Raw genomic sequence first — 230,686 nt, forward strand, 5'->3', positions numbered from 1 at the left:
GTCCGCCGCCTTCAATGCAGCAACCCGCGTCGATGCCATTCCAAGCCATGCGCTCATCTCGGCACGCGCATCTTCAGAGAGCGCTTCAAGCTCGGCCATGGCATCGCTCAACCGGCCCTCTTTGACGGCGGCCTCGGCCCGGCTCAAAACGGCGTCCGCGTCGTTACCTTCGCGCGGTGCGGTCGACCGGGCGTTGAACTGCTGGGCAAAGAACCCGCCAAGCCCGCCACCGCCTTCGGCCTTGCGCGCCACGCTCAACGCCGCACGCGCCGCATCGGGAAAGGCGTCGGCCAGTTGCGCGCCGCTCGCCACGCCCTTGTCGGCCACTTGCGCCAAAACCGGCGGCACCGTTACCCCTGACGCCGTCAGGCTCGCGGCTGCCTCGGCAAAACCGTTGCCGGTATCCAGCGCGGTCTGGATCTGGCTCAACGCGGTGCGCTGCATGGCTTCCTGCGCAGTCATCTCGGCGTTGGCTTCCTTGGCCGCGGCCTCTTTCGCCATCTTCTCGATCTCGGCCCGCTGCGTCGCCATCGCCTCCTGAAGCGCCTTCAACTCGCGTTCATAGGCCGCCACCGCCGTAGGCGATGCGCCCTCGGTGATGGGCCGCTTCTCAAGATCGGTAAGCCGCGCTTCCATCCCGTCAATCCGCCCCTTGGCAGCAGTCACCTGCCCGGCCAGCGTATCAACAGCGGCCTGTATCCCGGCCAACTGCGTATTGATCGGCGCCAAGTCCGGCTCTTTCGCCGCCACGTCGGCCAGCGTTTTCGCCTGCGCCTCAAGCTTTGCGGTCACATCGGCCTGAAACGTGTCCGTCCCGGCACCGGGCCATGGCCACCCCTCGGGCAGCACATAGCGCGCCGTGCCAAATCCAATTGCCGCCGCAACAATCCCGCCAAGCACCAATGGGATGAAACCACCCTTGCGGATGATGACCGGCTCTGGCGGTTGCACCGGAATTGGCGTCGGGTCAGCGCTCGGTTTTGTGCGCGCTTCGGGCTCCGCCTCGGTTTTGCCTGAAAATCCATCGTTCGGCTTGGGCTCGTCGCCCGGCGACAGGATCTCGCCCTCAACATCTTGGCGATCAGCAGGCGCATCGGCCTCGCTGGGCGTCTCATCGGGGGTTTTGCCAGCGTCCTTGCCCGCGTCTGTTCCGGCGTCTCCACCGGGCGCATCTACTGTTTCGCCAGTCACCGCATCCTTGGCCGCGCGTGGTTCATCCCCAGCAGCGCCGCTGCCGGACGTCTTCGCATCTTCAACGCCGCCGGTCGTTTCTTCAATCTTTTCAACGCTATCGTCGGCTTTCGCCTCAGAGGTCTTATCAGGGCCCTTACCCGGAGTCCTACCTGCGGTTCTACCTGGTTTAGCCTTTTTTGCCACCTGAACAGCCCTTCCCGAATCTGCCGAAACTCTAACGCACTCCGCCAACCTTACTTGGCGGGTTATACACCCTCAAGGCGTTGCGCTGCGTCGAAGAGTCTCTCCGCCGCGTCAATCATGCTTGGCGCGTTTGGACGCCGCGCAATCATCGTCTCCATCGTGTGCAGCTTACCCAGCGCCTCGGCAATCGCCGTGCTCATTGTTGCCACAAACAACGGCGCGCCTCCTTTATGCACCGCATCAAACTGCGCCGCCGTGCGTGGCGAGAAAAGGGGAACGATCACCGGCAATTCACCCCCAAGCACGGCTTGCGCCTCTGCCGTCAACCCGCGCAACTCCTGCGCATAGATCACATCCTCGCGCACCTCGCGCCCCGCGTCACGCAAACGACCGGCCACATTGCCCCGCGCATGTTCCCCACGCAGATGCACAAACGGCCCCCGCGCCCCACTCTGAAGGATCGACTGAACCAGCGTATCGGCGTCCCCTGCGGCACTCTGCGGGCGAAACCCGGCCTGCCGCGCGATTTTCGCCGTCGCATCACCCACGCACCAGCACCGCCCACAGGCATCACCCCCGCGCGCAGATACCCCGCCACCCCATTGCGCGAGGTAAAAATCGGGATCTCTTCGCCGTCATGCGCGTCCAGCGGTTTGAAACCAATCTCCAAAAGCGGCGAAATCACCGTCTCCACCTCCCCAAGACGCAGCCGCAACCGCTCGGCAAATTGCCGTGACGCCTCTTCTGGCCTTGTCAAAAGGATAATGGGCATATGCTCTGCCATGTTGTGATCGGGGTCTAACAGGTGTTACCTGCGCCACACGCGGCTTGCAACGGAAAGACCATGCGCGACGAATTCACCATTCTGGGCCTAGAGAGCAGTTGTGACGACACCGCCGCCGCCGTTGTGCGCGGTGCGCCCGCTGCGGCGCATGTGCTGTCCTCGGTTGTGATGGGCCAGAACGAGCTGCACCAAGCCTTCGGTGGCGTCGTGCCCGAAATCGCGGCACGCGCCCATGCCGAGCGTATGGACATCGCGGTAAAACAGGCTCTAACACAGGCGGAAATGCCTCTTTCTTCGATTGACGCTATTGCCGTGACGGCTGGTCCGGGGCTGATCGGCGGGGTGCTTTCGGGCGTGATGTGCGCCAAGGGGATCGCGGCGGGAACCGGCTTGCCGCTTGTCGGGGTCAACCACCTTGCCGGGCATGCGCTCACGCCCCGGCTGACCGATCACGTGGCGTTTCCCTATCTCATGCTGTTGGTCTCTGGCGGTCATTGCCAGTTTCTTCTCGTGCGCGGGCATGATGATTTCTCGCGCCTTGGCGGCACCATCGACGATGCCCCGGGCGAGGCCTTTGATAAAACCGCCCGGCTTTTGAACCTGCCGCAACCCGGTGGCCCTTCGGTTCAATCCAAAGCCACCCGTGGCGACCCCAAGCGTATCCGCTTCCCGCGCCCGCTGCTTGACCGGCCCGGATGTGACTTGTCCTTTTCCGGGCTGAAAACGGCGCTCTTGCGCGCGCGCGATGCCATGGTGGCCGAAAAGGGCGGATTGACCGAACAAGACCGCGCCGACCTCTGCGCCTCTTTTCAGGCCGCCGTTGTCGATGTTCTGGCCGAAAAAACCGCGCGCGCTCTGGCGCTTTACCTTGCTGAAAACCCTGCCGTGCCAACCCTTGCCGTGGCCGGTGGCGTTGCCGCAAACACGGCCATTCGTGCAAGGTTAGAGACTGTTTCGCAGGATCTCGGCGTCACTTTCACTGCCCCACCACTGGCGCTTTGCACCGACAACGCCGCGATGATCGCCTATGCCGGGCTGGAACGCTTCGCGCAGGGCGAGCGTGACGACATGACCCTCTCTGCCCGGCCGCGCTGGCCGCTGGACACCTCCCGCCAACCCATGCTTGGATCGGGCCGAAAAGGAGCAAAAGCATGATCACCGTTATGGGGGCCGGTGCCTTCGGAACCGCGCTCGCCGTATCCCTTGCCCGCAATGGTGGCCCGGTGCGTCTCTGGACGCATGATCCTGCCCATGTCGATGACATGCGTCACCGCCGCGAAAACGCCCGCCGCTTGCCCGGCGTCCCGCTGCCGTCGCAAATCCTGCCGGTGTCATCGCTCGCGTCTCTGCCGGTGGACAGCCCCGTGCTCCTTGCCGTGCCGATGCAACAACTGGCGCGCGTTCTGGATGAACACGCCACCGTGCTTGCCACCCACCCGCTGGTTGCCTGCTGCAAGGGGATGGACCTTTCCACCCTGCTCGGCCCGGTCCAAACCATTTGTGATCACATCCCCGACGCCACCCCCGCCATCCTCACCGGACCCAGCTTTGCCGCTGATATTGCGCGCGGCTTGCCCACCGCTCTCACGCTCGCCTGCGGCGATGAGACCACCGGCGAGGTCCCTGCAACAGTCTCTAACAACGCCCAACTTGCGCATTTACCGCACCACCGACACCACCGGTGCCGAACTCGGCGGTGCACTGAAAAATGTGATCGCAATTGCCTGTGGCGTGGTCATTGGCGCCCAACTCGGCGACAGCGCCCGCGCCGCCCTCATGACCCGCGGCTACGCCGAGATGCAGCGCATGGCCCTCGCGCTTGGGGCCAAGCCCGAAACCCTCGCCGGCCTGTCCGGCTTTGGCGATCTCACCCTCACCTGCACCTCCGAGCAATCGCGCAATTTCCGCTTTGGTCAAAGCCTCGGTCGCGCCAAACCCTTTGACAAATCCATCACCGTCGAAGGGGCCGCCACCGCCTTTGCCGCCCATGACCGCGCCAAATCGCTCGGCATCGACATGCCAATCACCGCCACCGTCACGGCCCTTATCAACGGCGAACTTGACGTTCGCCGCGCGATGGAGATGCTTCTGTCGCGACCACTCAAGGAAGAATAAATGCTCATAGCCCTCATCGCCCGCGACAAACCCGGCGCCCTCCCCATCCGTCAGGAAAACCGCGCCGCCCATCTCGACTACCTCAAAGCCTCCGGCGATGCGGTGTTTCAGGCCGGGCCCTTGCTGAATGACGCTGGCGAAATGTCCGGCTCTCTCGTGATCCTGAATATGGAAACCCTGTCCGACGCCCAAGACTGGGCCGCCAACGACCCCTACGCCAACGCCGGGCTGTTCGACTCGGTCGAATTGATCGAATGGAAGAAGGTCCTCGGCTGATGCGCTACTGGCTGTTCAAATCCGAACCCAACACTTGGGGCTGGCACGACCAGCTCGCCAAAGGCGACACGGGCGAGGAATGGGACGGCGTGCGCAACTACCAAGCGCGTAATTTCATGCGCGAGATGAAACGCGGCGATCTCGGCTTTTTCTATCACTCGATGAAGGAAAAATCTGTCGTCGGCATCGTCGAGGTCATCGCCGAAGCCCACCCAGACAGCACCACCGACGACCCGCGTTGGGAATGCGTTGACATCAAAGCGGTCAAACCCGTCAAAACCCCCGTCTCGCTGGATCAAATCAAATCCGATCCGCGCCTTGCCGACATGGTTCTGGTGAAAAACTCCCGGCTTTCGGTGCAACCCGTGACCGCCGAGGAATGGAAAATTATCTGCGATCTGGCCGATACCGATCCCTAAAACCGTTTTGTGATTTCCCCGGAATACGGCACTATTCCAGCGATAGTTGCACAAATCGGGGGAATTTCCATGGGCATCATCACCGTTCGTGTCGCCGCCGCCGCCAGCTTTCTGTTCGGCGCGCTCTGGTACATGGGCCTGTCCAAACCTTGGCTCGACGCCACCGGGATCGAGGTTGACGAAACCGGCAAACCCAAGGGCGGCAGCCTCCTGCCCTTCCTTCTTGCCGGGATCGCAATGCTTGTTGTCGCCGGAATGATGCGCCACGTCTTTGCTATGGCCGGGATTGATACGGCGATCAAAGGGCTGATTGGCGGGCTTGGCGTTGGCGCGTTTTTCATCTCGCCATGGATCATGATCAACAACGCCTACGGCATGCGCCCGTTCAAGCTAACTCTGATCGACGGCGGCTATGCGACCTTTGGGTGCGGTGTGATCGGCCTCGTGCTCAACCTGTTCTGAAACGCGAAGACCGAGCGATTGCCGGTAATAATAACGGAGGGCCCCGCGGACACGCTGAACCCTCCGTTTCCCCACGTGCTCCCTACTCACCACACGTGTTCTTAAAACTGGGTCCGGCCGTCCTGGCTCGGATGTGACAGGCATACGCGCATTCTCTGCGCCGCGCAAATTCCAAATACCGACAATACGCTACAAATGAAAAACGCCCGCATCGCATGCGGGCGCTTTCGGATCATCTCAGCTTCAACAAAGCCTTAGCTGTATACCGACTCTTTGCCGAAATGCTTGACCAGCATGTAATACACCACCGCGCGGTATTTGTTGCGCTCGCTCATGCCATAGGTTTCAAGAACCGACTTGATCGCATCCATAAGAGCCGGACCATCCGCAAGCCCAAGCTTCTTCACAAGGAAGTTGGTTTTGACGGTCTCAAGCTCGCTGTCCTGGCTCGCTGCAACTGTCGACGCATCGGCGTTGTAAATCGCCGGGCCGCAGCCGATCGTTACCTTGGTCAGCAGATCCATGTCCGGCGTCATTCCGCATTTGGACTTCAGATCTTCCGCGTATTTCGCGATCAGTTCGTCTCGTTTTCCCATAGTCTGGTCTCCCACCTGTGTGGCGTTTCCGCCCGTTGAATTTACCATGATCGGCTCTGAGGGGAGACTAGCGATTCCGCCGCCCGTCACAAAGGGAAAACTTGTCGCAAACTCCCCCCGGCCGACCTTACTCCTGCACTTTGTCGTTTAGCTCGACAATCCGCTTCGCCGCATCAATGGCAAGGCTATCCTCGGGAAACGTGTCCATGATTTCCTGATAGAGCGCCATCGCCCCGCGATAATCCCGCGACGTCTCCTTCTTAACCGCAGCAAAGAACAGCGTCCTCGCGGATGCGGCGGGCGCGGGCTTTTTGGCGTCGCGGCATTGCGTCACATCCGCCGGCGATCCACCCACCCTCGCCCAAAGCTGCTCGACGAGATCACAATCTCCGTCGGCCTTTGCCTGCTGAAAGCGGCGCAAATCAACGTTGTTCCCCGCCTTTTTGCGGCATTCGGCCACCTGCTTGCGCTGCAGCGAACTCTTGCTCTTCTGCGCGATCCGGTCGGCGCCATCACAATCAAGCGCCGCGATCTTGGCCTTGAACTGTTTGCGCAACTGGGCGCTGGCATACATCCGAAGACAGGCCGGCTTGGTAAGCGTGACACCCACCTCAGCGCGCAGCTTGACATATGCGTCGCAATCGCCCCGATCAAAGGCGGCCCTCGCCTGACCCGAGACCCTGCTATGGCGGGTTTTTTCGGCCTTCTGCGCCGTGCGGAAACCCGTGGCGAGCACCTTGTCAGCGCCGAGTTTCAGGTGGCCGCGCTGGCGCAGGTCATTCGCCCGCGCGCCGCTGGCCGCAAACAATTTCACCTGCCCACCCGACAGCGCCAAAACATCGCCCTCCGCGCTAAACACATGCGGCGCGCTCAGGTTGCGACCCGTAATCACCGGCGCACGCGCCTTGATCAATGCCGGATAAGGCAACAGATAAATCCGGCTGCCCTCGGCCACCGCAACGCTCCCGTCTCCCGGCGCAAGCTCGAGCGAGTCGATCCGGCTCACAACCTTCTTGGCATCGCGCAGCAGCTCGGGCCGCGCCTCCGACACGTCATAAATCCGCATGTCGCCGTTGCGAAACCCGACGACAAGGTGTTGCGACCCTTCGGTCAGATCAAACATGACCCCGTCGGATTTGCCGGTTTTCAGGGTCCATTTCTTCATCAACCGACGGCTGGGGCCGACTTGCCATCCGGTGATCACGCCATCCTTGGCAAGCGTGGCAAACCGCGAACTGCTCGGCAGCGTCCGGATGTCAATGATCGACGTGCCGGTCTTCTTCAATTCCAGCTGCGCACCGGTCAACCTTTCGTGCAGCGAAAGCTGTCCTTTCGCATCTCCCAGCACCACAAACCTGTTGTCGGCCCCAACAAACTCCGCCGCCAACAACCCGCGCCCGAAAATCGTCTGCGTCCATGTGCGGGCGCCGTTTTTGAGCGAAAACAGCGACATTCGCGACCGCCGAATGGCCAGAATATTGCGCTCACCATCCATGGCGACCCGATCATACGACCCGACGATTTCACCAATGCGATAGCGCCCGGGTAGCGAATAAAGCGAGATCTTCGTCGGCTTCTTGGTCAGAACCACCGCCAGATTTCCCGCCCGCGACGCAACAGCCATATGCGCGCCATTGGAGAGCGAGAGGTTTCCGACAAGGTTCTTGTTCCCCGTCTGCGTGGGCGTCGTGACGCTCGTCTTCGGCGCGGTGGAACTGCTCGAATTCGACCCCGAATCCGACCCCACGGTCGAGCCGAGCATCGACGCGTTCGGCCCCGATGTCAAAACCGGCTCGGCTTTGCGGGCCGGTGCCGCCTTGGGCTTCGGCATCACCTTGGGCGTGTCCAGCTTGTGCGTAAAGACCACCTCGGAAATCGCGCCTCCCGTGGCCGTGTTCTTCCACAACAGCTTGCCGTTTCGCTGCTCTAAACGGTGACAGGAATCAAACTGTGGCACGCCGGGAAAAGTGAAACACATCGCGCCCGCGTTGATCTTGTAGCTGCCGGTAAACCGCTTGCCCGACGCATAGGCAAAGGACAACCGCCCGTTCGACTTGATCTCGGCGGCCCAGATCTCCTTGTCCTTCAACGTCCGCCCGATGACGGCCTTGCCGCGAAAATTGTAAATGTTCGCGCTCGGTTTGATCTGCGATACACGCGCGCCAAAAGGCACAGAGTAAACGATCTGCGACGATCCCCGCGTCTCGCCCTTTTTGGTTGAAACGTATTTGATCGTGCCGCTTTCCGTCTTGCCGGTGATCCGGACCGTCAGCCAATCCAACCCGCGCCCATGCGCACGGGCCAGCTTACAGATCTCCTTGCTCGGCGAACTCTGGATCAACCCGGTAAAACAGATGATATTGCGGCTGCGTTTGCGCCATTTCGCGGTCCTGCGCTCGCCGTTGGAATAGAGATATCGCGCGGTGCCATCGCGGCCGAGAGAGACACTCCAGATGTTCGAATTGCTCCGCGTCACCCCGACAAGCGTGCGCCCGATCAGCCCGTCAATCGTCACTCCCCGCGCGTGAAGCTTGAAATTCCCGTCCGCCTGCACCGCGCCGGGCGTGACCAAACCAGAGGCGACCACCATCGCGCCCGCTGCAAACATAGATAGAAACCGCATACCGCACCCCTCACTTTTCCAAAAAGCATAAGCACCGCGCGGGGTGACGCAACAAAAAAACGGCCACCCCCTCAGGTGGCCGTTCCAATTCTTTCAAACCGTCTCGACGGATCAGTAGCGGTAGTGCTCGGGCTTGAACGGGCCGTCCTGCTTCACACCGATGTAATCGGCCTGATCCTTGCTCAACGTGCTCAGCTTCACACCGATCCGATCAAGGTGAAGCTTGGCCACCTTCTCGTCCAGATGCTTGGGCAGAACGAAAACCTCGTTGCCATATTCATCGCCCTTGGTCCAAAGCTCGATCTGCGCCAACACTTGGTTGGTAAAGCTTGCGGACATCACAAACGACGGGTGACCCGTCGCGTTGCCAAGGTTCAACAACCGGCCCTCGGACAGCAGAATGATGCGATTGCCGCTTGGCATTTCGATCATGTCCACCTGTTCCTTGATGTTGGTCCACTTGTGGTTCTTCAACGCCGCGACCTGAATCTCGTTGTCAAAGTGACCGATGTTACCAACGATCGCCATGTCCTTCATCTCGCGCATATGCTCGATGCGGATGATGTCCTTGTTGCCGGTGGTAGTGATGAAGATATCCGCGCTCGACACGGCATCTTCCAGCGTCACAACCTCAAACCCGTCCATCGCCGCCTGAAGCGCACAGATCGGGTCAACCTCGGTCACCTTCACCCGCGCACCGGCCCCGCTCAACGACGCAGCCGAGCCTTTGCCAACATCACCGTAACCGCAAACAACCGCCGTTTTACCGGCCATCATCGTGTCGGTCGCACGGCGGATACCGTCAACAAGGCTCTCTTTACAGCCGTATTTGTTGTCGAACTTCGACTTGGTCACGCTGTCGTTCACGTTGATCGCCGGGAACGGCAGGTGGCCTTTTTCCATCAGCTGATACAGACGGTGCACACCGGTGGTGGTCTCTTCCGATACACCTTGGATCATGTGGCGCTGCTTAACGAACCAACCGGGGGTCTCGGCCATGCGCTTCTTGATCTGCTTGAAGAAATAGATTTCCTCTTCGCTCTGCGGGGTTTCGATCAGGTCGGTCTCGCCTTCCTCAACCCGCGCCCCGATCAGAATATACATGGTCGCGTCGCCACCATCATCCAGGATCAGGTTACAGCCGCCCTCTTCAAACATGAAGATCCGGTCGGCATAGTCCCAGTATTCTTCCAGCGATTCACCCTTGACCGCGAACACTGGCGTGCCACCTTCGGCAATCGCCGCCGCCGCGTGGTCCTGCGTGGAAAAGATGTTGCAGCTCGCCCAGCGCACATCAGCACCCAGCGCCACCAGCGTTTCGATCAAAACCGCGGTCTGGATCGTCATATGAAGCGAACCAGCAATCCGCGCGCCTTTAAGCGGCTTGCTGTCGCCGTATTCTTCGCGCAGCGCCATCAGGCCCGGCATCTCGGTTTCAGCAATATTAAGTTCCTTGCGGCCATACTCGGCAAGGGCGATATCTTTTACAATGTAATCAGCAGACATGTCTCGGCTTCCGTGAAAAAAGGTCAGTCACGCAGGGCCGTATCATCTATTTTCTATTGCTACAACATTGCCGCAAGGCGATCGCGTCAACTTGCCGTATCTTCGCTCAACGCCATTGCGTTCTGGGCATACCAATCCGTGCCGGTCGCCACGATACAACTCTGGCCCTGCGCATCGGTCACCATCACGGTAAATGTGCCTGTCTCGGGCGAGGACCACACCTCAACAACCGAGGTCTTGCTCGTCTGGCCATGCAACCCGCCCGCCGTCAACTGTTCTGAATATTGCTCTTGAAGGCGCGTCACCACCTGCGCGCGCTCGGCACAATTGTCTGCGGCATGTGCTGGAATGGCGGTAATCACGGCCCCAAGTCCAAGGCCAGCGGCAATCAATCGTCTCAACACGGCTCTACCCTTCCTTCTACTTTCTTTGACGAAGGGGCGCCCGTTGGAGGAACAAATGACCGGCGCCCCCTTCATATCAAAGGGATCCTACTTAAAGGGATCAAGACAACATGAAGCAACCCGAGAGAGATTGGCCGGGCGCGTCCATATCATCCATTGGCAGCTGGTGATCCGAACAAGGCCATGCTGCGCCTCGATTGTGGTCAACTCATGCCTCAAATGTGGCGGAAATGGGGCATGTCTTTTTATCGACGGATTCACACCGCAATTGCCCGGCTCTTGGCACAGTTTACAGCCCCGCATCCCGACGCTAGGCATATGCCTATCACAGCAGGAGAGCAGGCAATGAAACAACCCCGCGCATGGCAACGCATGCTGTCCGGCCGACGGCTCGACCTGCTCGATCCCACGCCGATGGACATCGAAATCGAAGACATCGCCCACGGGCTCGCCTTTGTTGCCCGCTGGAACGGGCAAACCCATGGCGACTGGCCCTATTCCGTGGCCGAACACTCCCTGCTGGTTGAAACGATTTTCGCAAGGTTAGAGCCTAAAATCGCTCCCAAATGGCGTCTCGCCGCGCTTTTGCATGATGCGCCGGAATATGTGATCGGTGACATGATCTCGCCGGTCAAGGCGGCGGTCGGTCCAAGCTATGGCGCGCTGGATGACCGGTTGATGGCGGCGATTCACATCCGCTTTGGCCTGCCTGCGGCCACGCCGGTCAAGATCAAGAAACAGATCAAGCGCGCCGATGGTGTCTCGGCTTGGATGGAAGCGACGCAAATCGCCGGCTTCACCGTGGCCGAGGCTGACAAGATCTTTGGCAAACCCGATCCCGCGCTGACCAAAGGGCTCGACATCCACCTGCGCCCGCCGGTCGACGTGCGGCGCGATTTCACCGCACGGCACGAAACGCTTCTGGCGGAAATATAGTCTCTAACACAGCGGAAACCCCGGTTTGAACAACTACCACGCCCGGAACAAGGCCGCAGGCCGCCGGGCCATCGTCAGCCCCTCCCACGGGCTGACGATTGTGTGAGAGCAGCGAGACATTCGTTCTTTGGGAAGACTTGGCAGGCATAAAGCGTTTTATTACAAATGCTGGATCGTCCGCCCAGGGGCTAACAATGCCCCGGCTTCGCGCCGCATCTTCTCGGTTTCTCCAAATAGGTTCTCTCCCCATGATCCACATCCGCCGCGCTGGTCCGATTGACTCCTCTGCCATGGCCGATCTCCTCAACGCCATCATCGCGCGGGGCGGCACCACCGCGATAACCGACCCCGTCACCGCCCGCGATCTGCAAGGCTGGATGCAAACCAACGCCACCCGCTCCGCTTGGCATCTCGCCGAAGATTCCGGCGGCACGCTGCTCGGCTTCCAGTTCATCGGCCCACACGACAACCTGCCGCCTGAGGCTTGCGATGTCGCCACCTTCGTGCGCGTCGGCCAGACCGGTCTTGGGATCGGCTCGCGGCTGTTCACCGCCACCCAATCCGCCGCCCGCGCCCTCGGCTATGCTTGGATCAACGCCACCATCCGCGCCGACAATTCCGGCGGTCTGGCCTATTACCAATCCCGCGGATTCGAAAATTGGACCCGCGATGACAACGTCGCGCTCGGCAATGGCCTCATCGTGTCGAAAATTTCCAAACGCTACGATCTGCGCTGACCAAAGCGTGCGCTGCGTTAAGGTTTACGCGCGTTAACCACTCCGCCGCGCCCGGCAGCCGGATGTCAGCCAAGAGTCAGCCGGGAGTCACCCCCTTTTTCGACCCTGATTCGATCGTTAACGCGGGCTGCGTTTGGCAAGAATTCTTTGCAAGGTCCGCCGGTGCATATTCAGCCGCCGCGCCGTCTCGCTCACATTGCGATCACACAGCTCATAGACCCGCTGGATGTGTTCCCAGCGCACGCGATCCGCGCTCATCGGGTTCTCCGGCGGTGGCGGCAATTCGCCCTCGTCCGCCAGCAAGGCTTGCATGATGTCTTTGGCATCGGCAGGCTTGGACAGGTAATCGGTCGCCCCGATCTTGACCGCCGCCACCGCCGTCGCAATCGCGCCGTATCCGGTCAATACCACGACCCGGCTGTCGGGCCGCTTCTCGCGGATCACCTCGACCACGTCGAGCCCGTTGCCATCCTCAAGCCGCAAATCGCACACCGCATAGGCCGGTGGCCGCGCCGTCGCAATCGCCTTACCGGCCGCGACGGATCCGGCGGTTTCAACCTCGAAACCCCTTTTTTCCATGGCTTTGGCCAACCGCTTAAGGAAGGGCTCATCATCGTCAAGAATGAGAAGCGATTTGTCTTCTCCGATGTCGATCTGGTCGTCAGCCAAGCCCTTATCCTCCTCTTGGTGCGATACCTAAGTGGATGTTATCTCGCGCTTTGTCACCCGTCAAACGAAGGTGACTCTGGCGTTTAACTTTACCGTGCGTCCAGAAAGCAACCGATCTGCTTGGCCATATCATCCGGCCCCATATCGCGGCGGAACAATTCGATCATCCCTTCACCGGGAAACATCAAATAGCTCAGCGTCGAATGATCAACGAGGTAGAATTCCTCGTCGCCCGGTTCCGGCTCCTGCTTCTTGAAATAGGTCCGATACGCCTTGCTCGCTGCCCGCACCTGTTCTTCGGTTCCGGTCAGCCCAAGCATGCGATCATGCAGGTTGTCGGTAAAGTCGCGCAACACTTCGGGCGTGTCGCGCGCCGGGTCGATCGAGATAAACACCGGCTTTACACTCATGCCGCCTTTTTCAAGGATTTCAATCGCTTCCACGTTCCGCTGATTGTCCAACGGGCAGACATCAGGACAGAAAGTATAGCCGAAATAGACCAGCGTCGGCTCGTCGATAACATCCTTTTCGGTCACCGGTTTGCCGTTCTCGTCAATCAGGTTAAAGGGCCCGCCAATCGCCGCTTCTCCGGCAACCTTGGTGCTGCGGCACTGGGCGTATTTGTCACCGTCCCGCGTGGTCATCGTCATCACCACCATCGCCACCGACACCACCGCCGCGACCGCCACTGCGATCCATGCATAGAATTTCGTCATCCCGCCGTTCCTCCTGACCCGCGCAACCCGCCATTGATCGGATTGCAGGACACATCTAACAATCAACCACGGCGATGCAACCAAAGACAGGCATAATATGAGCGACACGTCCCTTGGGCTGATCGACGGAAGGCAGCGCGGCAACTGGATCAGGCTGCGTACGTTGATCCTTTTGCGTTGGGCCGCGATTATAGGACAAATTGCCGCTCTGCTGATCGGTCAGAAGTTTTACGGCCTCAAGCTTGAAATCGGCCTGTGCTACATGGTGATCGGCCTCTCGGTGATCGCCAACCTCGCCGCCTTGTTCATCTTTCCCGAAACCAAGCGCCTGACAGAGCGGGAAAACTTTTTGACCGTGCTGTTTGACCTCTTACAGCTTTGCGCGCTGTTGTATCTGACCGGCGGTCTGCACAACCCGTTTACCATCCTTGTCGTTGGCCCGGTCACAATGTCCGCCGCCGCCCTTTCGACGCGCTCGACCGTGGTGCTCGGGGCGATTGCCATCTTGCTGGTCACGCTTCTGGCGCGGTTCCATCTGCCGCTTGAAACCACGGATGGGTTTGTTCTTCAGGTCGGCGATCTTTTCGTGTTCGGCAATTGGATCGCCATCGTGATTTCCATTGTGTTTCTCGCGGTTTACGCACGCTGGATCGCCTCGGAATCGCATTCCATGTCCGACGCCTTGCAAGCCACTCAAATGGCGCTCGCCCGCGAACAAAAGCTCACCGATCTCGGCGGGGTAGTCGCCGCCGCCGCCCATGAAATGGGCACGCCGCTTGCCACCATCAAACTCACCTCCTCCGAGCTGATGGAAGACCTCAAAGATAGCCCCGACCTGCTCGAAGACGTGGCGCTGATCCGGCAAGAGGTCAACCGCTGCCGCGACATCCTGCACTCCATGGGCCGCGCCGGCAAAGAAGACCTCTATATGCAGCAGGCCCCCCTCACCACCGTCGTAGAGGAGGCCGCAAGCCCGCATCTGGACCGCGGCAAAACCGTTCACTTCGAAACCGCGCCAATGCCGCAGTCTCTGCCGCAACCGATGATCCTTCGGCGGGCCGAAATTGTGCATGGCTTGCGCAACCTCATCCAAAACGCGGTGGATTTCGCAAAGGCTAATGTCTGGATCGAATGTTCTTGGACCGAAGACCAAATCTCCATCCGGGTCCAAGATGACGGGCCGGGTTATCCAAGCCACCTGATCGGTCGGATCGGCGACCCGTTTATGCGCGCCCGGCGCTCCACCGCACAACGCGCGTTGCGCCCCGCTTACGAAGGCATGGGGCTCGGGCTTTTCATTGCGAAAACCCTTTTGGAACGAAGCGGTGCCGAACTGCGGTTTGCCAATGGAACTGACCCGCTTCATTCAAACCAACCGCGTGGCGAGCGCGGCGGCGCGCTTGTCATGGTAAGTTGGCCGGTTGCGAAAATTGATGCCCGGTTTGGTGATCACAAGATTGAGCACCGCGAAAACCAACCCCTGCAATCCTGATCAGGCGCGCCGAATTAATAATCTATTAATCTTTCGGGCGCAAGCTGAGCAAAGGGGACTGAACTCAACCGGGGGACGGATTGAACGTCTTAACAATTCTGGGCTTGGCCAGCATCTGTCTGGCTGTGGCCTTCGCAACACTCTGGCTGATTAGCCAATTGGATCGACGCTACAACAGTCACCTGACACCCCGGGGCGACGGGGTGTTTTACCTGTTCGACGGTGACGATTTGGTCGATGCCACCGGAGAAGGCATGGACGTGTTGCGCGAGGTCGGTTCAAGAAACCCTTTGCTATGGCATCACATGCGCCGCGCGCTCGTTTTGCGTTTTCCCGGCCTTCCGCGTGACGCCAAAGCCGCCGCTGCAATTGCACCAACCGAATTGCCCACAGACAAAGAAAACGATCCGGCCGTTGTCACGCTTACCCTCTCAAACGGAAAGCTACGCGTTGGCATCAAAGACCCGTCGCCCGCATCCGTCGCCGACCGGCACCTTCGCATACAACATGGCCGAATGCTGCGGCGTGTGGGCAAAGCCACCAACCTCTATCCCTACCCGCTTTGGGTTTTATCTGATCGCGGCGAGCTGGACTGGTCCAATACCGCCTATCGCGACTTACGCGCAAAAACCGACCCGAACAGCCCGGATTCCAAAATTCAGAGCTTTGAATTTTCAGAAAGCCTCGACTCCGGCACAGAAAACAAACGCATCATGGTTCAACCGCAAAACACCACCGATGCCATTTGGTACAACGTCACCCGAACCAAGTCGGAAGACGGCGCCAACCTGAATTTTGCGACCAATATTGATGCAGTGATCAACGCCGAGATCGCCCAGCGCAAATTCGTTCAAACACTCACCAAAACCTTCGCGCAACTCTCTGCCGGTCTGGCGATCTTTGACCGCGACCGCGAACTCGCCCTGTTCAACCCCGCCTTGATTGACCTTCTTGGCCTTTCCGCCGAATTCCTGTCGGCACAGCCTACGCTTGTCTCCTTCTTTGACCGCTTGCGCGACACGCGCATGATGCCAGAGCCCAAGGATTACGCCAATTGGCGACAACAGATCACCGATCTCGTTATTGCCTCAGTCGATGGCCGGTTTCAGGAAACATGGACGCTGCCCTCTGGCCTGACATACCGCGTCACCGGGCGGCCCCACCCGGACGGGGCTATCGCCCTTTTGTTCGAAGACATCAGCGCCGAAATTTCGCTCACCCGGCGCTTCCGCACACAGCTCAGCTTGGGGCAGGCGGTGATTGATACGCTCGACGAGGCAATTGTCGTGTTCTCGGCAAGCGGCACGTTGACCAGCTCTAACAAAACGTATCGGGAATTGTGGATGTTCGACCCCGACAAAAGCTTCGCAGATGTAACCATACGCGATGCTCTGCGCCACTGGCAGTCCACCGCCGGGAACGATCCGTTCTGGCACCGCTTGCGCGACTATCTGGCCGACTCAACAGACCGTTCTGAGAGGTTTGCCGACATTACCATGAAAACCGGAACGCCATTGGAATGCCGTGTCACACCGCTTGCTGGCGGCGCAACGCTCGTTGGGTTTCGCCTGCGCCCCGTCATCGGCCCGCCACGTCAGGTTCAGCGCGAGCAAAGCGAACCCCACTAACACAACGAATGTGACTTGCAGGGGCGGCCTGTGTGAGTAATCTCGCCCCATGCCGCTATCGCCATTTCACCTTTCCCTGTCGTCGCCTAACCAAACCGCTGAATTAGCGGCCCGTTTGGGTGCAACCCTATCGCCCGGCGATACGATTTTGCTGTCTGGCGGGATAGGCGCTGGCAAAACCCATTTTGCCCGCGCATTGATCCAGTCACTTCAGACCCAGCCTGAGGATGTCCCCTCGCCGACATTCACGCTGGTGCAAGTCTATGACACCCCCGCGGGAGAGCTCTGGCACTCTGATCTCTATCGTCTTAGCCAACCCGATGAAGTCATAGAACTCGGGCTGGTCGACGCTTTCGAAACTGCAATATGTCTGGTTGAATGGCCCGACCGTCTGGGCGATTTTGCGCCTCCGGGTGCGTTATCGCTGGCCTTTGCATTGGGTCTTGCCGAAGGTGAGCGGCAACTCACCCTGACGTGGCAAGACGCGGGTTGGGACGCGCGGCTAAAGGGGCTCTTGGATGGCTGACAGACAGACACTCATCAACGATTTTCTCAAATCGAACGGATGGGCAGATGCCACCCGCGCGCCGCTCGCCGGGGATGCGTCGAACCGCCGATATGAACGGCTTTCCCATCCTACCCTCGGGCCAGCGGTCCTGATGGATGCGCCACCGGATCGGGGCGAAGACACCCGCCCTTTCGTGCACATTGCCGAACATCTCGCGGCTCTGGGCCTGTCGGCCCCGACCATCATCGCCAAGGATTCCGCGCTGGGGTTTCTCCTGCTCGAAGATCTCGGTGATGCGCTGTTCGCCCGCGTGCTCCAAAATAACCCCGCGCTTGAAACCCCCCTCTATCAGGCAGCAACCGATGTCTTGCTAAACCTCCACAACGCGCCGCTTCCGCCTTCGCTCAAGGCTTACGATCCTGCGCTTATGGCGGACATGGCGGCGTTGGCGTTCGATTGGTATCTCGGCCAGGCGACCACGCCCGATCCCACCGCCCGCGACCGGTTTGTCCGGACCTTCCAGTCTGAGCTAGAGCAATTCGCCAACGATAAATCGGTTCTCATTCAGCGCGACTATCACGCCGAAAACCTGCTTTGGCTGCCTGAACGCACCGGCCCCGCCCGTGTTGGTTTGCTCGATTTCCAAGACGCCATGACAGGTCACCCCGCCTATGATCTTGTCTCGCTTTTGCAAGACGCCCGCCGCGATGTGCCACCCGCGACCGAACGCGCGATGATTGATCGCTACGTTGCCAAATCCGGCGTCGATGCCGGTGCGTTTGAACGGGCCTTGCACCTGCTTGGCGCTCAACGAAACCTTCGGATCATCGGCGTCTTCGCCCGGTTGTGTCTCCGCGATGCCAAGGCCCACTACGTCGATCTTATCCCGCGCGTCTGGGGTCTTTTGCAACGCGACCTCGATCACCCCGCGCTCACTTCTGTAGCGCCAATTGTGCGGGCGGCTCTTCCCACGCCTGATGCGTCCCTCTTGAACAGGTTAAAAGACAAATGCGGCCAAGTCCCGACGCCATAATGCTCTTTGCGGCTGGCTTTGGCACCCGCATGGGCGCTTTGACCGCCGAACAGCCAAAGCCGATGATCCCGGTCGCCGGACGCCCGCTGATCGACCACGCGCTTGACCTTGTTGAGCCGCTGAATTTGTCGCGCACCGTGGTCAACCTGCACTACAAACCCGCCCCCCTCAAACAGCATCTCGCCACGCGCAACGTCATGTTTTCCGAGGAAACCCCAAACATTCTCGAAACCGGCGGTGGCTTGCGCCACGCCTTGCCGCTTCTCAGGGACGGTCCGGTCTACACGATGAACACTGATGCCGTTTGGCGTGGCCCGAACCCGCTGACCATCCTGCGCGAGGCATGGAACCCTACGCTCATGGACGCGCTGTTGATCCTCGTGCCCCGCGACCACGCAATAGGGCACAAGGGCAAGGGCGATTTTCTGCTCGGCCCAGACGGACAAATCACACGCGGCCCCGGCCATGTCTATGGAGGCGTGCAGATCGTTAAAACCGACGCGCTGCCCGCGATCCAAGAACCGGCGTTCTCGCTCAATGTTCTGTGGAACAGCATGGCGCAAAACGCCCGCCTGTTCGGTATCGAATACCCCGGTCAATGGTGTGATGTCGGCAACCCAGATGGCATAAGGCTGGCTGAAAACCTATTGGAACACCCCGATGTTTGAGCCGTCCACAAAACCCCGCGTCTTCGCCCTTGCTCCGGGGTCGACTTTCCCCGCGCGCTGGTCTCGGGTCTGCTCGCGCGGCATCATGGGCAGCCCCCCGAAGCCCTCGCTCAGGTCGAGTTGATCGTCAATACGCGCCGAATGGCGCGGCGTATCCGCGCCTTGTTCGATGACGGTCCTGCGCTGTTGCTGCCGCGCATCCGCCTCGTCACCGATCTTGCCGATGACGTGGCGCTCGCCGAAATCCCTGCGCCGGTCGCGCCCCTTCGGCGCCGTCTTGAACTGCTCCAGCTTGTCGCGCAATTTCTCGACGCCGCCCCCGAATTCGCGCCGCGCTCTGCGCTGTTTGACCTCGCAGAGAGCCTCGCCGGGTTGATGGCTGAAATGCAGGGCGAGGGCGTCACCCCCGAAGACATCGCCCGCCTCGATGTTGAGGATCAATCAGGCCACTGGGGTCGCACCCAAACCTTCCTCGCCATCGTTCAAAGCTATTTTGATGCGACCCACGCCGCCCCCGATGCCGAAGCCCGCCAACGTCACGTTATCGAACACCTCATCAACCGCTGGGCCGACACCCCGCCCGAACATCCGATCATCGTCGCCGGGTCTACCGGGTCTCGCGGGGCGACACAGCTTTTGATGCAAGCGGTCGCAAAACTGCCCCAAGGCGCGCTCGTCCTGCCGGGATTTGATTTCGACATGCCCGCCGCGCTCTGGCCCACGCTTGATGATCCCCTCATGGCCGAAGATCACCCGCAATTCCGCTTCTACGCTTTGATGAAAGCGCTTCAGCTTCAGTTGGGTGACATCTCCAATTGGGCGGAAATCGACCCGCCCTGCCCCGAACGCAACGCGCTTGTGTCGCTTGCCCTGCGACCGGCGCCAATAACCGACCAATGGATGCGCGAGGGGCCTGCCCTGCCATCGCTCGAGACCGCAACCCGCGACATGACCCTTGTTGAGGCGCCCACCGCGCGGCTCGAAGCACTCTCTATCGCCTTGCGTCTGCGCCAAGCCGCCCAAGACGGCCAAACCGCCGCGCTGATCACCCCTGACCGCAGCCTCACACGCCAAGTCGCCGCCGCGCTCGACCGCTGGAACATCCTGCCCGATGACAGCGCCGGACAACCTCTGCCTCTGTCACCCATCGGCCGCTTGCTCCGCCATGTCGCCGCATTGTTCGAAGGGCCGCTCACAGCAGAAAGCCTGCTGACCCTGCTCAAACATCCGCTCACCCATGGCGCCGATGACCGTGGCAATCACCTGCGCTTTACCCGCGATCTCGAGCTTTTCCTGCGCGCAAGCGGGCCGCCCTATCCAGATGCCACAACCTTCAACGATTGGGCCAGCCGTGAGAAGGTGACCGTTGATCCGCAATGGGTCACATGGCTTTGTGAAACCTTCTGCGCCCGCGAAGCGCCCGGTGATGCCCCCTTTGGCGAACGACTACAAAATCACCTCGACTTGCTCGCCCTTGTTGTGCGCGGCGGCAACCCGGATGCCACCCCGCGCCTGTGGGAAAAAGAAGACGGCCAAGAAGCCAATAAGATCATCACCGCGCTCAAGGAAGCTGCCGATGCCGGTGGCGACATGTCGGCGTTTGACTACTCCAATCTCCTCAACGCCGTTCTCGCCGGTGGTGAGGTGCGCCAAACTCTGACGCCCCATCCCGACATCCTGATCTGGGGCACGCTCGAAGCGCGTGTTCAGGGCGCAGACTTGCTCATCATTTCCGGCCTCAACGAAGGCTCTTGGCCCGAACCGCCGTCGCCCGACCCTTGGCTCAACCGCAAAATGCGCTTCGATGCGGGCCTGTTGCTGCCCGAACGGCGTATCGGTCTCTCGGCGCATGACTTCCAACAAGCGATTGCCGCGCCCGAAGTTATGCTCACCCGGTCGCTCAAATCTGACGAAGCCGAAAACGTTCCCTCCCGCTGGCTCAACCGGTTGGTCAACCTGCTCGACGGGCTGCCCAACCAAGGCGGCGACACCGTTCTTGCGTCGATGAAATCACGCGGCGCGCATTGGCTCGCCGTTGCCAACGCACTCGAAGAGCCGACACCCGTTGAACCGGCCCACCGACCGGCCCCGCGCCCGCCCATCGACACGCGCCCGCGCAAACTCTCCGTCACCCAGATCAAACGCCTGATCCGCGACCCCTATGCCATCTATGCCCGCCACGTCTTGCGCCTGAAACCGCTCGATCCGCTGATGCGTGCGCCCGACGCCCTCACCCGCGGGATCGTGCTGCATGACGTGATGGAGGCTTTCGTTCGCGAAAGCACCGACACACCAGAGAGCCTGACCGCTGATCGTCTTATCGCCATCGCCCGCGACGTGCTCGAACAAAAGGTGCCATGGCCCGCCGCGCGTCTCATGTGGCTCGCCCGGATCGAACGCGTCGCCGGGGGCTTCGTCGTTGATGAACATAAGCGGCAGGCCAATGGCACGCCGCTCGACTATGAAATCTATGGCACAGCCGAGATCAAAGAGCTGGGCTTTACCCTCTCCTGCATGGCCGATCGGATTGATCAGGGCGACTCGGGCCTGATGATTTATGACTATAAAACCGGCGCGCCTCCGGGGGTGAAAGAGCAGACGCATTTCGACAAACAGCTCTTGTTAGAAACTGTTATCGCCGAAAAAGGTGGGTTCAAAAATGTGCCGGCCACGCATGTCTCCGCCGCCTATTATGTCGGCCTAGGCGCAAAACCCGGTCAATTCGCGGCGCCCCTCGACAAGCAACCCCCAGAGCGCGTCTGGGCGGAATTTTGCAGCCTGATCGCAAGCTATCTGAGCAAAGACCAAGGCTTCCTGTCGCGCCGCGCAATGTTCAAAAGCGAGGACACTGGCGATTATGACCATCTCGCCCGCTACGGCGAATGGGACATCACCCAAGATCCGGTGCCAGAGGTGCTGACATGACTGCAATGAATGACGCCACCCGCGCCCAGATCACTGCCGCTTTGCCGGATCAATCCACATGGCTCGCCGCGAACGCCGGATCGGGCAAGACCAAAGTGTTGACTGACCGCGTTGCCCGCCTTTTGCTGGACGAGGTTAACCCACAGCACATCCTCTGCCTGACCTATACCAAGGCCGCAGCATCAGAGATGCAGAACCGCCTGTTCCGGCGGTTGGGCAAATGGGCGATGCTGCCCGATGCCGACCTGCGCAAGGAACTGGCCGAGCTTGGCATCAGTGGTGCAATCGACCCTATCAAGCTTGCCCAGGCACGACGCCTCTTTGCCAGAGCGATCGAAACCCCCGGCGGTCTCAAAATTCAAACGATCCACGCGTTTTGTTCCTCAATCCTGCGCCGTTTCCCCCTCGAAGCCGGGATTTCTCCGCGGTTTACTGAGATGGACGACCGTTCTGCCACGCTTCTGCGTCAAGACGTGATCGAACGTATGGCCCTAGGCGCTGAACGCCCGCTGGTTCAGGACATCGCCCGCTATCTCGGCGCCGATGATGCGATGGACACGCTGACCCAAGAAATCTGCAAGCACGCCGAGTCCCTCCTAGCAGAGCAACCCGAATCCGAGATTCTGTCGTTCTTTGATCTGCCCGAAGGCGTCACCGCCTCAACGATTGAATCGGCCGTTTTTCTTGGTAGTGAGCAGCACATCCTCGACAGTTTGATCCCCGCGCTCAAGGCCGGTTCATCGACCGATCAAAAAAATGCCGCAAAACTCTCTGCGCTCACCGGGCTGGGCCTCGCGTCGCTGCCAGTGCTGGAATCGGTTTTCCTAAATGGCAAAGGAGCGAAAGAGCCGTTTTCAGCCAAGTTAGGCTCATTTCCGACCAAGGGAACACAGGCTGGCATTGCCGCGATCATGCCTGAACTCGAAAACTGGATGCAGCGCGTCGAAAGCGCCCGCACCCAACGTCTCGGCTTTGCCGCGGCACGGCAAACCATCGCTCTGCACCGCTTCGCCCGCGCCTTCCTCACCCATTACGAGGCCGAAAAGCTTGTTCGTGGCTGGCTCGATTTTGACGACCTCATCAACCGCGCCCGTCTGCTGCTCAACGATGATCATGTCGCCGCCTGGGTGCTCTACCGGCTTGATGGCGGGATTGATCATATCCTCGTTGACGAAGCCCAAGACACGTCACCGGCGCAATGGAACGTGATTGACCAACTGGCACGGGAATTCACCAGCGGCCAGGGTGCACGCGCCGACATCACCCGCACTATTTTTGTTGTCGGTGACAAGAAACAGTCGATCTATTCGTTTCAGGGCGCTGACCCGCGTGAATTCGACCGGATGCGCGCCGAATTTGGCGACCGCCTCGCCACGACCGATCGACCGCTGCAAAATCTGATGCTGGAACATTCGTTCCGCTCGTCCCACGCGATCCTCTCGCTTGTTGATGCCACTTTCGAAGGCCGCACCGCTGCTGGCTTTACGACCGATCAAAAGCACCGCGCGTTTTTTGACACCCTTCCCGGCCGAATTGACATCTGGCCCCCCGTCGAGAAATCAGACCCGCCAGAGGACAAAGGCTGGAACGACCCGGTTGACCTCGTCGGCCCAGAAGACCCCGACAATGTGCTCGCAAAGCAAATCGCGTCCGAAATCAAATCCCTCATCGGAAACGAGCATATTCCGGTGAAACAGAGCAACAATCCCGGCATTTCAAAGCGTCTCATTCATGCCGGCGACTTCCTTGTTCTGGTTCAGCGCCGCTCGCGGCTGTTTCACGCCATCATTCGTGAATGCAAAGCCCAGAACCTGCCCATCGCGGGCGCTGACCGGCTTCGTATCGGCGGCGAACTGGCAGTTCGCGACATCACCGCTCTGCTCAAATTTCTCGCCACGCCCGAAGATGACCTTTCCCTCGCCGCCGCGCTGAAATCTCCTCTGTTCGGCTGGTCCGAGCAAGAGCTTTTCACCCTCGCCCAAGGCCGCAAAGGCTTCCTTTGGGCCGCGCTGCGCGATGCCGCCTTGGATCACCCCGAAACGCTTAACATTCTCGATGATCTGCGTCGGCAAACCGACTATCTGCGCCCCTATGATTTGATCGAGCGGATTTTGACGCGGCACAATGGCCGGTTGAACCTGCTTGGCCGTCTCGGGCAAGAGGCCGAAGACGGGATCGACGCGCTTTTGGCGCAATCGCTGGCCTATGATCGCGGCACCGTGCCCTCGCTCACCGGGTTTCTGGTCTGGCTCGAAACTGACGAGGTCGAGATCAAGCGCCAGATGGAAGGGGCAGGGCGACAAATCCGGGTAATGACCGTTCACGCCGCCAAAGGTCTGGAAGCACCCATCGTGATTTTGCCCGACACCGGCAGGCGCAAAAACGATATCCGCGCCCAATTGCTTGGCCGCGATCCGCTGATCTGGAAGCCCCGCGCCGATGATACCCCGCCCCAAGTGACGGCACTGATCGACGACGCCAAGCAGCGCAATCTGGAAGAGCGCGACCGGTTGCTCTATGTCGCCATGACGCGGGCGGAAAAATGGCTGATCGTGGCCTCTACCGGCGACCCGATGGATGATCCTGAAAGTTGGTATTACAAAATCCAAACCGGCATGACAGCCCGCGGCGCCGAGCCGAAACTCTTTGCCGCAGGCAACGGTTTACGCCTCGAACATGGTGATTGGGCCGGGTTAGAGACGTTTTTGGAAGAGGCTTCGACAACCACCAAAGCCGCGCTCCCCCCGTGGCACAATCAAATCGCCCCCATCCCGGAGCCACGCGCCAAATCGCTCTCGCCCTCCGATCTCGGCGGCGCCAAGGCGCTCCCCGGTGAGGCGGGACAGGACGAAGACGCCGCCAAACGCTATGGTCGGCAAATCCACCGTCTGCTCGAATTCCTGCCGGACCACCCGCAGGAAAACTGGCCCGCCACAGCGCAAATTCTTTTGCGCTCCGGCCCCGATGCTGCCGACGACACCACCATCGCCAGCCTGCTTCAAGATGCGAAAAAGGTGCTGACCAATCCCGACCTTGCCGCGCTATTCTCTGGCAATGCACTGGCCGAAGTGCCTGTTGCCGCCAGCCTGCCGGAATTAAACATGCGTCAGATCCACGGCATTATCGACCGTTTGATCATTTCTGACACAGAAATCCTCGCCGTTGATTTTAAATCCAACGCGGTTGTCCCGGCCACACCTGCCGCCTGCCCCGACGGGTTGCTGCGGCAAATGGGCGCTTATCAATCGGCTCTGACACAGGTGTTTCCCGGCAAAATCATTGCCACCGCCCTGCTTTGGACCCGAAATGCCACGCTTATGCGCCTGCCACACGATCTGGTGATTGGCGCGCTTACCAACACCCAGATGCTTGACCCGACACCATCGCGGACCTAGGTTCTCGGCAATGCCCGCAACCCCCTTCTCAGGAGAATGACATGGCAACTGTTGCTGTCACCGACGATACCTTCGACGCCGAAGTAAAAAATTCCGACATCCCCGTGGTTGTCGATTTCTGGGCCGAATGGTGCGGCCCTTGCAAAATGATCGGCCCGGTTCTGGAAGAGCTTTCCGGCGAAATGGAAGGCAAAGTCAAAATCGTTAAAGTCAACGTTGACGAAAACCCGAACTCCCCGGCGCAACTTGGCGTTCGCGGTATCCCGGCTCTGTTCATCTTCAAGAACGGCGAAGTGGTGTCCAACACCGCCGGCGCCCGCCCCAAAGCGCAAATGCAAAGCTGGATCGAAGAGTCGATCTAAGCCACGCCCAACTGCCAAACCGATCAAGCCCTGCCCATCGCGGCGGGGCTTTTTCATTTCGCGGCGGCGCTACGTGGGCCAGCCAAACCCGCGCAACCGCGCCGCGATCTTTTCTTCGGCTTCCGGGCGACCTGCGTTAATCGACCTAAGCTGAAGAAACCAATAAAGATAGGCGTCGTAATCCGGCGCAAGATCCGGCGCCATGCCTATCGCAGCTGCGGGTTCGCTCTCCCATACTTTCGCGGCGATGTGGTGAAAATCAATCCGGCCAAACAAAACCAGCGGCTTGCCCCAGAAATACCCGGCAAACCCCGCGCTGGAATTCTGCGTCACGATGTATTTGCACCCCGGCAAAAGCCGCTCGATCTCGCCGACCTCCACGCTCAACCGACGATGCTTTTCGCCAAGCGCCTCAAGCGCGGCGATTTCGGCCTCCCCATAGCTCTCCTTGGGGTGCAACGCAGCGATCACCCGGCGTTTGGGCTCAAACTCCAACACGTCCCGGATCATTTCAATCGGTGCGCATTCCTGAAACGAACGTCGCTCTAACAAACGGCCCTGCAGCGGCACATAAACATGGCCACGCTCTTGCGCTTCCCAGCCGTCAAACCACTTGCGCCGCCAACGCGCCACGAATTGCTTTGCTTCCTCGACCGGCACGCTTGCCGCATAGAAATCATCCAGCGCCACGTCGAATTCCCAGCGCTTCTCGCTCAACTCGATCGACCAAAACGGATAGTAATACGCCCGCCGCACCGTCACCGCCCGGCCATGCGGCGCGGGCTCCATATGAACCACGGCAAATTCCCGCGTCGGATCCGACGCCGCCAATTCCGCCGCGCTGTTGCCGGAAAACTTAAGCGTCATCCCCGCTGCACGCCCGACATTGGCCAGTTTGTTCAGGAAATTATGCGTCCCCGCCTCGGCGCTCTCTTTCAGGCCCGGTTCAAGATAGAAATGCATCACGTTCGGTGTCTTCATGGGCCGCACGCTACGGCCCAGCCCGCGCGGGAACAACCCCACCCTTGCCCCCGCCGCGCCGCATCGCCATATAGGCTCGACAGAGATGGAGGCCCCGATGGCAAAAGACGCGTTTCCCGGTTGGCATGGCACCACCATTATCGGTGTTAAAAAAGGTGGTCAGGTGGTGATCGCCGGTGATGGTCAGGTCTCGCTCGGCCAGACCGTGATCAAAGGCAGCGCCCGCAAAGTCCGCAAGCTCAGCCCCGGTGGCTATGACGTTGTCGCAGGCTTTGCCGGATCAACCGCCGACGCCTTCACCCTCCTTGAACGGCTCGAGGCCAAGCTCGAAGCGACCCCCGGCCAATTGGCCCGTGCCTCGGTCGAGCTGGCCAAGGACTGGCGCACCGACAAATACCTGCAAAAGCTCGAGGCGATGCTGATCGTGACTGACGGCAGCGAACTTCTGGTCATCACCGGCGCGGGTGATGTGCTTGAGCCCGAACATGACGTGACCGCCATCGGCTCGGGTGGCAACTTTGCCCTCGCCGCCGCGCGCGGCATGATGGACAGCGACCAAGACGCCGAAACCATCGCACGCAAGGCCATGGCCATCGCTGCTGACATCTGCGTCTATACCAACGGCAATCTCACGGTCGAGACGATCTCTAAATGATCGACCGCGACGATCTTCGCGCCGCCGTCTCGGCCGGTATCCTGACCGAAGCCCAAGCCGCTTCGCTCACCGGGCTGGCCCATTCCCGCACAGGTGCGCGCGAAAACCTCGCTCCCGGCGATGAACCGTTCGAGCTGTTCAAAGGCTTCAACGAGATTTTCATCGTGATCGGCCTGCTGATCCTTGCCTCTGGCTGGGTCAGCGTAAACGCCGTCGCCATGGCGACCGAGATCGTAAACTACCGCCTTCAGACCATGACAATGGCCGGGATCGGCGCCGTGGTCCTCTGGCTCCTGTCGGAATACTTCATCCGCCGCCGCCGGATGATCGCCCCCGCAATCGCTCTGTCGATCCTCTTCGCGATCAATGCGCTCGTCGGTTTGACGGCCAGTGAATCGCAACCCTTCATGATCGCGCAACAGGACTACTCCAGCCTGCCTTACCCGGTCTTGCTTTCGGCGCTGGCCGTGCTTGTCTATTGGTGGCGCTTTCGCGTGCCCTTCGCCCTTGCCATGATCGCCATCGGGTTGTTCCTCGCCGCGATCCTGATCGCTGCCAATTCCGCTGGCACACCGGGCGATTTCAACGACCTGTTCCAGCTTTCTGTCGACGGGCCGTTCGCCTGGATCACGCTGGCACTCGGGCTGGGCGTCTTCATCGTCGCCATGCTGTTCGACATGAGCGATCCGCACCGCGTCACCCGCCGCGCCGCCAACGGCTTCTGGCTGCATGTCGTCGCCGCGCCCGCGCTGGTCAATACCGTCGCGCTATCCCTGCTCGCGCGTGATAGCGCAGGCGCGCACTTCACTTTGCTTGTCGCGCTCGGCCTTTTTGCGCTCGTTGCCATCGTGATTGACCGCCGCTCGTTTCTGATCACGGCCATCGGCTATATCGTCGTCATGGCCACCACGATCTATACCGATAACAACTGGGCCATGATCATCCTGCTTCTGGGCGTTGCATTGTTGATCCTCGGCGCCTTCTGGGATCGCATTCGCGCGGTCCTTTTGCGGGCCATGCCCTTCCTTCCACTTTCGAAACTTCCGCCATCACTGGGATAGGGCCTCTTATGACCGACCTCACCCCCCGCGAAATCGTCTCCGAACTCGACCGTTTCATCATTGGACAGGCCGACGCCAAACGCGCCGTCGCCGTCGCCCTGCGCAACCGCTGGCGGCGCAAGCAGCTCTCCGATGATCTGCGCGACGAGGTTTACCCAAAGAACATCCTGATGATCGGCCCCACCGGCGTTGGCAAAACAGAAATCTCGCGCCGTCTGGCCAAACTCGCCCGCGCGCCGTTTATCAAGGTCGAAGCCACCAAGTTTACCGAGGTCGGCTATGTCGGGCGTGACGTGGAACAGATCGTGCGCGACCTGATTGATGCCGCCATCGCCATGACCCGCGAGCACATGCGCGAGGATGTCAAAGCCAAGGCCCACCGCGCCGCCGAAGACCGCGTGTTGCGCGCCATCGCTGGTGAAGACGCCCGCGAAGGCACCCTCGAAATGTTCCGCAAAAAGCTGAAATCGGGCGAGCTTGACGCGACCGAGATCGAGCTTGAAGTCGCAGACACCACAAACCCGATGGGCGGCATGTTCGACATTCCCGGCCAACCCGGCGGCGGCCAGATGGGCATGATGAATATCGGCGACATCTTCGGCAAAGCCTTCGGCGGGCGCACCACCCGCAAGAAGCTGACCGTGGCGCAAAGCTATGAGTTGCTGATCTCCGAAGAAGCCGACAAGCTGCTCGATGATGAAATCGTCAACAAGGCCGCTGTTGAGGCGGTCGAACAGAACGGCATCGTTTTCCTTGACGAAATCGACAAGGTCGCCGCCCGTCAGGAAACCCGCGGCGGTGATGTCTCCCGCGAAGGGGTGCAGCGCGACCTGCTGCCCCTGATCGAAGGCACCACCGTGTCGACCAAATATGGCCCGGTCAAAACCGACCATATCCTGTTCATCGCTTCGGGTGCATTCCACATCGCCAAACCGTCCGACCTCCTGCCCGAACTCCAAGGCCGCCTGCCGATCCGCGTCGAACTCCGCGCCCTGACCGAAGACGACTTCGTGCGCATCCTGACCGAAACCGACAACGCCCTGACCCGGCAATACACCGCCCTCATGGCAACCGAAGAAGTCACCGTCGAATTCACCGACGAAGGCATCGCCGCGCTGGCCAAAATCGCAGCGGACGTGAACCAGTCGGTCGAAAACATCGGTGCGCGGCGGCTCTATACCGTGCTTGAGCGCGTGTTCGAAGAACTCTCCTTCACTGCGCCCGACCGTGGCGGCGATGCAATCACCGTCGACGCCGCCTTTGTTGATGAAAACCTCGGCGAACTTACCAAGTCTGCCGATCTCAGCCGCTATGTGCTATAACCCTGCCAACTGAACTTGGCATGGCACAGCATGAGGCGTTTTCTTGACATCACACGCTACCCCGTCCTCGTGATTTTCACGCTGGCCGGGGTCAGCATCGTAATCGTCGCCTATACCTCGTTCAACCTCCTGCACCTCAGCATGCAAAATTTCCGCTATATTGGCGAAAACGGCTGGCTCGCCCTGCAAAGCGGCGCTCTGATCCAACTGCTGCAAATCATCGCCTACGGCGTGGTTTCCCTGTTCTTCTTCATGGTCTTCAAACTCTGCGAAGCCGAAATGGTCCTGCGCTATCGTCGCTGGATTGGGCGCTAGGGCAAGTTCCGCCTTCCCATTCCCGCCAATCTCCGGTTCACATGGCGCATGGGAACGCTCCGCTTCATCCGTGACAATCTGCGCTGGCTCGCCGCCGGCGTTCTGCTCACTTTCATGTCGAGCTTTGGTCAGACCTTCTTTATCTCGATCTTCGCCGGTGAAATCCGGGGTGAGTTCGGGTTAAGCCATGGCCAATGGGGCGGGATCTATACCATCGGCACCACCGCGTCGGCCATTGTCATGGTCTGGGCCGGGGGGCTGACCGACCGGTTCCGCGTGCGCGCGCTTGGTGCGGCGATCCTTGTTCTTTTGTCGCTGGCTTGCCTTTTCATGGCCCGCAACAACGCGGCATGGCTGCTGCCCCTCGTCATTTTCGCGCTCCGCTTCACCGGCCAAGGCATGACAAGCCATATCTCTATGGTCGCCATGTCGCGCTGGTTCATCGCCACGCGCGGGCGGGCGCTTTCTGTCGCCACGCTCGGGTTTTCCATCGGCGAAGCCCTGCTGCCGATCACTTTTGTTGCCCTGATGGTCAGCTATGATTGGCGCACGCTCTGGCTCGTTGCCGCCCTGGTTGCCTTGTTCGGCATGCCCGCGCTCTATGCGCTGCTGCGACAGGAACGCACCCCGCAATCCTTCATGGCCTCGGAAAGCACGACCGGAATGGAGGGCCGCCACTGGACCCGCAATCAGGCCTTCGCGCATTTCCTCTTCTGGTTCATGGTCCCCGCAATCCTTGGGCCCGGCGCGTTCAATACGGCGTTTTTCTTTCATCAGGTCCACCTCGCCGAGGTCAAAGGCATGTCGCATGTCGCCCTCGTCGCGCTATTTCCGCTCTATACGATCATGACCACCGGGTTCATGCTGATCGCTGGCTTCCTGATCGACCGCTTCGGCCCCGTGCGCCTGATCCCGTTTATCCAGATCCCCATCGCCATCGGCTTTGTCTTCTTCGCCTATGCCGATGGCGTTGCGGGCATGATGATCGGGCTCCTGTTCCTTGCCCTCACATCCGGCACAATGGCGACCATGCCCAATGCCTTCTGGGCCGAGATCTACGGCACCGGTCATATCGGCTCGGTCAAGGCGATGGTCGCGGCGGTCATGGTGTTCGGCTCTGCCATCGGGCCGGGGATCACCGGGCTGGGCATTGACCTTGGCCTTGGCATCGAAACGCAATTCTTGCTGATCTCGGGCTATTTCGTCTTTGCCACTGTGATGATGATGATCGGCGTCGCGCGGGTGCGCGCGGTCCTATCGGTTGCGACGTAGATAAACGTAATACGCCCCGCCACCGCCATGCTTGAGATGCGCCTCGGCGACCTGCAACACCGCTTGCGCCAGCGGCGGAACCGACAACCAATGCGGCACCTGATGGCGCAAAACGCCATAGCGCACAGGGATCGGCCCGCCCTCATCCCGGTGCTTGCCCTTGCCGGTGATCACCAGAACCAACCGCTTGCCGTCCGCCTGCGCCCGCAGGATGAACGACAATAACCGCGGATGCGCCTGATCCAACGTCATTCCGTGCAGGTCCAGCTTGCCTTCCGGCTTCATCTTGCCACGCTTCAACTTGGCATGCGCCTTGCGATCCATCTTGACCGGCGCAGTGGCCAACCGCTCGGAAACCGGCGGAACAAGATCATGCGCGCCGGGCTTTGATGGCGCGCGCCCCATTTCAAACCCACCCATCTGCGCCATCGGGTGCGCTATCGGGCGCTTGCTTGGCTTTGGTTTCGGCTTGGGGATCGGCGCTTCATGCGGCTTGCCTTCGGGATGCAACCGTTCTGCGGTCTGCGACACCTTGCGCCACAGGGCAATCTCTTCCTCAGACAGCTTGCGCCGGGTCATTCCACATCCACAGGCAACATGGCAAACGCCCGCTGGATCGGCATCAAAACCACCATGCGCCCCGGATCACGCAACCGCCCCGCCGCGCGACCCGCTTCATCACCGGTGCCAAAGAAAACATCAGCCCGCTGTGCGCCCTTGATCGCCGATCCGGTGTCCTGTGCGATCATCAAACGGTTCAGCGGCCCCTTGCCACCCTTTTCAATCCAAACCGGCGCGCCCAATGGCGTATACCGCCGATCCACTGCGATTGAACGCATCGCCGTAATCGACCGGTTCATCGCCCCCAGCGGCCCCTTATGCGCAGGCACCTTGTTGACCGTGCGAAAGAACACATAGGACGGGTTATGCCGAAGAAGCTCCAGCCCTTCGACCGGATTGCGCCGCACCCAGTTCTTGATCACATCCGCGCTCACCTGATGGGCCTGATAAATCCCCCGCCGGATCAACTCGACCCCGACCGAGCGATAGTTGTGCCCGTTTGACCCGCCATAGCCGACGCGCACATGCGTTCCGTCCCGCATCCGGATCCGCCCTGATCCCTGCACCTGTAGGAAAAACAGCTCGACCGGGTCATCGACCCAAGCGATCTCCAAACCACGGCCGCGCATCATCTCGCCGGTTTCGATCTCTCGCCGGTTCAACCACCGGCCCGCGCGCTTGGCCTCGGGCGGCATCCGATACACCGGAAACCTGAACCGCGCCGACGGGTATTTATCCCCCTCAAGCTCCGGCTCGAAATATCCGGTAAACAGCGGCTCGTTGCCGTCCTCGATCAACACCGGGCGGAAGAACAGCTCGAAAAACGCCTTGGCGTCGGTTTGATCCGCCGCCAGCGCACAGAGAGAGCGCCAGTCAGGATCGTCCATATCCCGACAGGTATCGCGAAACACGACAAGGGCGGCAGAATGATCATCATCCTCCCACCCTTTTAATTCGTCAAAACTCAACAGGCTGTATTCAACTTCGGACGCTGACGCAGACGTGCCCATCATCAGGCCCGCCAGCAAAAGCGCCCGCACCACACGGATCATTCGCCCGTGGCGACAAGCTGCCAGTTGGGATCGTTCGACCCCATGACGCGCTCAAACGTCCAGATATCTTTCTGACGTTTGACCTTGCCTTCCTCGCCCTCGATAATTTCACCGGCCCGGTTGCGCACAACACTGGTCAGCTCACCAACAAACTTGACCGAAACCTCGCCCGCGCGTGTTGCCTCGTCGAACGCGGCATTGACCAGCGACAATTCCCGCACACCGATGAATTCCGCCTCAATCTGAAGCCCCTCTTTCTCGCGATGTTCGACAACACCGGCAAAGGCTTCATAAACATCCTCGGCCAAGAACTCCTTGATCCCGGCAAGATCGCCATTTTCAAACCCCATAAGGATCATCTCATAAGCACCGCGCGCGCCCTGAAGAAACTCGGCCACATGAAAACTCGGCTCGGCTCTCTTCATCTGCGCCAGCGCAAGCGCCGTCGGGCTGCCCTCTTCGGCATGGTCCAGAATGTCGTGGTCCGGTCCGCCGTCGATCACTTCGAAATCCCGGCGCGGTTTTGAAGACGCTTCCGGGCGCGGTGCAGGTGGCGCTTCGAACCCATCGCGGTCCCAAGCACATTTTTCAAACGCAGAATCAGGAAAATGGCGATACCAGCCAGCACAAGAAGCGAGATAATGGGCGAGTTCATATGGGTCCTCTTTCGGGCCAACACTTTGAAACGGGCGTGACCTGCACTTATGTATATACGAGGCGCGGTCAAGTCCATTGCGCCAATCACCTTCAAGGAGTTACCAAGATGTGGCTGTTTCTGGCGTTTATCGCCATTCCGATGATCGAAATCGCTCTGTTCATTCAGGTCGGTGGCGCGATTGGCCTTGGCTATACGCTGCTGATCGTGGTCCTGACGGCGGTTTTGGGCACATGGCTCGTCCGCTCCCAAGGGGTCGCCGCGCTCACCGATGTTCAACGCTCGTTTTCCGAGCTGAACAACCCCGCCGAACCGCTCGCTCATGGGGCGATGATCCTGTTTTCCGGCACGCTGCTTTTGACCCCTGGGTTCTTCACTGACGCTATCGGCTTTGCCCTGCTCGTTCCCGGCATTCGCCGTGCCGTGTTCAATTGGGCCCGGTCGCGCATCACCGTGATCAGTTTCTCGGTCGGCCCCGATCCGCGCACCACACGCCAACCACAAGACGGTGGTGACGTGATTGACGGCGATTTTCGTGAAATCGACCCCTCAAATAAGGCCACACACAAGCCTTCGGGGTGGACAAAGCACTGAGTTTCGATAAGTCAGGGACAACAGTAATTTAATCCTCGGAGATTTTGAAATGGCCGAAAATGGCAACGGCGCCGCCGCAGAAGCCCCCCAGATCCAGATGAACGTGGTCAACCAATTTGTGCGTGACCTGTCGTTTGAAAACATCATCGCCCAAAAGGGCGTCGCCGGCGAAGTCGTCCCCGACGTTCAGGTTCAGGTGAACCTCGATGCGCGCAAGCGTGAAGGCGACAATCAGTTCGAAGTTTCGATCAAACTCAACATCGAAAACCGCGACAAGAACAACGCCGAGACCAAGATTTTCCTGATGGAAATCGACTATGTCGGCCTGTTCTTTATCGCCGGTGTTCCCGACGATCAGATGCACCCGTTCCTGTTGATCGAATGCCCGCGCCTGTTGTTCCCGTTCCTGCGTCGTATCGTCTCGGATGTGACCCGCGATGGCGGCTTCGCACCGCTGAACCTCGAAAACATCGACTTCATGGCGCTCTACCGTCAGGAACTCTCCAGACAGCAAGCCGCTCAGGGCGACGCCCCGGTTAGCTAAGCCTTAGCGATACTTTTTCCAAAGCGCGCCGTCGCCCATCGCCTCTACAAAGGCTGCATGGGCGGCGGCTTCTTCGTCTTTGATCCGGGGTTTCAAGGCGTCTGGCCGGGGCTTGGGGCGCCAGACTTCATCCCGCGAAGACCCCTGCGAGCCGCCTCCGCCTGATGCGTTCAACCCGAAATCCGGCTGCCGCCCCCCGATCAGCTCAAGATAAACCTCGGCCAAGATCTCGCTATCCAGCAACGCGCCGTGCAGCGTTCGTGCCGAGTTATCAATCCCGAACCGCCGACACAGCGCATCCAATGACGCCTGCGCCCCCGGAAACTTCCGCCGCGCCATCGCCAGCGTATCAATCGCCTGTTCCATCGGCAAAAGCTGCCTGTTTGCCCATTTCAATTCAGCGTTCAGAAACTTCATGTCAAAGCTGGCGTTGTGAATGACCAGCTTGTCATCACCAACGAAATCCTGAAATGCCTGCGCAATATCCGCAAACACCGGCTTATCTCGAAGGAACTCTTCGCTCAGCCCGTGAACCTCGAACGCTTCCTGCGGCATGTCGCGCTGCGGGTTGATATACTGGTGATACGTCTCACCCGTTGGCATATGCCCGATCAGCTCAACAGCCCCGATTTCAACAATCCGGTCGCCGCTCTCTGGGTCAAATCCGGTCGTTTCGGTATCCAGAACGATCTCACGCATTCAACTTCTCCCGAATATCGGCCACCACGTCCTGCACCTGTGCCCGCGCATGCTCAACCGTGTCGGTTATGATCACATAATCCGCCTTGGCGCGCTTTTCGGCGTCCGGCACCTGCTTGGCCAGTATTGCTTCAAACTGCGCTTCTGTCATCGTTCCGCGCTCCAACACCCTGCGGCGCTGCTCCTCGGCGTCAATCGACACCACCGCCACCGCATTCACCCGTGCCTCTCCGCCGGTTTCAAACAACAACGGAATGTCGAAAACCAGAATGTCAGATGTCGCGCCTTGGGCAAAATCTGCCCGGTCCTGCCCGACCAACGGATGCACAATCGCCTCAATCCGCTTCAACGCGCCCGCATCTTCGCCAATGATCCGCTTCAACGCCTCCCGCGATACCGCGCCGTCCTCAATCGCATCGGGAAAGGCGGCACTCATCGGTGCCACCGCCGCGCCGCCCTTGGCATAGAGCCGATGCACCGCCGCATCCGCATCCCACACATCGCAGCCCGCCTCGGCAAACAGCTTCGCGGTGCTCGACTTCCCCATCCCGATGGAGCCGGTCAGACCAAGCCGGAAACTCATCTCAACGCCGCCGCCCGTGTTGCCGCATCTACCACCGGGCGCTTTCCGAACCAGCGTTCAAATGCCGGAACAGCTTGGTGCAACAACATGCCCAAGCCGTCCACGGTCTTGCACCCCATCTCATCCGCTACCCGCAACATGCGCGTTTGCAACGGATTATACACCAGATCGGTCACCACCGCCTCGCGCCGCAACCCGTCCAGCGGCACGCGCAACTCCGGCTTGCCCAACATGCCCAGCGACGTGGTGTTCACCACCAGCGCCGCCTCTTCAATAATGTTCCCGGCCTTGACCCATTCCACCACGCGCACCCGCTTGCCGAAATCATCCGCCAGCTTCTCGGCCCGAATGCGCGTGCGGTTGGAAATCAAAATCTCCGGCACGCCGCTATCGATCAACGATGCAACCACCGCCCGCGCCGCGCCACCGGCGCCCAAAACCGCTGCTGGCCCGGCCTTCGGGTTCCAATTCGCCGCCCCCTGCTTAAGGTTCTCGATAAACCCATAGCCATCGGTGTTATCTGCATGAACCCGGCCATCCTTGCGAAAAATCAACGTATTCGCCGCGCCGATCAATGTCGCGCGGTCGGTGATCAAATCCGCCATCTCCAGAACCCGCTCTTTATGCGGCACCGTGATGTTCACCCCGACAAACCCCATCTTGGGCAAGGTCTGCAAAACCGATTTAAGGTCATCTGTCGCCACATCCATCGGGATATAGTGACCGGCCAGCCCATACACCCTAAGCCAGTGATGATGCAGCTGGGGCGACTTTGAATGCGCAATCGGTGACCCGATCACCCCGGCCAATGGTATCTTTTCGCCTGTCATGTTTCCAAATCTCCGCTGGAAGAGAGATACGACAACAGTTCAACAAGGGGCAATCCAAGCACTGTGAAATAGTCGCCTTCTATGCGCGAAAACAGGCGCACACCCTCTTCTTCAAGCTTATATCCGCCGACACTATGGCGGATGCTGTCCCAATTCCGGTCCAGATAGCCATCAATATATCGGTCCGACACATCCCGCATATAAAGCCGCGCCTGCCCGACAAATCTCCAGATCGGCTTGGCCTCATGACACACCACAACCGCCGAAAGCAGCGCATGCCGCTTTCCCCGCAGATTGTGCAACTGGTCACGCGCCTCTTCGGGCGTTGCCGGTTTTGACAGGATCTCTCCCTTGAAATCCAACACCTGATCCGACCCGATCACCAATGCCTCCGGGCGCTTTCCGCTCAGCTTCATCGCCTTCCCCTCGGCCAGCGCATCCGCCACGTCGCGCGGGCTTGCGCCCTCGGCAATAAGAGCCGCCTTGATGCTATCTTCGTCCAATCGCGGCGAATCAGCCTCAAACACCACCCCGGCATTAGAGAGCAATTCGCGCCGAATAGCCGAGGTAGAGGCGAGAATGATGGGTCGAGCCATGTGGATAACCTGGTGGGTTTGTTAACCTGATCTTAAGGGATGTTATGGGACAATTCGGCGAACTTCGGAACCCTTGTTGATTGCTCACCGGTTTCACGGAAATCGCTCTTGGGTTTTACCAGTTTGGATAGGGATAACTCCCTCATGTGCGCAACTTGATTGTGGCGGGTGAACTTTGCTGTTTTCCACCTGCATTGCTCTGCCAAAAACCACGGGTTTCTCGGGGCAAATTCGCCTTTCCCCGCTTTCATCCCCAAGGTTCCACACAGCTGCTCCAAAATGTGGATAATCCGCGAATAACCCAATAATCCACAGAAACAGGTGCTCCCTACCTAATCATCATCCTTTTTTCTTTTCTTTCTTTTATTAAGATAGACCGCCGGCGTTCCGTTCGGATTGCACAGACATGCATGCTAAGAACAGCAAGCATTGACTCAAACACCGAGCATACGTATCTAGCGTATCAACCAAGCCCGTCCGGGCGACACGGTTTTTCATACCACTTACCGATCCGCCACTGACATTGCTGTCAGCCGATCAAGGATATTTTCCATGACAGAAGAAGAACGCATTTCCCTTGCCGAGCTAAAAGCGCGCAGCCCCAAAGAACTTGTCGATCTCGCCGAAGAGCTTGAGATCGAAAACGCCTCCACCATGCGCAAGGGCGAGATCATGTTCTCGATCCTCAAAGAACGCGCCGAAGAAGGCTGGGACATTTTCGGCGATGGCGTGCTCGAAGTGCTTCAGGACGGCTTCGGCTTCCTGCGCTCTCCCGAAGCCAACTACCTCTCTGGCCCCGATGACATTTATGTCTCGCCCGAGATGATCCGCAAATTCTCTCTCCGTACCGGTGACACGGTCGACGGCAAGCTGGTACAGCCGCTCGAGGCCGAGCGTTACTTCGCCCTGACCGATGTCACCCAGATCAACTTCGAGGACCCTGAGAAGGCACGCCACAAGATCGCCTTTGACAACCTCACGCCGCTTTACCCGGATGAGCGTTTCAACCTCGAAGTCGAAGACCCGACGATCAAGGATAAATCCGCCCGCATCATCGACCTCGTCGCGCCCATCGGCAAAGGCCAGCGGTCGCTCATCGTGGCGCCGCCGCGGACCGGTAAAACCGTTCTGCTGCAAAACATCGCCCATTCGATCGAAACCAACCACCCTGAGTGCTACCTGATCGTATTGCTGATCGACGAGCGTCCTGAAGAGGTGACAGACATGCAGCGGTCCGTGAAAGGCGAGGTGATTTCCTCCACCTTTGACGAACCCGCAACGCGCCACGTGGCCGTGTCCGAAATGGTCATCGAAAAGGCCAAGCGCCTTGTTGAACACAAACGCGACGTGGTGATCCTGCTCGATTCCATCACCCGCTTGGGCCGCGCCTTCAACACCACCGTGCCCTCCTCGGGCAAGGTTCTGACCGGCGGTGTTGACGCCAACGCCCTGCAACGCCCCAAGCGCTTCTTTGGCGCCGCGCGGAACATCGAAGAAGGCGGCTCGCTCACCATCATCGCCACCGCGCTGATCGACACCGGCAGCCGCATGGACGAGGTGATCTTCGAAGAATTTAAAGGCACCGGTAACTCGGAAATCGTGCTTGATCGCAAGATTTCGGACAAGCGCGTCTACCCGGCGATCGACATCCTCAAATCCGGAACCCGGAAAGAGGACCTGCTCGTCGATGCGCGCAATCTTCAAAAGACCTTCGTCTTGCGCCGGATTCTCAACCCGATGGGCACCACCGACGCGATCGAATTCCTGCTGGGTAAGCTCAAGCAGACCAAGTCGAATTCCGAGTTCTTTGAATCGATGAACGGATAAAATCTGTTGTAATTCAACGGGTTATGCGAAATGGAAACGATTTTTGCCCTGGCCACCGCGCATGGCAAGGCGGGGGTGGCGGTCATCCGTATTTCCGGGCCTCTGGCGTGGGACGCGGCCAAAGTGTTGTGCGGATCACTTCCCGATCCGCGCAAGGCTGGCTTGCGTCTTCTAACTGATCGCGCTGGCGTCCGCCTTGACGAAGCCCTCGTGCTCGCTTTCGAGGGCAAAGCCAGCTTCACTGGCGAACCCGTCGTCGAACTGCACCTGCACGGCTCCACCGCCGTCGTCGCCGCCGTTCTGCGCGAGCTGGGCCAGATCAACGATCTTCGCCCCGCCGAAGCTGGTGAATTCACTCGTCGTGCCCTCGAAAATGGCCGTCTCGACCTTGCCCAGGTCGAAGGCCTCGCCGATCTCATCGACGCCGAAACCGAAGCGCAACGCCGTCAGGCGCTCCGCGTCCTATCCGGCGATCTTGGCAATCGCGCCGAAGCGTGGCGCCGCGACCTTATCCGCGCGGCCGCCCTCCTCGAAGCCACCATCGACTTCGCCGATGAGGACGTCCCCGTTGACGTCACACCCGAAGTCAAAACGCTCCTCGACACCACCCGTCAAAGCCTCACAAGTGAAATTGCCGGTGTTTCCGCTGCGGAACGCGTCCGTAGCGGCTTTGAAGTCGCCATTCTTGGCGCGCCCAATGTTGGCAAATCTACCCTTCTGAACGCCCTCGCCGGGCGCGAAGCCGCCATCACATCCGAATATGCCGGCACCACGCGCGACGTGATCGAAGTCCGCATGGACCTTGGTGGCATCCCTGTCACCCTGCTCGACACCGCCGGTCTGCGCGAAACCGAAGATCACGTTGAAAGCATCGGCATCGCCCGCGCCCGCGAGCGTGCTGTCCTCGCCGACCTGCGGGTCTTTCTTGTCGATGGCGACACACTGGCTGACCTCACCCCGCGCGCTGACGACATTATATTGCAGGCCAAGGGCGACCTGACCGGGCATCAGCCCGGCGCGATCTCTGGTAAAACCGGCCAAGGCGTTGCAGAACTTGTTGAATCTCTTCGCAAGCGCCTCGAAACCCGTGTCGCCAACATCGGTATCGCTACGCGCGAACGCCACAAGCTTTCGATGGAGCACGCCGTATCCGCGCTCCACCGCGCCGATCAGATGCTTGACCTCGGCCCCGAACACACCGATATCGCAGCAGAAGAACTGCGAAGCGCCGTCCGCGCGCTTGACGCGCTGGTGGGTCGTGTAGATGTTGAGAACATTCTTGACGAGATCTTCGCCAGTTTCTGCATCGGGAAGTGACCCGTTAAACCAAGAGGAATGTTTCACGTGAAACATCTTGATTTCGATGTGATCGTCGTTGGCGGAGGCCACGCCGGAACAGAAGCCGCCCATGCTGCGGCCCGGATGGGAGTGCGCACCGCGCTCGTCACCCTGCGCCGGGCAGATATCGGCGTCATGTCTTGCAACCCTGCGATCGGCGGCCTCGGCAAAGGTCACCTCGTGCGAGAGATTGATGCGATGGACGGTGTCATGGGCCGCGTGGCTGACCTTGCCGGCATCCAGTTCCGCCTGCTCAACCGTCGCAAAGGCCCCGCCGTCCAAGGGCCCCGGGCTCAGGCCGACCGCGCGATTTACCGTCGCGAGATGCTGCGCGAGACCGAAAACCGCGAAAATCTCAGCATTATCGAAGGCGAAACCACCGATTTCCTGATGGAGGGCGACCGCGTCACCGGCGTGAAGCTCGCGGATGAAAGTGAAATTCGCGCGCAATCCGTTATCCTGACAACGGGCACATTCTTGCGTGGCGTCATCCATATCGGCGACGTCTCCCGTCCTGGTGGCCGGATGGGTGATCGCCCTTCGGTGCGTTTGGCCGAGCGTTTGGACAGCTTCGATCTCCCCCTTGGTCGCTTGAAAACCGGCACGCCTCCCCGCCTCGACGGTCGCACAATCAATTGGGACATCCTTGAAAAACAACCCGGAGACGTCGATCCGGCGATGTTTTCCTTCCTGTCAAACGCGCCCACAGCGAAACAAATCTCTTGCGGTATCACGCATACAAACGCCAAAACCCACGAGATTATCCAAGCCAACCTATCTCGCTCTGCGATGTATGGTGGCCATATTGATGGCGTCGGGCCGCGGTATTGCCCCTCTATCGAAGATAAGGTGGTGCGCTTTGCTGACAAAAGCTCGCACCAAATTTTCCTTGAACCAGAAGGGGTTGACGATCATACGGTCTACCCCAATGGCATTTCGACCTCGCTCCCCGAAGATGTGCAGCATGATTATGTGCATTCCATCACCGGGCTTGAAGAGGCGAAAATCCTACAACCGGGCTATGCCATCGAATACGATTACGTCGATCCGCGTGCTTTGACCAACACCCTGTCGCTCAAGGCCGCTCCCGGCCTCTACCTCGCTGGCCAAATCAACGGCACAACAGGCTATGAAGAGGCCGCAGCTCAAGGGCTCGTCGCCGGTCTCAACGCTGCTTTGGCTGTTCTCAACCGTGATCCCCTGCTGTTTAGTCGCGCAGACAGCTATATCGGCGTGATGGTTGATGACCTCATCACACGTGGCGTGTCCGAGCCTTACCGCATGTTCACGTCTCGCGCCGAGTTCCGTCTGGCCCTGCGTGCCGATAATGCTGATCAACGGCTTACACCCTTGGCGCTCGACCTTGGTTGTGTGGAAGAGCCGCGCAAGCGGGCCTTCAATGCCAAAGCAGGAGCCCTCGCCGCTGGTCGTGACTTACTCGAAGGTCAAACCTGGACCCCGACAGAGCTGAATGCCAAGGGGTTTTCGATGAGCAAAGACGGTGTCCGCCGCGACGGAATGCAGCTCTTGGCCTTCCCGGACGTGGACTTTGACCGTCTCACGACGCTCGACCCCGATTTTTCAACGATTGATGCAGAGATTCGGAGCCAGTTGGAAAAAGACGCCCTCTACGCCAACTATATCGAGCGTCAAAAGCGTGACGTCGAAGCTCTCAAGCGTGACGAAGGTCAGGTTATCCCCGTTGATTTCCATTATGACGCAATTGCCGGCCTCTCGAATGAGCTTAAAACCAAACTGTCTCAAGCGCGCCCCGGAAACCTCGCCCAAGCTGGGCGCGTTGACGGTATGACACCGGCCGCTCTCGCCTTGCTGCTGGCCAAACTGCGCCAATCAAGCAAGGAGAAACGCGCGTGATGCCGAGCGCAGCGAGCTTGGATGTTTCACGTGAAACATTTGAACGACTTGAGCTTTACGCTGCCCTGCTGGCCAAATGGAATCCGCGCATAAACCTCGTTGCCAAATCCACGATTCCTGACCTCTGGACGCGTCATATCGTCGATTCTCTTCAGGTTTTCCGCGTTTTTGACGGCACCGCCACCCATTGGGCCGATCTAGGGAGCGGCGGAGGCTTCCCCGGCCTAGTCATCGCCATCGCAGCGGCGGAAACCGGCAACCCCGCCTCCACCACCCTCGTCGAAAGCGATCAGCGAAAAGCAACCTTCCTGCGCACAGTCATCCGCGAAACGGGTATAAAGGCCGAGGTCATCGCCGAGCGTATCGAAGCAGTGAGCCCGCTTAACGCGGACGTCATTTCCGCCCGCGCTCTTGCAGATCTCGGAAAACTGATGGGCTACGCCGCACCGCATCTCGCTCTGGGTGGGGTTTGCTTGTTCCAAAAGGGAAAAAACTGGAAATCCGAGGTTCAAACCGCTCGCGAAGCGTGGCAATTCTCGTATGATGCTCTCACAAGCACCACCGAATCCGATGCTGTCGTTCTGAAAATCAAAGGGCTTTCCCGTGTCTGATCCGACCCGCCCTCCGGGGCCAAAAATCATTGCCATCGCAAATCAAAAAGGTGGCGTGGGCAAAACCACCACCACGATCAACCTTGGCGCCGCCCTGGCTGAGCAAGGCTGCCGCGTTTTGGTGATTGATCTTGACCCACAGGGCAACGCCTCGACCGGGTTGGGGATCGAAAGCAACAATCGTGAATTTACCACCTATGATTTGATCCTCGGCGAAGCCGAGCTCAGCGAAGTCATCCACGACTCCGACACCAAAAACCTAAAGATCGTGCCCGCCACCGTTGACCTAAGTTCTGCCGATATGGAGCTTATTTCCAACGAAAAACGCAGCTTTTTGCTGTTTGACGCCCTTCGCCAGCGCGCAATGGACGCCTATTCGTTCGACTACATCCTGATCGACTGCCCGCCGTCGCTCAACCTGCTGACGGTGAACGCAATGGTCGCCGCGCATTCCGTTCTCGTCCCGCTCCAAAGCGAGTTCTTCGCGCTCGAAGGCCTCTCGCAGCTGATGCTCACCATCCGCGAAGTCCGCCAGACCGCAAATCCCGATCTCCGGATCGAGGGGATTGTGCTCACCATGTATGATGGCCGCAATCGCCTGTCCCAACAGGTCGAAGCGGATGCCCGCGATAACCTCGGCGAATTGGTGTTCAGCACCATCATTCCCCGCAACGTCAGGGTCAGCGAAGCCCCGTCTTTCGCCATGCCAGTGCTCAGCTACGAGCCGGAATCCAAAGGCGCACAAGCTTACCGCGATCTCGCAACAGAGCTTTTGGGCAATCACGCAAGCAAAGCCGCCTAACCGCACAAAAGGAGAGCACGACATGGCCGATAAAAAACGAGGGCTGGGCCGCGGGCTGTCCGCATTGATGGCGGACGTAAATCGCGAAGAAAACGACCAAACGGAAACCCAAACGCCGCGTCGCGCCGAACAACAAATGCCGATCGAAAAGGTCAAACCAAACCCGGATCAGCCCCGCCGAACCTTTGATCCGGCCAAACTCGACGATCTCGCCAACTCGATCCGCGAAAAAGGCATCATTCAGCCCTTGATCGTGCGCCCGGACCCCAAGAAAACAGGGCAATATCAAATTGTTGCGGGCGAACGCCGCTGGCGCGCCGCACAACAGGCACAGCTTCACCAAGTGCCTGTTATTGTTCGTGAATTCGACGATACCGAAGTGCTCGAAGTCGCCATCATCGAGAACATTCAGCGCGCCGATCTCAACCCAGTCGAAGAAGCAGCGGGCTATCGCCAGCTCATCGACAAATTCGGCCACACTCAGGAACAGCTTGCCCGCGCGCTCGGCAAAAGCCGCTCGCATATCGCCAACCAGATGCGTTTGCTTGGCCTGCCGCAAGAGGTGCTCGACCTGTTGGAAGCGGATAAGCTTTCCGCCGGCCACGCCCGCGCGTTGATCACTGCCGATGACCCCGCTGCGCTCGCCCGTTTGGTTGTGAAAAACGGCCTGTCCGTCCGCGAGACCGAAGCGCTCGCCAAGAAAACTGGCGCCAACACCCCCGCCAAGCCCACGACCAAGGCAACGCCCAAGAGCAAAGACGCGGACACCGCAGCTCTCGAAGGCGATCTTTCCGCCAATCTCGGAATGAAGGTCGAAGTGAACCATGACAACGGCAAGGAATCCGGCAAGCTGGTGATCAGCTACAAGACCCTCGACGACCTCGACGATCTCTGCCGCGTTTTGACTAGTAGCTAGGCCGCGACCAGATAAAGATCAGAACGCAGCACAAAACCGCCGCCTGTATCCCGAGCAGCAACGGGCGCAGCCCAAGCGCCACCGAAATCAAAAACACCACCCCGATAGACACGGTTGCGATGCGTTTCACCCGTGGATTTATCGCGCCGCTGCTTTGCCAGTCCACGATTGGCGGCCCAAGCGTAGGGTGCGTGATCAGCCAATTGTGCAACCGTTCTGATGAGCGGGCAAAGAAAAACGCTGCCAGCAACATGAACGGCACGGTCGGCAAAAGCGGCAATACGATCCCGATCAGGCCCAGCCCGACACAGATCAACCCCAATGTTGCCCAGACAAACCGCATCTCTAACCCACAAAGAATTCTTTGATGACCGCATTCAACACCATGCGCCCCTGTGGCGTCACCCGTATATGCGTATCGGGCGGCGCGATCATGCCGATCTTCTCTAGATGCTCAAGGGTGTCGGCGGGTAACTCAGAGCCGGAAAGAAAGCTATATCGTTTAATATCAATGCCTTGCGCGGTTCTTAACCCCATCATAAGGTATTCTTCGGCCTGTTCGTGCCCCGTCAGCGCCCGGCGTTCGCTCTCTCCATAACCCGCCTCAGCAGCAGCGAGCCATTTGCCCGGCATCAGCGGTGTTTCAATCGCAAACCGTTGCCCGTCAATCGTCAGTCGCGAATGCGCTCCGGGACCAACACCGGCGTAATCGCCATAGCGCCAATAGATCTGATTGTGCCGCGATTCTTGACCCTGTTTCGCATGATTAGACACTTCATAGGCGGCAAACCCCGCCGCCTCACACATTTCTTGTGTCGCAACATACATCTCGGCCGAAAGGTCATCATCCGGCAAGCCGCGCAGCTTTCCGGCAGCATAGCGATCGCCAAACGCCGTGCCCGGTTCGATCGTAAGCTGATAAAGCGAGAGGTGATCCGGCGCAAAACTCAGCGCCCGCGCCAACTCCTCCCGCCATTCATCAAGCGTTTGATCTTGCCGCGCATAAATAAGGTCGAAATTCACCCGCTCAAATTGGGATTGCGCGATTTCCAGCGCGCTCATCGCTTCCTCGACCGTGTGCAATCGCCCCAACCGCTTCAAATCCGTGTTGTTCAGCGCCTGAAACCCCATCGAAACTCGGTTCACACCGGCAAGAGCATAGCCGCGAAACCGCTCGGCTTCGACCGAACTTGGGTTCGCCTCCAACGTCACTTCCAAATCGTTGGCAGTTGGCCAATGGGCGCGAATGCGATCCAAAATCGCCGCAATCGTTTCTGGCGCCATCAAACTTGGGGTGCCGCCGCCAAAATAGACCGAGGTTAAAACCCGTCCGGGCACGGCCTCGGCATAGCGATCCAATTCGCGCAAATAGGCTCTAACCCAGCGGGATTCGTCAATATTCGCGCTGACGTGGCTGTTGAAATCGCAATAGGGGCATTTGGCGGCGCAAAACGGCCAATGGACGTAAATGCCAAAGCCGCCTTGTTGCCAGTCTTCAGCCAAAACAACCCGCCACAAATTTGGCAAACGCATCGGCGCGATGGCTCATCGCGTCTTTGCGCTCGGGGTCCATCTCGCCAAAGGTTTCGCTTTCGCCATCGGGCAAGAACACAGGATCAAAGCCAAACCCGTTCTCGCCGCGCATCGGCCAGACGACTTGCCCATCGACCCGGCCTTCAAACACTTCGTCATGCCCATCGGGCCACGCAAGGCACAGGGTGCAATTGAACGCCGCAGTCCGCGGCGCCGGTGCGTTCTTGTCTTCCAACAACCGCCAGACCTTTTCCATCGCCATCGGAAAATCTCGCCCATCGGGCGTTTCGGCCCAATCGGCGGTGTAAACACCCGGCGCCCCGTCAAGCGCGTCGACCGTGATGCCGCTGTCATCCGACAAAGCCGGAATCCCGGTTGCTTGGGCGGCGAAATGCGCCTTGATCCGGGCGTTGCCCGCAAATGTGTCTTCGGTTTCTTCCGGCTCGTCCAACCCGTGATCGCCGGCCGAACTCACGCGCACGCCAAAAGGCGCAAGCAAAGCTGCGATCTCTCGCAGCTTGCCTTTGTTATGGCTGGCAATCACCAGCGCATCACCGTCGAACTTACGCACTGGTCGCGGCCTTTTGCATCGCAGCCAATTCGCCGACGCCCTTCTCGGCGAGGGCCATAAGCTCGTCCATTTGGGCGCGGGTAAAGGTTGAACCTTCGGCGCTCATCTGAACTTCAATCAACCGGCCATTGCCGAGCATTACGAAATTGCCGTCCACCCCGGCTTCGCTGTCTTCGGGGTAATCCAGATCCAAAACCGGCTGCCCGGCATAGATCCCACAACTGACCGCCGCCACCGGATCAACCAACGGATCAGAGGTCACTTCGCCGGTTTTCATCAGCTTGTTCACCGCAAGGCGAAGCGCAACCCAACCGCCGGTGATCGACGCACAGCGCGTGCCGCCATCGGCCTGAATAACATCGCAATCGACGGTGATCTGCCGCTCACCCAATGCAACGCGGTCAACACCCGCGCGCAGCGACCGCCCGATCAGACGCTGAATTTCAACGGTGCGCCCGCCCTGCTTGCCCGCCGACGCCTCGCGCCGCATCCGGCTTGTGGTTGAGCGCGGCAGCATCCCGTATTCCGCGGTAACCCAGCCGAGACCCGACCCCTTGATAAACGGCGGCACCCGGTCTTCGATGGTCGCGGTGCACAGCACATGCGTATCGCCCATTTTGATCATGCACGAGCCTTCTGCATGTTTTGTTACACCGGTTTCGATTGAAACCGCGCGCATTTGATCCAAATCTCTATCGGAGGGGCGCATGATATGTCCTTTCATCGCATTCTTTTTCGCAGATACAGGGCGCGCGCGACCTTGTGCAACCCCGATTGACCTTTCTGCCCTACACACCTTTAATGTCGATCGGTTCATCAAGAGCAGACAATGAGCAACAAACCCCAGGACACGGGCCAAATCCTTGCTGAAATGAATGACCGCTCGCGCGAGGTATTTCGCCGCGTGGTCGAGGCCTATTTGGAATCCGGCGACCCGGTCGGCTCGCGCACGCTCACCCGCACGCTCGAAGAGAAAGTATCCGCGGCGACAATCCGAAATGTCATGCAAGACCTCGAATTCCTCGGCCTGCTCGATTCCCCGCATATCTCTGCCGGTCGCATCCCCACGCAAACCGGCTTGCGTATGTTCGTTGACGGCTTGCTCGAAGTTGGCGACATGACAAGCGATGACCGCCAGAAAATCGACCAAACCCTCGGCAGCAACACCGCCGATGTCGGCACCATGCTTGACCGGATTGGTTCCGCCCTCTCCGGGGTGACCCACGGCGCGTCTCTCGTTCTTGCGCCAAAAACCGAAGCCCCGATCAAACATATCGAATTCGTCCACCTCGCCCACGACCGCGCCCTCGTCGTGCTGGTCTTCGCCAATGGTCAGGTTGAAAACCGCATCTTCACCCCGCCCACCGGCCAAACCCCCAGCTCGATGCGCGAAGCGGCGAATTTCCTCAACGCCCTGATCGAAGGCCGCACTCTCTCTGAACTCACCACCGTGATCCGCGATCAAATCACTGCCCGTCGTCAGGAAATCGACAGCCTCGCCGCCGATCTCGTCGATAGCGGTCTCGCCCTTTGGGAGGGCAAAGGCGAATCCCACGAGCGACTCATCGTGCGTGGCCGCTCGAATCTCCTCACCGAAGGCGCCGAAACCGACGGGCTCGACCGCATCCGAACCCTGTTCGACGACCTTGAACGCAAGCGTGATATCGCCGATTTCCTCGAACTCACCGAAGATGGCGAAGGTGTGCGCATTTTTATCGGCTCAGAGAACAAACTTTTCTCACTTTCGGGTTCCTCTTTGGTCGTCTCTCCCTATATGAACGCTGATCGTAAGATAGTCGGTGCCGTTGGCGTGATTGGCCCGACACGTTTGAATTACGGGCGGATCGTTCCCATCGTGGATTACACCGCCCAACTGGTTGGCCGGATGATTTCCGACCGGAGCTAGACCGGAGCTAAAAGGTGAAGAATGGCTGAGCGCAAAGAAGAAGAGTTCCTCGACGACATTGATACCGCCGAAGCAGAAGAGCTTGCGGATGAATTCGCTGAACTCGACGAAAACGATATCGAAATTGATGAACTCCGTGCCGAGCGGGACGAGCTGCGCGACAAATTTATGCGCGCCCTTGCCGATGCCGAAAACGCACGCAAGCGGGGCGACAAAATGCGCCGCGATGCCGAGCAATATGGCGGCTCTAAACTCGCCCGCGACATGTTGCCTGTCTATGACAACATGAAACGCGCCCTCGAAGCGGCAACCCCGGAACAGCGAGAGGTTTCCGCCGCCCTGATCGAAGGGGTCGAGCTGACCATGCGCGAATTGCTCAACGTCTTTGGCAAGCACGGCATTCAAATCGTCTCCCCCGAAGTCGGCGACCGTTTTGATCCGCAACACCACGAAGCGATGTTCGAAGCGCCCCTTCCCGGCACCAAAGCTGGCGACATCATTCAGGTCTCTGCCGAAGGCTTCATGATCCACGACCGCCTGCTGCGTCCCGCACAGGTTGGCGTCTCTTCGACGCCCAAGTCCTAAAGATTAGCTCAGGTCGTCCGCAATCCGCGGGCGGCCTGACGCCTCCACAGTGATCACCGCCTCAATAAACACGTCGCGCCCTTCAACGGCGGATTGTTTAACGTCGCGCAGGGTCGAAATCTGCACATCACCTGCCCCTGATGCCCGCGCGTCTGCCTCTGCTTGCGCGCGCAACAGCGCCTCAAGATGCGCCAAGGCGGCACCGGAGTCGTTGAAATCTTTCGGCCCGTCGTCGCCATGCACCCGAAACAGCCCCTCGGTCGGGCTTGTCACCGTGCCTTCGCGCCGCATCGTAATCCGCCCGACAACTGCGCCCACGGCATTCGCCACCTCGGCATGTTCCGGCAGGATCATGTCACAGCCCAGCCATTCGCCAACCGCCGGATAATAGCTTGCGGCTGACGCGCCAAGACCGATCACCGCCGTATTCAATCGCGCGTCGATCCGTATCAAACCTTGATGCCGCGACAGACCGGCGCGCAGCAATTCGTGCCGCGCAAGCACCTCGGGCGCTGCGTCGAATTGCGCGCCCTCCTCGGCAAAAGCAGTCTCTAACAAAGCTAAACTAGTCTGTTCTTCTAGCTGATCAATGATCATCCTCGCCAAAACATGCGCTTCCGGCGCCAACATGTTGCCCGACCCGCCGCGCCGCCGCCCAAACAGGCCAAGCGCGGTCTCGGCCGCCTTACAGTCCCAGGCGTCAACCAGTCCCAAAACATGTGCCGCGTCGGTTGGCGTCACCCCGCCAATCTGGATATAGCCGCGCTCTTGCAACCGCCGCAGCGCGCTGACCTCCATTCGGCTTTTCAACACCTCGGAGACCGGATGCAAGCCGGAGATCCGTTCAAACACCGCCAAATCCCGCGCGCTCAATCCTAGCGGTTCAAGCCCGTCAACCCGGCGCACAAACCGCGCGTCCATGTCACTCGGCGTCGACCGGCGAAGCTGCTCTTCCAACGCCCGGTGCACCAAATCGCCCGCGTCATGTGCGAGCAGGCTCACAGGAACAAGCCGCCTCGGCCCAAGGCTCAGCCCGCCTTCCAGCCCCTCGCTTTCGAAATGAACCTCGCTATCCCCGCCAAGGCCGCTGGTCCGCATCGCAACAGCCTCCACCATGGTGCGAAACGGGCCGACTCTTGCGCCATCCGGGTCAATCTTGGGCCGCCCATCGCGCAACAACGCGACATCGGTCGTCGTGCCGCCAATATCGGATACCAGCGCATCCCGCGCCCCGGTCAACCAGCTCGCCCCGACAATCGACGCGGCTGGGCCGCTCAAAATGGTCTCGATTGGCCTCTCTCGCGCCATCTCCGCCCCGATCAACGCGCCATCTCCGCGCACGACCATCATCGGGGCCAGAATGCCCAACTCGCGCAGCCGGTCTTCCGCCCGGCCAATCAATCGGTCAATCATTCCGATCAATCGTGCGTTCAACAAAGCGGTCAAAGCCCGTTTTGGCCCGTTAAGCCGCGCCGACAAGTGATGAGAGCACGACACAGGCCGTCCGGTCTTTTCGCGCAGAAGTTCGGAAATCTCCGCCTCATGTGCCGGGTTTCGGGTGGCAAACTGCGCCGCAACAGCAAAGGCGCTCACATCAGAATGCGTCTCTAACCATGCCAAAAGCGCCGAAACATCCAGCGGCGCGGCTTCTTGGCCTGCGTGGTCATGCCCGCCGCCCAAGAACAGCACCGGATCTCCTTTCAGCGCGTCCTCTAATCCGTGCCGGTTCAAATCTCTGGGGTCAAACCCGACATAGATCAAACCAACGCGCCCGCCTTGCCCCTCAACCAAGGCATTCGTCGCCAGCGTGGTCGAAAGCGCGGCCAACCCGATGTCACCGGGCGCAACGCCGGACTGTTCCAGAACGGCTTGCACCGCATTACCCACCCCAATGGCAAGGCCCTGCCGCGTCGTCAGCGCCTTTGCACTGGCGATCACCTCCCGCTCATCCCGGATCAAAACCGCATCTGTAAACGTGCCGCCCGTATCCACCCCAAGAGCAAGCGTCATTGCCGCAATCTCCCAACAGCCCAACGCGCCGCGTCGGCCACAACCTCTTCGTCGTCCTCACACCGCGCCTGCGCGTGTGGCATTAACGATTGAACGCCCGAGTTTCCGATCGCGTAAAGCACATTGCGCACAAACCGCGCCCGCCCGATCCGCTTGATCGGCGACCCGCTAAATTTCGCCCGAAAGGCGGTATCGTCCAGACCCACCAACTCGGCCAGTGGCGGCGCAATCAAATCCTCTCTCGCGTGATAGCGCACCTCGCGGGCCGTTTCGGCGAACTTGTTCCACGGACAGGCCGCCAGACAATCATCACAACCGTAGATCCGGTTGCCCATCAACCCGCGCAACTGCTCGTCCACCGGCCCTTTATGCTCAATCGTCAGATAGGAAATGCACCGCCGCGCATCAATTTTATACGGCGCGGGAAACGCATCCGTCGGACAGGCCTCCAAACAGGCCCGGCACGATCCGCAATGATCCACCTCCGCCGTGTCTGCAGGCAACTCAAGCGTCGTGAAAATCGAGCCGATGAAAAACCAACTGCCCAACTCGCGACTGACCAGATTGGTATGCTTGCCTTGCCAGCCCACCCCCGCCGCCTGCCCCAAGGGCTTCTCCGGCACCGGTGCGGTGTCCACGAAAACCTTAACTTCCGGAGCGCTCGCCGCCTCCTCAATCAACCACCGCGCCACCCGCTTCAGACGCTTTTTAACCAGATCGTGATAGTCCTTATTGCGCGCATAAACAGAGACTATTCCAGCCGAACTCTTATCAAAATCCTCCCTCGGATCATACTCCGGCGCATAGCTCTCCGCCAACATAATGACCGACCGCGCCTCCGGCCAAAGCACATCCGGCGCCCCCCGCCAATGCGCCCGCTCGGCCAACCACCCCATGGTCCCGTGATACCCTTCGCCCAAAAACCCCGACAGATCCCCGGCCACATGCCCCACATCCCACGGCCGACATATCCGACACGCCGAAAACCCCTCGGCCTCCGCCCGCGCCACTAGCAGCGTTTTCAGATCGTCACTCATGTTTCATCTGACCGGAAATATCCCGGGGGTGTGGGGGCTGGCCCCCACCTAAACCTATGTCTAGGCGCCAGCTCCCGGCTAGAGGCATCCCCCAACCCCGCAGATCAAAAATCCAGATCGGCATAATGCGGCGGCGGCAAAAACCCCGGCACCTGATCGGCCAGGATGTTACGAAATGCCGGGCGCGACTTGATCTTGGCGTACCAATCCTTCACCGCCTCGCTCCGGTTCCAATCCACGTCGGAAATATAGTCCAGACACGACAAATGCGCCGCCGCCGCGAAATCCGCCAGCGTCATGACATCCCCTGCCAACCACCGCCGCTGATCCAGCAACCACGCCATATAATCTAGGTGATACTTGATCTTCTGCGCCCCGGTTTTCACGTTCTTACTGTCGGGATACCCCTGTTTCATCACCTTCTTGTTGACCCGCTCATACACCAGCTTCGAGGTCACCTCGTCATGAAACTTGTCATCAAACCACCCGACAAGACGGCGCACTTCATAGCGCCCGACCGCGTCCTTGGGCATCAATGACACCTCGGGATAAGTCTCCTCAAGGTACTCGCAAATCGCCGCGCTTTCGGACATCACCATGCCGTCGATCTTCAAAACCGGAACCTTCCCCGCCGGGTTCCGCCGCAAAAAGTCGGGGTCCAGCTCCCAATAGCGCTCCTCAATCAGCTCACATTCAATCTTCTTCTCGGCAAGGCTCAAGCGAACCTTGCGGCAATAAGGGGAGAGCGGAACGTGATACAGAGTGGCCATGAGCATTTCGACGTTAGAATGAGGTTTGCATTCCTCAATGGCGCTTTACGCGGGAATTTTCAATCCTCGAAACACGCAGCCCGCCCGTCCCGGCGGATTGTCTCCGCCCCGTCCAAAATCGAACGTGCCCGCCGCGCCAGCGCCTTGCTCGGCCGCGAAGCCGAGCGCGTCTTGGGTGAGGGCAAGACCGCCGCCAATCTCGCGGCCTGCAATGGCGACAATTTCGCAGGGGTCACGCCAAAGTAATGTTGCGCCGCCGCGTCGACGCCAAACACGCCCTCGTCAAACTCTGCGATGTTCAAATACACCTCGATAATCCGCCGTTTGGTCCAGATCGCTTCGACCACCGGGGTGATCACCGCTTCCAACGCTTTGCGGGTCCAATTGCGCCCTTGCCAGAGATAGACGTTCTTGACCACTTGCTGGCTGATGGTCGACGCCCCGCGCCCGTCCCCCTCTTCCAAGGCGGCGCGAATGGCCTCTACATCAAACCCCCAGTGAAGACAGAAATTCGCGTCCTCTGCGGCCACCGCCGATCGCGCCATCACCGGCGCCACTTCGCTCAGAGGCACCCAAATATGGTCCAAACCGCCTAACCTGCGTGCCTCGGCCCGCATGTAAAAGGTCTTTGAAGGGTTAAAAATTGTATGCAGCGACACGACAATCAACGCTGTGGCCAAGACCAAAATCACCAACCGAAACGCCCACCGCCGAAGCCAGCGAAACGGGCGCAGCGCCTGATCGACCACGCCGGTTTTCAGCTTGGAAGCCTTGCTGCTCGCCTTGGTCTTTGATTTGGGTTTTGCTTTGGTGTTCTTCGCCATGCATTTGCTATAGGCGAGTGCGCCCGCTTGGAAAAGCCTCAGGCCGCCAGCATCGCGGCTTCAAACCCTTTTGCCATCGGTCGTGCCAATCCGGCACCGGTCCGCGACCCAACAAGCAACTCGGGGAACAGCGCTCTGATCTCGCGCAATGTCCCGCGATCCGCGTGCCCCTGCAAGGCCGCCGGATACAGGCTTTCGGACCATACCCCATGTGCCGACACGATCTCATGCGCATCACATAACAGGTGCAGATAGGTCACTGTTTCACAAGGAACGATCCGCACAGTCAGCCCGTTAACCAGATGTTTGGCGGCGACAAGAACCTCATCAACGCCGCAAAACAATTCGGCCTGCCAACCGCTGACAAGAACGCGGTGATTGGGCGACACCACCAACGGCGCATCATTGCCAACCGCTCCGGTTTCAAACCGAACAGGTGCAAATTCATCTTTGCCGCAAATGCTCTGCGCCCCGATCCATCTAATCGGCTGCGCCCCATGATCGCGGGTTAACACGGCATCGCCTACGCAAAGCGTTTCGATCCGCCGCGCACCCTCGGGCGTGTCAATCAACGTGCCGGGGGTGAAACAGATCGGCCCAAGGTCGCTAACATTCAGCGGCCCCTGCGTTGTGACGCCGGTCGCGCCGACAAGCGTGCCATTCTGAAGCGCCTGCCCGTCGGTGGGGGTAAACACCTGCCGCCCATCGGCGAGGTATAGCGTGGTGCCGGTATAGGTGATGTTGCCCACGCCGGGCACGTTGACGGTGACGGTATCACCCGGCCAGCTGGAAATCACATCCTGCCCATCAACGCTGTCATCATTGTTCAAATCAATATCGCCATCATCGTTTTGGTCGATGAGGTCATAGACATTGAAAGTCATCGCCGTGCCCGCCGCCGGCGGGCTATACGGGTCAATGATGAAAAACTGGTCTGTATAGGTCGTCGGCACGCGCGCGCCTCATTTCTTAGGGTGTTACACGCTGACGACGTTGCCGCCGAAAAGCGGCGCAAATACGGTCATATTTCGTTGATTCCCGCGCAAAAAACCCCGGAAGCCTTTGGGCCGCCGGGGGTTATTTTTTCTTAACGCTGTGAAAACAGTCTCTATTCCGCAGGAATAGCGCCTTTTTCCGTGCTCAGCGGATGCGCCAGATGCGCCAACATCTCTTTCGGGCAAACCTGAAGGAAATTAGCCCGCTCAAGATCCCAATGCTGCAGAATATCCGCCGCCTTGGCGCTGCCGGTCTCTTTCAGGTGCTGCTCGATCAAGCCTTTAAGCTGGCTTTCCCAATGGGCCACCGTCACCGGACAGGTGACAAGCGTTTCCATATTCATCAGCTTTTCGGCATCGCCTTCGGGATCGTAAAGATACGCCATCCCGCCGGTCATCCCCGCGCCAAAGTTGGCTCCGATACTGCCAAGGATCACAGCGATACCGCCGGTCATGTATTCACACCCGTTGCTGCCGCAGCCCTCGATCACCACTTTGGCACCCGAATTTCGCACGCCAAACCGCTCTCCCGCGCGTCCGGCGGCGAACAGATAGCCATCGGTCGCGCCATAAAGCACGGTGTTACCGATGATGGTGTTTTCGCTTGCCACCAGCGGTGAATGCATCGGCGGGCGGACAATAACCATTCCGCCTGACAAGCCCTTGCCGACATAGTCATTGGCATCACCGCTGACTTCGATCTTTAGCCCCGGCGCGGCAAACGCCCCCAGCGATTGACCGGCACTGCCAGTCAGCTTCACGGTCAGATGATCGGGCTGGAGCGCGTTGCGCATCCCGAAATTCTGCACGATATGGCTCGACACCCGTGTGCCCACCGTCCGATGCGTATTCTGCACGGCATAGGAAAGCTGCATCTTTTCGCCTTCCTCAAGGAAGCGCCGCGCATCGCGCACGATCTCTGCGTCCAAAGTGCGGGGCACTTTGTTGCGCTTTTTCTCGCGGTCATAAACGATGTCTTTCGCGCCATCCACGGTCAGCAGAAGGGGGTTCAGGTCGAGATCATCCAAATGGTCCGCACCCCGGCTAACTTGGCTCAGCAGATCCGCGCGCCCGATGACTTCGTCAAGGCTCCGCGCCCCGATCTCGGCCAGAATCTCGCGCACTTCGGTGGCATAGAAGGTGATCAGGTTCACAACCTTATCCGCCGATCCGGTGAACTTCGCACGCAGGTCTTCGTCCTGTGTGCACACGCCAACCGGGCAGGTGTTGCTCTGGCACTGGCGCACCATGATGCAACCCATCGCGATCAACGCGGCGGTGCCGATGCCGTATTCCTCGGCACCCATCATCGCGGCCATGACAATATCACGCCCGGTGCGCAGCCCACCATCGGTGCGCAGCGTCACCCGGTCGCGCAGCTTGTTCATCGCCAGAACCTGATGCGCCTCGGTCAGGCCCATCTCCCACGGGAGACCGGCATATTTGATCGACGTCGCCGGCGACGCGCCCGTGCCACCGTTATGCCCGGACACAAGGATAATATCCGCCTTGGCCTTGGCCACACCGGCGGCAATCGTGCCAACCCCGGACGAGGCCACAAGCTTCACCGTCACCTTACACCGCGGGTTGATCTGCTTGAGGTCATAGATCAGCTGCGCCAGATCCTCGATCGAGTAGATATCGTGGTGCGGCGGAGGAGAGATCAGCGTCACCCCCTTGGTCGAATGCCGCAACCGCGCGATCAGATCGGTCACCTTCATGCCGGGCAATTGCCCACCCTCGCCGGGCTTGGCCCCCTGCGCGACCTTGATCTCCAGCTCTTCGCACTGGTTCAGGTATTCCGCCGTCACGCCAAAGCGCCCCGACGCAACCTGTTTGATCTTGGCCGACGGGTTGTCGCCATTCGGTTCGGGAACGAAATGCGCCGGATCTTCGCCGCCCTCGCCACTGTCCGACTTCGCGCCAATCCGGTTCATCGCCACATTCAGCGTCTTATGCGCTTCCGGCGACAACGCCCCAAGGCTCATCCCCGGCGTCACAAACCGCTTACGGATCGCCGTGATGCTCTCGACCTCTTCGATCGGCACCGGATTGCCCAGCGGCTTAATCGCCAACAGATCGCGCAAATGGATCGGCGGGTTGCTCTGCATCGCCTTGGAATACTGCTTCCACATGGCATAGCTCGACCGGTCACAGGCGCTCTGCATCAAATGCATGCTCGTCGCGCCCCATGCATGTGTCTCGCCTGACTGACGCGCTTTGTAAAACCCGCCAACCGGAAGCACATCAACCCCTGAGCGCCACCCGCGTGCGTGGATCTCCTCGGCCTTGCGCTGAATACCATAAACCCCGATCCCGCTGATCCGGCTCAACATTCCGGGGAAAAACTCGGCGCACATCGCCCGGCTCAAACCCACAGCCTCGAAATTCAAACCGCCGCGATAGGAGGAGATCACAGAAATCCCCATCTTCGCCATGATCTTCAAAAGCCCCTGATCAATCGCCTCGCGATAGCGCGCGATGTTCTCGCTCAGGCTTCCATCAAGCAACCCGCGCCCGATCCGATCAGCAAGGCTATCCTCGGCCAGATACGGGTTCACCACGGTCGCGCCACAGCCCACCAGAACCGCAAAATAATGCGGGTCAATGCACTCCGCCGCCCGCACGTTCAGCGAACAGAAGGTCCGCAAACCCTTCTCGGTCAGCCCCGAATGCACCGCGCTTGTTGCCAAAATCATCGGCATCGCCACCCGGCCTTCGCCCTGATGTTGATCCGTCAGAACAATATGCCCCGCGCCCGACCGCACCGCATCTTCGGCTTCGGCCCTGATCCGTGTCAACGCGTCCCGCAGCGCCGTGCGCCCGTCATCCGCTCCAAAGGTACAGTCGATCTCAACCAGATCGGCGTTGAACTTCTTGGTCAGCTCGTCCCACTGCGCATTGCCAACAAACGGGCTCTCCAGCACGATAATCTCGGTCTGCGCGCTGCTCTCATCCAGCACGTTCTTGAGATTGCCAAACCGGGTTTTCAAACTCATCACCCGGTATTCGCGCAGACTGTCAATCGGCGGGTTCGTCACCTGGCTAAAGTTCTGGCGAAAGAAATGGCTCAGCGGGCGGTATTTCGTCGACAGAACCGCGCTGGGCGTGTCGTCGCCCATGCTGGCCAATGCCTCTTTGCCATCCTCGGCCATCGGCGCAAGAATCTGCTCCAGTTCTTCAAGGGTAAAGCCCGCCGCGATTTGACGCTTGCGAAGCTCCTCACCCGAAAACAGCGGCTTCTCGTCCAGATCCTGAAGCGTTTCTTCCAGCTCGGTGATCTTCTTGACCCATTCGCCAAACGGTTGGCTTGCGGCCATCTTGTCCTTGATCTCGGTGTCGTGGAACAGCTTGCCTTCTTCCATATCCACGGCCAGCAATTGACCGGGGCCAAGCGCGCCTTTTTCCTTCACCGATGTTTCGTCAACCGGCACCATGCCGGCTTCCGATCCGGCGATCAGCATGCCGTCGCCGGTCACGACATAGCGCATCGGGCGCAGGCCGTTCCGGTCAAGCCCGGCACAAACCCACCGCCCATCGGTCATCGCCAATGCGGCCGGGCCGTCCCACGGCTCCATGACCGAGTTGCAATAGGAATACATGTCGCGCCACGCCTCGGGCAGCTCAACCGCCTGTTTGGACCAGCTTTCTGGCACCAGCATGGTTTTCGCCATCGGCGCCTTGCGTCCGGCCCGCACCAGCACTTCGAAAACCGAATCCAAGGCGGCGGAATCCGACGATCCGTTCTGGATGATCGGCTTGATGTCCTCGGCCAATTCGCCAAAAGCCGAGCTCGCCATGCGAATCTCGTGGCTCTTCATCCAGTTGACGTTGCCTTTAAGCGTGTTGATCTCGCCGTTATGCGCCAACATGCGGAACGGTTGCGCCAACCACCATTGCGGGAAGGTGTTGGTGGAATAGCGCTGGTGATAGATCGCATAGGCGCTCTCGAACCGCTCATCCAGCAGGTCGGGGTAAAACTCCGCCACCTGTTCGGCCAACATCATGCCTTTGTAAATGATGCTCCGGCACGACAGCGAACACAGGTAAAGCGCGCCAACACCGGCCTTGGCCGCTGCTTTCTCGATCCGGCGGCGAATGACATAAAGCTCGCGCTCGAATGTCTCTTCGTCCACGCCTTTCGAGTTGCTGATAAGGATTTGCTCGATCTCGGGGCGGGTCGCGTTGGCTTTCTCGCCCAGACAATCAATCTCGACCGGCACGTGCCGCCAGCCATAGATGTAATAGCCCATGCGCAGAACTTCGGTTTCCACGATGGTCCGGCATTTTTCCTGTGCGCCGAAATCGGTGCGCGGCAAAAACACCTGCCCAACGGCGATAAGCTCGTCAATATTCGGCTCATGCCCGGTGCGCCGGATTTGGTCATAGAAAAACGGCGCCGGAATCTGAAGGTGAATGCCCGCGCCGTCGCCGGTCTTGCCGTCCGCATCAACAGCCCCCCGGTGCCAGATCGCCTTGAGCGCGGTAATCCCGGCTTCCACCACTTGGCGGCTCGGTTGCCCGTCGATGCTCACGGCAAGGCCAACGCCGCATGACGAATGCTCATGCTCTTCCCGATACAGGCTCTTTTCGGCCATCACTGCGCGGGCGGCTTCTTCTTTCGCGGCCCAGCTGTCGTCGAATTTGGTCATTTGACCTCTCCTTCATCGGGGGCATCAAGCGCGGAACATCTCCGGTTGGCTTCATGCTTTGTTCATTACATGGGTCAACAATCTTGACCCGTTAAGACTTAGGGGCGGAGTCTGACGGCAGCCGTGAGTCAGCCGGATGTCAGCCGAGAGTCACCCCCTCGTTTTTTCATTCAGCGGCGATTTCGTTAACACTGTTCAAACGCTGCAAAATCGCGTCGGCACAGTCGCGCCCGTCCTTGATCGCCCAAACAACAAGGCTGGCACCGCGCACGATGTCGCCCACTGCGTAAACACCATCCAACTCGGTCGCCCCGGTCAGATATTGCGCCTTTACCGTGCCCCAGCTGGTCACGGTCAATTCCGGCGCATCCCACAGCATCGGCAGGTCTTCGGCTTCAAACCCAAGCGCCTTGATAACAAGGTCCGCGCTCTCGGTGTAATCCGCGCCTTCGATCACTTCGGGGCTTTGCCGTCCGCTGACATCCGGTGGCCCAAGCCGCATTTTTTGGACCATGACACCGCTGACGGGATCGCCGACAAACCCTTTTGGTGCGGCCAGCCATTCAAAGATAACGCCTTCTTCCTCGGCGTTTTGCACTTCGCGCTGGCTGCCCGGCATGTTGGCCCGGTCACGACGATAAAGACATTTGACGCTCTCCGCGCCCTGACGGATCGCCGTGCGCACACAGTCCATCGCCGTGTCGCCACCACCGATCACAATCACCTTTTTGCCCTTGGCGTTCAGCGTGCCATCTTCGATTTCCGGCACCGTGTCGCCAAACGAAAGCCGGTTGCTTGCGGTCAGGTAATCAATCGCGCGCTCGATGCCCTTGGCACCGGACCCCGGACCCTGCAAATCCCGTGTTTTATAGACGCCGGTGGCAATAATCACCGCGTCATGTGCGGCCCGGATTTCGTCAAACGAGATGTCCTTGCCGACTTCGCAATTCAACTTGAACGTCACCCCGCCTTGCTCAAGCAAGTCGTTGCGCCGCATCACCACGTCTTTTTCCAGCTTGAAGCCCGGAATGCCATAGGTCAGCAACCCGCCCGCGCGGTCATAGCGGTCATAGATCGTGACCTGAATGCCCGCCCGTCTCAGCCGGTCCGCCGCTGCTAGCCCACCGGGGCCTGCGCCGATGATGCCAACGCTTTCCTTGCGCTCGGCGCTGGGATTGGCGGGTTTGACCCAGCCCTTTTCCCAGGCTGTGTCGGTGATGTATTTTTCGACCGACCCGATGGTCACGGTGCCGTGGCCGCTCTGTTCGATCACGCAATTGCCTTCGCACAGCCGGTCCTGCGGACAGATACGCCCACAGATTTCGGGGAATGTGTTGGTGCTCTGGCTCAGCTCATAAGCTTCTTCCAACCGGCCCGTCGCGGTCATGCGCAGCCAGTCGGGGATGTTATTGTGCAGCGGGCAATGGCTCTGACAATAGGGCACGCCACACTGGCTACACCGGCTGGCTTGCTCTTCGGCCTTGGCCTTGGCAAATTCCGCGTAAATCTCGTCGAAATCCTTATTGCGCACACTAGCGCCCCGTTTCTCGGGCATATCCCGCTCTACGGTCACGAATTTCAGCATCGGTTGCTTGGCCACAGCTTGCTTCCTCACATTCATCAAAGCGAACCGCCTAATACCCCACCGCCAGAACGATTAAAAGGCAGTAATATTGACCTATATTCCGATAGATCACCGAAAAACGAAATTTTTCAACTCAACCTCGTGAAAAAAGAAACCGAAGCGGACCCAACTGCTCACTTTCCCTTTTTGCCGCCCCGATTTATAGCTGTTTCTAACGATAAAAAGGCCGAGCATATGCCGCTGTTTCATCTGATTCTCGTGGCCCTGATACAGGGAATCACCGAATTTCTGCCGGTGTCCTCCTCCGGCCACCTGATCCTTCTGCCCCGCCTTACCGGCCTTGAGGATCAAGGACAGGCGATAGATGTCGCCGTCCATGTTGGTACACTGTTCGCCGTGGTCGCATATTTTTGGCCTGATGTTCGCCAAGGTCTCGCTGGTGTTCCGCGCATGCTCACCGGGAAAATCGACACCCCCGGATCGAGGCTCGCTTTCCTTCTGATGATTGCCACTGTCCCCGCGATCCTCGCCGGTCTTCTGCTCAAAATCACCGGCCTCAGCGATGACATGCGCACGCTCAAAGTCATTGGCTGGACCATGCTGCTTTTCGGTCTTCTGCTCTACTGGGCCGATCAGAAGGGGCCCAGCACCAAAACCCAAGGCGATTGGTCCATCAAAGACGCTGTGTTATTTGGCTTATGGCAAGCGGTCGCTCTTATCCCCGGTACCTCACGCTCCGGTATATGCATCACCGCGGGTCGCATGATGGGCTACGCTCGTCAGGACACAGCCAAAATTGCCATGCTCATGTCCATCCCGGTGATCTTCGCTTCCGGCGCTCTAACGTCGCTCGAAGTGATCTCAACTGCCGACATGCAAACCGCCAAAGATGGCGCAATCGCCGCCTTGTTCAGCTTTATTGCCGCCCTGGCCGCGCTCACTTTGATGATGCGGCTTCTTCGCACAACCAGTTTCACGCCCTATGTAATCTACCGGGTTGTGCTCGGCCTTGTTTTGTTGGGCTTGGCCTACTCCCAGTCACCTACCGCTTAATACAAGTCAGGCCGTGTCGGGCGCTCCGCCCAATACACTTTGGCAACGGTCAGCAATTGCGCTGTGGCATCGGTCCCAGAGTCGGGCAACCCATGTTCAGCGGCCCGTGCATTTAACACTTTTCGCGTTGCAGGGCCAATCGCCCCATCAACAGCAAGCGACGCGCCAAGCTCGTTCAACAACGCCTGAGTTGCCTTCGACAAATCTCGCTTCGTTGCCCCGTCCAGTATCTTTTGCGCCGCCGCCGCCGCGTCGTCGTCGGGCAAATGAACAGTCTTGGCCGCGCGGATCAACCCTTGGTAAATCTCTTCACCGCCGACTTCTCCATTGGTGATCAGAAAGGCGCCGTTCGCTCCGCCCCAACCATCACCGCGCTCTAACCCAAGGTCGTACCAGCGCAACGCTTCATCCTTGGTTTTGCCTGGAAGCTGCTCTTGAACTATCATCCGCCCGATTGCGGCCGGTGATTTCGGGTGCCCGCCATCAGCCCCCTTTTTGAACCATTTGAACGCTTCCTGAAAATCCTTGCTTCCGGTTTCAAGCCCGAACAACGCGACAAACCCCAAGTTATGATATCCGTAAATGTCATCACGCGCCGCCGAGGCCCTAAGATACTCCATCCCGCGCTCAGGAAGAAAATAGTTGCTGCTCTTAGAGAGGAAGAAAACACCCAGTTCATTCATCGAATACGTATGCCCAAGCTCAGCAGAGCGATCTAACAGTTCAAACCCGCGCTCCCGCTCCGCTTTCGTTTCGCCATTGCGCAAAAGCATCAAGCCCCGCGAGTGAATTGCAAAGGGATCCCCCGCCGCTATCCCCTCTTCAAACAGGGCATTCGCACGGACCAAGTCATACGGAACCTTCACAAAGTCCCGGTCAATTTGTTCGCTCGACAAAAGCCGCGCTATACCGTGCTTGGCACGCACATATCCGGCATCCGTTGCATCCTGAAAACTCGTCATCGCGGCTTCAAACCGCCCGGCGGCGAGCTCGGCGCGACCAAGTTGATAGCGATAGCGGGGAAGGTCCGGGTTCTGCGCTGCGGCCGTTCGACAGTATTCAAGCGCTGGCAGAACCTCAATTTCGTTAGGTAGCCGATAATACCCAACACTCCCGGAATCCAAGGCGTCACCAGCAGCAAGATCGCATTTGTTCACCGGCATCGTGAGCGAGACATCTACAGCAGAGCTAACGTCACCTACGCTTACATCCAGCACAAAACGGGCCTTATTGACCTGCTCATAACCAGCGGCTCGTTGCTCGGAAATCACCGGAACAAACGCCAAACCACCCTTGTCACTGCTTGAGACCGTGCCGTTCTTTGGCGCGGTCGCGAGGGTCACCTGAAACGCATCAGAAAGTTTTAGCGCCTGCGCCAACAGTGGACCCAGTTCGATCCGCCTGTTGAAATCTGCAGTGAGAGAAATCGCCTTGGGCAACACTACCGGTGTATCAACCGGCACAACCGGAACCACCGGGGCGACCGCTGGTTCACTCTGCCGTGGCTCGCCAGCGTTTGCCTTGGGCACCGTCGCCTGCGCTAACATCAAACCGCGCGGGCCTCCATTCGCATCGCCAAACTGAAACGGCTTTACAAGGGTCGAACTTTCCCAAGGTACCTGCTTGCCTTTGGTTGATTGATAAACCGCCTCGCGCACCTTTGAGAAAACGGATTGCGCCGGATCCGACGGGGCGCTGTTCAACACGTCCAGTATGGCAGTGGTATATGGGCTATTGTCGCCCTCGCCATCGAACGCCACCATGCCCGGTGACGTGCTGAAAGCTACCAAAGAGTTGAGCGGGGTGCGGAACACTTCAAACCCCGATTTGGCTTCAAACAAGCTTGCATCCAAATTCCCGGCTAGCTTCACATTGGGAAACGGGTTGTCGCGACAAGCGTCGATAATCGCGATATGCACTTCACCACGCGCCGACAGAAGTTCGATAACGCGATCCAACGTTACACTCTCAACCGGCAGATCGTAAATGCTGTCAAAGGAAACGTCGACCGGAAGCAGGTAATTCCGTCGCCCAATCTGCACCCCATGCCCGGCATAAAAGAAAACGATCTCGGCGCCGTCGCCGACGTTGAGAATGGATTGCCTGAGCAGTGTCTCAAACCCACGACGATCTACGTCATAGGCGTCGAACACCGTGAACCCAAGCTCTCTAAGCTTGGCTGCCATTTTAACCGCGTCGTTGCGTGCATTGTCGAGGTCAACAACCTCTTTGTAATCCTGATTGCCTATGACAACCGCCAGCCGTTCATGAGTTTGCGCTTGGGCTTGAGTTGCAAACAGTCCAAGCAGGACAGTGGCTCCGAACATCCGCAACAGACCCAATGCGCGTTCCATGAGATTAGCCCCAGCCGCCAGCACCGGACCCACCACCTGATCCACCAGTAGACGGCGCAGTGTTTGCGGGCGGCGCAGGTGGGGCTGGGCGTGTTGGTGGTGTCGGTGCGGGCGCACTAACCGGTGCAGGCCGTGGCGAAGCCTTCTTCTTTTTCTTTTTCGCGACCGCCGGTGCCGGAGCACGACCCCGCGCAGGCGCTTGGGACTTTGCTATTGATTTTGCCTTGGCCTTCTGACTGCCACCTTGCGGCGCAGGTGGTGTCACACATGCTGAAAGCGCAAAACAGCACACTAGGGCCGGAATCATCCTGAACATGGTCAAATCCTCTTCCAATCTATCGTCGTTCGAAACCGAACAAACGTGGCGCCGCAATTTAACGCGCCTGACTTAAAAACTTGCGAGGCAATCACCCCTCGCTCAACACTACTACAAATTTCGCTCTGCCGCTAAGCAGGATTTCCTTACCCTTCGATCTGACCATATGCGGCTCGCAGGCTTCGTTGGGTTCCGGGCCCGAAATCTCCGTCAATCGAGCCACGGTAAAATTTGTTCTGATACAACTTTTGTTGAAGCGCCCGACGAGTCGCAGGCAATAGCGTATCATGATGTAGCGTCAGCGCCTTTAGCACTTCGGGATTGCCGGCGCGCAGCGCTTGATAAAAATATGTTGCTGCATCCTCGGCGGTTTTGCCCTGAACAAATCCGTCGTCGATCATCGAGGCGTAATTGAACATCGCTGGCGCGTTGTTTCGCTCCGCTCCACGGCGGAAAAATTCAATTCCCTTGGTCGTATCCGGCACCAATCCCAACATGCCCTCGATTTGAAAAAACCCCATGTCACTCAATGCTGGGCCGTAATCCTGACGCGCTGCGGCTTGGTAATAAGTCAAAGCTTTGGCCGGGTCGGGTGCGGTGCCAATTCCGGTTTCGTACAACCGGCCCAACTCATACATGGCCTCTGGATCGCCCAGCTTTGCCGCCCGTTCAAGATAGCCGCGCGCCGCATCCGGATCATACCGTGGGCTTTCCGGGTGAAGCCGCATCATCCCAAGGATAATCATCGAGCGCACATCGTTTTGATCTTCGGCTAGGATCTCGTATTGCTGCTCAAGATTTGGGTTCACCTTTGACCACGCCTCGATCCGCCCCTTCATCCCCAACGCCAGCGTTTGATCCCTGTGACCTGATGAGGCGACGAAAACAGGGAGCCCGGTAAGCGAGCCATAGGTATGCGGCTCTTGCCGGTTGCCTGTGCGTTGCAAAACGTCATCGCGAATTGCCCGAAACATTAACGAAATCTCAAGCTCAGGCCGCGCTAGCTTGTCCATCAAAGCCAAAGCAAACGGGCTATTGTCCCCCTCGCCATCCAAGGCAACGTTGCCATCACGTGCCGCAAAGGCGACCATGGTGCCACGGTCCGGTGATGGCGGCGCCAACCCCCTTGCTCCACGTGTGGTTTGCGAACTGTCACCGGCATCAACCGTCTGCGTCAAATCAATGGCATCGCCGAATGGATTGTCGCGGCAGGAATCCAAAATCACGATCCGCATTTTGCGCGCGCGATCAACAGAGTGCAGCAACCCTTTGAGGGATACAGATTGTTGTTGAATGTCCTTATTGGACTTCACATCGGCATCAACCGGGATCAGAAAGTTCTCGCCCTGAACCTCGACCCCATGCCCCGCGAAGTAAATCAGCGCAAGATCCGCCTCCTCTGCCTTGAACGCAAACTCATCCAGCGCCGCACGAAGCTCGGCCCCGCTGACATTGATCAAGGTCGTAACCTCGAACCCGATACCCCGCAGCGTTTCTGATAGGTCGGTCGCATCGTTGACGGTGTTTTTGAGAGGCGGGATCGAACGATAGTCCGAAATCCCGATAACCAACCCGATTCGCTCCGCCGCATTAGCGGGGAGCGTCAAAGCAAACAGGAAGACCAGCAGAAGACTGCGCATGGTATACCTCGATATCTAAAGTGTGCGTAATATAAACAGCTTGCGTATGAAACGGCGTGAGCCGCCATCAAACTATAGCGATCTGTGAGGCGTGAACCAAGTCTGGGAAACCGTGCTTGACGAAACACCGAACAAAACAGTGTGATAAGCTAAGATTTATAGATCTGTATTATCCGGCGTAACAGCGGCCCCCATGGTCAAAACCCACCAAGGCGCGTGTTGACGTGATTGACCATTGGGGGCGATCGTTATGTCGTGATTTTCACTAACTTACTTTTCTCGAAGGCGTTTTATGATGACCCAACCTTTATCGCTCCTCGCTTCCGTTGCTGGCGCTATTCTTGCGGCCGGATTGACGACAGCGCCGTCTACCGTTTCAGCCAGCAGTCAATCACCGTTCTTTGACGCGCCGATCGTTGCGCCCGATAGGTATGTGCCTGACATTGTGGTGCGTGTTCAGTCCGAAGAAGGTAGCGGCGAATATGGCGGCGAAGGCCCCACCACCGGGACACCCTCGCCACCTACGGCGTCTTCGCCAATGAACTCTCCCATCGCGGTAACGCGCGCCCTTCGCTCGGCTACGCAGTTTTGTGGCAAACTCACAGGTGGTGCTTATGCGGTTGATTGCCTCGCCTATGAATATTGGGAAATCCAACGTCAGCTCCCTGATGTCGGCGAGATGGCAGAGGTCAAAAAGGTGCTGGCCGACACATCCAAAAAATTGCGTGCCCTTGCCAATGCAAACCAAAGCAAAACTGCCAAACCAATCCGGGTGAGCAAAAGCGGAAAGCGTTTCAATCGTGTGCTCGTTCCGGTTCAACGCCAAAAGCTGCCAAGGATTTCGCGTGACGCGGCACGGATTATCAACAACGGCGCCACGCTATTGATTCGCGCCAGTGGTGATTCCAACCGCAAACGCGCTCAGTATCAACAAATCGCCAAGTCCATGCAGACCGGCGCGATCCTTTTGCGCTCGCTCTAGGGGCGCGCGTCAAGAATACGGCTGGCCATGCCGATTATTTCGGTCTCACCCGATTTCACCGCCGCACCCAGTGCTTCGGCCACCGAACGCACGCTTTCGTCACGTGGACGGCGCATATCAAATAGCGGTTCACGGCTCAAAATCGCGATCACTTCGCTTTTGCCGTAATCGCTATCCGTCACCTGCATAGCCAGACGTTTCTGATCGGCAAGAAACTCGTCCAGCGACCACAAGACCCGCACCCGCCGGACCCCGTTTTCCAACACGCCCAACCCTTCAACGGCGTGTTGGGTGCGGTTGATGTTGGGCAGCACGTGGAACACTTTGCCGGTGTTATCCACCACCAATACCCAAAGCGACCCTTGGTTCAGATTGCCGGGCAGCAATATATCGACAACCGGATTTTCCCCTGTCCGAAACACCCCGGTCAGCGCGCTTTTCCCGGTCTTTCCATGGCTGAGAGAGATCGAAACACTTTGACTTGGCGCTTGCGGAAGAACCGCGCGAATTGCACAAAGATCTTCGTTCAATATCGTGGTTTCAAAGCGCAGTGTCCGATCCCCGATTTGTGGCTCTAACATCGCCTTTATGGCGTCTACGTCGCCTGCGGCGGCCAAATCACCGCTGATCGAAATCGCGTCATAAATCGCATAGCTTTGCGCCGGCGCGTTGCGTTGCTCAAGCCGTCCACAGGTCGACAGCCTGTCCAAAGCCTGCTGCACCTTGTCCACCCCAAGGCGCTCTGGTCCGGCAATAATATCCGGGGTCACGCTGATCCCCGCGGTTGTGCTCCAACTGCTCAGCTCCTGTATCAGCCGCTGTTTATCCGCCCGGCTCGTGGCAAGGCCCGAAACATCGGCCTTGGTATTATCAAGCTTTACGTCCCAGCGTTCCAAACCGGCGGCAATTGCAACCAATTCACCCGCCTTGGTTGGCCACGTCTCAAACGGCATCCCCTGTGCCAGCGTGATCGCCTCTTCTCTGGGCAATCGCCCCATGACCTCGGCCATAGCGGCACGTAAACCCGTTGCTTTTTCCTTGTCCGGCGCATGGGCGGAAAACGTGAAATCCCCGGTTTCGCTCTTCGCCGCACGCAGCTCATAAGGGTCTGCAATTGGCAAAGGCGGCTCAAACAGTTGATCCAGAGCCCCGGAAAGCCATGCCCCCAAACCACCAGCCAAAAGCAAACCGCCAAGCAAAAGCGGCACAACCGCAGACCGTCGTTTTTTGCGCTCACGCCGCGACCGACGTTTACCGCTCTTTCCATCCTTGCGGTCTTCAAGCGGCTTGAGCATCCCACCCAATCGTTCAAGCGCCTCTTCCGCACTTTGTGGGCGGCGGTTCGGATCCGGGTCGGTCAACCATTCGATCAATTCGCGCAGCGGACCCTGAAGCCCCGACAGGTCGAGCGGCTCGGCTTTACGCCGCACGATCTCGCCCGGTGTTGTCCCTAGAAACGGAATGTCCCGCCGATACGCCGCCAATAACGAAGCGCCAAGCGCATAGAGATCGGTGCGCCGGTCCGAATGCCCTTCAAGCTGTTCTGGCGCGGCGTATTCATACTTTCCGGCAAAGTCATTGCCGACAATCGTCATCGCTCCGGCGGTTGTGTCCTTTGCAATACCGAAGTCAATGATAGTTGCCCGCTCCGGATCGCCGCCGCGAAGGATGATATTGTCAGGTGACAGGTCGCGATGCACGATCCCGTTCGCATGGGTCGGCACCAACCCCTCCAAAACCCGGTGTGAAATCACCAAAAGCTCGCGATCATTCAGCTTGCGATCGCGCATCACGTCGTTCACCGACGGACCGTCGATAAAGTCCATCACAAGGAAGACATGCCCCTGATCGCTGCGCGAACATTCGATGTATCGCACCACCGCATCATGCAGAATCGCCCGCATCTGGTCTTCGCGCTTCATCAAAGAGACGTAATCGTCGTTCTGCGAAAACCGCGCGTTCAGAGCCTTGATAGCAATCTCGCGCTCGTTGATCTGGTTGCGCGCCAGATACACCTCACCCGTGCCGCCACGCCCTAGAATCCCTATGATTTCATAGGTGTTGTTCAGCACCTGACCAATCTTGAAAATGTCGGTCGGCATCGGGTCTTTCATCTAAGGCTCCCTCTTGCCAGCCCCGGCCCATTGCCCAAGCCACGCAGAAAAAATGTCGCCCGGTATGGAATTCCGGTCTATGCTTATCTCAATACAAATTCGATTATTTCACCGCATTTAGGTGACAACAACATTTTTTCGGAGATTTAACATGGCCGCCCGAGGCTCCCAGGAGACTGTTAAACGCAAGGAATTGGTCGGAAAGCTCAACCCTACCTGCCTAAAAGCCTTTTCCGCCGCCGCCCAAGCCGCCAAGGCGCGGGGCAACCCTTATGTCGAACTTGTTCACTTCATCACCGCACTGGCTGATTCCGAACGCTCCGATTTCGCTATTTTGCTGGAATCGGCAGGCATCGAACGCGCTCAGTTTGACGGCGAATTGGTGAAAGCCACCGATGCACTTCCCCACGGCGCCAGTTCGGTCGAGGAATTTTCCGACCATATTTTCCGCGCCATCCAAGAAGCATGGAACTTCGGATCGCTCGAATTTGGCGACGATCAGGTGCGCTCGGCTTATGTTCTTTTGGGCTGCCTTCAGGTTCCGGTGCTCGAAGGGTTGCTCTATAAAATGAGCCTTGAGTTCGACAAGATCGACCCGGCGTCGATGGCAGCGCAACTTGATGACCTGTTGCCTCAATCTCTGGAACGCACCTTTGACGAGGATGACAGCCCACAAGCCAAGCCGAAACCCGGCGGGCAATCGGCCTTGGCGCAATATGCCACAAACCTCACCCAGCGCGCCCGCGATGGCAAGATGGACCCGATTGTCGGCCGCGATGCCGAAATCCGCCAAATCGTCGACATCCTTCTGCGCCGCAAACAAAACAACCCGATCCTCACGGGCGAAGCCGGGGTTGGTAAAACCGCCGTGGTTGAGGGGTTCGCCCAACGCCTTGCCCGCGGTGATGTGCCGCCACAGCTCCGCAATGTCGATCTTCAGATGCTCGATATCGGCCTGATGCAGGCCGGCGCAAGCGTGAAAGGGGAGTTTGAAAAACGCCTCAAGGCCGTCATTGAAGAGGTGCAAAGCTCGGATACGCCGATCATCCTTTTCATCGACGAGGCGCATACCCTCATCGGGGCAGGCGGCGCCGCAGGTACCGGCGACGCAGCCAACCTGCTCAAACCGCCGCTCGCGCGTGGCGAATTGCGCACCATTGCCGCCACCACTTGGGCCGAGTTCAAGCAGCACATCGAACCCGACCCGGCGCTCACCCGGCGCTTTCAGGTGGTCAAGATCGACGAACCTTCCGAGGACAAGGCGATTCTTATGTGTCGCGGTATCGCCGGGGTGCTGGAAAAGCACCATAAGGTCGAAATCCTCGATGAATCCATCGAAGCCGCCGTCAAGCTTTCGCACCGCTATATCCCGTCGCGGCAACTTCCCGACAAGGCGATCGGCCTTCTGGACACCGCCTGTGCGCGCGTTGCCGTGTCTCAACACGCCACCCCGGCCGAGGTCGAAGACATCATGCGCCGCCTGTCGGCCCTTGAAATCGAACAAGGGATCATCGAACGCGAAGAGGCTATCGGCATCGACGTGACCGAACGCAAAAGCGAAGTGGAAGAGAACATCACCACCGCCCAAACCGCGCTTGAGGCCGCCAACCTGCGCTGGGAGGCCGAGAAAGAGCTGGTGGGCGAAATTCTCGACATTCGTGCCAAATTGCGCGGCACAGGTCACGCGATTGACGAAACCACTGATGTCGGCGACGCTCCGCTTGATGCTGTCGCTGAAGAAGAGACCAGCGAAGCCGAGATAGCGCCCGAAACGGCCAATTTAGAGACTGATTCACCCGCGGTCGAGGATGCGCCGTTCAACCGTGATGAGGCCCTCGGCACCCTGCGCGAACGCATGGCGCAGCTTCTTGAACATCAAGGCGAGACGCCTTTGATCTTACCCGCCGTCGACAAGCTCGCCGTTGGGTCGGTAGTTCAGGATTGGACAGGCATCCCCATGGGCCGCATGTTGGCCAGCCAGACCGAGCGCGCTTTGTCCCTTGCCGAGTCCCTCTCCGAACGGGTGGTCGGACAGGATCACGCGATGCAGCAAATCGCGAACCGAATCCAAACCTCGGCTGCCGGTCTCAAACCGCCTGAGAAACCCGTGGGCGTTTTCCTGCTTTGCGGTCCTTCCGGTGTCGGCAAAACTGAAACCGCTCTGGCTTTGGCAGAGCAGATGTTTGGCGGAGAAGACAACATCATCTCGATCAACATGAGCGAGTTCCAAGAGGCCCATACCGTCTCGACCCTCAAAGGCGCGCCTCCCGGTTATGTCGGCTATGGCAAGGGCGGCATTCTGACCGAAGCGGTTCGCCGGCGCCCCTATTCGGTCGTGCTTCTGGATGAGGTCGAAAAAGCCCACCCCGACGTGCACGAGATCTTCTTTCAGGTCTTTGACAAGGGCATGATGGACGACAGCGAAGGCCGCCGGATCGACTTCAAGAACACGCTGCTCCTGTTGACGTCGAACGTCGGTTCTGAAGAGATCATGGCAATGACCGAAGACGGCACCAAACATGCCGATGATGAAGAGCTGAACGCGGCTCTGCGAGCGCCACTGCTCAAGGTGTTCCCCGCTGCGCTTCTGGGTCGGGTTGTGACCATTCCCTACTATCCGCTCTCCGACACGATGATCGAAGTGATTGCAGGTCACAAACTCCGCTCTATCGCCAAGCGACTTGCCGATGGCTACGGCGCGGAACTCGATATCGGTGACGGTGCAATTGAGGTGATCAAAGCCCGCTGCACCGAAATCGAATCCGGTGGCCGCATGATCGACGCGATCCTCACCAATACGCTTTTGCCCGAACTCAGCCGCCGAATTCTGAATTATCAACTTGAAGGCGGCGAACTCACCAAGGTCCGGGTAACTGGTGGCGATCAGGGATTTGAGTACGAATTTTCGTAACCGCTACAAGGGCGCATCAAAATGCAGGTGTATAATCGCACCCCCTACCTGTGGTTCCCGACAATGGGAATGGACGTGGCTGGCCGCGAATACCTATCCTTTGTGATCAAGGGAAGCTTCGCCTTTCCAGACAACCCCAATGATCTGCCCGAACCCCTGAGCGAACAGGTGCCCCTAGTTACTGCAGATACGTTCAAGGGCGAACCTGGCTTTTCCGCTACGCTCTGGGAAACAGATTTCGCATTTCGCAAAGCCAATTGTGATGTCGTGGTTCAGGGCGCGGCCTATGCTCCCGGCGGCAAACCGGCAACAAAGGTGCAGGTTGGCTTGCGTGTCGGTCAATGGTCCAAAAGCTTTAATGTGATCGGTCCGCGCAATTGGGTTGTGGTGGGGCCGACGGTATCAACCACCCGTCCGCATCCCTTTACCCGACAAGAGTTCAGCTATGACACCGCTTTTGGCGGCGCGGACCTGTCTAACCCTGATGATGACAAGCCACCGGCCTATGTCGCAAACCCATCCGGATGCGGTTATGCCTCGCCTAAAAATCAATCGCGGCTCACCGGTCAACCGCTGCCCAATACCGAAGAACTGCATGAACCCGTCACCTCGCCTTACGAAAGCTACCGGCCCATGGCGCTGGGCCCGGTGACGCGGGGCGTGCCGCAACGGCTGCGCTATGGCGGCACCTATGACAAGAACTGGGAGGACAATATATTCCCCTTCCTGCCGCCCGATTTCGACGAGCGGTATTATCAGCAAGTCGGCGAGGATCAGCAAATCGCCCCGCCCGCCCCACATACCGAAGTGGTGCTGCTCAACCTCACGCCCCAAGGCCGCGAAGGGTTCCGCCTGCCCGACACCCGCCTGCCGCTGCGCTTGTTTCGCGGCAGCGCTACGGCGCTTGAACAGGTGCTATTACCCGACAGCCTGCTGATCGACCCGGAACAGAGACGCTTTTCGCTGACTTGGCGCGCCGAGGTTCCCATCAAGCGCCATTTGACCGAGTTTTCCCAAGCGTGGATCGGCGCACCAACGCGTGGATTGTTGCGCGCCCATGATGCCGGGAAGCGCTATGTCGGCAAGGTCAGCGAACGCGCCAATCTGGACCCGGTTACGTGAGCGGCGGTGTTAATATCCTCGCCTCGGGCATGGTCACGGCGGTCGGGCTTGATCGCGCCGCCTCCTGCGCGGCGATGCGTGGTAATATTGACGGATTTCAAGAGACCGAATTTCTGTCGGGCGCAGATGAATTTCTTATCGGCGCGCCTGTCCCTCTTCCCCGCCGCTGGATCGGCGAACGGCGGCTTGCTCATCTTGCCGCCGGAGCCATTGTCGATGCGCTCGACGGGCATTGGCATGAGTTGGGCCGCTTGCTTCTGGTGCTATGCCTCCCCGAACCGGAACGTCCGGGCCGTGTGGTGCAGGATAGCGAAGCTTTTGCTGCACAAGTGCGGGAATTTTCCGGCCTTGCTCCCAATACCAAAACCTATGTTGCCGAACATGGCCGCCCATCCGGTTTCGTCGCGCTTGATCGTGTTCGCGCCGCATTTGCCGAAGATACGTTCGATCATGCCCTTATCGTTGGCACCGACAGCCTTTTGACCAGTCAGGCAGTCACTCACTACAAGGCGCAAAAGCGGCTTCTCACGGCGGACAACCCCAATGGCTTCATGCCCGGCGAAGCCGCCGCTGCGGTGCTTTGCGCCTCTGGAGAGCCCACGCATTTTGCTCTCTCCGGCTTGGGTTTGAGCAGCGAGAAGGCGAAAATTTATAATGGTCTGGACAAGGACGGCGCAGATTTGCCCCTGCGCGGCGATGGTTTGACCGTGGCTTACAAGCGCGCGCTTGACGGGGCGCAAACCACGCTGGGTGAAGTGATTTACCGAATGTCCGACCTGATCGGCGAGGCGTATTTCTTCAAACAAACCGCGCTTGCCCGCCTGCGCCTCACCCGCGACAGCACCGGGTTTCAAGACCTGTGGAGCCCAACTGAAACGCTCGGCAATATCGGCGCGGCGGTGGTGCCGTTGATGATCGGCTGGGCTCTTGAAGCGTTTGAAAAGGGGTATGCAACGGGCAGCCCCGTGTTGATCGAAGCCTCGGGTGACAATGGCGCTTGCGGGGCGGCAGTCTTTCACAGCGCAGCGAAAGTCAGGAGGGCCGCGTAATGGGTGGTGTGTTTGCAAACGGCATGGAGATTTCGGGCAAATCAGTGCAGGCGCAAACAATTGCCGCGTTCCCGGATGTCTGCATGACCCCGCCCGAAAACCCCGCCACACCCCCGGCGTGCCCGTGCCCTACCCGAACTTCGCCATGGCCAGCGATACCGAAAAAGGCACTGGCAAGGTCAAGATTAAGGACAAGGAGGTCAACCTAAAGAACAAGTCCGACATGAAGCGCACCTCTGGTGACGAGGCGGGCTGTGCCGCTAAGAAGGGCGTTATCAGCTCCAAGAATATGGGCAAATCCTACTTCAACGCCTGGTCGTCGGACGTGAAATTCGAAAGCAAACCGGTGGTGCGCATGTCCGACATCACCACCAACAACCACAGCTCTCCGCCGGGGAACACACCTCCGTTTCCACATATCGCATCGCTCAACATGTCGATGGAGGATTGTGCCAAAATTCTGTCCGATTATAAGCTGCAGCCGGTCGCTTACGATAAGCTGGAATGTGAAGATGGCTACCAAAAAGAACACACGATCGAAAACCAGTTTTTTGCCTGCCGAGGCCTGCGAAGCGTGGGGGCCACTTGCAAGCACTGGCAAGGGTATTCCGATGAGGGCGGGCGCTGCATATGTATGCACACCACCTATCCCAACGGGCGCAAATCCCAATCGGACTCCACCACACGAAGCTGGATGCGCGGTGACACGCCGCGCTCCTGCAAAGGCTCCGACCACAAGATTAAAACGGCGATGTGCAAGGATGCGCTCACCCATGTTCCCTGCCTTTCGCTTGACCAGTTCATGGATGAATGCGTCGATGCCACATTGACCTGCCACGAAAAGACACAGGCCCTAGACAAGGATGATCCCGTTCGTGAACAGCTTGGCGCCTGCCTCAAGGCTGAGAACAAGAAAGACATCGAAGAGAAGCTCGACGACGAAAACAAGGAAGACTTCGAGAAGAAAAGCCAAGGCCAGTTGCAATGTCACCTAGGCGCTGGCGGAAAATGTCAGGAACGCACCAAGAATGGCAAGAAACCGGACAATTCCATATCAAACGCCGCCGCAGGTCGCTTCGACGATGCCGTCTCTGATGGTCGGTGCTAGGGGCAAGGGAACGCGATAAATGATCCTCGAACGCGACAGAATCTCCTACCTGATGAGCGAAATTCTCATCGACCCGGATTATCACTACGAATGCACTCAGGTCGCTATTACTGGCGCAAATACCTGCGCTATCCTGTTTGAAACCGGTGACGGAGATCACGACAGAACAATCTCTGTGATATTCGAGGTCGAAGATTTTGACCCCGCAAAATCGCGCCCCATTATGATCACCGAAAACTGGCTGTTCAGCCTGTCTGCAACGAGCACAAAAGATCTCAGCGCACTTGAGGTCGGACGGGATGTCTGGCGTGGAGCGCCTGACAATTGGGCGCGGCGCAATGCAGCGAATTGGTTTTGCAATCGTCTGTGGTGCTATGATGCTACCACCACATTCCTGATTGGAGTCGATGGCTTATCCTGCCGCTTTAACGGCACCACCTACGCGCCGATCAAACCTGGGCGGAACACGCTTTTGTTCGATATTCACGGTCAACGCGGACGCAATATCTACAGCGTTGGCGCGGCGGGCACGTTGCAACGCCTCGATGGCGAAGCATGGACGCCTATCGACCTCTCTCTAAGCGCCCGTTTCCGCGGAGTTGACGCCACGCGGCCCGAACTCCTGCGCTTTTGCGGCGACAACGGCGCTTGCTTTGAACTCAGGGACGAGGCCGAGCTAATCCCGATTACGGCCCCCGAAAGCACCTTTTTCACCGTGCGCCAGTGGCAAGGAAACGTCTACTGGGGCGATAGTTGGTTTGGTGTCTATCGCCAGAATGGCACCGAATTGGAAGAGTTTCACGAAACCCGCCTCGGCTATGACTTGCGCTGTGATAATGATTTTCTCTACTGCGTCGGCACCGATACCGCGTGGCGGTTTGACGGCGACAGCTGGAAATCTCTGCGGCTGCATTACGAAGCGGGCGGGTTCACTCTGGTTTGATATGGGCCCGCAGGTATTCCCTAACCCGCTCCAAATCCAACTCACCAACCGTCAATTCCAGCGCCGCCGGCTGCAACATTCGCAACACAAAAAGCTCCCCTGCTTCTGGAAACTCGGCATAGCGTTCCTCGGCAATCGCCAAACCTCCGGCGCCGGCCACGCGCAGCCCGTCGAGATGGGCGTTCAGTTGCTCCTCAACCCGCGCAATGCGCTCCTCGTCCATGTCTTCATTGTCCGGGTGATCGGGGTTTAGCAGCGCGTCGTCATAGATGTTCCACAAGAATGCGGCCTGCTCGGCATGTTGCCGCACGATATCTTCCAGAACCGGCACACCCATTAGTTCAGGTTCACCGATCCGCCCCTGATCCGGTTCGAGGCCGAGGCGTGTGAAACAAGGTGCTTGCCGCGAATGGTGATATGGCCATCCTTCTCCATGATGATAACCGACTTGCCAACGCGCAGCTCAATCCGCTCTTCGCCGGTGATCTTCACGGTCTCACCGTCGCGCACCACCGTCGCCATGCCAGCATCAGGAAGCACAACGTCTTGGCGCGCCGGGTCAACGATGCGCCCAATGATCAACGGGCGGGCAAAATCGCCATCCTCAAACAAAAGGGCAACCTCATGCCCCGCGTCCTCGGCGCTCAAAGCACAGAGCGCACGTGCCGGTCGCGCTTCGTCGCTTGGGTTCGTTGGATACACCACCAAAGGCTCGTTGCCGTCGAACCCCATCAGCATTCCGATGACAACACCAGTCGTGCGGTCTTTGACATCCATATCAATACCTTTGCTTAAAAATCGGCCCGATTATCCCACAACTGCCTTGATTCACCAAGGCCGGGTTCGTCTGACCCAAGCTTGCCCCCCGCTTTGCACCCGGACAAGTCATGGATTCCTGCCCCCGCAGCGCCCCCTCGCAAAACGAGGTAGGGAATACCCGCCCCGACTAAGCCAATCGCAACATTGCAAGAATCGAAAACATCTGAAAGGATCAACACAAGTAATTTTTACTATTCTTATTAAGGCTGGGGGGTATGGAATTATTAGGCCTCCTCGATTCCATTAGCGATGATGCGCCTTCGGGAGTCGAGCTTAGAAACGATCCGCGGTTTCACGCAATCGAAAGGTTGCTTGGCCCCGCTGCACGCGAAAACCGTTTGAACCCCGATGGTACGCTGAACGAAAGCGCACCTGACGTTGATTGGCAGGATGTGCTGGATCAAGCTGTTGCGCTGGCCAAGGACGGTCGCGACCTGCGATTGCTTGTCATCCTCGTGCGCGCCGTTGCCGCCGTCGAAGATTTCGATGGTCTGGCCCAGGGGCTCGGCCTTCTGAAAGACACGCTTGCTGGGCATTGGGACACGTTGCACCCCGAACTGCGTGAACGTGACGATGCCAAGGCCGCCGCGCTGCCCCGTATCAACGCGCTCAAACAGCTTGAAAATGACGACAACGGGCTGTTGGGTGATCTCAAGTATTCGATCATATTAAACATGCGCGGGCTCGGCGCGATCTCGGGGATGGACCTCGCCGAAGCGTCGCTCAGCGATTTTGAGCACCTCAACCTTGCGCCCTCTGGCCTGAACGAGACCGAGAAAGCCCTGCTCAGCGAGCAACACAGCAAAGTCGTCAACCGCGTCAACGCCGCCTGTCGCGCCCTCGCCGCCGAAGAGGCCGAGCGCGCCGCAGAAACCATCGCCGCCATTGGGCGTTGCGAGGCATCCATCACCGATCTTTGCGCACAGTTTTCGCAAAGCGGTGGTTTTGGGTCTGATATGGCCCTGTCGCTGTCCGAGCTGAGCGAGTTTCTGGAGCAGGTTCGCACCACTTTCGAAGCAGGAGTGTCCGCCATGTCAGACGATGCTGCCGACGAAAGCGATACACCCGCCGCGCAGAACCCGACGCCAACCGCTGCACCCTCAGCATCTGGCGCATCTTCGGCCAATGGCTCTGCTGCCGTAGCACCGGGCGCAATCAATTCCCGCCGTGATGTCGAGAAAAGCCTCGATGCAATTGTTTCATTTTATGAACGAACAGAACCATCAAGCCCGATCCCGCATCTGGCACGGCGTATGCGCCGGATGGTTGCCATGGATTTCCTTGAATTGATGGAAGAGATCGCCCCGTCCGGCCTGAAGGAATTCAGCTCGGTCGCGGGGGTCGACGTGAAAAAGAAATAGATCAGAAGTGAAAGGCTTGAACCATGAGTGAAAGTAAGCAGAAAGTCATTGAGCGGAACCGCGCCCCGCGGGTCCAGATTGCCTATGATGTCGAACATTACGGCAGCCCAACCACCATCGAACTGCCCTTCGTCATGGGTGTGATGGCCGATCTCGCCGGATCGTCCGAAACGCCGGAAGCACAGAAATCGGTCAACGACCGCGCGTTCGTCGAAACCGACGCTGGCCGCTTTAATAAATTCATGGAGGCGCTGTCACCTCGTGTCAAAGCACGGGTGAAAAACACGCTTCCGGTCAAGGAAGGCGAAGAAGGCGACGAAGAAATGTTCGTTGATCTGTCCTACAAAAACATGTCCGATTTCGCCCCTGACAAGGTCGCCGAACAGGTGCCCGCGCTGGCCGAACTTCTCGACATGCGCCGCCGCCTCGAAGAGCTTCTGGGCTATATGGATGGCAAGGTCGACGCCGAGAAGCGCATCGCACAGCTTCTCAACAATGAACCGCTTCTGGCCCAAGCTGCCGAAGAAGCGATGAAAGCAAACGAAGGCGAGGAGGGCTGATCATGGCTGAAGAAAAACAAGAAGCAGGCGCCGGCGTCGCAGAAGCAGAAGCGCTCGACCTTGGTGAATTTTCCGAACTGCTAGAGAAAGATTTTCGCGTAAAGGACAAGGAAAGCGACAAGCTCAAAGACCTCGTGTCCAACCTCGCGCTCGCCGCACAGGAACGCGCCGGAACGGCGACGATTTCGGGCAATGCGGTCAAGTCGATCAAATCGCTGATCTCGGGGATCGACGCGATCCTGACCAAGCAGATGAACGAAATCCTGCATTGCGACGAAGTGCGCGAAATGGAAGGCACATGGCGCGGCCTGCATTACCTCGTCAACAACACCGAAACGGATCAAAAGCTCAAGATTCGCGTGCTCAACATCAAGAAGGACGAGCTGGCCGACACTCTGGAAGATTACGAAGGCCAGATGTGGGACCAATCGCCGATCTTCAAAAAGCTCTATACTGATGAATACAGCATGTTCGGCGGCGAACCCATTGGCGCGCTTGTCGGCGCTTATGAGTTCTCGCAACACCCGCGCGACGTGGGCATGCTGCGCAACCTGTCGGGTATCTGCGCGTCGGCCCACGCGCCGTTTATTGCCGCCGCCGCGCCGCAGTTGTTCCGTATGGACAGCTGGCAGGAACTGCCCAATCCGCAGGGACCTTGAACAAATCGTTAGCTCGCCGGATTACGCCAGCTGGCAGTCCCTGCGCGAAAGCGAAGACGCGCGCTACATCGGTTTGACCATGCCACGCGTTCTTGCGCGTCTGCCTTATGGCGCCGAAACCGTGCCGGTCAAAGGCTTTGACTTCGAAGAAGAAATCGACGGCAAGCATGACCACTATACCTGGATGAACGCGGCCTTCACCATGGGCGTGAACATCAACCGCAGTCACAAGCTTTATGGCTGGGGAACACAAATTCGCGGTGTTGAATCGGGCGGCACCGTGACCAATCTTCCGGTTCACACATTCCCGACCGATGATGGCTCGGTCGCGATGAAATGCCCGACAGAAATTGCCATCGACGACCGCCGCGAGGCCGAACTGGCCAAGCTGGGGCTGATGCCGATCCTGCACCGCAAGAACACGGATGTCGCCGCCTTTATCGGCGCGCATTCCTTGCAGGACGACGAGGCCCGCGCCGGACGTCTGGTTGACCCGGACGCTCAGGCAAACGAACGGCTTTCGGCGAATTTGCCTTACCTCTTCCCGGTGTCGCGCTTTGCGCATTACCTCAAGGCGATTGCACGGGACAAGGTCGGCACGTTCAAAGAGCGTGGTGACATGCAGGTCTGGCTCAGCGAGTGGATCAACCGCTACGTTCTGGCCAACCCGGCCATGGCCGATGACAAGGCCAAGGCCAAACGGCCGCTTGCCGCGGCAGAGGTTCAGGTGGATTCGGTCGAAGGCCGTCCGGGTTACTATAATGCCCGGTTCTATCTGCGCCCACATTACCAACTCGAAGGCATCAATGCGAGTTTGCGGCTCGTCTCCGAGCTGCCTTCGGTAAAGACCTAACTTGACCAAACTTATTAAAAAAGGAGAGTTCTAATGCCTCTTACGGCTTATATGAAAATCCCCGACCTTCCGGGTGAATCGCAACGCGTTGACCACGAAGAAGAGATCGACGTCCATGATATTGAATGGGTGATCGAACAGGCTTCTGTTGCTCAGGTTGGCCGCGGGCGCTCGCAATCGCGGGCACAGGTCGATGCGCTCAAGTTCAAGAAATTCTATGATGCATCGTCGCCCTATCTCGCGCTGGCTTGTATGCAGGCCAAAAGCTTTGACGAGATTGTGCTGATGGTGCGCAAGGACTCGGGCGAGGCACATCTCGACTACCTCACGATCACCATGACCAACTGCATTATTTCGCAGTATCATGTGATTGGGGTCGGTGAAACGAACCCTGACAGCCAGATGATCGAAGAGCAGGCGGGTCTTGCCTTTGAACAGGTCAACATCAAGTACGTTGTCCAGGCCGACGATCACTCGGCTGGCGATGAGCATGAGGTTGAATTCGATATCGCCGCCGGGGCGTAATCGGCGGCACCGGAGTAGCGCATGTCTGACACGTCACAAGTTCCCGGCGCCCGCCAGGAGGCTGTTCAGCCATCGCTCTGGGATCGTCTGAGCGACGATCTCCCCGGTATCGTTGCGGAATCGGAAGGGCTTAGGAAAGAGCTTTTGAGCGCCCTGCCTGACCCCGATGCAATTGATACGCTTCTCGAAGGGGGTGCGCGCGCAATTGAGGCGCGCACCGACCTTGACGACGAGACGCGCCTTCGCTTGCATCGCCTTTTGCAACACACGACCAAACAGCGCCGCCTCGAAGACAGCGGGATCGTCGTCACTCCGACGATCCTGCGCGAGGCGGTGCGCCGCGACATCGAAATGCTGTTTAACGTCGAACGGCTAGAGGCCGATTTCCTGCTGAGCGACCGCGAAAGGCTCACCTATTCAAGCCCCGAAGAAAGGCTTGAAGACTTTCCAGAGGTGCGCACCAGCGTGTTGAATTTTGGCGTGCCTGCCTTTTCCGGGCGCAAGGGAAATGACTTCAACAAAGAGCTTCTGGCGCGCGAATTGCGCCAGGTGCTGATCTGCTTTGAACCGCGACTGAAGAAAGAAACCGTGAAAGTCGAAATCAAGATCGAAGAGAAGCAAGGTATGCGGATCGAAATTGACGGGGTGCTGATGCTCTCGCCCGTTCCTGAACGGCTGCGCCTGTCGACGATGATCAACCTCGAAAGCGGCAAAGCCTCCACAACGGTCGAGGATAGCTGATGGACCGTGTGTTTCTGGAATATTACGAAGAAGAGCTGACCCACATCCGCTCTCTCGCCCGCGAATTTGCCGCGATCCACCCCAATGTGGCGCGCAACCTCTCGATCGAATCCACACCCTGTCCGGATCCTTACGTCGAACGCCTGCTCGAAGGGGTGGCGTTTCTGGCCGCCCGCACCCGGCTCAAGGTCGATGGCGAGGCGTCACGCTATGTTCGCAACCTGATTGACGCGCTCTATCCCGATCTCGCCGGGCCCGGCCCTGCCATGTCGATGGCCCAACTCGCACCCGGGCCACAGGTCGAGCGGATGCTAAACGGCCATGTGGTCAAACGCGGCACGCGTATCATCGCCGGCCTGCGCGAAGGGCTGCAAACCCGCTCTACCTTCACCACCGCCCAAGACGTGCGTCTCTGGCCGGTTGAGGTGGTCGAAGCGGAATATCTTCAGGACCAAGGCACGCTCAATCAGGCTGGTGTCCCCGAACGATACCTCCGCGAGGCCCAAGCCGGGCTACGTCTCGTGATCAAACGCGATGGCGCCGGGCCGCTGAGCGAACTGTCTCTCGACAGCCTCGATGTCTTTCTCGGAGGCGAGTCGCGTGGCGGCGCGCTGTTTGATGCGATTTTCGGCTTTGGCGCTGGTATTCTGGCCCGTCCCAACGATCGCAAACAACCCTTTGAAACGGCCACACCTCCCGCGATGATCGGCGTCGCGGGCGAAGAAGCCCTGCTCCCGCGTGTGCGCGCCTCTTTCGAGGGCTACCGCCTGTTGCGCGAATATTTCCTTATGCCGGAACGGTTTCATTTTGCTCGTCTCTCGGGTCTTGGTCCGGCGGTGAAACGCTGCACAACCGAGGGCGAAACGCTTGAAATCACCATTCTCTTGAGCGAATCCATTGATGGTCTCACCGGCGTCTCGGCAAGCGATTTTCAACTCTCCACCGTGCCGTTGATCAACCTGTTTGAGCGCGAATGCGATCTGGTCGATGTCAAAACCTCGCGCGCTTCGTATATCGTCCATGCGGATCGCACACGCCCTCGGGACTATGAAATCTACCGCCTTTTGCGTGTCGAAGACGCCGAGACAAACGGCCCACAGGCGCGGCTCTCGCCGATGTTTTCCATTGAACATCTAGGTGATAGCGGCGTGGTCTATACGACCGAACGCCGCCCCCGCCGTCCGGGCGAAGATGAAATCCGTCGTGGCCAAACCCGGACAAGCTATACTGGCGATGATTTCTATATCTCCATTGCGCAACCCGGCACCGCCCCGCGCGGTGGCACTATGCCCAAGCGGCTCGACATTCGTGCGCTTTGCACAAACCGCGATCTGCCGGTGCTGGATGACAACCCGACGCTGACGCTCGAAACCGGCGATCCGGTCAAATCGGTCAAGCTTCTGGCCCCCTTCCGCCGCCCGCGTCCCTCTTTGCGCTCGGCACTTCCGTTTGGTGCCAGCAATGAAAGCCGGATTGATGATCTGACATGGCGCTGGATTTCCCAGTTGTCGCTCAATCACCTGTCGCTCGCCGCCGAGGACAAGAACGACGAACCCCTGCTCGCGCTGCTCCGGCTTTATTCCGATCGCGGCGATCCCACGCTCGAAAGGCACGGCCGCGCGGTGCTTGGCGTTTCCTCGCGCGCGGTGGTCGAACGGCTCGGCCTGCCCGGCCCGCTTTGCTTTGGACACGGCACCGAACTTACGCTCGACATCGACGAACAACTGCTCACCGGTGGCAGCCAGTTGTTGTTGTCCAAACTGCTGGCACAGCTGTTTGCGCGACACGCCGCGATCAACTCGTTTGTGCGCACGAAAACGCGCCTCACCCATAGTCAGAAGGAGGTGGCATGGCCGATGACCCACGGCACACGCGCTCTGGTCTGACCGATCATCCCGGCGCACCCGATCCGGCCGACATCCCGGCGATGGATTTCTTCGAACTGCTGCGTCAGCTCGAAAGCGAAGGCGCGCGCTTTGGTCGTGCCGGCGGGCCCGACCGTGAACCCGCTCGTTTGGGGCAAATCGCCCGGCTGGATTTTGCTGCGGCGGATGTTGCCACGCTCAACAACAAAGCGCCCGGCAATGTCCCGTTTGTTGGCGTCAACGTGCTTGGCCTGATCGGACCCGAAGGGCCGATGCCGCTGCATATGACCCGCTGGATCATGCAGCGCCTGTCAAACCGCTGGTTCGCAGGCGATGAATCCGGCGCCACGTCGGATACTTCCTTCATCGACTTTCTGAACATGCTTCAGCACCGGATGCTCTCGCTCTACTGGCGCGCCTGGGCCGAGGCCCGGCCCGATGTGCATATCGCCCATGGCGAAGGCGGGCGTATCATCGGCCTGATGCGGGCGCTGGCCGGTATTGGCCTGCCCGGCACCCGTGGCATTAACCAAGGGCTCGACGGGGCCAAACTGCACCATGCCACCTCGCTCGCCCATACGGTCAAGAACCCCGAACGCCTGACCAGCTTCCTTGAAACTGTGGTCGGCGTCCCGGCCGAACTCGAAGAATTCGTTGGCGTCTGGGTCGATCTGCCCGACCATTTGCAAACCCGCCTCGGCGCCGCGCATTGCGGCCTTGGCACCGGCGCGGTGGCCGGTGGGCGGGTGTTTGATCGCCAGTCCCACGCGGAATTGCGCCTTGGGCCGCTCACTTTTGAACAATTCACCACCTTCCTTGATGATCCCGCCGCATGGGAGCGTTTGCGCCATGCCGTTGTCTTTGCCTCGGGAAAAGAGCTTGTATTCCGCCTTCGCCTCGTGCTCGCTGAAGGAGAGGCCCCGCCCGCCCGTCTCGGCGAAGCGCGGCTCGGCAAAACCGCCTGGCTTTCGCCTGATCCGGCAAAGCAGGCCGATGATTACTACGTGCGCAACTTGGTCGACGAAGCGGCACGTTCAGCGAGGAGAGCGGCATGACCCTGAAACTCACACTTGAAACCGCTCCCCATACCCAGCGCGAACAGGAACGTGTGTTTCTGGGCGGAAGCCTCTCGATCGGGCGTGGCGACGATGCCGATTGGCAATTGAATGACCCCGACATGTATGTGTCGCGGCGTCATTGCATCATCAGCGATGAAAGCGGCCAGCCAATGATCACCGATGCCTCTTCTGGCGGGCTGTTCATCGACAATTCCGCCAATCCGGTTGGCGCTGGCAATTCCGTTCCGCTTGAACCTGGCATGACGCTGCGCATCGGGGATTTTGTCATTGGCGTTGCTGCGGCTACTGCGGATGCCCCCGCTCCTGAACCCGTCAAATCTGCCCAACCCGGCGCGTTTGATTTTCAATTCGGCGCTCCCCCGCCGCAAGAGGACAGGCGCGACCGCCCCGACAGCCTGCCTGACCCGTTCGACCCGCGCGCCAAATCTCGGGGCATTGATCCTTTCGGTTTGAGCGACGAAGACGAGGAACGCCCCCTCAAACCGCTTGATTGGGAAAACCCGATGGAGCTTGACCTGCGCAGCGAAGGTCCGGTGACGGAAACCGGCGGCATGCTCAAACGCGACCCCTTCGCCCCGCAAGACGATACAGCCTCGGCGATGCCCTCGGAGACACCGCCTGAATTGCCGCCTGTGCAGGAAGCGCCCGCTTCCCAACCATCGGACGAGAGCGGTTCGAAATACTTCTTCGGTGGCGCGCCCGCTCCGGCCCCTTCGGCGCCGCAGCCCCGTGAAATCCCTGCGGACCCGCCCATCGTGGCACAGGCTCGCAACGAAACTCCCAATCCTGCGCCAACGCCACAACCTGTCGCCCCGCCCGCGCCTCCCGCCGCCTCTAACCCGGCCAGCGAAAGCGCACTGCGTGACGCTCTGATACGCGGCATGGGCCTCGATCCGGCGCAAATCCCGTCGCAAAACACCGAAGCCGAGATGGAACAGCTCGGCGCTCGTTTTCGCGAGTTGGTCGACGGCCTGATGATGCTCCTGCGCAGCCGCGCTCAGGAGAAAAGCCGCGCCCGCGTGGCCCAGACGATCATTGCCAACGAAGACGTGAACCCGCTCAAATTCCTCGCCACCCCCGAAGACGCCATGGCCGCGCTCCTGAAACCCCCGGCCAAGGGCTATCTCAGCCCCGATCAGGCGGTGCCATGGGCATACCGTGATATCATGGACCACCAATTGCGCACATGGACCGCGCTTCAGGCCGCATTGCGCCGGATGATTGACCGTTTCGATCCCGAAGAAATTGAAAAGGAAGCCGAAAACCTCGGCCTTCTGGAAAAACTCATCGCTGGCGGCAAATCCGCCAAGATGTGGGATATGTATGAAGAGCATTACCGCGACCTCGCGAAATCCGCCGAAGAACAATTCCTTGGCGAAGTCGGTGCCGATTTTCGTGAGGCATATGAAACCAAAAGGAGTAGCTGACATGCATTTTGACAGACGCACTTTCATTTTTACGGGCATCGCCGGGCTTGGCCTTGCGGGCTGTGTGCCCTCCGCCGCCAATTTGGCCGTTTCGGTTCAAGGCAAAGCAGGCATGAACCGCGGGTCCGATGGCCAAGACCGGCCGGTCACCGTGACCATCCTGCAAATGACCGGCTCGTCCGCCTTTGATGCGGCCGATTACGTTTCGCTGCAAAACCCGTCTTCGGCGCTGGGCGCAGAACTGGTTAAATCCGATCAAATCGTGATCTCCGGAACCACGCCCGTGTCGCGTGTTATACCTGTTCAGGCCGGTGCTTCGATGATCGGCGTCGTTGGCGGCTTCATCAGCCCTTCGGGCAAGGTTGTGCGCCGCAAGATCGCCGCCCCCGCCAAAAGCGCAGGGCTTATCATCGGCGTCAGTTCGTCGGGCATTTCGGTTTCTCTGGCCTGATCAGCCGCCAAGACACATCACAAGCGTTTCGAGGTTGGCCAAAGGCACGGGTCGATTTCGAAACGCCTCAGAAAGGCAAAGCATGACGGATAGGAACAAGGTTGTCTGGTCCGAGGGGCTGTTCCTCAGAACCCAGCATTTCCAGCAACAAGACCGCCATAGCGAATGGTTGGTGCGCCGCGCGCTGCGTGCCACACCGTTGCAAAGCTTTGGGTTTGCCGATCTCAAACTCGACCCTAACGCGCTTGAATCTGGCATGATCGGGCTTGAACGCGCCGAAGGTGTGTTCCCTGATGGCACCTTCTTCTCTGTTCCTGATGGCACCGCCGAAGTCGCGCCTGTGCCGGTCACCGCCGCGACCGAAGCCGGGGCCGTTGCCCTCGCTATCCCGGCCGAACGCGCTGGGGCGGCGATTGTCGATCCGGCCCACGCCGACCCCTCCGGCACCCGCTATCGCGGCGAACTTGTTACCGTGCGCGATGAAATCCGCAATGGCGCCGAAGAGACCGAGATCGAGGTCGCCCGCCTTGCCCCCCGCCTGATGCTACCGGGCGAGGAAACGACCGGCTACACCACCCTGCCCATCGCCGAGATCACCGGCCTCAATGCCGAAGGCGGTGTCGTGACCTCTGACACTTTCCTGCCGCCTGCGCTGATGGTCTCCGCTGTGCCGTGGTATCTGCAATTTCTCAAGGAACTGCTCACCGGGACCGACCATATTTGCGATGCGCATGCCGGAATGGTTGTCGGTGGCACCGGCGCGTCAATGGAAAACCTGTTGATCCTTGAGGCCGCCAATGCCGCCCGCCCGCGCCTGTCGCATCTTGCTGCGCAAAATGATGTGCATCCGTCCGAGCTGTTCATGCACCTTGCCGGGCTTGCCGGGCAATTCGCCACCTATGGCGCGTCGGCCCGCCGTTTTGCCGATCTTCCGGCCTATGAACACGCCAACCCCGGCCCCGCGTTCCAAGCGCTGGCCGATGAACTTCGCTCGCTTGTGCTCTCGCTCTCCCATGTCGAGCCGAAATCGCGCGCGCTTCCGGTTAATCGGCACTCCGATAACATCTGGACCGTGCGTATCGACAACCCCGACCTTCTCAACAAGAACCGCATCGTTTTGCGTGTCGGCGGGCAAATGTCCGAAGCCATGCTGCGCAAACTCTTCGTGCAGCAAACCACCGTTGGTTCGCCCGATGAATTCGACGCGCTGTGGAAATCCAAACTTCCGGGTATCGCGCTAAAACCGCTGCATTCGCAGCCGCGCGAAATCCCTTATGATGGCGACAGACTCTGCCTTGAACTTGACCGCGCCTCCGAACATTGGGCGGCGCTGGGCAATGCACAGGGTTTTGTCGTCGGTGTCGCGGGCAAACTTGATCCCGCTCCCGAAATTGATTGCTACGCAGTGAGCCGCTGACCATGAGCAGGGATGACCCTTTCGGACTGGAAAATGACGCCGGACGCACCCGCATCCGCCCGGTGAAAAAGAACAGTCAGCCGTCCAGTGGGCAGCAACCGATTTATTCTGGCGGGGCTGGCGGCTCCGGTGGCTATGGCGGATCGGGTGGCTACGGCGGGCAGGGCGGCGGCGGAGCCTCTTCTGGTGGCGGCGGCGGCTTTCCCGGTGGCGCGCCGGGTCAGGCGTCTCAATACGGCAACGTCCGCCTCCGCGAGGCGCGCAGCAATGACAACCCGCTGGTCAATGCCTTTTCCATCCTGCTCGGCATGGCGCCCGAACTCGAACGCGCCACCGCGCCGGAAAACCCCGATGTGCTGCGCGAACGCCTGCTCGACAACCTGACCTACTCGCGCGATGGCGCGGTCTCCTCCGGCGTGCCGCTTACCCGCGCAGATCAGGCCGCATGGTTCGTCGCCGCGCTTCTTGACGACATCGCAATCAACACCCCATGGGGTGGCGCCTCCGGCTGGCCCGGCCTGCCACTTGTCGTGTCGCTCTATGGCAATGTCGACGCGGGCGAGCGTTTCTTTGACCTTGCCGAAGACCTCATACGCTATCCCGAGCGTGACCCCGAGTTGCTCGAGCTGGTGTTCCTCTGCCTGTCGCTTGGGTTTCGGGGCAAACACCGCATCGCTGGCGGCTCGGGCGAGGCGGCTTTGACCCAGATGCGCAACCAGATGGCGCGCCTTTTGCGCGACCGCGACGCCGAAGACAAACCGCTTTCGCCCCATTGGGAGGGGGTGCTCGCCGATGACGAAGATCGCGGCTTTGTCGTTCCGATCTGGTCCATTGCCCTCGTCGCGCTGGCGTTGGTTGCTGCGGTCTATGTCGGCCTGTCGATCCGGCTCTCGAACAAGGGCGAACAACTCTTCACGCTCGCCACCGTTCTGCCGCCCCCTGCGCGCGCCGAAATTTTCCGCCCTGTCATTGAAACGCCGGACACCCCCAAGATCACCATCAATCCGGTGCTGCTTGAACTCATTCCCCTGTTCGAGGCCGCCGCGCCCAAAGACACGGCCAAAGCGCTCAAAGGGCGCGAGGACGTCTCCATCGCCGTCGTCGCCGTTCAGGGCACGAACCCCGAATTGTTCCGCTCGTCCAAGGCGGACGTAAACAAACCCTATCTCGAACTCATCGCCACAATCGCATCGGTTATCACCGAAAACCCCGAATTCATCGGACAGGTTCGTGTCATCGGCCATACCGATAGCGTCCCGGTGCAGCGCTCAAATCCGTTCCAGTCAAATCAGGGCCTGTCCGAAGCGCGCGCTAAAACCATCGCCGAACTGCTGGTCGCCAATGGTGTGCCCGCCGCGCTTGTCGTGTTCGAAGGCAAGGCCGCAACCGAGCCGATCGGAGACAATAAAACCCGCGAAGGCCGGGCGCAAAATCGCCGCGTTGAAATCATTATCCAGAAGAAAGTTTGACGCATGGGTGTGCTGAAGAAAATCCTTGGCTTCTTCCTCTCCCGCTTCTTCTGGACAGCGGTCGGAATCGCGATCCTCTGCGCGCTGATCTGGTTCTTTGGTGGATTGGTCAGCGTCGGCGACGTGGCCCCGCTCGGCTCGGACATGGCCAAGCTGATCGCGATTGGTGTGATCCTGATCCTCTGGCTGTTCCTGATGTTGCTGCGCCAACTCCGCGCCGCCCGCGCCAATCAGGCCTTCGTTGCCGAACTCGCCGCGCCCACAATGGAAGCTGAACGCGCCCCCGGCGAAGAGAACGTCGCCGAGATCAATACCAAATTTCAGGACGTGCTCACCCAGATGAAGCGCAGCAAACTCGGTGGTCGCCGCTTCCTGCGCGACATGCCGTGGTATGTTATCATCGGCCCGCCCGGCACGGGCAAAACCACCGCCTTGCGTCAATCCGGCCTGCACTTCCCGATTGACCTCTCGGACGATCTCAAAGGGGTCGGCGGCACCCGGAATTGCGACTGGTTCTTTACCGAAGATGCGGTTCTGATCGACACTGCCGGGCGCTATACCGAACAAGGAAGCGACCCTGAGGTCGATGCCGCCGAATGGCGCGGCTTTCTTAACCTCTTGACCAAACACCGCGGTCGCCGCGCACTCAATGGCGTGGTTCTGACCATCTCGGTGCAAGAACTTGCCGGTGACGAAGCTTCGATCCGTGAACACGGCCGCGACATCCGCAAACGTCTGAACGAGCTGTCCAATTCGCTCGAACTCAAACTCCCTGTCTATTTCATGATCACCAAGGCCGATCTCGTGCCGGGGTTCGAAAGCTTCTTTGGCGATATGTCCAGCCGCGAGCGGGAACAGGTCTGGGGCGCGACCCTCGGCACCGCTGACCGGGTCGATGGCGTCACGGTCGAGCGTGAGATGAAAGCGTTGCAATCCTCGCTCGAAGACCGCCTGATCGGGCGGCTCTCGGCGGATGCCCCGCTTGATCAACGCGCCGAAACCTTCCGCTTTCCGTCACAGCTTGACCAACTCACCGGCCCGCTCAAGGTGCTGGTCGATGCTGTCTTTGGCGAAAGCCGGTATGAGGAAACCCCGTGGCTGCGCGGCTTCTACTTCACCTCCGCCACCCAAGAAGGCTCACCCATTGACCGGATGATGGCGGGCATGTCGCATTCGCTGGGCCTGTCCGCCCCCGCCCCCGAACGCCGCGCCTATGGTGAAAAGCGAAGCTTCTTTTTGCGCGGTCTCTTGACCGATCTCATCTTCCCCGAAGCCGGCCTTGGCCGTTTCGATCCCCGTGCCGAAGAGCGCCGCCGCTGGCTTTGGCGCGGCACCATGGCTGGCGCGGCGCTGATCACGATTGTTGCGTGCACACTGTTCCTGTTTTCTTTCCTGCGCTACTCCGGTGGCCTTACGGATCAAGAACGGCAATTGACCAAGCTTTCCTCGCGCCTCTCCAACGTGGCCGCGCGGCAGGCGCCGACCGATCCGCTCGATCTCAACCTTGCGCTTGAGGCGGCGAATGAAACGCTGAACGCGCAAACGCTGATCGCGACAAGCCCGCTCACCCTCGCCGGACCAACGGCGGAAAAGGAACTCACCCAGACGCATAAAATCGCCTACGAACACACCCTGCGCAACATCCTTGAACCGCGCATGGTGGCCCTGCTCGAAGCGACGATGTGGCGGCATTCGCGCGACCCTGAATTCCTGCTCGGGGCTTTGAAATCCTATCAGATGATGACCGGCCAAGCGCCCTATGACACCGAATTCGTCGGCACATGGTGGCAGACAACCTTGCCCGAATTCGCCCCGATTGATCCGTTCCCGACCGATCAATCCGTCGATCACCAACTCGCCGCACTTGAACGCATCGCAGGTGAAACTGACAAGATTAAACCAGACGAACAACTCGTCTCGGTCGCGCTCGACTCGATCTGCACCATTCCGCTTTCGGTTCGCGCCTACCGCACCCTTCGCGCCCACCCCGACGTGGCCGGGATCGACGATTGGATACCGGCAGAATTCGCCGGCCCCAACGGCGCGCGCGTCCTGACGCGTGTATCCGAGAAAACCCTCCGCGTCGGTCTGCCCGGCGCCTTCACCTTCAAAGGCTTCCACGAAAAGGCCCTCCCCCTCGTGCCCGAAATCGCCGCCCAAGCCACGCTTGACCGCGCCGTTTTTGCAGGTGGCTGCGCCGAAAGCTCGGATACCTCTGCGGGCCTGCTCGAAAAGGACATCCTCAAACTCTACTATGATGATTTCATCGCCCAGTGGGACGGCTTCCTGCGCGATGTGCGCCTCGCCCCGATCACCGATCTGGCGCGCGCCCGGCAAAACCTCAAAGACCTCGCCTCTGCCGATAGCGCCCTGAAACGCCTGCTCGAAGCGGTGGTGACGGAAACCTACCTCACCCGGCCCCCGCCCGAAGGCGAAGGCGGCGGCGTGCCCAAAGGCGTCTCAAAGGTCGCCTCCAAACTGGGTAAACTCGGCAAGCTGGTTAAAAAGGGCACCAAGATCGCCAAGAAAACCGGCGGCTCTGGTGGCCCGGCGGAATTGCCCGGCAAACCTGTGGCCGATCACTTCATCGCCATTCGTGGCGCAGTCGAGGAGGTCGACGGCCAACCGCCCCTGCTCACCGATGCAGTCGCGGCGCTCACCGCTCTGTCGAACGAACTTCAAACCGTCGCAGCCAGCCCCGATCCGCAAGCCGCCCTTCTGGCGCGTGGCGGCCTGCCACAGCTCACCGGGGCGATTGCTGTTGTCGCGCAAACCCTGCCCGACCCGATTGATGACTGGCTCGCCGGGATTGCGGGTGACACGATTTCCGTCACCCGTGACGCGGTGATTGCCCAACTCAACGCCCGCTGGCGCGCCGATGTCATGCCCTTCTGCCTCTCTGCCACCCAAGGGCGCTATCCCTTCGATCAGCGCTCCAAGATCGACGTGAACACCCAGGACTTCTCGCGTCTCTTCGGGGCGGGCGGGCTGATTGACGGCTATATTAACGACCACCTGCTGAAATACATCGACACCACCACGCGGCCTTGGACGTGGCGCTCTGACTTTGGTCTCGATGCCAAACTGCTCGCGCCGTTCCAAAACGCCCGCTCTATGCGTGACGCGCTGTTCCCCGGCGGCGCGGGTCCGGTCATGGCCTTCTCGCTTGAGCCCAAGGATCTTTCGGCCAATGCCTCACGCGTGACCCTCAATGTCGATGGGCAGGTGCTGACCTATTTCAACTCCGTCACCCGCCCCATGCCGATGACATGGCCCGGCCCCGATGGCACCGGCGTCATCACGCTCAGCTTCGCGCCGGTCGACGGCACCGCCGAACGCTTTACCCGCGAAACCGGAAGCTGGGCCTTCCTGCGTCTGATCCGCGGCGGGCGCCTCGGCAAAACGGCCCTGCCTGAGGTCTTCAACCTCTCGCTCTCGGTCGGTGGTTTTTCCAGCAGGTTTGAACTGCGCGCAAACTCGGTCGAAAACCCCTTCGACCTCAAGATGTTCTCCGGCTTCACCTGCCCGCGCGGGTTCTGATCCGGTGGCGGGGTTTTTTGGCAAGCTTCCAACCCGGGGTGATTTCCTCGCACGCGGTTTGCTGGCCGGTCACCGATCTTGGCTTGACGCATGGCTCACCCGCTGGCTGGCTAGTGCTGCGAATATGCCCGACCTTTGGCCGCCCGGCGGCTTGCGGGGCGTGCTTGATGCACCTGACGAACCGCTTGTTGTGGTGATCGGTCCCAGCATCGATTTACCGGGGCGCGAGTTTCCTATTCTGGCCTGCACCCCGGCGCATGGCGCGACGCGCGAGACGGCTGATCAATGGGCCAACCTCGCCGCTGTTGCCTTGTCGCGCGCCGTGCGCGGCGAATACGACGCTGACACGCTCCTCGCTGCGTTGAATTCAATTCCCGACCCTGCGACTGGCGGCACACCGGCCCCTGCGCCGATCCTTTGGAGCGACAGGCAATCCGGCCCACCAGAGACCTTGATCCCGGCGCTCTTTGGCGAAAATCAGATCAGTTCTGATTGATCTTGCTGCCCTTCATCGTGATGTCTTTCGAGGCGTTCACGTTGATCTTCCCGCTGCCTTTGGTGGAAATATCCTTGCCTTCGATGTTGATCGTGCCGTCCTTTTTCATCGAAATGGCGGCCTTGCCGACCTTGATGACGATGCTGTCACCGGCCTCGATGATCAGATCCTTACCAACCGTAATCGACAGGTCTTCGCCAATCTCGATCCCGCTCGACTTGCCAATCTTTTCAGCCCGTTGACCACCCATCTCGATGGTCTGATCCTCGGCAATGGTAAGCTTTTGTCCTGACCCGATGTCAATCGTCTGATCCGCACCAATTTTCCACACATCGGTCGCGCCAATCTCATGCGACTGATCCGCGCCCACGCTCATAGAGCGCGTCGCGCCGATCGAGTTAGACTGTGACGCCCCCACCTGCCGCGTCTCCGCGCCGCCAACCGAATCCGCTCGCACGGCACCCACCGTCACGGTCTGCGCCACGGCCACGGTCTGCGTGTGGTTCAACCCGATGGTTTCGGTCGAGCTTGACCCGATGGTGATCGTTTCATTCGCCCCGACGGTCAGGCTCCGCTCCGCGCCAACCGTTTCGGTATCATTCGCCCCGATGCTCACATCGCGGTTTACACCCACTGTGGTGGATTTGTTGTTGTCCACCGTCTCGGTCCGGTCGTGATGCACGTTCTGGGTCGCGTCATTGCCGATGTCTTCCAAGAAATCATTGCCGATATGGCGGCTCTCGTTGTTCTTGACCAACTCGTTGTGGTCTTTCTCGGCTTGGAAATAGACTTCCTCCTCGCCTTTCTTGTCCTCGAACCGCATCTCGTTCCAGCCGCCCCCACCAAGCGAGGAATTCGACTTCCACCCTGATAGCGTCGCATTCGCGGGCAGGTCATAGGGCGGCATCTGTTCGGCGTTATAAACCCGGCCCGTGATGATCGGCATGTCGGGATCTCCCTCAAGGAAATCGACAATCACCTCCTGACCGATGCGCGGGATCTGAATGAACCCCCAACCGGACCCGGCCCAGACCGAGCTGACCCGGATAAAACAGGTCGAATTCTCGTCGCTCCCACCTTGGCGGTCCCAATGAAACTGAACCTTCACGCGGGCATATTCATCGGTGTGTATTTCTTCGCCGGACGGGCCAACCACCACAGCGGTCTGCGGACCCTTCATCACCGGCTTGGACGTGACTCGCGCGGGCCGGTACAGCGTATCCAGCGGAACCAACTCGTATTGCGCACGGAACCCCTGCTCCTGATCGTCGCTCGCCAATCCGGCGGTGTATTGCCCCTCCCAGATTTCATATTTGGCGCCGATGATCGCGAATTCGATGTTGTCCGCCTCACGCGGGCTGTCGATTAATTTGAAACTATGCCCCGAATGCGGAGGGATCGCGGTGCTGCTGGCGTGGATAACCTGGCTCATCGCCCGCTCTTCCTCGATCCGTACATCGGCCAAATCGGTGCCGCGCCCGTGCTCGATGTACTTCCCGGGATAGAAATAGCGTTCCTGCTCATCGCCGGTATGCCGCCCGCCCATATCCGAGGTTGCCATCAAATCGGCCGAGGGCTTCTCGAAATCGTAATCCGTGTGAACCCATTTCGCAGGCGATGCCGTGTCCGTGCGCTCCAGCCGCGTGATCATGTTCTGCTCGCCGGTGCGCTGCACGCTACCTTGCTCAAACCTGATCTCTTCGCAGGCCGGCGCGGCTGGAAGATCGCGAATCTTGTCACAGATCACCATCTCATGCTCGCCATCGCGGAATTCAAAGTAATAAAACATCCCCTCGTGCTCCAGCAGACGCTGCACGAACGCCAGATCGGATTCGCCATACTGGACACAATACTCGCGAGCTTCATAACTCCCAGTAAGCTCGATCCGGTAATTCGACACCCCGCCTTCGTCCAGCACCGCAGCAACGATATCAGGCACTGACATGCTCTGAAAAATCCGGTTGTCCATGGTTTTGGACAGAAACCAGAACGTCGGTCGCATCACGAGTTGATATTTGAACTTTCCGCCTTCGTCGTTGCCAAGAAACCGGAACTGATCCACCAACCCGTGAAAAAACCGCGGCTCTTCGTCCTCACTCTGGGTTCGCGCGATCTTGACGTTGATCTCCTCGCCCAAAAGCGCCTTCGAGGCAATCTCAGGGTCCTCCGACTGCAGGCTCAACTCAAAGCGAAAACACTGGCTGAAGCGGTCTTCCCCGATCAGCGATTCAAACTCTAACGCGTCGTCCAGAGGGGTGGTTACCTCGATAAAGCGTTCCAAAACCATTTTTCTGGCCTCCTCTTAAGGGGCAAATAAGGGGCAAAATCACTTCTGAAATATGTAATTCTTAAAGAGTATACTCGGATTCGTTTTAGTTTACCGCAAAAGCTACAGCGCCGCAGGGCAGGAAAACCCCCGTATGCGACCCTTTGAAGAGACCGGATTGTTGGGCCTCTCAAACCCCATCTCAAGGAAAATCCGCCCGGAGCTGGTGCGCAGGTCCAACAATACACGCTCTCCCTTGTCGCGCAGCCTAAGGCGCAAGCCATCCATCAGCCGCATCAACCCCCACATCCCCTGATGCAGAATTCGGGCACTGTCTGTCCCGTCTTTAAAGGCCACTTCCAATCCCTTTTGCGGCTCTGGTCCGGGCCATTGCAACACTGCCGGCTCGCCCCGCGCACGCACCGGCGCGCCCACGCCGCCAATGGCAAACACGGTCTCACCTCGCTCGGCCAATGCCGCAAGAGTAAGGGTCATCCCGACGCGCCCCTCGCTCCCGAACAGCGCATCCGACACGGCGAACGCGCGTTCAAAAAACACCGCGCTTTCCGGTTTTAACCCGGCAAACCGTGCCTCCGGCTTCCAACGCCATGGGCTTGTATCAGTCTCTAACAGAGGCAACGCAGTCGCTCTGGCGAAAACGATCAACTGCCCGTTTGCCGCCAAAAGCGACGCCACCGCATTCAAATCCGCATCCGCGCCATCACCAAACGGATAACGCCCCTCGATAATCTGGCGGCAGGCGGGATACACCAACTGCTGCCATTGCCGGGTCAACGGGTTAGAGCCGTCCTCGGTCTGGGAAGCCGCCGATTGCGCCAGCACATCCTCGGCGATCTGCACCACGATGCTCGGCGCGGCCTTCAGCGCCTGAATAGACTGCGCCGTATCCTGCCACGTCATCAAACGCTGACTGCCGCGTTCCGCATCAAGATCGATCGAGCCGAGCGCGACATTCAAAGTCGAAAACAGCCGCGAAATCTCGGCCATACGCCCTTGCTCGACATATTGGATCATCGCACCAAACGTGCGGGCAAGGCGCAGCTGCTGCTCATGACTACGACCGCGATCTGTTCCGCCGGATTCGATCCAAACCTTGCCCAAAAGCCGTGAAATCGGATTATCCGGAAGTGAAAGCTTGCCCGACACTTCAATCGCCGTTTGTCGCCGCGCAAAGGGCTTTACCCTAAGATCGGCCAGCAACGCGCGCCACCGCGCAATGGTGTTGTCATGCAAACGATCCAGCACCAGATCGGGCGAGGCATTGACAGGAGTAAGGGGCTGCCCCGTCACGCCTTGTGCGACATCGCGCGCCCGCTGCACAGCGAGGCCGATCCCGAACTCCCGCGCGTGGGTCCACCCGGTTTGTGTAAACAGCCCCGGCATCCCGGCGTTCACCGGCTTGCCGGTCCGCCGTACGACAACGTCGCTCAATCCCGGCACTTCGACCGCTGGGTTCCAGCGGGGCAGGGCGCGGGTGTCCTCGGCCCGCAATAGCTCAAGCCATGCAACGTCTGGCTCTTCGACCTCTGCCGCGAATCGCCTCGCTTGATCCATCAGCACCGGGTCGCGCGCCAAAAGCTCGGTGTCCGGCCCGTTCAGAGCATCGGCATGCGCCGCCAGCCCGCTCAGCCCCAAGTCGCCCTCGTGATCCTCCAGCCAGCCAACGACATAGGCCCGCTGCCAATCGTTATCGCCGCTCAGAACCGCCCAGGCCCTCAGCGCATCATAAAGCACGATACCGTCGCCTTCGGTCGCAATCGCCTGTTCAATTGCATCGCCCACCGCCCGCGGCACCCGCGCAGTCACCTCGCTGGCATAAAGCGCCTCGGCCTTGGCTTCCGCGTCAAAAAACGGCAGTCGCACGGCGCGTTTGAACGGCGCTTTCTGAACCGCGCGGCGCACCCGTGCCTTGGTCTCGGCCAATTGGGTCAATCGCGTGATCAACTCCGCGCCCTCGGGATCGCGGTCCAACCCGATCGCGACGATTTCAGTCTCTAACTCCGCCGAAAGCCGCGATTGAAAGCGATATTCGATAAAGCAGGCATACCCGCCAATCGCCAAAAGGAACAGCACCGCCGACACCGCAATCCACGCGCCCCAATTGCCGGATTTCTTGACCTGAGGCGCGCGGCGCAACCCGTCGATCCGCCCGATCACCTCGTCCAGAAACCGCTCAAGCGCGTCAAACTCGCGCCCTTGCCGCCGCGCGGTGTCGCGAAAGTCCTGCACCCGATCCAGCGAAATATCATGCCCATCAAACAACCGCCGCCCGGCATGAACCGACCAGGTTGAGAGCCGCAATCCCCGGATTTGCCGCGCCCGCCGGTCAAACAATAACGCCAGCGCATATCGAGCAGGCTTCAGCGTCGCGTCCGGCGCCCCGCCGCGTTTGGCGTTCAATTCGAACTGATCCAACAGCGCCGCGATCTCTTCGGCAAGCCGCTGTTCACCATCCTGCGCACGGCGCTCAATCGTCTCTAGTACAGCCCAAACCGGCGCTGCCGCGCGGGCATAAGGCGACGCGGTGCGGCTGTTATCGCGGCGGGCCATGGCTCAAAGCTTCCCTTCCGCCTTCCATTTGCGAAGCGTTTCGACACCCACTTCGAAATGCATCGAATCTTCGCGATTATACGTCGCGCCCCAAAACCAGCCCTCGTCGTTGAACAGCTCGGCCAGCAACAGCAAACCGAACTGGGTGCTGCCATCGGCAAACGGGTCCAGCTTGCCTTCGATCTTCACATCAATCGCCGTGCCCCATGAGTGGTTCGAAACCGAGCGGCTCGACCCGCGAATAAGCCGCGCACACAGCGCGCCCGCCGTGCCCAGCTTGGCCGCAAGGTCCGGCTCGTCCTGTTCCAGCTGTTTGAAAATCCGTTCAAGCGACTCTAACGCGGGCTTTACCATCGTCACCCGGATCGGTCCGATTTGGCGCGTTTCCAACAGCGCCTTGATCTTGGGGTTGGTCACAGGCTGGCAATTGGTGCCATAGCTTTTTCTCGGATGCCCCAAGACTTCCAGCATCACGCGATTGCCCGGTTGGGTCACACCCTTGTTGAACCGCGCTTTGGCCAGCAGCATCTTTTCCGTTGGCGCTTCAATCCCCGGCCCGTCCCCGCCAGCACCATCGCCTCCAACTGTGGGTGAATTGATCACGACATTCGGCGCCACCACCGGCTGCGACGCCCTAAGCGCCATATCTTCGCTCAGCCGCTCAATTTCGGCGCGCGCATCCTGAAGGTCGGCGCGCAACTGGTCCTGCTCGGATTGCAATCGCCCCATCGCCGCTTCGGTCCGCTCAAGCCGAAGCTCGGCGCTGCCATCGGCGGTTTCCAACAGCGCCCCGACCAACGCAAATGAAATCGCGGCAAAAATCAACCCGATCGCGATGATGATCGGCCCGATCAATGTGCCTTCCCGCATCAGCCCGCCCTCGCGAACACACCAATGACCGATACGTTGTCCGGCGCTCCGGCGTCCAATGCGGCGGTAATGAATTGGTGGCACATCGCCTCGGGGCGCGGGGCAACGGCCATTGTATCGGCAATTTCCTGATCCCCAAGGCACGCCGTCAGCCCATCACTGCACAGCAATATCCGGTCCCCCGGAACAAGCGGCACCGCGCGGGTATCAAGCTCGACCGAATTGCCAAACCCGACGGCACGGGTCACCACATGCGCCTCCGGGTGGTCATCGCGCCCGGTTTCCGACAGCAGCCCCTGATCCACCAGATCCTGAACCACCGTGTGATCATGGGTCAAAAGCCGCAACTGCCCGCTGCGCATAAGATAGGCGCGGCAATCCCCGGCCCATGCCAAATGCGCCACCGAATTCTGGATCATCATCGCCACCACCGTGGCTCCGATGTTGCCGGTGCATGCTTTGAGAGAATGCGCCCTGATGCGCCGGTTCGCCTCTTCGACCCGCCCCTGCAACGCCGGCCCGGCCAGCGCCTCATCCGGAACGGTCGACAGGCATTCGATCAAAATGTCCGACGCCACATCGCCATTGCCATAGCCGCCCATCCCGTCCGCCACCGCCCATAACGCGCCCGATGGATCGGTCAGAATGGAATCCTCATTGCGCTCCCTGACCACACCCGCATGGGTCATCCCGGCGCCGTAAAACTCGGGGGCGAGGGGCCTCATCGGCGGAATTCTGGTGGTCGGCGCAGTCATCTAAACCCCCGCAAAACGGAAACCGGCCTTGGGAACGGCTTGCAAATCGCACATGGAACACTATCTCAAAATAATAAGGCTGAATTGAATTCCATAGGATGATACCCTAGGTATTACCCCATACAAGACTCTATTTTTTATAGGTGCATAAATGCGAAATTCCGTAGTTCTCGCGCTGGCTGGCGCGCTGCACTTCATTGCCGCCCCTGCCATTGCCCAAGACGACATGAGTGTCGAAGACATCCGCAACGCCTTTGAGCGACAGCTTCAGGCGTTCACATCGGTCAAAACCCGCGGCCTCGGCGGCGGACAAGATCGCGGCCTGAAACTGATCACCGTTGATGACATCAAGACGGATGCGCGCGGCCAACAAGTGGTGGTGACGGCAACGTCGCCCACCGCGCCGACAACGCCCACTCCAACCGACACAAGCCCAACAGCCACGACAACAACAAGCGTGGCCAAGGTGCAGGTGCCGACCAAGCCCACTGCGCCTACGGCCGATACCGGCGCCACCGTGACCACCACAGTGCCTGTGTCACAGCCAAAACCAGTCTCTAACACACCGCAAGTGACCAAGGCTTCGACCTCCGATCCGGTGGTTTATGGGCAATTCAAGCCTGAGTTGCAGGTCAACCTGCACATCGAATTTGGCTTTGATTCCGCCGCACTGGACAGTTCGCAAACGCCCAAGCTCGAAAAAATGTGCATCGTGCTGCAAACCTCGCCGATCAACAAGATCCGCATCGTCGGCCATACCGACACCAAAGGCACCGATGAATATAACGAACGCCTTTCGATCCTGCGCGCCCGCGAGGTGGCCCGCCACCTGACCGAAGAATGCGGCATCTCGGCGGAACGGCTCGAAACTCTGGGCCTTGGCGAACGCTTCCCGGTCAATGCCAACAACCCGCAAGCGGATGAAAACCGCCGGGTTGAGTTTCAGGCTCTAAGCTGAGCTCACCAAGGCACGCGCCCCGGGCCTGACCCGGGGCCTCTCGCCCGCTCGGACAATCCGCTAGGGAAATTAGTGAACCTTGAGGTTCTTGGCCGAATCGCGGATCGCGTCGTATTGCCCGTTGGGCCGGAACCGCCAGAGATAGCTGTCGATCACGGCCTCCGCCGCAACGGGCGAAATGCCCAGATCGGCAAACCCTTTCGCAGCATCGCTGACCACATTGTCATTGCGAAGCTGTTTGACTTGATCGCGCGTCAGAACGCCGTTCTTGAACAGGCCCAGCGTCACCGCCTGCATCATGTCAAACCCGAACGCCATCAACCGCCCAATCCAAAACGGCAGGTTCACAACCAACTTGCGACGCTTCACAGACGCCAGCATGACATCAATCCACCCGCGCAGCGTCTTTACGTCCGGCCCGCCCAGCTCATAGACACCCTGCGCGCCGCCTTCGACGCCAATCACCATCGCCGCGGCTACATCTTCCACATACACCGGCTGAAACTTGGTCTCGCCTCCGAACAGCGGCAAAACCGGCCCCAACCGCGTCATCGCGGCAAAGCGGTTAAAGAACCCGTCTTCATTGCCAAAAATGACGCTGGGTCGAACGATCATCGCCGTTGGAAAGGCGTCAAGAATGGCGGCTTCTCCCGCACGCTTCGACGCGCCATATTCGCTTTGCTCGTCCCGGTCACATCCCAGCGCGGAAATATGCACAAGCGTCTCAACGCCCTGCGCTGCTGCCGTCTTTGCAACGCGCGCAGCGCCCTCGTGCTGAACCGCATCGAAATTGTTGCGCCCCGTGCGGTCGAATGTGCCAACGCAGTTCACCACCGCGTCTGCACCGCGCATGACGGCGGCCACACTGGCATCATCACGAATATTGCACAGAATCGGCTCGACCTGGCCGGGCACACCATATGGCTTTACGAATATCGCCTCATTGGGGCGGCGCACGGCAACCCGCACCCGCCAACCCTTCGCGGCCAGTTTCTGCGCAACATAGCGCCCTACAATCCTGATCCGCCATAAATGGTTACAAGCTTGCTCATGGCCGGCCTCCAGCTAATCCTGCGCGTTGCCCTTTCCTAGCCCTCTGTGGGCTTCTGGACAAGGTGCTATGTCATACTGCGTGATTTGGATGAATACCCCGTTGACACCGCCCACCCCCACGCGTAAATGCACGGCCTACGACACCTGCCCAGGTGGCGGAATTGGTAGACGCGCTAGCTTCAGGTGCTAGTATTGGCAACGATGTGGAGGTTCGAGTCCTCTCCTGGGCACCATTCAAACAAACTTTGTGATTGTTTCTCAATATCTTGCTTTACAACGCGCAGAATGGGCCCCCTTTGTGGCCCCCATTTACGTGCTGCCATCACTTACCTTATTCAACACCTACTAGAGGTATGACTCGCAACCCAACATGACGTGTGCGACCAGATCTATGGTGAAAAGGGAGTTCCTTTGGGTAGCTGACGGATCAAGTGTGTAACACGTTTCCAGTCGTAAGCGTTGCATCTTTTCCCAAATGAAGCACGGTCATTGATCGCCTATGGCCTCTATATCGGTGCGCAGCGATAATATGAAAAAGCAAAGCCGGACAATCTCGGCTCGTTTCGGACAATGGCTGAAATGCTTTGATACTGCGGAAACAACACACTTAGCCGCCGTTTGCACAAACAGTGCGATCTGTGGTCATTTTAAATCTCTCTGCGCGTTAGTAGAGCTAAAAACCTCTTAGCAAATCGCTAAGCGACCGGTTGGGTCGGGAGAATTCGCTGCGGATGAGTGCTTGATTGGCCAGCACTCGGAAAAATACTGCAATCTGCTGCACGTCTCGCGATTTCGAAATTTTGTGGGTTTCGGTCCACACACCGCTGCAGGACTGACCGCCAAGCGCCGTATCTAGGACCGGTTGGATAAAAGTGAATCGCGTTTGCGGAGGCCTTGGAAAGTTCCCGTTGAATGGGTTGATCGGCCTTCCAAGCAGGGTCCTCCGCCAGCGCCAACAGGTGCGCGCCCCATCGCTCCAGATCCTTAAATCTCTGTGCTTTACCGTAGGGGCCAATCGCATTGACGGAGGCCATAGAAAGTTCCAGTTGAATGGGTTGATCGGTCTTCCAAGCAGGGTTCTCCGCCAGTGCCAGAAGGTGCGCGCCCCATCGCTCCAGATTTTCAAACCGCTGCGCTTTGCCGTAGTAATGAATCGCGTTGACGGAGGCCCGGGCAAGTTGCAGTTGAATGGGATGATCGGCCTTCCAAGCTGTGTCCTCCGTCAGCGCCAACAGGTGCGCGCCCCATCGCTCCAGATCCTCAAATCGCTGCGCTTCGCCATAGGAACTAATCGCGTTGAGGGAGGCTTTGGCAAGTTGCAGTTGAATGGGTTGATCGGCCTTCCAAGCAGGGTCCTCAGCCAGCGCCGACAGGGGTGCGCCCCATCGCTCCAGATCCTCAAACTGCTGTGCTTCACCGTAGGAAGCAATCGCGTTGACTGAGGCCACAGCAAGTGCCAGTTGAATGGGATGATCTGCCTTCCAAGCTGTGTCCTCCGTCTGCGTCAACAGGTGCGCGCCCCATCGCTCCAGATCTTCAAACTGCTGCGCTTTGCCGTGGTGATGAATCGCGTTAAGGGAGACCTCGGCAAGGGCCTGTTGCATGGGTTGATCTTCCTTCCAAGCAGTATCCTCCGACAGCGCCGACAGGTGCGCGCCCCATCGCTCCAGATCCTCAAATCGCTGCGCTTCGCCATAGGAACTAATCGCGTTGAGGGAGGCTTTGGCAAGTTGCAGTTGAGTGGGTTGATCTGCCTTCCAAGCAGGGTCCTCAGTCAGCGCCAACAGGCGTGCGCCCCATCGCTCCAGATCTTCAAATCGCTGTGCTTCGCCATAGGATCTAATCGCGTTGACTGAGGCCATAGCAAATTGCAGTTGAATGGGATGATCGGCCTTCCAAGCAGTGTCCTCTGCCAGCGCCAACAGGCGCGCGTGCCATCGCTCCAGATCCTCAAACCGCTGTGCTTTTCCGTAGGAATTGATCGCGTTGACTGAGGCCATAGCAAGTTGCAGTTGAATGGGTTGACCGGCCTTCCAAGCAGCGTCCTCCGCCAGCGCCAACAGGCGCGCGCCCCATCGCTCCAGATCCTCAAATCGCTGTGCTTCGCCGCAGGAACTAATCTTGTTGACATAGGCCTTAGCAAGGCACAGCTGAGTTTCATATTCCAACATTCGGACTTTCGCGAGACGCTCCAACACCTCCAGCCGAGGTACCGGTTGCGCAAGTTCGTTGTTGAATTCAGCGATGCGCGCCTCGCAATGCTCAGGTGCTTGGGTTTCATATACGCGCCAAAGTTGGTTGCTAAATGGTCTGTATCTGCTTGCGCCGGGGCCCGAACTCAGGCTGACCAACCGTTCAAAATAGGCTATTGGGTTTGCCTGAGCGGCAGCGGCCGCGATGTCTTCCCAGCCCCCTTCGCCCATGGTTTCCAGAAAATGCAGCACGGCGAAATCTGCGAATGGATCGGGCAACAGGGGCGGAGTATAATTTTTGATCAAGCGGGTGTCTTCGTACCCGTGTAGTTTCATCCTTGCTCGAACGGGAAATGCTTTGCCGAACACAGCCCGCCAGTCGACGCCGCCGCAGGGGCCGGCCCAGGCCGCGAAGGCCAGATAGGCGGCGGCACCCTCGCCCTCACCGGCCAGACGCTCGTTCACACGGGCGCGTAGGGTCCGTTCAACATCTTCGCCCAAAAGGACATAAAGAGGGCGCCCACCAGCCTTGCGGATCAGATCATCCGAGGCTTGGGCATTGATCTGGCGGAGATGCTCATCCGACAGATCGGACAGAGCAAGCGGCGGCTGTTCTTTGTCGCGCAGGCTGTTGATCGTGGTCGGGTCGCGGTCATCGGTCAGCTCTGGTGGCAGTTGGTCGACGATCAGAACGCGAAGGTAGACTTCTTTCTTGAGCAATTCATCAAGCGCTTCGGTGCCAAATTGTCGTCTTGCGAATTCATCAATGACAATGGCTGTCTTCTTGTGCCGGCGAAACCGAGCTGTGGTGATCTCGACTATCGATCCGTTTGCCAGATAGCCAACATCCCAGCCCAACCCGCGAAGTCTGCGCAGCCATGCATTGGCCAACCTGGACTTACCTGCCGCGTGGGCGCCCGAAAGGACCATCCAGCACGGCCCATCGCCGGCATGTCCACCCGCGAACCGCATCAGAGCGCTTAGTTCTTCGTCGCGTCCGACCAAGGCCGCACCTTCGAATAATGGGTCATCTGAATAGGTTTTTTGACGTGAAATTTCCATGTCCAAGATGTCGGGCGGCTCTGGCCAAACCAATGGAACAAGAACGCGAATTGGCCCCACTGAGACCAATCCAACAGCGGCAAATATTTTGAGCGCCTTGGCCAACTCAGGATCTTGAAAAAAGCCGCGGGAGCGAAGAATATCGAAAACGCCTTCTACTTTGTCGGCAAATACGGCGGAAAGATCTTGGACGACGCTCGGAAGAAACTGAAAGAACGCTAGCGCAGCTGCACAAACTCCTAATACGCAGGCAATGATAACGGATTTTATCCAAAGGCGACTGCCTCCCGATTGCAACTTTACAAACAAGGCATCGTTCCTTCTAAAACCAAAACACTTCCACATATTATGCTATCGCGCGGTGAAGCGTTGTCCACGGATTTGTCAACCATTTTCACATAGACACTCACGATGCTACAGTCTTGCCAGCCTTCAAAAAGTTTTCGAACCTTTGCGGCCCTCGCCGCTAGGGGATGCCGCTGCGGTGTGGCTTGCAAGAGCCGTCCTTCTTTTTTCGTTTGAGCCTAAGCAGGACTTTCTTTCTACGGGCGAACGTCATTCCCCATAAAGTGGACCAATAACCCCAAGATACTTTGACCATACCGCGACCGATCCTGTGGACCTTTAGGCGCTGCCCCTATGCAATGCGGGCGCGAATGGCGGTGTTGAGCGCGGGTCTGGAGGTGAATCTCCGCGAGATCAAATTGAAAGATAAGCCGGAGGCGTTTCTTCGGGCCTCGCCCTCGCCCTCGCCCTCGGCCACGGTACCTAGTTTGCAAGCGAGTGAGCTAAGTTTGGATGAGAGTTGCGACATCATGTTATAGGCGCTTGGGAAACGTGATCCGCTTGGGCTGTTGAACATGCCGAGTATCGGCTAGGCCCTGATTGCCCAGGACAACGGGCCATTCAAAACCGCGCTGGACCAAACGAATTACTCAGTCCGCTATCCTGATCTGGATGTACACTCCGCCGCATCATTCTTCTGACGTTTGACAAATGGCTTCAAATAGGCTGGCGGGATCAACCGCACCTCATGGCCCAGCTTGTCAATCTCGCGGCCCCAGTAATGCGCACCGCCGCAGGTTTCCATCGCAACGACGCAAGGCGATAACTCCTCGAAATACGCGAGCACCTGAGCGCGCGGTAGCTTCTTGCGCACAACTGCCCGACCTGCGCCGTCTGTTCCATGAACCTAGAATACAATCTTCGCCAGATCGAGCCCAACTGTGATAATCTCCGATATGACCGCTCTCCTTTGTGAGTCCATACAAAGCCACAAAACCACATCAATGTCGTCGGGGGCGGTTACAGCATCAGTCCCGACCAGGCTGCGGCCCTACGGCCTGGCCATCCGAAGTGTTGCGAGGCAGGGGGCTGGTATCCGGACATTGCCTCTCACACCTTGCGCGCGGGCATGTCCTCCAGCGGGGTCTGCGCCCTGCGATCGATCTGCAGGCGCAGGACATCCGGGCGGGCGGAATGGCCGGCCCCGTCGATCAGGGCCGGGCCCGGTCATTGGCGAAAAGGTCGAGATCCGCAATGACGAGCATGTCGCCCGCGCCATCCGGCGACGCGGCGAGGAGGCTGCCGTCGGGTCCCCAGATCGCGGAGCGGCCGCCCCCGGTGCCGAGGGAAGTCTGCGGACCCAGCTCCGCCTGCATCCGTTCGATGTAGGCCGGCGTGATATGGTTCTGCGCCATGACGACAAAGCACTGGGCCGTAAGGGCATGGGCCGACATGAGTACCTCGACCTGCCGATCATAGGCGCCGCCGCGCGTGGACAGGGGTGCAAAGGTCGGCCAGCTTGCGCAGTGGATCTGCTCTCCCATGTCGATCAGCGCCTGCCGGGGGAGGTTCAGCATATGCTCGTAGCAGATAAGGCCGCCGGTGCGTCCGACCGGCCAGTCTGCGACGAAGAGTCCGCTGCCGTCCCCACGCCCCCAGAGCATCCGCTCCGCGTAGGTCGGCTGCAATTTGCGGTGAACCCCGGTCAGGTTGCCGTCCGCGGCGATGAAGGCCTGGGCGTTGAACATCGTGCTGCCGACCCGTTCCGACAGACCGAGCACCACGGCGACCCCGGCGTCGCGCGCGGCTTGGCAGACGGGCTCCAGCTCTCCGGCGGCGATGTCGACGGACTGCGCCAGGTAGGTGACATACATCGGGTGCTGCTGTCCGGGCGGGTAGAGGTTGATCCAGTAGGGGAAGCCGGGAATGAAGGTCTCCGGGAACACCAGCAGCTCGACCTCCTCGGCCCCGGCACGAGCGATCGTCTCGCAGGCCAAGGTTATTCCGGCGGGTTTGTCCAGCGCCACGGGCGCGCAATGGGCGGCGGCGACACGAGGCATGGGCGGCTCCTTCTGCCAAAAGATTGGGCGCAGGGGCGGCTGGATCTGAATCCGTCTTGTCAGCTGCGGCGCACTGTTGTTAATGTTATATCAATAAGTCAAATGATAAGGCAACACGCACATGACCCAAGACTACGGTGCCATCGACGCGGTGGTGAATATTTGGACAGACGAAGCGCTGGCTGGCCGTCCCGACCGCGAAGAGTTCTACACGGGAAAGATGAAGGTCGATCAGAATACCTTCGACGGAATCTCGCTGGAGGAGATGCTGCGCCGCATGGATGCCGTCGGTATCGAGAAGTCCTTCCTGATTGCGGCCAAGGTCGGCCCCCGGCTGCACCGCTCCTGCTACCATGTGCCCTACAAGCTGGTGGCGGACGCAGTGCAAGCTCATCCCGACCGGTTCCTTGGCCTTGCCGGTGTTGACCCGACCGAGGGCATGGCCGGTGTCCGTGCAATGGAATCCGCGATCCGCGATGACGGTTTCATCGGGGCGCATCTCTATCCGCACTGGTTCGAGCTGGCGCCGGACCACGCGCGCTATTACCCGTTCTACGCCAAGTGCATCGAACTGGACGTGCCGATCCAGCTGCAGGTCGGCCAGTCAATGGTCTACGACAAGAGCTATCCGCGCCGCAGCGTCGGCCGCCCGATCACCCTCGACAGTGTCGCCTGCGATCTGCCCGAACTGAAGCTGATCGGCATTCATGTCGGAATCCCCTGGACTGACGAGATGATCGCCATGGCCTGGAAGCACGAGAATGTCTTCATCGGATCGGACGCGCATTCGCCCAAGTACTGGCCCGAGAGCTTCGTCAAGTACATCAACTCCTACGGGCAGGACAAAGTCATCTTCGGCACCGATTTCCCCGTTCTGGACTTCCGGCGGACCATGGAGGAGATCGACGCCCTGAACCTGCGGCCGGGCCCCAAACGCAAGTTCTTGCGCGACAACGTGCTGCGCATCTACGGGCTGGAGGGCTGACATGAACCTCGCGGAGGCGTTGGAGATCCACGCCCGGGCCCAGCCCGAGCATCCGGCCGTAATCGCCGGGACGACAACCGTCACACATGCCGATTTTGCCGCGCGGGTGCGCGATCTGGCCGCAGGTCTGCTGGAGCGCGGCATTCGACCGGGTGACCTCGTCGGGGTTTGCCTGTCGGACAGTATCGATCACCTTGTGGCGAACTTCGCGGTGATCCGGATGGGTGCCGTGCTGTTGCCGATGGACCTGCGCTGGACCCGGGCAGAGCAGCAGCGCCTCGCGATGCACTTCGGCTGCACGCTGGTGCTGGCAGAGACCGACGCGGCGCCGCTTGTCGGCGTGGCCTGCGCCTCGATGGCAGCAACGATGGGGCAGGGGGCCACTCCGATCGCGCCGGGCGGGGACGCGCCACTGCTGCTGTCGCTGAGTTCGGGCACGACCGGCAGGCCTAAGGGGCCGCTCATCACGCATGCGCACATGCTCCGACGGTTCTGGACCCACTGGATGAACATCGGGCTGAACGCCTCCGAACGCTACGTCTCGGCCACGCCTCTCTATTTCGGCGGCGGGCGGACCTTTGCCATGTCGGTGCTGTTCTCGGGCGGGACGGTGATCCTGTTCCCGCCGCCCTTCCGCGCCCCCGACCTGCTGGCTGAACTGGCGCGCACCCGGGCGACCAGCGCCTTCCTCGTGCCGACTCAGCTGCGCAAGCTGCTGGCTGAGGCGGATGCGGTGCTGGCACCTGCCCGCGCCCTGCGGACGCTGATCTCAAGCGGGGCGCCGCTGGACCCGGAGGAGCGGCGCGACCTCTGCACCCGCGTCTGCGCGAACTTCATCGAATATTACGCTTCGACCGAGGGCGGGGGCGTGTCGATCTCCACCCCGGCGACGCGGACCCATGCGCCGGATTCCGTCGGCCGCCCGGTCTTTGCCGTCGAGGCACAGGTTGTCGACGACGCCCATACCCCCCTGCCGGCCGGGCAGGTTGGCCGGTTCCGCTATCGCGGTCCCGGTGTGGCGGACAGCTATCACATGGATGACGAAGCCAGCCGCGACGCCTTCCACGACGGCTGGTTCTATCCCGGTGATCTGGCCGAGATTGACGCCGGGGGGCATATCACCCTGCGCGGGCGCACCAAGGACATGATCATCCGGGGCGGGGTCAACATCCACCCCGGCGAGATCGAGACGATCCTGCGCGACCATTCGTCGGTGCGAGACGCGGCGGTGGTCGGCTGGCCGTCCAAGACGCTGGGCGAAGAGGTCGCGGCCTTCGTGGTCACCGAGGGCCCTACGGACGCAGAGGTGCTGACCGACTGGTGCCGAAGCCAGCTGGCCCCCTACAAGGTGCCGGCGCTTTTCGTCTCGCTCGACGACATGCCGCGGAACAGTGCCGGCAAGGTGCTGAAGGCGAAACTGGCGACGCGACTGCCGGACCGGGACGGCGGGGCATGAGCCGCTTCTCCCCCGTCTTCGACGCCTTCCAAGCGATGATCGGGGCGGGCGAGATTCCCGGCGCGCGCATCGCCATTCATCATGCCGGAACGGATCACATCTGGAGCGATGGGGTCCGCACCCCGGCGACCGGTGCGACGCTTGGCTCCGATACGCTGTTTCGTCTCGCCTCCCTGACCAAGATCGTCTCTTCCGTAGTCGCGCTTCGGTTCGTCGAGCGGGGCGCGCTAGAGATTGATACTCCGGTCCATCACTATCTGCCCGGCCTCGCCGGGATGCAGGGAGCCACCACGGGTCCGGGGGCCGACGGCCCGAAGCGGGCTGACCCGGTAAGGCCGATGACCGTGCGTGACCTGTTCCGCCATACCTCCGGGCTGACCTACGGCCAGTTCTCCGACGCGCCGGTGCAGCTGGCCTATCAGGACGTCGGGATGGCGGACCACGATCAGACGCGGGACGACTTACTGGCCAAACTGGAGACCCTGCCACTGACGGCCGATCCCGGCACGCAGTTTGGCTACGGCATGTCGACGGATGTGCTGGGCTGGCTACTGGAAGAAATCACCGGCGAAGACCTGGAGGCGATCTGCCGGCGGGAGCTGTTCGACCTTGTCGGGATGCGGGATGCGGCCTTCCGCCCTGCCGATGTGTCGCGGATCGCGGAGCCCATGCCCGACCCGGTGACCGGAGAGATCCCCGTCCTCGGATCGCGCAATTTCTACGAAGCCGGTTGGCTATCGGCCGGGCATGGGCTGTTTGCCTCGGGTCCCGACATGGACCGCTTCGCAGCGCTTCTGCGGGGTCATGGGAGCCTCGACGGCCACCGGATTCTGCGCCCTGACACCTTTGCCGAAATGACCCGCAACCAACTGCCCGAAGGGGTGCGTTTCGCCCCGGACGTCGCGCTGCTCGGGTCCATGGCGCCGACACCTGAGCGGGGGCAGGGGTTCGGGCTCGGAGTCCTCGTGCGACTGGAACCGGGGACGCCCAACTACCCCGCAAGCGTCGGGGAATTCGGCTGGAACGGGTTGTCGGGCACCTGTCTCTGGATCGACCCTGAGCACGACCTGTCCGTCTGCCTGCTGATGCAGTCACCGGTCAATCGAGACACCATACGCCAGCGTCTGAAGTTCATGGTGCACAGTGTGCTGGCCGCCTGATCGGACGCCTTCAATTTGGGCAATCCAACGGCGCGATCCGCACACGAACCCAAGAATAACTTGATCGGTCTGCTATCTTTGTTATAATGATATATAAATAGAACAAAGTGAATGATTCGATGACCTCTCCGCGCACCAGACCCTGGAATGGCCAGTCTTGGCCCCGCACCGCGAGCGGGCGGTCCTCGCTGGTCGAGCCGCTGCCGCATCACATCAGTTGTGACGCGCTTCACGTCAATTTTCGCGCCGATCCGAGCGCCGTCGCACAATTCTTGCCGCCGGGTCTGGAGCCGCTGGAAGACGGGGCCGGATGGGTGATGATCGCCGAAATGGCCAAGGTCAGTTCGCATCAGCCCGACCAGATCTGGGCCGATCCGTCGCGCTCCTCCTACAACGAATGCGTGCTGGGGTTCTATTGCCGGTACGGCGACCGGGTCGGCCGGTTCTCGGCGCTCGTCTGGGTCGATCGGGACTGGTCGCTAGGCATGGGCGCGATCTTCGGCTGGGGCAAGCGGCTGGGGTCGATCGACCGCACACGCGCGCAGCGGTCGAACCCCGCGCTGACAGGTCAGGATCTGAAGCTGGGCGGCATCGTCTCACGGCATGGGAACCGGGTTCTCAGCCTGTCGGTCACGCTGGAAAACGGCGGCATCCCACTGGAGGCCATGCCGGTCACGGCGGAGCGACGTTCCTCTATCGCTACATCGCCAGCCCGTCGCCCGACGTGGACGACATCGAGCAGCTGTTCGAGCTGGGTTTCACCAATGTCCGGCAAACCGACATCCGTGCGGGCAGCGGGCACATCGATTTCGGTTCCGCCCCGGACGAGGAGCTCGGCCTGCTGGGACGGGTCGAGGTTACCGGCGGCTACATCTATCAGCGCGGCTGGACCACGGACCGGACCGCAAGACTGCTCGCGGATTTCTCAGGCCCCGCGCAGACCACCGCAACAACGTATTGCAACAGGGAAGACTGACACCATGACCAAACTACATATGAACAGACGTTCCTTCATCGCGGGCGCACAGGGTCTTGCCCTTGGCACCGCGCTGGCCGGGATGCCGCGCTTGGCGCGCGCCAGGGACCTGACCCAGATGACCTACCTGACGCCCTTTGGCTACCTGATCGGCTTTTCCGAGACCATGTATGCCGACACCTCCGGCGTCTTTGATAAGCACGGCCTGAACGTGACCATCGAAGGCGGCCGCGGATCGTCCATGGCAGTTCAGCAGGTGACGGCAGGCCGGGCGCTGATCTCGCGCACCGGCGGGACGGACCTCATCAAGGCCTATGCGACCGATCCCTCCATCGTCGCCGTGGGCGAAATTTACGAACGCGACCTTTTCTTCATGATCTCCTCCGAAGAGGGGCCAATCAATTCGCCCGCTGACATAGCCGGCAAGACCATCGGCATCGTCTCAGCTTCCGGCGCGACGGAGAACATCCTCGACATGATGCTGGCTGCGACCGACGTTCCCGCAGACAGCGTCAACCGCGAGGTCGTGGGCAACGCCCCCGCCGCCTTCGAACTGGTCAAGGCGGGACGCATCGCTGGCTTTATCGCCACCAACGATACGGCGTTCCAGCTGCGCGTCGACAACCAGCCCGTCGTGGCCTGGTCGACCGACAAATACGCGCGCTGCCCGGGTCAGGTCTACATGACGTCCAAAGCACAGCTCGAAGAAAAGCGCGAGACGATCGCGGCCTTCATGGCCGCAGTGCACGAGACGCTGGGCACGATGCTGGCCGCCGAGGACCTTCAGCCGGTGCTGGAATCCATGTCGGCGAAGTACGAGATCGCGGAGGGCAAGCGCCCGGACAAGGGTCTGGCGGTTCTGGACTATGCCCGCGGCAACTTCCAGCGCAGCTATGACGACCAGCTCGCCAGCGACCCGGCAAGCTGGGAAAACGCCTACAATCTGATGTTGAAGGCAGGCCTGATCTCGGAAACTGCGGACATGGGCTTCTACGACGATAGCGCTCGGGCGCTGGCCTTCTCGTGAGTCACACAGCTGCCCAGACGGCCCTGATCGTGATCGACCCGCAGGTGTCGTTCTGCGATCCGGGCGGGTCGATGGACCGGCAGGGGCGCGATCTCGCGCCTCTGCAAACCGCCGTGCGCCAGTGCGATGCGCTGGCCGACGTCGCGCGGGCCGCCGGGGCGACGGTTGTCTGGACCCGAATGGTGTTCGAGCCCGGTTACACCAACGGCGGCGAACTGATAGCCAGCATCCGCCCGAACCTCGCCCGGATCGGTGCGCTGGAGCGGGGCAGCGGCGACGAGCACCTGTCGGAGATGGTCAGCCCAGAGCCGGAGGATGTGATCCTCGACAAGCCGCGCTTTTCCGCGTTGGTCGATACCGGGCTGGAACAGCTGCTGCGCGACCGCGGGATCACCCGCGTGATGGTCTGCGGCGTGACGACCTCGATGTGCGTCGAAAGCTCCGTGCGGGACATCGGGCAACGCGACTACCGCACCTACGTGATCGAGGACGCCTGCGCGGACTTCGACGATGCGGTGCACATGGCCTCTCTAGCCGCCATGCAGTTCGGCTTCGCCACACGGATTCGGGCCGATGATGCCAAGGAGCTTCTTGGAGAATGAATTCTATGACCCTCAACCAGACGGCCTCAGAGGCGTCCGACACGGCCCGACCGATGATCCGCCTCGACGGTGTCGAACAACGGTACCAGACGCGCGACCATTCGGTTCTGGCCCTGACGGAGGTGGACCTCGACATCGCGAAGGGAGAGTTCCTCGTCCTGCTCGGGCCCTCGGGCTGCGGCAAGACCACCTTGCTGCGGATCATCGCCGGGCTGCTTAAGCCCACGGGCGGCTCTGTCACCATCGACGGCAACCCGCTGTGGAACAGGAACACCCGCAACGACCGGGCGATGGAGGAGCTTGGCGTCGTCTTCGAGGAGGCGAACCTTTTCCCCTGGATGACCATCGAGGAAAACATTGCCCTGCCGCTGAAACTGCGCGGCGTCGGCAAGGCGGAACGGCTGGCCCGCGCCCGCGAGCTGTGCGCGACGTTGGGCATCGAGGGCTTCGAGGCCCGCTGGCCCAATCAGCTGTCCGGTGGAATGCGACAGCGCGCCGCCATCGCCCGCGCCCTGTCAACCCAGCCGCAGATCCTGCTGATGGACGAACCCTTCGGCGCACTCGACGCGATGACCCGCGACGCGATGAACCTCGAACTCCAGCGCATCTGGATGGAGACGGGCTGCACCGTCATCCTCGTCACCCATTCGATCCGCGAGGCGGTCTTCTTGGCCGACCGCGTGCTCCTGCTGTCGCCGCGCCCCGGCCGGATGGACACCATGACCGACATCGGCATCGACCGTCCCCGTAACACCTACGTCCAGTCCTCGCCGGAATTCCAGAGCCACGAGTTGGCGCTGCGCCAGCGACTGGATTCCTTTGCCTGACCGGGAAGAGAGAAGACCATGGGAAAATACGCATCCTGGATCGCGACACCGCTTCTGCTGGCATTGCTGATCCTTCTTTGGCACGCCTATGTCACCATCTTTGAGGTGTCGCCTTTCATCCTGCCCGGTCCGGGCGCTGTCTGGGACGCGACGCTGGTCCTGCTGGCGGATCCGCGCACCTATTCGCACATTGGCATAACCGTCTACGAGACCGTTCTGGGCTTCGTCCTGGCGGTCATCATCGGCATCGTCTTCGGCGGCATCCTCGGCAAGGTCCGCTGGCTGGAGCGCACGCTGAACCCGCTAATCGTCGGGCTTCAGGTCATGCCCAAGGTGGCGCTGATCCCGCTGTTCATCGTCTGGTTCGGCTTCGGCCCGACCTCCAAGGTCGTCCTGGCGGCGGTCATCGCCTTCTTCCCGATCATGACGAACACGATCCTAGGGATGAAGTCGGTAGAGCGGGGCCATCGGGACGTGATGCTGGCCCTCAATGCCTCGCGTTGGCAGACCTTCTACGAGGTCGAGCTGAAGAACGCGCTGCCCTTCATCCTAACGGGCATGGAGGTTGGGATCGTTCTGGCCACCATCGGGGCCATCGTCGGCGAATATCTTGGCGGCAGCAAAGGCCTTGGCTATCTGGCTGTGGCGACGCTGAACGCCTTCGACGTGACGACGATGTTCGGGGTGATCGGCCTATTGACCGTTCTGGGCCTGATCCTCTACTTCGCGGTCGTCATGCTGCGCCGATACATCACTCCCTGGCATGAATCCGTCACCCGTGACGGCGACCACTGATCTGACGAAGGACACACATATGGGACGCATCATCGACATCAGCACCAACTTCAAGCCGCACACGCAGCTGAAGCTCTATGACGTGCTGGGCATCGACAAGGAAAACGCCAAGGCGATCAACCCCGAGGCCTATATCGCCGAGATGGACGCAAACGGTGTCGCAATGACCGGCATCATCTCAAACACCGTCCAGAACGGGGTGAAGGGTGAACTGCTTCAGACCCATGTCGACGAGGTCTATCCAGTGCTCCAGGAATACCCGGACCGCTTCTTTGGCTGGGTCGGGATTAACCCGCTGGGTGGGATGGAGACGCTGCGCTACATCGAATATGCGGTCAAGGAACTGGGCTTCAAGGGCGTGCACGTATATCCGCACTGGTTTGGCGTGCCGATCAACGACCGCACCTATTGGCCGATCTACGCCAAATGTTGCGAACTCGGCGTGCCGATCACCCTGCAGGTCGGGCGCCAGTCGCCGCGTTCGGGGGCAAGCTCTGCGCCCGGCCCGAATGGCTCGAGGATGCTGCCTTCGACTTCCCCGAGTTGACGCTGATCGGACTGCACATCGGTGTGCCCTACGATTTCGAGATGACCAGCGCGGCCATGTGCCACGAGAACGTCTACATCATCGCCGACGCGCATCCGCCCAGCACCTGGACCCAGCACTTTATCGACTACTGCGCCGGGCGCGGATTTGCCACGATGGACGGGGACCAAAAGGTGATGTGGGGGACCGACTGGCCCGTGCAGACCATCACCCAGTCGCTCAGCGAACTTCACGAACTGGATATTCCGCAGCCAGCAATGGATAATCTGCTGGGAGAAACTGCAATCCGCGTACTCAAACTGGACGTGCCAGCCTGACTGGACCAGAGGACAAGGGGACACCAGATGCCGTCATCACACAACATCGTGACGCCTCTCTATCACCAGGTCACCCTGGTACTGAGAGAGCGGATTGAGGCCGGGTACTACGGCCAGGATGGCCGCATTCCCTCGGAACTCGAGCTGTCGCGTGAATTCAACGTGTCACGCATTACCGTCTCACGGGCGATCAATGACCTTGCCCAGCAGGGCCTCTTGGAACGGCGACGCGGTGCAGGGACGCGGGTGATCGGCGGGGCGGTCAACCGGCCCGTCGCGACGGGCATCGGCGGCCTGTTGCGGAGCCTCAATGACATGGGGGCCCGGACGCAGGTCCGGGTGCTGGAGTTCGGTTTTGTTTCTCCGCCACCGGATGTGCGCCATGCGCTCGATCTCGACGCGGAGGCGAAGGTCCAGTGGGCCGTCCGGGTGCGCAGCTTCAAAGGCGAACCCTTCTCCTACCTGACATCTTTCCTGCCTCAGGACATCGGCGAGAAATTCGACGCAGACACCATGGGCCGCTATTCCATGATGGAACTGCTGCGAAACGCCGGTGTGACAGTCGGCAGCGCAGAGCAGAGTTTTTTCGCCAGCCTTGCCGATCCCCAGACCGCCCCGGCGCTGGATGTTGCGGTCGGCACCCCGCTTCTGGCCATCAACCGGGTGGTGCATGACAGCGCGCAACGGCCCGTCGAATACCTTCGTATCCTCTACCGGACGGACCGCTTTCAATATCACATGACCATGGGCGAAGAGGCTGTCGGCGCGGCTCAGTCCTGGACGACGACGGAAACCTAGCGCCAAACAAGGACACTCCATATGTCGGTATCCCTTGCCGAGACCGCCCTGCTGATCGTCGATCTACAGAATGACTTCCTGCACCCTGAAGGTGCCTATGGCCGCGCCGGTCAGGGCAGCGACGCGATCGCCGCCCTGCCGGAGCGGATCGCGCCGGTCGCCGCGGCTCTGCGGGCCGCCGGCGGGTCTGTCGTGTCCACCCAGTTCACTCTCGTTCCCGGCCGGCACGACGAGCCCCTGATCGCCCCGCACCTGAAATCCCTGCGCCCCTTCCTTGGCAAGGGCGACTTTGCGCCGGGCAGCTGGGGACATTCGCTGGTCGACACGCTGGCCCCCGCAGATTTCATCGTCGAGAAGGTCGCCTATTCCGCATTCTATATGTCGCGGCTGGAACTGGTGCTGCGCCGCGCCGGTCTGAAGCGCCTGATCGTGTGCGGCATCGTCACCAACGGAGGCGTGGCGGCGACCCTGCGTGGCGCCCATGTGCGCGACTTCGAGACGATCCTGCTGAGCGACGGGTGCGGCGCCTTCCGCCCCGAGGTCCACGACGTCACTATCGCTTCCCTCTCCACCGTCAGCCCCTTGATGACTTGTGATGAGGCGCTTGCGCAGATCGGTGCAGCCGCCGTCGCGCCATCCGTTTGACAAATGCCCTATTGGTATAACAATAGGGCAATAAGAAAGAGTTTCGATGTCCATACCTCCTGCCACCCTCAGCGAAAAGATTCTTGCCCGCGCCTCGGGCCGCGACAGCGTTCGCCCGGGCGAGATTGTGATGGTCTCCGTCGACCTGGCGATGATGCACGATTCCGGCGGGCCGCGCCGGGTCAAGCCGATGTTGGAGCAGTTGGGCGCGCAGGTCTGGAATCCTGACAAGATCGTGGTCGTCTCGGACCACTTCGTCCCGGCGGTGGATGCGGACAGCGCAGCGATCCTCGACCTGACCCGCAAGTGGGTGAAGGAAACGCAGATCCGCCGTTTCTACGATATGAAGGGCATCTGCCATGTAGTCCTGCCTGAAAACGGGCTGATCCAGCCCGGCATGATGGCTGTCGGAGGCGACAGTCACTCCTGTACTGGCGGTGCCTGGGGCGCCTTCATGGTCGGCATGGGGGCAACCGACATGCTGGGTGTGCTGGTCACCGGCGAGACCTGGCTACGAGTGCCTACGACGGTCCGCTTCCGCTGCGACGGTCGCCTGCCGCGCGGGGTCAGTGCCAAGGACATCATGCTCCATCTCTGCGCCACGGTGGATCCGGTTTTGATGTCCTACCGGACCGCGGAATACTGTGGCGAGGCCGTCTCTGCCATGTCGATGCCCGAGCGCATGACCTTGTGCAACATGTCCGCCGAACTCGGGGCCAAGACGGGGCTCATCGCGCCCGATGCAACGACCCGCGCCTGGCTCGAAAGGTTCGGGGTCGGCGTCGGCCCGCTGGAACTGCAGGCCGATCCCGACGCGGAAATCGAGCGGGAGGTTGTCATCGACACGCCCGCCCTTGCGCCGCAGGTGGCCGCGCCGCACTCGCCGGCCAACACCCATCCGGTCGGCGCTTGCCGAGGTCAGCGGATTACGCAGGCCTATATCGGGGCCTGCACCGGCGCCAAGCTGGAGGGCACCTGCACATGGCCGCCGAGATCCTGAAGGGTCGCAAGGTCGCCGCGGACATACGCCTGCTGCTGGCCCCCGCCTCGACCCGCGTGACAACTGAGGCGGCAAAGGACGGTACGCTGGAGATCTTGACCGAGGCGGGCGCGATCATGCTGCCCTCCGGCTGCGGCGCCTGCGCCGGAATGGGGGCCGGTATCCTCGCGGACGGGGAGGTCTGCATCGCGTCCACCTCCCGCAACTTCCGCGGCCGTATGGGATCTGCCGGGGCGGATGTCTATCTTGCTTCGCCCTACACCGTCGCCGCGGCCGCCGTCGCGGGCGAGATCACCGACCCGCGGGAGATGCTGTCATGACGGTTTCCGGCCTTACCCATGCCTTCGGCGACAAGATCGACACCGACCTGCTGTCGCCCGGCGCCTACATGAAGGTTACAATCGAGGAGATGGCCCGCCATTGCCTCGAAGCCGTCGACCCGGAGTTCACGACCCGCGTAAAGGCGGGCGACATCGTCACCGCCGGATTCGAGTTCGGCTCTGGCAGTTCCCGCGAGCAGGCTGCGAGCTGTCTGCTGCTGAACGGGGTGTCCTGTGTCCTTGCGCGGTCCTTCGCCCGCATTTTTTATCGCAATGCGCTGAACCTCGGGCTGCCCGTACTGGTCTGCCCAACGGCACATGAAATTCCGGCGGGCACCCGGCTGACCGTGGACCCGATGGCCGGCACCGCGACCGAACCTTCGGGCCGCGTCCATGCCTGCGACCCCATTCCCGCCCGGCTGATGGAGATCGTCTCCGCCGGCGGGCTCCTCTCCCACCTCGAAAAGACGAGGACCAGATGACACTTCGCGAACGGCTGTCGAGGCCTGAGATACTTATCGCCCCGGGCTGCTACGATGCCCTGTCGGCCCTGCTGATCCAGCAGGCCGGGTTCGAGGCCGCCTACCTGTCCGGCGCCTCGGTCAGCTACACCCGCTTCGGTCTGCCGGACATCGGCCTCGTCGGCATGAACGAGATGGCACAGACCCTGCGCGCCATTGCAGATCGGGTGGACCTGCCGCTGATCGTCGATGGCGACACCGGGTTTGGCAACGCGCTGAACGTGCAGCGCACGGTGCAGTCCTACCGGACATCCGGGGCGGGCGCGATCCAGATCGAGGACCAGACCTTCCCCAAGCGGTGCGGCCATCTCGACAACAAGCAACTGATCACGACAGCCGCCATGACCGGCAAGCTGCGAGCCGCTGACGATGCGCGCGGCGATTCCGACATGCTGATCGTGGCCCGGACTGACGCTGTCGCGGTCGAGGGGATGGAGGCCGCGCTGGAGCGCGCCGAAGCCTATATCGAGGCCGGGGCGGACATGCTCTTTGTCGAAGCGCCGCCCACCACCGATGCGTTGCAGATGGTCGGCGAAAAGCTGGGCCACAGGATCCCGCTGATGGCCAACATGGTCGAAGGCGGCAAGACGCCCCTGTCCTCCGCCCATGACCTGCAGGAGATGGGGTATTCCATGGTCATCTTCCCCGGCGCCTTCGTCCGGGCACTGGCCTGGGCCGGACAGGCCTTCTTTGCCTCGCTGCACGAACATGGCACGACCCGACCCTTTGCCGACCGCATGCACGATTTCCAGTCCTTGAACGATGTTCTAGACACGCCGGGGTTCATCGCCCGCGGCAAGACCTACGAAGAATAGGAGCTGCCTATGACCGAGCTTAACCCGATCACGCTGGCCGTTCTCAAGGGACGCCTTGAACAGATCGCGGACGAGATGGACGCGACCCTGTTCCGCTCTGCCTTCAACCCGATCATCGCCGAGGCCCATGATGCCAGCCATGGTCTCTACCATGCTGAAACGGGTGATACCCTGATACAGGGGAAATCCGGCCTGCCGATCTTTGTCGGCGCGATGGCGCACGCCACCCGCGCCGTAATCGAGAAGGTTCGCGCGGATGGCAACCTGTCCGAAGGCGATGTCTATATCTTCAACGATCCCTATGATGGCGGTACGCACCTCTCCGACTTCAAGCTGGTTCGCCCCTACTTCCGCGATGGCGCGCTGTTCTGCTGGATCGCATCCGTCGGGCACTGGCACGATGTGGGCGGCAACGTTCCGGGTAACTACAACCCCGTCGCGACCGAGAGCTTCCAGGAGGGTATGCTGATCCCGCCGGTCAAGCTTTACACCGCAGGGACACTTAACCCCGACATCGTGACGATCCTCAGCGCCAACTCCCGCCTGCCGCGCAGCGTCTACGGCGACATGAACGGCCAGGTGAACGCGCTGCAACTGGGCATCCGGCGGATGGATGCGCTGCTGGACGAATACGGAGCGGATACGGTCAGCGGCGCGCTTTCCACCCTGCGCGATCGCGGTGCCGTGCTGATGCGCGCCCGGATCGCGGGGCTGCCCGACGGCAGCTGGTCCGCGACCGACTACCTCGACAATGACGGCATCACCGACTGGCAGATGCAGATCAGCCTCGAAACCCGAGTCGAGGGCGACCGGCTGGTGCTGGATTTCACCGGCACCTCCGAACAGTGTATGGGGCCGCTGAACATCTCCCGCTCCACTGCCGAGGCCGCCTGCTATGTCGCGCTAAAACACGTCTTCCCGGATGTGCCCGCGAACGGTGGCGTCCTCGATCCGGTCGAGATCATCCTGCCCGAGGGCAGCCTGCTCTGCGCCGGCGCACCGCGTCCGGTGGGGGGTATACGGAAACTATCCTGCGGCTGATCGACGTGGTGTTCCAATGCTTCGGCCAGGCCGCGCCGGACATCGCACCCGCGCCCGCCTACGGCACGATCAATGCGCTGTCGATCTCGGGACATGGCGCGAACGGGCAACGCTGGGTCATGTTCTCCTTCTTCGGCGGCGGGCATGGCGGCCACAGCGACGGTGACGGGCTAAACCATGGCAACGCGCCGATCTCCACCGCGACCATCCCGCCGCTGGAAATCCTCGAGGCCGCTTATCCGGTGAAGTTCACCGAATGGGCGCTGCGGCCGGATTCCGGCGGCGCCGGCGAACATCGCGGTGGCCTCGGTGCCGTCTACGAGATCGAGCTTCTGGCCGAGGAGGCGCAGGCCTTCCTCTTTGGCGAACGCGGGCGCACGCCGCCTCCGGGCGTCAACGGCGGCGGGGCCGCCGCGCGCAACCGCTTTACCCATCCCGACGGGCAGGGGGGCGTCACCGAACCGGCGATGACCTCCAAGATGACCGGGCTGAAACTGACGCGCGGCCAGCGGGTCCGACTGGAGACCCCCGGCGGCGGCGGCTGGGGCAACCCGGCCGACCGTGACCCCACCCTGACAGCGCGGGACATTGCCCTCGGCTATATCGCAACCAAGGATACCAACGGAAATGACTGACAAGACGACTGTGATCGGCGTGGACGTCGGCGGCACGTTCACCGACCTCTTCTTCCTCGACGAGGCCACCGGGGCGATCGACGTGGTCAAGGTACCATCCACTCGCGGGCGCGAGGCCGACGGCTTCCTCGACGGGCTGTCGCGCAACGGCACCGACCTTGCCAGCGTCGGCACCATCGTGCACGGCACCACCGTCGGGACCAACGCCCTGCTAGAACGGAAGGGCGCCAAGTGCGGGCTTATCACCACAGCCGGATTCCGCGACGTGCTGGAGATGCGTCGCCGGGACCGGCCCGCAACCTGGGGCCTACGCGGCGCCTATGAACCGGTGATCACTCGCGACATGCGCGTGGAGGTGCCCGAACGCATCCTCGCGGACGGCACAGTCGACACGCCGCTTGATCGCGAGGCGTTGAAGGCGGCGGCACAGACCCTGCTGGACCGGGGCGCCCAGGCCGTCATCGTCGCCTTCGTCAACGCTTATGCGAACACGGCGCACGAGGAAGAGGCGCTGGAGGCCCTGGCGGACATCTGGCCCAACCAGCACCTGACCGCCGCCTCCCGCCTGCTGCCCGAGATACGGGAATTCGAGCGCACCTCGACCGCCGCGCTGAACGGATACTTGCAGCCGGTAGTGGCCTCTTACCTCGAAAAGCTCAACGACCGGCTCAAGGAAGAGGGCTTTGGTGGCGATCTGCTGATCGTCCAGTCGAACGGGGGCGTGATGACCGTCGACACGGCCAGCCGCCTGCCGGTGCGCACCGCTCTGTCCGGTCCGGCCGCCGGGGTCATCGCCTCGGCCGAGATCGCCTCGGCCGCCGGGTTCCCCGATGTCATCACCTGCGACATGGGCGGCACCTCCTTCGACGTGTCCTTGATCGCAGGCGGGGAAACCCATCTTGCCGCCCAAACTTCGATCGACTTCGGCATGGTCGTCCGCTCTCCGATGATCGAAATCTCGACCATCGGCGCGGGCGGCGGCTCCATCGCATGGGTCGATGACGCGGGCATCCTGCAGATCGGGCCGGAAAGCGCGGGCTCCATTCCCGGGCCGGTGGCCTACGGGCAGGGAAATGACCGCCCAACCGTCACCGACGCCAATGTCGTGCTGGGCCGGATCAACGCCGACCGCCCGATCGGCGGTAAGCTCGCCCGGCTGGATGTGGAGGCCGCGGGTCGCGCCATCGCGAAGCATGTGGGCGAACCGCTAGGCCTCGACATGATCGAAGCGGCTGCCGCGATCCTCAAGGTCGCCAATGCCCGCCTCGCCGGGGCGCTGCGACTGGTATCGATTGAACGCGGTTACGATCCCCGCGACTTCTCCGCGCTGCCCTTCGGTGGCGGCGGGTCGTTGCATGCCGGGGCGCTGATCACCGAGGTCGGGTTGAAAAGCGCGCTGGTGCCGCTTTATCCCGGCGTCGCTTCAGCGCTTGGCTGCGTCATCGCCGACATGCGTCACGATCAGGTGCAGACCGTGAACGGGGTGCTGGGCACGCTGGACTTCGAAGCACTGTCGGCGCAGGGGCAGGGGATGGCAGAGGCCGGTCTGGCGCTGCTCGGCGAGGGCGGCATCACCTTCACGGCCCGCGACGTGGTGGTGGAGCTGGACATGTCCTACCTTGGCCAGACCCATACGGTGCCGGTCGGCCTGCCACTGGAGGCCCTATCGGATCGTGTCGCGATCCAGTCCGCCTTCGAGACCGCATATGACACCTCCTTCGGCAGCCACCTGGAGAACGTGGCGATCCGTGTTCTGAATCTTCGGGTCTCGGCCATCGGGCGACGGCCACGGTTCGATCTGCGCGTCCTGGTGCCGCAAACCACCGGCACGACCGAGGACGCGGTCGTCGGCAGCCGCCAGATGTACGCCGACGGCGCGTGGCAGGAGGCGACGGTCTACGACCGGCTCGCTCTCTCCATCGGCAACAGCCTGAAAGGACCGGCGATCCTGGAACAGCCCGATACGACGATCATCGTCGAGCCGGGGCAGGTGGCCACCGTGGATGATTTTGGCAACGTCATCATCTGCAACGCGTGAAGACGGAGGAGGCCGAATGACAGACATCTTTTTCTGGTCGGCCGCCGAAACGGCCCTGCGCATCCGCCGGCGCGATGTCTCGGCGACGGAAGTTACCCGCGCCGCGCTGGATCGCATGACCGAGGTGAACCCGCGCATCAAAGCCATCGTCGACACCGGCGGGAACCTTGCCGCCGAGGCGCTGGAATTCGCGGGAAAGATAGATGTGGCGGGCTTGCCCGAGGACCCTCCGCCGCTCTATGGCGTGCGGGATAGTCAACTGACCCTCCCCCACTGAAATGTCTAGAATATTTTGGTTCTTAATGGCAGGAATTTTTTGGGCGCTATATACTCAACTAGCCAAAAACAACTTGCGGGATTTGGCTAGTTGAGTAGCCGGCTCCCTCCTTTTACGTAGTAGGTTAGATGGCATAGGGCACCTCGTGACCGTTCGGCTTGGCGATGCGCTGAACGAGCATCGCCGAGCCCATCATCGGGCTGGTCCCGCCCATCTGCTACATCAGTAGACCATAAGCCAAATTGGTCCAATTTTTTGGGTTCAGCTTGAAATCCCCTAAATCAGTATTAGCATTTATTAGCATTTATTAGCATTTATTAGCATTTATTAGCATTTTCTGCCTTTTTAGCTGTCCTCCCGACCCGCTGCACAACCCAAGCCTGCAAGGTTAGGCAGATGGCGGGTTGGCGAAGGCAATTAAATTCTTCTGCGTACAACGCAAACGTCCTACATCAGCACCTCTTCGTTCGCCGCGACAAGCATGTTCCGCAAGCGGACGGCAATGTTGTTGCCATTCGCAACATTTATGCTCGCTGTTTCAATGGTCGTATCCTGGCCTGAAATCCGAAATTGAGCCTGAACGCCTTCTTCAATCGTTAGGTCTTCGTGATGTGGATAGGGCAGCGTCAGTCGCGCTGCACCGTAGAGGTGCGCGAAAGCCATTATTTGGTAAACATCACTTTGCGAAACCCCCTGTTTTCGATCGTCAACGCGTGAGTAGATCCGCTTCCACTTCGTGTCGATCACATGCACGAACTTATCTTTTTGCTTGATCAGAATATCAGGCTTTGTTTAGAAAACCCCTCGATTATCGTCGAGCGAAGTCAGGCAGAATAGCCGCCCACCCTGAAGAGATACCCGGAATTCTGTGCCAGCCAATGTACGTCTAATAAGCCGGCCGACATACTCTTCGAATAGCGTGCTCATCTCAAACAGCATCGCAGTGCCAAGTCCAGATCCTGCACTTGTTGTTTGATACCGATTGCGTAGGAAGAGCTGTGCCATTTCGTACAATTCATGCCATGCTCTGTTGGTTCGGTCGATGACCACTTCATCCCATTTGAGTGCAGGAACAGCGACTTCGGCAATGTCGGCATAGACGAAAGCGAATTAGCGCAAGCGCTGTTGGTTGGACTGGCTACGCGACATTCTGGAGAGATATATGACCGTCGCTTTCATTAAGCGGTTCAGAGCGATGCCTCGGAGAGCTCACCGAATTTACAGGCAAGCCATGAGGGGTTTGCTGCGTGGTGTGAGAAATGACGCGGTAGGACAACCGCTCCGTTTCCGGTGCGTTGATCCAGACGTTCTCGGGTTGGATGACGGTGAACGCCAGAGATCAGCCATGCCGCAAAGATTGCGCATGGTGGCCATGGGCGTGATGACCGGCCTTTACGTCGCCAATGCCGTTGCCATAGCAATGATCGCAGCATACTGGCGGTCCACTTCGTTTTGCTGCTCGAAATTCACCCGTACTGCCCGCTCGCGTATTTCAGGTGAATATCTGTTTCCACATTTGTTTTTTTCCACAATCCAGCATCCCTATTCTTGGGCCTCCGGCAAATCCAGCGCGGTTCATTGGTGCTGACGTTAAGGAAAAAAATCACCGTCAGATTTTGCCTTGTGCAATCTTGTGCCGTGCAAGCTGCGCCAGTGTCGGCCACATCGTGAATGTCAGAGCAAATAGCATCCACAACGGATTGAACCCTACGATCACAGCGATTATCGATCCTGCGCTGGCCGCTAGCGCCATGCGCTCCCATACCTTCATTGTAGAGAGCCAGAATCCCTGGGTTGCAGCAGCTAACAGTATAGAGGCGAACGCAGCGGCAAGCCCAACTTTGATCGAGCCGGCGACAGAGTCGCCACGCATAAGTAAGCTGCTGTTATAGACCAAAAGAAATGGCAATACATATAGCATGATGCAGAGGCGGGTTGCTTCCCATGCGGTACGGAAATAGGGGGCTCTGGCAATTGCGCTCGCAGCTAGTGCTGCAGCGGCGACAGGTGGCGTCACTGCTGACATCACAGCAAAATACAAAATAAAGAAGTTGGCGGAAAAGATGTCAACGCCGCTTTCAGTCAGGATAGGTCCGGCAATGGCGCTGACAAGCACATAAGCACCCACGGTAGGAATTCCTGCTCCCAGCAGTATGCACATTACGGCGGTTAGAATTAGCGCAACAAACATCGAGCCGCCTGAAAGGAAGTCGATGGCGGATCCCAGCGGTACTGCTGCGCCAGTAGCGGTGACAGATTCGGCTAGAAGCCCGATGGCACCAATAATCACAGCAATGCCTGCACCCATCTTGGCTCCTTCCACCATCCCGTCCAGAAGCTTGAGCGTGAAAGTACGCAGGTCCAACGCCAAAGTGTAGAAAGGGCGTGCGGGACGCATCCAGGCGAGATCAATAAAAACCATCGCTAGGCGCGTCGCAGCCAAAGTGACGATGGCCCAAAAACCCGCAAAGGATACAGAATAGAGATTGACCAAAAAGTAGACCAACACGCCAGTTGGAATTACGAAAATTGGAAGAAACCGGATCAAAACCTGTAGATCGGGAGCAACCGTTTGGCGTACGATGCCTAGCCGGCGCGATTTGAAGTAAACACTTGCGAGAAGAGCCAAGTAAAACAGTGTGGCAGGGATTATAGCTGCGACGACCACTTCGAAATATGTGACTGAAAGTACTGCAGCCATTATGAACGCAACCGAACCCATAACTGGCGGAACCAGTTGACCGCCAGTCGAGGCAGCAGCCTCTATCGCGCCAGCGGTGGCGGGGTCGTAGCCTTCACGCTTCATGATCGGGATCGTATAGCTGCCAGTGATGGCAACATTGGCAACGGCCGCGCCGGTCACAGTACCCATCAAACTGGAACTGATTACAGCGCTCAGCCCTGCTCCCCCAGGAAACGCACGGCTTACAGCCTTGCCGATCTCGATAAAGGCGCGATTCCCGTCAAGAGATTGCAGCAACCCGCCGAAAACCATAAATAAAAATATAAAGTTTGCAGAGATCGCCATGAATTGACCATAAAGCCCGCTGTAAAGTCCGATCGATAGATTGGAAATCACTGTGTCAAATGGGATGCGACTGGCGGCGGCCGATGTGGGTAACATGTAGCCCCACAAATTGTAAGCAACTGCGACAAGTGCAATCAATGGTAGGGCCATACCCCAACGTTGACGGGCCGTCTCCAGCACGGCAAAAATCAGTGCGATGCCGACCAGCACGTCAAGACGACCCGGAAACCCTTGATTTACAATCAGGGCGTCATAGTTGATCTGAACGTAAAGTGTGCAGCCCAGAGCTACAAGTGCGACCAACAAAAGCCAAAAGCGCTGAAGTCGGCTACTAGTCTCAATTGCGCTACCAAGCAGCACGAGTTGAAGTGCGACTCCCAGGTGGGTATTTTGTACTAGAACCGATGGCAGAATTGGCGTCTGCGAGGCGATGAGCTGAAAAACAGTCATCGCCAACGCAAGCGCCATCAAAAGCCGAGATGTGACAAGACGCATTCTATTCCCTATTTAGATGACTAACGCACGCTGGATCGATCACTTTATCAGACCGGCTTCACGATAGGCGCGTAAAGCACCAGGATGAAGCTTTGCTTCGATCCCGTAGGGAAGGAAAGCAGGTGTGAACAGAACGCCAAGTCCACCAGCTGCGTTTATCTTTTCTAGGTGCGCGAGAGTTTGTCGAACGTATTCGTACGCCGTTTCTTCAGGAAAAGTGGCATCAACAGCCACGAAATCGGGATTGGCGTAAAGCATCACATCCCCTTCTTGAATTGGCAACGTGCCGTCCGGAACTGTTAGGATGTGATAGGGAACGCCGGTGTCGTCATGCGTCTTGCGCAATCCTTTTTCTGTCCAAGGCACAATGTGAAAACCTCGACCGGATTGTTCGAGGTTCAGAATCCCGGGGACAACACCTACCTTGTTGTCAGCGGCGTTGTACCAGCTTAGCGTAAGGCCAACATCGATGGTCCCATCAAGCAACCCTGAAAAGATGTCGGCAAAAGAGAGGTACTGAAGGTTCACATCTTCCAGTACGCCAAGCGATTTCAACGTCTCTTCGGCCATGACAGTCGCAGTGCCAGCTTTCGGCCCCAGCGCGATAGTACGGCCCTTAAAATCCTCCGGCGACTTGATGTTAGCATCCGCAGTAACCAACATCCAGATAGGCCACGTCGCGTTCATCAGCGCTTGAATTTGCAAATCGCCCAAGCCGTCCTCGAAGGGGGCCTGTTTATTGGCTGCCAACCAGGGACTAATCGGGTCAGAGTTGAAGATCAATTTAGTACGGTCTTTGGCTCCGATAGCATAACGCAAGTTGTATATGTAACCCTGTGTTGGTTGAGGCTTACTGCGCAATGTCTCTGAATTTTGCTCCAGTATTCGGGCAATGCCAAGCGCCCATTCATATTCGCCGATACCCGCCGGCGCGGTGAGGTGGTCAACAGTAGTTACCTGGGCAGTCACACCGCTAGCGGCGGTCATCACTACCGTCAGCCCCAGTCCGGCAAGGGCTAACCTAAGAGAATTGAGCATTCGGAACATTTTTTCCTCCAATTTTTGCCTGCCGTCTCTTGGTACGGACGGAATGGCCACAAGTAAGGTTGACATATATATTGCTAACATTCTTAACTCTGTCTCAGACATGTTTGTGAGTCCAGTAGTTTTTCGTATCGATCAGACAGGGGGGAAACCCATGAGTTCAATCGACTATACCTTGCTAGTTGATCAGATAAGTCATGTTGGAAAAGGTCTAAGCCGCCCAGAATGCATTCTCGCGCAGAAGAATGGCGTGCTCTGGATCTCCGATGACAAGAGCGGCGTTGTAAGGCTAGCACCCAATGGCGCACAGACGCGTATCGGCTCGCTTGGCGGTTCACCCAACGGTATAGCAATGGACCGAGACGGCTCTTTCGTCGTGGCAAATATCGAAACTGGTGAAGTTCAACGCTTAAGCCGTACCGGTGAAGCCTCGACAATGCTTCACCGACTAAACGGACGGTCACTGGGCGCGGTAAACTTCGTGCTGTTCGACAGTAAATGGCGTTTGTGGGTCTCGGTATCTACCCGGACAATTCCGCGCGGTGATGCGATCAAACAACCGCGACCCGATGGCTACTTGATGCTAATCGACGACGCAGGAGCGCGCATCGTTGCGGACGGCTTTTATTTCACTAATGAGATCAGATTTAGTCTGGATGAAAGCGTGCTTTATGTCTCGGAAACCGCAAAGGGGCGAGTATCGGCATTTGATGTCGACGGCTCGGGTGATCTGTCGAACCGCCGCATATACGGCCCGGATGGTTTCTGGCCCGGCGCTCTGATCGACGGTATTACTGTGGATGTTGAGGGCACGCTTTGGATTACCGAGATCACGCGGAACGCGCTGATCGTGTTGCCTGCCGGGGGTGAACCCAAAATCTTCTTTGAAGGGCCGGATAACGGGCCGGTTTGGTTTCCGACCTCACTCACTTTCGCGGGCCAAGACTTGCGCGATGCCTATATCGGGTCTCTAAAAATGGATCAACTGGCGCGGTTCCAATCGCCTGTTTCGGGGCCGCCGCCGCCGCATTGGCTAATCGAATGAACACTGCCGGCGGAAAACAGGTAGTGATTTATGGAAGCGGGTTCTCACTTTCCTTGCAAACCAAGATGCTCGCAATCGGAGAGACTCTGGTTGTGCTTACATTCAACTTTTCAGCAGAAAACGGTGTGGATTCTCCGCATGTCGTGTATTTCTCTGCTGTGTTCCTCGGAGCGGTGCCGATTTCACTTAATGGGTTCATGGGAACGAAAGACACGAGCCGTGTTCAAATCACTGAGTACTCCCGGATGGGTGCGAACAACAACATGGCGGGCGTATTAACAGCGTCAGTGGGCACAATAGTTATTGCCCATTTGGGCAAGTTTCTATCGCCTTTGAAACCAACTGCCGCCGCGTTGATCTGGGCAGCGCGACGCAGCACGAAAGTTTCGGTCCTAATCCTTATCGCGACGAGAGCTTTTCGTCTTTTTAGAGAAAATTACTCCAGAGCGCTGCGCCATTTGAATATTTCCTTCCCAAAAACTTGGCGCAAATTCACTCACAATCTTACTGACCGCGGGCGTCCTCTTTGCTTTCCTAATGTTCATACTTCTAGGCCGGACGACCTGACTGCTGCGTCCATTGTGCCGAAATGGCGTTTCAGTGATCAGGTGAAAGCTTGGAATATTACACCCAGGCGCCTCTGCATCGATGCGTCGAACTCAAGGCAACTTTCTACGTAGGGCCACCGCTAGCGCTAATACCGACTACTTCGACAACACAAGGAAACTGGAATGACGGGTCAGATTAATAGAAACTCGAGTGTTGCCGATTGGCGGCTAGCCGCCCAGGAAGCGGCACAAAGCGCACGTCAATCGGGGGCGAAGGCCCTGTCCGAAATCTCGGCAAAGGCTGTTCTGTCCAGCCATGGGGTTTCGACGCCACTCGGCAAGTGGTTGGCGCGGCCGGAGGATGCAACGGAAAATGCTCTTGGCCAACTAACGCCGCCGTTGGTTGCCAAGCTTGTAACACGTGCCGGAGTTCACAAGAGCGATTTTGGTGGAGTTCAGTTAAATCTTAACAACGCCGCAGAGGTCAGCGCCGCACTTTCAGCGATTAACGCCGCAGCAGCTAAGGCAGGGATCGAACCGGACGGGTTTTTGGTGGAAGAGCAGGCCGCTCCGGGTGTTGAACTGGTGCTTGGCGGGGTTTTCGACCCGCGTTTTGGCCCCTGCGTGATGGTCGGACTTGGTGGGGTCTTCGTTGAGATATTCGAAGACGTCGCCTTTCGCGTCTGTCCGATAGACGAAAATGAAGCACGCGAGATGCTGGCAGAACTTAAGGCGCGACCCATTCTTTCCGGAGTGCGCGGACGCGATGGCGTAGACGTTGATGCGCTGGTGGCAGCTTTGGTCGCCTTTGGTGGCCCCAGGGGAGTAATGATGGCGTTTGAAGGCCAAGCGGTGGAAATTGACGTGAATCCATTAATCGCAGGACCTGGAGGTGCTGTTGCAGCAGACGCTCGAATCATGTTGAGCGCCAGCGCCAACGCAGCTCTTGAGCCCGCTCCACCCATAGATATGCAGGTGACACGCGAAATGTTCCGTCCGCTGTTTCGACCTAAGAGCATCGCTATACTTGGTGCGTCATCATCTGGCAGCGGCTTTGGTAACGAGGTGATTAGCCACAGCCTTGCTTTTGGTTATCAAGGACGCATCACTCCGATACATCCGACCGCTTCCGAGATACAGGGTTTAAAAACTTCGCAATCCTTCGCCTCGATGTCGGAGCCGGTTGATTTTGCCTATGTTGCGATTGGTGCCGATGCAGCGTTGGAGGCACTTGGTACAGCCCCTAACAAGGCACATTTTGTGCAAGTCATGTCCTCCGGTTTCGGCGAAAGTCAGGATACAGTGAAGGAACGTCGTCTGCTGGAAATTGCGAAAGCAAATGGTTTCCGCCTTCTCGGGCCGAACTGTCTTGGCGTCCATTCGCCCCGTGGAGGATTGACCTTTGTTGGCGGGGCCGATTCAACGCCTGGCAACATAGGGGTGATCTCTCAATCTGGCGGGTTGGCCGTCGATGTAATTCTGAAAGGCGGCGCTCGGGGGCTCAAGTTCTCGGCGGTAACCACGCTGGGCAACAGTGCAGATTTGACGCCCGCAGACCTATTGGAGCATCATTTCGCAGATCCCGAAACTGATGTTATCGGCCTTTACCTAGAAGACGTGCGAGATGGCAGGCGCTTCGTGCAGCGCTTGAAAGAACACGCCTGCGAAAAGCCGGTAGTAATGCTTGTTGGGGGACGAACCGAGGCTGGGGGCGCGCTGCTGCTTCGCATACAGGAGCGTTGGCGGCAGATGCTCGGCTTTGGTCCGGGATTGAACGTCAAACAGGTGCGGTAATAGTTGATACCTTGGAAGAATTCTTGAATGCACTTCTTGTCTTACAGTTCCGAAACTGCCGTAAGGACAGCCCTACGCAGCGTGTTGCACTATTCGGTAATGGGGGCGGGTCAAGCGTTTTGGCCGCAGACGCTTTTGCGCGAAACGGGCTGGAGATACCGCAGTTTTCCGCCTCTACGTTGGCTCGATTGGAGGCGCTGAGCCTACCACCGGGCACAGGGTTAGCCAATCCTGTAGACACTCCCGCTGGGACGTTACGCCATCGTGACGGCGCGGTTGCAAACGAAATCCTTGATATACTGGTTGGAGAAGCAACCCTCGATGCAATTGTTCTACACGTCAACCTTCCAGTCTTTACCAGTTCGACCAATCAACGTGTGGATGTCATCGGTGGGTTAGTGAGCGGAGCGATGAGAGTTGGCGCTGCAAACTCTGATGCCCCACGCATAGTTCTTGTACTGCGTTCTGATGGAGCTGAGGTGACCGATGCACGGCGAAGAGCTGACCGACATATTGCTCTTGACGCGGGGATCGCCGTTTTTGACGAATTGCCCGAAGCGGCAAAAGCGCTGGGAGCGCTAGCGCGTTGGGAGTCGGCAGTAAAAAGGCGTCGGGCTTAGCCCGACTCCTTAGACTCTAGCAAGATACTAACCGCCATGTCTTTTGAACGGTTGACCATCTTGCGAACGGTTTCCTCAGCGCCATCGCCGTCGCCTGCCTCGATCCGCTCTAACAGCCTTGTCCAGTTTTGAGCCGATTGAGCGCGCCGCTCCTTTGTTGCGAGACCGAGCCGGGCATATCGGATCGTCTGATGAAGCAATGAAAAGATAATCTCGGCCAGCCGCGTGCTTCCGGTTCTGATACACAGGTTAATGTTGGCTTCTTGGACTTTGGCCAGATAGGCGTCAGTCACATCTTCACCTTCGCCGAGCTCAACTAGTTTGTTCAGCTCGGCCACCGTTGCACGCAATTCTGCATTAACTGTTTCATCACCCATCAATGCGGCACGCCGACCCGCCAACCCAAGCAATGTAGCTCGAATTTCAAACACGTCTTCAACTTCGTCGATCGACAGCTTGGTTACGATTGCTCCACGCCTCGGCTTGATGCTAACGAGCCCCTTTTTTCAAGAATCCGTAGCGCCTCGCGCACCGGCCCGCGGCTGACCTGAAACCTTTCTGAGACTGCAACCTCGTGGATGCGGTCTCCGGGTTCATAGTCACCTCTGGCAATTGAATCGGCCAGTTGGCTCGCAATCTGCTCTGAGAGAGAGAGGGCTTCTCCACCCGTAATTTGAGAGCGAAGAACTGTCGGTGGTTTCGACTTCACAGTAAACTCCGTTTCGACTCTATATCTCCGCTCAGACCAATAGTAGAAAACTAAGGAGTATCCAACCGCGTTTCACGTTTCCATGGTTGCGATATGCTGTCCTTCTCCAACGTTCGCGCCTTCGTCAATATGAAGCCCCGTTATGCGTCCATCTTCGGGGGCAAGCACTGGGATTTCCATTTTCATCGACTCAAGTATCATGATTACATCGTCTTCACTAACTTTATCGCCGATACTAGCTTCGATCTTCCATACGGTTCCAGTAATCTCTGATTCTACTTTGATTTCTGCCATGTGTCACTCCTGATCAAGAAAACTGCGTTATAATTCAAAAGGTGGTTGGCCAACTGGAAAGCTTGCGCTGCGAGAGACCTTTGTCCATCGCTCTCGAATGAACATCCATCATCTTAATCAGCCAATCACGAGTTTCGCGCGGATCAAGTACGGATTGCGCGGAATAAATCGCTGCTAGGTCATAGGCTGAAGTTTCACGGCCGATTTCCTGCTTCAACTCCTCGAATTTCTGCGGATCGCCTTCTGCGGTAACTCCGTAGACGACGTTCACGCCGATGTTTGGGTCCATAAAGCCAACCTCAGCGGTGAACCACGCCCCCATCTCATCCGAATTGCGGGATCCACCCATATTAAGATAGGCTTGCCCATAAGACTTTCGCGTAACTATCGAGAATTTCGGCACGGTGCACATCTGAAGCGCGCTCATGAAATTCATGATCTTGCCTGGCGCTTTGCGTTTTTCGCCTTCGATTCCGATCAGGAAGCCCGGAGTGTCGGTCAGCATGATAATTGGGATGTTGAAGCTGTCGCATAGAACAAGGAAGCTGGTGATTTTATCGCAACCATCGGGGTCAAGAGCGCCGGCCTTGAACATCGGGTTGGATGCGACGAAACCAACCACCTTACCATTCATCCTAGCGAGGGCCGTAGTCGCGGCCTTACCGAATTTTGGTTTCAGTTCAAATATGCTGTCGGGATCTGCGATTGCTTTTATCAGCTTGCGAACGTCATAAACTTTTTGACGTTGTATGGGAACAATATCGAGGATTTCTTCAGGGTTGGGCAGCGTTGTGGGGTCAGGTGGAGCTGTGTCCGGAGGACACTCACCTGCGTGTGAAGGAAGATAGGACAGAAACTTTTTGACAAGCTCGAGCGCCTCATCATCTGTATCAACCGCATAGTCGACAAGGCCTGTCTTTTCAGTGTGCAGCTTCCATCCGCCCAATTCTTCGGGGTCCACAGCTTCTCGGATGGCTAGCGAAGTAACACGAGGGGATGAAACTGCAAGGCAGCCTCCCTTTCTCATCACTACGAAATCCGAAAGCATCGTGAACCATGTCCCTGTGCCAAAACTAGGACCTAAACAGGCCGCTACGTAAGGGATACGTCGATCACGAACGAACTGAGTAGGATCTTGCCCCAGAGCGCCAGTACCCTGCGCGCCCATCGTATCGGGTATGCGCGCACCCGAGGTTTCATTCAGAAAGATGATCGGCATTCCGTTCTGCGCAGCCGTCCGGCGTATGTGGCCCATTTTCTTTACATTTGTCAGACTGGACGAAGCGCCCAGTGTGGTAATGTCACAAGAAACAATTGCTGTAGGTCTCCCATCAATTTTGCCAAATCCGCAGACCTTACCGTCGGCGGGGCTGCGGTCACGCATTTCGGGGATGTGTGAGGTCGCAAACATGCCCGTTTCTGTAAAACTGTTTGCATCAAAGATCGCATCTAGCCTTTCGCGCGCATTGAGCATTCCAGCATCCTCGCGCTTTGCCATCTTTTCAGCTCCACCCATAGCAAGGATTCTCTCCTTGAGCGCTTCATGTTCGTCGATCAATCGTTTGTAGTCGGACATCTGGCCCCCTCGATCACTTTTTGGCTTGCCATCCCATCAACTCCAAAAGTATTCATAATGTCAACATTATGCTTTTAGCGTGGGTCTGAACTGTTGCTAATCGAGTCTTCCGACAACGAACTAAAGGAAAACGACGCCAATGAACTGGAAGCCTGAGACTGACAAGTTCGCATGGCGTAGCAAAATTGCACGCCTGCTCGGTGGCAAAAATGCGTCCGATTATCAGCATTCGCTACAGCGCGAGATGCAGATCGTAGTCGAACCAACAAAGCTTAGGGCGAGCGATTTTTCCGTGAAATCGCCGCTGCTTGGGAAACGGCGAACTATGGCAAAAACCATAGTTCCGTCTTGGCTGCTCCCTCGATTGCAGTAATTGGTCAGGTAAGAGGCGAAGAGAACTGGGTTCTTATCAACGTTCTTATCAACCGAGGTGATTTGAAAACTCATGGAGGATCTTAAGAAGCGTCAATAATGCCAAATAAGGCCCTAGCCAGAACAGGTTGGAAGCAAAGGGCGCGCTATCCGTTTTTAACCAAAGGAACACTCATGAAGAAGATATTGATCGCCAATCGCGGCGAGATCGCCTGTCGAATTGGCCGCGCTGCACATTCACTCGGGTGGGATACAGTCGCCATCTATTCGGACGCCGATACGGACTCGCTTCATGTCGAAGAAGCAGACGAGGCAGTTCATATCGGCCCCGCTCCGGCGGCACAAAGCTATTTACGCGTTGACGCTATACTTGAGGCTGCCAAGGCAACCGGGGCGGACGGAATTCACCCCGGTTATGGTTTCCTTGCTGAAAACGCGGCGTTTGCGAGAAAAGTGCAAGAGGCTGGATTGATGTGGATCGGGCCCAGCGCAAAATCCATAGAAGATATGGGCGACAAGGAACGTGCGCGCGCCCTAGCACAAGCTGCGGGCGTACCGGTGCTACCCGGTTCCGAAAGGCTCACAGCCGAGGATTTGCACGAACTGGACGCGGCCGCCGCAGAAATCGGCTTTCCTTTACTGGTTAAGGCTTCTGCTGGCGGCGGCGGGATCGGAATGCGGCGGGTCGACCGACCCGAGCAGTTAGCGAAAGCTGTCAATTCAACGCAAGAAATGGCGGCACGTAGCTTTGGCGATGGGTCGGTCTATCTAGAACGATTCGTCGCTCGCGCACGCCATGTCGAGATTCAAATTTTCGGTCTAGGTGACGGGCGTGCCTTCCATCTGTTTGAGCGGGATTGTTCAACCCAACGCCGGTTCCAGAAAGTTATTGAAGAAAGCCCAGCGCCCAACCTAGATTCTAAAATTACGGCTCGCATGGGAGAGAGTGCACGAGCGCTAGCAGCTGCGCAGAACTATAGCGGAGCGGGTACGGTCGAGTTCATCGTCGACGCGGACTCCGGAGAATTCTATTTTCTAGAGATGAACACCCGTATCCAAGTCGAGCACCCCGTCACAGAAATGATCTGCGACGTTGATCTTGTCGCGATGCAAATCCGTCACGCCGCAGGCGAAGACCTTGAAGGTGAGCTTTGTGCTATCAACCGCCAAGGCGTGGCGGTGGAATGCCGTCTTTATGCCGAAAATCCCAATAAACTTTTTTTGCCTGCTCCCGGAACACTCTCCGTCTTCGAAACCCCCAAAGATATAGAGGGTGTCCGCATCGATACCGGAGTTCGGGAAGGAGCAGTTATCACGCCCTACTATGACCCTATGATTGCAAAGGTCTTGGCTTGGGGCGAAACACGAAAAGTGGCATTAGACCGAGCCGCCAAAGCACTTAGCGCGACCCGGATAGAAGGGCTGATGACCAATCGTGACTTCCTGATCGCCGTTTTGCAGGATGATGAATTCAGTAGAGGAGAAGTCTGGACCGGTTATGTTGATGCGCGGCGCAAGGATCTTATCGCATGACGTTGCTCTAGCATCTGAGTTGCCCCTAGTATTGCGGTAATAGGTCTGTTCAGTCACGCCAATTTGTCTGATCGCGTCCAGGCGGGGCATTCCTTGCCCCGTCAGAACCTCAATCTGCCGTAACTTCGTAACAATTTCCTCGGGCTTCGGTCGCTTGTTTGACATGTGTTTCCTCCGTTTTCCTAAACATAGCGGAGGACCACTTCAGCAGGGGAGGATCAACACAGCATGATTGCCTCGCACAAGCAGCGAATGGCTCCTTCTCGCCCTTGGTGCCGGGTGCGATCCTGGACAAATCCGACCCATACCAGCCGTCTGCCGCCCCGTTCGTTGCTGCGATGCAGCTTCCTCGAACCAGTCATTCGTGCATGTCGCAGCATATTGTTCAGTTAATCGTCTGTCAGCGGGACGAAGTTGGCATTAATTGATGCGGCGTGATAGGTCTTCAATCTCACTTTGAAAGGGCTTAGATGTGTCAAGAAAGCTGCTAGATGAGATCAATGGTGGTGAATACGGTAATCCTCTCAAGCAGTTCCATAGGGATGCCATGCTTGACCTGATTCTGGCATGGGGCTCATTGGATGGAGCGCTAACTATTCTCGTTTCTGCATTTACAGGCGAAGAACTCCATAATGCCGCGAGTCGTTTGCTGAAGTTAAAGGGCTCAGACAAACTCTTGGAAATCGCCCGAACACTTGAAGAGAATGAACAATACTCTCAAATTGCGAAAAACTTCAAAAGATTGAAGAAACGCTACGAGAAACATTCTAAACCACGAAACCGCATCGCACATGGCCACTGTGCCGGATACTTACTAGGCGATGAGCAGTACTTGGTATTCGCAGTCGCTGAGTCCGAAGGAGTGGATCGAATGGTTGCTGAGGGGATTCCTGTCGAAAAAATAATTGCCGCCACAGAGTATGGACAAAAACTAACCGTATTTGCTTCGCAGACGGCAGAAAAGCTCTGGGCTGCTCGGGCAACATGAACACGTGAGTGGGCTCTAACGTCTGCAAGATAGGCAACACTAGCAGGAGTTCACATCGACGTCCGCGCAGCAGCATTTTTGCAGGGGTGTCAGTCGTCATATAAAATGGGACATCAGAGCGGCTTGAACATTGGAGGCTCTGGTTCGGTTGCGTGATTGATTATGCGGCTTGTTTTTGATGTTGCAAGCGGCGTTGTCGGATCGTCAGTTTCTTGATCTTCTCCCTTTCTCTCAGAATGGCTTTGTCCCGTCCAAAGTAGACGTCGGCGGGTGTGACGTTATTCAGGCTCTCGTGGTAGCGCTGGTTGTTGTAGTAGTCGACGAAGGCCCCGATCTGTCGCTCGAGATCACCGGGCAGGTAGTAATTCTCCAGCAGAACACGGTTCTTCATGGTCTGATGCCATCGTTCTATTTTGCCTTGGGTTTGCGGGTGGAATGGCGCTCCGCGAACGTGGTCCATCTTCTGATCCTCCAGCCATTTGGCCAGATCGCCAGAGATGTAACAGGATCCGTTGTCGCTGAGCAGACGGGGTTTGTGTCGGACCACGGCCTGGTCGCAGCCCGATGCCTGAAGCGCCAGCTCGATCGTGCTGGTCACATCCTCGGCCCGCATGTTCGTGCAGAGCTTCCAGGCGATGATGTAGCGGCTGTAGTCGTCGAGGATGGTGGACAGGTAATACCAGCCCCAGCCAATGATCTTGAAGTAGGTGAAGTCAGTCTGCCACATCTGGTTGATGGCGGTGGTCTTGTCCGTGAACTCATCGGCGGCCTTGATCACCACGTAGTCCGGCGCAGTAATCAGATCAGCGGCTTTCAGGATGCGGTAAACCGATGATTCAGAGACAAAATATCGCTTCTCATCGGTATATTTAACGGCCAGCTCGCGTGTGGTCAGTGCCTCATGCTCCAACGCAAACTCGATCAGATCGTCACGGCGGATATCAGGGATGCGGTTCCAGACCGACTTTGGACGTGGCGAACGATCTGCCAAGGCATCCAAGCCACCTTCGACATATCGGTCATACCATCGGTAAAATGTGGTGCGCGGGATGCCCAGCATATCAAGGGTCTTCTTGGTTGGCAGATGCGACCCTTCAACTGTGCGAATGATCTCCAACTTCTCGGTTGCTGGATACCTCATTCCTCGAACTCCCCAGCCCCTGTCATGCTTTTTTTGAGCAGACGGTTTTCCAAGGTGAGGTCGGCCACGCATTCCTTCAGGGCCATGGCCTCAGATCTCAACTCCTTCACCTCAGGCGATGTCGCTTGACGCGCCGTGTCGCCGGAAAGACGACGCTTTCCAGCCTCAAGGAATTCCTTCGACCAAGTGTAATACAGGCTGTCAGAAATACCCTCGCGGCGACATAACGCCGAGATGCTTTCCTCCCCGCGCAATCCGGCCAAAACAATGCGGATCTTCTCCTCCGCCGAGTAGGTCTGGCGGGTCTTGCGGCGGATGTTTTTGACCAGCTTGTCAGCTGCGCCTTTCGATGTTCCGGGCTTCTTGTTCATCTTCGCTCCTTAAAGGCTACGATGAACCAGAAACCCTCCGTTATTCAAATCCTCATATCTGTCCCATAGGTGCTGACGTCAGACACTGGTTGACACACTGGACATGGCGCAGTTCCGTATCGATGATACCAGCGGCCTCCGAGTTTGCGGGTCAGTGTTTGAGCATCATGCATCGTCGCGGTCCGCTTTGGCAGCTTCAATTACCGCGACGATCTCAGATTGCGGCCAGCGAGAGGCAGCACCCAGCTTTACTGGGCGGGTAATTGTGCCATCAGCAACCCTCCGCCAGAACGTAGGAAGGCTGATATTGAGAACTTTCGCGCCTTCGCGGGCGGTCAAAAGGGGATCAATCGGCCCCAAGTCAGATGCAGTATTTTTAGACATCAGAGTCTCCAGTCATTTGAGATGATTGGAGACTGATTGAGTCCTGTTGACATGTCGTCGGATTAGTAACGCGCCCTACTAATCCGACGTGTTTTTCTTCTCAGCAAACAGCGATGGAAATTCGATCAAAAGGTCCGCAATATACTTGGGTTGAGGTAGTTTGTCGCGCTCCTTCCAAACACGCTCTACTGCCGAGTATGACATCCCTTTTCCTAAAGATTGCAGTGCGTCAGCTACGATGTCACAGCCGCTATTTTGGTGAGTTGATGCATCATTCCTAGTGGGCCTAAATCCTATTTGTTCGAGTTGCTTGATCTGGCTCACAATTAGCATATTTCGGTGTGCGTCCCGATCTCGGTAGGGACCTTTCGGCAATGGCGGCTCATTGATCGCACCCGAAAGGAAGCTGGATTGCCAGCGCTGCAGCGCTGTCGAGTTCGGAGCAATTTTGAGCGTTGCAAGAAAGCGTAATGCCCAAAAAGCGTGATAATCATGCTGGGAACACTCGATAGTTCTCACAATGTCTTCTTCGGAAGGAGGCAGTGTCTTAAAAACATCTTGAAGAACCAAAAGCCCCCTCATGATGTTACTTCCGGGGTCTTTCGAACCTAACGTCTGCGTAAGCTGCTCGGATAATACCTTGGCTACAAATTTCGTTGCTTCTTCTTTTGTTAACTCTTGACTGCCAGTGCGTTCACTCCAGTTTCTGTCATTTCCTCGTTGAAGAGCCTGCTCAAGCAGCTTCAATGCATCAATCTCATTATTGCTCATATCTGGCACCCCTTTTGAGCTAATGTTTCCGTTCTACTGACAGCCAATGCCTGTTTGGCTAATCAGAGTTTTCACTGGACACGTTCTGAAAATCGCAGCTCCATTGCAGAAACTTGCTTCCAATGGTTATGGGGTGCAAATTGATGCGCCCTTACTTCAACAAGGCAGCTGGCATTTGCGTTGCACACCAAGTTGTCGGCAAGCTGGGCCCTGTAAGAAAAAGTCATGCTGAAATCTTCACAATTTGCGCCGGGCTGCCGGTGACATACTGCGCCCAACGCTCGAGTAGTTCGCGGCGCGGCTCAAGGAAGTCAGTACGACGGTATGCTCTTTCTACAGAGCTTCCGACGGTATGCCCCAGAATGGTTTCAGCGACCTCGTGTCGCGCATTTGTAGTTTCAGCGAGCCAATCGCGCAGGCTTGACCGAAAACCGTGCGGACGTGCTTCCAGACCTGCCCGCTTCATATGCTGCGAAAGCGTCATGTCCGAGATGATACCCTTGCGAACGGAAGGAAACAGATTCCCATCGCGGGCGTTTCTTGCCGCCTCGTGAACTACGTTTTGCGCCTCCATTGACAAAGGCACCCGAAAATTGGTGGTGGTGCCCTTTCGTCCTTTCATAGAATCTGCGGGTATCGTCCAAGTGTCGCCCTTAAATTGGTCGAGCCTGGCAGTGCGCAAAGATCCGGAGCGAACACCTGTCAAGATAAGTAGTCTTAACGCGAGGTGTGTTACTGTAGGAGTGTTAAGCGATGCATAAAACGCAGGCACTTCGGCCCAGCGCATAGCAGGTATATGGCTGGCCATATGTCGCTGAGTTCCAAGAAGCGCACGAGCCTTGTCACATGCTTGAAGGTCCACCTCTAAACCCAATGCTGCGGCGTGGCGCATCACGATACGCAGCCGGTTCATAGCCTTGCGGGCTGTCTCAGCCTTGTCGTGCCAAATCGGGGTCAAAGTATCGCGAATGTCGCGCTGATCAATCTGCGCTACGGGCGTTCTGCCCAGTTTCGGCAATACATGTAGCTCAAGCGGCGAGAACCAACGTCCGGCAGACCCGTCTCCTTTCAATTCTGCCTTGCGGCTCTCAAATGCATCGCGGGCAACATCGCTCAAAATGTGCATGTTGCGCTGGGCTTCATGTTTCAACCGTTCCCGCTCGCGAATTGGGTCACCGCCGGCAGCCACTACAGCGTTCCAGCGTTCCGCCTCCGCACGGGCAGCTTTGAGCGTCACCTTCGCGGCTTCACCCAAGCCCATTTCGTGTCGTCGACCGTGAAGCGTGAAGCGCAGTATCCAAGAAGGGTTCCGATTGTTTCGCACATAGAGATAAAGTCCGCCGCCATCACTGTGCTTGCCAAGTGGTGCAGACTTCACGAATGCAGAAGTGAGCTTGTAACGCACTCTCATTTCGGTCCCCCTTTTGGTCCCCCTCTAGATATAGTACACCCTACGTCCAATTGATAGTTCATGAAACCAGTTTTCCAGCTAATGCAATGAAACGAAAAGAATATTGATCGAAGTTGATATGCCGTGAGACAACAGTTATGTGCCTCTCCTGGGCACCATTCCCCGACAGTTTATTCATAATACATGACCCGAATGAGCGTGCGGGACCTTGGCTGTCTCAACCCTTATCATGCCCGCACAGACCGCCACCCAGTCAACCGGGCCGGCTAAACCCCAGGATCAGCTTGCTCGATAGCGCGGCGTCGCCCGCCATCGGTTCCATAACGTCATACCAAAACTTCGAAATCACATCTGCGATCAGCTCTGGCGACTCGGAATAGGCGGCCAGCGGCGGGTCCGTCCGCCCGTAAACTTTAAGCAAAAGCTCATCAATCATGCCCGCCAACGCATAAAGACTAAGCTGAAGCTCCTTGGACTCCGCTGAATGCTGCGGGTTCCTCTTGATGATCCGCGAGATCAGCTCATCGTTCGCCTCATTCGCAACCTTGGCAATGAGGCGATCATCATCTTTCAGCTGGAACATGCACCGCATTATCCCGACATTCTGGCGAAAGCAGCGAATGTAATGCAGGTTCGAGATGTAAATCCGCTCGCGGGTCGAATGGCCTTGGCGCAATTGCCGCGCGCCCATCCTGACAAAATCGAAATACCCCTCCAGCATTTTGGCAACAACTTCAGACCGCGTTTTGAAGTAGCGGTAGAACGTCCCATGAGCGAGGCCAGCGCCCTCGGCGATCATACTGACAGACAGGGAATGGTACGTGGTGCTGTTCAAAAGCCGCGCCGTTGCAAGAACAAGCTTCTGCTCTGTGCGCACAACCTTGCGTTCCCCTTTCGACTCGGCGAGGACAGTCTCGAGATGTTCGCAATAATCGTACATATCACACTTCCCTTACCGCCCGCGCAAAACAGCCTTCTGGCCTTGAGCAGTCCAGACAGTCTTTAGCAAATTACGCTCCAATCACAAGTTGCGCCCCGGGCGTCAATGGGAAACTCTTCTCTAACACACTGAAAAAGAGACAAAAGAAATTCCTTGACTAAAAAATGACAATGGCGTCACTTATTGGTTAAGCATCGGGAGAGCAGTTTGATGACAAGCAGTGGCGCGACGATCGAGTTCCGAAATGTGCGCAAGAATTTTGGCACTTTCACCGCTCTCGACAATCTCAGCCTCACGGTCGGGGCAGGCGAATTCATGACGTTGCTCGGCCCGAGCGGATCGGGCAAAACCACTGCTCTCAACGCGCTCGCCGGATTTATTGATGTCGACATGGGCGACATCCTGATCGACGGCGTTTCCATCCGGCACACCCCCACCGAAAAGCGCAACATCGGCATGGTGTTCCAGAGCTACTCGCTGTTTCCCCACCGCAACGTCCTCGCCAACGTCAGCTTCCCGTTGCAAATGCGCAAGGTGGCCAAGGCCGAGGTCCGCAAACGTGCCATGAAGGCGCTCGAGATGGTCCAGCTTGGCGATTTCGCCCACCGCATGCCGCACGAACTGTCTGGCGGCCAGAAACAGCGCGTCGCCATCGCCCGCGCGCTGGTGTTCGAACCGCGCGTCCTGTTGATGGACGAACCCTTGGGCGCCCTCGATCTCAAGCTGCGCGAAACATTGCAACTCGAATTGAAGGCCCTGCAAAAACAGCTCGGCAGCACGGTCATCTTCGTGACCCATGACCAGGGCGAGGCGCTCACCCTCTCTGACCGGATCGCCGTGATGGATCAGGGCGAAATTCAGCAGATTTGCACCCCGCAAGAGCTCTATGACCGGCCCGTCTCCACCTTCATCGCCAATTTCATCGGCTCGAACAATATCCTCAAAGTCGGCGCCTCCGATCAAACCTCCATGGAGGTCGAGGGCCTAGGGCGTATCCCGCTCGATCCCGGCACATCCGCGCCCTTCGCGGTCGGTCTGCGCCCCGAACTCATCCAGCGGGTGACATCCGGCGGCGTGCCCGCAGTGGTCGAGCAAACCATCTTTTCCGGCGAGGCGATCCGCTACACCGCCCGCACCGGCGACGGCACCGAAATCCTGCTGGTGGAACCCCGCCACCCGGGCGAGGCACCCCTCGCCTCCGGCCAATCCATCGCCTTGGGCTTTGAGGCCGAAAACCTGATTTTTCTAGCCAAGTAATGACCAACGATGCGGCCTTCGGGCCGCGCACAACAGGAGATGACAAAATGACTATTACACGGCGTAACTTCAACATCGGTTCTGTCGCCGCATTGGGCGCCCTTGCCGCCCCCGCGATTGCGCGCGCCGAGGCGACGACCATCGTTGTCAACGGCTCGGGCGGCTCGCTTGAAACCGTGATCCGCGACATGTTCGAAATCCCCTTTACCGAACAGACCGGCATCAAGGTGCGCGCCACCGCCCCGGTCAGCCTGCCCAAGCTCAAGGCAATGGTCGAATCCGGCAATGTCGAATGGGACCTGACCGAACTCAACGGCGATGACGTTGTAATCGCGACCAAGAATGGCTGGCTCGAAAACCTCGATTATTCGATCATCGACCCCAAAGGTCTCCTGCCCGAAATGGCCAAGGAACCAACCGCTCTGGTGCGCGCTTCCTATTCCACGGTGCTCGCCTATCGCACAGATCGCTACGAAGGCGAACAGCCCAACTCTTGGGCCGATTTCTGGGATGTCGAACGCTTCCCCGGTCCGAGATCGCTGGAAAACTCGCCCAAGGGCACGCTCGAATTCGCCCTGCTCGCCGATGGCGTCAAGCCTGAGGATCTCTATCCTCTCGATGTCGAACGCGCCCTTGCCAAGCTTGACGAGATCAAGGCGCACATCCCCGTCTGGTGGTCCACCGGCGCCCAGCACGTTCAACTGCTGATCGACGGCGAGGTCAACATGACCTCCTGTTGGAATGGCCGCATCTCGCCCCTTCAGGCCGAGGGCAAGCCCGTCGCCATCACCTTCAACGAAGGTGCCTTGATGCTGTCCTACATGGGCATGCCCAAAGGGGCCAAGCACCCGAAGGAAGCGATGGAATTCCTCAAGTATCGGCTCAACCCGAAACTGGCCGCAGAGTTCGTCAAGGTCGTTCCCTATCCGGGCTTCGTCCCCGGCATGTTTGACTACCTCGAACCAGAGTTCGTCGAAACCCTGCCAACGTCGCCCGCGAACGCGGCGGCCCAGTTCAAATTCAACAGCAAATGGTGGGCGGAAAACCTCGAAGAGGTGACCGAGCGCTGGACCGAATGGACGCTGCTCTAATCCCGAGGACGAAATGACCGTGAAGGCAAAACAGAATTGGCGGCTCTTGGCATTGCTCTTGCCAGCGATAGCCCTGATCGGCGTGTTGTTCATCAACCCGCTGGTCGGAGTGCTCGTCCAAAGCTTTGTCGGGGATGACGGCTTTACGCTGAAATCCATCTCCAAGCTTTGGACCTCGCGCCTCGCAAGGGTGGTGCTCGAACGCACGTTCTGGCTTGCCTTCACGGTAACCGTCATCTGCCTCCTGATCGGCTATCCGGCGGCCTACTACATGAGCCAGATGAAACCGCGCAAACGCGCGATGATCACCTATCTCGTGCTCCTGCCTTTCTGGATCTCGATCCTGATCCGCACCTACACGTGGATCATCCTTCTGGGTCGCGAGGGACTGGTTAACAGCGCCCTGCAATGGCTCGGCCTGACCGAGCAACCGGTCCAGTTCCTCTATACCAACTTCGCCGTGCATCTTGGCATGGTTCAAATCCTGCTGCCCATCGTCATCCTGCCGACCGTCGCGGGCATGGTGAATATCGACACCGGCCTGATCAAGGCCGCGCGCGTGATGGGGGCGTCACCCATACGCGCCTTCTGGTCGACGTTCTTCCCGCTTTCCCTGTCGGGGGCGGCCACAGGCGGGCTGATCTGCTTCATCCTGTCGCTCGGTTTCTATGTCACGCCAACCCTGCTCGGTGGACAAAAAAGCCTGATCATCGCCAACCTGATCGACCTTCAGGTGCACAAGACGCTGAACTGGGGCTTCGCCGCCGCGCTGGCCACCGCGCTGTTGCTCGCCACGCTCCTGTGTCTGCTGATCTTCTGGCTCGCGACCCGAAACCGCCCCGAATTCGCAACCGGAGGGCTGTCCAAATGATCCGTAGATTGCTCGCGCTGCATTTCTGGCTGGTCGTGCTTTTCCTTCTGGCCCCGTTGATCTTTCTCGTCCCGATTTCACTCGGCGAAAGCCAATTCCTCGAATTCCCGCCAAAGCAGCTTTCGCTCAAATGGTATCGCGAGTTCTTTCAGCAAGAGAGCTGGATGGAGGCCTTGTCGCTAAGTTTCCGGGTCGGCCTCGGTGCCACCGCGCTCAGCGTGATCATCGGCACCCTCGCCTCTGTCGCCCTCGTCCGGGGGAGTTTCCCGGGGCGCGGCATCCTGACGGCGCTGTTCATTGCGCCGCTCATCGTGCCCACGGTCGTGCTCGCCCTCGGGCTCTACATGATCTTCCTGCGCTGGCAGATCGTCGACAATGCGCTGGCGCTCACTCTGGCGCATGCGGTTGTGGCGCTGCCTTACTCGATCCTGCTGGTCTCCTCCAGCTTGCGCAGCTTTGACATGACGATCGAACGCGCGGCCCGCACCATGGGCGCGGGGCCGTTCAAGGCCTTCATGCTGATCACCACACCACACCTCGCCCCCTCCATCTTTGCGGCGGCGGTCCTGTCGTTCTTTGCCTCCTTTGACGAGCTGATCATCACGCTGTTCGTATCGGGTGGTCAACAAACGCTGCCGGTCCGCATCTGGAACGACCTCAGCCTCAAAATCGACCCGACCGTGCCCGCCGCCGCCGTCATGCTGACCGCCGTTAGCGCCTTGCTCATGTTCGCGGGCGAAATGGTGCGGCGGCGCAACGAAGCGCACAATCAAACCCTGAATAACGCGGAAGACTGACACATGAACAAGAGCGAAACGCCCCTCCCCACGGGACAATCCTGGCCCGAGATCAAAGCCGCGCTTGATCGCCAGCGCGCCGACGTTGAAAAAATGCCCTTCCCGCGCAACATCGCCGCGCTCGTCGATGAATGCCTCGCAAAACAGCCCGACGCCCCCCTCTGGACGTTCTTCGAAGAGCCGGACGGCGGCGCGGCCACCTACGCCGAAGTCGGCCAACAGATCGAGCAGATGGCAGCGGCGCTCTATTCATTGGGCATCCGCAAGGGCAGCCACGTCGCCGTCATGCTGCCCAACATCCCGTCCTTCCCGATCGCTTGGCTTGCCCTTGCAAAACTGGGCGCGGTCATGGTGCCGGTCAATATCAACTATACCGGACGCGAGCTGAACTACGTCCTGACCGATTCAGACGCCAGCTATCTGTTGATCCACTCCGAATGCCTCCCCGCCTATCGCGCGCTCGAAGGCGAGGCTCCCGTCAAAACCGCTCAATGCGTGACCTTTGGTGCAACCGATGGCGATGATGTCCTCGGCCAGACTGACGAGTCCCTGCGCGAGCAAGCCGCCCCGCTTCCCCAGGGCCTGCCAGAGCCCGCGCTCGATGATGTCATCAATATCCAATACACGTCGGGCACCACCGGCTTCCCCAAAGGGTGCCTTCTGACCCACCGCTACTGGATCACCATCTCTCTCGTCGCGTCGCAACGTGGCGGCCCGGCGGAAGACCTGCACAACATCCTCGCGGCCCAGCCGTTTTTCTACATGGACCCACAGTGGCTCACCCTGATGACCATGCGCTTGGGCGGCGAGATTTTTGTTGCGCGCCGCGCCTCCTCCAGCCGTTTCATGGACTGGGTGCGACGGTTCAAAATCCACTACTGCCTGTTCCCCGAAGTGGTCTATCAATTGCCCGCTCAGGACAACGACGCCGACAACGACCTGCGCCGCATCTCGATCTTTGGCGTCTCCGGCAGCCAGCACGCGGCTCTCGAGGAACGCTATAACGTCATTGCCCGCGAATCTTTCGGCATGACCGAAGTCGGCGGCGCGCTGTTCATGCCCAGCGAAGCCACCCATATGGTCGGCTCCGGCGCCTGCGGCCTTCCGGCCCCCTTCCGCGAAGCCAAGATCATCGACGCCGACGGCGCCGAAGTCGCCGACGGTGAAATAGGCGAGCTTTGCATTCGCGGACCCGGCATCATGCTCGGCTATTACAAGAAGCCCGAGGCCAACGCCGCCTCCTTCCTCGACGGCGGCTGGTTCCGTACCGGCGATTTGTTCAAGCGCGACAGCGACGGCTTTCACACCATTGTTGGCCGCCTCAAAGACATGATCCGCCGCAGCGGTGAAAATATCGCGGCACGCGAGGTCGAAACCGTTCTGGTCGAACTCCCCGGCGTCGTCGAAGCCGCCGCCGTCGGTGTCAAAGACCCCGCTCGCGGCGAAGAGGTCAAAGCCTACATTGTTCTCTCCGAGGGCATGAGCGCCGAAGACCTGCCCCCCGAAACGGTGTTCGAACACTGCCGCACGCGCCTCGCGGCCTTCAAAACCCCGCGCTACATTGAATACCGCGCCGAGCTTCCCAAAACACCCTCCGAAAAGATCGCGAAACAACTGCTGATCAAGGAAAAACCGGACCTCCGCCAAGGGTCATTCGACCGCGTCTCGAACGCTTGGCTCTAATTTTAATAAAGGAAACATCACATGCCTATCGAATATGAGCGCAAAGGCGCAGTCGGCTACTTCACCATCCGCAACGGGTCGGTAAACCCCATGACACCGGCCATGCACAAGGAAATGTATGGCCATATGGTGAACTTCCTCACCGATGACGAGGTCAAGGTCGGCATCATGCAAGGCGCCGGCGACCGCGCCTTTTCGGCGGGCGATGATGTGCGCTCGACCTATGCCAAATTCGACACGCCGATGGAGGAACTCGAATATTACCTTTCACCCAAACATCTGGTGAAAGAGGGCGACCCAGACACCTTTACGTGGTCGCGCGACGTTCTGCTGTTGGACCGCAACAAGCCGATCATCGGCGCTGTGCGCGGCTATTGCTTGGGGCAGGGGCTGATCTATCTCAATCACCTGACGGACATTCGTGTCTGTACCCCCGACGCCAAATTTGGCTTTCCGGAAATCTTCTACGGTATGGGCGGCGCCGGTGGCTCAACCCGCCTGACGCGACAGATGCCTTACGTGCTGGCGATGGAAATGCTGATGACAGGCGATCCGCTGGACGCCGATGCAGCCATGCGCGCCAATCTCGTGAACGCCGTCGTGGAACCTGACCAACTTATCGCCAGCGCCGAAGCTTATGCCGAACGCATCATCCGTCACCCGCTCCTCGCCCTGCGGATCGAGATGCAGGCGACCACGCGCTGCGCCGATATGAGCCGCATCGAAGCGCTGGACTACGTCAAGCAACTCTACCGGATGCAGCGTATGGGCTACGGCGGCGAAGAGCGGGTTGGAGAGTTCCTCTACAAACCGAAATAAAGCCGCTCTTACATCCGCTAGATCTCCCCCTGACGCGTACAGCGACCCGTTCGCACCCGCGTCAGGGCAGGGGCGGCAACCCCTCTCCGGGGTCGTCAATCAGCCGCCAACCACCCTGTTCAAGCGTTGGCGTGTCTTCGTCGATCCAGCGCCGCCGCTCCATCGCGACCGCCTCAAGCCGGTCAAACCCGGTGTGATCTTTCGTCGTCAGCAGCTCGGCCATGTCTTGGCGAAACGCGCGGGCATGCGCCAAAAAGGTCATTGATCCGGTCAACTGATAAAGCTGATATTGCTGACGGATCGTGCGCAACGGCAGGTAATCACTCCGCCGCTGCCCACGCAGCGCATAAATGTTAACCTTCCCCTTGCGACGGAACAGCGGCACATAGGCCTCAACCGTGGCGGCCCCGGCCTGCGCCATCTCGGCATAGCCGTGCCCCGGCCAAAACCCGCTGGCGCGAAACAGTGCGAACACCGCAAAGATATGCCCGTTCAGCACGAGGTTGGGCTGCCCGCCCGGCTCGGGATATTCCTCAAACCACAGGAAACCGTTGCGGTCGCGATAGCTGATCCAAGGGTCCGGCGGGTTGCTGCCTTCGGCAAATATACGGGCATAGGCATCGGCCAACCGCCGCACATCTTCCTCAAGCCCGCGTCCCGGCAGCACCTGAACAGCCGCGACACAGCCGAGGATGACAAAGGCATTGGCGATGCCACTGACCCAGCCATAGGGCAGCTTCATGCCCGCGCTGGAAAAGGTGAAACGGTTCTCGATAAACCGCGCGCCGTCGACCTTGCGGATATAGTCGCGCATCCGCTTCACCAGCGCGATCAGCATCTCTTCGGCGTCTTCTGCGCCCGTCCCACGCGCGCGCGCATCCGCCACAAGCGCCGCAAGGGCGGTGGCATTCTGCCAGAACCGCACCGGCTGAAACGCCTGCGCGTGAGCAACGCGATAGTCTTCATCCCACGGGAACGGAAGCGCATCATCCAGCGGCACCGAGACATCGGGCGTCCAGCCCGGCGGAAGCGCGGTTGGCGGATCAATGGCCAACTGGCTCTGCGCACAGAGCCGATAGGGCCGCCACCGCAGATCAGCTTCGCTCAGCACGGGGGTGTCAGCCGGCACAGTCATGCGCCGGGGTTTGCCGCAAGGCACTTTGTGTGCTCCATCGCGCCAAGCAGCCTGCTTGTTGCCCGTCCGCGCGGTGTCACCGCAGTGAGCTTATGAAATTGGATCGGCATTTGCGCATCCCGTCTTGAACGTCCATCGGACCCTGCCTTGCCCCGGAAAAACGCGCACCGCCGCGCGCTTGTGTCGGCATTCAAGGCCCCCTCACTGGCTACAACGGCGGTTCTCGACACGCAAGAATCGCAAATCACAACGCATCGGCAAACATCCCAAACCGGCGCCATAAGCCTCGCACAGCACCATTCTTGCGAAATTCTTGTCTTGAGAAGGGGTAAAAGGCAAAGCAAACGGGCGTTATATTCCAATTAAATGCTTTTCATGCACTCAAAAAGTTGTAACCTACCCCCACAAGCCAACCTCCGTGGTCGCGAACTGGCCCCGGATCACAGTGGCATAATTGTATAAACAGGGGATTCGCATGACATTTCAACTTGGCGGCCGCGCGACATTGGCGGCGCTCGTCCTTTCGGCCGGACTGGCGATGCCGGCCTTGGCAGACACCACACTGACGGTGCGCATGAATGCCGATATTCGTGCCTTGGACGGGTTCAATCGCGATGGCAACTCGGACACGGTCACGCACCACATTTTCGAAACACTCGTCGCCTTCACCAGCGATCTGGGCATCGGCCCCGCATTGGCCAAGGATTGGACCATCTCCGAAGACGGGACGGTTTACACCTTCAACATCCGCGACGGCGCCACCTTCCATGACGGGTCTGCCGTGACCTCACAGGATGTGCTGTGGAACTGGTCCTGGCGCACCGATCCGGCCAATGATTGGGTCTGCGCCTCTGAATTCGACGGCTCCAAAGGGCTCAAGGTTCTGTCGGTCAAGGCACCGGATGACGCCACCGTCGTCTTTACCCTCGACGCGCCCAACGCGCTGTTCCTGATGCAGCTGGCCAATATCCAGTGTAACGCATGGATCGCTTCGCCCAAAAACGTCGATCAGGATGGCAAATGGATCGCCGGGAGCGCCATCGGTTCCGGGTCCTTCAAACTGGAAAACTGGCAAAAGGGCCAATATATTCAGCTCGCCGCCAACCCGGATTATAAACCCTCGGGCGCGCCGCTGTCTGGCCTCTCGGGCGACCGGACCGCTGGCGTTGATTCCCTGAAATTTCAGGTGATCCCGGACACAGCCGCCGCCGAAGCGGCGCTCTATGCCGGTGAAATTGATATTCTGCCCGGCTTCGAAGCCTCCCGCATAGAACAGGCCGAAAAACGCGGTATCAAGGTCGCCTCGACACCGGGGCTCAGCTGGACACCCGTGTTGATCCAGTCGCGTGATCCCTTGATGTCGAACATCACCTTCCGCCGCGCGCTGGCCCATGCCATTGATTGGGATCAGATCGTCGAGGTGCGCACAAATGGCATGGCCAGCCACAATTCCTCTGCCGTGGCCGAGGCCAGCATCTTCTTTGACAAGGATTTTCTGGAATGGCCGGAATATGACCTGACCAAAGCCGCCGCGCTTCTGCAAGAGGCGGGCTACAAGGGCGAAGCGGTCAAGATCCAGACCAACACGCGTTATCAGGGCATGTATGACAACGCCGTTTTGCTGCAGGCCATGTTGATGGCCGCTGGCATCAACGCCGAGCTTGAAACGCTCGACTGGGCGGCACAGCTCGACAACTACCTCGCCGGGTCGTTCCAAATCCAAAGCTTCGGCTATTCCGCGCGGCTCGATCCGTCGCAAATGTATGGCCGCCTGATTGGCGACAAGGACAAATCCCCCAGCCGCCAATGGGAGAGCGAAGAGGCGCTGAAACTCTATGTTCAGTCGACCCAGACCGCAGATGTCGAAGAACGGCGCGCGATCTTCAAAAAGCTGCACAAGCTGATGGTGCAGGATTTGCCGATCTTCGGGCTTTTCTATGAGCCTGTGATCGACGCGCTCGGGCCAAAGGTCGAAAACTATACCGTTTGGGCGGCGGACAAGACGCTCCTGTTCGGTGTCAGCAAAACCGAATAACCCCAGACAGCGCAAAACCAAAACGGGCGGGGATTTCCCCGCCCGTTTTCATTTCACGCCGCCAAAGGCGCCCTTAAACCGGGTCGAGCCGCATCGACGCCTCAAGCAACCGTTTCGTATATGGATGCTCCGGCGCGTCAAAAATCCGGTCCCGCGCGCCTAACTCGACGATCCGTCCGGCCTCCATCACCGCGACGCGGTCGGCCACCTGCTCCACCGCCGCCAGATCATGCGAGACAAAGAGACAAGCAAAACTGTAACTCTCCTGCAAGCGCCGGATCAGCTCAAGAATCTGCTTTTGCACGGTCATGTCCAACGCTGATACCGGCTCATCCGCGACCACGAAACTGGGCCGCGCAATGATCGCCCGCGCAATCGCCACCCGCTGACGCTGCCCACCAGAAAGCTGATGCGGAAAGCGCGTCAAAAGCTCGGATGGCAGGCCGACCTCGGCACAGCATTCACTGGCGCGCGCACGCTTTGCGCTCTCGTTCAGACCCGGCAAATGGCGCAACGCTTCGCTCAATATCGTGCTGACCCGCTGACGCGGATCAAGCGAGGAATAGGGATCTTGAAAGATCATCTGCATGTCGCGCCGCACAAGACAATGCGATGCTGCCCCTGATCGCTGATGTCGCTGCCGCGGAACCGGATCGTGCCGGTTTCCGCCTTTTCCAACCCGATAAGCGTGCGCCCCAGCGTGGTCTTGCCCGACCCCGACGCTCCAACCAGCGCCAGCGTCTCTCCGGCCTGAATCGTTAGATCAACATCATGCACAACGCGCCGAAATCGCTTCGGGCGGAGCGGGCCGGTCTTTTCGGGATAGCCGATCGACAGGCCCCGCGTCTCGACCAGCGGCTTTGTCGTGGCAACCGGCCGCGCCGGTCCGCGACTAGGGAGTGCTGCAACAAGCTTTTGCGTATAGCCATGCTGCGGTGTCCGCAGAACGCTCTGCGCCGGCCCGCTTTCCACCGCGCGGCCCTTTTCCATGACGACAATATCGTCAACATACCGCGCCACCATGCCCAGATCATGACTGATCATCAAAACCGAGGTGCCGCTATCCCGTGTCAGCTCTGCCATCAGGTCAAGCACATCACGGCTGACCAAAGTATCCAGCGCGGTGGTCGGCTCATCCGCAATCAACAGGCGCGGTTTCAGCAACATTACCGATGCAATCATGATCCGCTGGCGCATCCCCCCGGAAAACTCATGCGGCCATGCCGAAAGACAGCGTTCAGGGTCGCCGATCTGCACGCGCTCCAGCATCTTCAGGGTCTCGGCCCGGATTTCCTTGGCTGACAGGCCGGTGTGCAAGCGCATCGCTTCGGCCAATTGCTGGCCGATCTTCATCGACGGGTTAAGCGAGACCATAGGCTCCTGAAAGATCATCCCGATCTTCGCCCCACGGATCGCCCGCATCTTGCGTGCAGAAACCTTGCTCAAATCCTCGCCATCAAAAATGATCCGGCTCTCGGCGCTGGGCAAAAGCCCCGGCGCCAGCAGCCCAAGGATCGACCGCGCGGCCAGCGTCTTGCCAGAGCCGCTCTCCCCGACCAGCGCCGTCATCTTCCCCGGCGCAATGGCAAAGCTAAGGTCATCCACAAGCGTCAGATCGCCCCGCTCAAGCCGGATGCTCAGATGCTCAACACTCAACCCGTCCCGCATCGCTCAGCCCCTCATCTTCGGATCAAGCCAGTCGCGCAGCGCATCGCCCAACAGGTTCACCCCCAAAAGCGCCAGCGAGATGCACACACCCGGCAAGATCACCAAATGCGGTGCTTGGCTCGCGTGCGGTCGCGCGGTGGACAACATATTGCCCCAACTCGGCGCCGGTGGCGGAACCCCAAGCCCAAGAAAGGACAGCGCGCTTTCCGACAGGATGATCCAGCCGAACATCGTGGTGCCAAGCACGATCACCGGCGCCATGCAATTGGGCAGCACATGGCGCATCATCGTAAAGACTTCGGAATTGCCTCCCACGCGCGACGCCTCGACAAACTCGCGCGAGCGGACCGACAAAACGGTGCCCCGAACCAGCCGCACAACCACAGGCATATACGCCAGCCCAAGCGCCACGATAATCCCTGCGCGACTGGCGCCAAAAACGGTCATAAAGCCCAGCGCCAGCAACAGGCCGGGAAAGGCAAGAAAGGCGTCGTTGACGATCATCACAACCCGGTCGGTGAAACCTCGCAGGAACCCCGCCAAGGTGCCAAAAACCAGCCCCAGTACCAGCGCCACCAGCGTGGTCACCAGCGCAATACTGACCGAAGTGCGCGCGCCATAAATCAGCCGCGAGGCAATATCGCGCCCAAACTCATCCCCGCCCAGAATATGCGCGCCGCCGGGTCCGCTCATCCGCGCCGGAAGATCCAGCGTCAAAGGGTCCATCGGCGCAAGCCATGGCGCAAAAAGAGCGACAACAAGAAGCACGCACACAATGCTGCCGCCGATAATCAGGTTCATGGGAGGGCGTCTCATTCTGCCACCCTCGGGTCTAGCAAGGGGTAAACCAGATCGACCAACAGATTCACCATGACATAGATAAACGCGATGAACAAAAGACAGCCCTGCACCAACGGATAATCCCGCCCATAGATCGCGTCGATCATCAGACGGCCCAGCCCCGGAATGGTAAAAACAGTCTCTATTACGGCGATATTGGCCAACAAGCTTCCCAACACGAGGCCAATCAACGTCCATGTCGGGGCAAAGGCATTGCGGAACGCATGCCGCCACATGACCGCACCCTCCGACAGCCCCTTGGCGCGGGCATGGGTGATGTATTCCAACCGGCTGACTTCGATCATCGACGCCCGCGCCATCCGCACGATCGAGCCGATCTCGATCAGCACGATGGTCACCACCGGCAAGATCATCGCCCGCGCCGCCGCCCAAACGTCCTGCCCGAACGGGACATAGCCAACGATGGGCAACCAACCCAGCTGCAATCCGAAGAACAAGAGCAACATAAGCCCCATCCAAAAGCTCGGAATCGACAGCAATAGGGTCGATGTTCCAATCACCAACAGGTCGCCGGGGCTGTTCTGATACCACGCGGCCAGCATCCCCAACGGCACGGCAATCGCCACCGCAATCACGATCGCCGCTATGACAATCGTGGCCGAAACCGAAAACCGCTCAAGGATCAGCGGCAACACCGGATCGCCCAGCACGATTGACTCGCCGAAATCACCCTGAAGGATCTGCCCCGACCACGTCAGGAACTGCATCCATATCGGATCTTCCAACCCCATCGCCCGGCGCATCGCCTCCACCTGCGCCGGTTCGGCCATATCGCCCAGCATCAAGGTCGCCGGGTCGCCCGGCACCATGCGCATCAGCACAAAGATCGTGATCGCCACGATGATCAGCGTCGGAACCGCGCTGATCAACCGCGACAGGATAAAGCGCATCATTGGCCGTCCTCAGTCTCGCAAGTCCATTTTCAGCGTATAGCGCGTGAAACTGTTGTTGATCGCAGGCAGGGGGGCAATCTCCATGATGCCCTCGGCAGGCTCCATCAAAACCATCGCCACCGTGGCCGACAGATTGCCGCTGTCTTTCTCCAATGGCGGGCGGCAAACGCCATAAGGATCGGCAAACCGGTCCATCAGCGCATCGCGCAAATCACCTAACTCTAGGTCGCTGCGCCCCTCCAGATGCTGACGCACCCGCGCATCGCGATAGAGACTGTCAGGCACATCCGCCATCCCGGTTTCCTTCAACTTGGACAGCGCGGCATTGTGCAGCCAGTGGTTGGCATGAACGATCATCCCGTGGCTGTCCGGGTAAATCGCGAAGGCCTCGTCCGGCGCACATTCGAGGTTCACGGCAAAGCCACCGGCATAGCCCAGCATCATGTTGTTCGACCCGGATTTCGCCGTCACGGCAACCACCTTTATCGCATGGGCAAAATGCGCCGCCTCCAGCGCACGCCGCCGGATAAGCGGCAGCGGAATGCCCAACGTGCGATAGTCTCGGTCGCATTCCAGATAATTCGCGGTGATCGAAATGCCCGCCGCGTTCATCCCGGATCGCGCCAGACCCCGGCCTCGGTAAAGGTCAAATAGTCGGGCCCATCCTCGCGCTCGACCTTGAGCACAACGGATGTTTCGGCGCAATCGGCCCGCCAGTCCCAGTTCTGCCCGTGGATCAAATTGCCCGACGCGGTCACCCCCGGCAGCAAAACCGCGCCGGTACAGCCGTCGGGCTCCGGATCAATCGGTCCGGTCTTGCGTTCGCCCAGCTGCAACACCTCGGTGCGGGCGTTGATCAGCACGACTTCAGCCTCACTCAGACTGGCACCCTCGCCAATCCCCTCGATCTCTTCCATCAGATCGGGGGCCCACTCGCGCATCCGCGGCGCGAAACTGGCGGCCATCTCCAAAACCTCCTCCCGGCTCAACCCGCGCTTGCCGAGCGAGCCCAAGTAAAGCTCGACCGATCCGTGAATCCGGTCGCGGGCCTGTTCGCCGTAAAGCCGGCCACATTCGCGCGGCGTGCCGCGGACCTCGATCAAGGGAAAGGCGTTGTGTTGTTCCATAAAGAAAGATCCTGAATCTGGCGCTTTTCGCCGCTATATCTGCACTTTGTAAGATTAAAAAGCAATAAACTGGAAAAGGCAAGCCCTATCGCTGGCAAAAGGGACGGGCTATAATATCGGGGCAGTTTAATGAGGTAAGAATGACCATTGCCATTGGGGACCAAGGCGAAAACGGCGATCACAGCCAAGACGTGGTGACCCCGCTTCAGCTCGAAGTGATGCGACGGGTTGTCGAATTGATTCGCGATGAAGGCTGGGGGCCGGGCACGCGCCTGTCTGTGCCCGATCTTGCCCGGCGCTTTGGCGTGTCCCGGTCGCCTGTCACCGTGGCGCTGGGCCTGTTGGGCGAGCAGGGCATCGTCGCGCCCATGCCAGCGCCGCAACGCGGGCTTCAGGTCGCGTTGGACCTGAGCGAGATGGACATCACCGACATCGCCCCCTCCAGCCCCCTCGACGCGCTCTATCAGCGGATCATGCGCGACCGCGCCACTGGCAAGCTGCCACAGGAGGTCTCCGAGGCCGAGCTGATGCCGCGATATGACATTTCCCGCGGCGTGGTGCGCAAACTCCTAATGCGCTTCGCCGCCGAAGGTCTGGCCCAGCGTCAGCCGGGTCATGGCTGGTGCTTCGCGGATCTGCTCGATACCGACGAAGGCGCGCGCGACAGCTATGAATTCCGCATCACGCTCGAATGCGCTGCCCTGCGCTCCCCCCGGTTTGCGATCAACAAAAATCAGCTAGAGGCGATAAGGCGGATGCACCGGCGCATCCTCGACGGCAATCACCCCCCCACGGGCGAAGAATGGTTCCGCGTCAACGCGGCTTTTCACGAAGGGCTCGCGGCGATGTCGGACAACCGCTTCTATCGCGAGGCGGTCCAACAGCAAAATGCGCTCAGGCGCATGCAAGAAGCGGCCTCCTTCGAGGCCCTGAGCGAAGCCCGCATCCGGCAATCCTGCGAGGAGCATTTGGCCGTGCTCGACGCAGTGGAAGCCGGAAACATGGACTGGGCCGAAGCCCTCCTGCGCCAACACCTGAAACAGGCAGCGGACCTCTAGAGCGCGCGCTCCGTGCCTAATGCGCCACCGCGGCGCGGGCGATCACCAACTCTTCGTTGGTTGGTATCACCAAAACCTGCACCCGCGACTCTGCGCTGCTGATCACCATCTCGCTCGCGGCATTTCGCTCCGGGTCAATCTCGACCCCGATCCAGCCCAGACCGTTGCAAATCTGTTGTCGCACGGGGGCTGCGTTCTCGCCGATACCGCCGGTAAACACCACCGCATCCAACCCATGAAGCGCCGCCGCCAAGCCGCCCAACTCTCGCCGGTTGCGGAAGCAAAAGTAATCAATCGCTTCACGCGCATGCGGGTCGTCCGACGCCAAAAGCGTGCGCATGTCGTGGCTGATCCCCGACAGCCCAAGCAGCCCGGATTGACGATAGAGCATATCGGCAATCTCATCCGCGTTCATCCCTTCCTGCTGCATCAGATACAGCACCGCGCCGGGATCAAGCTGACCGGGGCGCGTCCCCATAGGAAGCCCATCGAGCGCCGAAAACCCCATCGACGAGGCGATGGAGCGCCCCGCAGACAAGCCACACATCGACGCCCCGTTGCCCAGATGCGCCACCACCACCTTGCCTGCGGCAAGCTTGGGCGCGACCTCTTCCAGCCGTCCGGCGATATAATCATAGCTTAGGCCGTGAAACCCATACCGACGCACGCCCTTGTCATAAAACCGGCGGGGCAGGGCAAAGGCATCGTTCACAAACGGATGCGAGCGGTGAAACGCAGTGTCAAAACAGGCGACCTGCAAAGCATCGGGAAACGCGGCCAGCGCGGCCTTGATCCCGGCAAGGTTATGCGGCTGATGCAGCGGCGCAAACGGCACCAACGTCTCCAGCCCGGCAATCACCTCGGGCGTGATCGCGACCGGCTTGGCAAACTTCATCCCGCCATGCACCACACGGTGCCCCACGGCCGAAATCTCCGCCCCCGGAAACCGTTCCGCGATTTCGTCCAACACCGCAGCCAAAGCACCCTGATGGCTTCCCGCCTGCTCTGGCGGCAATGCCCGCGCCTCTTCTCCGCGCAGCTTAAAGGCCGCCTTCCCACCGATCCGCTCGACCTGTCCGGCGGCAATCGCCTGTGGCTCGGCCTCGCGGGTGAACAGCCCGAATTTCAACGATGATGACCCGGCATTCAGAACAAGAACACGGCTCATTTTCCCGCGTCCCCGCCGGTCAGCCGCGCATGATGCAACGCCGCCACAGCACAAGAGGCAAGCCGCGACATCTCATCATCCGCCCGACTGTTCAAAATGATCGGCACCCGCGCCCCCAGAACAAGACCGGCATTCTCGGCGTGGCTGATAAAGGTCAACTGCTTGGCCAGCATGTTGCCCGCATCAATATCGGGCACCACCAGCACTTCGGCCTGTCCCGCCACAGGAGAGGTGATCCCCTTGGTGCGCGCCGCAGCAAGGTTCACGGCGTTGTCCATCGCCAGCGGCCCCTCGACCAGCCCGCCACGGATCTGCCCGCGCTCGGCCATCTTGGACAGCAATGCCGCATCCACCGATGACGGAATATCCGGGTTCACGGTCTCAACCGCCGACAGAACGCCGACCTTGGGTTGCTCGATCCCGATGCTGATCCCTAGGTCGATTGCGTTTTGAACAATATCCACCTTGGTGCGCAGGTCCGGCGCAATGTTGATCGCCGCATCCGTCACCAAAATCGGGTGCGACAGGCCCGGCACATCCATCACGAACACATGGGTCAACCGCCGCCCGGCGCGCAGGCCATTCTGCTTGTCCAAAGCGGCACGCAAAAGCTGATCGGTGTGCAGATGCCCCTTCATCAAGGCCCCCGCACGCCCTTCAATGACCAACGCAACGGCACGCCGCGCCGCCGCATCATGATCGCTCTCCGCGATAATCTCGATCCCGCTCAAATCGGCCCCGATCTCGGCTGCCGTTTGCTCGATCTTGGCCGGATCACCGACCAGCACCGGCTCGATCAACGTGTGCTCTCGCGCCACCAGCGCCCCGCCCAGCGAATTGGGCTCCTCGGGGCAAATCACCGCCGTCACCAAGGCCGGCAGCGGCTCGGCCAGCTTCAGCAGTTTCTCGAAATGCCGGTGACGCTGCACCACAAGACCGGGCAGATCGTCGCTTGAATAAGAAATCTTGACGCGCGGCGCATCCACCTCGGCCACCCCGGACAACACCAGCGCCCCGTCGGCCACCCGCCGCACTTCGCTCGCCAGCGTGACGGTCATGTCCTTTTCATTCTTGTCCGTCACCGTGACGATGGTTTCCAACTCTTCACCGGCATGGGCGCGATTGTGAAAAACAAAGCTCTGCGCACGATAAAGCGTGCCCGCCCCCGGCAGGATATTCCCCAACACCGCCGACACCAACGACCCGACAAAAAGCCCCGGCACCACGGCCTCGGGGTGGCCATCGCCATCACCATCCGCGTCGTGAATATGCATCGGGTTGTGGTTGCCGGAAATATTGGCAAAGGCGATCATATCATCCGCCGTGCACAGCTTGCGCAGCGACGCCGTGTCGCCCGGTTTCATCTCTTCAAATGTTCGGTTTTCTAACTTCATTAAAATAGGATCCTCTCAAATCGTCTTACCGCGTCACCTTCCCCGGCTTTGCGGCTCGCTCTTTCTTACACGCCTGTTTGTGTCATGTCTTTAACGGCGTCCATGTCCCGCCGCGCCCTCCTAACCTTGCGCCCAAATGCGCAGCAGCAGGGGCGCTATTCCAATACCTCTTCAAGGAATCTCTCGGCCGCCTGCCACGCCCGCCGCTCCGAGCGGGGTTCATAAAACATGCCGCCCTCCGGGTTCTGCGCCTTGGGGTTGGTAAAGGCATGGCCGGTCGCGCCAAACCCCAAGACCTGCCAATCCGCCTCCCGCGCGCTCAACTCCTCGGCCAGCGTGGTTAAATCGTCGGGCGTGGCCAGCGGATCGTCCCATCCGTGCAACACCAAGACCGAAGGCGCGATTGCCCCCGCCGCCGCCTCTGGCGGCGCGTCGTAAACCCCGTGAAAGCTGATCACCCCACGAAGCGGCGCATTCGCCCGCGCCAAATCCAGCACGCATTTCCCGCCAAAACAAAAGCCCAGCGCGGCCATCCGCCCCGCATCTCCCACCTCCTGCGCCCCGGCGCAGTCAACCGCCGCCAGCAACCGGCGCAGCATTGCGCCCCGGTCGGCGGTCATTTCCCCCATCAAGGCGCTCGCCTCCTCGGGCGATGCCGCTTGCCGGCCATCGCCGTACACATCCACCGCAAACCCGACATAGCCCAGCGCCGCCAACCGTTCGGCCACCGCGATGTCAAACGCGCCCTTGCCGCCAAACGCTGGCAGGACAAGCACAATTGGCCGCGGCCCGCTTTGGTTTGACGCATGGCTGATGGTGCCGTGATGCGTGGCATGCGCGCTGGTATAAATGATGTCTTTGGTGATGATCATTGTGCCCTCCCACGGCGGCGGTTGCTCCCACTGCCATGCGATAGAACACTGACAATCCGCCCTGTGCAATTGCCATTGCGCGGGATGCTCTGTAACACGATGCCAAATTCCACGCTGTGCCCAAAGGATATTCCATGGCCAATCACGTCTATAAACGCGACCTTCCCGACGATCTCGATCTTGGCCCGGTGGTGGCGATTGACTGTGAAACCATGGGGTTGATCCCCTACCGCGACCGGCTCTGCGTTGTGCAACTCTCCAGCGGCGATGGCGATGCGCATCTGGTTCAAATCGCACAGGACCAAACCGAAGCACCCAATCTCTGCGCCATGCTTGCCGACCCGGATGTGCTCAAACTGTTCCACTTCGGGCGGTTTGACATTGCCGTGCTGAAACACCGGTTCGATGTGCTCACTGCGCCGGTCTATTGCACCAAGATCGCCTCGAAACTTGGCCGCACCTATACCGACCGCCACGGGCTCAAAAACCTGCTTCAGGAAATGCTCGGTGTCGATATTTCCAAACATCAGCAAAGCTCCGACTGGGGCGCCGAAACGCTGACTGATGCCCAAATCGACTATGCCGCTTCGGATGTGCTCTACCTCCATGCGCTTTACGAAAAGATGCAAGAGCGGCTCGCCCGCGAAGGCCGCAGCGAGCTGGCACAGGCGTGTTTCCGCTTCCTTCCGGCGCGTGCCGAACTTGATCTGGTGGGCTGGCCGGAAACCGATATCTTTGCGCATACCTGATCCGGGCGCGGCGGCATGACCCATCCCCCGGACCAGCCGAGCAGCACAACAAAGCGGCAACCAATGCCCAGCCCATGGTCCGAAAACTTCTATTCCCGCCTTGTCGCGTGGCTCAAGATCCTGCTGCCGCTGACGGCGCTGGGCATCTTGTCGACGCTGTTCCTGTTTTCGCGCAATATCGACCCGACCACCACGATCCCCTTCACCACGATTGACCTGCGCGAACGCGCCGCCAGTCAGCAAATCACCGCCCCCGAATTTGCCGGTGCCACGCCCTCGGGCGATCTCATCTCGTTTCAGGCGCTCACCGCGCGCCCCGACCCTGACCATGCCTCGCGCGCCTTCGCGGATAAACTCAACGCCCGCATCGTGCTGCAATCGGGCAATGTGCTGACCTTCCGCTCCGACGATGGCATCGTTGACGAGGTTTCTGACCGGGTCGAACTCGCCGGCGACGTGGTGATCACCAGCTCCCAGGGCTATATCATCAAGACCGACCGCTTGATTTCCGGCATGCGCGGCATTCGCGCCGAAACCCCCGGAACGATCTCCGGCACCGGCCCCTTGGGCAAATTCAATGCCGGAAAACTGCTGATTGAACAGGACCCCAGCACCGATGGCGTGCAAATGCTTTTCACCAATGGGGTGAAGCTGATATACGAACCTCCAGAACCCAAGGAATAGACCCGTGTTTTTGATCCGTTCATTCATCGCCGTTCTGGCTCTGGTGCTCCTGCCTTCGGGGCTCATGGCCCAAGGCGCGCAAATCGCTTTCGGCAATACCAAGCAGGATACGACCCAACCGGTCGAGGTGACCGCCGACAACCTTTCGGTCGATCAGAATGACGGCACCGCGATCTTTACCGGCAATGTGCTGATCGGACAGGGCGATATGCGCCTGTCTGCCGCCAAAGTGCAGGTGTTCTATTCCGAGGACGGCGGCAGCATCAAACGCCTTTTCGCCACCGGCGGCGTCACCATCGTCAGCGGCGATGACGCGGCCGAGGCCAAGAATGCCGACTACAGCATCGCCAATGGCACCATCGCCATGACCGGCAATGTGCTCTTGGTGCAGAAAACCTCTGCCATCACGGCCGAGCGGATGACCATCCACACCAAAACCGGCACCGCCCGCATGGAAGGGCGCGTGAAAACCGTGCTGCAACAATCCAATGAATGATGTCGCCGCGCCCTCCAAACCCGACCTGACTGTGACCGACGGCTCGCTCGGCCTGCGGGTCGAAAACATGCGCAAAAGCTATAAAAAGCGCGTGGTCATCCGCGATGTCTCGCTCAAGCTTGACCGGGGCGAGGTTGTCGCGCTGCTCGGCCCCAATGGCTGTGGCAAGACTACAACCTTTTACACCGTCTGCGGGCTGGTGTTTCCCGAAGGTGGCCATGTCATCGTCGACGGGCGCGATGTGACCGGCCTGCCGATGTATCGCCGGGCCAAGCTCGGGATCGGCTACCTGCCACAGGAAATGTCGATCTTTCGTGGCCTCAGCGTCGAAGACAACATCGCCGCCGTCTTGGAAATCGCGGTTAAAGACCGGCACAAACGCCGCGAACGCCTCGAAGAGCTGCTGGGCGATTTTTCCATCGAACACCTGCGCCGCGCGCCCGCCATGGCGCTTTCGGGGGGCGAACGCCGCCGCGTTGAAATCGCGCGCTGTCTTGCGGCTGACCCCAAGTATCTGTTGCTTGATGAACCTTTCGCCGGGGTCGATCCGATTTCTGTGGGCGACATCCGCCACCTTGTCGCCGATCTCAAGAAACGCGGTATCGGCGTGTTGATCACCGATCACAACGTGCGCGAAACCCTCGAAATCGTCGACCGCGCCTATATTTTGCACGACGGCAAAGTCCTCATGTCCGGCACCCCGGACGAGGTTGTGCAAAACGAAAACGTCCGCCGCGTCTACCTTGGCGACAACTTCAAAATCTCCTAACGCGAAATGTCGCGCATTGGCGTCAGAACGATTTGATCCAACTCATTGACTCTTGTCTCGGGTTGGCCTCAAATACGGATATGACCACTGTGGTATTTGCCTCGTTTTCTCGCACGATCTGCCTTCAGGGCAGCGGGTTTGGGCAAACCCATTTTTGGTCACTTACCAGCATTCGGGGATAACAAACGACGCGGCGCACATGCGCACGCACCGCCCGGATTGTCACGCAAAGGAGACAAGATGCGCTATCAGATCAGTGGTAAACAAATCGACGTTGGAACCGCCCTCCAATCCCACGTCAAAGAGGAACTTGGCGCGGCCGTCAGCAAATATGCCGAACGCCCGACCGACGCGAATGTGGTCTTTTCCAAAAGCGCGTCCGAGTTTGTTTGCGAAACCACCGTGCATCTTTCGACCGGCCTGACCGCCTCGGCCAAGGCCAAGGCCCATGAAATCTATGCCGCGTTTGATGCGTGCTGTGACAAGATGGAAACCCAGCTGCGCCGCTACAAGCGCCGCCTCAAGGATCATCACCGCGACCGGTCCGAACCGGTTGAACTTTTCGGCGCCTCCTCGTATATCCTCGCGTCAGACAACGAAAACGAGGATTCGGAGCCAGAAACTCTCCAGCCCATGATCGTCGCCGAGATGGAATCCAAGATTCAATCTCTCTCTGTTGGGGAGGCGGTGATGCAAATGGAACTGGCAGGCGCTCCGGTGCTGGTTTTCAAGAATGAGGGAAAGGGCGGTCTTAATGTCGTCTACCGTCGTGATGACGGAAATGTCGGCTGGATCGACCCGCAAAACTGAAGGTCACGGGCAAAGCACCCGACCTGACGGAGCAGCGGTTAACACATGGAACTTACGCGTATCCTCAAGCCCGAGGCGGTAAAGGTTATTTCCACCACGTCGAGCAAGAAACGTCTCTTGAACGAACTCGGCGAAGTGGCAAGCGCGGCTTACGGGCTTGACGCGTCGGTTGCCGTGGATGCTCTCATCGAACGCGAAAGCCTCGGCCCCACCGGTGTGGGCCGTGGCGTTGCGCTGCCCCATGCGCGCGTCGATTCGATCGACCATGTGGTTGGCGTTTTTGTCCTCATGGAACACCCGATCGAATTTGAATCGGTTGATCGACAGCCTGTCGATATCGCCTTCGCCCTGTTCGCCCCCAAAGAAGACGGCGTCGAGCATCTCAAGGCGCTGGCCCGCGTGTCGCGGATGCTGCGCGACGAAAGCATTTGTCAAAAGCTGCGCGCCAATGGCGACGCCTCGACGCTCTATACCATCCTGACCGACGATCAGCCGATGCAGGCCGCCTAAGCACAGCCGGAAACGGAACACGGGCCCCATTTCAAACCTGAAACACCCGCCGCGGCCTCATACCCGCGGCTTTCCATCGCACCTACCGCCAGCGATCAAACCCGAACACAAGGTAATCGCGCTGATAGGCCTCTTGCGCTGCGGCTTCGATCTCTTCGTCGTAAACCTGCGCCAATGTCACCGGCCCATGCGCCTGTGACACCGCAATCTGTGGCACCGCGTCATGCCCCATCTTCTGTGCCAATCCGGTGAGCGCTTCGGCCATCTCGTCCTCGCGCAGCACCACGTCGGGCAGGGCAAAATTGCCCATCCCGTGCAATATCGCGGCTTGGCTGGCCCAATGCGCATCCTGCCGGATGCTCGACTGTCCCGAAAGGTTCGCTTTCACAAACTCAAGAAAGCTCAAGAACGCCCGCTTGTGCTCTTCCGGGCCCCAAGACCCGTCCGGCTCACCCTCTGGCACGGGCAACTTATGCACCCGGCGAAGCGTCCGCCGGATACCGCCAAAACTGCCCTTTCCGGTGCTTAAAATCCGCGTCACAAATGCCTCATGCGCCCGCGCCACCGGATGGCGCAACACCGTGAAACTGCGATGCCCGACATTGCGCCGCATCCATTGGCGCAGCGTTTTCTGGCTGAAGCCACCCTGCAATTCCGCCCCGCCATCCAGCGCCCGCATCCACGCCATCACCTCGGCCTCCGGCCCTGAGCGTACCGGCAAATACATCAACGGCGTCTGCCCGCAGGCCACATAAGACGGCACCGCCGCCCCGCGCCGTGGCTCGAAATTCGGCGTCCGGGTCAGGTTGAACCGGTCCAACCCGGCCAACGCCTTTTCCATCTCGGGGAAATTGGCAACCTTCTGTGACAATGGCTCCGGGTTCTGCCGCTTGAGGTTCTTGTCCAACCCCTCCAACCGGTCCGGCTGACCCAGCCACGCGGCGATGCCGTTCATCACCTCGACATCCTGCAAATCTTCATAGGCCACGTAAAACGCGGTCTGCCCAGTGGTCTGCAACCTGTGCATCAGGCTCACCTGAAAGTCCTGCAACGCCTCCAGATGCGCGCGGAACTCGGCGGCATCGAACTCCGCCTTGGCATCCTTGCGCTTGGCCACATTGGTCAACTTCCATTGCCCCGTTTCCTGCGCAATTTTCCAGCTGACATAGCTGTCCACCGGATTGCGCGTCAGGATAATCTTGCCACATCGCGGGTCGTCCAAAATGCTGTCCAACACCCGTGCATCATGGTCATGAAAAAACCGGAACCCGGCGATGCCCTGCGCATGTTTCACCGCATGAACAAGCGTCATGGGATCGCGGTTGCGCTCTTCTTCACTGACCCCAAGACACTCTTCCCGGTTCGGATAGCCGATGAAATGCGGGTTAAACGCCTCCCCGACACAGGAAATCCCCGGAAAAGCATTCAGGTTCGCTTCCAGAAAATTCGACCCGGTGCGCATCTCGGCAAACACAACGAAATAGTCAAAATCTTTGGTCATCTTTGCCCTGGTCCCTGCGGTTGCGCTGCCCCCGCCCCGCGCGGGGTGTGGCAGTGTCGATCATCTATTGCACCAAATACGGTTTGCGCGGTTTTGTCTGCGTTCCGACGGGGTCATGCACCACTGGGAAATCGCCCATCAAATGCGGGTGCATCCCTTGGTTTTTGAGGTTTTGCAAAAATTGCCCGAAGCCGGTCAAATCCGTCATCTTCGGCGCTTCCGTCAATCGGCGCAGCGTTTTGTGGCCGATTTCATCAATGATCGTCTGCAACGGCTCCATCGGACTTTCGATGAAATCCGCCATGGTCCAAATCCTGATCCGCGCCTTGGAATAGGGCGAACGCAGAACGTTCAGATGCTCGTTCTCGATCTTTTGCAACTCCGCCGCCTCGGCCCGGATTTCCGAAAAATTCCGGTTCGATTTGAACAGCGGCACGGCCCACGCGCCGGAAATCACGCTGATCTGGGCGTTGGGGTCGCGCGCGATCACCCAGTTGAGCTTTTGGTTGTCCTGCGGCCCAAACTGAAAACACTGCCACTCGCCGCGCGTGTTCCAAATCAGGCTGGTCAGAAACGCCTTGGGGTTATAATCGCGTGTCGCGGCGCTATCGCTTAATGCACCGTTGATCACGCTTTGGCCACCGGCATATTCGATCCTATCGGGCGCAAACAGATGGCCATGCACCTGCGCGCCCGTCGCCTTGGCCAACCAAGGTTCAAAATCCTCGAACAGGTCGGAAAACCCCTGAAACACCGAGAATTTGCCGCTGGTCGTGCCATTTTCCCAGCCGTCATTGGGAAAGCGTGAATGCATATAAAGGCCGGGTCGCCCGCGTGTCCGCCGCTCAACCGCCTTGGCGAAAATCCGGTCGATCTTGCCGGGGTTCGGCTCGGTCCGGTCGCGCGCGCCGTGTTTGCCCTCAAGAAAGGTCTCATAAAGCAGGTTGGCCTTGGACCAAATCTTGCGCGCCACAAAGCAGTCCGAGCGGCGCAAAAGCTGAAGATGGTCGTCATAAAAGATATGCGGTTTGCCCTGAAAGTCGAACTTCGACAGGGTCAAAGACCGGCTTTCGATCTTGGTCGAATACTGCCGGGACAGCGTCTGAAAATAGCTTTCGTCCGGGATCCACACGCGCTTGAAATAGCGGTCATAGCTGGGCCGCTCCGGGTCTTGCAAAATCGCGCTCAGGGTCTGGCGCGTCAAACACCACCATTGGCTCCCCATATGCGGCACGATGCCGTTGGGGATGCGCCGCTTGAACCGCACCGCCCGCTGGATGGCGACATAGCGGTCAAACAGATGCCGGTGCTTGCGCCACGAAAAAGGAAAGCGCAGCGTGAACCGCTCGGCGTCCAATCCGCCCACGGTCCACGGCACATCCGCGGTCGTCGCGCTCTCGATGAAATCGGTGCGCGGCCGCTCGGTCAGATAGGTCACCAACTCCTCGACCGGGCGCAGCGGCAGGCACGACCCCGAAGCGAGGTAGACATGCCGCACCTGCGGAAACTGCGCCAGCATAAGCTCGCTCGCCTCCTGCGTCGCCGCGACGATGCCCCATGTGCCCCACTCGCACCTGTGGCGGTTGGCAAACAGAATATCAGGCAGGTCTGACAAGGCCTCGCGAAAGGCGCGGTATTCGGCCCGCGGCGTGCCCTTGTCGCAATGGATCACGACGGGACAGCCCGCCATATACCAATGCCGTGCCACCTGTTCGGCCCGGTCCAACGCATTGTGAACCAGCATCACGATGCCCACCGGCCCGCGCCCGGTATCGGGCATGGGGGCAAACCCGCTCACGCCCAGTTGCCTTTCGACATAAGGCCCAGAATCTCAAGCTGTCGCCAGTTGATGTATTTCTCGCTCCACTTGCACCACAGATCCGGATTCTGCGCCAAATTCTCGGCATAGGCCTTATATTCAAGGCTCGCAGCATAATGCTGTTTACGCTCCAGCTCCTCTTGCGCCTTCACGCCGAACGTGTCGAGAAACTTGGTATGGAGCAAAACGCCGCTCGCCTTTTCGCCCCCCCATTCGTCGTAAACAAGGTTCAAACCGCGTGGCAACAGCATATGGGTCGAACTGACATAGGCGTATTTGCGATCCCATTTGACCAATGGAATCTTGTTCAGCGCCGGCGCCTTCTCCGGCTTCTCACGGAAAAACATCCGCGCGCGCGGCCCGCCCTGAATCCACAGGTTGCCGAACTTGCGGTTCTTCTCGATCATGTAATTGCCGCTGTCGAACCAGCTGGTAATCTCAAGCGGGTCTTGCCCCTCGCGATAGGGCTGCGCATCAATCCGCCCCTTGGGATACATATCCAGAAGCATCGCGCTGAACGATTTGATCGACGACGCATCCAACCAGTCGGTCAGCGCCCTGAGCGGGCGCGTGTCGCAGAACGGATAAATCAGAAATTCATCAGGATCGACCACAAGCGCCCAATGCCCGTGGGCATGTTTCATCTGTAACCAGTTCAGCCAATCAACGCCAAACCGGCTCCGCTTATAGCTCTTCTTGGTGTGCCAGACGGACACATCCGGCTGTTTCATCAGATAATCAAGCGAGCCATCATCGCTGTCGTTATCCACGATGAAAAAGTGGTTCACCCCTTGCTCGCGGTAATACTTGAGGAAATAGGGCAGCCGCACACGCTCGTTGCGCTGGGTCGAAAACAGCAGAATATCGTCGCGCTTCACCTGATTGGTGCGGTCCGACATGGATCGCAATTCGCGGCGCTTGCGAAAGGCACGCACCCGCCAGCGCCGCCGCTGAACCCTTAGGAAATATGACTGAACCGCGCCCAATTCGTTCCTCTATCACCTGCCCGCTTTCCGCGTGCCTATCACGTCAGCTTTAACACCCGGTTGAAATGCGCGTCCCACGTTGGCGCTTCAACTTTGGTGATTTGCCCGGTCGCCTGCTGTTTTCCACCGGCGTCCGACTGCTTCTTTTTGCTGGCCAACGCCATTATTCTTCGCTGCCAAAGATAGCTGTCCTTCACGCTTGCGTAAACGGGGAAGTCATCCAAAACTTCGTGATAAATCGGCAGGTTGGCACAGATCACCGGCACGCCCATCGCCGCGGCCTCAACCATGGGCAAACCAAAGCCCTCGGCAACACTCGGATAGACCGCGCCCGCCGCGCCTTGAACCAAGGCCGCAATCGCCCCATCGCTCAACCCCGAAACCTCGTGCAAATGCTCGCCCATCAACGCCGAGCGGTCCATGCGAAAGAACACCTCTTCGTTCATCCAGCCCCGCGCGCCGCAAATCACCAGATGCGGCATGTCCTGCGGCGGTGTCTGCTTGACCAACCGCTCCCAGATTTCCAGCAAAAGCGCGTGGTTCTTGCGTGGCTCAATCGTGCCAACGCTAACAAAATACGGCCCCTCCGGCGGCAAACCCTTGGGCAGCTCGTCGGGCTTCGGCTCGGCCAATTCGACCCCAAGATGCGCAACCGCACCCTGCGGTGCGCCGCCCCACGCCTCCATATGCGCCTCGGCGGCCTTGCGCGTGGCCTTTGAGTTGTAGATCACCAGATCCGCACTCTTGCGCACCAGTTGCAGCATTTTGCGAAACCGCTCCACCGCTTCGGGCGTCTGCATCAACGGCAGATCAAGCGGGATCGTGTCATGCACCATCACCGCAACCCGCCCCTTGGCGCCGTGTTTCACGGCATGCACCACCCGCTCGGTCAGGTTCGAGTGTCCGACATTCAGATACCCGCACCCTTCAGGCAGGTGTTTCGCCAACATCCGGCTCAACCCCGCGCGATGGGTCCGCGCCATGGCAAGCCGCCTTGCATCGCTCATCGCTTGTTGCTGAACAGGGTCTAACTTGCCAAAAATCCGCGCCAATCGTGTCGCGCGGCCCCACGCTACATCGCCCTCGATCCGCGCAGCCAACCCGCGCATCCCGGCCTCGTCCAACAGCAAATAACCGATAGGCGAGCGGATCAGCCCGAACGCCGGCGTCTTGCGACCAACCAGCGCCTTGAGATAGGCCAACTCGACCCGGTCCACCCCGGTCAGCGTCCGCCCGGCGCGGCTGATCAACCGCGACAGATCAAGCAGCCGTGCCGAGACTACCGCCTTATCGCTCATAGCCATCCCCGTGATGCCAACGCCACGCATCGGCAATCATCTGCGGCAAGGTCGAGCGCGTTGGCTTCCAGCCCAAAACCGTCTCGGCCCGCTCGGAACCAGAGACTAACTTGGCACAATCGCCGTCTCTTCGCGGCGCATCCTCGCTCGGAACAGGCGTGCCCGTGACCTCTGCTGCGATCTTCATCACCTCGCGCACGGAAAACCCGTCGCCACTGCCAAGATTGAATTTCGCGCAGCCTTTGCCCTCCAGCAACCAGCCAAGCCCAAGCACATGCGCGTCGACCAAATCCACCACATGCACATAGTCGCGGATACAGGTTCCGTCCGGCGTGTCGTAATCCGTGCCAAACACGCTCAACTTGGCGCGCTTGCCCTCAATCGCGTCCAAAATCAGCGGCACAAGATGGGTCTCGGGCTGGTGGAACTCGCCCACCTCGGCCTCCGGGTCGGCCCCGGCGACGTTGAAATAGCGGAAAATCACGCTCTCCACCCCGTCCGAGGTGGCGAAATCCAACAGCATATCCTCGATCGCCCGTTTCGAGCGGCCATAAGGGTTGGTCGGCATCTGCACGCTGTCTTCGTTCAACACCACATTGTCTTGGTCGCCAAAGGTGGCACAGGTTGACGAAAACACGATGCGCTTGCACCCAGCCTGCACCATCGCCTCGACAAGGTTCAGCGAGCCATCAACATTATTGCGCCAATAGCGCCCCGGCTGGCTCACGCTCTCGCCCACTTGGCTCAGCGCCGCAAAATGAAGCACCGCAACCGGGCGATACATCTCAAACACCGCATCCAGCCGCGCCCGATCCAGCAAATCGCCTTCTTCGAACGGGCCGAATTTCACCGCGTCGCGCCATCCCGTGACAAGGTTATCGTATGTAACGGGGGTGTATCCGGCCGCCTTTAACGCCTTGCAGGCGTGCGACCCGATATAGCCCGCGCCGCCTGTTACCAATACGTTGTTCAATGCCTGTCTCCGCTGTCTGGGCGTCGTGTTTCGCGCGTTACTGCGCGGCCTTGTCGGCGTGGACCACGTCTTGCAGGTAATCCATCAACCCGTCGCGCAATTCTTCCCGCGCCAGCCCGAACGACACGGTGGCTTGCAAAAACCCTGCTTTAGAGCCGCAATCAAACCGCTGTCCGCGAAAGCGATAGCCATAAACCGGGCGTTCTTCGTTGATCTCGGCGGCAATCGCATCGGTCAGCTGAATTTCGCCGCCCGCACCGGCTTTCATCTTGTTCAGGTTTCTCAAAACATCCGGCGTCAGCAAATACCGCCCGATCACAGCGAGGTTCGATGGCGCATCAGCGGCGTTCGGCTTTTCGACAAGACCATTGGCCTGAACCAAGGCGCCCATGTCTTCCTTGACGTCCAGCACCCCATAAGAGCTGATCCGCTCCGGCGATACTTCCATCGCGGCAACCATACAGCCGGGGTTTTCCTCATAGGCCTCAACCATTTGCTGCAAGCACGGTTTTTCGGCGGCAATCACGTCATCCGGCAGGATCACGGCAAACGGCTCATTGGCAATCAACCGGCGTGCACACCACACGGCATGACCCAGCCCAAGCGCCTTGTGCTGGCGGATATAGGCAATCGCGCCGCTTTCCATGTTGGTGGCTTTCAGAACCTCAAGAAGCTCATCTTTGCCCTTCTTGCGCAATTCCTGCTCCAGAACCGGCGCAATGTCGAAGTAATCCTCAAGCGCGCCCTTGCCGCGCGAGGTGACAAAAATGAATTCCTTGATGCCGGCGGCGCGGGCCTCGTCGATTGCGTATTGGATCAACGGGCGGTCAACCAGCGTCATAATTTCCTTGGGGACCGACTTCGTCGCAGGAAGAAACCGCGTTCCCAGACCTGCGACAGGGAAAATGGCTTTGGTAATTTTCTTTTTCATGTCCTGAACCTCGTAATTTACAGCGCCCTGTTCTCGGCGATTGATACATATACTGTCATAATGAACGCAGGCTTACAGCCCTAAGTATTGTGCAAATAGGGGCATTTTTGGGCAATTTTCCCCACTGTGCCCTTTTTGACTCCCATTCGTGCTTACTCTTTGTTCAATCCGCGAAGCGGTGCCACACGCGCGCGCTCCTGACGCAGCCGTTGGGCAAAGCTTTTGAGCTGCAAAAGCGGGCCCTTACGCAGGCTACGCCCGAACAACCCGCCGTTTTGCTCCCATATGCCATCTTGATAGCTCACCTTGTGATACCGCGGGCTCGGACCAAACAGGAAAAGCGACACGGTTTTGCCTTCGGCCACCTGCGCCCGCGCCGCCTGTCGCAGCCGCTTGGCCTGCCAAATCCGGCCGGCAATACTGACCGCGCCCCGGCGCAGCGGGTCAAAGCGCAAGAACGCCTCTTGCGGGGCGGAAGCAGTCTCTAACTTGGCAAATTCGCGGCTTTTCCCCTCGTCGATCCCCCGCCGCAACCCGGTCAAAAGCGGCTCAACATCCCGCTTTTGCAATTTCCGCGCGCGCAGCTGGTCAAACACCCGCATCTTCTGTTCCAGCATCACTTCGTTCAACCGTGGCCCATGTGCGTGTTCCGGCGCGTGACGGCGCAGAAAATACATCACGCTCGCGCCGATCTCGCTCAGATCGGTCACCGTCCGGTCGCTCTTGCGCCGCGCACTGGCCGCATAGGCGTGATGCACCTGCGCGCGCGGTGAAATCGCGGTGATGTGCCCCGCCCGCGCCAGCCGCAGGTTCAAATCTGTCTCATCCAGAAAAACCGGAACCCCGTGTCGAACCCGCCCAGCGCGGCCAAGACATCGCGCCGCACGGCCATGTTCGTGCCTTCGGTTTTGATCGCCCGGCCCGGCGCCGGTTGCGGCTGGCTAACCCGGCTCTCGTCCACCTCAATCGGGGTGGCGCGGCCACAATCGTCAACCTCCCGCGCTTTCCATTGAAACGAAATCCCGTTGCGCCCGCGCACAAAGCCGCCCACCGCCGCAACCGAGCCATCCCCAAACGGCGCCGCCAGATGTTCCAGCCACGTCGGCTCCGGCACTGCATCATCGTCGATAAACGCAACAATTTCGCCCGCCGCCGCCGCGATCCCCAGATTACGCGCCGCTGCTATATTGGCCTCGTCATAGCGGATCAGCTTCACCCGCTCCGCATATCCCGCGCCCTCAGCCGCGCTGCATCCAGCAGGGCAGGCGACAACAACCACCTCGAATGCCGGATAAAGCAGCCCGTCCAAGCCGCTCAAACACCAGATCAGGCTCTCAGGCCGCTCCCGGCTGACAATCACAACGCTGATCGTCGGGTCGCTCACCGGCCTGCCACCCTTATGCTGGTTTCAGGTCGACACCGGGGGCCAGCGCGATGAAATAAGGGTTGGCAAATGTGTCCTTGCCATAGGTCAGCGGGCTGTGGTCATCAAACCGCACCACGCTGCCGCCCGCGCCGCTCAAAACGGCGTGTCCTGCGGCGGTGTCCCACTCCATCGTGCGCCCGACCCGCGGATAAAGATCGGCCTCTCCGGTGGCCACAAGGCAGAATTTCAAACTCGATCCCGCACTCTTGAAATCCGCGACCTGATACTTGGCGATGTAATCCTTGGTCTCATCCGTCAAATGCGATTTTGACGCCACCACCAACAAGGCCGCATTGTCCGGCTTGGACACGGAAATAGGCTCTAACTTGCCCATTTCGGCCCCAAACGGGCCCTGTTCCTCAACCGCTGAGCCATCGGCCAGCGTAAAGAACATGCGCCCCTTGGCCGGGGCGTAGACCACGCCGCGTGTCGGCACACCCTGTTCGACATAGGCGATGTTCACGGTAAAATCGCCGCGCCGGTGGATGAACTCCTTGGTGCCGTCCAGCGGATCAACAATCAAAAAGGTCTCAACCGATTGGCCGTGGCTGTCCGCTTGCTCCTCGGTGACAAGGGCCACCTCGGGGAAATCCGCCCGCAACCCGGCGCTGATGATCGCATCGGCGGCTTCATCCGCCTCTGTCACAGGGCTGTCGTCGGATTTGCTTTTTACCTCGAAATCGTCGCGCTCATAGATCTCCATGATCTTCGCACCCGCCTCAAGAGCGAGCGTCCGCATGACTCCGGTCAGCCGTTCGTAATCCATTGTCGCTACCATCCTTGTTGCATCGCTGCCGCGCCATTTGGCGTCGCGTGTCTTTTGATTGAAAAAACCATTTGTCTCCTTATGATACGCGACTAACCGAACGGCAAGGAATCCGTTCTATACTTCCTGAAACGGGCAGATCGGCAGGCGATGTTCCAGGTCAGACACAAGCGCACGATGTTTACCTCGGCCATCATCATGGCCGAGCTGATTTACCATTCGGTGGTCCGCTCAATCCGGAACACCCATGGCAACGCGCTGATGTCGATTGCTATGAACCTGCTGCAAATGGTCATCATGATGGCCGCGTTTTATATCCTGTTCTCTATTCTCGGGCTCAAAGGCGCGCTCATCCGGGGCGATTTCCTGCTCTACATCATGACCGGCATTTTCCTTTATATGACCCACGTTAAAACGGTCGCCGCCGTCGCCGGGTCCGAAGGGCCGTCATCGGCCATGATGCAACATGCGCCGATGAACACCGTCATCGCCATCGCCGCCGGTGCATTCGGCACCCTCTATATTCAGGTGCTGTCGCTGGTGTTGATCCTGTTTGCCTATCACGTCGGCGTCACCCCCTTCGATATCGAAGACCCGGCCGCCACCTTCCTGATGCTGATTCTGGCGTGGTTTACCGGCGCCGCGCTGGGGGTTGTGCTCTTGGCGATCAAACCCTGGGCGCCCTCGATGGTGATGATCTTCACCACGATCTATCAACGCGCCAACATGATCGCTTCGGGCAAAATGTTCGTGGCCAACATGCTCACCGCCGAAAAATTGCGTCTGTTTGACTGGAACCCGCTGTTCCACACCATTGACCAATCGCGCGGTTTCGCTTTCATCAACTACTATCCCCGCAACTCCAGCTGGGAATACCCGCTGCTGGTGGGCGTTGTTTTGCTGATGATCGGGCTGATGGCCGAATTCTACACCCGCCGCCACGCCTCGGCCAGCTGGAACGCAAGACGATGACACGCCGCTTGCTCGCGGCTGTGCTGTTGCTTCTGCCCGGCTTTGCCATGGCCCAGACACAGTATCCCGCGCTGCATGACGTGACGGGCGTTGCCTCTGATGATGTGCTGAACGTGCGCGCCGAACCGCGCGGTGATGCGCCGGTCATCGGCGCGCTCTCCTTTGCCGCCAAATTTGTCGAAGTGGTCCGCGTTGAAAACGGCTGGGGCCTCGTCACCCTCGGCGAAGGGTCGGGCTGGGCATCGCTCCGCTATCTCAAGGCGCAGCCGCACACCCCCGGCGCCTTCCCTGATCAGATCTCCTGCTACGGGACCGAGCCTTTTTGGTCGCTCAGCTATGATGGCAACAATGCCCTGCATTATTCTGACATCAACGGCGCGGATCGCCTGATGCGCGTGCAATCCATCCTGCGCGCCCAAGGGCGGCTCGATCGTCACGCCCTCATCGCAGGCAGCGAAGACGGGCTTGTCACCGCCGTTTACGCCCGCGCCCAATGCAGCGACGGGATGAGCGATCGCGCCTATGGGTTTAGCGTTGATGCGGTGCTGCGTGACCCGGACGGGCATGTGCTTTTGTCCGGCTGCTGCACGATCAAGCCAGAGTAAGCGCCGCCCTCACGTCACAACCCTTAGGGTCAGGTTGATCCGCCCGCCCCCCTTCAACAACCGGCCCGAGCCGAACCTGATCCGGTCGACCCCGTGATGCACCAGCCGCGCAGCCCCGCCCAGCACCACAACATCGCCGGAGCCGAGCCAGAGCGATTCTGTTTTGCCGCCACGCTCGACACTTCCAACTCGGAACAAACCCTCGTCGCCCAATGACACCGACACCACCGGCTGGCTGAAATCCGCCTCGTCCCGGTCCTGATGCAGCCCCATGCGCGCGCCCTCACCATAATAGTTGATCAGGCAACACTCCGGCTGGCGCAGGTCATCCACCCCATCCGCGGCCCCCATAGCCCCCGGCGCAAACCCGTCCCAGACCTGCAAAACCTCTGGCGGAATCACTGGCCACGCCATGCCCTTGGGATGCACCGGCTCATACCGATAGCCCCGCCGGTCACTGACCCAGCCGAACGCCCCGGCGCTTGTCATCTTAACGCTCATTTCCTTGCCCCAGCGGGTAACCGGGTGAAACATCGGCGCCACGCGCGCCACCGCGCGCACCGCATCGACCAAGCCCTCCTGCTCCGCCACGCTCAACGCATTGCGATAAACCGCCACCCCGCGCAGCCCGATCTGCTCTGCAAAATTCATAAAACCCTGCCTATTCCGGCCACATATTCAAAAAACCCGCAAAATTTGCATTTTCAAGAGCCTCACACCGCTTGCAGGGGCAATTTCGCCTCCTTATATACGCCCGGAAGCGTCGTTCACCGGAGCCATCCGGCGCGGCATCAAAATCCGGGGCGCGGGTGCCAAAACGGGTCCGCACCTCGCAACATCGCCTTAACTCTAGAAGGGATCAAAATCATGGGTAAAGTCATCGGGATCGACCTCGGTACAACCAACTCCTGCGTCGCCATTATGGACGGCTCGCAGCCTCGCGTCATCGAAAACTCCGAAGGGGCACGCACCACGCCCTCGATCGTCGCATTCGCAGAAGACGAACGCCTCGTTGGCCAATCGGCCAAACGTCAGGCCGTCACCAACCCCGACAACACGATCTTCGGCGTCAAGCGCCTGATCGGTCGTCGTTATGACGACGAGCATCTCGCCAAGGACAAGCACAACCTGCCGTTCAACGTGGTTGACGGTGGCAATGGCGATGCGTGGGTTGAATCGCGTGGCGACAAATATTCGCCTTCGCAAATCTCTGCCTTCATTCTCGGCAAGATGAAAGAAACCGCCGAAAGCTATCTCGGCGAAGACGTCACCCAAGCGGTCATCACCGTCCCGGCCTACTTCAACGACGCCCAGCGTCAGGCCACCAAGGACGCGGGCAAGATCGCCGGCCTCGAAGTGCTGCGGATCATCAACGAACCGACAGCCGCCGCGCTCGCCTATGGGCTCGATAAAGAAGACAACCACACCATCGCGGTCTATGACCTTGGCGGCGGTACATTCGACGTGACCATTCTTGAGATCGACGATGGCCTGTTCGAAGTGAAATCCACCAACGGCGACACCTTCCTTGGTGGTGAAGACTTCGACATGCGGATCGTCAACTACCTCGCTGACGAGTTCAAGAAAGAGCACGGCGTCGACCTGACCAAAGACAAAATGGCCCTCCAGCGTCTCAAAGAAGCTGCCGAGAAAGCCAAGATCGAACTGTCCAGCTCTGCGCAAACCGAGATCAACCAGCCGTTCATCTCGATGGGCAAAGACGGTCAGCCGCTGCACATGGTGATGAAACTCACCCGTGCCAAGCTGGAATCGCTGGTCAGCGACCTGATCAAGGCGTCTCTGAAACCCTGTCAGGCCGCTCTCAAGGATGCGGGCCTGTCCAAAGACGACATCGACGAAATCGTGCTCGTCGGCGGGATGACCCGTATGCCGCGCGTCGTTGACGAAGTGACCAAATTCTTCGGCAAAGAGCCGCACAAGGGTGTGAACCCTGACGAAGTTGTCGCCATGGGCGCCGCCATTCAGGCCGGTGTTCTCCAAGGCGACGTCAAAGACGTGGTTCTGCTCGACGTGACACCGCTGTCGCTCGGCATCGAAACGCTGGGTGGCGTGTTCACCCGCCTGATCGACCGCAACACCACGATCCCGACCAAAAAGTCGCAGATCTTCTCGACCGCCGAAGACAACCAGAACGCCGTGACCATCCGCGTGTTCCGTGGCGAGCGTGAAATGGCGGCCGACAACAAGATCCTTGGTCAGTTCAACCTCGAAGACATCCCGCCCGCTCCGCGCGGTATGCCGCAAATCGAAGTGACCTTTGACATCGACGCCAACGGCATCGTGCACGTCGGCGCCAAGGACAAAGGCACCGGCAAAGAGCACAAGATCACGATCCAGGCATCGGGTGGTCTCAGCGACGAGGACATCGACAAGATGGTCCAAGACGCCGAGGACAACGCCGAGGCGGACAAAGAGCGCAAAGAGCTGGTCGAAGCCAAAAACCAGGCCGAAAGCCTCATACACTCGACCGAGAAGTCGGTGGAAGAGCATTCGGACAAGGTTGACCCGACCACGGTCGAGGCGATCGAACTCGCCATCGCCGCGCTCAAGGACGATCTTGAGAAGGAAGACGCTACCGCCGAGAAGATCAAAGGCGGCGTGCAGAACGTGACCGAGGCCGCGATGAAACTGGGCGAAGCCATCTACAAGGCTGCTCAGGAAGAAGGCGAACAGCCGGAGCCAGCAGCCGCCGATGATATGGCCGCTGACGCAGCTGCCGGTGGCGACGATGACATCGTCGATGCCGACTTCGAAGACCTCGACGACGACAAGCGCAAGTAAGCGTTAGCAGGTTCACCCGGAGCCGATCGCGGTTCCGGGTGACCAAGACGAGGGGATACCTCTATGTCAAAACGCGATTACTATGATGTGCTTGGCGTCGCCAAGGGCGCCTCTGCGGATGAGATCAAGAAGGGCTATCGCAAGAAAGCGAAAGAGCTTCACCCAGACCGCAACGCAGACAACCCCGACGCAGAAGCACAGTTCAAAGAAGCAAACGAAGCCTACGAAGTCCTCAAGGACGCCGAAAAGAAAGCCGCCTATGACCGCTACGGTCACGCGGCATTCGAAGGCGGCATGGGCGGCGGCGGTCATCCCGGTGCTGGCTATCGTGGCGGCGGGCAGGGCGACTTCGCCTCGGCCTTCTCCGACGTGTTCGATGATCTCTTCGGTGATTTCATGGGCGGCCGTGGCGGGCCCGGTGGCGGTGGTCGAAGCCGCGCCGCGCGTGGCGCCGATTTGCGCTACAACCTGCGCATTTCGCTCGAAGACGCCTTTGCGGGCCTGCAGAAAACCATCAACGTGCCCACCTCTGTGGCCTGTGATGCCTGCGATGGCTCGGGTGCCGAAGGCGGCGCAGAGCCCACCACCTGCCCGACCTGCTCCGGCATGGGCAAGGTGCGTGCGCAACAGGGTTTCTTTACCGTCGAACGCACCTGTCCGACCTGTTCGGGCTTGGGCCAGACCATCGAGAACCCGTGCAAAAGCTGTGGTGGCCAAGGGCGCATTCACAAGGATCGCTCGCTCTCCGTCAACATCCCCGCAGGTGTTGAAACCGGCACCCGCATCCGTCTCGCTGGCGAAGGCGAAGCCGGCATGCGCGGTGGTCCCTCGGGCGACCTCTACATCTTTATCGAGGTCGAACAGCACAAGATATTCGAGCGTGACAGCTCCAATCTCTATTGCCGCGTCCCGGTCTCCATGACCGCCGCCGCGCTGGGAGGCGATATCGAAGTGCCCACAATCGACGGTGGCCGCAGCCGTGTGAAAATCCCTGCCGGGTCGCAATCGGGTCGCCAGATGCGCCTGCGTTCCAAAGGGATGCCCGCGCTGCGCGGTGGTCCCGCTGGGGATATGTTCATCGAACTGGCCGTCGAAACGCCGGTCAACCTCACGTCGCGGCAAAGAGAGCTGCTGCGCGAGTTTGATGAGCTGAGCGAAGAGAACAACCCGCAAAGCTCGACCTTCTTCAAGTCGGTCAAGAACTTCTGGGACTCGATGAAGGGGTGAGCAGGCTACCCGGAAACGCTCCAGCGGAGCGTTTCGCCTGCGAACGGGCGGAGCCCTGGACCGAGCAGGCTCCCCGGAAACGCTCCAGCGGAGCGTTTCGCTTGGCGTACGGGCGGAGCTTGATGTAGGGCGGGGTTTCACCCCGCCATCCCCTTCCCGAATCATCCAAAGGGTGCGTGATTTCACGCACCCTTTCTTTTGCGTTAATTTCCACCGCGCGCATGGGTAACACTCGCCCGAATGCCACAACCCAATCCTCCGGCAGCCGGGAGTCAGCCGGATGTCAGCCGAGAGTCACCCCCAAATCCGCCAAAAAAGAATCGTTAACCTTCGGCCTGATTAACCAAATCTTCACCAACAAGATGCCAATCTCCAAGGCATGAGCCAGCAACCGCAATTTTCTGAAAGCCCCTTGCCCCTTTTTGCCGAGGATGAGGTCGACATCACCCCCGCCCTGCCTGCCGGTCCGCGCCCCTCCTATATCAAGGATCACCGCCAACGCCTGCGCGCGCGTTTTCTCTCCGGCGGCGCGGCGGCGCTCCCCGATTACGAGATGCTTGAACTGGTCCTGTTTCGCGCCATTCCCCGCCGTGATGTCAAACCAATCGCCTACAAGTTGTTGGAAACATTCGGTGATTTCAACGGCGTCGTCGCCGCCCCGCCAGAGCGTCTGTCTGAGGTTTCCGGCATCGGAGAGGCGGTGATCTGCGAGTTGAAGATCGTCGAAGCCGCCGCCCATCGCCTCGCCCGAAGCCGTGTCATGCAGCGCCCCGTCGTCTCCTCATGGGACGCCCTGATCGACTATTGCCACACGGCCATGGCGCATCGCGACATCGAACAGTTCCGCGTGCTCTACCTTGATCGCAAGAACGTCCTCATCGCTGACGAAGAACAGGCCCGCGGCACGGTTGATCACGTCCCCGTCTACCCCCGAGAGGTGGTGAAACGCGCCCTACAAATCAACGCTAGTGCTTTGATTCTAGTTCATAATCACCCCTCCGGTGATCCCACGCCAAGCCCCGAAGACATCTCAATGACGGCCAAAATCGACGACGCCGCCCAAGCCCTCGGGCTGACCCTGCACGATCATCTGATCATCGGAAAATCGACCGAGCTTAGCTTCCGTTCCGAAGGTCTGCTCTAACGGTGCTCTTGGCCGGGCAAACCGGCCAACCTCTTGTCACTTAACCCAAATTTCCACGCGCCGGTTCACCTGTCGGCCCCACGCGCTGTCGTCACAGGCCATCGGCATCGCCTCGCCAAAACCGGCGATCACCATTTTTACCCGGTCAAAATTCGCCGTCTCCGCCGCTTCGATCACCGCCCGCTGCACCGCCTTCGCCCGTCGCTCGGAAATCGCCTTGTTGCCCGTCGCTGGCCCGTCGCCATCGCTGAACCCGGCAAAGATCATCCGCCGCCCGTCATAGCGCCCCGCCTCCAACTCCCGCGCCAATTGCGCCACGTTGGATCGCGACTGCGCATCCAGCTTCACCGACCCCGCCTCAAACCGGAACGATGTGGTCAACCGCTTGTGCCCCCACAACGCGGCAACCATGTCCTGCAATTCGCCCAAGCCGACCTCGTCACCCGCGCCAGCCACCGCATTTGCAAACCTATCGCCTTGGGAATCAATCGAAATTTCTTCGGGCTGGCGGTCAACAAACCCGGCGCGCCGGATCACCAATTGCGCCGGAACCGACCGGGTAAAGCTCAGAAATTCGCGTGCCAATTTGGGCAATCGTCGCGCCGGAAGATAGAGGAACAGAGGCGTCGTCAGCGGGTAATCCTCGGTCTTGACCGTCCGCCGCGCCGGGGCCAGCGCATAGCCGCAACTCCCGGTCAGCACTAGCGCCTGTGCGTTGCCCCGCGCCGCAAAACTCGCCACGCCTATCCCGAAAGGATCTGCAACCACGGCCTTGGCCAACGCCGCATCATCACCATGGCGCACCACCTCCGCCCCAAGGGTCAGTCCCGCAGGCTTTAACAACCGGTCCTCCACCGCCTGCCCCAATCCTGACTTCGCATCTCTCAGATGTAAGGTGATCGGCGCATCCGGCCCGCCCAACACTTTCCAATTGTTGATCTTTCCGCCGAAAATCTGCGCCAGTTCGTCAACCGAAACATGCGCCACCGGGTTGCCCGGCGCGATCACCGCCACCAGCGCATCCAACGCCAAAACGCGCGCCCGTCCGCGTGATGTCATGTCGCCCAAACCGGCCTCGCGCGCGTGGCGCAACTCCGTCCGCCGCACCTCTCGCACGGCCATCGCAATGTCTGCGACATCCGCGAACAAATCGGCAAACCCTTCGTCCGTATTGGTCAGGTGAAAGTAAAACCGCGCCTTTAGCCGCCCGCTCTCGCGCTCGTGCAGCAGGGCTTTAAACCCGTCCGACATGTCCTCTCGCGTGACGGTCAATCCCTGTCGCCGGGCAAACGCCTCTAACAGAGCCGGCATCAACTGCTCTCCGATCGTTCCCGCCCCGGAGAAGTCCAACTCCGCCACGAAATCGGTCAAACTCGGGCAGCCCGGCCCCTCACAGCGCACGCCCGACCCGTCGACAGTCAGCACGCCATAAACCGTGTCGACGCGATAGAATTCGCCGTCAAACCCTTTGAGCGTGCCGCTGATCTCCACCGCACCGTCATGCGAGGTCAGCGTGACGTCCTGCGCCACCGCGCCAAAGGCCGTTGCAAAAAAGAAGAGTGCGGCGCAAAACGCCGCACGCACCATTTGTTTCAAGTCATGCCCCGTGAAAAGTGGCTCAGTTGGTTGCTGCAGCCACTTTCAAGTCATTGACCAGCTTTTTCAACACAAGAAAGTCACCTATCGCATCGCAATCGGGCATGGTCAGGTCCAGCTTCTGAACTTTCGACGCTTCGCCGCGTACGGTTTGCAGGGTTTCCGCCGTGATCGGCTTGCCGCAATTCTCGGCAGTCACCTCAATCTCAACGCTCAAACTCACGTCACCGCTCTTCTCGGTGAGCCCGCTGGGATAGGTATAAACCTGCGCCGTCAATGCGTTGGCCACCACCGGGTTGCCAAGCAGGATCATGAACCCGCCCTGACCAACAGCCGCATCAGCAATTTCGCCCGTCGATGCGGCCCAGATATGACCGTCGGCATAATAGTCTGCGCCAAATTCCAACGCATGCAGCGCAGCACCGGCCCGGAACTCGGATTGCACAACAGCGCGGTCAAAATCCTTAAGCTCAGGCACAGCCGCATTCGCAACAGCGCCATCGCCATTGGCAAAAGATGCAATGAAAACAGCATTCTGCGCCAAGGCCGGCACAGCCATCTCATATTTTCCGTCCGCATCGGTTGTGTCGGTGAACACCAAACCACTGTGATGCATGGTCAACCGCTCGTTCGGCAGGCAGGGCGCCGAAAGCGCCACTTTGACCAAGGCCGCTGCCATCGGCTGCGCCGTCATGGTGATCTCACAATTGGCCGCCATTTTCGGCTCTTCGCGCGGCACAACGATGGTATCGGTCGGCGTATTAGGGCTCAACAAACTCAGCTCAACAGGCTTCTCGCCTGTCGTCTGTGCGACCTTCGGTTCGCTCACCGGTGCGGCCTGTGCCAGCGTCGGTTGCGGTGTTTTTCCGTCCCGGTCGATCCAGCCAATGACACGATCCTTGATGCTGGCATCACCCTGCGCTCCGGCATCCGCCTTGGGGGCTGTCGCGGCCACCGGCGTTGCCGCCGGTTCTGCTGCTTTCGGGGCTACATCGGTCACGGTGATGACCGGCGCACCCGTGACGCGCTCCGCCTCGCCTGCGGTTAATGCAATCTCGGACAGGGCCAAACCCCCGCCAGCGGGCTGCATGCCCATGCCGTTGATTGCCACGGGCTCCTGCTTGGGGGCGTTGGCCCCGCTCTGCATGAAAAACCCGATTGCCAAAATACAAGCGAGCGTGCCGCCTGCGGTTGCGTATCTCTTAACATCTGCCATTGCATGCCTCCATGGGCCAATCTGCTCACCGCAAAGATCGCGCGGCAAATAGGCGTGGATATGACCCGATGGAGGAGTCATTAAGACAGCTTTAAGGCGAAAAACCGCTCGGTCGGAGGTGAGCCGACCCGATGTGTCGCCGGCTTAACCCGGCCGACCCCGGCGCACAGGCAAGGGTCGGTCAGGGCCGAGTTATGGCCGTATCAAAGGCGCCCGTGGCAATGCTTGAACTTTTTGCCCGAGCCACAAGGGCAGGGCTCATTGCGGCCCGGATTGCCCCAAGTTGAAGGGTCGTTCTCGTCAAATCCGGCAAGCGCTTTGGTCGGGTCTGGCTTCGGCGCATCCGCTTCGGCTTCGGCGTCAAGCTGACCCTGCGGCTGCATCTGCGCTAGCATCTCGGTCTGCTCTTCTTCGGTCAAAGGGCGCACCTGGGCCAACATTTTGGTCACATCGGCGCGCAGACTGTCGAGCATGCTTTCAAACAGGGTAAACGCCTCGGTCTTGTATTCGTTCAGCGGATCACGCTGCGCATAGCCGCGGAAGCCCACGACCGAGCGCAGATGTTCCAGCGTCAAAAGATGCTCACGCCATTTGCCGTCGATGGTCTGAAGCAGAACCTGCTTTTCGATGCCGCGCATGTTTTCGGGGCCGAAATCAATCGCCTTTTTGGCCATCGCTTCATCAGCGGCTTTTTCCAACCGCTCGATGATCTCTTCGTCGTCAACGCCCTCTTCCTGCACCCAGTCGATCACGGGCACATCAATCCCAAGGTTTTCAAGCGCCGCCGCATAAAGCCCTTCGCCATCCCATTGATCCGCATAGGTCTTCGGCGGAATATGGGTTTCAACCAGATCGTCGATCACCTGATTGCGCATTTCCTGAACGATCTCGCTCAGGTCATTGGCCTTCATGATATCAAGCCGCTGCTTGAAGATCACTTTGCGCTGCTCGTTCATCACGTCGTCGAACTTCAAAAGCTGCTTACGGATGTCAAAGTTGCGGCCCTCAACCTTGGCCTGCGCGCGTTCCAGCGATTTGTTAACCCACGGGTGAACAATCGCTTCGCCTTCCTTCATGCCAAGGGTCGACAAAACCTTATCCAACCGTTCCGAGCCGAAAATCCGCATAAGATCATCTTCAAGGCTCAGGAAGAAAGACGACCGCCCGGGGTCGCCCTGACGGCCCGATCGGCCGCGCAACTGGTTGTCGATGCGGCGGCTCTCGTGGCGCTCGGTCGCCAGAACGAACAGGCCGCCTGCGTCTTTGACCTTCTGCTCCCACTCGGAATGCTCGGCCTCGATCCGGTTGCGGATCTCTTCGGGGTCGGCGTCGGGTTCGGCGGCAATCGCCTCCATAATCTTGAACTCGACATTCCCGCCCAGCTTGATGTCGGTGCCGCGCCCGGCCATGTTGGTCGCAATCGTTACCGCACCCAGCTTGCCCGCGTCGGCGACGATCTGCGCTTCTTGCTCGTGATGGCGTGCGTTCAATACGTTGTGCTTGATCCCCGCCTTGGTCAGCAGGTCCGCCAACAGCTCGGATTTTTCAATCGACGTGGTGCCAACAAGGGTTGGTTGCCCCTTGGCGCTGGCTTCCTTGATGGTCTCGACGATGGCGGCGTATTTTTCCTGCGCGGTGCGATAAACCGCGTCGTCGTCATCCTGCCGCGCAATTGGCACGTTGGTTGGCACTTCAACCACGCCCAGCCCGTAAATCTCGGCGAATTCCTCGGCCTCGGTCGATGCGGTGCCGGTCATCCCCGACAGCTTGTCATACAGCCGGAAGTAGTTCTGGAACGTCACCTGCGCCATGGTCACGTTTTCGGGCTGAATGTCACAGCCTTCCTTGGCTTCGATCGCCTGATGCAACCCTTCTGAAAGACGCCGACCCGACATCATCCGCCCGGTGAATTCATCAATCAGAACCACCTCGTTATTGCGAACGATGTAATCCTTGTCCTTGGTAAACAGCTTGTGCGCCCGCAGCCCTTGGTTGACGTGGTGCACAATCGTGGTGCTCTCCGGGTCATAAAGGCTCTGTTCCTCGGGCAGAAGGCCGCGCGCCTGAAGCTGTTGTTCAAGCCACTCGTTGCCTTCGTCGGTAAAGGTCACGTTGCGGGTCTTTTCGTCGATCGTATAGTGGTCCTCGCTCAGATCGGGGATCAGCTTGTCAATCGCGACATAAAGCTCGCTACGGTCCTGCGCCGGGCCGGAAATGATCAACGGCGTGCGTGCCTCGTCGATCAGGATACTGTCGACCTCGTCCACAATCGCATAATTGTGGCCGCGCTGGCCCATCTGGTCCAACTCCGACTTCATGTTGTCACGCAGATAGTCAAAACCCAGCTCGTTGTTGGTGGCATAGGTCACATCGCAACGATACGCCGCGCGTTTCTCGTCCTCGGGCTGTTGCGGGTAAACGACGCCGGTGGTCAGGCCCAAGGCCTCGAACACGTTGCTCATCCATTCCGCGTCCCGCTTGGCCAGATAGTCGTTGACCGTCACGATATGCACGCCCTTGCCGGTCAGCGCATTCAGATACGCCGGGAAGGTCGCAACAAGGGTTTTGCCCTCGCCGGTCTTCATCTCGGAAATATTTCCCTGATGCAGGAAGATCCCGCCCATCAGCTGAACATCAAACGCCCTAAGCCCCAAGGCCCGCTTGGCCGCTTCGCGACAATTGGCAAAGGCTTCGGGAAGCAGCGCATCAAGGCTCTCGCCCCCCATCGCCCGCTTGGCCAATTCCTCGGTCTTGTCCTTGATCTCCGCGTCCGACAGCTTTTCAAACTCCGGCTCAAGCGCGTTGATTTGCTCCACAATCGGACGGGTTGCCTTGACTTTGCGGTCATTCGGCGTTCCGAAGACCTTCTTGGCAATCTTTCCTAATCCCAACATTTTCCATCCGATCCGGCTATTGACGTATTCGTGCGTGACAATCGCTTGCCCCCAAGATGCGCGCACCCTAAAACATGCGCCAAGTGGGTCGGATTGCCAGTGTCTTAAGGCGATGTAAGGGTCGACTCCCACAGTGTCAACGTCACGCTCCCCGGTGACAGCAGCGAAGGTTCTTTCCGATGTCAAAACGTCTCTCTTTGTGCGCCCTGCCGCTTATGGCAATGCTCTCTTTCGCCACCTTGGCCCACGCCGAAGATTCGCCCACCGCCAGCACCGTCGTCGCTACGGTAAATGGCACCGATATCACCATTGGTCACATGATGTTGGTCCACCGCGATCTGCCCCAGCAATACCGCCAATTGCCACCCGACGTGCTGTTCAAAGGCATCCTTGATCAACTCGTGCACCAGACCCTGCTCGAAGAAACCATGAAGGGCTCCGAGCCCAAGCGCGTTGAACTGGCGGTCTCAAACTTGCGCCGCTCCCTGCTCGCGTCTGACGCGGTCGAGGCGATCGTCGCCGCAGGCATGTCCGAAGAGGCGATCAAGAAAGCTTACGAAGAAAAATATGCCAAGGCCGAGCCGTCCAAGGAATATCATGCGGCTCACATTCTCGTAGAAGCAGAAGGCGACGCCATCTCGCTCGTCGAAGAGCTCAAAGGCGGCGCTGATTTCGCGGCTCTCGCCAAGAAACACTCCACCGGCCCCTCCGGCCCGTCGGGTGGTGATCTCGGCTGGTTCGGCACCGGCCGCATGGTCCCCGAATTCGAAAGCGCCGTTGTCGCGCTAGAGCCGGGCGCCGTGTCGGCTCCGGTCAAGACCAAGTTCGGCTGGCATGTGATCAAACTCATGGAGACCCGCCTCGCCGAAGCGCCCAAATTTGACGCCGTGCGCGCCCAGATCGAAGGCGAACTGCGCAATGAACTGGTCGATGCCCGCATCGAAGAGCTCAAGAAAGCGGCCAAGATTGATATGCCCGACGAAAAGGCGTTTGATCCCGCCATTCTGGGCAATGCCGCCCTGCTGGAGAAGTAAGCCTTGGCCAAAACACTCGCACGCTCGCCGCTCGCTCCGGCACAGTTTCCCGATCTGCCCGTCATCGACGGCGTGCAATTCGCCACTGTTGCGGCGGGGGTGCGCTACTCTGGGCGCACGGATGTGATGCTGGCGCTTCTGGCGCCGGGCAGCACCGTGGCGGGCGTGTTCACACGCTCCGCCACACGCGCCGCCCCAGTGCTCGATTGTCAGGCCAAAATTGACCAGGAAAGCAGCGAAGGCGCCGCGATTCTCGTCAACTCCGGCAATGCCAACGCCTTTACCGGCAGTCGGGGAAGCGGCTCTGTCGCTGCGATCTGCGATGCTGTCGCCGCCGCCACCGGCCTGCCAGCGTCACGGGTGTTTACCTCTTCCACCGGTGTCATCGGCGAACCGCTGCCGCATGATCGGATCACTGCCAAACTCGCCGATCTCTCGACCTCGCTCGATGCCACGAACATCGCCGCCGCCGCACAGGCGATCATGACAACCGATACCTTCCCCAAAGGCGCCAAAGCCGCCTTCACCCGGAATGGCAAACAGGTGACCATCGCGGGCATCGCCAAAGGCTCCGGCATGATCGCCCCCGATATGGCCACGATGCTGGTCTATATCTTCACCGATGCCGCCGTGCCACGCGCTGACCTTCAAACAATGCTTTCCGAACTGACGGATCCCACCTTCAACGCCATCACGGTCGATAGCGATACCTCCACCTCCGACACGCTGCTCCTCGCGGCCACCGGAACCAGCGGCGTCAGCATCTCACAAGACGATAGCGAATTTCGCACGGCTCTCCACACGGTCATGCTCGACCTCGCCCATCAAGTGGTGCGCGACGGCGAAGGCGCGACCAAATTTGTCGAAATCCGCATCACCGGCGCGGCCTCCGATGCCGATGCCAAAACCCACGGCCTCGCGATTGCCAATTCGCCGCTCGTTAAAACCGCCATCGCTGGCGAAGACCCGAACTGGGGCCGCATCGTTATGGCCATCGGAAAATCCGGTGCCGCCGCCGATCGTGACCTGCTCAGCATCCGCTTCGGCGATGTGCTTGTCGCTGAAAACGGCTGGGTCTCGCCCGACTACCGCGAAGAAGACGCCGCCGTTTTGATGAAACAACAGGACATCATTGTCTCCGTTGACCTCGGCCTCGGGTCGGGCGCCTCCACCGTCTGGACCTGCGATCTCACCCACGGTTACATCGACATCAATGCCGATTACCGCTCCTGATCCCTTCATCTTGCTTCAAATACTCCGGGGAGCGCGAGGGGCTGGCCCCTCGCTCCCGCCCGCCCAACCAGAGCCGCACCTATGAAAACCGTTCTCGTCTCCGCCGTTGCCCTGATCGACCGTGACGGCCGCGTCCTGCTGGCCCAACGGCCTGCCGGCAAATCCATGGCTGGCCTCTGGGAGTTTCCGGGCGGCAAGGTCGAACCCGGCGAAACACCCGAAGCCGCCCTGATCCGCGAGCTGCAAGAGGAACTCGGCATCGACACATGGGCGTCCTGCCTCGCACCGCTCACCTTCGCGTCGCATTCCTATGATGAGTTTCACCTGCTCATGCCGCTCTTTGCCTGCCGCAAATGGGAGGGGATCCCGCAACCGCGTGAGGGGCAGGTGCTGAAATGGGTCCGCCCGGCGGAACTGCGCGACTACCCCATGCCGCCCGCCGATATCCCCCTGATCCCGATTCTGCGCGACTGGCTCTAACTCACTGCACGGTCAAGGATTTCGCGGTATTTTGTGGTTTCCGCACCGAAAACAACCACATTTGCCCTAAATTTGTGCGAAAAATCGCGCGAACGCATAAATTTTTTGATGATTTATTAGGAAATTTATGTCCAAATACTCTCGTCAAGCCATTGGGGAGGATTTGACATGCTACACACTATCACAATGGGTTCTTGTGTTTCGGTTCAGGGATTTTTCGTCAAATCGCTGCCCGATGGCCGGGTCCAGGTCCGCGTCGGAGAGCAGCTTTTCGTCGGAAAATCCGTCGGCAATTCTGCCTGATACTGCGACGTATTCAAACCATACATGACCACATGAAAAAGGGGGGACCCGCTCGCGCAGGTCCCCTTCTTTGTCTTTTCTGACCGACAAGGTGATCAGTCGAGGTTACGCTCGACTTCTTCACGCTCGAAGATCTCGATCACGTCATTGGGGCGAATGTCGTCATAGTTCTCAAACGCCATGCCGCATTCCTGACCCGACTGAACTTCCGGCACTTCGTCCTTGAAGCGTTTCAGAGTTTTCAGCGTGCCTTCGTGGATCACAACATCGTCGCGTAGCAGGCGCACACCGGCCGACCGGCGGGCAACGCCCTCGGTCACCAGACAGCCTGCAACCTTGCCAACGCCGGTCACTTTGAAGACTTCCTTGATCGTCGCGTAGCCGATGAAGTTCTCGCGGATTTCCGCGCTCAACAGACCCGAAGCCGCGGCTTTCACGTCATCCACAAGGTCATAGATCACGCTGTAATAGCGGATTTCCACGCCCTTCTGGTTGGCCGAATTCCGCGCCGGGGCATTTGCCCGCACGTTAAAGCCGAACACCGGCGCACCGCTGGCTTCCGCCAGACCAATGTCGCTTTCGGTGATCGCACCAACGCCCGAATGCAAAACGCGCACGCGCACTTCGTCGTTGCCGATCTTCTCCATCGCCTGAACGATGGCCTCGGCAGAGCCCTGCACATCGGCTTTCACCAGAATTGGCAACTCGCTGACGTTTTCGTCGGCCTTGGCGTTCGCCATAAGCTGTTCCAGCGTGGTCGCGGCCCCGGCTGCGGCGCGTTTGTCCTTGGCGGCTTTCTCGCGGTATTCCGCGATCTCGCGCGCCTGCGCCTCGGTGTCGACGACGTTCAGAACGTCACCCGCTTCCGGCGTGCCATTCAGACCAAGCACCTCAACAGGCACCGACGGTCCGGCTTCTTCGACGCGGTCGCCCTTGTCGTTGATAAGCGCACGAACCCGGCCATATTGCTCGCCGACGACAAAGATATCGCCCTGACGCAGCGTGCCGGTCTGAACCAGCACGGTCGCAACCGGGCCACGGCCCACGTCCAACTGTGCTTCGATCACGGCGCCCTGTGCGGCACGGTCCGGGTTTGCCTTCAACTCAAGGATCTCGGCCTGAAGCGCGATGGCCTCGAGCAGAGAATCCAGCCCGGCGCCGGTATGCGCGCTGACTTCAACGTCCTGCACGTCGCCCGACATCTTCTCGACCACAACTTCGTGCTGCAACAGATCGGTGCGCACTTTGTCGGGGTTGGCGGCGGGCAGATCGCATTTGTTGATCGCGATGATCATTGGCACTTCGGCGGCCTTGGCGTGGTTGATCGCTTCGATCGTCTGCGGCATCACCGCATCGTCAGCAGCAACGACCAGCACGACAATATCCGTGACCTGCGCACCGCGTGACCGCATCGAGGTAAACGCCGCGTGACCCGGAGTATCAAGGAAGCTCAGAACCGCACCATCATCGGTTGTCACCTGATAGGCGCCGATATGCTGCGTGATCCCGCCCGCTTCGCCGGACACAACCTTGGCCTTGCGGATCGCATCCAGAATCGAGGTCTTACCGTGGTCAACGTGGCCCATGACGGTGATGACCGGCGGGCGCGGCACAAGGCTGCCCTCGTCGTCTTCTTCCATCTTGATCACGTCTTCCACATCGGAGTCAGAGACCCGAACAACCTTGTGGCCGAACTCTTCAATGATCAATTCCGCAGTGTCGGCGTCGATGCTTTGATTCTGCGTCACCATCATGCCCATGTTCATGAGCGATTTGACTACTTCGGCCACGCGCTCGGCCATCCGGTTGGCCAGCTCGCTGACCACGATCGCCTCGGGCAGACGCACTTCACGCACAACCTTTTCACGCTCAACCGACCCGCCCATGGCTTTCTGCCGGGCGCGCTCTTGTTTGCGCTTCATTGCGGCCATCGACCGCTGGCGTCCGCCTTCCCCACCAGACAGCGCCTGGTTCAGAGTCAGCTTGCCCGAGCGGCGGCCCGCGTCATCGCCACGGCCCTTGTTGCGGCCACGGTCCTTGTCGTCGCGATCGGGGCGGCGCTGCGGCTCGGCCTGTTTGGTCGGCGTGGGCTTGGCGGTGGCGCGCGGTGCAACCGGCTCCTCCGCCGGAGCAGCAGCAGCGGCTGCCGCGCGCTTGGCGGCTTCCTCGGCTTCACGCTTCTGGCGCGCCTCTTCCTCAACCTTCGCCTTCAGAGCCTCTTCGCGTTCGCGCTCTTCGCGCTCCTTCGTTTCGGCGGCCTCGCGGCGGCGGTTGCGTTCTTCCTCGCGTGCCTTCTCTACAGCGGCGCGCTCGGCGGCTTCTTCGGACTCGCGGGCCTTGGCTGCGGCAAGCGCGCGCATCCGGCGCTCAAGCTCGGCATCCGAAATACCCGCCGGGCGTTTCGAAGGGTCTCCAAGGGATGGTTTTTGCGATCCAGCCCCCGGTTTCGCAGCGCCCGGCTTGGGGACGACAACGCGTTTGCGCTTCGTCTCAACCACGACATTCTTCGTCCGCCCGTGACTAAAGCTTTGCTTTACATTGCCAGGGCGGGCGCCTCCTCTGAGGCCCAATGTCTTTTTGCCGTCATTATCGCTCATTATGGCTCTCTTATCCTTTCCGGCGGGCTTGCCCGCCTTCGGAAACGCGCAGACCTTTCAATCTTGCCGCTTCCTCTACAACACGTTGCGCCAAACCTCCAGCGCCTATGGCCGCGTGGACGACTGTTTCTCGTCCAAACGCCTGGCCCAGCTCCTCGGTGGTAAGGCAGCCAACATATCTTGCGCCTTCCGGCGTCCACAATTTTGTCTTGCCGCGCTCCGAACCATCGCTCGATTGCAGCAACACCTTCACATCTTCAACATTCAGCCAGCCCTTGACCTTTTCGAACCCCGAAACGGCAAGCCCTGACTTGCGCGCCAGCGCGATCAGCTCGATCAACCGATGCGCCAATTGCGCCTCGATCGTTTTGGCCAATCCCTCTGGCACCTTGACCGGCTGTTTGGCCGCACGGGCAAATAACCCCTTGCTCGCCGCTTTCTCAAGCGCCGCGCTTTCGGGTTTTACCCAAATCCCGCGCCCCGGCAATTTGCCAAGGATGTCGGGCACGATCTCTGCCTCTGGTCCAACGACGAACCGGACAAGCGCCGCCTTGGGCAACACCTCTCCTGTGGCGATGCACTTGCGCTCCGTCCCGTCGTTCCGGCTGCTGGTTTTACCACCGCGCCCCATATCTTAGGCTCCCGAAGCCTGCGATCAGGCTTCGGCCTCCTCGCCAGCGGCTTCCAGATCGTCTTCCAATTCGTCTTCCGCGTCTGCTTCCAATTCTGCGGGATCGACCCAACCCAACATGATGCGCGCTGTCATCACCATGGTCTGCGCCTCTTCAAGGCCGATGTCAAAGGGCTCAAGGATACCGTCATCCTTGACCCGCTCGCCTTCCACAGTGGTCCAGCCCCCGGCCAATTCCCAGTCGGCACATGTGGCGAAATCTTCCAGCGTTTTGACGCCGTCGTTTGCCAATGCCTCGATCATTTGGGGTGTCAGGCCTTCAAATGCAATAAGGCTGTCCTCAACACCCAATTCGCGCGCCCGTTCCATCGCCGCCTTGGCTTGCGCCTCAAGGTAATCGCGCGCCCGTGCCTGAAGCTCGCCTGCGGTGTCGTCGTCAACGCCGTCGATCACCAACAGTTCATCGGCCTCGACATAGGCCACCTCTTCAAGGCTGGTGAACCCTTCGGCCACCAACAGCTGGGCAAAGAACTCATCCAGATCAAGCGTGTTAACAAACAGCTTGGTGCGCTCTTCGAATTCCTTCTGACGACGCGCCGATTCTTCTTCTTCGGTCATGATGTCGATATCCAGCCCGGTTAGCTGGCTCGCCAACCGCACGTTCTGACCACGACGACCAATCGCCAGCGAAAGCTGCTCTTCGGGAACCACGACCTCGATGCGCTCGGCATCTTCGTCAAACACAACCTTGGACACTTCCGCCGGTTGCAGCGCGTTCACAAGGAACGTCGGCATGTCTTCGTTCCACGGGATGATGTCGATCTTTTCACCCTGAAGCTCGTTCACAACGGCCTGAACCCGGCTGCCGCGCATACCAACACAGGCGCCCACGGGGTCGATCCCGCCGTCAAAGCTGACCACGGCAATCTTGGCGCGGCTGCCCGGGTCACGGGCAACGGCCTTGATCTCGATGATGCCGTCATAGATTTCCGGCACTTCCATCTTGAACAGCTCGGCCATGAACTCCGGCGCGGTGCGGCTCAGGAAAATCTGCGGCCCGCGGGCCTCGCGGCGCACATCCTTGATAAAGCACCGCACACGATCGTTCGGGCGATAGCTTTCGCGCCCGATCTTCTCGTTCCGGCGCAAGATCGCTTCGCCACGGCCCACATCGACGATGACGTTGCCGTATTCCTCGCGCTTGACCTGACCGTTGATGATGGTCCCGGCGCGGTCCTTGAATTCTTCGTACTGGCGATCACGCTCGGCTTCGCGCACCTTCTGAAGGATCACCTGCTTGGCGCTCTGCGCCGCGATCCGACCCATTTCTACGGGCGGCACTTCTTCAATGAACTGGTCGCCCACCTTGGGATCATCCAGATACTGCTTGGCCTGCTCAACCGTAAACTCGGCCTGATAATTCTCCAGCTCTGCATCCTCGACCACGGTACGCACGCGGGTGAATGTCGCGCGACCGGTCTTGCGATCAATGCTGACACGAATGTCCATCTCGGCGCCGTAACGGCTCTTGGCGGCCCGGGCGAGGCTCTCTTCCATCGCGTCAACCACCAGTCCGGGGTCGATCATCTTCTCGCGGGCCACGGCCTCGGCGGTTTGCAACAGCTCAAGCTGGTTTGCAGAGGTAATTGCCATTCGTCTTACTCCTCAGAAGAACCGGTCTCGGTCTCAATTTCATCGAATTTCGTCTCATCCAGCGCGCCAGATGCCTTGCGCGCCTTCAGCATGTCCTTGATCAACTCATCCGTCAGAACCAGCTTCGCCTCAGCCAGCCAGTCATACTGCAAGCCCACGGTCACGGTCTCGCCGCCCTGCTCGATATTGATCAGCACCTCATTGCCTTCAACACCGGCCAAAACACCCTTGAACCGCTTGCGCCCGTCGATCAACTCGGCGGTTTCCAGCTTCGCGTCATAGCCTTCAAAGCCGTCAAAATCCTTGAGCCGCGTCAAAGGCCGGTCAATCCCCGGGCTCGACACTTCCAGCGTATAAGCATCCGCCAGCGGATCCTCGACATCCAACACCGCGCTAACAGCATTTGAAATCTGGGCGCATTCGTCCACTTCGATCCCACCATCCGGCCGCTCGGCCATGATTTGCAGCGTCTTATTCTCGCCGCCCATCACCCGCACGCGCACCAACTCAAACCCCATGTCCTCGATAACAGGGGTGATAATGCCCGCCATCCGGCGATCCATAGAGGTTTTGGCGATCAGATCAGACATTGCTCTCCAGCAGATTTCTTACATTTACAGGTTTCGAACAGGCACAAAAAAACGGGCGCGCGGCCCGTCGATCTTTCCCGGTGGAGCGTCGGGTTTGGACCCCAGCGCGCCGCTGTTGATGCGGATATACGTGAGGCGGGGTGAGTCTGCAAGCCCCCCACAAATTTTCGCGCCCGGCCCTTCATCTGACTGGAAATATCCCCGGGGGGTGTGGGGGGCTGGCCCCCCACTTTAAAACAGTGGTGCGGGGGGCTGGCCCCCTTGCCTTTGCAAGTTGTGAGAGGGGCTGACCCCCATCACAGTAGCTGCTAAAGCTGGACGCTCCCATTTCTCGCGTTACTCTTGCGCACATCCAATTCTGATCGTTTCCCCAAATGCCCCACCGCACCAGCAACGAATACGTCTTATCCTTTTACCGCGTCCGTCAGGCGCTCGGTATCCTTGGTCTGCTGTTTCCCGTCCTCCTGCTGTTCGGCGGCCTCCTCCAAGACGCCAAGATTCACCCCTCTATCTCCGATTACTATCACACCACCCTGCGCGACCTCTTCGTCGGGGTGCTGTTCGCAATCGGTATCTTTCTGGTCAGCTACAAGGGCCACTCCCGCGAACCGGGCGAACCGCTTTCGGATAACCTTGCCGCCACGCTGGCCGGGATCGGCGCGTTCGGCCTTGCGATCTTCCCCAACCGCTTCGCACCCGAAACGCTCAATATCTTCCAATACTATCTCGAAGCCAAAGCCGGCATTCTGCATTTCACCTCGGCAATCCTGTTTCTCGGCTCTATGGCCTATTTCTGCCTCGGCAAATTCGCCCGCACCGCCAATCTGCGTCGGCGGCTGGTCTATCGCTGGTGCGGCTGGGCAATCATCCTCTTCGGCCTCGGTGCCACACTCGCCTCGATCCTGCGCGCCAGCGGCCCCGAAAGCTGGCGTAACATGATCGAATCCTCTGGCCTGATCTTTTGGTTCGAAGCGTTCGGCATTTGGGCCTTCGGTCTCAGCTGGCTAATCAAAGGCAAGGCCGACATCGCCCTCGTCAATCGGTTCCGTGCGCGCCGCAAGCATGCGCCCAAACCCTGACCGCGCCGCCGGCGCCTTAACGATGCAGTAACCATTTCAGCGAAACGTTAACGCGCAAATCGGCGTTCCCCGGCAGCCGGGAGTCAGCCGGATGTCAGCCGGGAGTCATACACTTGATTTTGGGCTTTTCGACAAACCTTAACGCAGCGTTCTCAAAGGCCCGCCTGCTCGTCCATGGCACGCCGCAGCTCCGCACTTATCCCCGGCTCAGAAAGCGCATGACCGGCCACTGGAATCATCCGCAACTCGGCATTTTTCCATTTACTGGCAAGGGCATAAGCCGTCTCTGGCGGGCAGATCATATCGTATCGCCCCTGTACGATCACGCCCGGAATATCGGCGATTCTGATCCACCTGATCCATGATCTGACCATCGCGTTCCAGAAAAACCTTGTTGGTAAAGTAATGGTTCTCCAGCCGCGCAAACGCCCGCGCATATTCGCCCCCCGGCTCCCCGCCATCACCATTGGAACGCACTGATGCCAAAGCATTTTCCCATCGCGCCCACGCTTTCGCATAAAGCGTTTCCTGCGCCCTATCGCCAGAGAAAAGCCGCTTGTGATAGGCCCCGATAAGGTCGCCCCGCTCCGCCTCCGGGATCAGTTTGACGAACCTCTCCCACGTCTCCGGCCAAAACCGCCCGGCCCCGCCGCCGTAAAACCAATCCAACTCGGATTGCGTGCCAAGGAAAACACCCCGTAAAACAAGGCGTTTCACAGCCTCCGGGTGGGCCTGCGCATAGATCAGAGCCAGCGTCGCCCCCCAAGAGCCGCCGAAAACGGTCCATTTGCCGATGGTTAAGGTTTTGCGGATAGCTTCAATATCGCGCACCAAATGCCATGTCGTATTGTCCTCGACGCTGGCATGCGGGCGCGAACGGCCACATCCGCGCTGGTCAAACAGGATGACGCGATAATGCGAAGGTTCAAAATAACGCCGCATCGCGGGGCTGCACCCGCCGCCCGGCCCACCGTGCAGCACGACAACAGGCTCGCCATCCGGGTTGCCTGATTGCTCCATATACACCTGATGCCCGTCACCCACATCGAGCGTTTGACGATCAAACGGTTGGGTTTGCGGATAAAGATAATCCGCCGCATGTCGGGGGCTGAAAATTTGTCCATGATGGTCCTATATGATAGGGCGCGCCTAGTTGAGCACATGGAGATCAGAATGCAACCCGCCGAAACCACGGTTGACCCCTCGGAAGTCGCAAAATTCGAAGCCATGGCCTCGGAATGGTGGGATCCGACTGGCAAGTTCAAGCCATTGCACCTGATGAACCCTTGCCGGCTCGACTATATTACGACTCAAATTGCCGAAGAATTTGATAGAAACCTCGAAAAACCTCTACCCTTCAAAGGTTTGCGCATTCTCGATATCGGTTGCGGCGGCGGTTTGCTTAGCGAGCCTATGGCCCGCCTCGGCGCTGATGTGGTCGGCGCGGACGCCGCCGAAGGCAACATCCCCGTGGCGCGCATCCACGCCGAACGCTCGGGTGTCGAAATTGTCTATCGTCACACCACCGCCGAAGCACTGGCCGACGCAGGAGAGCAATTCGACGTGGTTCTGAACATGGAAGTGGTCGAACATGTTGCCGATCCGCTGGCCTATCTCACGGCGTGTCGCAAGCTTCTCAAGCCCGGTGGCTTGCACCTCTGTTCAACGATCAACCGCAACGCCAAAAGTTATGCCATGGCGATCATCGGTGCTGAATACGTCATGCGCTGGCTGCCCAAGGGCACCCACGAATGGAACAAGTTTATCACCCCGGATGAGCTGTTTTCGCTGATGGAAACCGCGGGTTTGAACCCGGTTGACCGCAAGGGGTACGTGTTTAACCCGCTCAGCTGGCAATGGTCGATTTCCGACCGTGATCTTTCCGTAAACTACGTCACAGCAAGCAAAAATCCCGCTTAAGGCTCGTTTAGCTTCTGCCGTAGCTCGCGCAAGATCGGCAAAGCGGTGCGCAATTTGTGCTCACCCAGATCGGCCACCATCTCGGTCAGGATCGGCGCAATTGCGGCCACGGCGGCGTTCAACGCCTGCTTCCCCGCTGGGCTGATCGCAATCATCTTGCGCCGCGCGTCATCCCAATCCGGCCGCACATGGACATATCCGGCCCACTCCAGCTTGCTCAGCGTGTTGGTCATCGCCCCGCGCGTCAGGTGAAAGCTCTTGGCCAACTGCGCTGGCGATCGTTCTTCGTTGCAGTGTGACAGATGGTTCAGCACTGAAAAATGCGAAATCTCCATCCCTTTGGGCAGCACTTTGGTCAGATGATTGCGAACCAATTGATCTGCCGTCAGAATTTCGCTGATCAGAGCAACGGCAAGGGTGTTGCTGGTGTCATTCATCAGGTCTGCCAAAGCTCCGGTCGTGGCTTAGCGAGGGCACGCGTTTGCGCGATCTTGCAACCTCTTCCATGTCCAGATCAACGAGCGTAACGCCGCAGTCTGTCCCCGCATCGGCCAAAACCTCGCCCCAGGGCGCAATAGCAAGCGAATGCCCAAAAGTTCGGCGTTCCACACCGTCTTCCATGTAATGCACGCCGGTTTGCGCTGGGGCCAATACAAAGCAACCCGTCTCGATCGCCCGCGCCCTAAGCAGGGTCTCCCAATGCGCCGCTCCCGTGACAGCCGAAAACGCGGCTGGCGCGGTTAATATTTCGGCCCCCGCATGTGCCAGTTGACGATGCAAATGCGGGAAACGCACATCGTAACAGACGGTCATTCCAATGGTGGCAAAGTCGGTTTTTGCCGTAACCGCTTGTTCCCCCGGCCGAAAATGCGCCGACTCTCGATAGGTCTCGGTCTCTGAAACATTGACGTCAAACATGTGGATCTTGTCGTAACGCGCTGCGATCTCTCCTTGTGGAGAGATCAGGAAAGACCGGTTGGCAAAGCGACCATCCGCGTCATCCGTCAACACAGCAAGCGAGCCAAGCAGCACCCAAAGCTCCAACGCGCGGGCTTCGGCCCGGACTGCCGCAAGCGTTTCGTCCTGTTCCTCGTGCCGCAAAACCGTGCGCTGATGGCTCCGGCTGGGCGACATGCAATTCGTGACCTCGGGCGTCAGCGCAAAGCCTGCGCCACCGGCCTTTGCCTCACGCAGATACCCGAGTGTTTGCTCAAGGTTCGCCGACGATTCCTCGCCCGACGTCATCTGTATAAGAGCCGCACGCACCATGGCTTAGGCGCTCAGCAAAGCGTCAAGCTTGCCTGCGCGCTCCAACGCATAAAGCTCATCACAGCCGCCAACATGGGTATCGCCCACAAAGATTTGTGGCACGGTATGCCGCCCATTGGCCCGTTGCATCATTTCGGGCTTCCGCGCAGGCTCGGCCAAAACGTCAATTTCGGTGAACTTTGCGCCCTTCTGCGACAGCAAACGTTTCGCCGCATGGCAAAATCCGCAAAGCGGAGATGTATAGATTTCGATTGGTTTCACGGCACGTATCCTCGACAATTAACCCTTTGTCTTGGATTTAATCATCCTTTGCAACGCGCGCCAGTGTCAGGATCGAAACATTCCCGGCACCTGCGGCCCGGCACGCCTCGGCCGACGCCGCCAAGGTCGCGCCTGATGTCATCACATCATCAACGATCAAAATGTCCCGCTCCACCAACCTGTGCCGCCGTTTCGGGTGTGCTTCAATCGCATTATTCACGGCTGCGAAACGCGCATCAAACCCCTTTCCCTCAAGGCTTTCTGTCCGCATAGACCGGACAAGAAGGTCTGGGCAAAAAGGTCGGTCAACCTGTCGTGCAAACGCTTTTGCCAAAAGGGCAGATTGATTGTATTTCCGCTTCAGCAACCGCGTCCAGTGAAGCGGAACCGGAGCGATCAACGTGCGGTCCGTCAATAACGGCGCCGCCGCCCGCGCGAGCCAGATCCCAGCCGGGCGAACGATATCGTGCCTGTCTCCGTGTTTTAACGCCAGAACCAGCTTGCGACCTATTTCGCGGTAAAGAAAAACGGCGCGCCCATGTGACCACGGGCGCGCGACCTTGCGGCAATCGTCGCAAATTTCGGCATCATCGGATTCGCCCGGAAGCGGCACCCCGCAGGCATCGCAACATAACCCCTCAATAAATGGAGTGTCCCGCCAACACGGCCCGCAGAGACCGAAATCGCTGCCCACCCGCTCGCCGCATGCGACACATTGAGGCGGGTAAAGAACCCGCAACGCCGTTTGTAACTTCACTGCCGGCCCCCTATTCTAATGGGATGTCAGAAGCACCCCAACTGTTTGATCCCAAGGCACTGACCCGAAATCGCGCGCGCGCAGCCGCGGCCCCGGAAATGTTCCTGCATGAAATCGCCGCAGACGAGATCAAGCATCGGCTCTCCATGGTTAATAAATCGTTTAATGCGTCAGTAATCGTAACCGGACACGGCGATTTCTGGCAGCATATCCTGCCCGATGCAGTCATCGTTTCAGCGGATGAGGTGCTCAAGCTGGAGCCAAGGGCGCATGACCTGATTATTCATGCGATGGCGCTACATTGGGCAAATGATCCCGTGGGCCAAATGATCCAATGCTTGCATGCGCTAAAGCCTGATGGCTTGTTCATGGCCGTGATGTTTGGCGGGCAGACGCTTCACGAACTCAGGGCGACCCTTGCTGAGGCCGAAGCGCAGGTGTCCGGCGGTTTGTCGCCTCGCGTGGCACCAATGTCCGAGATCCGCGATATGGGCGCCTTGTTGCAACGCGCAGGGTTTGCGCTTCCCGTGATCGACAGCCTGCCGATCAAGACGAGCTACAAGTCGCTGACGCATCTTATGCATGAATTGCGCGCCATGGGAGAGCGGAACGCCCTGCATGGCCGCGTGCGTCACTTTACCCGCCCATCGCTTTTTACAGCGGCCGAAGCCCTCTACAGGCGCGCCTTTGCTGCGGCGGATTCCCGTATCGAAGCCACCTTTGAGCTGTTGTTTCTACTGGGTTGGGCGCCTGATGCGACGCAACCAAAGCCGCTTCGCCCCGGCTCGGCCTCCGCGCGGCTTGCCGATGCGCTGGGATCGTTGGAAATGCCACTCAAAGATTGACCAGACGGCTCCAAAGGCTATGTCACCTACAGTTGCCGTGAATAGGGAAAGTGAATGACTGAACACGCAAACTCAAGCCAACTGGCGACCACTGCTCGTCCCGAAGGCCATCCCGCGGTCCAACCCCAAAAAACGGGTGTGCTGATTGCCAATCTGGGCACGCCTGATGGGTATGACTATTGGTCGATGCGGCGCTATCTGAACGAATTTTTGTCCGACCAGAGGGTAATCGACTACCCGCGCTGGAAGTGGCAACCGCTGTTGCAGCTTATCATCCTGACAAAGCGGCCCTTTTCTTCCGGCGCTGCGTACAAGTCGATCTGGAATGAGGACAAGGGTGAAAGCCCGTTGATGACCATCACCAGAGAGCAGACCGCCGCAATCGCCGTGCAGATGCAAGAGCGATACGGAGATACCGTCATGGTCGATTTTTGCATGCGCTACGGCAATCCGTCGACCGAATCCAAGGTGCGCGAGATGGTGGCGGCCGGATGCACCAAAATCCTGTTCTTCCCTCTATACCCGCAATATGCCGGGGCAACGACGGCAACCGCAAATGACCAATTCTTCCGCGCTCTGATGAAAGAAACCTGGCAACCCGCCGCGCGCACGGTGCCCGCTTATTTTGACAATCCGCAATACATTGATGCGCTCGCCCAGTCGGTTGAACGCGTCTATGCCGAAGCCAAGACCAAGCCCGAGCTTTTGGTGGTGTCATATCATGGCATGCCCAAGCGATACTTGATGCAGGGCGATCCGTATCACTGCCAATGCCAGAAAACGACGCGGCTGTTGAAAGAGCGGTTGGGGTGGGAAGACACCCAGATCACCACGACGTTTCAATCGGTGTTTGGGCCGGAAGAGTGGCTAAAGCCCTATACGGTCAAAGAGGTCGCCCGCTTGGCCAAGGACGAGGGCAAAACGAATATCGCCGTCATCGCGCCTGCGTTTTCAGCGGATTGCATCGAGACACTGGAAGAAATCAACGAAGAGATTTGCGAGAGCTTTGAAGAGGCTGGAGGAGAGAATTTTCTCTATATTCCCTGCCTGAACAGCGAAGCTGCGCATATTGATGTTCTAAGCGAAGTTATCGCTGAGAATCTAAGGGGTTGGGTCGACTAGCAGGCGATCCCGAAATCATCCCGGAAAAGCGTTGTGCCAAAAGAAAAAGGCGGTGGAGAACCACCGCCTTTTCCATAATTGGCTGTAGCCAGACTGAAATCAGTCCATTGCTACCGCAACGATTGCGGCCAGAACCAGCAGCGGAATGATGATGCCAGCAGACGAGCTAGCAGCTTCTTCCACTACAACCGGTGCTTCGATTACAGGGTCGGCCATGGAGCCGGCGTGTGCGGTCGAAGCAGCAGCGGTCAGAGCAGCAGCGAGAACGAGTTTCTTCATAGTATCCTCCAGATATTCGCCTGCCATCAGATTACCCAAAAAGGGCGATGACAAGCACCCAAGACTTACCTCGTAACCCTCTCTAACCAGCAAACTAATAGGAATGCAAACGCAACTTTCCGACTTTGGGGCAGAGATCACCAAAATGTCGTCAAATTAGCAACACTTGCGTACCAACCTTGCAGAACGAGAAAAGCTCAGAGATGTGCTCGTTGTAGAGACCGATGCATCCATTGGAGGAACGCCGCCCGATTTTGCGCGTGTCGTGGGTGCCGTGGATGCGGTAATAGGTCCAGCTGAGATACAGCGCGTGTGTTCCCAGCGGGTTATCCGGGCCGGGCCCGACAAAGGGGGGCCATTCGGGGTTTCTCTTGCGCATGGCAGGCGTCGGGCGCCAGCTTGGGCCAACCACTTTGCGCACGACTTTGGTGCGGCCACGGCGCGTCAGGTCCTCGGTCAGCGGAACGCTGGTCGGGTAGAGTTTGTAGATCGACTGATCCTCGGACCAGTAATGCAATGCCCGCGATGTAAGGTCGACTAGAACGGCACCATTCCTCAGGCTGTCGAAATAGGGCTGCCAGCTCAAAGAGCGGAAGCTTGAAATGTTCCGGCGCACCACTTCGTTCAAGTCACGCTCTACCTCGGTGGTGCCGCTTCCGTTGACGCTCTGCGCGATTGCCGGAGTTGCAAGCATCGCTGCGCTGCTTGCAAGGAAGCCGCGGCGATTGAATTTCCCAAAATCGTTCATTGGATACCTCTTTGCCGGATCTGGCTTACAATATTTAGTCATAATATGGCTCGAATGCCGCAGTCGCAATTCAAACATCCGTCAATTGGCCGTCTCACGCTTATGTGGGTTTGAATGGCAACGATTGACAGGCTATGGCATGGGAAACTGAAATTGGATGGTACAGATGGCTCGAATTTTTGGCGCTTTGGCAATTGCGGTTCTGTTTTTGCAGGCCTGCACCAACACAACTACGCCGCAAATCGGCGCTGACGGCAAACCATTACCGCGACTATACCGGATTCCTGTCGGGGCGACATCGAAGATTCAGTATCGTGTTGTTGATTCCATCAATGCGCTTCGTCAGGCTGCGGGGGCGCCTGTGGTGCAGTTGAATGCGCAACTTAATGCGGCTGCGGCGACGCATGCACGCGATATGTCGGTGCAGAACCGCCCATGGCATTTTGGCTCTGACGGCTCATCCCCGATCGACCGTGTTCGCCGTGTTGGCTATCCCGGTGTGATGCTGGGCGAGGCGATCTCGGAAACCTATGAGACCGAGCTGGAAACGCTTGGCGCTTGGATGAAGCAAACCGACACGCGCGCCGTCATTCTTGACAAACGGGCAACCAACATCGGTTTTGCTTGGTTTCAGGAGCGCGGCGGCAAAATCTGGTGGACCCTGGTTGTAGGGCCCTAACCGCGACTAGGGCGTGATTGTGATCGGGGTGCCGTTGCGTACCATCGCATAGATTTGTTCGATTTCGCGATTCGTGACGGCGATGCATCCGGCTGTCCAGTCTCGTCCGCCTTTGCGATTCTTATACGGTCGACCGTGGATAAAGATGTCCCCACCCGGCTTTTTCCCGGCCAAGCGTGCTTTCTCGCGGTCCTGTTGGTTGGGGTAATTGATGCCGATCGAGAGGTGGAACTCGCTGTTGGGGTTGCGTCTGTCGATGGTATAGTTGCCTTCGGGCGTGCGCCCGTCGCCTTCGAATGCCTTATGCCCAGCCGGAGCAAAACCCAAGCCGACCGAGTAGCTTTTGAGCACCCTGTCATGATGCATTAGGTGCATGACGCGTTGGTTTTTATAAACCAGAACGCGCGTCACCTCGGGGCCAGAGTAGGTGCGAAATTTGCTGCTGCAAGCTGCAACGCTAAGCACAAGAAAAACCGCTATCAGAAACTTGAGAAATCGCATGGAACCGTCCGCATATTGATTGTGCGTCGGTTTACTGTGTTTTCATCGGTATCAGTAGCATTTTTTCACGGGTCACGCCGAATTGAGGGTGAAACTGCCAACCAGTTCGACATGTGTTGACCAGCGGAATTGATCAACCACCTGCACCCAGTCGAGCGTATAGCCTGATGACGTGAGTGTTTTGGCATCCCGCGCAAACGTCACGGGGTTACAGGACACATGCGCAATTTTTGCGATCCCGCTTTGTGCCAGCTCGGCGATTTGCGCTTCGGCCCCGGCGCGGGGCGGGTCGATTACACAGGCGTCGAATCGGGCAAGCTCGTCAGGGAGCAGCGGTCGGCGGAAAAGATCGCGCGCTTCGGTGCTGACAGTCTTTAACCCGCTTGCTTTGCGCCATCCTTCATCAAGAGCGCGGGTCATCTCGGTGCTGCCTTCGGCGGCGTGGACCTCGGCGGATTGCGCCAAGGGCAGTGCAAAGGTGCCGCAGCCCGCAAAGAGATCAACGATTTTGTTCGCGCCACGAGTGATGTCTTTTACCGCCGAGAGCAGGGCCTCCTCGCCATTTCTTGTGGCCTGCAAGAAGGCACCCGGAGGGGGCGTGACCTCGGCAGAACCAAAGCGTTGCGCAGGTGGGCGCTGAATCGCGATCACTTCGCCGTTCCAAGAGAGCCGCGCCAAATCGAATCGCGCAGCTTCCTGTGCGAGGTGGCTCAACAAGGGTCCGTCTGGTTCAAGACCACCTTCGACGGCGATATCCAAGCCGTTGATTGATTGGCTTGCGGTCATGCTCAGCTCGCCGCGTCGGCTTGCGCCTATCCGGGCGAGAGCTTCGGCGACGGGCAGCGCTTTCATCACGTCGGGATGAAGCAGGGTGCAGCCGGGGACTTCGACGATCACGTCCGAGCCGCGCGCGTGAAAGCCGGCCATCGCGCCCTTTTTGGTGCGCCGCGCCGATAGGGTCGCGCGACGGCGCGAGTGGGTTGGCGAGGTAATGATGGGCCGCAAGTCTGTGTCTAGCCCTTGCACGCGTAAGGCATGTTGCACCAAAGCGCCTTTCCACTCCTCCACGAAGCCATCAGAGGCGTGCTGTAGCTGACACCCTCCGCAGGATTTGAAATGCCGACAGGGGGAGAGACCCGGTCATCCGAAGGGGTCAGGATTTTGACATTGCTGAGCGTGTCGCCCGAGACCTCACCGGTGATGGTTTCGCCGGGAAGGGTGAGGGGCGCGAACACTGGGCCCGCGGCAATACCATCACCGAGATGGCCGAGTCGTTCGATGGTGTAAGTGTCGCTCATTGGTCGGGCTCTTCGGGCAGGGCCAGAAGCTCTGGCTTGGTCAGAGAGAAGTTTGAGTCGATCCAAGCGGCTTCAAGCTGTTTCAGGCGCTTGCCAAGGGCTGGGCCTGACCGCTCTGGCATAAGGTCGGCAGCATTGATCGGGAATTGCGCCTTGGCGGCGTTATGTGCGGTGGCAATGGCCGCGTGATCGAGTGGAGATTCAAAGATCGCAGCGCGCAGCAGCAAGATATCTTCTGCCACGGTTGCCCCGTTTAAGTAGCCCAACCGCGTGGGCGAGTCCGAGTTTTCGATGCCTGAACGCAGAACGGCCAGTTTTCCGGCGTCTTTCTTGGACATGCGCAAGCGTTCGGGTGTGTCCGATCCGCCCAGCACCGCCAACCGGCGCAGGGAATCGGGTTTGGTCTTTGTGCCGGTTTCAAGATGGACGAGCGGGGCCAGCGCGCGGTCATCGGCACCGGGGAGGATGCGGGCCAATACGCCGGTTGATCGCATCGCGGCGACGGCAGGTGCCGGGTCGGGTGCGGCCAACAGCTTGGTCATCTCCGATCCGACCCTCTCGCGCGAAAGCTGCTCTAGCCCGTCAAGATTGTCTGCGATCGCGGCAAGGCCGTCGCTGCTCAATCCGTTGGAGGGGTCGCCATACCAAGCGTGAAACCGAAAGAAACGCAGAATACGCAGGTAATCTTCGCGGATGCGGTCAGCAGGATTGTCGATGAAGCGCACGCGGCGTGCCCGAAGATCGGCGATACCGTCAAGTGGATCGAGTAGCTTGCCAGAGGCATCGGCATAGAGCGCGTTCATAGTGAAATCGCGGCGCAGCGCGTCATCGCGGACATTGTCGGAGAAGGCGACAACCGCGCGGCGGCCATCGGTTTCGACGTCGTGCCGGAAGGTCGTGATCTCATGCGCGACGCCGCTTGCAATGACGGTCAGGGTGCCGTGATCAATGCCGGTCGGGATGACCTTAAAGCCAGCGGCGGATTGCAGCTCTGCCACGGTGTCAGGGCGTGCATCCGTTGCGATGTCGATGTCCGAGACTGGAACCCCCATCAAGGCGTTACGCACGCAGCCGCCAACGAAGAGCGCCTGAAAACCGGCAGAGGTCAGCGCGTGACAGACCGCTTGGGTCGCAGGGGCGTCGATCCATGTGCCGGTGAGCTTCATTCAACCCTCATCTGATCGGCCAACCGGCGCAGGATGCGCGCGGTAGCGCCCCAGATATAATAGGGTCCGAAGGGAACGGTATAGTAATAGCGTCGTTGCCCCAGCCAGCGGCGCGATTGCACCGAATAGCGTGCCGGGTCCAATAGGTGATCGAGCGGAACTTGAAACACCTCTTCAACTTCGCTGGGTTCGGGCCGGACCTCAAAAGGGTTGAGAACACGGCCAAGCACGGGCGTCATGGTAAAGGACGTCACCGTTTCATGCGGGAGCATTTCGCCAAGCAGTTCAACATTTGACGGCTCAAGCCCGATTTCCTCATGCGCTTCGCGCAGGGCGGCGGCGGCGACATTGGCGTCACTGTCCTCTTGTTTGCCGCCCGGAAAAGCGATCTGTCCGGGGTGGTGTTTGAGACCTGACGCGCGTTTGGTCAGGATCACCTCGGCCCGCCCCTCGCGCACGATGAGCGGCACAAGAACCCCCGCCGGGCGCAGCGTGCGACCAGTAGGCAAAGTGGTTTCGGGGTTCAGGTCGAAGTCAGACGAGGCGTCGCCGCCACGTCTGAGCCCTTCGAGAATCCTGTCTAGCGGATCAGTCTTTTTCATCCCGGCGCTCTTCCGCCTCGAACCCAACAGACTTGGGATCAAGGTCATAATGCTGACCGCAGAATTGGCAGTCGGCGGTGACGCGACCCTCTTCCGTGGTCATTTTTTCGATGTCACGATCCGAGTAGATCGACAGGCTTTGGCGCACGCGGTCTTCGGAGCAGGTGCAGCCAAAGCGCACCGTCTGGCTGTCAAAAACGCGCGGGGCTTCTTCGTGAAAAAGCTTCACAAGCAGGTCGGTCGGCGGAACGGTGGGGCCGATCAATTCAAGGTCTTCGACCGTGTCGAGCAGCACGTTCGCGCGTGTCCAGTTTTCGCCTTCTTCGCCGTCGAGCAGATCATCGGCATGCAACAGGCCGCCTTCCCCTTGGCCCTCGCCGGATTTTGCCGAGAGGGAGGCCTTGGGCATGTGTTGCAGCATGACACCGCCAGCGCGCCAGCGCTCGGGACTGCCCGGCTGGGTCGACTTGCCAAAGCCGAGCGAGAAACGCGTCGGCAACTGCTCGGACTGGGCAAAATATGCCTCGGCACAGGCCGCGAGAGAGCCGCCCGCAATCGGGGTGATCCCCTGATAAGGGGTCATGTCCTTGCCCTGGTCCATCAGGATCGCGAAGTAGCCTTCGCCGACCTGATCAAAGGGCGTGCCATCGGTAATCCGGTCTTCGTCAAAGCTGGCATAGGCGCGGATCTTGGCGGCGCGGCCTTCTTCGTCGGGGGCGAAATAATCGGTGGCGATCATCCGCACAGGCCCTTTGGATTGGACCTGCAAGGAAAGCTTCCAGCGCAGTTTGACGGTTTGACCGATCAGAGCGGTCAACAGGACCATCTCGGCAACCAGTGCTTCAACCTGAGTCGGATAGTTGTGCTGTGCAAGGGCACCGCCGAGCGCGCCGTCGAGGCGGGCAACGCGCCCGCGAATGTCTGAATTGTCGAGTTGGAACGGGAGAACTGTATCGTCCCAAGCGATTTGCTGTCCGAGTGTCATGGGGTTTCCTTAGCGGCCGGGTCTTGGCATACCGCGTAGATATAGGGCGAACAAGAGGCAGGCCAAGGAGCAGGCATGATAAAAAGGGTTGGCAGGCCACCCGTGCGTGGCAAGAAGCATGTTTTGCGGCGCGGGGTTTATGCGATCTTACCGCTTGATGACGCGCTGTTGCTTACGTTTCAGGACATGCCGTTTCGCGAGTTTCAATTGCCGGGCGGTGGGGTCGATCCGGGGGAGTCGCCGGTGCAGGCCCTGCATCGTGAGGTGTTTGAAGAAACTGGTTGGCGTATCGGACGGCCGCGGCGGCTGGGTGCGTTTCGGCGGTTCACCTATATGCCCGACTATGATCTCTGGGCGGAAAAGCTCTGTGAAATATACGTTGCGCGTCCGGTTCGGCGGCACGGGCCCCCCACCGAAGACGGCCATGAGGCGGTATGGGCATCGCCAGAGGGTGCGATCAAAATGCTGGCCAACCCGGGTGACCGCGAGTTTGTCGAACGCTATGTGGTTGGGCCCTGATACTCGACAAGGATCGCAGACACGTCGTCGGGAAAGTCATGGTCATCTGCGAAATTGGCCAGCTTCCAGATCAGCGCATCGAGCAAGGCAGGGCCGGAGGTTTCGGCAAGCTCGCGCATGATGGCTTCCAACCCTTCTTCATCAAGTAGATCGCCAGTGGGAGAAGGGCATTCAACGATCCCGTCCGAGAACAGCAAAAGCCGGTCACCCGGTGTGAGGGTCGTTTCGAAAGCGTCATATTTTGCGTCCTGTATCAAGCCGACAGGAAGGCCGCCGGGCCCCTGTTGGGTGATCTCGCCGTTGCGACGTTGAACGAGAGGGTGCGGGTGGCCCGCCTGTGCCATGCGCACGCGACCGGTTGAGAGGTTCAGATCGGCCAGAAGCAGCGTGAAGTAGTGCTCTGTCTCCATCTCTTCGAGGACCATCCGGTTGAGCCGTTCGATCACCAGTTCTGGCGCGACGGGACTAAACCCGCCTTGTTCGCAAGGCTCTAATGCGATGTTTTGCTCGGGAGAGGCGGAAGACAGGTAACCCGCCAACCGGGCGGTCATCAACGCCGAGCTGATCCCGTGGCCGGATACGTCGATAGAATACAGGCCGATTCGATCCGCGCTGATCGGGTAGAAACCAACAAGGTCGCCACCAACGTGGCCGCTGGATTGCAAAAGCAAGGAGACTGTGGCGCTATCAAAATCGCGATGACGTTCGGGGACGAGGGATTGTTGAAGTTTCTTGGCCTCTTGCAAGTCACTGTCGATCAGGTCGTAGACGGATTGCAGTTCGGCCAGTGTCGCGTTGACGAGGGCGTTCTTGTCGGTGAGTTCTCGCTCCATCCGCAAGATACGTTCGCCTGCGGTCAGGCGGGCGCGAAGCTCGATCGGGTTGACGGGTTTGGTCAGAAAGTCATCGGCGCCATTGTCGAGACCTTCTGCGATTTCGCCTTTTTCCCGCTTGGAGGTGACAAGGATGAAATAGCCATAGCTGGACCGCTCCATCGCCCTGAATTCCTTGCAAAATTCAATGCCGTCCATGCCGGGCATCATCCAGTCGCTGACCACCAAATCGGGTTCGGTCTGATCGCATATCTTAAGCGCCTCATGGCCGGAGCCCGCTTCGAGAACATTGTAACCCCAACGGGAAAGATGGGTTTTTAACAAACGGCGTTGCAGCCGGCTGTCATCGACAACCAGCACAGTGCGCAGCGGGGCTTGGGCGCTTTGAGTCCCGGGGGCGGGACATGATTTTTGTTGGGACTGCTGCGTCATATTTGCGGTGAGCCGCCTTGGGTTTTGCCTGTTTCGCACCCTATTGGCAGAGCAGGCTTAACATTGGATGAACTATAAAATCCTCTTTATTTTCATGAGGTTTTTGGTCGGCGGCAAAGTTTTGTAAAGGCCTGCTGCTTAGGGTTGAGGCCGCGTGCAAACAGCGGAGTCGGCTTGCGATGATAGATTGGAGCAAAGTGAGTGAGCTTCACGATGAGATTGGCGAGGAGGATTTTGCCGAGGTGGTTGAGCTGTTTCTGGAAGAGGTGGACGGCACCATTCAGGAGTTGCGCGATGGGGTGGAGGAAGACCGGGTCGAGGCGTGTTTACACTTTTTGAAGGGCAGCGCGTTGAACTTGGGGTTTCGTGAATTTTCAACGCTTTGTGCTTCGGGTGAAGCCAGAGCGGCAGGGGGAGAGCCGGGCGCAGTGGACCTTGGAGAGGTGGTGGTTTGCTATGACCGGTCGAAAGAGCGATTTCTGTCGGAATTGCAGTCTCGGCTGGCTGCATGAGCTTTGCGGCAACGCGAGGAGTGTTTGTAGGCAAAGCGAAATTATTGCCCCGCAAAGAGAAGCGGAGGCTGAACGCCGTTGGCGTATATCGCAGTTATTTTCAGGTTTTTTGCCGGATCACGGAAAGGATAGACGCAAAAGCCAGTAAATATCGCGATTTCAGGGAGTGTCGCAGGTAAAGCTTGCCAATTTCTAAACCCTGCGTTTTGCGATGGGTCGCGCGTGGCTTGGTCAAGCGCCTCAGCTTGGGGTCGGTGGCTTGCCCTGCGCCGGAAAACCGGATAATCGCGCCCTAACGAAATAAGAGGGTTACGTGATGTCTGCGCCGAAGAAAGTTGTGCTGGCCTATTCCGGGGGCCTTGATACCTCGATCATCCTGAAATGGCTGCAAACCGAATATGGTTGCGAGGTGGTGACCTTCACCGCCGATCTGGGCCAGGGAGAGGAGCTTGAACCGGCGCGAGCGAAGGCGGAACTGCTTGGGATTAAACCGGAAAACATCTTTATCGAAGATGTGCGCGAAGAGTTCGTGCGTGACTTTGTGTTCCCGATGTTTCGCGCCAATGCGCAGTATGAGGGGCTTTACCTGTTGGGCACGTCGATCGCGCGGCCCCTTATTTCCAAGCGTTTGATCGAGATTGCCGAAGAGACCGGCGCGGATGCGGTGGCGCATGGCGCGACGGGCAAAGGCAATGATCAGGTGCGGTTCGAGCTGGCGGCCTATGCGTTGAACCCCGATATCAAGGTGATCGCGCCGTGGCGGGAATGGGATTTGACCAGCCGCACCAAGCTGCTTGATTTTGCTGAGAAAAACCAGATTCCGATCGCCAAGGACAAGCGTGGGGAAGCGCCGTTTTCGGTTGATGCGAACCTGCTGCACACCTCGAGCGAGGGGAAGGTTTTGGAGGATCCGGCAGTCGATGCGCCGGACTATGTTTATCAGCGCACGGTCCACCCCGAGGATGCGCCGAACACGCCCGAATTTGTCGAAATCGGCTTTGAAAAAGGCGATGCGGTGAGCATCAATGGCGAGGCGATGAGCCCTGCTAACATATTGACAAAGCTGAACGAATTGGGCGGCAAGCACGGGATTGGGCGGCTTGATCTGGTTGAGGGGCGCTTTGTCGGGATGAAGTCGCGCGGGATTTACGAAACACCCGGCGGCACCGTGTTGCTGGAAGCGCATCGCGGGATTGAAAGCATCACGATGGATCGCGGCGCGATGCATCTGAAGGATCAGTTGATGCCGCAATACGCCGAGGCGATCTATAACGGGTTCTGGTACAGCCCGGAGCGCGAGATGCTTCAGGCGGCGATTGATCTGAGCCAGGAACATGTCACGGGGACCGTAAGGTTGAAGCTTTACAAAGGCTTGGCGCGCACGGTTGGCCGTTGGTCGGACCACTCGCTTTACTCGGAAGAGCATGTGACCTTCGAGGATGACGCAGGCGCATATGACCAGCAGGATGCGGCCGGGTTTATCCAGTTGAATGCGCTGCGGTTGAAGTTGATCGCGATGCGGAATCGGCGGCTTTCGGGCAAATAATGCGCCCGTTTGTGGCCAAAGGTTAACGCCGAATCGGGGCCGGGAGCGGAGTGTATGACTCCCGGCTGCCGGTTTTTCGGAAAATCGCGATTTTGCCAAAGGTTAACCGGGCGCGCGCCGTAAGCGTTGAAATCCGGTTAACAAGCAAGAAAAACCCCCCAAAAAAACCCACCGACGGACAGGCCGCCGATGGGTCAGTCGGGGAGTGGTGGTGCTTACTTCACAGTGATGGTTTTCATCACCAATTTGCCCTCGGGTTTGATCGGGCCGTCTTCTTTGGCGCCGAGGGTGTATTCGAAGATGCCGGTTTTCATCCCGCCCTGTTCGCTGTGAATCATCAGCATCAGCATGTCGCCGGCTGCTACCTCTTCAGTGAGGATCGCGGCGACATCCATGTTTTCGCCCGCGCGGAGGGGGGCGTAGCCGACGACGGGGCCGGGCTTCATTTCGGCATTGGTGCGGTGCACGACCAGCCAGCCGTTTTCACCGGCCACAACCTTGGAGGCGCTGACGACGCCGTTGTCGACAGTTTGGTCGGTCGCCTCGACCATCGGGGCCATGCCGTGGGAAGCGGCGAAGGCGGTGGTGGCGGTGAGGGCGAGGGCGGCTGCGAGTTTGAGCGTTTTCATAATGGGTCTCCTGTGTTGAACCGTGGCGCAGCGCGTTGAACGCCCGCCATTGACAGGAGTCACGACGGGCGGTCGCGAAAAGTTTCAAACGGGTTGGTTTTTTTATTACCGGCGTCGCCTGTTTGGCGCGAGCGGACGGAAGATCGGGGGAGGAGGGTTTGGCCGCGCCTAAAACACGTACCAAGGCCGCGGTTTGGTGTAATTCTTGATCTTTCGGATTTTTCCGCTGTCGGGACGGACGGTGACACGCACTTTGTGCCCCACCTTGGTTTCATGCAGCACATAGGGCAGGACATGGCCGATGACCGTGTCGCCGTGCTCTTCCAGCCAGAGATACTCAAAGCTCGTCGCGCGCATTCCCGCGCCGGAGGCATAGGCCTGACGGGTCTGGGGCAGCTTGTGGCGTTCCAGTTTGGAAACCGTGCCTTCGATCACTTCGCCGACCAGATTGACCCGCGCGCCCAGCGTTAGAAGGTCGAGCGCTGTTTGCAGGGTGGATTTCACAAGGCCGGGTGCAGCGCCGCGCGGGATGAATTCAGGGTGTCTGATGTCTTCGTCATGCATGCGACGCGGCCTCGGCTTGCTCATATCGACCCAAGGTGGGCGAAACGCTTTAGATCTCGAGCTTATACCGTTTGAGGTGATCGTAATAGGGCAGGGCAAGCGCGGCGAGGTCGCCTGCTTCGCCGGAGAGGTCCGGCAGCGGCCCTTCGGCGCCTGCGGCGAATCCGGTGGAGCGGTGCACGGCGCCATACCAATGCGCGGCCCAGACGCCATCATCGGCGTGGCCGCCCGCAGGCCATGAGAGCATGGCGGGGGTCCAGTCGAGACCGAGCGCGGTGCAGAGGCGTTCAAGCATGGTCGCGGGATCGCGGCGGATGTCGGCGCTGTCGATGACGATGGGGGTCTGGCCCAGAGCGGTGACGTGATCGAAAAGTTCGGCCTGTTGGGTGAAGCCGATATCGGTGAGCGTGGGCTTGTCATATTTCGCATTGAAGCTGGCGACGACGCGGGCGGGGTGGCGGATGAGGAAGACATTCTTGACCTGAGCCATCCAGTCACGCGGCATGCCGGGGATCATATGCTGGGTCATGTGTTTTTGGTAGAAATGCGGCTTTTGGGCAGGAATAGAGCCTAATATCGCGGATTCGACTTCGGCGGGATCTTGGGGTTGAGAGGCGAGGATTTCGGCGCGCATCGGGTGGTCGAGCCCGGTTTGCGCGAGGTAGGCCGCATAGAAGGGTTCATCGACCACCGCGCAGTCGGGGCGCGCGGCGAAGGCATACATCATGGCGGTGGAGAGATTGCGGGGGCCGGACCACATGGCGATGCGCATGGCGGGAACCTTTCATGGAAAATGGTGGGGTGACCCCACATCAGGCTTGCGTGACAAGCTCCTTGTAGAGGGTGCGGAGGCGTTGGGTGAGGGGGCCCATCTCGCCGGTGCCGATCTGGCGACCGTCGATCGAGGCGACGGGGGTTTGGGCACCGAACGTGCCGGTGAGGAAGGCTTCATCCGCGCCGTAGGTGTCGACGAGGGAATAATTCCGTTCGTAAACGGGGATGTCGTTGGCGCGGCAGAGGTCGATCACCTTTTGGCGGGTGATTCCGTTCATGCAGTAATCGCCCGTCGAGGTCCAAACCGCGCCTTTGCGCACGATGAAGAAGTTACAGGCATTGGTGGTATTCACGAAGCCGTTCACGTCGAGCATTAGGGCTTCATCCGCGCCGGCCTTTTCGGCGGCGATGCAGGCGATGATGCAGTTGAGCTTGGAATGGGAGTTGAGCTTGGGGTCTTGGGTCATCGGCAGGCCGCGGATATGCGGCACGGTGGCAAGACGGATCGGGCGCGGGAGAGAGGGGCGCGAATGCTCCATGATGATGGTGACTGTCGGGCCTTGCTGGCTGAGCGAGGGGTGTTGGAAGGGACGGGTTTTGACGCCGCGTGTGACCATCAGGCGGGCATGGGCATCGGTGGTCATTTGATTGGCTGATTGCGTCTCTAACAAGGCGGAAACGACTTGTTCCCGTGTCGTGCCGATGTCGAGGTCGATGGCTTTGGCGGCCTCGAACAAGCGATCGAGGTGTTCGTCCATAAAGCTCCATTTACCATCATAAAGGCGCAGCCCCTCCCAGACGCCATCGCCGAGCATAAAGCCGCTATCATAGACCGAGACGAGGGCTTCGGCCTTGGGGACGACGCGGCCGTTAAGCCAGATCAGGATTTCCTCGTTACGGGCGTCTTCTTCGGCTTGGTGGGTGGTGACGTGGTCGGTCATTGGCGGCTCTCCTTTGATTGTACGCTAACGTGTTTTGCGGCGGTGCCAAGGGGTCACGGCGGCTCACTCATGCGTGACATTGAGTTTCATGGGATTGGCTGATGAGTTTTTGCGCGTCAGGCTGTTGGCAAGTTGTGAAAGGACTGTGCCATGACCGTGAATATGCAAAATGTGAAACCGATATTCCTGAGCCTGCTGATTGCCGTGGCTGTGATGCTGCAATGCGGGCGTGCAGAGGCGGGACCACGGGAGACGCTGGTGGTTGCTGGCGGGTGCTTTTGGTGTGTGGAAGCGGATTTCGAGAAGGTGAAGGGCGTGATCAAGGCCGAGAGCGGCTTTGCCGGTGGCAAGGTCAAGAACCCGACCTATAAGCAGGTGGTGCGCGGCGGGACCGGACATTACGAGGCGGTGAAGATCACCTTTGACGCTGGTAAGGTGAGCCGTGAGACGCTGCTTGGGATGTTCTTCCGCTCGGTCGATCCGACGGATGCGGGCGGGCAGTTTTGTGACCGTGGGCAGAGCTATGCCACCGCGATTTTCGTCTCTAACGCTGCGGAAAAGGCGCTTGCCCAGAAGGTGAAGGCCGAGGCGCAAGCGGCGCTGGGTCAGAAGATTGTGACGCCGATTTTGAACGCCGCTCCGTTCTATCTCGCCGATGCGAGCCATCAGGATTATTACAAGGGCAAGAGCCTTGTTTTGACCCGTGGCGGGCCGAAATCGCAGGCCAGTGCGTATAAGTTTTATCGCAAGGGCTGTGGTCGTGACCAGCGGGTGAAGCAGCTTTGGGGTAGCGCGGCACCGTTTGCGGGGTAACGGGTGAGCGCGATGCGTGAGTAGCGCGCGCCATGCGCCGCACTAAGCGTGGTTTTCGACCTCTTCCAGCGTGGGAATGGCATCGGCGGTGCCGGGGCGCGTGACCTGGATCGCGGCGGCGATGGCGGCGCGGTTCATCGCTTGTTCCGGGTTTAGACCCTGATCCAGCCCTGCGGCGACATATCCGATAAAACAATCGCCCGCGCCGGTGGTGTCGACAGCGGTGACGGGTTGGGCCGCGACGTCGATCGTGGTGCCGTTGAGTTGATCCATCCATGTGGCGCCCTTGGCCCCGCGGGTGATGAGCAAGTGAGGCACCGGGACATCGGCGAGCGTTGTCGCCATCGCCTTGGTCAGCTGTTGGGCTTCGACCTCGTTCATCACCAAAAGGTCGGTGACGGGGAGCATCCGGCGCACGGCGTCGGCATCGAAGGGCGCGGCGGAATAGATCACATCAAGGCCACGCGATTTGGCGATTTCAGCGGCCTCGAACGTGAGGTTGGTTTCATTCTGCAGGATCAGCATGTCGCCGGTGCTGGCTGCGGAAAGAGTGGATTCCACCTGTGTTAGAGACTGTTCGTAGTTGGCACCGGGGAAGATCACGATGGCGTTTTCGCCCTGTGGATCGACAGTGATGATCGCATGGGCGGTGGGGGTTTCGAGCATCGAGACATGGGCGGTATCAACGCCGAAGCCGCGCAGCTGTTGCACCGTCCAGAGGCCATCGCGGCCAATCGCACCGATGTGGATGACATTCGCCCCGGCCAGAGCCGCCGCGACCGATTGATTGGCCCCCTTGCCGCCCAGCCCGGTGGAATGGGCGGTGGCGGCCAGCGTTTCACCCGGCCCCGGCAGGTGCGGCACAGAGTAAAACAGATCGGCGTTGATCGAACCGAGATTATAGATCGTCATGAACGCCCTCCCAAGGGGCGGAGCCTAGCCAACTTTACAGGCCGCGAGCACCGCCATGTTGAGGATATCGTTCCCAGTGGAGTTGGTGGAACAAATCTGAATCGATTTGTCGACACCGGCAAGAATCGGCCCAATGATGGTCGCTCCGGCCATTTCCTGCATCAATTTCACAGAGATAGAGGCGGAATGGCGCGCCGGAACCACGAGGATGTTGGCCGGGCCAGAGAGGCGCGAGAACGGATAGGCGGCCTGTGCGTTGGCGTTGAGGGCGACATCGACTGTCATCTCGCCTTCGAATTCGAAATCGACGCCGCGCTGTTTAAGAACCTCAGGGGCGAGGTGCATTTTCTCGGCGCGTTCCGAGCGGGGATAGCCGAAGGTTGAGAAGCTGACGAAGGCAACGCGGGGTTCGAGGCCAAGGTGGCGGGCGACGCCAGCGGAGGCTTCTGCGATGTTGGCGAGATCGTGCTCGTCCGGCCATTCATGCACCAGCGTATCGGCGATGAGCACGATGCGCCCTTTGTGCAGCAGCGGCGTGACCCCGACAGCGCCATGGGCGGCATCGGCGTCAAAGACGTGGTTGATCAATTCGAGCGCCTGTGCGGATTTGCGGGTGGCGCCGGTGATTAACCCGTCGCCGTGGCCATGGGCCAGCATCAGAGCCGAAAACACATGCCGGTCGCGGGCGGCGAGGCGGTGAATGTCGTGCCGATCATAGCCGCGCCGTTGCAGGCGATTGTAGAGATAATCCTTGTAGGTATCGAGATGCGGCGTGTTGGCGGCGTTGACGATTTCAAGCTCGGACACGGCATCGGCCATGCCTGCGGCGGTGAGTTTTTCGCGCACATCCGTGTCGCGACCGACGACGACTGCCTTGCCCATGCCGGTGCGTTGGTATTGCACGGCGGCGCGCAGAACGCGCACGTCGTCGCCTTCGGCGAAGATCATCGTGGCCTGTGCCGCGCGGGCGCGGGCGTTGAGCGAGCGCAGGATCGAGGCGGTCGGATCCATCCGCGATTTCAGCGAGATCTCATAGGCGTCCATGTCGATGATCGGACGCCGCGCCGCGCCGGTTTCCATACCCGCACGCGCAACGGCGGGGGGATGGTGTGGATCAGGCGCGGATCGAACGGCGTGGGGATGATGTAATCACGCCCGAAGGAGAGTTTTTGCCCGTAAGCCATGCCGACTTCGTCTGGCACGTCCTCTCGCGCCAATTGGGCGAGGGCTTCGGCGCAGGCGATCTTCATCTCGTCGTTGATGGCGCGGGCGTGGATATCGAGCGCCCCACGGAAGAGATAGGGAAAGCCGAGCACGTTGTTGACCTGATTGGGATAATCCGAGCGGCCGGTGGCAACGATGGCGTCTTCGCGCACGGCGTGGGCCTCCTCCGGGGTGATTTCGGGATCGGGGTTGGCCATGGCGAAGATCACCGGATTGGGCGCCATATCGGCGACCATTTGCGGCGTCACCGCGCCCTTGGCAGAGACGCCGAGGAACACGTCGGCGCCTTTCATGGCGTCTTCGAGCGTGCGCAGTTTGGTTTTGACCGCATGGGCGGATTTCCATTGGTTCATGCCATCGGTGCGGCCCTGATAGATGACGCCACGGGTGTCACAGACGATGCAGTTTTCGTGGCGCGCGCCCATGCGTTTGAGCAGTTCGATACAGGCGATTCCCGCAGCACCGGCGCCGTTGAGCACGATTTTCACGTCTTCGATCTTTTTGTCCGAGATGTGCAGCGCGTTGATCAGACCGGCTGCGCAAATCACGGCAGTGCCGTGTTGGTCATCATGAAAGACGGGGATGTCCATCTGCTCTTTGAGCGTTTGTTCGATGATGAAACATTCGGGCGCTTTGATGTCTTCGAGGTTGATGCCACCAAAGGTTGGCCCCATCAGTTTGATCGCCTGAATGATGGCTTCGGGGTCTTCGGTGTCGAGCTCGATGTCGATGGAGTTTACATCGGCAAAGCGTTTGAAGAGCACGGATTTGCCCTCCATCACCGGCTTGGAGCCCAATGCGCCGAGGTTGCCAAGGCCGAGAACGGCGGTGCCGTTAGAGATCACCGCGACGAGGTTGCCCTTGTTGGTGTAATCATAGGCAAGCTCGGGGTTTGCGGCGATATCCTCGCACGGGACGGCGACGCCGGGGGAGTAGGCGAGCGAGAGGTCACGCTGGGTTGTCATGGGCACGGTGGCTTGCACCTCCCACTTGCCGGGGGTCGGCTCGAGGTGGAATTGCAATGCGTCTTCGCGGGTATATTTGATCTTGGCCATGACATTATCCGTGCTTGGGGTTTTGTCGTCTTACATGGCGCGGGGCTGTCTCTCAACAGAAAGCGTGTCGCAGGTAAACTTGGCCTTTCGCGTGGGCGCGCGGGTTTGTAAGGTCCGGGGACGTAAAACCGGGGGGCTTTCGTGACTTCTGCCAAATCTGCCGTCACGCCGATGATGGCGCAGTTTCTTGAGATCAAAGCGGGCTATCCGCAGGCGTTGCTGTTCTATCGAATGGGCGATTTTTACGAATTGTTCTTTGATGATGCGGTGGCGGCGTCTGAAGCGTTGGATATTGCGCTAACCAAGCGGGGCAAGCATCTGGGCGAGGATATCCCGATGTGCGGCGTGCCGGTGCATGCCGCCGAGGGGTATTTGCTGACGCTGATCCGCAAGGGATTTCGCGTGGCGGTTTGCGAGCAGATGGAAGACCCGGCCGAGGCCAAGAAGCGCGGCTCGAAATCGGTGGTGCGGCGGGATGTTGTGCGCTTGGTCACGCCGGGGACATTGACCGAAGAATCGCTGTTGGAGGCGCGGCGGCACAATTATTTATGCGCCTATAGCGAGGTGCGCGATGCGGCGGCGCTGGCGTGGGTGGATGTGTCGACCGGCGGGTTTCACGTGCTGCCGCTGTCGCCTGTGCGCTTGGGGCCGGAATTGGCGCGGTTGGGGCCGTCGGAAGTGGTGGTTTCCGAAGCACAAGAAGCGGATTTGGCCGAAACAGTGACTGAATCCGGGGCGTCGATCACGGCGCTGGGCCGGGCGGCGTTTGACAGCGGATCGGCGGAAAAGCGGTTAAAGGAGCTGTTCGGCGTCGAAGCTCTGGACGGGTTCGGCCAGTTTTCGCGCGCGGAATTGTCGGCGATGGGGGCCATCGTCGAGTGGCTGGAAATCACCCAGAAGGGCAAATTGCCGCTGTTGCGCGCGCCGGTGCGCGAGGCCGAGGCGCGGATCATGCAGATTGATGCGGCGACGCGCGCGAACCTTGAGCTGACGCGGTCCTTGTCGGGCGGGCGCAAGGGGTCGCTTTTGGCGGTGATGGACCGGACGGTGACGGCAGGTGGTGCGCGGCTGTTGGAGCGGCGGTTGTCGTCGCCCTCACGCGTGTTGGACGTGGTGCAAGGGCGGCTGGATGCGGTGCAATTTGCGCTGGAACAGGGTCGCATTTTTGCCGATCTGCGGGAGAGTTTGCGGCGGGTGCCGGACCTGGACCGGGCGTTGTCGCGGTTGGGGCTTGAGCGTGGTGGGCCACGGGATTTGACGGCGGTGCGCAATGGGCTGGCGCAGGCGGATGAGATTGCCGGGGGCTGAGTGAGGCCGATTTGCCCGACATATTGGTCGACGCGGTTGCGGCGTTGCGCGGGCATGAGGCGTTGCTGGACCTGCTCGATCAGGCGCTGGTGGCGGAACCGCCGCTTTTGGCGCGGGACGGCGGGTTTATCGCCGAGGGATATGACGAAGAATTGGACGAGTGCCGCAGGTTGCGCGACGAAGGGCGTGGCGTCATTGCGGGGATGCAGGCCGATTACCAGAAACAGACCGGTATTCAGGGCCTCAAGATCAAGCATAACAACGTGCTGGGCTATTTTGTCGAAGTGACGGCGACCCATGCGGACAAGATGTTGTCCGAGCCATTGAACGAGACGTTCAAGCATCGCCAGACCACGGCGAACCAAGTGCGGTTTACCACGGTGCCCCTGTCCGAGATGGAGACCAAGATTTTGAACGCCGGGGGGCGGGCGGTTGAAATTGAAAAGCGGCTCTATTCTAGCCTAAGTCAGGCGATATTGGACGTGTCGGAGCAAGTTTTTGCCGCGGCGCGGGGGCTGGCAGAGATTGATCTTGCCAGTGCTTTGGCGGATCTTGCCAAGGGGGAGAATTGGACCCGGCCCAAAGTGGACGAGAGCCGCAAGCTTGTGATCGAAGGCGGGCGGCATCCGGTGGTGGAGCAGGCCTTGCGCGCACAAGGGGGCGAGCCGTTTATTGCCAATGATTGCGATCTGGGCGAGGCCGAGGATATCTGGCTTTTGACCGGGCCTAACATGGCGGGTAAGTCGACGTTTCTGCGGCAGAACGCGTTGATTGCCGTGCTGGCGCAGATGGGGTCGTTTGTGCCGGCGAGCCGCGCCGAGGTGGGGCTGGTGAGCCAGTTGTTCAGCCGCGTCGGGGCGAGTGACGATCTGGCGCGGGGTCGCTCGACCTTTATGGTGGAGATGGTCGAAACGGCGGCGATTTTGAATCAAGCGGACGATCATGCGCTGGTGATTCTGGATGAAATCGGGCGCGGCACGGCGACTTATGACGGGTTGAGCATTGCCTGGGCGACGTTGGAGCATCTGCATGATGTGAACGGCTGTCGGGCGTTATTCGCGACGCATTATCACGAGATGACGAGCCTGTCGGGCAAGTTGGATCGGGTTGAGAATGCCACTGTTGCGGTCAAGGAATGGGACGGCGAGGTGATCTTTCTTCACGAGGTGAAGAAGGGCGCGGCGGACCGGTCTTATGGGGTGCAGGTGGCCAAGCTGGCCGGGTTGCCGGCGGCGGTTGTGGCGCGGGCCAAGGTGGTGTTGGAGGCCTTGGAAAAAGGCGAGCGCGAAGGCGGGGGCAAGGCGAAAGCGCTGATCGACGATTTGCCATTGTTCGCGGCAACGCCGGTGCCTGCGGCGGTGGTTCAGACGCAGGAAAGCGCGGTTGAGGCCTTGTTAGAGACGATTCACCCTGATGAGATGACCCCGAGAGAGGCGCTTCAGGCGCTGTATGAGTTGAAGGACGCCATGAAAAATTAGGCGGGTGGTGGGGTGGAACCCCACCCTACGCTGTTGAGGAGGTCTGTGCAGTATGACGACGCTTTTGATGACGCATGGCGATTGCAATAAGCATGTCACGCCGATGGGGCACCCCGAACAGGTGGCACGTTTGGCGGCGATTGAGACCGCTTTGGCCGGACTTGACGGGTTGGACCGGCGCGAGGCGCCGTTGGGGCGGGATGAGGAGATTTTGCGCTGTCATCCGCAGGGATACCTTGAGCGGATCGCGGGGCATGCTGCGGGGCAGTTGGATAGCGATACGTGGATGTCGGACGGGTCGATGCAGGCGGCGCGCCGGGCCGTGGGCGGTGCCGTGGCGGCGGTGGATGCGGTGATGGCCGGAGAGGTGATAAACGCGTTTGTCGCCGCGCGGCCACCGGGCCACCATGCGGAACGCGAGACGCCGATGGGGTTTTGCCTGTTCGGCAATGTTGCGATTGCGGCGAAATACGCGCTTGAGGTGCATGGGTTGAGCCGGGTCGCAGTGATTGATTTCGATGTGCATCACGGCAATGGCACGCAGGACCTGCTTTGGGATGAGGCGCGCGCGTTTGTAGCGACCTCGCAACAGATGCCATTGTGGCCGGGAACGGGGCGGCCGGAGGAGCGGGGCGCGCATGAGAATGTGCTGAACGTACCGCTGGAGCCGGGGACCGGCGGGATCGAGATGCGGGCGGCATATGAGAGTCTAATCCTGCCTAACGTGGCCGAATTTGAGCCGGAGATGATTTTCATTTCCGCCGGGTTTGATGCGCATATGGATGACCCTTTGGCGAATTTGAACTGGGAAGATGATGATTTCGCATGGCTTACGCAGAAGATTTGCGCGTTGGCGGCAGAGCAATGCGGCGGGCGTGTGGTTTCGGTGCTTGAAGGAGGTTATGATCTTGCCGCGTTGGGGCGGGCGGCGGCGGTTCATGTGCGCGGGTTGATGGCGGCTTGAGGCGATTGCGCCAGGCCAGGCCCAAGTCAGGTGATTTGTCGCAAGTCGCGGAACAGGCCGCGGGCGAGTTTATCGGCCAGAGCGAGGCGGTCTTGGGGCATGTCGGGGTGTTCGACTTTGATCAGCGTTTCAAAGGCGATCATGAAGGGAAGATGGGCGTCCCGTTCGATTGTGGACAGCTCGAACGCATCAGTAAACGCATGAAACGCGGCGGCATCAACGCCGAAGTGACGGTTGCCTGACCAAGGTTCGGCCCGGCGGGCGATGTGGGTGAGGGCGCGGGCGATGTCCTTGACCACGGGCGTGCGCCCGGAACCGCCGGTGTCGATGCCGGTAAGGGTGTCGCCCTTGACCAGCAGGTTGTTGAGGTGGAAATCGCCATGAGAGATGGCGGTTTGCACGTCGGTTTGGTGCAGGCTGCGGCCAAGGCGTTTCATCCGGCGCAGGATGCGGCTTTCGATGTCTTGCAGATCCGGGTGGGGTTGGGTTTCGCCAGCGGCGGCGGCCTTGCGGAACCAGCGGCGAAAATCGAGCGGCTGATGGGTCAGGGTTGGCGTGTCATAGGCGCGCAACCAATGTGCCGCGCGCGACAGAAGTGGCAGGCGCGTGGCGGGATCGGCGCGTCGCAGGTGGGTAAACAGCGGCTTGCCCGGCACGAAGGCGATAATGAATATGCCTGTGTTAGGGTCGAAATCGAGCGGTTCAACCACGGCGAGGGGCGGTGTGGCCATATAGGCGTGAACGCGCGTGAGTTCGGCCCATTCACGGGCGAAATCGGTGCGGCTTTTGTCATCAAGCGGCAGGCGGAACACCGCGTCGCGGCCATTAAAGGTGCCGCGAAAGATAGCGCGTTTGCCGGGGACGAGGCGCAGCGCCTCGGTCACTTCGGCGGTATGGGGGGAGCTTGCCAGCAGCGATTCGAGCCGGTCGAGCGCCGCGAGCGCCTGATCCGGGTAGAGTTTTATATTGCTGGTGGTGACCACGTTCATGAGACAAAGCATTGACGGGGAAATACGATGCGTCAACCGAATTGAACCGGGGCGGCGGCGGGGGTAAGGTGGCGCGAAACCAAACCGCGGAGAAGCAGAGATGAGTGACCGTCCCGTTGCGGAAATGACATTTGAAGAGGCCATGGCCGAGCTGGAACAGGTGGTTGGACAGCTGGAACGTGGCGACGTGGCGCTGGACGATTCGATCAAGCTTTATGAGCGGGGCGCGGAGTTGAAGAAACGCTGTGAGACCAAGCTTAAAGACGCTGAGGAAAAGGTCGCCGCGATCACTCTGGATGGTGAGGGCAACCCGGCGGGGTTGAAGCCGGTCGAGGGGCTTTGAGCCTTGTTTGAGACTGTTTTACGCGCCGATGCGGCGACGGCGGATGCCTGTTTGCAAGCTGTGATCCGGGGCGATTTGCCGTTGCACGACGCGATGCGCTATGCGGTTGGCGGCGGCAAGGGGCTGCGCGCGTTTCTGGTGATGGAATCGGCGCGCTTGCACGGGATTGCGCCGGAGCAATCGGTTTGGGCGGCCGCAGCGATTGAGGCGGTGCATTCCTATTCGCTGGTGCATGATGATTTGCCCTGCATGGATGACGATGATCTGCGCCGGGGTGAGCCGACGGTGCATCGCAAGTGGGATGAGGCCACGGCGGTTTTGGTCGGCGATGCGCTTCAAACCTTGGCATTTGAATTGCTTGGCCGCGCAGAGGTGAGTGACGTGCCACAGGTGCGGGCCGATCTGGTGTTGAGCATGGCGCGGGCCGCCGGGGCTGGGGGCATGGTGCTGGGTCAGGCGCTGGATATTGCGGCGGAGAGTGCGGATGATCCGCTAACCCTTGCGGAGATCACGCGGTTGCAGGCGGGCAAGACCGGCGCGTTGATTACGTGGTCGGCCACTTGTGGGGCACGGTTGGGACAGGCGGATTTGGCGCCGCTGACCGCTTATGGCGATGCGCTGGGCCTTGCGTTTCAGATTGCGGATGATGTTCTGGACGTGGAGGGCGATGCCGAGGAGGTTGGCAAGGCCGTCGGCAAGGATGAAGAGGCCGGAAAGGCGACATTTGTTTCGCTTTTGGGGCTGAATGGGGCGAAAAGCCGCGCAGGAGAGCTTGTTGAATCTGCCTGTGAGGCCCTATCTTCTTATGGAGAGGCGGCGGATACCTTGCGGGAGGCCGCGCGGTTCGTTATCTCGCGCCGAAGCTGAACACCCCGAAAGGGACGCCATGACCGACCGACCGCAAACACCGCTTTTGGATACTGTGACCGTGCCTGCCGATTTGAAACGGCTGAGCGATGCTGAGTTGCAGCAGCTGGCCGGAGAATTGCGGGCGGAAACGATTTCAGCCGTGAGCGAGACGGGCGGGCATTTGGGGGCCGGTTTGGGTGTGATCGAGCTTACCGTGGCGCTGCATCATGTGTTTGATGCGCCCAAGGACAAGATCGTTTGGGATGTGAGCCACCAGACCTATCCGCACAAGATCCTGACCGGGCGGCGCGACCGGATTCGCACGTTGCGTCAGAAGGACGGTCTGAGCGGGTTCACCAAGCGCAGCGAGAGTCCGTATGACGCGTTCGGGGCGGCGCATTCGAGCACCTCGATCAGTGCGGCGCTCGGCTTTGCCGTGGCGCGGGATTTGGGCGGCGCTTGCCCCGAGGGGCTGGGCGATGCGATTGCCGTGATCGGCGATGGCGCGATGAGCGCGGGCATGGCGTTTGAGGCGATGAACAACGCCGGGCATCTGAACAAGCGGTTGTTTGTGATTTTGAACGACAATGACATGAGCATCGCGCCGCCGGTTGGGGCGTTTTCGTCCTATCTCAGCCGGCTTTATGCGGGCGAGCCGTATCAGGAACTTAAAGCGGCGGCCAAAGGCGCGGTTTCGCTGTTGCCCGAGCCGTTTCGCATGGGGGCGCAGCGGGCCAAGGAGATGCTGAAAGGCATGGCCGTGGGTGGGACTTTGTTCGAAGAGCTTGGCTTTTCTTACGTTGGGCCGATCGACGGGCATGATTTTGACCAGCTGCTGCCGGTGTTGCGCACGGCCAAGGCACGGGCGACCGGGCCGATGTTGATCCATGTGCTGACCAAAAAGGGCAAGGGCTATGCCCCCGCCGAGCGGGCCGATGACAAGGGCCATGCGACCGCGAAATTCGACGTGTTGACCGGCAAGCAAAAGAAAGCGCCGAGCAATGCGCCGAGTTATACGAGCGTGTTTGGCAAGACCTTGGTCGAGCTGGCGGCGAAGGACGACAAGATTTGCGCGATCACGGCGGCGATGCCGGATGGCACGGGGCTGAACCTTATGGCGGAGCGCTATCCCAGCCGGTGTTTTGATGTCAGCATCGCCGAGCAGCATGGGGTGACGTTTTGTGCCGGGCTGGCGGCGGGCGGGATGAAGCCGTTTTGCGCGATCTATTCGACGTTTTTGCAGCGCGGATACGATCAGGTCGTGCATGATGTGGCGTTGCAGAACCTGCCGGTGCGTTTTGCGGTGGACCGGGCCGGATTGGTGGGCGCGGACGGGGCGACCCATGCGGGGTCGTTCGACATCGGGTTTCTAGCTAACCTACCGAATATGGTGGTGATGGCCGCCGCCGATGAGGCGGAGTTGAAGCATATGGTGGCGACTGCTGCGGCGCATGACAGCGGGCCGATTGCGTTCCGCTATCCGCGCGGTGAGGGCGCCGGGGTTGAGATGCCCGAAGAGCCGCAGGTTTTGGAGATCGGCAAAGGCCGGATGATCCGAGACGGCAAGCGGGTTGCGATTTTGAGCTTTGGCACCCGGCTGGGCGAAGTGATGAAAGCGGTTGAGGCGCTGGAGGCAAAGGGGATTTCGCCGAGCGTGGCCGATGCCCGATTTGCCAAGCCGCTGGACCGTGAGATGATTTTGCAGCTGGTGGCCGATCACGAGGCGCTGATCACCATTGAAGAGGGTGCCGTGGGCGGATTTGGCGCGCATGTGGCGCAGATGCTGGGCGATGCAGGGGCGTTTGACGACGGGCTCAAGTTCCGCTCGATGGTGTTCCCCGACGGGTTTATTGATCAGGCCAGCCCTGAGGATATGTATGCCCAAGCCGGGATGAACGCCGAGCATATCGAAGCCAAGGTTCTGGACGTTCTGGGCGTGGCGCAGATTGCGGGGCGTAGGGCCTAGGCCTGCGCGGTCTGTAAAGGCCGAAAAGCGGCTCTATTCCGCGGCTTTTCGGGTGTTTTCGAGACGATCGAGTTTGGCATCAAGCGCGTCGAGCCGGGCGAGGACATCATCGCGGTAAGCATCGGTGTTGGCGGCGTCTTCCTCGTGGTGGGCGTCCTGCATCGAGTTGACGATGAGGCCGACCAGAAGGTTCACCACGGCGAAGGTTGTGACCACGATGAACGGCACAAAGAACGCCCAGGCCCATGGGTAGACCTCCATCACCGGGCGCACGATGCCCATCGACCAGCTTTCCAGCGTCATGATCTGGAACAGCGAATAGGCAGAGCCGCCGAGCGTGCCGAACCAGTCGGGGAAGCTGTTGGCGAAGAGTTTGGTCGCGATGACCGAGGCGATGTAGAAGATCAGCCCCATCAGCAAAAAGACCGAGCCCATGCCGGGCACGGCGCGGATGAAGCCTTCGACGACGCGGCGCAGGGAAGGGGCCACCGAAATGACCCGCAGCACCCGCAGGATGCGCAGCGCCCGCAGCGCCGAGAAACCGGCGCCCGCCGGGGCGAGCGAGATGCCGACGATGACGAAATCAAAGATGTTCCAGCCATTGCGAAAGAAGCGCGGCCCTTGGGCAAAGAGTTTCAGCGCGATTTCGATGACGAAAATCGCAAGGCAGGCGTAATCGAGCGCCTGAAGCAGCGGGCCGATTGCACCCATCAGCGTTTTCGAGGTCTCCATACCGAGGATGACCGCGTTGAAGGCGATGACGGCGGTGATGAAATTCACAAAGCGGGGGCGTTCGATAAAATTGGCGATCTGTTGGCGCATGGGTTTTGAAATCACTCTTGGAGGGCAAGGAGGGCAGAAAGACCCTCGCGGTAGGTGGGATAGTGCAGGGTCACGCCGAGATCGGTTTTGATCCGGTCGTTTCGCACGCGTTTGGATTCGGCATAGAAGCTGCGGGCCATGGGGGTCATGTCGGCCTCGGCGAAATCTTCGGCGGGGGGCAGGGGCAGGCCGAGCAGGGTGGCGGCATGGGCGATCACGTCTTGCGGCGGGGCCGGGTCATCATCGCAGAGGTTGTAGATCGCGCCGGGGTTGGGACGGTTGATCGAGGCGAGCAGGGTCTGGGCGATGTCGGCGACA

The 230,686-nt window shown here is 59.4% G+C and carries 198 protein-coding genes, 1 tRNA gene and 15 pseudogenes (2 of these 214 cut by a window edge); 113 read left to right on the top strand and 101 right to left on the bottom strand.

Features of this window, described 5'->3' with window-relative positions; all coding sequences use genetic code 11:
* Positions 1-1,377 carry the 5' portion of a hypothetical protein gene (locus N4R57_20390; protein UYV37278.1) on the bottom strand. It extends 24 nt beyond the left edge of the window, so only the first 1,377 of its 1,401 coding nucleotides appear in the window; the start codon lies at positions 1,375-1,377; its stop codon lies off the left edge, out of view.
* 62 nt (positions 1,378-1,439) lie between these two features.
* Positions 1,440-1,925, bottom strand: coding sequence for a uroporphyrinogen-III synthase (locus tag N4R57_20395; protein ID UYV37279.1), 486 nt, complete (start codon positions 1,923-1,925; stop codon positions 1,440-1,442).
* Between the two features lie 296 nt (positions 1,926-2,221).
* Between N4R57_20395 and tsaD the strand changes: the two genes are divergently transcribed.
* From tsaD to N4R57_20420, 5 genes and pseudogenes are all read left to right on the top strand, one after another.
* Positions 2,222-3,316 (top strand): tRNA (adenosine(37)-N6)-threonylcarbamoyltransferase complex transferase subunit TsaD, encoded by a 1,095-nt coding sequence (gene tsaD, locus N4R57_20400; protein UYV37280.1) that lies wholly within the window; start codon positions 2,222-2,224, stop codon positions 3,314-3,316.
* Positions 3,313-4,276 (top strand): annotated as a pseudogene (locus N4R57_20405) (NAD(P)-dependent glycerol-3-phosphate dehydrogenase). Before tsaD ends, N4R57_20405 begins: the two are co-directional and overlap by 4 nt.
* Entirely contained in the window at positions 4,277-4,552 is a 276-nt protein-coding gene (locus N4R57_20410) for a YciI family protein (protein ID UYV37281.1), read from the top strand. It abuts the pseudogene before it with no gap.
* Positions 4,552-4,971 carry an EVE domain-containing protein gene (locus N4R57_20415; protein ID UYV37282.1) on the top strand — a complete coding sequence of 140 codons (420 nt, stop codon included), beginning with the start codon at positions 4,552-4,554 and terminating at the stop codon, positions 4,969-4,971. The genes N4R57_20410 and N4R57_20415 overlap by 1 nt, the downstream gene beginning before the upstream one ends.
* A gap of 69 nt (positions 4,972-5,040) precedes the next feature.
* Positions 5,041-5,433 (top strand): DUF1761 domain-containing protein, encoded by a 393-nt coding sequence (locus N4R57_20420; protein ID UYV37283.1) that lies wholly within the window; start codon positions 5,041-5,043, stop codon positions 5,431-5,433.
* Positions 5,434-5,687: 254 nt separating this feature from the next.
* On the opposite strand, the gene N4R57_20425 is transcribed toward N4R57_20420, so the two are convergent.
* From N4R57_20425 to N4R57_20440, 4 genes are all read right to left on the bottom strand, one after another.
* Positions 5,688-6,029 (bottom strand): DUF2853 family protein, encoded by a 342-nt coding sequence (locus tag N4R57_20425; protein ID UYV37284.1) that lies wholly within the window; start codon positions 6,027-6,029, stop codon positions 5,688-5,690.
* A gap of 127 nt (positions 6,030-6,156) precedes the next feature.
* Positions 6,157-8,652, bottom strand: coding sequence for a hypothetical protein (locus N4R57_20430; protein ID UYV37285.1), 2,496 nt, complete (start codon positions 8,650-8,652; stop codon positions 6,157-6,159).
* A 111-nt stretch (positions 8,653-8,763) separates the two neighbouring features.
* The gene (gene ahcY / locus N4R57_20435) at positions 8,764-10,158 is read right to left on the bottom strand and encodes an adenosylhomocysteinase (protein UYV37286.1); all 1,395 of its coding nucleotides are present in this window, start codon (positions 10,156-10,158) and stop codon (positions 8,764-8,766) included.
* Positions 10,159-10,244: 86 nt separating this feature from the next.
* The gene (locus N4R57_20440) at positions 10,245-10,562 is read right to left on the bottom strand and encodes a hypothetical protein (GenBank protein ID UYV37287.1); all 318 of its coding nucleotides are present in this window, start codon (positions 10,560-10,562) and stop codon (positions 10,245-10,247) included.
* Positions 10,563-10,907: 345 nt separating this feature from the next.
* Here N4R57_20440 and N4R57_20445 point away from each other — a divergent pair, with 345 nt between their 5' ends.
* Complete coding sequence (locus N4R57_20445) at positions 10,908-11,498, top strand: HD family hydrolase (protein UYV37288.1); 591 nt, start codon at positions 10,908-10,910, stop codon at positions 11,496-11,498.
* Between the two features lie 248 nt (positions 11,499-11,746).
* On the top strand, positions 11,747-12,235 hold the full coding sequence (locus tag N4R57_20450) for a GNAT family N-acetyltransferase (protein ID UYV37289.1): 489 nt from the start codon (positions 11,747-11,749) through the stop codon (positions 12,233-12,235).
* Between the two features lie 117 nt (positions 12,236-12,352).
* Here N4R57_20450 and N4R57_20455 read toward each other — a convergent pair whose 3' ends face one another.
* Together N4R57_20455 and N4R57_20460 are read right to left on the bottom strand one after the other, a co-directional pair.
* On the bottom strand, positions 12,353-12,904 hold the full coding sequence (locus N4R57_20455) for an ActR/PrrA/RegA family redox response regulator transcription factor (protein ID UYV37290.1): 552 nt from the start codon (positions 12,902-12,904) through the stop codon (positions 12,353-12,355).
* A gap of 89 nt (positions 12,905-12,993) precedes the next feature.
* A complete protein-coding gene (locus tag N4R57_20460) occupies positions 12,994-13,620 on the bottom strand; it encodes an SCO family protein (protein UYV37291.1) in 627 nt (208 codons plus the stop codon).
* Positions 13,621-13,717: 97 nt separating this feature from the next.
* On the opposite strand from N4R57_20460, the gene N4R57_20465 reads away from it, so the two are divergent.
* From N4R57_20465 to trxA, 8 genes and pseudogenes are all read left to right on the top strand, one after another.
* Positions 13,718-15,112 (top strand): ActS/PrrB/RegB family redox-sensitive histidine kinase, encoded by a 1,395-nt coding sequence (locus tag N4R57_20465; GenBank protein UYV37292.1) that lies wholly within the window; start codon positions 13,718-13,720, stop codon positions 15,110-15,112.
* A gap of 80 nt (positions 15,113-15,192) precedes the next feature.
* Entirely contained in the window at positions 15,193-16,740 is a 1,548-nt protein-coding gene (locus tag N4R57_20470) for a PAS-domain containing protein (protein ID UYV37293.1), read from the top strand.
* Positions 16,741-16,789: 49 nt separating this feature from the next.
* A complete protein-coding gene (tsaE, locus tag N4R57_20475) occupies positions 16,790-17,266 on the top strand; it encodes a tRNA (adenosine(37)-N6)-threonylcarbamoyltransferase complex ATPase subunit type 1 TsaE (protein UYV37294.1) in 477 nt (158 codons plus the stop codon).
* Positions 17,259-18,281, top strand: a complete 1,023-nt coding sequence (locus tag N4R57_20480) for a phosphotransferase (protein UYV37295.1) — start codon at positions 17,259-17,261, stop codon at positions 18,279-18,281. The genes tsaE and N4R57_20480 overlap by 8 nt, the downstream gene beginning before the upstream one ends.
* The gene (locus N4R57_20485) at positions 18,257-18,949 is read left to right on the top strand and encodes a nucleotidyltransferase family protein (GenBank protein ID UYV37296.1); all 693 of its coding nucleotides are present in this window, start codon (positions 18,257-18,259) and stop codon (positions 18,947-18,949) included. The genes N4R57_20480 and N4R57_20485 overlap by 25 nt, the downstream gene beginning before the upstream one ends.
* Positions 18,942-21,874: pseudogene (gene addB, locus N4R57_20490) on the top strand (double-strand break repair protein AddB). Before N4R57_20485 ends, addB begins: the two are co-directional and overlap by 8 nt.
* Positions 21,871-25,269, top strand: a complete 3,399-nt coding sequence (gene addA / locus N4R57_20495; protein ID UYV37297.1) for a double-strand break repair helicase AddA — start codon at positions 21,871-21,873, stop codon at positions 25,267-25,269. The pseudogene addB and the gene addA overlap by 4 nt, the downstream one beginning before the upstream one ends.
* Positions 25,270-25,310: 41 nt before the next feature.
* On the top strand, positions 25,311-25,631 hold the full coding sequence (gene trxA / locus N4R57_20500) for a thioredoxin (protein ID UYV37298.1): 321 nt from the start codon (positions 25,311-25,313) through the stop codon (positions 25,629-25,631).
* Between the two features lie 69 nt (positions 25,632-25,700).
* Here the strand turns inward: trxA and N4R57_20505 are convergent, their stop codons facing one another.
* Complete coding sequence (locus tag N4R57_20505; protein ID UYV37299.1) at positions 25,701-26,612, bottom strand: capsular biosynthesis protein; 912 nt, start codon at positions 26,610-26,612, stop codon at positions 25,701-25,703.
* Between the two features lie 97 nt (positions 26,613-26,709).
* Here N4R57_20505 and hslV point away from each other — a divergent pair, with 97 nt between their 5' ends.
* The 5 genes from hslV to N4R57_20530 are packed head-to-tail and all read left to right on the top strand — an operon-like array spanning position 26,710 to position 31,237.
* Positions 26,710-27,267, top strand: a complete 558-nt coding sequence (hslV, locus tag N4R57_20510) for an ATP-dependent protease subunit HslV (GenBank protein ID UYV37300.1) — start codon at positions 26,710-26,712, stop codon at positions 27,265-27,267.
* Entirely contained in the window at positions 27,264-28,328 is a 1,065-nt protein-coding gene (locus tag N4R57_20515) for a hypothetical protein (GenBank protein ID UYV37301.1), read from the top strand. The genes hslV and N4R57_20515 overlap by 4 nt, the downstream gene beginning before the upstream one ends.
* A gap of 8 nt (positions 28,329-28,336) precedes the next feature.
* Entirely contained in the window at positions 28,337-29,650 is a 1,314-nt protein-coding gene (gene hslU, locus N4R57_20520; protein UYV37302.1) for an ATP-dependent protease ATPase subunit HslU, read from the top strand.
* 30 nt (positions 29,651-29,680) lie between these two features.
* A complete protein-coding gene (locus tag N4R57_20525; protein ID UYV37303.1) occupies positions 29,681-29,965 on the top strand; it encodes a hypothetical protein in 285 nt (94 codons plus the stop codon).
* A 48-nt stretch (positions 29,966-30,013) separates the two neighbouring features.
* Entirely contained in the window at positions 30,014-31,237 is a 1,224-nt protein-coding gene (locus N4R57_20530; protein UYV37304.1) for an MFS transporter, read from the top strand.
* Here the strand turns inward: N4R57_20530 and N4R57_20535 are convergent.
* The 3 genes and pseudogenes from N4R57_20535 to N4R57_20545 form a co-directional block, all read right to left on the bottom strand.
* Complete coding sequence (locus N4R57_20535) at positions 31,220-31,816, bottom strand: Smr/MutS family protein (protein ID UYV37305.1); 597 nt, start codon at positions 31,814-31,816, stop codon at positions 31,220-31,222. The two genes, N4R57_20530 and N4R57_20535, sit on opposite strands and share 18 nt — an antisense overlap.
* A complete protein-coding gene (locus tag N4R57_20540; GenBank protein UYV37306.1) occupies positions 31,813-32,850 on the bottom strand; it encodes a murein transglycosylase A in 1,038 nt (345 codons plus the stop codon). Before N4R57_20540 ends, N4R57_20535 begins: the two co-directional genes overlap by 4 nt.
* Positions 32,847-33,505 (bottom strand): annotated as a pseudogene (locus N4R57_20545) (Tim44/TimA family putative adaptor protein). Before N4R57_20545 ends, N4R57_20540 begins: the two are co-directional and overlap by 4 nt.
* A gap of 108 nt (positions 33,506-33,613) precedes the next feature.
* Between N4R57_20545 and N4R57_20550 the strand changes: the two are divergent.
* Positions 33,614-34,099 carry an FxsA family protein gene (locus N4R57_20550; GenBank protein ID UYV37307.1) on the top strand — a complete coding sequence of 162 codons (486 nt, stop codon included), beginning with the start codon at positions 33,614-33,616 and terminating at the stop codon, positions 34,097-34,099.
* A gap of 49 nt (positions 34,100-34,148) precedes the next feature.
* Complete coding sequence (gene secB, locus N4R57_20555) at positions 34,149-34,643, top strand: protein-export chaperone SecB (GenBank protein UYV37308.1); 495 nt, start codon at positions 34,149-34,151, stop codon at positions 34,641-34,643.
* Positions 34,644-34,646: 3 nt separating this feature from the next.
* Here secB and dnaQ read toward each other — a convergent pair whose 3' ends face one another.
* Genes dnaQ through N4R57_20575 form a run of 4 tightly spaced genes read right to left on the bottom strand, consistent with a single transcriptional unit; the run spans position 34,647 to position 37,351 of the window.
* On the bottom strand, positions 34,647-35,342 hold the full coding sequence (gene dnaQ, locus N4R57_20560) for a DNA polymerase III subunit epsilon (protein UYV37309.1): 696 nt from the start codon (positions 35,340-35,342) through the stop codon (positions 34,647-34,649).
* Complete coding sequence (gene coaE / locus N4R57_20565) at positions 35,335-35,925, bottom strand: dephospho-CoA kinase (protein ID UYV37310.1); 591 nt, start codon at positions 35,923-35,925, stop codon at positions 35,335-35,337. The genes dnaQ and coaE overlap by 8 nt, the downstream gene beginning before the upstream one ends.
* Complete coding sequence (locus N4R57_20570; protein ID UYV37311.1) at positions 35,922-36,755, bottom strand: shikimate dehydrogenase; 834 nt, start codon at positions 36,753-36,755, stop codon at positions 35,922-35,924. Before N4R57_20570 ends, coaE begins: the two co-directional genes overlap by 4 nt.
* Positions 36,752-37,351: a Maf family protein gene (locus N4R57_20575; GenBank protein ID UYV37312.1), complete on the bottom strand. Its 600-nt coding sequence runs from the start codon at positions 37,349-37,351 to the stop codon at positions 36,752-36,754. Before N4R57_20575 ends, N4R57_20570 begins: the two co-directional genes overlap by 4 nt.
* A 552-nt stretch (positions 37,352-37,903) precedes the next feature.
* Here N4R57_20575 and rho point away from each other — a divergent pair.
* The 6 genes from rho to N4R57_20605 are packed head-to-tail and all read left to right on the top strand — an operon-like array spanning position 37,904 to position 44,720.
* Positions 37,904-39,178: a transcription termination factor Rho gene (rho, locus tag N4R57_20580; GenBank protein UYV37313.1), complete on the top strand. Its 1,275-nt coding sequence runs from the start codon at positions 37,904-37,906 to the stop codon at positions 39,176-39,178.
* Between the two features lie 30 nt (positions 39,179-39,208).
* Entirely contained in the window at positions 39,209-40,495 is a 1,287-nt protein-coding gene (mnmE, locus tag N4R57_20585) for a tRNA uridine-5-carboxymethylaminomethyl(34) synthesis GTPase MnmE (protein ID UYV37314.1), read from the top strand.
* Positions 40,496-40,513: 18 nt separating this feature from the next.
* Positions 40,514-42,391, top strand: a complete 1,878-nt coding sequence (gene mnmG, locus N4R57_20590; GenBank protein ID UYV37315.1) for a tRNA uridine-5-carboxymethylaminomethyl(34) synthesis enzyme MnmG — start codon at positions 40,514-40,516, stop codon at positions 42,389-42,391.
* Positions 42,391-43,002, top strand: a complete 612-nt coding sequence (gene rsmG / locus N4R57_20595; GenBank protein ID UYV37316.1) for a 16S rRNA (guanine(527)-N(7))-methyltransferase RsmG — start codon at positions 42,391-42,393, stop codon at positions 43,000-43,002. The genes mnmG and rsmG overlap by 1 nt, the downstream gene beginning before the upstream one ends.
* Complete coding sequence (locus N4R57_20600) at positions 42,995-43,804, top strand: AAA family ATPase (protein UYV37317.1); 810 nt, start codon at positions 42,995-42,997, stop codon at positions 43,802-43,804. The genes rsmG and N4R57_20600 overlap by 8 nt, the downstream gene beginning before the upstream one ends.
* 22 nt (positions 43,805-43,826) lie before the next feature.
* Positions 43,827-44,720 (top strand): ParB/RepB/Spo0J family partition protein, encoded by an 894-nt coding sequence (locus tag N4R57_20605; protein ID UYV37318.1) that lies wholly within the window; start codon positions 43,827-43,829, stop codon positions 44,718-44,720.
* Here N4R57_20605 and N4R57_20610 read toward each other — a convergent pair.
* Genes N4R57_20610 through rph form a run of 4 tightly spaced genes read right to left on the bottom strand, consistent with a single transcriptional unit; the run spans position 44,710 to position 47,533 of the window.
* Complete coding sequence (locus N4R57_20610) at positions 44,710-45,063, bottom strand: YbaN family protein (GenBank protein UYV37319.1); 354 nt, start codon at positions 45,061-45,063, stop codon at positions 44,710-44,712. The two genes, N4R57_20605 and N4R57_20610, sit on opposite strands and share 11 nt — an antisense overlap.
* A gap of 2 nt (positions 45,064-45,065) precedes the next feature.
* Complete coding sequence (gene hemW / locus N4R57_20615; protein ID UYV37320.1) at positions 45,066-46,223, bottom strand: radical SAM family heme chaperone HemW; 1,158 nt, start codon at positions 46,221-46,223, stop codon at positions 45,066-45,068.
* Entirely contained in the window at positions 46,216-46,824 is a 609-nt protein-coding gene (rdgB, locus tag N4R57_20620; GenBank protein ID UYV37321.1) for an RdgB/HAM1 family non-canonical purine NTP pyrophosphatase, read from the bottom strand. Before rdgB ends, hemW begins: the two co-directional genes overlap by 8 nt.
* A complete protein-coding gene (gene rph / locus N4R57_20625; GenBank protein ID UYV39634.1) occupies positions 46,817-47,533 on the bottom strand; it encodes a ribonuclease PH in 717 nt (238 codons plus the stop codon). The genes rdgB and rph overlap by 8 nt, the downstream gene beginning before the upstream one ends.
* Positions 47,534-47,653: 120 nt before the next feature.
* Between rph and hrcA the strand changes: the two genes are divergently transcribed.
* Positions 47,654-48,730: a heat-inducible transcriptional repressor HrcA gene (gene hrcA / locus N4R57_20630; GenBank protein UYV37322.1), complete on the top strand. Its 1,077-nt coding sequence runs from the start codon at positions 47,654-47,656 to the stop codon at positions 48,728-48,730.
* A gap of 21 nt (positions 48,731-48,751) precedes the next feature.
* Positions 48,752-49,315, top strand: coding sequence for a nucleotide exchange factor GrpE (locus N4R57_20635; protein UYV37323.1), 564 nt, complete (start codon positions 48,752-48,754; stop codon positions 49,313-49,315).
* Positions 49,316-49,318: 3 nt separating this feature from the next.
* Here N4R57_20635 and N4R57_20640 read toward each other — a convergent pair whose 3' ends face one another.
* From N4R57_20640 to N4R57_20670, 7 genes are all read right to left on the bottom strand, one after another.
* Positions 49,319-51,325 (bottom strand): hydantoinase/oxoprolinase family protein, encoded by a 2,007-nt coding sequence (locus N4R57_20640; GenBank protein UYV37324.1) that lies wholly within the window; start codon positions 51,323-51,325, stop codon positions 49,319-49,321.
* Complete coding sequence (gene queG, locus N4R57_20645; GenBank protein ID UYV37325.1) at positions 51,322-52,362, bottom strand: tRNA epoxyqueuosine(34) reductase QueG; 1,041 nt, start codon at positions 52,360-52,362, stop codon at positions 51,322-51,324. Before queG ends, N4R57_20640 begins: the two co-directional genes overlap by 4 nt.
* 104 nt (positions 52,363-52,466) lie before the next feature.
* A complete protein-coding gene (locus N4R57_20650) occupies positions 52,467-53,132 on the bottom strand; it encodes a glutathione S-transferase family protein (protein ID UYV37326.1) in 666 nt (221 codons plus the stop codon).
* A gap of 59 nt (positions 53,133-53,191) precedes the next feature.
* Positions 53,192-53,956, bottom strand: coding sequence for a monofunctional biosynthetic peptidoglycan transglycosylase (mtgA, locus tag N4R57_20655; protein UYV37327.1), 765 nt, complete (start codon positions 53,954-53,956; stop codon positions 53,192-53,194).
* 38 nt (positions 53,957-53,994) lie between these two features.
* Positions 53,995-54,909 carry a Hint domain-containing protein gene (locus tag N4R57_20660; GenBank protein UYV37328.1) on the bottom strand — a complete coding sequence of 305 codons (915 nt, stop codon included), beginning with the start codon at positions 54,907-54,909 and terminating at the stop codon, positions 53,995-53,997.
* Positions 54,910-55,064: 155 nt separating this feature from the next.
* Positions 55,065-59,603 (bottom strand): glutamate synthase large subunit, encoded by a 4,539-nt coding sequence (gene gltB / locus N4R57_20665; GenBank protein UYV37329.1) that lies wholly within the window; start codon positions 59,601-59,603, stop codon positions 55,065-55,067.
* Positions 59,604-59,769: 166 nt separating this feature from the next.
* Positions 59,770-61,203, bottom strand: a complete 1,434-nt coding sequence (locus N4R57_20670; protein UYV37330.1) for an NAD(P)-dependent oxidoreductase — start codon at positions 61,201-61,203, stop codon at positions 59,770-59,772.
* Positions 61,204-61,422: 219 nt separating this feature from the next.
* On the opposite strand from N4R57_20670, the gene N4R57_20675 reads away from it, so the two are divergent.
* Entirely contained in the window at positions 61,423-62,241 is an 819-nt protein-coding gene (locus N4R57_20675) for an undecaprenyl-diphosphate phosphatase (GenBank protein ID UYV39635.1), read from the top strand.
* Here N4R57_20675 and N4R57_20680 read toward each other — a convergent pair.
* Both N4R57_20680 and N4R57_20685 read right to left on the bottom strand, forming a co-directional pair.
* The gene (locus N4R57_20680) at positions 62,238-64,595 is read right to left on the bottom strand and encodes a caspase family protein (GenBank protein ID UYV37331.1); all 2,358 of its coding nucleotides are present in this window, start codon (positions 64,593-64,595) and stop codon (positions 62,238-62,240) included. The genes N4R57_20675 and N4R57_20680 overlap by 4 nt on opposite strands.
* 462 nt (positions 64,596-65,057) lie before the next feature.
* Complete coding sequence (locus N4R57_20685) at positions 65,058-66,551, bottom strand: caspase family protein (protein ID UYV37332.1); 1,494 nt, start codon at positions 66,549-66,551, stop codon at positions 65,058-65,060.
* Positions 66,552-66,846: 295 nt separating this feature from the next.
* Here N4R57_20685 and N4R57_20690 point away from each other — a divergent pair, with 295 nt between their 5' ends.
* The gene (locus N4R57_20690) at positions 66,847-67,533 is read left to right on the top strand and encodes a hypothetical protein (protein ID UYV37333.1); all 687 of its coding nucleotides are present in this window, start codon (positions 66,847-66,849) and stop codon (positions 67,531-67,533) included.
* Here N4R57_20690 and N4R57_20695 read toward each other — a convergent pair.
* Complete coding sequence (locus N4R57_20695) at positions 67,530-69,647, bottom strand: serine/threonine-protein kinase (GenBank protein UYV37334.1); 2,118 nt, start codon at positions 69,645-69,647, stop codon at positions 67,530-67,532. The two genes, N4R57_20690 and N4R57_20695, sit on opposite strands and share 4 nt — an antisense overlap.
* A 151-nt stretch (positions 69,648-69,798) precedes the next feature.
* On the opposite strand from N4R57_20695, the gene tssH reads away from it, so the two are divergent.
* The 5 genes from tssH (at position 69,799) to N4R57_20720 (ending at position 76,780) form a co-directional block, all read left to right on the top strand.
* Positions 69,799-72,558, top strand: a complete 2,760-nt coding sequence (gene tssH / locus N4R57_20700) for a type VI secretion system ATPase TssH (GenBank protein UYV37335.1) — start codon at positions 69,799-69,801, stop codon at positions 72,556-72,558.
* Positions 72,559-72,579: 21 nt separating this feature from the next.
* On the top strand, positions 72,580-73,680 hold the full coding sequence (locus N4R57_20705; GenBank protein UYV37336.1) for a DUF2169 domain-containing protein: 1,101 nt from the start codon (positions 72,580-72,582) through the stop codon (positions 73,678-73,680).
* On the top strand, positions 73,677-74,729 hold the full coding sequence (locus N4R57_20710; GenBank protein UYV37337.1) for a 3-oxoacyl-ACP synthase: 1,053 nt from the start codon (positions 73,677-73,679) through the stop codon (positions 74,727-74,729). Before N4R57_20705 ends, N4R57_20710 begins: the two co-directional genes overlap by 4 nt.
* 145 nt (positions 74,730-74,874) lie before the next feature.
* Positions 74,875-75,837 carry a DUF4150 domain-containing protein gene (locus tag N4R57_20715; protein UYV37338.1) on the top strand — a complete coding sequence of 321 codons (963 nt, stop codon included), beginning with the start codon at positions 74,875-74,877 and terminating at the stop codon, positions 75,835-75,837.
* Positions 75,838-75,856: 19 nt separating this feature from the next.
* Positions 75,857-76,780, top strand: coding sequence for a hypothetical protein (locus tag N4R57_20720; protein ID UYV37339.1), 924 nt, complete (start codon positions 75,857-75,859; stop codon positions 76,778-76,780).
* On the opposite strand, the gene N4R57_20725 is transcribed toward N4R57_20720, so the two are convergent.
* Both N4R57_20725 and N4R57_20730 read right to left on the bottom strand, forming a co-directional pair.
* Complete coding sequence (locus tag N4R57_20725; GenBank protein ID UYV37340.1) at positions 76,767-77,117, bottom strand: hypothetical protein; 351 nt, start codon at positions 77,115-77,117, stop codon at positions 76,767-76,769. The genes N4R57_20720 and N4R57_20725 overlap by 14 nt on opposite strands.
* A complete protein-coding gene (locus tag N4R57_20730) occupies positions 77,117-77,557 on the bottom strand; it encodes a DUF6484 domain-containing protein (protein UYV37341.1) in 441 nt (146 codons plus the stop codon). The genes N4R57_20725 and N4R57_20730 overlap by 1 nt, the downstream gene beginning before the upstream one ends.
* Before the next feature lie 257 nt (positions 77,558-77,814).
* On the opposite strand from N4R57_20730, the gene tssA reads away from it, so the two are divergent.
* The 13 genes and pseudogenes from tssA (at position 77,815) to N4R57_20795 (ending at position 94,042) form a co-directional block, all read left to right on the top strand.
* Positions 77,815-78,960 carry a type VI secretion system protein TssA gene (gene tssA, locus N4R57_20735; GenBank protein UYV37342.1) on the top strand — a complete coding sequence of 382 codons (1,146 nt, stop codon included), beginning with the start codon at positions 77,815-77,817 and terminating at the stop codon, positions 78,958-78,960.
* A 23-nt stretch (positions 78,961-78,983) separates the two neighbouring features.
* Complete coding sequence (gene tssB / locus N4R57_20740) at positions 78,984-79,520, top strand: type VI secretion system contractile sheath small subunit (GenBank protein UYV37343.1); 537 nt, start codon at positions 78,984-78,986, stop codon at positions 79,518-79,520.
* Between the two features lie 2 nt (positions 79,521-79,522).
* Positions 79,523-81,032 (top strand): annotated as a pseudogene (gene tssC / locus N4R57_20745) (type VI secretion system contractile sheath large subunit).
* 33 nt (positions 81,033-81,065) lie between these two features.
* Positions 81,066-81,557 (top strand): type VI secretion system tube protein Hcp, encoded by a 492-nt coding sequence (locus N4R57_20750; GenBank protein UYV37344.1) that lies wholly within the window; start codon positions 81,066-81,068, stop codon positions 81,555-81,557.
* A gap of 21 nt (positions 81,558-81,578) precedes the next feature.
* On the top strand, positions 81,579-82,298 hold the full coding sequence (gene tssE / locus N4R57_20755) for a type VI secretion system baseplate subunit TssE (GenBank protein UYV37345.1): 720 nt from the start codon (positions 81,579-81,581) through the stop codon (positions 82,296-82,298).
* Positions 82,298-84,184, top strand: a complete 1,887-nt coding sequence (gene tssF, locus N4R57_20760) for a type VI secretion system baseplate subunit TssF (GenBank protein UYV37346.1) — start codon at positions 82,298-82,300, stop codon at positions 84,182-84,184. Before tssE ends, tssF begins: the two co-directional genes overlap by 1 nt.
* Complete coding sequence (gene tssG / locus N4R57_20765) at positions 84,148-85,218, top strand: type VI secretion system baseplate subunit TssG (protein ID UYV37347.1); 1,071 nt, start codon at positions 84,148-84,150, stop codon at positions 85,216-85,218. Before tssF ends, tssG begins: the two co-directional genes overlap by 37 nt.
* Positions 85,215-86,669: a type VI secretion system-associated FHA domain protein TagH gene (gene tagH, locus N4R57_20770; protein UYV37348.1), complete on the top strand. Its 1,455-nt coding sequence runs from the start codon at positions 85,215-85,217 to the stop codon at positions 86,667-86,669. Before tssG ends, tagH begins: the two co-directional genes overlap by 4 nt.
* Position 86,670: 1 nt before the next feature.
* Positions 86,671-87,120 carry a type VI secretion system lipoprotein TssJ gene (tssJ, locus tag N4R57_20775; GenBank protein ID UYV37349.1) on the top strand — a complete coding sequence of 150 codons (450 nt, stop codon included), beginning with the start codon at positions 86,671-86,673 and terminating at the stop codon, positions 87,118-87,120.
* An 82-nt stretch (positions 87,121-87,202) separates the two neighbouring features.
* Positions 87,203-88,537: a type VI secretion system baseplate subunit TssK gene (tssK, locus tag N4R57_20780; GenBank protein UYV37350.1), complete on the top strand. Its 1,335-nt coding sequence runs from the start codon at positions 87,203-87,205 to the stop codon at positions 88,535-88,537.
* Between the two features lie 2 nt (positions 88,538-88,539).
* On the top strand, positions 88,540-90,006 hold the full coding sequence (gene icmH, locus N4R57_20785) for a type IVB secretion system protein IcmH/DotU (GenBank protein ID UYV37351.1): 1,467 nt from the start codon (positions 88,540-88,542) through the stop codon (positions 90,004-90,006).
* Positions 90,007-90,009: 3 nt separating this feature from the next.
* The gene (gene tssM, locus N4R57_20790) at positions 90,010-93,546 is read left to right on the top strand and encodes a type VI secretion system membrane subunit TssM (GenBank protein UYV37352.1); all 3,537 of its coding nucleotides are present in this window, start codon (positions 90,010-90,012) and stop codon (positions 93,544-93,546) included.
* 4 nt (positions 93,547-93,550) lie between these two features.
* A complete protein-coding gene (locus N4R57_20795; GenBank protein ID UYV37353.1) occupies positions 93,551-94,042 on the top strand; it encodes a type VI secretion system-associated protein TagF in 492 nt (163 codons plus the stop codon).
* Here the strand turns inward: N4R57_20795 and vgrG are convergent.
* The 4 genes from vgrG to N4R57_20815 form a co-directional block, all read right to left on the bottom strand.
* Positions 94,029-96,329, bottom strand: a complete 2,301-nt coding sequence (vgrG, locus tag N4R57_20800; GenBank protein UYV37354.1) for a type VI secretion system tip protein VgrG — start codon at positions 96,327-96,329, stop codon at positions 94,029-94,031. The two genes, N4R57_20795 and vgrG, sit on opposite strands and share 14 nt — an antisense overlap.
* Before the next feature lie 102 nt (positions 96,330-96,431).
* On the bottom strand, positions 96,432-98,879 hold the full coding sequence (locus N4R57_20805) for a DotU family type IV/VI secretion system protein (GenBank protein ID UYV37355.1): 2,448 nt from the start codon (positions 98,877-98,879) through the stop codon (positions 96,432-96,434).
* A 3-nt stretch (positions 98,880-98,882) separates the two neighbouring features.
* The gene (locus N4R57_20810; GenBank protein UYV37356.1) at positions 98,883-99,749 is read right to left on the bottom strand and encodes a M15 family metallopeptidase; all 867 of its coding nucleotides are present in this window, start codon (positions 99,747-99,749) and stop codon (positions 98,883-98,885) included.
* Positions 99,749-100,504: a protein phosphatase 2C domain-containing protein gene (locus N4R57_20815; protein UYV37357.1), complete on the bottom strand. Its 756-nt coding sequence runs from the start codon at positions 100,502-100,504 to the stop codon at positions 99,749-99,751. The genes N4R57_20810 and N4R57_20815 overlap by 1 nt, the downstream gene beginning before the upstream one ends.
* A 151-nt stretch (positions 100,505-100,655) precedes the next feature.
* Between N4R57_20815 and N4R57_20820 the strand changes: the two genes are divergently transcribed.
* On the top strand, positions 100,656-101,462 hold the full coding sequence (locus N4R57_20820) for an OmpA family protein (GenBank protein ID UYV37358.1): 807 nt from the start codon (positions 100,656-100,658) through the stop codon (positions 101,460-101,462).
* Between the two features lie 69 nt (positions 101,463-101,531).
* On the opposite strand, the pseudogene N4R57_20825 reads toward N4R57_20820, so the two are convergent.
* A pseudogene (locus N4R57_20825) lies at positions 101,532-102,514 on the bottom strand (complex I NDUFA9 subunit family protein).
* Between the two features lie 147 nt (positions 102,515-102,661).
* Between N4R57_20825 and N4R57_20830 the strand changes: the two are divergent.
* Positions 102,662-102,748 (top strand) — tRNA-Leu (locus tag N4R57_20830).
* Between the two features lie 462 nt (positions 102,749-103,210).
* Here the strand turns inward: N4R57_20830 and N4R57_20835 are convergent.
* The gene (locus N4R57_20835; protein UYV37359.1) at positions 103,211-106,078 is read right to left on the bottom strand and encodes an ATP-binding protein; all 2,868 of its coding nucleotides are present in this window, start codon (positions 106,076-106,078) and stop codon (positions 103,211-103,213) included.
* 284 nt (positions 106,079-106,362) lie between these two features.
* Here N4R57_20835 and N4R57_20840 point away from each other — a divergent pair, with 284 nt between their 5' ends.
* Positions 106,363-106,593 (top strand): glutathione S-transferase N-terminal domain-containing protein, encoded by a 231-nt coding sequence (locus N4R57_20840; protein ID UYV37360.1) that lies wholly within the window; start codon positions 106,363-106,365, stop codon positions 106,591-106,593.
* A gap of 140 nt (positions 106,594-106,733) precedes the next feature.
* Here N4R57_20840 and N4R57_20845 read toward each other — a convergent pair.
* Positions 106,734-107,012: pseudogene (locus N4R57_20845) on the bottom strand (IS110 family transposase).
* Positions 107,013-107,265: 253 nt separating this feature from the next.
* Positions 107,266-108,114 carry a carbon-nitrogen hydrolase family protein gene (locus N4R57_20850; protein UYV37361.1) on the bottom strand — a complete coding sequence of 283 codons (849 nt, stop codon included), beginning with the start codon at positions 108,112-108,114 and terminating at the stop codon, positions 107,266-107,268.
* A 121-nt stretch (positions 108,115-108,235) separates the two neighbouring features.
* Between N4R57_20850 and N4R57_20855 the strand changes: the two genes are divergently transcribed.
* The 18 genes and pseudogenes from N4R57_20855 (at position 108,236) to N4R57_20940 (ending at position 124,896) form a co-directional block, all read left to right on the top strand.
* Complete coding sequence (locus N4R57_20855; protein UYV37362.1) at positions 108,236-109,099, top strand: amidohydrolase family protein; 864 nt, start codon at positions 108,236-108,238, stop codon at positions 109,097-109,099.
* A gap of 1 nt (position 109,100) precedes the next feature.
* Positions 109,101-110,555 carry an acyl--CoA ligase gene (locus N4R57_20860; protein ID UYV37363.1) on the top strand — a complete coding sequence of 485 codons (1,455 nt, stop codon included), beginning with the start codon at positions 109,101-109,103 and terminating at the stop codon, positions 110,553-110,555.
* Entirely contained in the window at positions 110,552-111,715 is a 1,164-nt protein-coding gene (locus N4R57_20865; GenBank protein UYV37364.1) for a beta-lactamase family protein, read from the top strand. Before N4R57_20860 ends, N4R57_20865 begins: the two co-directional genes overlap by 4 nt.
* A gap of 107 nt (positions 111,716-111,822) precedes the next feature.
* Positions 111,823-113,718, top strand: a complete 1,896-nt coding sequence (locus N4R57_20870; protein ID UYV37365.1) for an acetoacetate decarboxylase family protein — start codon at positions 111,823-111,825, stop codon at positions 113,716-113,718.
* Positions 113,719-113,747: 29 nt separating this feature from the next.
* Positions 113,748-114,320 carry a cysteine hydrolase gene (locus N4R57_20875; GenBank protein ID UYV37366.1) on the top strand — a complete coding sequence of 191 codons (573 nt, stop codon included), beginning with the start codon at positions 113,748-113,750 and terminating at the stop codon, positions 114,318-114,320.
* Positions 114,321-114,325: 5 nt separating this feature from the next.
* Positions 114,326-115,147, top strand: coding sequence for an ABC transporter ATP-binding protein (locus N4R57_20880; GenBank protein UYV37367.1), 822 nt, complete (start codon positions 114,326-114,328; stop codon positions 115,145-115,147).
* An 18-nt stretch (positions 115,148-115,165) separates the two neighbouring features.
* Positions 115,166-115,942 (top strand): ABC transporter permease, encoded by a 777-nt coding sequence (locus N4R57_20885; GenBank protein UYV37368.1) that lies wholly within the window; start codon positions 115,166-115,168, stop codon positions 115,940-115,942.
* A gap of 19 nt (positions 115,943-115,961) precedes the next feature.
* Positions 115,962-116,489 (top strand): amidohydrolase family protein, encoded by a 528-nt coding sequence (locus tag N4R57_20890; protein ID UYV37369.1) that lies wholly within the window; start codon positions 115,962-115,964, stop codon positions 116,487-116,489.
* A complete protein-coding gene (locus tag N4R57_20895; GenBank protein UYV37370.1) occupies positions 116,486-116,806 on the top strand; it encodes an amidohydrolase family protein in 321 nt (106 codons plus the stop codon). Before N4R57_20890 ends, N4R57_20895 begins: the two co-directional genes overlap by 4 nt.
* 27 nt (positions 116,807-116,833) lie before the next feature.
* A complete protein-coding gene (locus N4R57_20900; protein UYV37371.1) occupies positions 116,834-117,604 on the top strand; it encodes a GntR family transcriptional regulator in 771 nt (256 codons plus the stop codon).
* Positions 117,605-117,625: 21 nt separating this feature from the next.
* Entirely contained in the window at positions 117,626-118,249 is a 624-nt protein-coding gene (locus N4R57_20905) for a cysteine hydrolase (protein ID UYV37372.1), read from the top strand.
* Between the two features lie 46 nt (positions 118,250-118,295).
* Entirely contained in the window at positions 118,296-119,249 is a 954-nt protein-coding gene (locus tag N4R57_20910; protein UYV37373.1) for an aconitase family protein, read from the top strand.
* Complete coding sequence (locus tag N4R57_20915; GenBank protein ID UYV37374.1) at positions 119,231-119,569, top strand: aconitase family protein; 339 nt, start codon at positions 119,231-119,233, stop codon at positions 119,567-119,569. The genes N4R57_20910 and N4R57_20915 overlap by 19 nt, the downstream gene beginning before the upstream one ends.
* Positions 119,566-120,051, top strand: coding sequence for a 3-isopropylmalate dehydratase (locus tag N4R57_20920; GenBank protein UYV37375.1), 486 nt, complete (start codon positions 119,566-119,568; stop codon positions 120,049-120,051). The genes N4R57_20915 and N4R57_20920 overlap by 4 nt, the downstream gene beginning before the upstream one ends.
* Positions 120,048-120,905 carry an isocitrate lyase/phosphoenolpyruvate mutase family protein gene (locus N4R57_20925; GenBank protein UYV37376.1) on the top strand — a complete coding sequence of 286 codons (858 nt, stop codon included), beginning with the start codon at positions 120,048-120,050 and terminating at the stop codon, positions 120,903-120,905. The genes N4R57_20920 and N4R57_20925 overlap by 4 nt, the downstream gene beginning before the upstream one ends.
* Positions 120,906-120,914: 9 nt before the next feature.
* A pseudogene (locus N4R57_20930) lies at positions 120,915-122,581 on the top strand (hydantoinase B/oxoprolinase family protein).
* Positions 122,574-124,619 (top strand): hydantoinase/oxoprolinase family protein, encoded by a 2,046-nt coding sequence (locus tag N4R57_20935; protein ID UYV37377.1) that lies wholly within the window; start codon positions 122,574-122,576, stop codon positions 124,617-124,619. The pseudogene N4R57_20930 and the gene N4R57_20935 overlap by 8 nt, the downstream one beginning before the upstream one ends.
* A 16-nt stretch (positions 124,620-124,635) precedes the next feature.
* Positions 124,636-124,896 carry a hypothetical protein gene (locus tag N4R57_20940; protein UYV37378.1) on the top strand — a complete coding sequence of 87 codons (261 nt, stop codon included), beginning with the start codon at positions 124,636-124,638 and terminating at the stop codon, positions 124,894-124,896.
* 447 nt (positions 124,897-125,343) lie between these two features.
* Here the strand turns inward: N4R57_20940 and N4R57_20945 are convergent.
* Positions 125,344-125,988 (bottom strand): annotated as a pseudogene (locus N4R57_20945) (McrC family protein).
* Between the two features lie 223 nt (positions 125,989-126,211).
* Between N4R57_20945 and N4R57_20950 the strand changes: the two are divergent.
* The gene (locus tag N4R57_20950; protein UYV37379.1) at positions 126,212-126,484 is read left to right on the top strand and encodes a hypothetical protein; all 273 of its coding nucleotides are present in this window, start codon (positions 126,212-126,214) and stop codon (positions 126,482-126,484) included.
* A 21-nt stretch (positions 126,485-126,505) separates the two neighbouring features.
* Here the strand turns inward: N4R57_20950 and N4R57_20955 are convergent, their stop codons facing one another.
* On the bottom strand, positions 126,506-128,419 hold the full coding sequence (locus N4R57_20955) for a TRAP transporter fused permease subunit (GenBank protein UYV37380.1): 1,914 nt from the start codon (positions 128,417-128,419) through the stop codon (positions 126,506-126,508).
* Positions 128,420-128,458: 39 nt separating this feature from the next.
* On the bottom strand, positions 128,459-129,568 hold the full coding sequence (locus N4R57_20960) for a TAXI family TRAP transporter solute-binding subunit (protein UYV37381.1): 1,110 nt from the start codon (positions 129,566-129,568) through the stop codon (positions 128,459-128,461).
* 49 nt (positions 129,569-129,617) lie between these two features.
* Between N4R57_20960 and N4R57_20965 the strand changes: the two genes are divergently transcribed.
* From N4R57_20965 to N4R57_20975, 3 genes are read left to right on the top strand one after another with little or no spacing between them, the layout of a single operon-like run.
* Positions 129,618-130,508: an SMP-30/gluconolactonase/LRE family protein gene (locus N4R57_20965; protein UYV37382.1), complete on the top strand. Its 891-nt coding sequence runs from the start codon at positions 129,618-129,620 to the stop codon at positions 130,506-130,508.
* Positions 130,505-131,188, top strand: coding sequence for a hypothetical protein (locus N4R57_20970; protein ID UYV37383.1), 684 nt, complete (start codon positions 130,505-130,507; stop codon positions 131,186-131,188). Before N4R57_20965 ends, N4R57_20970 begins: the two co-directional genes overlap by 4 nt.
* 51 nt (positions 131,189-131,239) lie before the next feature.
* Positions 131,240-132,850, top strand: coding sequence for an acetate--CoA ligase family protein (locus tag N4R57_20975; GenBank protein UYV37384.1), 1,611 nt, complete (start codon positions 131,240-131,242; stop codon positions 132,848-132,850).
* A 616-nt stretch (positions 132,851-133,466) separates the two neighbouring features.
* On the opposite strand, the gene N4R57_20980 is transcribed toward N4R57_20975, so the two are convergent.
* From N4R57_20980 to N4R57_20990, 3 genes are all read right to left on the bottom strand, one after another.
* The gene (locus tag N4R57_20980; protein ID UYV37385.1) at positions 133,467-133,901 is read right to left on the bottom strand and encodes an FCD domain-containing protein; all 435 of its coding nucleotides are present in this window, start codon (positions 133,899-133,901) and stop codon (positions 133,467-133,469) included.
* A gap of 350 nt (positions 133,902-134,251) precedes the next feature.
* Positions 134,252-134,473, bottom strand: coding sequence for an acetyl-CoA carboxylase biotin carboxyl carrier protein subunit (locus N4R57_20985; GenBank protein ID UYV37386.1), 222 nt, complete (start codon positions 134,471-134,473; stop codon positions 134,252-134,254).
* Between the two features lie 34 nt (positions 134,474-134,507).
* Entirely contained in the window at positions 134,508-136,049 is a 1,542-nt protein-coding gene (locus N4R57_20990; GenBank protein UYV37387.1) for a hypothetical protein, read from the bottom strand.
* A gap of 546 nt (positions 136,050-136,595) precedes the next feature.
* Here N4R57_20990 and N4R57_20995 point away from each other — a divergent pair.
* Positions 136,596-137,954 carry an ATP-grasp domain-containing protein gene (locus N4R57_20995; protein ID UYV37388.1) on the top strand — a complete coding sequence of 453 codons (1,359 nt, stop codon included), beginning with the start codon at positions 136,596-136,598 and terminating at the stop codon, positions 137,952-137,954.
* Positions 137,955-137,990: 36 nt separating this feature from the next.
* On the opposite strand, the pseudogene N4R57_21000 reads toward N4R57_20995, so the two are convergent.
* Positions 137,991-138,119, bottom strand: a pseudogene (locus tag N4R57_21000) (IS3 family transposase).
* Positions 138,120-138,426: 307 nt separating this feature from the next.
* On the opposite strand from N4R57_21000, the gene N4R57_21005 reads away from it, so the two are divergent.
* The gene (locus tag N4R57_21005) at positions 138,427-138,942 is read left to right on the top strand and encodes a hypothetical protein (GenBank protein UYV37389.1); all 516 of its coding nucleotides are present in this window, start codon (positions 138,427-138,429) and stop codon (positions 138,940-138,942) included.
* A gap of 160 nt (positions 138,943-139,102) precedes the next feature.
* Here N4R57_21005 and N4R57_21010 read toward each other — a convergent pair.
* From N4R57_21010 to N4R57_21030, 5 genes are all read right to left on the bottom strand, one after another.
* Positions 139,103-140,454 (bottom strand): IS3 family transposase gene (locus N4R57_21010; GenBank protein UYV37390.1). Its coding sequence is split into 2 segments (ribosomal slippage): positions 139,103-140,118 and positions 140,118-140,454, totalling 1,353 coding nucleotides; the frame shifts between segments, so codons are not numbered across the junction.
* Between the two features lie 165 nt (positions 140,455-140,619).
* Entirely contained in the window at positions 140,620-140,838 is a 219-nt protein-coding gene (locus N4R57_21015) for a DNA-binding protein (GenBank protein UYV37391.1), read from the bottom strand.
* Positions 140,839-140,916: 78 nt separating this feature from the next.
* A complete protein-coding gene (locus tag N4R57_21020; GenBank protein ID UYV37392.1) occupies positions 140,917-141,609 on the bottom strand; it encodes a hypothetical protein in 693 nt (230 codons plus the stop codon).
* A 223-nt stretch (positions 141,610-141,832) separates the two neighbouring features.
* Entirely contained in the window at positions 141,833-143,020 is a 1,188-nt protein-coding gene (locus tag N4R57_21025) for an integrase arm-type DNA-binding domain-containing protein (GenBank protein ID UYV37393.1), read from the bottom strand.
* Positions 143,021-143,273: 253 nt separating this feature from the next.
* Entirely contained in the window at positions 143,274-143,960 is a 687-nt protein-coding gene (locus N4R57_21030) for a TetR/AcrR family transcriptional regulator (protein UYV37394.1), read from the bottom strand.
* A 210-nt stretch (positions 143,961-144,170) separates the two neighbouring features.
* Between N4R57_21030 and N4R57_21035 the strand changes: the two genes are divergently transcribed.
* Genes N4R57_21035 through N4R57_21060 form a run of 6 tightly spaced genes read left to right on the top strand, consistent with a single transcriptional unit; the run spans position 144,171 to position 150,478 of the window.
* A complete protein-coding gene (locus N4R57_21035) occupies positions 144,171-145,217 on the top strand; it encodes an ABC transporter ATP-binding protein (GenBank protein UYV37395.1) in 1,047 nt (348 codons plus the stop codon).
* A 47-nt stretch (positions 145,218-145,264) separates the two neighbouring features.
* Positions 145,265-146,308, top strand: coding sequence for an ABC transporter substrate-binding protein (locus N4R57_21040; protein UYV37396.1), 1,044 nt, complete (start codon positions 145,265-145,267; stop codon positions 146,306-146,308).
* A 19-nt stretch (positions 146,309-146,327) separates the two neighbouring features.
* Positions 146,328-147,179 (top strand): ABC transporter permease, encoded by an 852-nt coding sequence (locus tag N4R57_21045; GenBank protein UYV37397.1) that lies wholly within the window; start codon positions 146,328-146,330, stop codon positions 147,177-147,179.
* A complete protein-coding gene (locus N4R57_21050; GenBank protein ID UYV37398.1) occupies positions 147,176-147,976 on the top strand; it encodes an ABC transporter permease in 801 nt (266 codons plus the stop codon). The genes N4R57_21045 and N4R57_21050 overlap by 4 nt, the downstream gene beginning before the upstream one ends.
* A gap of 3 nt (positions 147,977-147,979) precedes the next feature.
* Positions 147,980-149,659, top strand: a complete 1,680-nt coding sequence (locus N4R57_21055; protein UYV37399.1) for an acyl--CoA ligase — start codon at positions 147,980-147,982, stop codon at positions 149,657-149,659.
* A 21-nt stretch (positions 149,660-149,680) separates the two neighbouring features.
* Complete coding sequence (locus N4R57_21060; protein UYV37400.1) at positions 149,681-150,478, top strand: enoyl-CoA hydratase/isomerase family protein; 798 nt, start codon at positions 149,681-149,683, stop codon at positions 150,476-150,478.
* Positions 150,479-150,539: 61 nt separating this feature from the next.
* On the opposite strand, the gene N4R57_21065 is transcribed toward N4R57_21060, so the two are convergent.
* On the bottom strand, positions 150,540-151,613 hold the full coding sequence (locus tag N4R57_21065; protein ID UYV37401.1) for a D-glucuronyl C5-epimerase family protein: 1,074 nt from the start codon (positions 151,611-151,613) through the stop codon (positions 150,540-150,542).
* 475 nt (positions 151,614-152,088) lie between these two features.
* On the opposite strand from N4R57_21065, the gene N4R57_21070 reads away from it, so the two are divergent.
* Positions 152,089-153,648 carry an ABC transporter substrate-binding protein gene (locus N4R57_21070; GenBank protein UYV37402.1) on the top strand — a complete coding sequence of 520 codons (1,560 nt, stop codon included), beginning with the start codon at positions 152,089-152,091 and terminating at the stop codon, positions 153,646-153,648.
* Between the two features lie 73 nt (positions 153,649-153,721).
* Here N4R57_21070 and N4R57_21075 read toward each other — a convergent pair whose 3' ends face one another.
* The 6 genes and pseudogenes from N4R57_21075 to N4R57_21100 form a co-directional block, all read right to left on the bottom strand.
* The gene (locus N4R57_21075) at positions 153,722-153,835 is read right to left on the bottom strand and encodes a hypothetical protein (protein ID UYV39636.1); all 114 of its coding nucleotides are present in this window, start codon (positions 153,833-153,835) and stop codon (positions 153,722-153,724) included.
* A gap of 123 nt (positions 153,836-153,958) precedes the next feature.
* Positions 153,959-154,231: pseudogene (locus tag N4R57_21080) on the bottom strand (ATP-binding cassette domain-containing protein).
* Positions 154,228-155,316: an ATP-binding cassette domain-containing protein gene (locus N4R57_21085; GenBank protein ID UYV37403.1), complete on the bottom strand. Its 1,089-nt coding sequence runs from the start codon at positions 155,314-155,316 to the stop codon at positions 154,228-154,230. Before N4R57_21085 ends, N4R57_21080 begins: the two are co-directional and overlap by 4 nt.
* Positions 155,317-155,319: 3 nt before the next feature.
* Positions 155,320-156,132: an ABC transporter permease gene (locus N4R57_21090; GenBank protein UYV37404.1), complete on the bottom strand. Its 813-nt coding sequence runs from the start codon at positions 156,130-156,132 to the stop codon at positions 155,320-155,322.
* Positions 156,129-157,070, bottom strand: coding sequence for an ABC transporter permease (locus N4R57_21095; protein UYV37405.1), 942 nt, complete (start codon positions 157,068-157,070; stop codon positions 156,129-156,131). The genes N4R57_21090 and N4R57_21095 overlap by 4 nt, the downstream gene beginning before the upstream one ends.
* Positions 157,071-157,079: 9 nt before the next feature.
* Positions 157,080-158,197 (bottom strand): annotated as a pseudogene (locus N4R57_21100) (C45 family peptidase).
* 140 nt (positions 158,198-158,337) lie between these two features.
* Between N4R57_21100 and N4R57_21105 the strand changes: the two are divergent.
* Positions 158,338-159,255 (top strand): GntR family transcriptional regulator, encoded by a 918-nt coding sequence (locus N4R57_21105; protein ID UYV37406.1) that lies wholly within the window; start codon positions 158,338-158,340, stop codon positions 159,253-159,255.
* A gap of 16 nt (positions 159,256-159,271) precedes the next feature.
* On the opposite strand, the gene N4R57_21110 is transcribed toward N4R57_21105, so the two are convergent.
* The 3 genes from N4R57_21110 to N4R57_21120 all read right to left on the bottom strand — a co-directional run bounded on the left by N4R57_21110 (position 159,272) and on the right by N4R57_21120 (position 162,689).
* Positions 159,272-160,423: an acetate kinase gene (locus N4R57_21110; protein UYV37407.1), complete on the bottom strand. Its 1,152-nt coding sequence runs from the start codon at positions 160,421-160,423 to the stop codon at positions 159,272-159,274.
* Positions 160,420-161,817 carry a bifunctional enoyl-CoA hydratase/phosphate acetyltransferase gene (locus N4R57_21115; GenBank protein UYV37408.1) on the bottom strand — a complete coding sequence of 466 codons (1,398 nt, stop codon included), beginning with the start codon at positions 161,815-161,817 and terminating at the stop codon, positions 160,420-160,422. The genes N4R57_21110 and N4R57_21115 overlap by 4 nt, the downstream gene beginning before the upstream one ends.
* A 155-nt stretch (positions 161,818-161,972) precedes the next feature.
* The gene (locus N4R57_21120) at positions 161,973-162,689 is read right to left on the bottom strand and encodes a dienelactone hydrolase family protein (GenBank protein ID UYV37409.1); all 717 of its coding nucleotides are present in this window, start codon (positions 162,687-162,689) and stop codon (positions 161,973-161,975) included.
* A 134-nt stretch (positions 162,690-162,823) separates the two neighbouring features.
* On the opposite strand from N4R57_21120, the gene N4R57_21125 reads away from it, so the two are divergent.
* The 6 genes from N4R57_21125 to N4R57_21150 all read left to right on the top strand — a co-directional run bounded on the left by N4R57_21125 (position 162,824) and on the right by N4R57_21150 (position 166,707).
* On the top strand, positions 162,824-163,438 hold the full coding sequence (locus N4R57_21125; protein UYV37410.1) for a ribonuclease D: 615 nt from the start codon (positions 162,824-162,826) through the stop codon (positions 163,436-163,438).
* A 63-nt stretch (positions 163,439-163,501) separates the two neighbouring features.
* Positions 163,502-164,122: a hypothetical protein gene (locus N4R57_21130; protein ID UYV37411.1), complete on the top strand. Its 621-nt coding sequence runs from the start codon at positions 163,502-163,504 to the stop codon at positions 164,120-164,122.
* 64 nt (positions 164,123-164,186) lie between these two features.
* Entirely contained in the window at positions 164,187-164,618 is a 432-nt protein-coding gene (lptA, locus tag N4R57_21135; protein ID UYV39637.1) for a lipopolysaccharide transport periplasmic protein LptA, read from the top strand.
* Positions 164,611-165,387 carry an LPS export ABC transporter ATP-binding protein gene (gene lptB, locus N4R57_21140; GenBank protein UYV37412.1) on the top strand — a complete coding sequence of 259 codons (777 nt, stop codon included), beginning with the start codon at positions 164,611-164,613 and terminating at the stop codon, positions 165,385-165,387. Before lptA ends, lptB begins: the two co-directional genes overlap by 8 nt.
* Before the next feature lie 240 nt (positions 165,388-165,627).
* Positions 165,628-166,197, top strand: a complete 570-nt coding sequence (raiA, locus tag N4R57_21145; protein ID UYV37413.1) for a ribosome-associated translation inhibitor RaiA — start codon at positions 165,628-165,630, stop codon at positions 166,195-166,197.
* Between the two features lie 45 nt (positions 166,198-166,242).
* Positions 166,243-166,707 carry a PTS sugar transporter subunit IIA gene (locus tag N4R57_21150; GenBank protein UYV37414.1) on the top strand — a complete coding sequence of 155 codons (465 nt, stop codon included), beginning with the start codon at positions 166,243-166,245 and terminating at the stop codon, positions 166,705-166,707.
* Positions 166,708-166,789: 82 nt separating this feature from the next.
* Here the strand turns inward: N4R57_21150 and N4R57_21155 are convergent, their stop codons facing one another.
* The 9 genes from N4R57_21155 to cysQ form a co-directional block, all read right to left on the bottom strand.
* Positions 166,790-168,208 (bottom strand): sulfotransferase domain-containing protein, encoded by a 1,419-nt coding sequence (locus N4R57_21155; GenBank protein UYV37415.1) that lies wholly within the window; start codon positions 168,206-168,208, stop codon positions 166,790-166,792.
* Positions 168,209-168,272: 64 nt separating this feature from the next.
* Entirely contained in the window at positions 168,273-169,952 is a 1,680-nt protein-coding gene (locus N4R57_21160; GenBank protein ID UYV39638.1) for a beta-1,6-N-acetylglucosaminyltransferase, read from the bottom strand.
* A gap of 50 nt (positions 169,953-170,002) precedes the next feature.
* On the bottom strand, positions 170,003-171,013 hold the full coding sequence (locus tag N4R57_21165) for a glycosyltransferase family 2 protein (protein UYV37416.1): 1,011 nt from the start codon (positions 171,011-171,013) through the stop codon (positions 170,003-170,005).
* 38 nt (positions 171,014-171,051) lie between these two features.
* Positions 171,052-172,311: a glycosyltransferase family 4 protein gene (locus tag N4R57_21170; protein UYV37417.1), complete on the bottom strand. Its 1,260-nt coding sequence runs from the start codon at positions 172,309-172,311 to the stop codon at positions 171,052-171,054.
* The gene (gene galE, locus N4R57_21175; protein ID UYV37418.1) at positions 172,301-173,284 is read right to left on the bottom strand and encodes a UDP-glucose 4-epimerase GalE; all 984 of its coding nucleotides are present in this window, start codon (positions 173,282-173,284) and stop codon (positions 172,301-172,303) included. Before galE ends, N4R57_21170 begins: the two co-directional genes overlap by 11 nt.
* 37 nt (positions 173,285-173,321) lie before the next feature.
* Positions 173,322-174,215, bottom strand: a complete 894-nt coding sequence (gene galU, locus N4R57_21180) for a UTP--glucose-1-phosphate uridylyltransferase GalU (protein UYV37419.1) — start codon at positions 174,213-174,215, stop codon at positions 173,322-173,324.
* Between the two features lie 152 nt (positions 174,216-174,367).
* Positions 174,368-175,030, bottom strand: coding sequence for a hypothetical protein (locus N4R57_21185; GenBank protein UYV37420.1), 663 nt, complete (start codon positions 175,028-175,030; stop codon positions 174,368-174,370).
* Complete coding sequence (locus N4R57_21190) at positions 175,027-175,599, bottom strand: glycosyltransferase family 2 protein (protein UYV37421.1); 573 nt, start codon at positions 175,597-175,599, stop codon at positions 175,027-175,029. Before N4R57_21190 ends, N4R57_21185 begins: the two co-directional genes overlap by 4 nt.
* 13 nt (positions 175,600-175,612) lie before the next feature.
* Positions 175,613-176,407 carry a 3'(2'),5'-bisphosphate nucleotidase CysQ gene (cysQ, locus tag N4R57_21195; GenBank protein UYV37422.1) on the bottom strand — a complete coding sequence of 265 codons (795 nt, stop codon included), beginning with the start codon at positions 176,405-176,407 and terminating at the stop codon, positions 175,613-175,615.
* 150 nt (positions 176,408-176,557) lie between these two features.
* Between cysQ and N4R57_21200 the strand changes: the two genes are divergently transcribed.
* On the top strand, positions 176,558-177,379 hold the full coding sequence (locus tag N4R57_21200; protein UYV37423.1) for an ABC transporter permease: 822 nt from the start codon (positions 176,558-176,560) through the stop codon (positions 177,377-177,379).
* Positions 177,376-177,984, top strand: a complete 609-nt coding sequence (locus N4R57_21205) for an SH3 domain-containing protein (GenBank protein ID UYV37424.1) — start codon at positions 177,376-177,378, stop codon at positions 177,982-177,984. Before N4R57_21200 ends, N4R57_21205 begins: the two co-directional genes overlap by 4 nt.
* Positions 177,985-177,993: 9 nt before the next feature.
* On the opposite strand, the gene N4R57_21210 is transcribed toward N4R57_21205, so the two are convergent.
* Entirely contained in the window at positions 177,994-178,635 is a 642-nt protein-coding gene (locus N4R57_21210; GenBank protein UYV37425.1) for an alpha-ketoglutarate-dependent dioxygenase AlkB, read from the bottom strand.
* Between the two features lie 216 nt (positions 178,636-178,851).
* Here N4R57_21210 and dnaK point away from each other — a divergent pair, with 216 nt between their 5' ends.
* The 3 genes from dnaK (at position 178,852) to radC (ending at position 183,157) form a co-directional block, all read left to right on the top strand.
* Positions 178,852-180,786: a molecular chaperone DnaK gene (gene dnaK / locus N4R57_21215; protein ID UYV37426.1), complete on the top strand. Its 1,935-nt coding sequence runs from the start codon at positions 178,852-178,854 to the stop codon at positions 180,784-180,786.
* A 63-nt stretch (positions 180,787-180,849) separates the two neighbouring features.
* Complete coding sequence (gene dnaJ / locus N4R57_21220) at positions 180,850-182,013, top strand: molecular chaperone DnaJ (GenBank protein ID UYV37427.1); 1,164 nt, start codon at positions 180,850-180,852, stop codon at positions 182,011-182,013.
* 379 nt (positions 182,014-182,392) lie between these two features.
* Positions 182,393-183,157, top strand: coding sequence for a DNA repair protein RadC (gene radC, locus N4R57_21225; GenBank protein ID UYV37428.1), 765 nt, complete (start codon positions 182,393-182,395; stop codon positions 183,155-183,157).
* A gap of 36 nt (positions 183,158-183,193) precedes the next feature.
* Here the strand turns inward: radC and N4R57_21230 are convergent, their stop codons facing one another.
* The 3 genes from N4R57_21230 to secA form a co-directional block, all read right to left on the bottom strand.
* A complete protein-coding gene (locus tag N4R57_21230; GenBank protein ID UYV39639.1) occupies positions 183,194-184,744 on the bottom strand; it encodes a phosphate ABC transporter substrate-binding/OmpA family protein in 1,551 nt (516 codons plus the stop codon).
* A 31-nt stretch (positions 184,745-184,775) separates the two neighbouring features.
* The gene (locus N4R57_21235; GenBank protein ID UYV37429.1) at positions 184,776-185,969 is read right to left on the bottom strand and encodes a translocase; all 1,194 of its coding nucleotides are present in this window, start codon (positions 185,967-185,969) and stop codon (positions 184,776-184,778) included.
* Positions 185,970-186,172: 203 nt separating this feature from the next.
* The gene (secA, locus tag N4R57_21240) at positions 186,173-188,863 is read right to left on the bottom strand and encodes a preprotein translocase subunit SecA (GenBank protein UYV37430.1); all 2,691 of its coding nucleotides are present in this window, start codon (positions 188,861-188,863) and stop codon (positions 186,173-186,175) included.
* Between the two features lie 179 nt (positions 188,864-189,042).
* Between secA and N4R57_21245 the strand changes: the two genes are divergently transcribed.
* The 3 genes from N4R57_21245 (at position 189,043) to mutT (ending at position 191,610) form a co-directional block, all read left to right on the top strand.
* Positions 189,043-189,897: a peptidylprolyl isomerase gene (locus N4R57_21245; GenBank protein UYV37431.1), complete on the top strand. Its 855-nt coding sequence runs from the start codon at positions 189,043-189,045 to the stop codon at positions 189,895-189,897.
* Between the two features lie 3 nt (positions 189,898-189,900).
* A complete protein-coding gene (argJ, locus tag N4R57_21250) occupies positions 189,901-191,130 on the top strand; it encodes a bifunctional glutamate N-acetyltransferase/amino-acid acetyltransferase ArgJ (GenBank protein UYV37432.1) in 1,230 nt (409 codons plus the stop codon).
* 81 nt (positions 191,131-191,211) lie between these two features.
* Positions 191,212-191,610, top strand: coding sequence for an 8-oxo-dGTP diphosphatase MutT (gene mutT, locus N4R57_21255; protein UYV37433.1), 399 nt, complete (start codon positions 191,212-191,214; stop codon positions 191,608-191,610).
* A 398-nt stretch (positions 191,611-192,008) separates the two neighbouring features.
* Here mutT and infB read toward each other — a convergent pair whose 3' ends face one another.
* Genes infB through rimP form a run of 4 tightly spaced genes read right to left on the bottom strand, consistent with a single transcriptional unit; the run spans position 192,009 to position 197,384 of the window.
* On the bottom strand, positions 192,009-194,510 hold the full coding sequence (infB, locus tag N4R57_21260) for a translation initiation factor IF-2 (GenBank protein UYV37434.1): 2,502 nt from the start codon (positions 194,508-194,510) through the stop codon (positions 192,009-192,011).
* A gap of 10 nt (positions 194,511-194,520) precedes the next feature.
* Positions 194,521-195,141 (bottom strand): RNA-binding protein, encoded by a 621-nt coding sequence (locus tag N4R57_21265; protein UYV37435.1) that lies wholly within the window; start codon positions 195,139-195,141, stop codon positions 194,521-194,523.
* A gap of 24 nt (positions 195,142-195,165) precedes the next feature.
* Positions 195,166-196,794 carry a transcription termination factor NusA gene (nusA, locus tag N4R57_21270; GenBank protein UYV37436.1) on the bottom strand — a complete coding sequence of 543 codons (1,629 nt, stop codon included), beginning with the start codon at positions 196,792-196,794 and terminating at the stop codon, positions 195,166-195,168.
* Between the two features lie 5 nt (positions 196,795-196,799).
* Positions 196,800-197,384 (bottom strand): ribosome maturation factor RimP, encoded by a 585-nt coding sequence (rimP, locus tag N4R57_21275; GenBank protein UYV37437.1) that lies wholly within the window; start codon positions 197,382-197,384, stop codon positions 196,800-196,802.
* Between the two features lie 374 nt (positions 197,385-197,758).
* On the opposite strand from rimP, the gene N4R57_21280 reads away from it, so the two are divergent.
* Positions 197,759-198,463 carry a hypothetical protein gene (locus tag N4R57_21280; GenBank protein ID UYV37438.1) on the top strand — a complete coding sequence of 235 codons (705 nt, stop codon included), beginning with the start codon at positions 197,759-197,761 and terminating at the stop codon, positions 198,461-198,463.
* Between the two features lie 152 nt (positions 198,464-198,615).
* Here N4R57_21280 and pip read toward each other — a convergent pair.
* Positions 198,616-199,579, bottom strand: a pseudogene (gene pip, locus N4R57_21285) (prolyl aminopeptidase).
* 57 nt (positions 199,580-199,636) lie between these two features.
* On the opposite strand from pip, the gene ubiG reads away from it, so the two are divergent.
* Entirely contained in the window at positions 199,637-200,383 is a 747-nt protein-coding gene (gene ubiG, locus N4R57_21290) for a bifunctional 2-polyprenyl-6-hydroxyphenol methylase/3-demethylubiquinol 3-O-methyltransferase UbiG (protein UYV37439.1), read from the top strand.
* Here the strand turns inward: ubiG and N4R57_21295 are convergent.
* The 4 genes from N4R57_21295 to N4R57_21310 are packed head-to-tail and all read right to left on the bottom strand — an operon-like array spanning position 200,380 to position 202,670.
* Positions 200,380-200,820, bottom strand: coding sequence for a MarR family transcriptional regulator (locus N4R57_21295; protein ID UYV37440.1), 441 nt, complete (start codon positions 200,818-200,820; stop codon positions 200,380-200,382). The two genes, ubiG and N4R57_21295, sit on opposite strands and share 4 nt — an antisense overlap.
* Complete coding sequence (locus N4R57_21300; GenBank protein ID UYV39640.1) at positions 200,813-201,649, bottom strand: carbon-nitrogen hydrolase family protein; 837 nt, start codon at positions 201,647-201,649, stop codon at positions 200,813-200,815. Before N4R57_21300 ends, N4R57_21295 begins: the two co-directional genes overlap by 8 nt.
* A 6-nt stretch (positions 201,650-201,655) precedes the next feature.
* Positions 201,656-201,913 carry a glutaredoxin 3 gene (gene grxC, locus N4R57_21305; GenBank protein UYV37441.1) on the bottom strand — a complete coding sequence of 86 codons (258 nt, stop codon included), beginning with the start codon at positions 201,911-201,913 and terminating at the stop codon, positions 201,656-201,658.
* Between the two features lie 37 nt (positions 201,914-201,950).
* Positions 201,951-202,670 (bottom strand): ComF family protein, encoded by a 720-nt coding sequence (locus N4R57_21310; GenBank protein ID UYV37442.1) that lies wholly within the window; start codon positions 202,668-202,670, stop codon positions 201,951-201,953.
* Positions 202,671-202,693: 23 nt separating this feature from the next.
* On the opposite strand from N4R57_21310, the gene N4R57_21315 reads away from it, so the two are divergent.
* Both N4R57_21315 and hemH read left to right on the top strand, forming a co-directional pair.
* On the top strand, positions 202,694-203,515 hold the full coding sequence (locus tag N4R57_21315) for an SAM-dependent methyltransferase (GenBank protein ID UYV37443.1): 822 nt from the start codon (positions 202,694-202,696) through the stop codon (positions 203,513-203,515).
* Positions 203,516-203,569: 54 nt separating this feature from the next.
* Positions 203,570-204,637 carry a ferrochelatase gene (gene hemH / locus N4R57_21320; protein UYV37444.1) on the top strand — a complete coding sequence of 356 codons (1,068 nt, stop codon included), beginning with the start codon at positions 203,570-203,572 and terminating at the stop codon, positions 204,635-204,637.
* 99 nt (positions 204,638-204,736) lie between these two features.
* Here hemH and N4R57_21325 read toward each other — a convergent pair whose 3' ends face one another.
* Together N4R57_21325 and N4R57_21330 are read right to left on the bottom strand one after the other, a co-directional pair.
* Positions 204,737-204,916 (bottom strand): hypothetical protein, encoded by a 180-nt coding sequence (locus N4R57_21325; protein ID UYV37445.1) that lies wholly within the window; start codon positions 204,914-204,916, stop codon positions 204,737-204,739.
* Between the two features lie 151 nt (positions 204,917-205,067).
* The gene (locus N4R57_21330; protein ID UYV37446.1) at positions 205,068-205,664 is read right to left on the bottom strand and encodes a L,D-transpeptidase; all 597 of its coding nucleotides are present in this window, start codon (positions 205,662-205,664) and stop codon (positions 205,068-205,070) included.
* A 166-nt stretch (positions 205,665-205,830) separates the two neighbouring features.
* Here N4R57_21330 and N4R57_21335 point away from each other — a divergent pair, with 166 nt between their 5' ends.
* Positions 205,831-206,343, top strand: a complete 513-nt coding sequence (locus N4R57_21335; protein UYV37447.1) for a CAP domain-containing protein — start codon at positions 205,831-205,833, stop codon at positions 206,341-206,343.
* 6 nt (positions 206,344-206,349) lie between these two features.
* Here the strand turns inward: N4R57_21335 and N4R57_21340 are convergent, their stop codons facing one another.
* From N4R57_21340 to N4R57_21360, 5 genes and pseudogenes are all read right to left on the bottom strand, one after another.
* Positions 206,350-206,844 carry a L,D-transpeptidase family protein gene (locus N4R57_21340; protein UYV37448.1) on the bottom strand — a complete coding sequence of 165 codons (495 nt, stop codon included), beginning with the start codon at positions 206,842-206,844 and terminating at the stop codon, positions 206,350-206,352.
* A gap of 72 nt (positions 206,845-206,916) precedes the next feature.
* A pseudogene (locus tag N4R57_21345) lies at positions 206,917-208,142 on the bottom strand (class I SAM-dependent RNA methyltransferase).
* A complete protein-coding gene (locus N4R57_21350; GenBank protein UYV37449.1) occupies positions 208,139-209,308 on the bottom strand; it encodes a CCA tRNA nucleotidyltransferase in 1,170 nt (389 codons plus the stop codon). Before N4R57_21350 ends, N4R57_21345 begins: the two are co-directional and overlap by 4 nt.
* Positions 209,305-209,910, bottom strand: coding sequence for a CoA pyrophosphatase (locus N4R57_21355; GenBank protein ID UYV37450.1), 606 nt, complete (start codon positions 209,908-209,910; stop codon positions 209,305-209,307). The genes N4R57_21350 and N4R57_21355 overlap by 4 nt, the downstream gene beginning before the upstream one ends.
* Positions 209,897-210,895, bottom strand: coding sequence for an Hsp33 family molecular chaperone HslO (locus N4R57_21360; GenBank protein ID UYV37451.1), 999 nt, complete (start codon positions 210,893-210,895; stop codon positions 209,897-209,899). The genes N4R57_21355 and N4R57_21360 overlap by 14 nt, the downstream gene beginning before the upstream one ends.
* Before the next feature lie 75 nt (positions 210,896-210,970).
* On the opposite strand from N4R57_21360, the gene N4R57_21365 reads away from it, so the two are divergent.
* Entirely contained in the window at positions 210,971-211,414 is a 444-nt protein-coding gene (locus N4R57_21365) for an NUDIX hydrolase (protein UYV37452.1), read from the top strand.
* On the opposite strand, the gene N4R57_21370 is transcribed toward N4R57_21365, so the two are convergent.
* A complete protein-coding gene (locus N4R57_21370; protein UYV37453.1) occupies positions 211,396-212,679 on the bottom strand; it encodes a SpoIIE family protein phosphatase in 1,284 nt (427 codons plus the stop codon). The two genes, N4R57_21365 and N4R57_21370, sit on opposite strands and share 19 nt — an antisense overlap.
* 179 nt (positions 212,680-212,858) lie before the next feature.
* On the opposite strand from N4R57_21370, the gene N4R57_21375 reads away from it, so the two are divergent.
* Together N4R57_21375 and N4R57_21380 are read left to right on the top strand one after the other, a co-directional pair.
* On the top strand, positions 212,859-213,191 hold the full coding sequence (locus N4R57_21375) for an Hpt domain-containing protein (GenBank protein ID UYV37454.1): 333 nt from the start codon (positions 212,859-212,861) through the stop codon (positions 213,189-213,191).
* A 316-nt stretch (positions 213,192-213,507) separates the two neighbouring features.
* Positions 213,508-214,737, top strand: coding sequence for an argininosuccinate synthase (locus N4R57_21380; protein UYV37455.1), 1,230 nt, complete (start codon positions 213,508-213,510; stop codon positions 214,735-214,737).
* 215 nt (positions 214,738-214,952) lie between these two features.
* Here N4R57_21380 and N4R57_21385 read toward each other — a convergent pair whose 3' ends face one another.
* From N4R57_21385 to N4R57_21400, 4 genes are all read right to left on the bottom strand, one after another.
* Positions 214,953-215,366 carry a hypothetical protein gene (locus tag N4R57_21385; GenBank protein UYV37456.1) on the bottom strand — a complete coding sequence of 138 codons (414 nt, stop codon included), beginning with the start codon at positions 215,364-215,366 and terminating at the stop codon, positions 214,953-214,955.
* Between the two features lie 168 nt (positions 215,367-215,534).
* Positions 215,535-215,930, bottom strand: a complete 396-nt coding sequence (locus N4R57_21390) for a hypothetical protein (protein ID UYV37457.1) — start codon at positions 215,928-215,930, stop codon at positions 215,535-215,537.
* Between the two features lie 49 nt (positions 215,931-215,979).
* Positions 215,980-216,702, bottom strand: a complete 723-nt coding sequence (locus tag N4R57_21395) for a sulfotransferase (protein ID UYV37458.1) — start codon at positions 216,700-216,702, stop codon at positions 215,980-215,982.
* A gap of 40 nt (positions 216,703-216,742) precedes the next feature.
* The gene (locus N4R57_21400; GenBank protein UYV37459.1) at positions 216,743-217,645 is read right to left on the bottom strand and encodes a D-amino acid aminotransferase; all 903 of its coding nucleotides are present in this window, start codon (positions 217,643-217,645) and stop codon (positions 216,743-216,745) included.
* A gap of 150 nt (positions 217,646-217,795) precedes the next feature.
* Between N4R57_21400 and msrA the strand changes: the two genes are divergently transcribed.
* On the top strand, positions 217,796-218,458 hold the full coding sequence (gene msrA, locus N4R57_21405) for a peptide-methionine (S)-S-oxide reductase MsrA (GenBank protein UYV37460.1): 663 nt from the start codon (positions 217,796-217,798) through the stop codon (positions 218,456-218,458).
* Positions 218,459-218,500: 42 nt separating this feature from the next.
* Here the strand turns inward: msrA and N4R57_21410 are convergent, their stop codons facing one another.
* Together N4R57_21410 and N4R57_21415 are read right to left on the bottom strand one after the other, a co-directional pair.
* Entirely contained in the window at positions 218,501-219,370 is an 870-nt protein-coding gene (locus tag N4R57_21410) for a ribokinase (protein ID UYV37461.1), read from the bottom strand.
* Between the two features lie 24 nt (positions 219,371-219,394).
* Positions 219,395-221,649: pseudogene (locus N4R57_21415) on the bottom strand (NADP-dependent malic enzyme).
* 171 nt (positions 221,650-221,820) lie between these two features.
* Here N4R57_21415 and mutS point away from each other — a divergent pair.
* Both mutS and N4R57_21425 read left to right on the top strand, forming a co-directional pair.
* Positions 221,821-224,435 (top strand): annotated as a pseudogene (mutS, locus tag N4R57_21420) (DNA mismatch repair protein MutS).
* A gap of 52 nt (positions 224,436-224,487) precedes the next feature.
* The gene (locus N4R57_21425; protein ID UYV37462.1) at positions 224,488-225,399 is read left to right on the top strand and encodes a histone deacetylase family protein; all 912 of its coding nucleotides are present in this window, start codon (positions 224,488-224,490) and stop codon (positions 225,397-225,399) included.
* A gap of 26 nt (positions 225,400-225,425) precedes the next feature.
* On the opposite strand, the gene N4R57_21430 is transcribed toward N4R57_21425, so the two are convergent.
* Positions 225,426-226,388 (bottom strand): aminoglycoside phosphotransferase family protein, encoded by a 963-nt coding sequence (locus tag N4R57_21430; protein ID UYV37463.1) that lies wholly within the window; start codon positions 226,386-226,388, stop codon positions 225,426-225,428.
* 100 nt (positions 226,389-226,488) lie between these two features.
* Here N4R57_21430 and N4R57_21435 point away from each other — a divergent pair, with 100 nt between their 5' ends.
* Genes N4R57_21435 through dxs form a run of 3 tightly spaced genes read left to right on the top strand, consistent with a single transcriptional unit; the run spans position 226,489 to position 229,546 of the window.
* Entirely contained in the window at positions 226,489-226,731 is a 243-nt protein-coding gene (locus N4R57_21435; protein UYV37464.1) for an exodeoxyribonuclease VII small subunit, read from the top strand.
* A 51-nt stretch (positions 226,732-226,782) separates the two neighbouring features.
* Positions 226,783-227,598: a polyprenyl synthetase family protein gene (locus N4R57_21440; GenBank protein ID UYV39641.1), complete on the top strand. Its 816-nt coding sequence runs from the start codon at positions 226,783-226,785 to the stop codon at positions 227,596-227,598.
* Between the two features lie 19 nt (positions 227,599-227,617).
* On the top strand, positions 227,618-229,546 hold the full coding sequence (gene dxs, locus N4R57_21445; GenBank protein UYV37465.1) for a 1-deoxy-D-xylulose-5-phosphate synthase: 1,929 nt from the start codon (positions 227,618-227,620) through the stop codon (positions 229,544-229,546).
* Positions 229,547-229,579: 33 nt separating this feature from the next.
* Here the strand turns inward: dxs and N4R57_21450 are convergent, their stop codons facing one another.
* Both N4R57_21450 and N4R57_21455 read right to left on the bottom strand, forming a co-directional pair.
* Entirely contained in the window at positions 229,580-230,368 is a 789-nt protein-coding gene (locus N4R57_21450; GenBank protein UYV37466.1) for an ion transporter, read from the bottom strand.
* An 11-nt stretch (positions 230,369-230,379) separates the two neighbouring features.
* Positions 230,380-230,686, bottom strand: partial view of an SDR family oxidoreductase gene (locus tag N4R57_21455; protein UYV37467.1) — the 3' portion only. Its footprint extends 545 nt past the window's final position; 307 of the gene's 852 nt are visible here — the last part of the coding sequence; the start codon falls outside the window, past its right edge; its stop codon occupies positions 230,380-230,382.

This window comes from Rhodobacteraceae bacterium D3-12, assembly GCA_025916135.1.
Lineage (GTDB): Bacteria > Pseudomonadota > Alphaproteobacteria > Rhodobacterales > Rhodobacteraceae > JAKGBX01.

Bases quoted from the DNA above. Each gene is read 5' to 3' on its own strand.
- N4R57_20720 (UYV37339.1), top strand. From the start codon at position 75,857: ATGATCCTCGAACGCGACAGAATCTCCTACCTGATGAGCGAAATTCTC.
- lptB (UYV37412.1), top strand. From the start codon at position 164,611: ATGAATGATGTCGCCGCGCCCTCCAAACCCGACCTGACTGTGACCGAC.
- N4R57_20820 (UYV37358.1), top strand. From the start codon at position 100,656: ATGCGAAATTCCGTAGTTCTCGCGCTGGCTGGCGCGCTGCACTTCATT.
- N4R57_20905 (UYV37372.1), top strand. From the start codon at position 117,626: ATGTCGGTATCCCTTGCCGAGACCGCCCTGCTGATCGTCGATCTACAG.
- N4R57_20850 (UYV37361.1), bottom strand. From the start codon at position 108,114: ATGCCTCGTGTCGCCGCCGCCCATTGCGCGCCCGTGGCGCTGGACAAA.
- cysQ (UYV37422.1), bottom strand. From the start codon at position 176,407: ATGGATTACGAACGGCTGACCGGAGTCATGCGGACGCTCGCTCTTGAG.
- N4R57_20535 (UYV37305.1), bottom strand. From the start codon at position 31,816: ATGACCCGGCGCAAGCTGTCTGAGGAAGAGATTGCCCTGTGGCGCAAG.
- tsaD (UYV37280.1), top strand. From the start codon at position 2,222: ATGCGCGACGAATTCACCATTCTGGGCCTAGAGAGCAGTTGTGACGAC.
- tssH (UYV37335.1), top strand. From the start codon at position 69,799: ATGGCCGCCCGAGGCTCCCAGGAGACTGTTAAACGCAAGGAATTGGTC.
- N4R57_21385 (UYV37456.1), bottom strand. From the start codon at position 215,366: ATGAAAACGCTCAAACTCGCAGCCGCCCTCGCCCTCACCGCCACCACC.
- N4R57_21400 (UYV37459.1), bottom strand. From the start codon at position 217,645: ATGACCGACCACGTCACCACCCACCAAGCCGAAGAAGACGCCCGTAAC.
- rho (UYV37313.1), top strand. From the start codon at position 37,904: ATGACAGAAGAAGAACGCATTTCCCTTGCCGAGCTAAAAGCGCGCAGC.
- N4R57_20420 (UYV37283.1), top strand. From the start codon at position 5,041: ATGGGCATCATCACCGTTCGTGTCGCCGCCGCCGCCAGCTTTCTGTTC.
- N4R57_20425 (UYV37284.1), bottom strand. From the start codon at position 6,029: ATGGGAAAACGAGACGAACTGATCGCGAAATACGCGGAAGATCTGAAG.
- N4R57_20605 (UYV37318.1), top strand. From the start codon at position 43,827: ATGGCCGATAAAAAACGAGGGCTGGGCCGCGGGCTGTCCGCATTGATG.
- N4R57_20430 (UYV37285.1), bottom strand. From the start codon at position 8,652: ATGCGGTTTCTATCTATGTTTGCAGCGGGCGCGATGGTGGTCGCCTCT.
- N4R57_20465 (UYV37292.1), top strand. From the start codon at position 13,718: ATGAGCGACACGTCCCTTGGGCTGATCGACGGAAGGCAGCGCGGCAAC.
- N4R57_20445 (UYV37288.1), top strand. From the start codon at position 10,908: ATGAAACAACCCCGCGCATGGCAACGCATGCTGTCCGGCCGACGGCTC.
- N4R57_20730 (UYV37341.1), bottom strand. From the start codon at position 77,557: ATGGATGTCAAAGACCGCACGACTGGTGTTGTCATCGGAATGCTGATG.
- N4R57_20865 (UYV37364.1), top strand. From the start codon at position 110,552: ATGAGCCGCTTCTCCCCCGTCTTCGACGCCTTCCAAGCGATGATCGGG.
- galU (UYV37419.1), bottom strand. From the start codon at position 174,215: ATGAAAAAGAAAATTACCAAAGCCATTTTCCCTGTCGCAGGTCTGGGA.
- N4R57_20915 (UYV37374.1), top strand. From the start codon at position 119,231: ATGGCCGCCGAGATCCTGAAGGGTCGCAAGGTCGCCGCGGACATACGC.
- N4R57_21375 (UYV37454.1), top strand. From the start codon at position 212,859: ATGATAGATTGGAGCAAAGTGAGTGAGCTTCACGATGAGATTGGCGAG.
- N4R57_20480 (UYV37295.1), top strand. From the start codon at position 17,259: ATGGCTGACAGACAGACACTCATCAACGATTTTCTCAAATCGAACGGA.
- hrcA (UYV37322.1), top strand. From the start codon at position 47,654: ATGAGCAACAAACCCCAGGACACGGGCCAAATCCTTGCTGAAATGAAT.
- tagH (UYV37348.1), top strand. From the start codon at position 85,215: ATGACCCTGAAACTCACACTTGAAACCGCTCCCCATACCCAGCGCGAA.
- N4R57_20515 (UYV37301.1), top strand. From the start codon at position 27,264: ATGATCGACCGCGACGATCTTCGCGCCGCCGTCTCGGCCGGTATCCTG.
- N4R57_21380 (UYV37455.1), top strand. From the start codon at position 213,508: ATGTCTGCGCCGAAGAAAGTTGTGCTGGCCTATTCCGGGGGCCTTGAT.
- N4R57_21060 (UYV37400.1), top strand. From the start codon at position 149,681: ATGCCTATCGAATATGAGCGCAAAGGCGCAGTCGGCTACTTCACCATC.
- N4R57_21435 (UYV37464.1), top strand. From the start codon at position 226,489: ATGAGTGACCGTCCCGTTGCGGAAATGACATTTGAAGAGGCCATGGCC.
- N4R57_21160 (UYV39638.1), bottom strand. From the start codon at position 169,952: ATGCTGGTTCACAATGCGTTGGACCGGGCCGAACAGGTGGCACGGCAT.
- secB (UYV37308.1), top strand. From the start codon at position 34,149: ATGGCCGAAAATGGCAACGGCGCCGCCGCAGAAGCCCCCCAGATCCAG.
- N4R57_20860 (UYV37363.1), top strand. From the start codon at position 109,101: ATGAACCTCGCGGAGGCGTTGGAGATCCACGCCCGGGCCCAGCCCGAG.
- N4R57_20955 (UYV37380.1), bottom strand. From the start codon at position 128,419: ATGCGTCTTGTCACATCTCGGCTTTTGATGGCGCTTGCGTTGGCGATG.
- N4R57_20505 (UYV37299.1), bottom strand. From the start codon at position 26,612: ATGAAGACACCGAACGTGATGCATTTCTATCTTGAACCGGGCCTGAAA.
- N4R57_20690 (UYV37333.1), top strand. From the start codon at position 66,847: ATGACCCAACCTTTATCGCTCCTCGCTTCCGTTGCTGGCGCTATTCTT.
- N4R57_20815 (UYV37357.1), bottom strand. From the start codon at position 100,504: ATGACTGCGCCGACCACCAGAATTCCGCCGATGAGGCCCCTCGCCCCC.
- N4R57_20715 (UYV37338.1), top strand. From the start codon at position 74,875: ATGGCCAGCGATACCGAAAAAGGCACTGGCAAGGTCAAGATTAAGGAC.
- msrA (UYV37460.1), top strand. From the start codon at position 217,796: ATGACCGTGAATATGCAAAATGTGAAACCGATATTCCTGAGCCTGCTG.
- icmH (UYV37351.1), top strand. From the start codon at position 88,540: ATGAGCAGGGATGACCCTTTCGGACTGGAAAATGACGCCGGACGCACC.
- hslU (UYV37302.1), top strand. From the start codon at position 28,337: ATGACCGACCTCACCCCCCGCGAAATCGTCTCCGAACTCGACCGTTTC.
- dnaJ (UYV37427.1), top strand. From the start codon at position 180,850: ATGTCAAAACGCGATTACTATGATGTGCTTGGCGTCGCCAAGGGCGCC.
- N4R57_20750 (UYV37344.1), top strand. From the start codon at position 81,066: ATGCCTCTTACGGCTTATATGAAAATCCCCGACCTTCCGGGTGAATCG.
- lptA (UYV39637.1), top strand. From the start codon at position 164,187: ATGGCCCAAGGCGCGCAAATCGCTTTCGGCAATACCAAGCAGGATACG.
- N4R57_21315 (UYV37443.1), top strand. From the start codon at position 202,694: ATGTCAGAAGCACCCCAACTGTTTGATCCCAAGGCACTGACCCGAAAT.
- N4R57_21125 (UYV37410.1), top strand. From the start codon at position 162,824: ATGGCCAATCACGTCTATAAACGCGACCTTCCCGACGATCTCGATCTT.
- N4R57_21350 (UYV37449.1), bottom strand. From the start codon at position 209,308: ATGAAGCTCACCGGCACATGGATCGACGCCCCTGCGACCCAAGCGGTC.
- hemH (UYV37444.1), top strand. From the start codon at position 203,570: ATGACTGAACACGCAAACTCAAGCCAACTGGCGACCACTGCTCGTCCC.
- N4R57_20485 (UYV37296.1), top strand. From the start codon at position 18,257: ATGCGGCCAAGTCCCGACGCCATAATGCTCTTTGCGGCTGGCTTTGGC.
- N4R57_20415 (UYV37282.1), top strand. From the start codon at position 4,552: ATGCGCTACTGGCTGTTCAAATCCGAACCCAACACTTGGGGCTGGCAC.
- N4R57_21330 (UYV37446.1), bottom strand. From the start codon at position 205,664: ATGAACGATTTTGGGAAATTCAATCGCCGCGGCTTCCTTGCAAGCAGC.
- N4R57_21450 (UYV37466.1), bottom strand. From the start codon at position 230,368: ATGCGCCAACAGATCGCCAATTTTATCGAACGCCCCCGCTTTGTGAAT.
- nusA (UYV37436.1), bottom strand. From the start codon at position 196,794: ATGGCAATTACCTCTGCAAACCAGCTTGAGCTGTTGCAAACCGCCGAG.
- N4R57_21105 (UYV37406.1), top strand. From the start codon at position 158,338: ATGACCATTGCCATTGGGGACCAAGGCGAAAACGGCGATCACAGCCAA.
- N4R57_21130 (UYV37411.1), top strand. From the start codon at position 163,502: ATGCCCAGCCCATGGTCCGAAAACTTCTATTCCCGCCTTGTCGCGTGG.
- N4R57_20680 (UYV37331.1), bottom strand. From the start codon at position 64,595: ATGGAACGCGCATTGGGTCTGTTGCGGATGTTCGGAGCCACTGTCCTG.
- N4R57_20550 (UYV37307.1), top strand. From the start codon at position 33,614: ATGTGGCTGTTTCTGGCGTTTATCGCCATTCCGATGATCGAAATCGCT.
- N4R57_21425 (UYV37462.1), top strand. From the start codon at position 224,488: ATGACGACGCTTTTGATGACGCATGGCGATTGCAATAAGCATGTCACG.
- N4R57_21200 (UYV37423.1), top strand. From the start codon at position 176,558: ATGTTCCAGGTCAGACACAAGCGCACGATGTTTACCTCGGCCATCATC.
- N4R57_21410 (UYV37461.1), bottom strand. From the start codon at position 219,370: ATGACGATCTATAATCTCGGTTCGATCAACGCCGATCTGTTTTACTCT.
- tsaE (UYV37294.1), top strand. From the start codon at position 16,790: ATGCCGCTATCGCCATTTCACCTTTCCCTGTCGTCGCCTAACCAAACC.
- N4R57_20985 (UYV37386.1), bottom strand. From the start codon at position 134,473: ATGGCAGAAATCAAAGTAGAATCAGAGATTACTGGAACCGTATGGAAG.
- N4R57_20935 (UYV37377.1), top strand. From the start codon at position 122,574: ATGACTGACAAGACGACTGTGATCGGCGTGGACGTCGGCGGCACGTTC.
- N4R57_20410 (UYV37281.1), top strand. From the start codon at position 4,277: ATGCTCATAGCCCTCATCGCCCGCGACAAACCCGGCGCCCTCCCCATC.
- N4R57_21075 (UYV39636.1), bottom strand. From the start codon at position 153,835: ATGGAGGCCGGACGGATCGTCGAGTTAGGCGCGCGGGACCGGATTTTT.
- N4R57_21055 (UYV37399.1), top strand. From the start codon at position 147,980: ATGAACAAGAGCGAAACGCCCCTCCCCACGGGACAATCCTGGCCCGAG.
- infB (UYV37434.1), bottom strand. From the start codon at position 194,510: ATGAGCGATAATGACGGCAAAAAGACATTGGGCCTCAGAGGAGGCGCC.
- N4R57_20925 (UYV37376.1), top strand. From the start codon at position 120,048: ATGACACTTCGCGAACGGCTGTCGAGGCCTGAGATACTTATCGCCCCG.
- N4R57_20970 (UYV37383.1), top strand. From the start codon at position 130,505: ATGAACACTGCCGGCGGAAAACAGGTAGTGATTTATGGAAGCGGGTTC.
- ubiG (UYV37439.1), top strand. From the start codon at position 199,637: ATGCAACCCGCCGAAACCACGGTTGACCCCTCGGAAGTCGCAAAATTC.
- N4R57_20960 (UYV37381.1), bottom strand. From the start codon at position 129,568: ATGTCTGAGACAGAGTTAAGAATGTTAGCAATATATATGTCAACCTTA.
- N4R57_21295 (UYV37440.1), bottom strand. From the start codon at position 200,820: ATGAATGACACCAGCAACACCCTTGCCGTTGCTCTGATCAGCGAAATT.
- mutT (UYV37433.1), top strand. From the start codon at position 191,212: ATGAAAACCGTTCTCGTCTCCGCCGTTGCCCTGATCGACCGTGACGGC.
- secA (UYV37430.1), bottom strand. From the start codon at position 188,863: ATGTTGGGATTAGGAAAGATTGCCAAGAAGGTCTTCGGAACGCCGAAT.
- N4R57_21035 (UYV37395.1), top strand. From the start codon at position 144,171: ATGACAAGCAGTGGCGCGACGATCGAGTTCCGAAATGTGCGCAAGAAT.
- tssF (UYV37346.1), top strand. From the start codon at position 82,298: ATGGACCGTGTGTTTCTGGAATATTACGAAGAAGAGCTGACCCACATC.
- N4R57_20965 (UYV37382.1), top strand. From the start codon at position 129,618: ATGAGTTCAATCGACTATACCTTGCTAGTTGATCAGATAAGTCATGTT.
- N4R57_20995 (UYV37388.1), top strand. From the start codon at position 136,596: ATGAAGAAGATATTGATCGCCAATCGCGGCGAGATCGCCTGTCGAATT.
- N4R57_20890 (UYV37369.1), top strand. From the start codon at position 115,962: ATGGGACGCATCATCGACATCAGCACCAACTTCAAGCCGCACACGCAG.
- N4R57_21210 (UYV37425.1), bottom strand. From the start codon at position 178,635: ATGAATTTTGCAGAGCAGATCGGGCTGCGCGGGGTGGCGGTTTATCGC.
- N4R57_20450 (UYV37289.1), top strand. From the start codon at position 11,747: ATGATCCACATCCGCCGCGCTGGTCCGATTGACTCCTCTGCCATGGCC.
- tssA (UYV37342.1), top strand. From the start codon at position 77,815: ATGGAATTATTAGGCCTCCTCGATTCCATTAGCGATGATGCGCCTTCG.
- tssM (UYV37352.1), top strand. From the start codon at position 90,010: ATGGGTGTGCTGAAGAAAATCCTTGGCTTCTTCCTCTCCCGCTTCTTC.
- N4R57_21095 (UYV37405.1), bottom strand. From the start codon at position 157,070: ATGATGCGCTTTATCCTGTCGCGGTTGATCAGCGCGGTTCCGACGCTG.
- dnaQ (UYV37309.1), bottom strand. From the start codon at position 35,342: ATGCGTGAGATCGTTCTGGATACCGAAACGACCGGATTTGACCCAGAG.
- tssG (UYV37347.1), top strand. From the start codon at position 84,148: ATGGCCGATGACCCACGGCACACGCGCTCTGGTCTGACCGATCATCCC.
- N4R57_20855 (UYV37362.1), top strand. From the start codon at position 108,236: ATGACCCAAGACTACGGTGCCATCGACGCGGTGGTGAATATTTGGACA.
- dxs (UYV37465.1), top strand. From the start codon at position 227,618: ATGACCGACCGACCGCAAACACCGCTTTTGGATACTGTGACCGTGCCT.
- tssB (UYV37343.1), top strand. From the start codon at position 78,984: ATGAGTGAAAGTAAGCAGAAAGTCATTGAGCGGAACCGCGCCCCGCGG.
- N4R57_20810 (UYV37356.1), bottom strand. From the start codon at position 99,749: ATGCGGGAAGGCACATTGATCGGGCCGATCATCATCGCGATCGGGTTG.
- N4R57_20635 (UYV37323.1), top strand. From the start codon at position 48,752: ATGGCTGAGCGCAAAGAAGAAGAGTTCCTCGACGACATTGATACCGCC.
- N4R57_21070 (UYV37402.1), top strand. From the start codon at position 152,089: ATGACATTTCAACTTGGCGGCCGCGCGACATTGGCGGCGCTCGTCCTT.
- mnmG (UYV37315.1), top strand. From the start codon at position 40,514: ATGTTTCACGTGAAACATCTTGATTTCGATGTGATCGTCGTTGGCGGA.
- N4R57_21245 (UYV37431.1), top strand. From the start codon at position 189,043: ATGTCAAAACGTCTCTCTTTGTGCGCCCTGCCGCTTATGGCAATGCTC.
- N4R57_21230 (UYV39639.1), bottom strand. From the start codon at position 184,744: ATGGTGCGTGCGGCGTTTTGCGCCGCACTCTTCTTTTTTGCAACGGCC.
- addA (UYV37297.1), top strand. From the start codon at position 21,871: ATGACTGCAATGAATGACGCCACCCGCGCCCAGATCACTGCCGCTTTG.
- N4R57_21030 (UYV37394.1), bottom strand. From the start codon at position 143,960: ATGTACGATTATTGCGAACATCTCGAGACTGTCCTCGCCGAGTCGAAA.
- N4R57_21040 (UYV37396.1), top strand. From the start codon at position 145,265: ATGACTATTACACGGCGTAACTTCAACATCGGTTCTGTCGCCGCATTG.
- N4R57_20540 (UYV37306.1), bottom strand. From the start codon at position 32,850: ATGATCCGTGTGGTGCGGGCGCTTTTGCTGGCGGGCCTGATGATGGGC.
- tssK (UYV37350.1), top strand. From the start codon at position 87,203: ATGACGGATAGGAACAAGGTTGTCTGGTCCGAGGGGCTGTTCCTCAGA.
- N4R57_20725 (UYV37340.1), bottom strand. From the start codon at position 77,117: ATGGGTGTGCCGGTTCTGGAAGATATCGTGCGGCAACATGCCGAGCAG.
- mtgA (UYV37327.1), bottom strand. From the start codon at position 53,956: ATGGCGAAGAACACCAAAGCAAAACCCAAATCAAAGACCAAGGCGAGC.
- coaE (UYV37310.1), bottom strand. From the start codon at position 35,925: ATGAGTTTCCGGCTTGGTCTGACCGGCTCCATCGGGATGGGGAAGTCG.
- N4R57_21170 (UYV37417.1), bottom strand. From the start codon at position 172,311: ATGAGCGATAAGGCGGTAGTCTCGGCACGGCTGCTTGATCTGTCGCGG.
- N4R57_21020 (UYV37392.1), bottom strand. From the start codon at position 141,609: ATGAGCAATAATGAGATTGATGCATTGAAGCTGCTTGAGCAGGCTCTT.
- N4R57_20675 (UYV39635.1), top strand. From the start codon at position 61,423: ATGCCGCTGTTTCATCTGATTCTCGTGGCCCTGATACAGGGAATCACC.
- N4R57_21430 (UYV37463.1), bottom strand. From the start codon at position 226,388: ATGAACGTGGTCACCACCAGCAATATAAAACTCTACCCGGATCAGGCG.
- rsmG (UYV37316.1), top strand. From the start codon at position 42,391: ATGCCGAGCGCAGCGAGCTTGGATGTTTCACGTGAAACATTTGAACGA.
- hslV (UYV37300.1), top strand. From the start codon at position 26,710: ATGGCAAAAGACGCGTTTCCCGGTTGGCATGGCACCACCATTATCGGT.
- N4R57_21365 (UYV37452.1), top strand. From the start codon at position 210,971: ATGATAAAAAGGGTTGGCAGGCCACCCGTGCGTGGCAAGAAGCATGTT.
- ahcY (UYV37286.1), bottom strand. From the start codon at position 10,158: ATGTCTGCTGATTACATTGTAAAAGATATCGCCCTTGCCGAGTATGGC.
- N4R57_21340 (UYV37448.1), bottom strand. From the start codon at position 206,844: ATGCGATTTCTCAAGTTTCTGATAGCGGTTTTTCTTGTGCTTAGCGTT.
- N4R57_20705 (UYV37336.1), top strand. From the start codon at position 72,580: ATGCAGGTGTATAATCGCACCCCCTACCTGTGGTTCCCGACAATGGGA.
- N4R57_20570 (UYV37311.1), bottom strand. From the start codon at position 36,755: ATGACAGGCGAAAAGATACCATTGGCCGGGGTGATCGGGTCACCGATT.
- N4R57_21205 (UYV37424.1), top strand. From the start codon at position 177,376: ATGACACGCCGCTTGCTCGCGGCTGTGCTGTTGCTTCTGCCCGGCTTT.
- queG (UYV37325.1), bottom strand. From the start codon at position 52,362: ATGAGTGACGATCTGAAAACGCTGCTAGTGGCGCGGGCGGAGGCCGAG.
- N4R57_21015 (UYV37391.1), bottom strand. From the start codon at position 140,838: ATGTCTAAAAATACTGCATCTGACTTGGGGCCGATTGATCCCCTTTTG.
- N4R57_20805 (UYV37355.1), bottom strand. From the start codon at position 98,879: ATGGCCCGCCGCGATAACAGCCGCACCGCGTCGCCTTATGCCCGCGCG.
- N4R57_21370 (UYV37453.1), bottom strand. From the start codon at position 212,679: ATGACGCAGCAGTCCCAACAAAAATCATGTCCCGCCCCCGGGACTCAA.
- N4R57_21150 (UYV37414.1), top strand. From the start codon at position 166,243: ATGGAACTTACGCGTATCCTCAAGCCCGAGGCGGTAAAGGTTATTTCC.
- N4R57_21050 (UYV37398.1), top strand. From the start codon at position 147,176: ATGATCCGTAGATTGCTCGCGCTGCATTTCTGGCTGGTCGTGCTTTTC.
- N4R57_20880 (UYV37367.1), top strand. From the start codon at position 114,326: ATGACCCTCAACCAGACGGCCTCAGAGGCGTCCGACACGGCCCGACCG.
- N4R57_21235 (UYV37429.1), bottom strand. From the start codon at position 185,969: ATGGCAGATGTTAAGAGATACGCAACCGCAGGCGGCACGCTCGCTTGT.
- N4R57_21120 (UYV37409.1), bottom strand. From the start codon at position 162,689: ATGATCATCACCAAAGACATCATTTATACCAGCGCGCATGCCACGCAT.
- N4R57_21025 (UYV37393.1), bottom strand. From the start codon at position 143,020: ATGAGAGTGCGTTACAAGCTCACTTCTGCATTCGTGAAGTCTGCACCA.
- rimP (UYV37437.1), bottom strand. From the start codon at position 197,384: ATGTCTGATCTGATCGCCAAAACCTCTATGGATCGCCGGATGGCGGGC.
- N4R57_21325 (UYV37445.1), bottom strand. From the start codon at position 204,916: ATGAAGAAACTCGTTCTCGCTGCTGCTCTGACCGCTGCTGCTTCGACC.
- N4R57_21360 (UYV37451.1), bottom strand. From the start codon at position 210,895: ATGACACTCGGACAGCAAATCGCTTGGGACGATACAGTTCTCCCGTTC.
- N4R57_21065 (UYV37401.1), bottom strand. From the start codon at position 151,613: ATGACTGTGCCGGCTGACACCCCCGTGCTGAGCGAAGCTGATCTGCGG.
- vgrG (UYV37354.1), bottom strand. From the start codon at position 96,329: ATGGTTTTGGAACGCTTTATCGAGGTAACCACCCCTCTGGACGACGCG.
- N4R57_20610 (UYV37319.1), bottom strand. From the start codon at position 45,063: ATGCGGTTTGTCTGGGCAACATTGGGGTTGATCTGTGTCGGGCTGGGC.
- N4R57_21115 (UYV37408.1), bottom strand. From the start codon at position 161,817: ATGAAGTTAGAAAACCGAACATTTGAAGAGATGAAACCGGGCGACACG.
- N4R57_20525 (UYV37303.1), top strand. From the start codon at position 29,681: ATGAGGCGTTTTCTTGACATCACACGCTACCCCGTCCTCGTGATTTTC.
- N4R57_21280 (UYV37438.1), top strand. From the start codon at position 197,759: ATGCCCCACCGCACCAGCAACGAATACGTCTTATCCTTTTACCGCGTC.
- N4R57_20885 (UYV37368.1), top strand. From the start codon at position 115,166: ATGGGAAAATACGCATCCTGGATCGCGACACCGCTTCTGCTGGCATTG.
- N4R57_20685 (UYV37332.1), bottom strand. From the start codon at position 66,551: ATGCGCAGTCTTCTGCTGGTCTTCCTGTTTGCTTTGACGCTCCCCGCT.
- N4R57_21085 (UYV37403.1), bottom strand. From the start codon at position 155,316: ATGCGGGACGGGTTGAGTGTTGAGCATCTGAGCATCCGGCTTGAGCGG.
- N4R57_21110 (UYV37407.1), bottom strand. From the start codon at position 160,423: ATGAGCCGTGTTCTTGTTCTGAATGCCGGGTCATCATCGTTGAAATTC.
- gltB (UYV37329.1), bottom strand. From the start codon at position 59,603: ATGACCAAATTCGACGACAGCTGGGCCGCGAAAGAAGAAGCCGCCCGC.
- rph (UYV39634.1), bottom strand. From the start codon at position 47,533: ATGCGCCCCTCCGATAGAGATTTGGATCAAATGCGCGCGGTTTCAATC.
- N4R57_20695 (UYV37334.1), bottom strand. From the start codon at position 69,647: ATGAAAGACCCGATGCCGACCGACATTTTCAAGATTGGTCAGGTGCTG.
- N4R57_21155 (UYV37415.1), bottom strand. From the start codon at position 168,208: ATGACCAAAGATTTTGACTATTTCGTTGTGTTTGCCGAGATGCGCACC.
- N4R57_20940 (UYV37378.1), top strand. From the start codon at position 124,636: ATGACAGACATCTTTTTCTGGTCGGCCGCCGAAACGGCCCTGCGCATC.
- raiA (UYV37413.1), top strand. From the start codon at position 165,628: ATGCGCTATCAGATCAGTGGTAAACAAATCGACGTTGGAACCGCCCTC.
- mnmE (UYV37314.1), top strand. From the start codon at position 39,209: ATGGAAACGATTTTTGCCCTGGCCACCGCGCATGGCAAGGCGGGGGTG.
- N4R57_21355 (UYV37450.1), bottom strand. From the start codon at position 209,910: ATGAAAAAGACTGATCCGCTAGACAGGATTCTCGAAGGGCTCAGACGT.
- N4R57_20460 (UYV37291.1), bottom strand. From the start codon at position 13,620: ATGACGAAATTCTATGCATGGATCGCAGTGGCGGTCGCGGCGGTGGTG.
- N4R57_21090 (UYV37404.1), bottom strand. From the start codon at position 156,132: ATGAGACGCCCTCCCATGAACCTGATTATCGGCGGCAGCATTGTGTGC.
- N4R57_21265 (UYV37435.1), bottom strand. From the start codon at position 195,141: ATGGGGCGCGGTGGTAAAACCAGCAGCCGGAACGACGGGACGGAGCGC.
- radC (UYV37428.1), top strand. From the start codon at position 182,393: ATGAGCCAGCAACCGCAATTTTCTGAAAGCCCCTTGCCCCTTTTTGCC.
- N4R57_20990 (UYV37387.1), bottom strand. From the start codon at position 136,049: ATGTCCGACTACAAACGATTGATCGACGAACATGAAGCGCTCAAGGAG.
- tssJ (UYV37349.1), top strand. From the start codon at position 86,671: ATGCATTTTGACAGACGCACTTTCATTTTTACGGGCATCGCCGGGCTT.
- N4R57_21335 (UYV37447.1), top strand. From the start codon at position 205,831: ATGGCTCGAATTTTTGGCGCTTTGGCAATTGCGGTTCTGTTTTTGCAG.
- N4R57_20900 (UYV37371.1), top strand. From the start codon at position 116,834: ATGCCGTCATCACACAACATCGTGACGCCTCTCTATCACCAGGTCACC.
- dnaK (UYV37426.1), top strand. From the start codon at position 178,852: ATGGGTAAAGTCATCGGGATCGACCTCGGTACAACCAACTCCTGCGTC.
- N4R57_20575 (UYV37312.1), bottom strand. From the start codon at position 37,351: ATGGCTCGACCCATCATTCTCGCCTCTACCTCGGCTATTCGGCGCGAA.
- N4R57_20920 (UYV37375.1), top strand. From the start codon at position 119,566: ATGACGGTTTCCGGCCTTACCCATGCCTTCGGCGACAAGATCGACACC.
- N4R57_20975 (UYV37384.1), top strand. From the start codon at position 131,240: ATGACGGGTCAGATTAATAGAAACTCGAGTGTTGCCGATTGGCGGCTA.
- N4R57_20530 (UYV37304.1), top strand. From the start codon at position 30,014: ATGGGAACGCTCCGCTTCATCCGTGACAATCTGCGCTGGCTCGCCGCC.
- N4R57_21390 (UYV37457.1), bottom strand. From the start codon at position 215,930: ATGCATGACGAAGACATCAGACACCCTGAATTCATCCCGCGCGGCGCT.
- N4R57_21395 (UYV37458.1), bottom strand. From the start codon at position 216,702: ATGCGCATCGCCATGTGGTCCGGCCCCCGCAATCTCTCCACCGCCATG.
- trxA (UYV37298.1), top strand. From the start codon at position 25,311: ATGGCAACTGTTGCTGTCACCGACGATACCTTCGACGCCGAAGTAAAA.
- tssE (UYV37345.1), top strand. From the start codon at position 81,579: ATGTCTGACACGTCACAAGTTCCCGGCGCCCGCCAGGAGGCTGTTCAG.
- N4R57_20650 (UYV37326.1), bottom strand. From the start codon at position 53,132: ATGGCCACTCTGTATCACGTTCCGCTCTCCCCTTATTGCCGCAAGGTT.
- N4R57_20910 (UYV37373.1), top strand. From the start codon at position 118,296: ATGTCCATACCTCCTGCCACCCTCAGCGAAAAGATTCTTGCCCGCGCC.
- N4R57_20640 (UYV37324.1), bottom strand. From the start codon at position 51,325: ATGACGCTTGCTCTTGGGGTGGATACGGGCGGCACGTTTACAGATGCG.